The 188,112-nt window shown below is 64.9% G+C and carries 191 protein-coding genes, 2 tRNA genes, 3 pseudogenes and 1 riboswitch; of the genes and pseudogenes, 98 read left to right on the top strand and 98 right to left on the bottom strand.

Features of this window, described 5'->3' with window-relative positions:
• Positions 1-87: 87 nt before the first annotated feature.
• Positions 88-843, bottom strand: a complete 756-nt coding sequence (locus tag UNPF46_RS12270; RefSeq protein WP_142250186.1) for a 16S rRNA (uracil(1498)-N(3))-methyltransferase — start codon at positions 841-843, stop codon at positions 88-90.
• Positions 844-1,054: 211 nt separating this feature from the next.
• Between UNPF46_RS12270 and UNPF46_RS12275 the strand changes: the two genes are divergently transcribed.
• Together UNPF46_RS12275 and ubiA are read left to right on the top strand one after the other, a co-directional pair.
• A complete protein-coding gene (locus UNPF46_RS12275) occupies positions 1,055-1,717 on the top strand; it encodes a hypothetical protein (RefSeq protein WP_142250187.1) in 663 nt (220 codons plus the stop codon).
• Positions 1,714-2,646, top strand: coding sequence for a 4-hydroxybenzoate octaprenyltransferase (ubiA, locus tag UNPF46_RS12280; RefSeq protein WP_142250188.1), 933 nt, complete (start codon positions 1,714-1,716; stop codon positions 2,644-2,646). Before UNPF46_RS12275 ends, ubiA begins: the two co-directional genes overlap by 4 nt.
• A gap of 36 nt (positions 2,647-2,682) precedes the next feature.
• On the opposite strand, the gene UNPF46_RS12285 is transcribed toward ubiA, so the two are convergent.
• A complete protein-coding gene (locus UNPF46_RS12285) occupies positions 2,683-3,648 on the bottom strand; it encodes a helix-turn-helix transcriptional regulator (RefSeq protein ID WP_142250189.1) in 966 nt (321 codons plus the stop codon).
• 365 nt (positions 3,649-4,013) lie between these two features.
• Here UNPF46_RS12285 and UNPF46_RS12290 point away from each other — a divergent pair, with 365 nt between their 5' ends.
• A complete protein-coding gene (locus UNPF46_RS12290) occupies positions 4,014-6,536 on the top strand; it encodes an autotransporter outer membrane beta-barrel domain-containing protein (RefSeq protein WP_142250190.1) in 2,523 nt (840 codons plus the stop codon).
• A gap of 51 nt (positions 6,537-6,587) precedes the next feature.
• Here the strand turns inward: UNPF46_RS12290 and UNPF46_RS12295 are convergent, their stop codons facing one another.
• On the bottom strand, positions 6,588-7,106 hold the full coding sequence (locus tag UNPF46_RS12295; RefSeq protein WP_142250191.1) for a DUF6101 family protein: 519 nt from the start codon (positions 7,104-7,106) through the stop codon (positions 6,588-6,590).
• A gap of 263 nt (positions 7,107-7,369) precedes the next feature.
• Here UNPF46_RS12295 and UNPF46_RS12300 point away from each other — a divergent pair, with 263 nt between their 5' ends.
• The 7 genes from UNPF46_RS12300 (at position 7,370) to UNPF46_RS12330 (ending at position 13,383) form a co-directional block, all read left to right on the top strand.
• The gene (locus UNPF46_RS12300; protein WP_174718861.1) at positions 7,370-8,758 is read left to right on the top strand and encodes a TldD/PmbA family protein; all 1,389 of its coding nucleotides are present in this window, start codon (positions 7,370-7,372) and stop codon (positions 8,756-8,758) included.
• Positions 8,745-9,563 (top strand): 3'(2'),5'-bisphosphate nucleotidase CysQ, encoded by an 819-nt coding sequence (locus UNPF46_RS12305; protein ID WP_142250192.1) that lies wholly within the window; start codon positions 8,745-8,747, stop codon positions 9,561-9,563. The genes UNPF46_RS12300 and UNPF46_RS12305 overlap by 14 nt, the downstream gene beginning before the upstream one ends.
• 62 nt (positions 9,564-9,625) lie before the next feature.
• Complete coding sequence (locus tag UNPF46_RS12310; RefSeq protein ID WP_025033794.1) at positions 9,626-9,868, top strand: DUF4170 domain-containing protein; 243 nt, start codon at positions 9,626-9,628, stop codon at positions 9,866-9,868.
• Positions 9,865-10,578 carry a lysophospholipid acyltransferase family protein gene (locus UNPF46_RS12315; protein WP_142250193.1) on the top strand — a complete coding sequence of 238 codons (714 nt, stop codon included), beginning with the start codon at positions 9,865-9,867 and terminating at the stop codon, positions 10,576-10,578. Before UNPF46_RS12310 ends, UNPF46_RS12315 begins: the two co-directional genes overlap by 4 nt.
• The gene (locus tag UNPF46_RS12320; protein WP_100176486.1) at positions 10,571-11,887 is read left to right on the top strand and encodes a 3-deoxy-D-manno-octulosonic acid transferase; all 1,317 of its coding nucleotides are present in this window, start codon (positions 10,571-10,573) and stop codon (positions 11,885-11,887) included. The genes UNPF46_RS12315 and UNPF46_RS12320 overlap by 8 nt, the downstream gene beginning before the upstream one ends.
• Positions 11,880-12,896: a tetraacyldisaccharide 4'-kinase gene (gene lpxK / locus UNPF46_RS12325; RefSeq protein WP_142250194.1), complete on the top strand. Its 1,017-nt coding sequence runs from the start codon at positions 11,880-11,882 to the stop codon at positions 12,894-12,896. Before UNPF46_RS12320 ends, lpxK begins: the two co-directional genes overlap by 8 nt.
• Before the next feature lie 181 nt (positions 12,897-13,077).
• The gene (locus UNPF46_RS12330; protein ID WP_142250195.1) at positions 13,078-13,383 is read left to right on the top strand and encodes a hypothetical protein; all 306 of its coding nucleotides are present in this window, start codon (positions 13,078-13,080) and stop codon (positions 13,381-13,383) included.
• Between the two features lie 139 nt (positions 13,384-13,522).
• Here UNPF46_RS12330 and UNPF46_RS12335 read toward each other — a convergent pair whose 3' ends face one another.
• Positions 13,523-13,750: a DUF2093 domain-containing protein gene (locus UNPF46_RS12335; RefSeq protein ID WP_100176489.1), complete on the bottom strand. Its 228-nt coding sequence runs from the start codon at positions 13,748-13,750 to the stop codon at positions 13,523-13,525.
• A 176-nt stretch (positions 13,751-13,926) separates the two neighbouring features.
• On the opposite strand from UNPF46_RS12335, the gene UNPF46_RS12340 reads away from it, so the two are divergent.
• The gene (locus UNPF46_RS12340) at positions 13,927-14,754 is read left to right on the top strand and encodes a dienelactone hydrolase family protein (RefSeq protein WP_142250196.1); all 828 of its coding nucleotides are present in this window, start codon (positions 13,927-13,929) and stop codon (positions 14,752-14,754) included.
• Between the two features lie 209 nt (positions 14,755-14,963).
• Positions 14,964-15,116, top strand: coding sequence for a hypothetical protein (locus UNPF46_RS12345; protein ID WP_142250197.1), 153 nt, complete (start codon positions 14,964-14,966; stop codon positions 15,114-15,116).
• A gap of 174 nt (positions 15,117-15,290) precedes the next feature.
• On the opposite strand, the gene xseA is transcribed toward UNPF46_RS12345, so the two are convergent.
• Entirely contained in the window at positions 15,291-16,913 is a 1,623-nt protein-coding gene (gene xseA, locus UNPF46_RS12355; protein ID WP_142250198.1) for an exodeoxyribonuclease VII large subunit, read from the bottom strand.
• A 136-nt stretch (positions 16,914-17,049) separates the two neighbouring features.
• Between xseA and UNPF46_RS12360 the strand changes: the two genes are divergently transcribed.
• From UNPF46_RS12360 to UNPF46_RS12370, 3 genes are all read left to right on the top strand, one after another.
• Positions 17,050-18,060 (top strand): alpha/beta hydrolase, encoded by a 1,011-nt coding sequence (locus UNPF46_RS12360; protein WP_142250199.1) that lies wholly within the window; start codon positions 17,050-17,052, stop codon positions 18,058-18,060.
• 594 nt (positions 18,061-18,654) lie between these two features.
• Positions 18,655-19,209 (top strand): hypothetical protein, encoded by a 555-nt coding sequence (locus tag UNPF46_RS12365; protein WP_142250200.1) that lies wholly within the window; start codon positions 18,655-18,657, stop codon positions 19,207-19,209.
• A 3-nt stretch (positions 19,210-19,212) separates the two neighbouring features.
• Positions 19,213-19,512: a winged helix-turn-helix domain-containing protein gene (locus UNPF46_RS12370; protein WP_142250201.1), complete on the top strand. Its 300-nt coding sequence runs from the start codon at positions 19,213-19,215 to the stop codon at positions 19,510-19,512.
• 37 nt (positions 19,513-19,549) lie between these two features.
• Here the strand turns inward: UNPF46_RS12370 and UNPF46_RS12375 are convergent, their stop codons facing one another.
• Positions 19,550-19,798, bottom strand: coding sequence for a hypothetical protein (locus UNPF46_RS12375; protein WP_142250202.1), 249 nt, complete (start codon positions 19,796-19,798; stop codon positions 19,550-19,552).
• Between the two features lie 143 nt (positions 19,799-19,941).
• Positions 19,942-20,304, bottom strand: coding sequence for a hypothetical protein (locus tag UNPF46_RS12380; RefSeq protein WP_142250203.1), 363 nt, complete (start codon positions 20,302-20,304; stop codon positions 19,942-19,944).
• A 212-nt stretch (positions 20,305-20,516) separates the two neighbouring features.
• Between UNPF46_RS12380 and UNPF46_RS12385 the strand changes: the two are divergent.
• Both UNPF46_RS12385 and UNPF46_RS12390 read left to right on the top strand, forming a co-directional pair.
• A pseudogene (locus UNPF46_RS12385) lies at positions 20,517-20,698 on the top strand (hypothetical protein); the annotation flags it as partial.
• Complete coding sequence (locus tag UNPF46_RS12390) at positions 20,698-20,997, top strand: transcriptional regulator (protein ID WP_142250204.1); 300 nt, start codon at positions 20,698-20,700, stop codon at positions 20,995-20,997. The pseudogene UNPF46_RS12385 and the gene UNPF46_RS12390, both read left to right, overlap by 1 nt.
• Positions 20,998-21,360: 363 nt before the next feature.
• On the opposite strand, the gene UNPF46_RS12395 is transcribed toward UNPF46_RS12390, so the two are convergent.
• Positions 21,361-22,380, bottom strand: coding sequence for a hypothetical protein (locus UNPF46_RS12395; RefSeq protein ID WP_142250205.1), 1,020 nt, complete (start codon positions 22,378-22,380; stop codon positions 21,361-21,363).
• A 280-nt stretch (positions 22,381-22,660) separates the two neighbouring features.
• On the opposite strand from UNPF46_RS12395, the gene purD reads away from it, so the two are divergent.
• Positions 22,661-23,944, top strand: coding sequence for a phosphoribosylamine--glycine ligase (gene purD / locus UNPF46_RS12400; RefSeq protein ID WP_142250206.1), 1,284 nt, complete (start codon positions 22,661-22,663; stop codon positions 23,942-23,944).
• A 187-nt stretch (positions 23,945-24,131) separates the two neighbouring features.
• The gene (locus UNPF46_RS12405; RefSeq protein ID WP_142250207.1) at positions 24,132-25,034 is read left to right on the top strand and encodes an alpha/beta fold hydrolase; all 903 of its coding nucleotides are present in this window, start codon (positions 24,132-24,134) and stop codon (positions 25,032-25,034) included.
• Positions 25,035-25,129: 95 nt separating this feature from the next.
• Here UNPF46_RS12405 and UNPF46_RS12410 read toward each other — a convergent pair whose 3' ends face one another.
• Positions 25,130-25,588 (bottom strand): nucleoside deaminase, encoded by a 459-nt coding sequence (locus UNPF46_RS12410; RefSeq protein WP_100176502.1) that lies wholly within the window; start codon positions 25,586-25,588, stop codon positions 25,130-25,132.
• A 119-nt stretch (positions 25,589-25,707) separates the two neighbouring features.
• On the opposite strand from UNPF46_RS12410, the gene UNPF46_RS12415 reads away from it, so the two are divergent.
• Both UNPF46_RS12415 and rsmD read left to right on the top strand, forming a co-directional pair.
• Positions 25,708-27,768: a pseudouridine synthase gene (locus UNPF46_RS12415; protein WP_181769904.1), complete on the top strand. Its 2,061-nt coding sequence runs from the start codon at positions 25,708-25,710 to the stop codon at positions 27,766-27,768.
• Position 27,769: 1 nt separating this feature from the next.
• Positions 27,770-28,324, top strand: a complete 555-nt coding sequence (rsmD, locus tag UNPF46_RS12420) for a 16S rRNA (guanine(966)-N(2))-methyltransferase RsmD (RefSeq protein WP_142250209.1) — start codon at positions 27,770-27,772, stop codon at positions 28,322-28,324.
• Between the two features lie 110 nt (positions 28,325-28,434).
• Here the strand turns inward: rsmD and mutL are convergent, their stop codons facing one another.
• On the bottom strand, positions 28,435-30,249 hold the full coding sequence (gene mutL, locus UNPF46_RS12425; RefSeq protein WP_142250210.1) for a DNA mismatch repair endonuclease MutL: 1,815 nt from the start codon (positions 30,247-30,249) through the stop codon (positions 28,435-28,437).
• Between the two features lie 240 nt (positions 30,250-30,489).
• Here mutL and UNPF46_RS12430 point away from each other — a divergent pair, with 240 nt between their 5' ends.
• Complete coding sequence (locus tag UNPF46_RS12430) at positions 30,490-30,798, top strand: ribbon-helix-helix domain-containing protein (protein ID WP_100176506.1); 309 nt, start codon at positions 30,490-30,492, stop codon at positions 30,796-30,798.
• Between the two features lie 224 nt (positions 30,799-31,022).
• Here UNPF46_RS12430 and UNPF46_RS12440 read toward each other — a convergent pair whose 3' ends face one another.
• Genes UNPF46_RS12440 through UNPF46_RS12455 form a run of 4 tightly spaced genes read right to left on the bottom strand, consistent with a single transcriptional unit; the run spans position 31,023 to position 33,983 of the window.
• Positions 31,023-32,591, bottom strand: a complete 1,569-nt coding sequence (locus tag UNPF46_RS12440) for a GMC family oxidoreductase (RefSeq protein WP_142250212.1) — start codon at positions 32,589-32,591, stop codon at positions 31,023-31,025.
• 30 nt (positions 32,592-32,621) lie between these two features.
• A complete protein-coding gene (locus UNPF46_RS12445; RefSeq protein ID WP_100176509.1) occupies positions 32,622-33,170 on the bottom strand; it encodes a Twin-arginine translocation pathway signal in 549 nt (182 codons plus the stop codon).
• Positions 33,171-33,200: 30 nt separating this feature from the next.
• The gene (locus UNPF46_RS12450) at positions 33,201-33,596 is read right to left on the bottom strand and encodes a VOC family protein (RefSeq protein ID WP_100176510.1); all 396 of its coding nucleotides are present in this window, start codon (positions 33,594-33,596) and stop codon (positions 33,201-33,203) included.
• Positions 33,597-33,983, bottom strand: a complete 387-nt coding sequence (locus UNPF46_RS12455) for a c-type cytochrome (protein WP_142250213.1) — start codon at positions 33,981-33,983, stop codon at positions 33,597-33,599.
• Between the two features lie 303 nt (positions 33,984-34,286).
• Between UNPF46_RS12455 and UNPF46_RS12460 the strand changes: the two genes are divergently transcribed.
• Entirely contained in the window at positions 34,287-34,592 is a 306-nt protein-coding gene (locus UNPF46_RS12460) for a hypothetical protein (protein WP_142250214.1), read from the top strand.
• 59 nt (positions 34,593-34,651) lie between these two features.
• Here the strand turns inward: UNPF46_RS12460 and arfB are convergent, their stop codons facing one another.
• The 7 genes from arfB to UNPF46_RS12495 all read right to left on the bottom strand — a co-directional run bounded on the left by arfB (position 34,652) and on the right by UNPF46_RS12495 (position 43,659).
• Positions 34,652-35,068, bottom strand: a complete 417-nt coding sequence (gene arfB / locus UNPF46_RS12465) for an alternative ribosome rescue aminoacyl-tRNA hydrolase ArfB (RefSeq protein ID WP_142250215.1) — start codon at positions 35,066-35,068, stop codon at positions 34,652-34,654.
• Between the two features lie 116 nt (positions 35,069-35,184).
• Complete coding sequence (locus UNPF46_RS12470) at positions 35,185-36,549, bottom strand: M16 family metallopeptidase (protein WP_181769905.1); 1,365 nt, start codon at positions 36,547-36,549, stop codon at positions 35,185-35,187.
• Positions 36,546-37,943 carry a M16 family metallopeptidase gene (locus UNPF46_RS12475; RefSeq protein WP_430649770.1) on the bottom strand — a complete coding sequence of 466 codons (1,398 nt, stop codon included), beginning with the start codon at positions 37,941-37,943 and terminating at the stop codon, positions 36,546-36,548. The genes UNPF46_RS12470 and UNPF46_RS12475 overlap by 4 nt, the downstream gene beginning before the upstream one ends.
• A gap of 190 nt (positions 37,944-38,133) precedes the next feature.
• The gene (locus tag UNPF46_RS12480) at positions 38,134-38,859 is read right to left on the bottom strand and encodes a hypothetical protein (RefSeq protein ID WP_142250217.1); all 726 of its coding nucleotides are present in this window, start codon (positions 38,857-38,859) and stop codon (positions 38,134-38,136) included.
• A gap of 96 nt (positions 38,860-38,955) precedes the next feature.
• The gene (gene lspA, locus UNPF46_RS12485) at positions 38,956-39,450 is read right to left on the bottom strand and encodes a signal peptidase II (RefSeq protein ID WP_100178122.1); all 495 of its coding nucleotides are present in this window, start codon (positions 39,448-39,450) and stop codon (positions 38,956-38,958) included.
• Between the two features lie 8 nt (positions 39,451-39,458).
• Positions 39,459-42,458 (bottom strand): isoleucine--tRNA ligase, encoded by a 3,000-nt coding sequence (gene ileS / locus UNPF46_RS12490; RefSeq protein ID WP_142250218.1) that lies wholly within the window; start codon positions 42,456-42,458, stop codon positions 39,459-39,461.
• 229 nt (positions 42,459-42,687) lie between these two features.
• Positions 42,688-43,659, bottom strand: a complete 972-nt coding sequence (locus UNPF46_RS12495) for a bifunctional riboflavin kinase/FAD synthetase (RefSeq protein ID WP_100178124.1) — start codon at positions 43,657-43,659, stop codon at positions 42,688-42,690.
• Between the two features lie 228 nt (positions 43,660-43,887).
• On the opposite strand from UNPF46_RS12495, the gene UNPF46_RS12500 reads away from it, so the two are divergent.
• Positions 43,888-44,283, top strand: coding sequence for a response regulator (locus UNPF46_RS12500; protein WP_008567674.1), 396 nt, complete (start codon positions 43,888-43,890; stop codon positions 44,281-44,283).
• A gap of 172 nt (positions 44,284-44,455) precedes the next feature.
• Here UNPF46_RS12500 and UNPF46_RS12505 read toward each other — a convergent pair whose 3' ends face one another.
• From UNPF46_RS12505 to UNPF46_RS12515, 3 genes are all read right to left on the bottom strand, one after another.
• Complete coding sequence (locus tag UNPF46_RS12505) at positions 44,456-45,310, bottom strand: TIGR01459 family HAD-type hydrolase (protein ID WP_100178125.1); 855 nt, start codon at positions 45,308-45,310, stop codon at positions 44,456-44,458.
• Between the two features lie 15 nt (positions 45,311-45,325).
• On the bottom strand, positions 45,326-46,846 hold the full coding sequence (locus UNPF46_RS12510) for an EAL domain-containing protein (protein WP_142250219.1): 1,521 nt from the start codon (positions 46,844-46,846) through the stop codon (positions 45,326-45,328).
• 142 nt (positions 46,847-46,988) lie between these two features.
• Positions 46,989-48,527 (bottom strand): winged helix-turn-helix domain-containing tetratricopeptide repeat protein, encoded by a 1,539-nt coding sequence (locus UNPF46_RS12515; protein ID WP_181769906.1) that lies wholly within the window; start codon positions 48,525-48,527, stop codon positions 46,989-46,991.
• A gap of 118 nt (positions 48,528-48,645) precedes the next feature.
• Between UNPF46_RS12515 and UNPF46_RS12520 the strand changes: the two genes are divergently transcribed.
• Positions 48,646-49,485, top strand: a complete 840-nt coding sequence (locus UNPF46_RS12520; RefSeq protein ID WP_142250220.1) for a class I SAM-dependent methyltransferase — start codon at positions 48,646-48,648, stop codon at positions 49,483-49,485.
• A 50-nt stretch (positions 49,486-49,535) separates the two neighbouring features.
• On the opposite strand, the gene UNPF46_RS12525 is transcribed toward UNPF46_RS12520, so the two are convergent.
• The 7 genes from UNPF46_RS12525 to uvrC form a co-directional block, all read right to left on the bottom strand.
• Positions 49,536-50,666 (bottom strand): YihY/virulence factor BrkB family protein, encoded by a 1,131-nt coding sequence (locus UNPF46_RS12525; protein WP_142250221.1) that lies wholly within the window; start codon positions 50,664-50,666, stop codon positions 49,536-49,538.
• Entirely contained in the window at positions 50,667-51,248 is a 582-nt protein-coding gene (locus tag UNPF46_RS12530) for a phage holin family protein (RefSeq protein ID WP_100178129.1), read from the bottom strand.
• A 90-nt stretch (positions 51,249-51,338) separates the two neighbouring features.
• Positions 51,339-52,298, bottom strand: a complete 960-nt coding sequence (gene prmB / locus UNPF46_RS12535; RefSeq protein WP_142250222.1) for a 50S ribosomal protein L3 N(5)-glutamine methyltransferase — start codon at positions 52,296-52,298, stop codon at positions 51,339-51,341.
• Positions 52,298-52,780, bottom strand: a complete 483-nt coding sequence (locus UNPF46_RS12540; protein ID WP_142250223.1) for a molybdenum cofactor biosynthesis protein MoaE — start codon at positions 52,778-52,780, stop codon at positions 52,298-52,300. Before UNPF46_RS12540 ends, prmB begins: the two co-directional genes overlap by 1 nt.
• Positions 52,781-52,783: 3 nt before the next feature.
• The gene (gene moaD / locus UNPF46_RS12545) at positions 52,784-53,035 is read right to left on the bottom strand and encodes a molybdopterin converting factor subunit 1 (RefSeq protein ID WP_100178132.1); all 252 of its coding nucleotides are present in this window, start codon (positions 53,033-53,035) and stop codon (positions 52,784-52,786) included.
• On the bottom strand, positions 53,032-53,649 hold the full coding sequence (gene pgsA / locus UNPF46_RS12550) for a CDP-diacylglycerol--glycerol-3-phosphate 3-phosphatidyltransferase (RefSeq protein ID WP_097657541.1): 618 nt from the start codon (positions 53,647-53,649) through the stop codon (positions 53,032-53,034). Before pgsA ends, moaD begins: the two co-directional genes overlap by 4 nt.
• A gap of 107 nt (positions 53,650-53,756) precedes the next feature.
• Positions 53,757-55,817 carry an excinuclease ABC subunit UvrC gene (gene uvrC, locus UNPF46_RS12555; protein ID WP_142250224.1) on the bottom strand — a complete coding sequence of 687 codons (2,061 nt, stop codon included), beginning with the start codon at positions 55,815-55,817 and terminating at the stop codon, positions 53,757-53,759.
• A gap of 248 nt (positions 55,818-56,065) precedes the next feature.
• On the opposite strand from uvrC, the gene UNPF46_RS12560 reads away from it, so the two are divergent.
• Positions 56,066-56,689, top strand: coding sequence for an outer membrane protein (locus UNPF46_RS12560; RefSeq protein WP_174719011.1), 624 nt, complete (start codon positions 56,066-56,068; stop codon positions 56,687-56,689).
• 99 nt (positions 56,690-56,788) lie between these two features.
• Here UNPF46_RS12560 and UNPF46_RS12565 read toward each other — a convergent pair whose 3' ends face one another.
• From UNPF46_RS12565 to UNPF46_RS12580, 4 genes are all read right to left on the bottom strand, one after another.
• A complete protein-coding gene (locus tag UNPF46_RS12565; protein ID WP_008544396.1) occupies positions 56,789-57,004 on the bottom strand; it encodes a cold-shock protein in 216 nt (71 codons plus the stop codon).
• A 270-nt stretch (positions 57,005-57,274) separates the two neighbouring features.
• Positions 57,275-58,135, bottom strand: a complete 861-nt coding sequence (locus UNPF46_RS12570; protein WP_142250225.1) for a 23S rRNA (adenine(2030)-N(6))-methyltransferase RlmJ — start codon at positions 58,133-58,135, stop codon at positions 57,275-57,277.
• A gap of 146 nt (positions 58,136-58,281) precedes the next feature.
• A complete protein-coding gene (locus UNPF46_RS12575) occupies positions 58,282-58,986 on the bottom strand; it encodes a ribonuclease T2 family protein (protein WP_100178136.1) in 705 nt (234 codons plus the stop codon).
• 119 nt (positions 58,987-59,105) lie between these two features.
• On the bottom strand, positions 59,106-59,567 hold the full coding sequence (locus UNPF46_RS12580) for a hypothetical protein (protein ID WP_100178137.1): 462 nt from the start codon (positions 59,565-59,567) through the stop codon (positions 59,106-59,108).
• A gap of 185 nt (positions 59,568-59,752) precedes the next feature.
• On the opposite strand from UNPF46_RS12580, the gene UNPF46_RS12585 reads away from it, so the two are divergent.
• Together UNPF46_RS12585 and UNPF46_RS12590 are read left to right on the top strand one after the other, a co-directional pair.
• The gene (locus tag UNPF46_RS12585) at positions 59,753-60,040 is read left to right on the top strand and encodes a hypothetical protein (protein ID WP_100178138.1); all 288 of its coding nucleotides are present in this window, start codon (positions 59,753-59,755) and stop codon (positions 60,038-60,040) included.
• A 41-nt stretch (positions 60,041-60,081) separates the two neighbouring features.
• On the top strand, positions 60,082-60,612 hold the full coding sequence (locus UNPF46_RS12590) for a DUF3617 domain-containing protein (protein ID WP_100178139.1): 531 nt from the start codon (positions 60,082-60,084) through the stop codon (positions 60,610-60,612).
• A 173-nt stretch (positions 60,613-60,785) separates the two neighbouring features.
• Here the strand turns inward: UNPF46_RS12590 and UNPF46_RS12595 are convergent, their stop codons facing one another.
• The 3 genes from UNPF46_RS12595 to UNPF46_RS12605 are packed head-to-tail and all read right to left on the bottom strand — an operon-like array spanning position 60,786 to position 63,464.
• A complete protein-coding gene (locus UNPF46_RS12595) occupies positions 60,786-62,174 on the bottom strand; it encodes an ATP-binding protein (RefSeq protein ID WP_100178140.1) in 1,389 nt (462 codons plus the stop codon).
• 19 nt (positions 62,175-62,193) lie between these two features.
• Positions 62,194-62,925, bottom strand: a complete 732-nt coding sequence (locus UNPF46_RS12600; RefSeq protein WP_100178141.1) for a response regulator — start codon at positions 62,923-62,925, stop codon at positions 62,194-62,196.
• On the bottom strand, positions 62,922-63,464 hold the full coding sequence (locus UNPF46_RS12605; protein ID WP_246668643.1) for a MarR family winged helix-turn-helix transcriptional regulator: 543 nt from the start codon (positions 63,462-63,464) through the stop codon (positions 62,922-62,924). Before UNPF46_RS12605 ends, UNPF46_RS12600 begins: the two co-directional genes overlap by 4 nt.
• Positions 63,465-63,802: 338 nt before the next feature.
• Between UNPF46_RS12605 and UNPF46_RS12610 the strand changes: the two genes are divergently transcribed.
• The 5 genes from UNPF46_RS12610 to UNPF46_RS12630 all read left to right on the top strand — a co-directional run bounded on the left by UNPF46_RS12610 (position 63,803) and on the right by UNPF46_RS12630 (position 68,096).
• Positions 63,803-64,885 (top strand): branched-chain amino acid aminotransferase, encoded by a 1,083-nt coding sequence (locus UNPF46_RS12610; protein ID WP_142250227.1) that lies wholly within the window; start codon positions 63,803-63,805, stop codon positions 64,883-64,885.
• A gap of 128 nt (positions 64,886-65,013) precedes the next feature.
• Positions 65,014-65,538, top strand: a complete 525-nt coding sequence (locus UNPF46_RS12615) for a YegJ family protein (RefSeq protein WP_142250228.1) — start codon at positions 65,014-65,016, stop codon at positions 65,536-65,538.
• A gap of 204 nt (positions 65,539-65,742) precedes the next feature.
• The gene (gene hisS, locus UNPF46_RS12620; protein WP_142250229.1) at positions 65,743-67,263 is read left to right on the top strand and encodes a histidine--tRNA ligase; all 1,521 of its coding nucleotides are present in this window, start codon (positions 65,743-65,745) and stop codon (positions 67,261-67,263) included.
• A 120-nt stretch (positions 67,264-67,383) separates the two neighbouring features.
• Positions 67,384-67,587 carry a tautomerase family protein gene (locus UNPF46_RS12625; protein WP_008144861.1) on the top strand — a complete coding sequence of 68 codons (204 nt, stop codon included), beginning with the start codon at positions 67,384-67,386 and terminating at the stop codon, positions 67,585-67,587.
• A gap of 113 nt (positions 67,588-67,700) precedes the next feature.
• On the top strand, positions 67,701-68,096 hold the full coding sequence (locus UNPF46_RS12630; RefSeq protein WP_100178146.1) for a thioesterase family protein: 396 nt from the start codon (positions 67,701-67,703) through the stop codon (positions 68,094-68,096).
• 127 nt (positions 68,097-68,223) lie between these two features.
• On the opposite strand, the gene proC is transcribed toward UNPF46_RS12630, so the two are convergent.
• Together proC and UNPF46_RS12640 are read right to left on the bottom strand one after the other, a co-directional pair.
• A complete protein-coding gene (gene proC / locus UNPF46_RS12635; protein ID WP_142250230.1) occupies positions 68,224-69,048 on the bottom strand; it encodes a pyrroline-5-carboxylate reductase in 825 nt (274 codons plus the stop codon).
• Positions 69,049-69,255: 207 nt separating this feature from the next.
• Positions 69,256-69,756, bottom strand: coding sequence for a type III secretion system chaperone family protein (locus UNPF46_RS12640; RefSeq protein WP_100178147.1), 501 nt, complete (start codon positions 69,754-69,756; stop codon positions 69,256-69,258).
• A 429-nt stretch (positions 69,757-70,185) separates the two neighbouring features.
• Positions 70,186-70,344, top strand: a riboswitch (FMN riboswitch).
• Positions 70,345-70,422: 78 nt separating this feature from the next.
• Here UNPF46_RS12640 and UNPF46_RS12645 point away from each other — a divergent pair.
• Positions 70,423-70,980, top strand: a complete 558-nt coding sequence (locus UNPF46_RS12645; protein WP_100178148.1) for a 6,7-dimethyl-8-ribityllumazine synthase — start codon at positions 70,423-70,425, stop codon at positions 70,978-70,980.
• A gap of 162 nt (positions 70,981-71,142) precedes the next feature.
• Here UNPF46_RS12645 and UNPF46_RS12650 read toward each other — a convergent pair whose 3' ends face one another.
• From UNPF46_RS12650 to lgt, 5 genes are all read right to left on the bottom strand, one after another.
• Positions 71,143-72,096 (bottom strand): ribose-phosphate pyrophosphokinase, encoded by a 954-nt coding sequence (locus UNPF46_RS12650; protein WP_174719012.1) that lies wholly within the window; start codon positions 72,094-72,096, stop codon positions 71,143-71,145.
• Positions 72,097-72,288: 192 nt separating this feature from the next.
• On the bottom strand, positions 72,289-72,903 hold the full coding sequence (locus UNPF46_RS12655; RefSeq protein WP_142250231.1) for a hypothetical protein: 615 nt from the start codon (positions 72,901-72,903) through the stop codon (positions 72,289-72,291).
• A 184-nt stretch (positions 72,904-73,087) separates the two neighbouring features.
• Positions 73,088-73,855 (bottom strand): peptidoglycan editing factor PgeF, encoded by a 768-nt coding sequence (gene pgeF, locus UNPF46_RS12660; RefSeq protein ID WP_142250232.1) that lies wholly within the window; start codon positions 73,853-73,855, stop codon positions 73,088-73,090.
• Positions 73,855-74,970, bottom strand: coding sequence for a class I SAM-dependent methyltransferase (locus UNPF46_RS12665; protein WP_100178152.1), 1,116 nt, complete (start codon positions 74,968-74,970; stop codon positions 73,855-73,857). Before UNPF46_RS12665 ends, pgeF begins: the two co-directional genes overlap by 1 nt.
• Positions 74,971-74,992: 22 nt before the next feature.
• Complete coding sequence (lgt, locus tag UNPF46_RS12670) at positions 74,993-75,838, bottom strand: prolipoprotein diacylglyceryl transferase (protein WP_100178153.1); 846 nt, start codon at positions 75,836-75,838, stop codon at positions 74,993-74,995.
• A 198-nt stretch (positions 75,839-76,036) separates the two neighbouring features.
• Here lgt and UNPF46_RS12675 point away from each other — a divergent pair, with 198 nt between their 5' ends.
• The 4 genes from UNPF46_RS12675 to ychF all read left to right on the top strand — a co-directional run bounded on the left by UNPF46_RS12675 (position 76,037) and on the right by ychF (position 79,228).
• Entirely contained in the window at positions 76,037-76,288 is a 252-nt protein-coding gene (locus tag UNPF46_RS12675; protein ID WP_142250233.1) for an accessory factor UbiK family protein, read from the top strand.
• Between the two features lie 335 nt (positions 76,289-76,623).
• The gene (locus UNPF46_RS12680; protein WP_097657564.1) at positions 76,624-77,340 is read left to right on the top strand and encodes a 50S ribosomal protein L25/general stress protein Ctc; all 717 of its coding nucleotides are present in this window, start codon (positions 76,624-76,626) and stop codon (positions 77,338-77,340) included.
• A gap of 61 nt (positions 77,341-77,401) precedes the next feature.
• Positions 77,402-78,007, top strand: coding sequence for an aminoacyl-tRNA hydrolase (gene pth / locus UNPF46_RS12685; RefSeq protein WP_100178154.1), 606 nt, complete (start codon positions 77,402-77,404; stop codon positions 78,005-78,007).
• Positions 78,008-78,130: 123 nt separating this feature from the next.
• Positions 78,131-79,228, top strand: a complete 1,098-nt coding sequence (gene ychF, locus UNPF46_RS12690) for a redox-regulated ATPase YchF (protein ID WP_100178155.1) — start codon at positions 78,131-78,133, stop codon at positions 79,226-79,228.
• A gap of 144 nt (positions 79,229-79,372) precedes the next feature.
• Here ychF and UNPF46_RS12695 read toward each other — a convergent pair whose 3' ends face one another.
• Positions 79,373-79,669: a DUF4282 domain-containing protein gene (locus UNPF46_RS12695; RefSeq protein WP_142250234.1), complete on the bottom strand. Its 297-nt coding sequence runs from the start codon at positions 79,667-79,669 to the stop codon at positions 79,373-79,375.
• A gap of 169 nt (positions 79,670-79,838) precedes the next feature.
• On the opposite strand from UNPF46_RS12695, the gene UNPF46_RS12700 reads away from it, so the two are divergent.
• The 3 genes from UNPF46_RS12700 (at position 79,839) to UNPF46_RS37440 (ending at position 81,118) form a co-directional block, all read left to right on the top strand.
• Positions 79,839-80,291, top strand: a complete 453-nt coding sequence (locus UNPF46_RS12700; protein ID WP_142250235.1) for a MaoC family dehydratase — start codon at positions 79,839-79,841, stop codon at positions 80,289-80,291.
• Complete coding sequence (locus UNPF46_RS12705) at positions 80,291-80,773, top strand: MaoC family dehydratase (RefSeq protein ID WP_142250236.1); 483 nt, start codon at positions 80,291-80,293, stop codon at positions 80,771-80,773. The genes UNPF46_RS12700 and UNPF46_RS12705 overlap by 1 nt, the downstream gene beginning before the upstream one ends.
• A gap of 198 nt (positions 80,774-80,971) precedes the next feature.
• Positions 80,972-81,118: a hypothetical protein gene (locus UNPF46_RS37440; protein WP_174719013.1), complete on the top strand. Its 147-nt coding sequence runs from the start codon at positions 80,972-80,974 to the stop codon at positions 81,116-81,118.
• Positions 81,119-81,160: 42 nt separating this feature from the next.
• Here UNPF46_RS37440 and UNPF46_RS37445 read toward each other — a convergent pair whose 3' ends face one another.
• The 5 genes from UNPF46_RS37445 to UNPF46_RS12725 form a co-directional block, all read right to left on the bottom strand.
• Entirely contained in the window at positions 81,161-81,298 is a 138-nt protein-coding gene (locus tag UNPF46_RS37445; RefSeq protein WP_007614812.1) for a hypothetical protein, read from the bottom strand.
• 285 nt (positions 81,299-81,583) lie between these two features.
• A complete protein-coding gene (locus UNPF46_RS12710) occupies positions 81,584-82,006 on the bottom strand; it encodes a hypothetical protein (protein ID WP_097657569.1) in 423 nt (140 codons plus the stop codon).
• Positions 82,007-82,252: 246 nt separating this feature from the next.
• The gene (locus tag UNPF46_RS12715) at positions 82,253-83,173 is read right to left on the bottom strand and encodes a hypothetical protein (protein WP_181769910.1); all 921 of its coding nucleotides are present in this window, start codon (positions 83,171-83,173) and stop codon (positions 82,253-82,255) included.
• A gap of 383 nt (positions 83,174-83,556) precedes the next feature.
• Positions 83,557-83,997, bottom strand: a complete 441-nt coding sequence (locus UNPF46_RS12720; RefSeq protein WP_142250238.1) for a nuclear transport factor 2 family protein — start codon at positions 83,995-83,997, stop codon at positions 83,557-83,559.
• 231 nt (positions 83,998-84,228) lie between these two features.
• Positions 84,229-84,675 carry a nuclear transport factor 2 family protein gene (locus UNPF46_RS12725; RefSeq protein ID WP_142250239.1) on the bottom strand — a complete coding sequence of 149 codons (447 nt, stop codon included), beginning with the start codon at positions 84,673-84,675 and terminating at the stop codon, positions 84,229-84,231.
• A 279-nt stretch (positions 84,676-84,954) separates the two neighbouring features.
• Between UNPF46_RS12725 and UNPF46_RS12730 the strand changes: the two genes are divergently transcribed.
• The 3 genes from UNPF46_RS12730 to UNPF46_RS12740 all read left to right on the top strand — a co-directional run bounded on the left by UNPF46_RS12730 (position 84,955) and on the right by UNPF46_RS12740 (position 86,172).
• Positions 84,955-85,188: a hypothetical protein gene (locus UNPF46_RS12730; protein WP_142250240.1), complete on the top strand. Its 234-nt coding sequence runs from the start codon at positions 84,955-84,957 to the stop codon at positions 85,186-85,188.
• Between the two features lie 96 nt (positions 85,189-85,284).
• Positions 85,285-85,464 carry a hypothetical protein gene (locus UNPF46_RS12735; protein ID WP_142250241.1) on the top strand — a complete coding sequence of 60 codons (180 nt, stop codon included), beginning with the start codon at positions 85,285-85,287 and terminating at the stop codon, positions 85,462-85,464.
• 321 nt (positions 85,465-85,785) lie between these two features.
• Complete coding sequence (locus UNPF46_RS12740) at positions 85,786-86,172, top strand: hypothetical protein (RefSeq protein WP_142250242.1); 387 nt, start codon at positions 85,786-85,788, stop codon at positions 86,170-86,172.
• A 902-nt stretch (positions 86,173-87,074) separates the two neighbouring features.
• Here the strand turns inward: UNPF46_RS12740 and UNPF46_RS12755 are convergent.
• The 5 genes from UNPF46_RS12755 to UNPF46_RS12775 form a co-directional block, all read right to left on the bottom strand.
• Positions 87,075-88,001, bottom strand: coding sequence for an HNH endonuclease (locus UNPF46_RS12755; RefSeq protein WP_142250243.1), 927 nt, complete (start codon positions 87,999-88,001; stop codon positions 87,075-87,077).
• A 53-nt stretch (positions 88,002-88,054) separates the two neighbouring features.
• Positions 88,055-90,955 (bottom strand): excinuclease ABC subunit UvrB, encoded by a 2,901-nt coding sequence (uvrB, locus tag UNPF46_RS12760; RefSeq protein ID WP_142250244.1) that lies wholly within the window; start codon positions 90,953-90,955, stop codon positions 88,055-88,057.
• A gap of 93 nt (positions 90,956-91,048) precedes the next feature.
• Positions 91,049-91,279, bottom strand: a complete 231-nt coding sequence (locus UNPF46_RS12765; protein ID WP_100178168.1) for a hypothetical protein — start codon at positions 91,277-91,279, stop codon at positions 91,049-91,051.
• 59 nt (positions 91,280-91,338) lie between these two features.
• Complete coding sequence (locus UNPF46_RS12770; protein WP_100178169.1) at positions 91,339-91,563, bottom strand: hypothetical protein; 225 nt, start codon at positions 91,561-91,563, stop codon at positions 91,339-91,341.
• A gap of 142 nt (positions 91,564-91,705) precedes the next feature.
• Positions 91,706-92,620 carry a LysR substrate-binding domain-containing protein gene (locus tag UNPF46_RS12775; RefSeq protein ID WP_142250245.1) on the bottom strand — a complete coding sequence of 305 codons (915 nt, stop codon included), beginning with the start codon at positions 92,618-92,620 and terminating at the stop codon, positions 91,706-91,708.
• 169 nt (positions 92,621-92,789) lie between these two features.
• Here UNPF46_RS12775 and UNPF46_RS12780 point away from each other — a divergent pair, with 169 nt between their 5' ends.
• The 3 genes from UNPF46_RS12780 to UNPF46_RS12790 all read left to right on the top strand — a co-directional run bounded on the left by UNPF46_RS12780 (position 92,790) and on the right by UNPF46_RS12790 (position 94,600).
• On the top strand, positions 92,790-93,569 hold the full coding sequence (locus UNPF46_RS12780; RefSeq protein ID WP_142250246.1) for a sulfite exporter TauE/SafE family protein: 780 nt from the start codon (positions 92,790-92,792) through the stop codon (positions 93,567-93,569).
• On the top strand, positions 93,566-93,796 hold the full coding sequence (locus UNPF46_RS12785; RefSeq protein WP_142250247.1) for a hypothetical protein: 231 nt from the start codon (positions 93,566-93,568) through the stop codon (positions 93,794-93,796). The genes UNPF46_RS12780 and UNPF46_RS12785 overlap by 4 nt, the downstream gene beginning before the upstream one ends.
• A 105-nt stretch (positions 93,797-93,901) precedes the next feature.
• Positions 93,902-94,600 carry a glutathione S-transferase family protein gene (locus UNPF46_RS12790; protein ID WP_142250248.1) on the top strand — a complete coding sequence of 233 codons (699 nt, stop codon included), beginning with the start codon at positions 93,902-93,904 and terminating at the stop codon, positions 94,598-94,600.
• A 64-nt stretch (positions 94,601-94,664) separates the two neighbouring features.
• On the opposite strand, the gene UNPF46_RS38245 is transcribed toward UNPF46_RS12790, so the two are convergent.
• The gene (locus UNPF46_RS38245) at positions 94,665-94,883 is read right to left on the bottom strand and encodes a cysteine-rich CWC family protein (protein ID WP_142250249.1); all 219 of its coding nucleotides are present in this window, start codon (positions 94,881-94,883) and stop codon (positions 94,665-94,667) included.
• A gap of 115 nt (positions 94,884-94,998) precedes the next feature.
• Between UNPF46_RS38245 and UNPF46_RS12800 the strand changes: the two genes are divergently transcribed.
• From UNPF46_RS12800 to hmuQ, 3 genes are all read left to right on the top strand, one after another.
• Positions 94,999-96,555, top strand: coding sequence for a DUF1800 domain-containing protein (locus UNPF46_RS12800; RefSeq protein ID WP_142250250.1), 1,557 nt, complete (start codon positions 94,999-95,001; stop codon positions 96,553-96,555).
• A gap of 2 nt (positions 96,556-96,557) precedes the next feature.
• The gene (locus tag UNPF46_RS12805) at positions 96,558-97,775 is read left to right on the top strand and encodes a DUF1501 domain-containing protein (RefSeq protein ID WP_181769907.1); all 1,218 of its coding nucleotides are present in this window, start codon (positions 96,558-96,560) and stop codon (positions 97,773-97,775) included.
• A 245-nt stretch (positions 97,776-98,020) separates the two neighbouring features.
• On the top strand, positions 98,021-98,335 hold the full coding sequence (gene hmuQ / locus UNPF46_RS12810) for a heme-degrading protein HmuQ (protein ID WP_142250252.1): 315 nt from the start codon (positions 98,021-98,023) through the stop codon (positions 98,333-98,335).
• 16 nt (positions 98,336-98,351) lie between these two features.
• Here the strand turns inward: hmuQ and UNPF46_RS12815 are convergent, their stop codons facing one another.
• The 6 genes from UNPF46_RS12815 to UNPF46_RS12835 all read right to left on the bottom strand — a co-directional run bounded on the left by UNPF46_RS12815 (position 98,352) and on the right by UNPF46_RS12835 (position 102,236).
• A complete protein-coding gene (locus UNPF46_RS12815) occupies positions 98,352-99,293 on the bottom strand; it encodes an aldo/keto reductase (protein ID WP_100178176.1) in 942 nt (313 codons plus the stop codon).
• 246 nt (positions 99,294-99,539) lie between these two features.
• Positions 99,540-99,995, bottom strand: coding sequence for a GNAT family N-acetyltransferase (locus UNPF46_RS12820; protein WP_097657589.1), 456 nt, complete (start codon positions 99,993-99,995; stop codon positions 99,540-99,542).
• 72 nt (positions 99,996-100,067) lie between these two features.
• Positions 100,068-100,892: a PAS-domain containing protein gene (locus tag UNPF46_RS12825; RefSeq protein ID WP_142250253.1), complete on the bottom strand. Its 825-nt coding sequence runs from the start codon at positions 100,890-100,892 to the stop codon at positions 100,068-100,070.
• A gap of 128 nt (positions 100,893-101,020) precedes the next feature.
• Positions 101,021-101,179, bottom strand: coding sequence for a hypothetical protein (locus UNPF46_RS12830; RefSeq protein WP_100181276.1), 159 nt, complete (start codon positions 101,177-101,179; stop codon positions 101,021-101,023).
• 72 nt (positions 101,180-101,251) lie between these two features.
• Positions 101,252-101,428: a hypothetical protein gene (locus UNPF46_RS37450; RefSeq protein ID WP_174719015.1), complete on the bottom strand. Its 177-nt coding sequence runs from the start codon at positions 101,426-101,428 to the stop codon at positions 101,252-101,254.
• A gap of 157 nt (positions 101,429-101,585) precedes the next feature.
• On the bottom strand, positions 101,586-102,236 hold the full coding sequence (locus UNPF46_RS12835) for a glutathione S-transferase family protein (protein ID WP_100178178.1): 651 nt from the start codon (positions 102,234-102,236) through the stop codon (positions 101,586-101,588).
• Positions 102,237-102,815: 579 nt separating this feature from the next.
• Here UNPF46_RS12835 and UNPF46_RS12845 point away from each other — a divergent pair.
• The 7 genes from UNPF46_RS12845 (at position 102,816) to UNPF46_RS12875 (ending at position 111,092) form a co-directional block, all read left to right on the top strand.
• Positions 102,816-104,018 carry a pyridoxal phosphate-dependent aminotransferase gene (locus UNPF46_RS12845; RefSeq protein ID WP_100181277.1) on the top strand — a complete coding sequence of 401 codons (1,203 nt, stop codon included), beginning with the start codon at positions 102,816-102,818 and terminating at the stop codon, positions 104,016-104,018.
• Positions 104,019-104,322: 304 nt separating this feature from the next.
• A complete protein-coding gene (locus UNPF46_RS12850; protein ID WP_063197192.1) occupies positions 104,323-104,802 on the top strand; it encodes a DUF992 domain-containing protein in 480 nt (159 codons plus the stop codon).
• 212 nt (positions 104,803-105,014) lie between these two features.
• Positions 105,015-107,063 (top strand): elongation factor G, encoded by a 2,049-nt coding sequence (locus UNPF46_RS12855; protein ID WP_142250254.1) that lies wholly within the window; start codon positions 105,015-105,017, stop codon positions 107,061-107,063.
• Positions 107,064-107,377: 314 nt separating this feature from the next.
• Positions 107,378-107,650: a helix-turn-helix domain-containing protein gene (locus UNPF46_RS12860; RefSeq protein WP_100181278.1), complete on the top strand. Its 273-nt coding sequence runs from the start codon at positions 107,378-107,380 to the stop codon at positions 107,648-107,650.
• A gap of 89 nt (positions 107,651-107,739) precedes the next feature.
• Positions 107,740-109,482 (top strand): SulP family inorganic anion transporter, encoded by a 1,743-nt coding sequence (locus UNPF46_RS12865; protein ID WP_142250255.1) that lies wholly within the window; start codon positions 107,740-107,742, stop codon positions 109,480-109,482.
• A gap of 78 nt (positions 109,483-109,560) precedes the next feature.
• Entirely contained in the window at positions 109,561-110,400 is an 840-nt protein-coding gene (locus UNPF46_RS12870) for a shikimate dehydrogenase (RefSeq protein ID WP_142250256.1), read from the top strand.
• 65 nt (positions 110,401-110,465) lie between these two features.
• Entirely contained in the window at positions 110,466-111,092 is a 627-nt protein-coding gene (locus UNPF46_RS12875; RefSeq protein ID WP_174719016.1) for a hypothetical protein, read from the top strand.
• Between the two features lie 214 nt (positions 111,093-111,306).
• On the opposite strand, the gene UNPF46_RS12880 is transcribed toward UNPF46_RS12875, so the two are convergent.
• Positions 111,307-112,443 (bottom strand): alpha-hydroxy acid oxidase, encoded by a 1,137-nt coding sequence (locus UNPF46_RS12880; RefSeq protein ID WP_100178183.1) that lies wholly within the window; start codon positions 112,441-112,443, stop codon positions 111,307-111,309.
• Between the two features lie 116 nt (positions 112,444-112,559).
• Between UNPF46_RS12880 and UNPF46_RS37455 the strand changes: the two genes are divergently transcribed.
• The 10 genes from UNPF46_RS37455 to serA all read left to right on the top strand — a co-directional run bounded on the left by UNPF46_RS37455 (position 112,560) and on the right by serA (position 122,406).
• Complete coding sequence (locus UNPF46_RS37455; protein WP_174719017.1) at positions 112,560-112,727, top strand: hypothetical protein; 168 nt, start codon at positions 112,560-112,562, stop codon at positions 112,725-112,727.
• 221 nt (positions 112,728-112,948) lie between these two features.
• Positions 112,949-114,292: a phosphoglucosamine mutase gene (gene glmM, locus UNPF46_RS12885; RefSeq protein ID WP_100178185.1), complete on the top strand. Its 1,344-nt coding sequence runs from the start codon at positions 112,949-112,951 to the stop codon at positions 114,290-114,292.
• A gap of 255 nt (positions 114,293-114,547) precedes the next feature.
• Positions 114,548-115,798 (top strand): MFS transporter, encoded by a 1,251-nt coding sequence (locus UNPF46_RS12890; protein WP_142250257.1) that lies wholly within the window; start codon positions 114,548-114,550, stop codon positions 115,796-115,798.
• Between the two features lie 228 nt (positions 115,799-116,026).
• A complete protein-coding gene (locus UNPF46_RS12895) occupies positions 116,027-116,857 on the top strand; it encodes an outer membrane protein (RefSeq protein ID WP_142250258.1) in 831 nt (276 codons plus the stop codon).
• A gap of 168 nt (positions 116,858-117,025) precedes the next feature.
• Positions 117,026-117,886 (top strand): outer membrane protein, encoded by an 861-nt coding sequence (locus UNPF46_RS12900; protein ID WP_142250259.1) that lies wholly within the window; start codon positions 117,026-117,028, stop codon positions 117,884-117,886.
• 71 nt (positions 117,887-117,957) lie between these two features.
• On the top strand, positions 117,958-118,548 hold the full coding sequence (locus UNPF46_RS12905) for a glutathione S-transferase family protein (RefSeq protein WP_142250260.1): 591 nt from the start codon (positions 117,958-117,960) through the stop codon (positions 118,546-118,548).
• A 16-nt stretch (positions 118,549-118,564) separates the two neighbouring features.
• Positions 118,565-119,029, top strand: coding sequence for a GNAT family N-acetyltransferase (locus tag UNPF46_RS12910; protein WP_100178190.1), 465 nt, complete (start codon positions 118,565-118,567; stop codon positions 119,027-119,029).
• Between the two features lie 158 nt (positions 119,030-119,187).
• Positions 119,188-119,394 carry a hypothetical protein gene (locus UNPF46_RS12915; protein ID WP_100178191.1) on the top strand — a complete coding sequence of 69 codons (207 nt, stop codon included), beginning with the start codon at positions 119,188-119,190 and terminating at the stop codon, positions 119,392-119,394.
• A 79-nt stretch (positions 119,395-119,473) separates the two neighbouring features.
• Entirely contained in the window at positions 119,474-120,646 is a 1,173-nt protein-coding gene (locus UNPF46_RS12920; protein ID WP_142250261.1) for a phosphoserine transaminase, read from the top strand.
• Positions 120,647-120,816: 170 nt separating this feature from the next.
• A complete protein-coding gene (serA, locus tag UNPF46_RS12925) occupies positions 120,817-122,406 on the top strand; it encodes a phosphoglycerate dehydrogenase (protein ID WP_100178193.1) in 1,590 nt (529 codons plus the stop codon).
• Positions 122,407-122,594: 188 nt separating this feature from the next.
• On the opposite strand, the gene UNPF46_RS12930 is transcribed toward serA, so the two are convergent.
• Positions 122,595-124,166: a porin gene (locus UNPF46_RS12930; protein WP_142250262.1), complete on the bottom strand. Its 1,572-nt coding sequence runs from the start codon at positions 124,164-124,166 to the stop codon at positions 122,595-122,597.
• 509 nt (positions 124,167-124,675) lie between these two features.
• Between UNPF46_RS12930 and UNPF46_RS12935 the strand changes: the two genes are divergently transcribed.
• Positions 124,676-125,155, top strand: a complete 480-nt coding sequence (locus tag UNPF46_RS12935) for a MarR family winged helix-turn-helix transcriptional regulator (protein ID WP_100178195.1) — start codon at positions 124,676-124,678, stop codon at positions 125,153-125,155.
• Positions 125,156-125,237: 82 nt separating this feature from the next.
• Here the strand turns inward: UNPF46_RS12935 and UNPF46_RS12940 are convergent, their stop codons facing one another.
• Positions 125,238-126,239 carry an alpha/beta hydrolase family protein gene (locus UNPF46_RS12940; RefSeq protein ID WP_142250263.1) on the bottom strand — a complete coding sequence of 334 codons (1,002 nt, stop codon included), beginning with the start codon at positions 126,237-126,239 and terminating at the stop codon, positions 125,238-125,240.
• A gap of 241 nt (positions 126,240-126,480) precedes the next feature.
• Here UNPF46_RS12940 and UNPF46_RS38535 point away from each other — a divergent pair, with 241 nt between their 5' ends.
• The 4 genes from UNPF46_RS38535 to UNPF46_RS12965 all read left to right on the top strand — a co-directional run bounded on the left by UNPF46_RS38535 (position 126,481) and on the right by UNPF46_RS12965 (position 132,220).
• Positions 126,481-126,954 carry a GntR family transcriptional regulator gene (locus UNPF46_RS38535; protein WP_283811664.1) on the top strand — a complete coding sequence of 158 codons (474 nt, stop codon included), beginning with the start codon at positions 126,481-126,483 and terminating at the stop codon, positions 126,952-126,954.
• A 119-nt stretch (positions 126,955-127,073) separates the two neighbouring features.
• Entirely contained in the window at positions 127,074-128,246 is a 1,173-nt protein-coding gene (locus UNPF46_RS12955; protein WP_142250265.1) for a thiolase family protein, read from the top strand.
• Between the two features lie 289 nt (positions 128,247-128,535).
• Positions 128,536-130,092, top strand: coding sequence for an FAD-dependent oxidoreductase (locus tag UNPF46_RS12960; RefSeq protein WP_142250266.1), 1,557 nt, complete (start codon positions 128,536-128,538; stop codon positions 130,090-130,092).
• Between the two features lie 154 nt (positions 130,093-130,246).
• Positions 130,247-132,220 (top strand): methyl-accepting chemotaxis protein, encoded by a 1,974-nt coding sequence (locus tag UNPF46_RS12965; protein WP_142250267.1) that lies wholly within the window; start codon positions 130,247-130,249, stop codon positions 132,218-132,220.
• Positions 132,221-132,353: 133 nt separating this feature from the next.
• On the opposite strand, the gene UNPF46_RS12970 is transcribed toward UNPF46_RS12965, so the two are convergent.
• Positions 132,354-135,788 (bottom strand): PAS domain-containing sensor histidine kinase, encoded by a 3,435-nt coding sequence (locus UNPF46_RS12970; RefSeq protein ID WP_181769908.1) that lies wholly within the window; start codon positions 135,786-135,788, stop codon positions 132,354-132,356.
• Between the two features lie 676 nt (positions 135,789-136,464).
• Between UNPF46_RS12970 and UNPF46_RS12975 the strand changes: the two genes are divergently transcribed.
• Positions 136,465-136,899 (top strand): phasin, encoded by a 435-nt coding sequence (locus UNPF46_RS12975; protein ID WP_100178200.1) that lies wholly within the window; start codon positions 136,465-136,467, stop codon positions 136,897-136,899.
• Between the two features lie 424 nt (positions 136,900-137,323).
• Positions 137,324-137,400 (top strand) — tRNA-His (locus UNPF46_RS12980).
• Positions 137,401-137,430: 30 nt separating this feature from the next.
• Here the strand turns inward: UNPF46_RS12980 and UNPF46_RS12985 are convergent.
• The 3 genes and pseudogenes from UNPF46_RS12985 to UNPF46_RS12995 all read right to left on the bottom strand — a co-directional run bounded on the left by UNPF46_RS12985 (position 137,431) and on the right by UNPF46_RS12995 (position 139,301).
• Complete coding sequence (locus tag UNPF46_RS12985) at positions 137,431-138,033, bottom strand: hypothetical protein (protein WP_142250269.1); 603 nt, start codon at positions 138,031-138,033, stop codon at positions 137,431-137,433.
• A gap of 201 nt (positions 138,034-138,234) precedes the next feature.
• Positions 138,235-138,837, bottom strand: a pseudogene (locus UNPF46_RS12990) (mobile mystery protein B).
• A complete protein-coding gene (locus UNPF46_RS12995; protein ID WP_142250270.1) occupies positions 138,834-139,301 on the bottom strand; it encodes a mobile mystery protein A in 468 nt (155 codons plus the stop codon). Before UNPF46_RS12995 ends, UNPF46_RS12990 begins: the two are co-directional and overlap by 4 nt.
• Positions 139,302-139,648: 347 nt before the next feature.
• On the opposite strand from UNPF46_RS12995, the gene tenA reads away from it, so the two are divergent.
• Positions 139,649-140,317 (top strand): thiaminase II, encoded by a 669-nt coding sequence (gene tenA / locus UNPF46_RS13000; RefSeq protein ID WP_142250271.1) that lies wholly within the window; start codon positions 139,649-139,651, stop codon positions 140,315-140,317.
• Positions 140,318-140,631: 314 nt separating this feature from the next.
• Here the strand turns inward: tenA and UNPF46_RS13005 are convergent, their stop codons facing one another.
• The 4 genes from UNPF46_RS13005 to UNPF46_RS13020 all read right to left on the bottom strand — a co-directional run bounded on the left by UNPF46_RS13005 (position 140,632) and on the right by UNPF46_RS13020 (position 144,659).
• Positions 140,632-141,360 (bottom strand): class I SAM-dependent methyltransferase, encoded by a 729-nt coding sequence (locus tag UNPF46_RS13005; protein WP_142250272.1) that lies wholly within the window; start codon positions 141,358-141,360, stop codon positions 140,632-140,634.
• A 44-nt stretch (positions 141,361-141,404) separates the two neighbouring features.
• Positions 141,405-142,352 carry an AEC family transporter gene (locus UNPF46_RS13010; RefSeq protein WP_142250273.1) on the bottom strand — a complete coding sequence of 316 codons (948 nt, stop codon included), beginning with the start codon at positions 142,350-142,352 and terminating at the stop codon, positions 141,405-141,407.
• Positions 142,353-142,566: 214 nt separating this feature from the next.
• The gene (locus UNPF46_RS13015) at positions 142,567-143,490 is read right to left on the bottom strand and encodes an HpcH/HpaI aldolase/citrate lyase family protein (RefSeq protein WP_142250274.1); all 924 of its coding nucleotides are present in this window, start codon (positions 143,488-143,490) and stop codon (positions 142,567-142,569) included.
• A gap of 2 nt (positions 143,491-143,492) precedes the next feature.
• Positions 143,493-144,659, bottom strand: a complete 1,167-nt coding sequence (locus UNPF46_RS13020) for a CaiB/BaiF CoA transferase family protein (protein WP_142250275.1) — start codon at positions 144,657-144,659, stop codon at positions 143,493-143,495.
• A gap of 322 nt (positions 144,660-144,981) precedes the next feature.
• Between UNPF46_RS13020 and UNPF46_RS13025 the strand changes: the two genes are divergently transcribed.
• Positions 144,982-145,332, top strand: coding sequence for a hypothetical protein (locus tag UNPF46_RS13025; protein WP_100178212.1), 351 nt, complete (start codon positions 144,982-144,984; stop codon positions 145,330-145,332).
• 361 nt (positions 145,333-145,693) lie between these two features.
• Positions 145,694-146,371: an AAA family ATPase gene (locus UNPF46_RS13030; RefSeq protein WP_100178213.1), complete on the top strand. Its 678-nt coding sequence runs from the start codon at positions 145,694-145,696 to the stop codon at positions 146,369-146,371.
• Between the two features lie 76 nt (positions 146,372-146,447).
• Here UNPF46_RS13030 and UNPF46_RS13035 read toward each other — a convergent pair whose 3' ends face one another.
• The 5 genes from UNPF46_RS13035 to trxB all read right to left on the bottom strand — a co-directional run bounded on the left by UNPF46_RS13035 (position 146,448) and on the right by trxB (position 150,423).
• Positions 146,448-146,594 carry a hypothetical protein gene (locus UNPF46_RS13035; RefSeq protein WP_142250276.1) on the bottom strand — a complete coding sequence of 49 codons (147 nt, stop codon included), beginning with the start codon at positions 146,592-146,594 and terminating at the stop codon, positions 146,448-146,450.
• A 151-nt stretch (positions 146,595-146,745) separates the two neighbouring features.
• Positions 146,746-146,892 (bottom strand): hypothetical protein, encoded by a 147-nt coding sequence (locus UNPF46_RS37460; protein WP_174719019.1) that lies wholly within the window; start codon positions 146,890-146,892, stop codon positions 146,746-146,748.
• A gap of 268 nt (positions 146,893-147,160) precedes the next feature.
• A complete protein-coding gene (locus UNPF46_RS13040) occupies positions 147,161-148,069 on the bottom strand; it encodes a 4-hydroxy-tetrahydrodipicolinate synthase family protein (protein WP_100178214.1) in 909 nt (302 codons plus the stop codon).
• A 459-nt stretch (positions 148,070-148,528) separates the two neighbouring features.
• On the bottom strand, positions 148,529-149,452 hold the full coding sequence (locus UNPF46_RS13045; RefSeq protein ID WP_026201990.1) for a LysR family transcriptional regulator: 924 nt from the start codon (positions 149,450-149,452) through the stop codon (positions 148,529-148,531).
• A gap of 5 nt (positions 149,453-149,457) precedes the next feature.
• The gene (trxB, locus tag UNPF46_RS13050; RefSeq protein WP_142250277.1) at positions 149,458-150,423 is read right to left on the bottom strand and encodes a thioredoxin-disulfide reductase; all 966 of its coding nucleotides are present in this window, start codon (positions 150,421-150,423) and stop codon (positions 149,458-149,460) included.
• Between the two features lie 266 nt (positions 150,424-150,689).
• On the opposite strand from trxB, the gene UNPF46_RS13055 reads away from it, so the two are divergent.
• The gene (locus tag UNPF46_RS13055; protein WP_027547667.1) at positions 150,690-151,169 is read left to right on the top strand and encodes an Lrp/AsnC family transcriptional regulator; all 480 of its coding nucleotides are present in this window, start codon (positions 150,690-150,692) and stop codon (positions 151,167-151,169) included.
• A 277-nt stretch (positions 151,170-151,446) separates the two neighbouring features.
• Here the strand turns inward: UNPF46_RS13055 and greA are convergent, their stop codons facing one another.
• The 3 genes from greA to UNPF46_RS13070 all read right to left on the bottom strand — a co-directional run bounded on the left by greA (position 151,447) and on the right by UNPF46_RS13070 (position 156,903).
• Positions 151,447-151,920 (bottom strand): transcription elongation factor GreA, encoded by a 474-nt coding sequence (greA, locus tag UNPF46_RS13060; RefSeq protein WP_097657627.1) that lies wholly within the window; start codon positions 151,918-151,920, stop codon positions 151,447-151,449.
• Positions 151,921-152,126: 206 nt separating this feature from the next.
• Positions 152,127-155,591: a carbamoyl-phosphate synthase large subunit gene (gene carB, locus UNPF46_RS13065; protein WP_142250278.1), complete on the bottom strand. Its 3,465-nt coding sequence runs from the start codon at positions 155,589-155,591 to the stop codon at positions 152,127-152,129.
• A gap of 142 nt (positions 155,592-155,733) precedes the next feature.
• Positions 155,734-156,903, bottom strand: a complete 1,170-nt coding sequence (locus tag UNPF46_RS13070) for an MFS transporter (protein WP_100178217.1) — start codon at positions 156,901-156,903, stop codon at positions 155,734-155,736.
• Between the two features lie 112 nt (positions 156,904-157,015).
• Here UNPF46_RS13070 and UNPF46_RS13075 point away from each other — a divergent pair, with 112 nt between their 5' ends.
• On the top strand, positions 157,016-157,387 hold the full coding sequence (locus tag UNPF46_RS13075) for an ArsR/SmtB family transcription factor (RefSeq protein ID WP_174719328.1): 372 nt from the start codon (positions 157,016-157,018) through the stop codon (positions 157,385-157,387).
• A 114-nt stretch (positions 157,388-157,501) separates the two neighbouring features.
• Here UNPF46_RS13075 and UNPF46_RS37465 read toward each other — a convergent pair.
• Positions 157,502-157,577, bottom strand: a tRNA-OTHER gene (locus tag UNPF46_RS37465).
• A 54-nt stretch (positions 157,578-157,631) separates the two neighbouring features.
• The gene (locus tag UNPF46_RS13080) at positions 157,632-158,333 is read right to left on the bottom strand and encodes a class I SAM-dependent methyltransferase (RefSeq protein ID WP_142250280.1); all 702 of its coding nucleotides are present in this window, start codon (positions 158,331-158,333) and stop codon (positions 157,632-157,634) included.
• 105 nt (positions 158,334-158,438) lie between these two features.
• Between UNPF46_RS13080 and UNPF46_RS13085 the strand changes: the two genes are divergently transcribed.
• Positions 158,439-158,963 carry a Dps family protein gene (locus UNPF46_RS13085; protein WP_100178220.1) on the top strand — a complete coding sequence of 175 codons (525 nt, stop codon included), beginning with the start codon at positions 158,439-158,441 and terminating at the stop codon, positions 158,961-158,963.
• Positions 158,964-159,076: 113 nt separating this feature from the next.
• On the opposite strand, the gene UNPF46_RS13090 is transcribed toward UNPF46_RS13085, so the two are convergent.
• Entirely contained in the window at positions 159,077-159,598 is a 522-nt protein-coding gene (locus UNPF46_RS13090) for a hypothetical protein (protein WP_142250281.1), read from the bottom strand.
• Positions 159,599-159,745: 147 nt separating this feature from the next.
• Here UNPF46_RS13090 and UNPF46_RS13095 point away from each other — a divergent pair, with 147 nt between their 5' ends.
• On the top strand, positions 159,746-159,961 hold the full coding sequence (locus UNPF46_RS13095; protein ID WP_100181279.1) for a hypothetical protein: 216 nt from the start codon (positions 159,746-159,748) through the stop codon (positions 159,959-159,961).
• A gap of 42 nt (positions 159,962-160,003) precedes the next feature.
• Here UNPF46_RS13095 and carA read toward each other — a convergent pair whose 3' ends face one another.
• Positions 160,004-161,194 (bottom strand): glutamine-hydrolyzing carbamoyl-phosphate synthase small subunit, encoded by a 1,191-nt coding sequence (gene carA / locus UNPF46_RS13100; RefSeq protein WP_100178222.1) that lies wholly within the window; start codon positions 161,192-161,194, stop codon positions 160,004-160,006.
• A gap of 146 nt (positions 161,195-161,340) precedes the next feature.
• On the opposite strand from carA, the gene UNPF46_RS13105 reads away from it, so the two are divergent.
• From UNPF46_RS13105 to UNPF46_RS13140, 8 genes are all read left to right on the top strand, one after another.
• The gene (locus tag UNPF46_RS13105) at positions 161,341-162,042 is read left to right on the top strand and encodes an alpha/beta fold hydrolase (RefSeq protein ID WP_142250282.1); all 702 of its coding nucleotides are present in this window, start codon (positions 161,341-161,343) and stop codon (positions 162,040-162,042) included.
• Positions 162,043-162,150: 108 nt separating this feature from the next.
• Positions 162,151-162,705 (top strand): hypothetical protein, encoded by a 555-nt coding sequence (locus UNPF46_RS13110; RefSeq protein ID WP_142250283.1) that lies wholly within the window; start codon positions 162,151-162,153, stop codon positions 162,703-162,705.
• A gap of 12 nt (positions 162,706-162,717) precedes the next feature.
• Entirely contained in the window at positions 162,718-163,173 is a 456-nt protein-coding gene (locus tag UNPF46_RS13115) for a GatB/YqeY domain-containing protein (RefSeq protein WP_142250284.1), read from the top strand.
• A gap of 148 nt (positions 163,174-163,321) precedes the next feature.
• On the top strand, positions 163,322-164,461 hold the full coding sequence (locus UNPF46_RS13120) for an epoxide hydrolase family protein (protein WP_142250285.1): 1,140 nt from the start codon (positions 163,322-163,324) through the stop codon (positions 164,459-164,461).
• Positions 164,462-164,654: 193 nt separating this feature from the next.
• Complete coding sequence (locus UNPF46_RS13125) at positions 164,655-166,265, top strand: acyl-CoA synthetase (RefSeq protein WP_142250286.1); 1,611 nt, start codon at positions 164,655-164,657, stop codon at positions 166,263-166,265.
• Between the two features lie 9 nt (positions 166,266-166,274).
• Positions 166,275-166,742, top strand: a complete 468-nt coding sequence (locus tag UNPF46_RS13130; RefSeq protein WP_142250287.1) for a MarR family transcriptional regulator — start codon at positions 166,275-166,277, stop codon at positions 166,740-166,742.
• Positions 166,743-166,823: 81 nt separating this feature from the next.
• Positions 166,824-167,192 carry a nuclear transport factor 2 family protein gene (locus UNPF46_RS13135; protein ID WP_100178227.1) on the top strand — a complete coding sequence of 123 codons (369 nt, stop codon included), beginning with the start codon at positions 166,824-166,826 and terminating at the stop codon, positions 167,190-167,192.
• Positions 167,193-167,194: 2 nt separating this feature from the next.
• Positions 167,195-167,638, top strand: coding sequence for a hypothetical protein (locus UNPF46_RS13140; protein ID WP_142250288.1), 444 nt, complete (start codon positions 167,195-167,197; stop codon positions 167,636-167,638).
• 1 nt (position 167,639) lies between these two features.
• On the opposite strand, the gene UNPF46_RS13145 is transcribed toward UNPF46_RS13140, so the two are convergent.
• The gene (locus tag UNPF46_RS13145) at positions 167,640-169,868 is read right to left on the bottom strand and encodes an ATP-binding protein (RefSeq protein ID WP_142250289.1); all 2,229 of its coding nucleotides are present in this window, start codon (positions 169,866-169,868) and stop codon (positions 167,640-167,642) included.
• 241 nt (positions 169,869-170,109) lie between these two features.
• Between UNPF46_RS13145 and UNPF46_RS13150 the strand changes: the two genes are divergently transcribed.
• Positions 170,110-170,880 (top strand): DUF2189 domain-containing protein, encoded by a 771-nt coding sequence (locus UNPF46_RS13150; RefSeq protein WP_100181281.1) that lies wholly within the window; start codon positions 170,110-170,112, stop codon positions 170,878-170,880.
• Positions 170,881-171,075: 195 nt separating this feature from the next.
• On the opposite strand, the gene UNPF46_RS13155 is transcribed toward UNPF46_RS13150, so the two are convergent.
• Genes UNPF46_RS13155 through UNPF46_RS13165 form a run of 3 tightly spaced genes read right to left on the bottom strand, consistent with a single transcriptional unit; the run spans position 171,076 to position 172,362 of the window.
• The gene (locus UNPF46_RS13155) at positions 171,076-171,588 is read right to left on the bottom strand and encodes an SRPBCC family protein (protein ID WP_100178230.1); all 513 of its coding nucleotides are present in this window, start codon (positions 171,586-171,588) and stop codon (positions 171,076-171,078) included.
• Entirely contained in the window at positions 171,585-172,055 is a 471-nt protein-coding gene (locus UNPF46_RS13160; RefSeq protein WP_100178231.1) for an SRPBCC family protein, read from the bottom strand. Before UNPF46_RS13160 ends, UNPF46_RS13155 begins: the two co-directional genes overlap by 4 nt.
• Entirely contained in the window at positions 172,048-172,362 is a 315-nt protein-coding gene (locus tag UNPF46_RS13165; protein WP_063687468.1) for an ArsR/SmtB family transcription factor, read from the bottom strand. The genes UNPF46_RS13160 and UNPF46_RS13165 overlap by 8 nt, the downstream gene beginning before the upstream one ends.
• A 116-nt stretch (positions 172,363-172,478) precedes the next feature.
• On the opposite strand from UNPF46_RS13165, the gene UNPF46_RS13170 reads away from it, so the two are divergent.
• The 3 genes from UNPF46_RS13170 to UNPF46_RS13180 all read left to right on the top strand — a co-directional run bounded on the left by UNPF46_RS13170 (position 172,479) and on the right by UNPF46_RS13180 (position 175,722).
• Entirely contained in the window at positions 172,479-173,924 is a 1,446-nt protein-coding gene (locus UNPF46_RS13170; RefSeq protein WP_142250290.1) for an LVIVD repeat-containing protein, read from the top strand.
• 108 nt (positions 173,925-174,032) lie between these two features.
• Positions 174,033-174,653, top strand: a complete 621-nt coding sequence (locus UNPF46_RS13175) for a LysE family translocator (RefSeq protein WP_174719020.1) — start codon at positions 174,033-174,035, stop codon at positions 174,651-174,653.
• Positions 174,654-174,738: 85 nt separating this feature from the next.
• The gene (locus UNPF46_RS13180) at positions 174,739-175,722 is read left to right on the top strand and encodes a DUF3592 domain-containing protein (protein ID WP_142250291.1); all 984 of its coding nucleotides are present in this window, start codon (positions 174,739-174,741) and stop codon (positions 175,720-175,722) included.
• Here UNPF46_RS13180 and UNPF46_RS13185 read toward each other — a convergent pair.
• Positions 175,719-176,525, bottom strand: coding sequence for an N-formylglutamate amidohydrolase (locus UNPF46_RS13185; protein WP_142250292.1), 807 nt, complete (start codon positions 176,523-176,525; stop codon positions 175,719-175,721). The genes UNPF46_RS13180 and UNPF46_RS13185 overlap by 4 nt on opposite strands.
• Positions 176,526-176,600: 75 nt before the next feature.
• On the opposite strand from UNPF46_RS13185, the gene UNPF46_RS13190 reads away from it, so the two are divergent.
• Positions 176,601-176,999 (top strand): gamma-glutamylcyclotransferase family protein, encoded by a 399-nt coding sequence (locus UNPF46_RS13190; RefSeq protein ID WP_100178235.1) that lies wholly within the window; start codon positions 176,601-176,603, stop codon positions 176,997-176,999.
• Here UNPF46_RS13190 and UNPF46_RS13195 read toward each other — a convergent pair.
• From UNPF46_RS13195 to UNPF46_RS13205, 3 genes are all read right to left on the bottom strand, one after another.
• Positions 176,996-177,559: a chlorite dismutase family protein gene (locus UNPF46_RS13195; RefSeq protein WP_142250293.1), complete on the bottom strand. Its 564-nt coding sequence runs from the start codon at positions 177,557-177,559 to the stop codon at positions 176,996-176,998. The two genes, UNPF46_RS13190 and UNPF46_RS13195, sit on opposite strands and share 4 nt — an antisense overlap.
• 70 nt (positions 177,560-177,629) lie before the next feature.
• The gene (locus UNPF46_RS13200; RefSeq protein ID WP_142250294.1) at positions 177,630-177,944 is read right to left on the bottom strand and encodes a BrnA antitoxin family protein; all 315 of its coding nucleotides are present in this window, start codon (positions 177,942-177,944) and stop codon (positions 177,630-177,632) included.
• Positions 177,892-178,269 (bottom strand): BrnT family toxin, encoded by a 378-nt coding sequence (locus tag UNPF46_RS13205; protein ID WP_349628169.1) that lies wholly within the window; start codon positions 178,267-178,269, stop codon positions 177,892-177,894. Before UNPF46_RS13205 ends, UNPF46_RS13200 begins: the two co-directional genes overlap by 53 nt.
• A gap of 179 nt (positions 178,270-178,448) precedes the next feature.
• Here UNPF46_RS13205 and dnaG point away from each other — a divergent pair, with 179 nt between their 5' ends.
• The 3 genes and pseudogenes from dnaG to UNPF46_RS13220 all read left to right on the top strand — a co-directional run.
• On the top strand, positions 178,449-180,473 hold the full coding sequence (gene dnaG, locus UNPF46_RS13210; protein ID WP_142250296.1) for a DNA primase: 2,025 nt from the start codon (positions 178,449-178,451) through the stop codon (positions 180,471-180,473).
• A 374-nt stretch (positions 180,474-180,847) separates the two neighbouring features.
• Positions 180,848-182,989, top strand: coding sequence for an RNA polymerase sigma factor RpoD (rpoD, locus tag UNPF46_RS13215; protein ID WP_142250297.1), 2,142 nt, complete (start codon positions 180,848-180,850; stop codon positions 182,987-182,989).
• Between the two features lie 408 nt (positions 182,990-183,397).
• A pseudogene (locus UNPF46_RS13220) lies at positions 183,398-184,174 on the top strand (DUF817 domain-containing protein); the annotation flags it as partial.
• Between the two features lie 57 nt (positions 184,175-184,231).
• Here UNPF46_RS13220 and UNPF46_RS13225 read toward each other — a convergent pair.
• From UNPF46_RS13225 to UNPF46_RS13240, 4 genes are all read right to left on the bottom strand, one after another.
• Positions 184,232-184,468: a hypothetical protein gene (locus UNPF46_RS13225; RefSeq protein ID WP_100178238.1), complete on the bottom strand. Its 237-nt coding sequence runs from the start codon at positions 184,466-184,468 to the stop codon at positions 184,232-184,234.
• Between the two features lie 526 nt (positions 184,469-184,994).
• Complete coding sequence (locus UNPF46_RS13230) at positions 184,995-185,333, bottom strand: hypothetical protein (RefSeq protein ID WP_142250298.1); 339 nt, start codon at positions 185,331-185,333, stop codon at positions 184,995-184,997.
• Between the two features lie 115 nt (positions 185,334-185,448).
• Positions 185,449-186,390, bottom strand: a complete 942-nt coding sequence (locus tag UNPF46_RS13235; protein ID WP_181769909.1) for an OmpA family protein — start codon at positions 186,388-186,390, stop codon at positions 185,449-185,451.
• 122 nt (positions 186,391-186,512) lie between these two features.
• Positions 186,513-187,040, bottom strand: coding sequence for a hypothetical protein (locus UNPF46_RS13240; protein ID WP_142250300.1), 528 nt, complete (start codon positions 187,038-187,040; stop codon positions 186,513-186,515).
• 175 nt (positions 187,041-187,215) lie between these two features.
• Here UNPF46_RS13240 and UNPF46_RS13245 point away from each other — a divergent pair, with 175 nt between their 5' ends.
• Positions 187,216-188,022, top strand: a complete 807-nt coding sequence (locus UNPF46_RS13245; RefSeq protein ID WP_100178242.1) for a lytic murein transglycosylase — start codon at positions 187,216-187,218, stop codon at positions 188,020-188,022.
• Positions 188,023-188,112 lie beyond the last annotated feature (90 nt).

Consider the following 188,112-nt stretch of genomic DNA (forward strand, 5'->3'; position numbering starts at 1 on the left):
CGAAGTGGACACCGGTTCGCGTGAAGAAAACGCGTCAAAACAAGAATCTAGAGCTTCGGTTCTGATTCAATCAGAACCGAAAATGCCCTAGCGCTTTCCGCCGTCCCAATCGCCCAGCACGGCCTGGACCAGCGCCAGCGCCGCCACGGCGGCCGTGTCGGCCCGCATGATGCGGGGACCGAGGGCCAGCCGAAGAATTTTGGGCTGGCGCAGCAGCAGGGCCCGCTCTTCCTCGGCGAAACCGCCTTCGGGGCCGATCAGGACGTCGATACCTTGTCTGGCCGCGCGCGCGGCCTGCAGGCTCTGAACCGGGTTTTCGAGCTCCGCCGCCTCATCGCAGAAGATCAGCAGCCGGTCGGCCGGGCGCTGGCTGAGGAAGCGCTCCAAGGCGACCGGTTCGGTCACGGTCGCGATGCTGAGGATGCCGCATTGCTCGGCGGCCTCCACCACATTGGCCCGCATCCGCTCGGTGTTGACCCGGGAGGCCTGGGTAAAGCGGGTCAGGACCGGATGCAGCGCGGCGGCGCCCATTTCGATCGCCTTCTGGACCATATAGTCCAGCCGGGCATGCTTGAGCGGGGCAAAGACGTAAGCCAGGTCCGCGAGCCGGTCCTGCGGCCGGGTCTGCTGCAGGACGACGAGGCCGTCCGGCCGCTTGCGGCCTTCAATGGCGGCCTGCCACTCGCCGTCACGGCCGTTGAACGCCAAAACCTCGGCCCCGGCGGCCAGCCGCAGCACATTGCCGAGATAATTGCTCTGATCACGGTCGAGCGCGACCCTGGCGTCCTGGGCCAAGGGAGCATCGACGAACAGGCGGGGCGCGCGAAAATCGTGGGAGGGCATCGTTCAAAAGTCCAATTTCGCGCCGTTATTAACCGAAAGCAGCCGTTTCGGGGGTAAATATTGCCCTACCGCTGCGTCGGCGCGCCGCGCTCTTGCCCTATTCGGTGGGTTGTTAAGGGCCGGCGGGAATCGTAAAATTGCGAGCACGCTGGTTGCGCTTCAATTGGGAAGGCGCTGGACCCCGTCAGCTCCTGCCGGAGAGATTTTCTTGATGATCCGTCATTTGATGGTTCCGATCACTGCCGCCATGGTCACCATGGGTACCGCGGGTGCTTATGCGCAAAGCGCGTTTCCGGCACCGCTGCCCAATCAGGCTGCAACCAGTTCGGCGTTTCCGCCGGTGAACGGTTCGGCGCCGGTCGCGTCCGTCGGTGCGGCCCCGCAATCGTCCTTCCCCGTGAACGGCGCCGCGCCTGTTGGTGGCGCCGGCGCTTTCAGCGCGGCCCCGCCGACGCAAGGCGGTCCCGGCGAGGACTGCATGAAGTCGTTCATGCCCCTGCGCGAGGAAGCCGAGAAGCGCGGCAAGCTGATCAAGGCCGCGAGCGACCGTCACGCGCCGCCCGACGAGGCTTGCAAGCTGATCCGCAATTTCAGCCAGGCCGAGTCGAAGATGATCAAGTATATCGAGGCCAATGCCTCGAAGTGCGGGATTCCGGCACAGGTCGGCGCGCAGATGAAGGACGGCCACAAGAACACCGAGGCCATGCAGGCGAAGGTCTGCAATGTTGCGCAGCAGATGCAGCAGCAGCAGGCACGTCCCGCCGGCCCGTCGCTGAGCGAGGTGCTGGGTTCGGGCTCGGCGCCTGAGGCCAATGCCGGCAAGAAGGGCGGCAGCACCTTCGACACGCTCAACGGCAACGTCCTGACCCGATGAGCGACACATCCGCCCGCGTTGCCGATTCCACCGGCAACTGGGTCGATACGCTCGCGCCGCAATGGGCGCGGCCTTATCTGCGCCTGTCCCGTTTCGATCGTCCGATCGGCTCCTGGCTGCTGTTGATGCCGTGCTGGTGGTCGGCGGCGCTCGCGAGCGGCATGGCGCACGACATCCGCGGACTGCCGCTCACCATCGTGCTGTTCTTCGTCGGTGCCTTCGTGATGCGCGGGGCGGGCTGCACCTGGAACGACATCACCGACCGCGACCTCGACGACAAGGTCGAGCGCACGCGCTCGCGGCCGCTGCCGTCAGGGCAGGTCAGCACGAAGGAGGCGTTGGCCTGGATGGCCGTGCAGGCGCTGATCGGCCTCGTCGTGCTGCTGCAGTTCAACCGCTTCGCGATTGCGACCGGCATCGCCTCGCTCCTGATCGTCGCGATCTATCCCTTCATGAAGCGGATCACCTGGTGGCCGCAGACCGTGCTCGGGCTTGCCTTCTCCTGGGGCGCCCTGATGGGATTTGCCGTCACCTTCGGCCGCATCGACCTCACCGCGCTGGTGCTCTATGCCGGCGCGATCTCCTGGGTGATCGGCTATGACACGATCTACGCGCATCAGGACTCCGAGGACGACGCGCTGATCGGCATCAAGTCGACCGCGCGCCTGTTCGGCGCGCATACGCAGCAGGCGCTGATCCTGTTCTATGGTGTCGCGGTGATGCTGATCGGCGTCGCGCTGGCCTCAGGCGATGCGCGCTGGCCGGCCTGGCTCGGGCTAGCAGCCTTCGCCGCGCATCTGGCGTGGCAGATCGTGCGGCTGAACATCGCCGACGGCGCGCTGTGCCTGCGCCTGTTCAAGTCGAACCGCGATGCGGGGCTGTTGCTGTTCGCGGGCCTGCTGGTCGATGCGGTGATGCGGTCGGGCTGACTTGCCGTCGGCCTCTCCGGGCGAGTGGCCCTCTTTTCAATCCTCACCTTTCACCTGATCCCGGGCTTCGCTCGGGGACATGTCGAACATGCGACGGAAGGCGCGATTGAAGGTCGATACGTCGTCAAAGCCGTGCATGCTCGCAATGTCGAGTATCTTGATACGCATGGCTGCGGGGGCTGAGAGGAAGCGGCGGGCTTTGAACAGCCTTTCCCGGCGGATATAGGCCGCGACTGCATGGCCGTCATTGGCAAATAGCTTGCGGATATAGCTGCGCGACAGGCCCATGTGCCTGGATAGGAAATCGTCGTTGAGCCTGGGGTTGTCGAGGTGGCGCGCGACGAGCTCCTTCGCAAGCGCCAGACGCACGGCGGGAAGTCCCGATGTCGCCGCGTTGTGTGCCCCGTCGCGGTTGGCCCCGAGGGCAAGCCCGGCCAGGTCGTGCAGATGGCTGCTGGTGGTTTCAGCAAACGTCGGAGTGACGTGGCTCAGATCGGCCGCTTGCAGAGTAGCGACATAGGTGCGCAACAGCGCCATGGCCGGATGTCCGGCGGTGACACGGCGCATTGGAGGACCGTTCCCTAAATCCACGCGACGCCGGATGGCGTCGATCGATAGTCGCATGTTTATGACGCGCGAGCGTTGCGGCTGATGCACGTGGAAGCCCTCATCGCTCCAGTGAAACAGTCCGTCTCCCGGCTTGTTCTCGTACTCCCAATTGCGGCCGCTGACCTCTCCTCCGCCCGTCAGCACGCAGCTCAAATAGACGTCATCCTCGTGGCCGATCTCCGGGCTGACCCTGGCCGCGATCGGAGAATTGTCTCCGAGAGCACACGTAAAGTCGGGGAAGACCATGAGATCGCTCGTCAGTTCGAGCGGCACGTTCTCAACGGGCCGGATGGCGAGGCGATAGAGATGACGGCTGGACCAAAGCGCGACCATGTCTTCGGCGGTGGCTTCTGGAATGTCGGAAGTCGTCAGCCTGGCGCGGGAAACAATCATCAGGGCTCGTGCAAGAAGGGATTGGACACGTCGATGGGCGTAAAAGCTTGCAGCTTCGTGCCCTCTGAGCTCCGGCAATTGCTCGATCTTGCGGTTGCCGTACTTTGCGAGGGCGCGCCGATGCACGCCTGAACGGTCTGTCGCCGCCTGACCCCATCACGTTCATAGATCTCGCACCCACTGGCGTGCTGTCTACGCATATTCGACAATCGCGACAGGCAGATTTGACAGTCGCCGCGCCATGGGCGTTCGCCGAAATGCGACACCGTCATTTTTTCACATAATCCAGTGTTAGCGCTGCCGAGAAGTTCGCGGCGTCACCCGACATAGTTCCCGCCAGATTCTGCAAGTGCGGGGAATGGTCGATGACGTCTCGTTTGATGGGCAAGGCTTTTCGTATGGGCGTGAGCGCCTTTGCCTTTGTCGTGGGGTCTGGAAAGCTTGCTCCCGCCATTGCTGCCTGCACGGTCACCGGCACCAATCAGACCTGTTCGAATTCTGCGATGATTTCCGGCGCGTTCTACGGCATCCAGGACTTCGGATCTCTTCATCTTACGCTCAACGATGGAGTGATCACCGGGCAAGCCAGCGCGGGTATTGTGGCCGCCAACGATATCATCATCACGTCTAACGTCGGCACGATCGCCAGTAACAACGGGGTGGGCGTGCTCGCTGGTGGCGGTTCGATCATAAACAATTCCGCGGGGGTGATTTCGGGCAACATCGGCATGTCGCTCGGTAGCTCCAATGTGCATAATTTCGGGCAGATCACTGGCACTGGCGGCGACGCCATCCAGCTGAACGATGGGAATCTGACCAACTATGGTGGAGCGACCATCAGCGGTGCCGCCAACGGCCTCGCCGTCGCGCATGACCTGGACCTCACGAATTCCGGAACGATCAGCGGTACGGCACTCTCTGGCGTCATGTTCGGGCCGACGGCAGGTAGTGGGAGCTCAACCATCCACAACAATGCGGGCGGCACGATCGCCGGCTTTCAGAGCGGTATTGGCGGCAGCGGCGACAATGCATTGGTCGACAACAAAGGGACCATCTCAGCCAGCAACGGCACCGGCGTTGCGGTCGACGGTTTGAATTTTCAGATAAACAACGATGTCGGCGCCAGCATCTCCGGCCAGAATGGCATCGCCAACGCCGTCGGGTCGGTGACCCTGAACAACAAGGGAATCATCACCGCGAGCGGCTTCAACAATGGTTGGGCGGTGTATGCCGCAGGCGGGGGTACGGTGACCAATTCGGGCACGATCACGTCCGATGGCGGCGGCATCTTCAGTCCTGCAGGTGGTTCGGCGCTGACCGTGATCAATACCGGTACCATTTCAGGCGGCGGAACCAATCTCACGGGCGTCGGAATCCATGCTGTAGGGGCACTGACGCTCACCAACAGCGGGAGCATCACCGGCGGGGCGGTCGGCACCGCCGTGTTTGCGGGCGCAGGATCCAAGATCGCCAACGACGCCTCAGGCACGATCGCGGGCGTCTCCGGCATAAGCATCACCGGCAACAACAGCACCATCACCAATGCCGGCACGATCTCCGGCGCAGCAAGTTCAATTACTTACCTCGGGGGAACGACCGGTCATGTCCTGAACGTGCTTCCAGGCGCGGTCTTCAATGGGGCAATCCAGTACTTCAACAACGTCGGTAACACGATCAACTTCGGTACCGGCAGCTACACCCTGCCGGTCAGCCAGTACCTGGTGGCATCCAACACGATCAATCTCTCCAGCAGCGCGCAGACGCTGATCACGTCGGGCCTCGACGGCGCCGGCACCGGCAATATCGTCGTCGCCAACGCTTCGAACGTGGCGAGCACGCCGACCATGGTGCCGGATTTCACCCGCTCGTTGTTCAACATCATCTCCGGCATCCTCGACAACAATATCGACTATCCGCAAACCGTGGCCTCCAGCCCCGCCATTGGTTACGCGGATGGTGCTTCCGGCAGCCTGGAGTCGCAGCTGCCCGACCAGCTTCGCGGCTCCGGCAACAGGCTTGCCCTGGCCTCCATGCCGCAAGGCACCAGCATGGACGCCTATGGCAATCTGTTCTGGGCGCGCAGCTTCGCCGGGCTCCGTCACCAGCTATCGACGCCATCGGCTGCCGGATCCACCACGAACCAATATGGCGGCCTGATCGGTTTTGATCGGCGGCTCGATAGCTGGCGGGTCGGCGGCTTTGCCGGTGCGGGCAGCCTGTCGGGCTGGATGGCGGACAACTCCGGCACGTTGAAATCGGACGTCTATTTCGGCGGCCTCTACGGACGCCGGGAATGGGGGCCCCTGGTGTTGGACGTCGCCTTTGCAATGGGAGGGCTCGATGCCAGGAGCACGCGCACGGTCTATGCCACCACTGCGGAACGAGCGGTAGGAAGCTTCGGCGGCTACTTCATCGCGCCGCAGGCGGCTTTCGGCTACCGCTATGCACTCAGCCCTGCCGTCACCGTCACGCCCTTTGTCCGGGCGGGCTACAGCGGCACCTTCAGCGATAGCTATTCGGAGACCGGTTCCTCGCAGAACCTCGCCTACCAGGCGCGCCAGGTTCATCTCTTCGAGGAGCGTGCCGGTGCGGCATTCTCGCGTGATTTCTTCACTGGCAGCTTTGCCCCACTGACCAAACTTTCCCTTACCGCCTCGATCTTCGGCCAGCAGCGCGTCGGCCCGCAGGGATTTGGCGCCAGTTTTTCCGGCACCGACTTTACCGTGAACTATACGAGCGCCGCCCGGGTGTTTGGCGGCACCGTTGGTCTCGGCTTCGACACGATCGTGGCTCGTGGCACCGCTCTGTTTGGCTCCATCGATGCTCAGTATGCCAATGACGCAACCGCCTCCTACAATGGGCGGCTTGGTCTGAAGGTGGCGTTTTGACGATCGTTCGACAAGCCCGGGGTTCGGCGCGCAGCCGAGGGCCTGATACGCCTAATTTCTTGCGATGATCTCGCGCTCGGCGCGATGCACCGGCAGCTCGCGCGCCATGGCGACACGGCGGCGCATCAGGAATTTCGGACGGCGGGCGCGGATCGCGTTGGCGCGGCGGCGGCGGGCTGCCGGCCGGCGGGCGCCTTCGTCGAGCTGGGGCAAGGCGAACAGCTCGCTCCAGATCGCCCAGGCCTCAGCCAGTTCCCCGGCATCGGCGCTGACCAGCAGCGGGACGGAGAGCGAGGGGTCGCGATGGACCAGAACGAGGGTCTGTGCCTCGTCATTGCCGCGCAGCGCGACACCGGTGAAGTCGCTGACGCGGACGTTGATCGCCATCTGCATGCCGCGGACGGCACGGCGCAGCACGACGCGTTCGCGGTGAAGCTCGATCTGCCTGGTATATCCGTCGGCGCGCGGGTCATGCGCATCGAAGCGGACCGGAAGGGAAAGAGGGTCGAGCCGCAGAGAGCGGCTCGACCCGGCGGGAGCGACCCCGCATGTTGCTGTTTGACGCCTCACGGCTTAGTTCTCCCCGCCGGGATTATGTTCCCGGTCGATGCGAGGACCTTAGCGCGGCCCTTTCCGAAACCGCTTAAAAAGGCTGGTTAACCCACCGTCATTGCGGCTCATGATTGACAAGACCTTGGCACGCATGATTGACGAGACGTTGCGCCGATGGTGCGAATCTGAGCTTTTGGCGGGCTGAAAATGCTTGAAGTCCGCGCAATCAGGGCACATCTGTGGGTTCCGGTCCCGAACCCCCGCCCCAACAGGATTTCTTCGTGAACTCTTCACCAAGCTCGATGCTTTCGACCACAGAAAATCGCCTGTTCGACCAGTCCGCGCTCTCCGATCTCGCGCAGCGGCTGGTGGAGGCGGCGCGGCGCGCCGGCGCGGACGCGGCCGATGCGGTCGCGGTGCGCGGCGTCTCGCAAGGTGTCGAGGTACGCGACGGACGCGTCGAGGAATCCGAGCGGTCCGAAGGCGACGATGTCGGCCTGCGCGTGCTGGTCGGCCAGCGCCAGGCGGTGGTCTCCACCAACGACGTCAGCGGCGACGCCGTCACCAAGCTCGCCGAACGCGCGGTCGCGATGGCACGCGTCGCGCCCGACGACAAATATGTCGGCCTCGCCGATCCCGCGCTGCTCGCGCGCGACTTTCCCGATCTCGATCTGCTCGATCCGAACGTGCCCGCCACCAGCGAACTCGAGCGCCGCGCGCTCGCGGCCGAAGCCGCCGCGCTCGCCGTGAAGGGCGTGACCAAGTCCGGCGGCGCCTCGGCCTCCGCGGGCATGGGCGGCATGGTGCTCGTCACCTCGACCGGCTTCCATGGCTCCTATCTGCGCTCCAGCCAGGGCATCTCGGCCACCGCGATCGCGGGCGAGGGCACCGGCATGGAACGCGACTACGATTTCACCTCGGCGCCGCACGGCGGCGATTTGCTGTCGCCCGAGGTCGTCGGCCGTTCTGCCGGCGAGCGCACCGTGGCGCGCTACAATCCGCGCAAGGTCGAAACCTGCAAGGTGCCCGTCGTGTTCGATCCGCGCGTCGCGGGCTCCCTGGTCGGCCACCTCGTCGGCGCCATCAACGGCGCCTCGATCGCGCGCAAGACCAGCTTCCTGAAGGACAAGCTTGGCCAGCAGCTGTTCGCCAGGAACATTCGCATCATCGACGATCCCCTGCGCAAGCGCGGCCTGCGCTCGCAGACCTTCGACGCCGAGGGCGTCGCGGTGAAGAAGACCGCGCTGGTCGACGAAGGCGTGCTGACGACCTGGCTGCTCGACTGCGCCACGGCGCGCGAGCTCGGCCTCACCACCACCGGCCACGCCCATCGCGGCGTCTCGTCGTCGCCCTCGCCCGGGCCGTACAATCTGCATCTCGAAGCCGGCACGCCGACGCCCGCCGAGCTGATCTCCGACATCAAGCAGGGATTCTACGTCACCGACCTGATCGGCTCGGGGGTGAACGGCGTCACCGGCGATTACAGCCGCGGCGCCTCCGGCTTCTGGATCGAGAATGGCGAGATCACCTATCCCGTCAGCGAGGTGACGATCGCCGGCCATCTGTTCGAGATCTTCAAGTCGATGCAGCCGGCGAACAATCTCGAATTCCGCTACGGCATCAATGCGCCGACGGTGCGCATCGAGGGTTTGACGCTTGGCGGACGCTGACGCGAACTCCCCGGACGAAGCCATCCTGACGCGCGGCGCGGCGCTGCTGCAAGACACGGTGCGGGAAGCGGGCGCGCTGGCGCAGTCGATGTTCCGCACCGAGCTGAAGAAGTGGACCAAGGGCGCCTCCTCGCCGGTGTCGGAAGCCGACATCGCCGTCAACGACCTGCTCGAAACGCGCCTGCGCAGTGCGACGCCGGATTACGGCTGGCTATCGGAGGAGAGCGCCGACGACGTCGCCCGGTTGTCGCGGCGGCTGACCTGGATCGTCGATCCCATCGACGGTACGCGCAACTACCTCAACGGCCATGAGGATTGGTGCGTCAGCGTCGCGCTGGTCGAGGACGCCGCGCCGGTGCTGGCCGCGGTGTTCGCACCTGTCAGCGGCGAGTTCTTCTTCGCCGCACGCGGCCAGGGCACGACGCTGAACGGCAGGGCCGTGCAGGCGTCGCCCGGATCGGCGCTCGACTTTGCCCGCGTCGCCGGCCCGAAGCCGATGGTGGAGCGGCTCAATACCGCCGGCGGCGACATCAAGCTGCATCCGCGAATCGGCTCGCTCGCGCTACGCCTGTGCCGGGTCGCCCATGGTGCGCTGGATGCGGCTTTTGCGGGGGGCAACAGCCATGATTGGGACCTTGCGGCGGCCGATTTGATCGTGCAGGAAGCCGATGGTAGGATGAGCGACCTCTCCGGAGAACCCATCCTCTATAACCGCCGGGAAGTGGCGCACGGGGTGCTGGTGGCAGCGGGACGCGATCGTCATGCGGGCATAGTCGCGCATTTTCGAAACCGTCCCTTGGCCTAAGGCGCTTTTCGTCGTGCTTCTCGAACACTGCTTTGCCGGGCAGACCGTTAGGAACAGAACTCATGCCAGATAGTGCCCCGCAACAACTGCTTCACCTCGTCATCGGCGGCGAGCTCGTCGATCTCAAGGGCAACACCTTCAAGAATCTCGACGACGTCGAAATCGTCGGCCTCTATCCGAACTATGCGGCCGCCCATGCCGCCTGGCGGGCCAAGGCGCAGTCGACGGTCGACAACGCGCAGATGCGCTATTTCATCGTCCATCTCCACCGGCTGCTCGACCCCAATCAAGAACCGGCGCGTTGAAAAAACTGCTTCGCAATACGCTGCGAAGCAGCTGGTTTCAGCGTGCCGTCGGGGTTCTGGCGGCCGAATATCTGCGTCTGGTCTGGCGGACCAACAAATTCACGTTCGATCCGCCCGACGTCTACGACATCGTCGAGCCGCAGATCCCCGCGATCTTCGCCTTCTGGCACGGCCAGCATTTCCTCACCCCCTTCATCAAGAACAAGGCCTCCTACCGGGCCAAGGTCCTGATCTCCCGTCACCGCGACGGCGAGTTCAACGCCATCGCGGTGGAGCGGCTCGGCATCGGCCTGATCCGTGGTTCCGGCGATCACGGCAGCGCCTTCCACCGCAAGGGTGGCGTCGGCGCCTTCAAGGAAATGGTGCGGACGCTCCAGGACGGCTGTAATGTCGCGCTGACCGCCGATGTCCCCAAGCGCGCACGCGTGGCTGGGCTCGGCATCATCATGCTGGCACGGGAATCGGGGCGGCCGATCATGCCTTTTGCGATGGCGACCAGCCGCTTCATCCGGCTGAAGAACTGGGACCGCACCACCATCAACCTGCCGTTCGGCCGGGGCGCGTTGGTCGGCATCAAGGAAATCCACGTTCCCGCGGATGCCGACGCCGCCATGATGGAGGCGCTGCGGCTGGAGCTGGAAGAGACGTTGAACGAGGCGACCCGCCGCGCCTACGCGCAGCTCGGCCGCCCGGGTCCGCAAGATGCCTAAATCACTGCCCATCGCGCTGCCGATCACGCTGCGGATGTACCGGCGTCTGGCCTCGGGTCTGGTGCCGCTCGCACCTGCGCTGATCAAGCGCCGGCTGAGGCAGGGCAAGGAAGATCCCGCGCGCGTCGGCGAGCGGCGGGGGCTGTCCCGCGACGTGCGGCCGCACGGCCCGCTGGTCTGGATCCACGGCGCCAGCGTCGGCGAGGTGCTGGCCGCGGCGGCGCTGATCGAGCGTCTGCGCGATCTCAATCTGCGTATCCTGCTCACCTCGGGCACCGTCACCTCGGCCGCGGTGGTGGCGAAGCGCTTTCCGCCCGACGTCATCCATCAATACGTGCCGTATGATTCGCCGCGCTATGTCGCGCGCTTCCTCGACCATTGGAAGCCGTCGCTGGCGCTGTTCATCGAATCCGATCTGTGGCCGAACCTGATCCTCGCCGGTGCAGCGCGCCGCGTGCCCATGGTGCTGATCAACGGGCGGATGTCGCCGCGGTCGTTCCCGCGCTGGCGGCGCATGCACGGCACCATCTCGGCGCTGCTGTCGCGGTTCGACATCTGCCTGGCGCAGTCGAAGACCGATGCGGAGCGTTTCGCCACGCTCGGCGGCCGCGACGTCGTCACCACGGGCAATCTCAAGCTCGACGTGGCGGCGCCGCCGGCCGATCCCGCCAAGCTCGAACGGCTGATGGCGATGACGCGCGGGCGACCGATCATCGTCGCGGCCTCGACCCATCCGGGCGAGGACGAGATGCTGGTCGCGGCGCATCGCAGCCTCGTCGGTTTCTTCCCGCAGCTCCTCACCGTGATCGTGCCGCGGCATCCCGATCGCGGCTCCTCGATCGCCGGTCTGATCACGGCCTCCGGCCTCACGCCGGCGTTGCGCTCGCGCGAGGAGCTGCCGACCGCGACCACCGATGTCTATGTCGCCGACACCATGGGCGAGCTCGGCCTGTTCTACCGCCTCTCGCCGATCGTGTTCATGGGCGGATCGCTGATCCGTCACGGCGGCCAGAATCCGATCGAGGCGATCAAGCTCGGGGCTGCGATCGTGCATGGTCCGCACGTCTTCAACTTCGCCGACGTCTATGAGGCGCTCGATGCGAGCGGCGGTGCGAGGCAGGCCGACACGCAGGAGGCGCTGGTCAAGCAGCTCGGCCAGTTGCTGGCCGACCCTGTCATGCGCGAGAAGATGCAGCGCGCAGGCCTGGGCGTGGTCGACCAGCTCGGCGGCGCGCTGGAGCGCACCATGACGGCGCTCGAGCCCTATCTGCTGCAATTGCGAATCGAGATGGGGGCCGCCAATGCGTGAGCCGGCCTTCTGGTACCGGCCACGTTCGCTTCCATCTTATGCGTTATGGCCGCTCGGAGCCCTCTACGGCGCCATCGCGGAGCGGCGCATGCTGCGCAAGGGCACGGATGCCGGCATTCCCGTGATCTGCGTCGGCAATTACCACGTCGGCGGCGCCGGCAAGACCCCGACCGTATTGGCGCTGACGAAATTGCTGCGCGAGCTCGGCGAGACGCCGGTGGTGCTCAGCCGCGGCTATGGCGGTCGCCTCAAGGGCCCCGTCATGGTCGACCGCGAACGGCACAAGGCCGCCGATGTCGGCGACGAGCCCTTGATGATGGCGCGCGACGTCCCGGTTGCGGTGGCGCGCGACCGCCTCGACGGCGTCGCGCTGGCGAAGTCGCGAGGCGCCACCGTGATCCTGATGGACGACGGTTTCCAGAACCCGCGCCTTTTGAAGGATGCCTCGTTGATCGTGATCGACAGCGAGCGCGGCCTCGGCAACGGCGCGGTGTTTCCCGCCGGCCCCCTGCGCGCGCCGTTGAGCGCCCAGCTCTCGCGCACCGACGCGCTGGTGCTGATCGGCGACGGCCGCGCCGCCAACGAGGTCGCGGCGGAGCTTGCCAAGCGCGACAAGCCGGAGCTGCGCGCGCGCCTGAAACCGGACGCGGCCTCGCTCGCGCAGTTGTTCGGCAAGCGCGTTCTCGCCTTTGCCGGCATCGGCGATCCCGAACGGTTCTTCCGCACGCTTCGCGCTGGCGGTATCGACGTCGCGCATACGCGCCCCTTTGCCGACCACCACATGTTCTCGCGCGAGGAGATCGCCGCCCTCGCGGCCGACGCCGCGCGCGAGCAGCTCACGCTGGTGACGACGGAGAAGGACCTCGCGCGCCTGCGCGGCAACGAGGGCGTGCCAGACGGCATCGTGCCGTTCGCCGTCCAGCTCGAATTCGACGATCCCGCCAAGCTGCGGCAGCTGATCAGCGATCATCTCTACAAGGCGCGCGAGCGGCGGTTTTCCAGGCGCTGATCTCACCGCCGGCCCCGGATCTCGTAGGGTGGTCAAAGGCGCCCTTGCGCCGTGCCCACGATCTGTTGCGTTCGGAGACGGATGGTGGGCACGCTCCGCTTTGCCCACTCTACAACACCTCGCATTCAGGCGGCATTCATCGCAAGACCCCTATCCATCTCGAACGATCCTGGAGACTACGATGAAATCGACGTCCGCCGCCGTCGCCGCCAGCCTTGTGTGTCTGATTGTTGCGCCGGTGTTGGCGCAAACGACGCCATCCGCAAGTCCGACCGCCACGGTGCCGGTTCCCGCGACCAAGCGCGTGACGTGCCTTGCCACGACGGCGAGCCTGAAGGGGCAGGACAAGCGCGACCAGCTGCAGCTCTGCCTGGCGCAGGCGCGGCTCGACTGCCTGAAGCAGGCGATCGATCAGAAGATCGTCGGCGAGAGCAGGAAGAGCTTTATCAAGACCTGCGTGGGCGGCGATGCGACCGAGCCGCAATAGCACAACGGCGCCACGAGCTCGGTCTCGTAGCGTGGGCAAAGGCGCAAAGCGCCGTGCCCACGGTCTCTTCGCGATCGAGACGATCAACGTGGGCATGCTTCGCTTTGCCCGCCCTACGAGAGTTACGGGAGCGGAAAGCTCAGGCTTGCGGTTTCGGCGCGTTCGGGAAATGTCGCTGCAGGACGGCAGCGGGCGTGGCGTAGGCTTCCTGCAGATCCACGCTCCAGTACTTCAGCTCGTCGAGCGGGATCCGCACGTCGGTGATCGCGCAGCGCACGAACGTTCCCGGCGAGATCACGCGGAAATCGCCGTCGAGATATTGCACCTGCGCTTCGCCATGGCCCGAGGGGCCGAACTTGTTCAGCACGGTCGAAAGTCTCCGTGGAAGGCCGCTTCAGGCAAACGCCGGGAGGGCACGATGTGTTGGACGGGATCTAGCATAGATAGGCAGGCTTGTCCGCCCGTTAAACCCACCGGTTTGTGATGTTTTGCCTCCGTTCCCGCGTGATAAGCCTCGGCCGAAGGATCTTGCGGCAGAGTCCGATGCGCCTTCCGTTAACCACCGCCCTGTTCCTGACGCTGTTGATGTCGGCGGCGCCCGCCGCGCCGGCGCCGCAAGCAGTCGAGATTCCGCTGGCGTCGGGCGTCCTCCATGCGCAGCTCTACAAGCCCGAGGGCGCAGGCCCGTTTCCGACCGTGATCGCGCTGCATGGCTGCGGCGGGCTCAGCGGCCATTCCGACGCCGTGCTGCCGCGTTATCGCGACTGGGCCGAGCGCCTGCTCAAGGACGGCAACGCCGTGCTGTGGCCCGACAGCTACGGCTCGCGCGAGCTGGGGCCGCAATGCCGCGTCAAGGAGATGCACGTCAAGGCACGGCGCGAGCGCGTCGCCGACATCGCGGCGACGCGGGCCTGGCTGATGAAGCAGAACTGGGTGGCGCGCGACCGCGTCAGCCTGATGGGCTGGGCCAACGGCGCCAGCGCGCTGCTCTGGGCGGTGCGTCCGCAAAGCGTGGCGCGCGATCTCGGGCCCGATTTCCGCGCCGCGATCGCGTTCTATCCGGATTGCCGGATTTCCGCCGGTCTCGGCTGGAGCACGCGGGTGCCGACGCTGGTGCTGATCGGCGCCGATGACGACGTCTCGTCGCCGCCGGCCTGCCGCCAGATGGTCGAGGGCGCGCATGGCCGCAGCGCCCTCGCGCGCATCGTGGTCTATCCCGGCGCCTATCACGATTTCGACCGCGCCAACACGCCGCTGCACGCAGCGGCCGGCACTGGCGATGCCGCCGCGCCCGAGCGCGGCCATCTCGGCACGGATGCGCAGGCCCGCGCGGAGTCGCAGAAAGAGGTGGTGCAGTGGCTGGCGCGCTAATGGAAGTGCCGTAGCCCGGATTACGCTGCGCTCGATCCGGGCTACGGATTCTCGAGCGGGGCCGCCAGGGGAACAACGTGAGGCGAGCAGCCCCGCATCGACCACCGCCCTGCACGGAGTGCGGCCGACCGTGAATTGACGGATCGCGCGCGCCGCCGGTTTCAGCGCGCGACGGCGCCTTAGTTCGACCATGATGTCGATTAAACGCAATGCTCATGCGCAACCGCATCACCCTGTTCTCCGCAATCGCCGTCTTCACCGTCGCGATCTTCCTGTACGAGGCCCACGCCGGCGCTCCACAGCGCGCGCCGGAGCATTGCGGCTTCTGGACCACGATCGACGCGGGATTGTCCTGCCGGTAGGGGCTCCCTTTGCCAATCCCGTCACCCTGAGGTGCTCGCCTCTTCGGCGAGCCTCGAAGGGCGACGGCCCGGCTGCATCTCGGCCGTGCATCCTTCGAGGCTCACCACGCGATGCGTTCGCATTGCATGGTTCGCACCTCAGGATGACGGGTCTGATAGTGCCGCCCTCGCGCCTCAGAACAGGCTGCCCTGATCCACCGGCTTGGCCACGCGCTTCGGCGCGGGCTTGGTGTCCGCCGCCGCTGGCTTGGCTTGCACCGGCGCGCGCTTGGCGGTCGGCGCGGGCCGGTCCGCATCCGCGGTCGCCGCAACACGTCCATCCGCGAACTCGATCTCGAGCCGCGCGCCCGGACCGACGCTGTCGGCCGCATGCACGGGATGCCCCGCCTCGTCCCGCACCAGCGCAAAGCCGCGCGCGAGCACGCCGCGATAGGACAGTGCCGAGAGCAGCTTGCCGCTGGCTTCGACGCGCGCGTCCAGCCGCTGCAGCAGCGTCGCCAGCGCGCGGCCGGCGCGCTCGGCGAGCCGATGCGTGCGCTCGCGCTGGCGGGCAATGGCGTTGCGCTGCGCCTGCGCGTTGGAGAGTTTTGAGGCGCGCAGGCGAACTTCCAGCCCGGCAAAGCGGTCGCGCCGCTGCCGCAGCAGCGAGCGCGCGGACAGCCCGAGCCGCTCGCCGCACACGGTGAGGCGGTGGTCGGCCTGCGAGATCTGCCCGTGCAGCACCCGCAGCGTCAGCTTCGAGCTCGCCGCGGTAAACCGGCGGAAATGCGCGTGCGTGTTGGCCTTGAGACAGCGGGGCAGGGCGCTTCCTGCCGAATCCAGCCGTTGCCGGGGAATGGCGAGCAGATCGCCGGCCGCCGGCAGTGCGCGCGCGGCGGCGCGCAGCTCGCTACGGCGGCTTTCCTGGCTGCGTTGCCAATAGGCGCGGGTGCGCCGGCCGAGATCGGCGACCTCGACGAACAATTCGCTGCGCACCGGCACGGCCATCTCCGCCGCCGCCGTCGGCGTCGGCGCGCGCTTGTCGGCGACGAAGTCGATCAGCGTGATGTCGGTCTCGTGGCCCACCGCCGAGATCAGCGGGATCATGCTCTCGCTTGCGGCCCGCACCACGATCTCCTCGTTGAACGACCAGAGATCCTCCAGCGAGCCGCCGCCGCGCGCGACGATCAGAACGTCGGGCCGCGGAATCTTGCCGCCTTCAGGTAGCGCGTTGAAGCCGCGGATCGCAGCCGCCACCTGCTCGGCCGAACCTTCGCCCTGCACCTTCACCGGCCACACCAGCACGTGGCGGGGAAAGCGGTCCTCCAGCCGATGCAGGATGTCGCGGATCACGGCGCCGGTCGGCGAGGTCACGACGCCGATCACCTCGGGCAGCCAGGGCAGCAGCTGCTTGCGCGCCTCGTCGAACAGGCCTTCCGCGGCGAGCTTCTTCTTGCGCTCCTCCATCAGCGCCATCAGCGCGCCGATGCCGGCCGGCTCCAGCGCCTCGATCACGATCTGGTATTTCGAGGAGCCCGGATAGGTCGTGAGCTTGCCGGTGGCGATCACCTCCAGCCCCTCCTGGGGCTTGAAGCGCATGCGGCCGTGCACGCCCTTCCAGATCACCGCCTCGATCTTGGCGCTCTCGTCCTTCAGCGCGAAATAGCAATGGCCGGAGGAGTGGGCGCCGCGGAAGCCGGAGATCTCACCGCGGACCCGGACGTGGCCAAAGGTGTCCTCCACCGTCCGCTTCAGGGACTGCGAGAGCTCGGAGACGGTGAATTCGTACGCGTTGTTCAGTTGTTCCGCAGGCGGCATCAGCAAACGATTCGGGGTTTCGGGGTCAGACCCGACGTTAAGGATTTTCGCCGCGCGGCGCCAATCCGGGGATTGATCTCAAGAGTACTCTGTATTATAGAGTTCTCTATTGATTGATGCGTTGAGGAGGCGAGCCATGGCGATCCGGTTGCTGCGAGGCGCTTTGAACGGCGTGAAATGGGCCCTGTGTGCGGTCGGCGCCGCGGCGCTGATCCTGACCGCGATGATCGCAACCCCGCTGCAGCGGCCGCCCGAGATGCGCTCGGTGTCGGATTCCACCAAGGGGATCGACTGGTCGACGCTGCCGCCGCTCGAGCGCTTCCAGGCGCGCGACGGCACCTGGATCGGCTATCGCCATTACGCACCGATCGGCCCGGCGACGGGTGGCGGGGCGGTCTTCATCCACGGCTCCTCCGGCTCCAGCGGCACCGTCAACCATGCGCTGACCCATGCCATCGCCGCACGCGGGGTGGAGACCTGGGCGCTCGACATCCGCGGCCATGGCGGCTCCGGAACGCGCGGCGATATCTTCTATGTCGGCCAGCTCGAGGACGATTTGATCGATTTCGTCGCCCATCTGCGTCAGACCGCGCCCGACCTGCCGCTCACCCTGATCGGCCATTCCGCCGGCGCCGGCTTCTCGCTGCGCGTCGCCGCGACGGCGATCATGCAGGACATGTTCGTGCGCACCGTGCTGCTCGCGCCCTATCTCGGCTGGGATGCACCGACCAACCGGCCGGGCAACGGCGGCTGGGTCAGTGTCGACCTCCCGCGCTTCTTCGGCCTCACGGCGCTGCGTAGGCTCGGCATCGACTGCTGCTCGCAGCTTCCGGTGCTCGCCTTCGCGGTGCCGGCGACCTCGGCGAAGTACCTCACCTCGACCTATTCCGATCGCCTGATGCGCAACTTTACCACGCGCGGCTATCGGGTCGATCTGCCGGCGACGACGCGTCCGATCACGATCTTTGGCGGCGCCGAGGACGAGATGATGATCTCGGACAAATATGCGGAAGCCGTGCAGGCGGTGAAGCCGTCGGTCGACGTCAAGATCATCGACGGCATCAACCACATGGGCATCGTCACCAATCCGAAGGCGATCTCCGTGATCGCCGAGGACGTCGCAACGCGCGGGGGCGGGCAGTCATGATGCGCCCCATTGACGGCAAGGCCATCGGAGATGAGCGCGGCTTCCCCACGGCCATCCTTCGAGACGCCCGCCTGTGGCAGGCCCTCAGGATGAGGGCGGAGTTTGCGGCGCTCGCTTCAACGGGTTTTGATGCAGCAGAGATTCATCTAGAAGCAAAGCTGCCTCTGAGCCTCATCCTGAGGAGACCGCGAAGCGGTCGTCTCGAAGGACGAGGCGCTTGCTCAGGCGTCACCGCGCTCGCGGCCATCCTTCGAGACGCCTGCCTGCGGCAGGCCCTCAGGATGAGGACTGAATGCGTGGCAGCTGCTTCAAAAGCAAAGCTGCCTCTGAGCCTCATCCTGAGGAGACCGCGAAGCGGTCGTCTCGAAGGACGAGGCGCTTGCCCAGGCGTCACCGCGCTCGCGGCCATCCTTCGAGACGTCTGCCTTCGGCAGGCCCTCAGGATGAGGATCGACTGCGTGGCGGCTGGTTCAAAAGCAAAGCTGCCTCTGAGCCTCATCCTGAGGAGACCGCGAAGCGGTCGTCTCGAAGGACGAGGCGTGCGCTCGGGTATCGCCGCGAGTCCGCGATGGCTCCGAGACAGAAAGGGATGACATGATCGACAGCAAGGAGGCCTCCGCGGCGCTGGCCGATATCGACGACATCGTCCAGCGCCTGAAGCAATCGCAGCTCTACGAGCTGGCGAGCCTGGCTGCGGTGTGGTGGGGCGTGATCGTGTTCGCAGCCAATCTCGTGACCTGGCTCTGGCCGATCTACGCGGGCTACGCCTGGGTTGCCGCGGATGTCTTGGGCGTCGGCGGTCTGGTCGCGCTCCGCCTGCTGAATCCGCCGCAACACGCCAACGGTTCCGCGGCCAGCATCAGGATGCTGCTGGTGCTCGCGCTGTTCTTCGCCTTCGGTTATCTCTGCACTGACGTGATCGGCCATTTCGGCCCGCGCCAGCTGGGCACGTTCTGGCCGCTCTATTTCATGCTGTTCTACACGATGGCCGGCCTCTGGTTCGGTCATGCCTTCCTGGCGATCGGCCTCGGCATCGCCGCGCTGACGTTGTTCGGCTTCTTCTACATCGGCGAGGCGTTCCCGCTCTGGATGGCCTTCGTCAACGGCGGCGGCCTGATCCTCGGCGGCCTCTGGATGCGGCGGATCTAGCGCATGGCCGAGCTCGACGACATCATCCACCAGCCGCTGCGGCTCAAGATCATGGCCGCCTTGAACGCGCTGCCGGTGTCAGCCGGCCTGGAATTCGCACGCCTGAAGAAGCTCACCGGTGCCACCGACGGCAATCTCGGCGCGCACATCGAGACGCTGGCGAAGGCGGGCTACGTCTCGGTGGACAAGGCGTTCGTGGGGAAGAAGCCGCAGACGACGGTGACGGCGACCGCAGCGGGCCGCGGCGCGTTCGCGCGGCATGTCGCGACGCTGCAGGAGATCATTGCGGGGAAGCAGGTGTAGCGTTGCGTCATCATGCCAACGCGCCTCTGCCGACGAATTACCCCCCGATGAGATCGTATTCTCGTTGCATGCGCGGAATTATTTCACGCAGTGCTGCATCACACACCACGCTGCCGGCTTTGCCGTAGTTCACGCTGGCGGGGACCCAATTGGTGCCAGGTATTTCAGCAGTTCGATAGAACGATATCGCCTTGAACCCGTCGCAGTGAGCGCGGCGGCGTACATCGTTAACGATCAGGCTCTCAAGTTGGTCGTGGGTGACGCCAATCTTCATATTAATCTGCATTGCGATTCTCATTGTCGTGGAGGGACAAAGTTTCGGTAAGCCGTGTGGCGGAATCGCGCCAACAATACGGCCGAGTTTGCGTGAACCCGGCGCGGGCAAACAGTTAACTGCATATCCCCAACCAGGGATTCATGATTATCTGCCTATTCAATCTGAGAGGGCAAACCGGAGGGATGATTACGAAGCAGATCTTCGATCTCGTCGAGCCACACTTTCAGTTGGCCGCGCCATGCAGGTGTCTCGTCGCGATTGTTGGTGCCGACCCGAAGGCCGCGTTGATCAATAGCGTCGATCATTCCGATCAGTTCGTGGCGCCTCTTCTTCAGATCGAAGACCTGCCTCTGCAAAAGGATGAGAAGGTTCGCTACCGGCCCGGAAATTTCCTGCGGATCATCGCCGCTAGAGTATCGTTGTGCTTGACGAAGGCTGATGCCAAGAATTGGCGCGGCCGCATAGACAGACAAGTTTAGATACTTAAGCGATCTGTTGAAATGAGTTGCATTCATTCAATTTGCCTCCGAGCGTCAATATATGACATTATGGCGTATACGTCAAGGTGACGTGATTTAGCGCCACGGCGCAATCAAGGGACGAGCAGCTTCGTCGCGTTCGCGCGGCGCGACTCTCTCGACCATCATTCGGTTTCGGTGACAGTGCACTGAACCATGTCGATTGATGTTTGGCTTTAGTTTTAGAATTTCATGCACTGTCACTGTAATTCATTTTGTTTTACACCCTTGCGGGCCTCTGGTTCGGCAAGGCCTTCATCGCATCGGTCTTGGCGTCACGGCCCTGACGCTGATCGGCTATGTCTATATCGGCGAGGCGTTCCCGCTCTGGATGGCCTTCGTCAACGGCGGCGGCCTGATCCTCGGCGGCCTCTGGATGCGGCGGATCTGATGGCCGAGCTCGACGACATCATCCACCAGCCGCTGCGGCTGAAGATCATGGCGGCGCCGAATGCGCTGCCTGCGACGGCGGGCCTGGAGTTCGCACGGCTGGAGAAACTCACCGGAGCCACCGACGGCAATCTCGGGGCTCATATCGAGACGTTGGCGAAGGCGGGTTACGTCTCGGTGGAGAAGGCGTTCGTGGGGAAGAAGCCGCAGACGACGGTGACGGCAGCGGCGGCGGGCCGCGGGGCGTTCGCGCGGCATGTGGCTACGTTGCAGGAGATCATTGCGGGGAAGCGGGGGTAGCTCGCTCCGAAGCATCACCGGTCATCCCGTCATCCTGAGGTGCTCAAGCAGCGGCGCGCCTGCGCCGGTGCTTGAGCCTCGAAGGATGAACGGCCCCGTTGCAGCAGCCGGGCCGTCGCCCTTCGAGGGCCGCTGAAGGAGCGGCCGCCTCAGGGTGACGGTCTTAGGTGTCACGATCGATGAAAGGGCCGTGAAGGGAAGTCTGGTTTCACGAGTTCTGTGACAGTGCACTAAACATGTCGACTGATGCTTTGGCCTCAGCTTTAGGAATTTTATGCACTGTCACCGTAATTCCTAGGTCTACGGACGCGTAGAAAGGCACGCGTGATGGGTTTCGCAAGGGCTCAACCCCTCCTACGGGCATCAGCGGCGCGTGGCCTCAATCAGACTTTGCACAGCGAATCCTGCGGATGCAATCTTGTTATTCTCGCGGATCGCGTCGAGGATGAACGCCTGAGCAAATCTTTCGAGTTCGGACGAGAGGACGATCCGCTGTCCTTTGTGTACAAGGTCGCCGCGGAGGTTCAGCAAGGCGAGCACCTTCTCGATTGCGGTTCTATGTAGTTCTGAATCCTTCCGGTAAAGGTGGCTAAGATAGTTCTTGATATTCTTTCTCGTTAGAATCTCGAGCGCCGTGACATAAGAAACTACTTTGGAGGCATTGTCGTTCGCCGAGAAAGCTAGTCCAGCGAACCATAGCGCGGCATGGGTCCGATCACCCCGCGCATCAAGTCTACTATCTGGATTTTCATCAGCGAACTTTATTGGTGTCCAATCGACAGGTGACGGACCAACGACGCCGAGTGTTCCACTGAGGAATTTTTTGCGAGTAGTGCAGAAGTATGAGGAGAACAGGCAACGGCCGAGCAAGACGTTCCCTGATAGTAATGAGATTAGGCCAAGCGCATCAAGCGATCCTGAGAGAGCCGGCGCCTCCCGATCATGATCAGATTGACGGGATGCCAATATCATCAAAGTCTGATCGTTTAGCGTCAATTTGCGTGCAGTGACATGGATCGAACCAGCTTCCGCACTGTGCGAAAATGAAAGTGTCTCCACTGGAATTGAGAACTCTAACTTGTCATCAATCGTTACGAACTTGATCATGCCATCGGCGGGTAGTTCGATGGAGCGGGGGAGATGCGCTTTCAGAAACTCCTGCGTAAATTCTGGACGACCACGCCACGAGTAAGCCCTTACGTGAAATACTCCGTTATTATCCTGACCAAGTTCTGGTTTTGGAAAGGCAGTTAGGGTCTCAGCTAAATGAACTTCAAACGCTGAAGGCTCGTCCGCGAACCATACCCAAAATCGATCTCCAACCGCTGCCTGCCTCGTCGGCTCATCTTGATCTCTCTGGCCAATTGATCCGGTTGCGTCCATTATTCCGCCGTTACTATTTTTCCATAGTCTCGTTGCGTGCCAACGCCTTTGGTACGGCCATTCGCACCGGACTGGGGGCGGGCCTCGCCAGCTTGTGTGTTCGCTCGTTCTTTAGCGCGCTTTGCCCAGCTCAATGGTCCTATGGCTGCCTCTGGTGGAGCTGGCCAATTTAGCTGATTCTGCCCCGGAATGACGGGGAGTTTGCCGCCAGCCCCCCTTGAGCCCCACCCCGATTCGTGCGACCTCCGCCCCAGTAAAACCCCTCATTTCCGAGCCCTCGATGCACATTCTCCTCCTCGGTTCCGGCGGCCGCGAACATGCTCTGGCTTGGAAGATCGCGGCCTCTCCCCTGGTGACCAAATTCTGGTGCGCGCCCGGCAATGCCGGCATCGCGAAGGAGGCCGAATGCGTGGCGCTCGATGTCGCCGACCACGCCGCGGTGATCGCCTTCTGCAAGCAGAACAAGGTCGAGCTGGTGGTGGTCGGGCCGGAGACGCCGCTGGCGGCCGGCATCGTCGATGATCTCACCGCCGCCGGCATCAAGGCGTTCGGGCCGAACAAGATCCCCGCCCAGCTCGAAAGCTCCAAGGGGTTCACCAAGGCGCTGTGCACCGAGTTCGGCATTCCGACCGGGGCCTATAAGCGTTTCACCAATGCCAATGACGCGCGCGCCTATGTGCAGAGCCAGGGCGCGCCGATCGTGGTGAAGGCCGACGGGCTCGCCGCCGGCAAGGGCGTCGTCGTGGCCAAGACCGTGCGCGAGGCGGAGGACGCCATCGCCATGATGTTCGAGGGCGCCTTCGGCGAGGCCGGCGCTGAGGTCGTGATCGAGGAATTCTTGCCCGGCCGCGAGATCAGCTTCTTCGCGCTGTGCGACGGCGAGACCGCCATTCCGCTGGCCTCCGCGCAGGACCACAAGCGCGTGTTCGACCACGATGTCGGGCCGAACACCGGCGGCATGGGCGCCTATTCGCCGACGCCGCTGGTGACGCCTGCCGTCCACGACGCGATCATGGCCAAGATCATCCTGCCGACGGTCGCGGGCATGAAGCAGCGCGGCACGCCGTTCCGCGGCATTCTCTATGCCGGCATCATGCTGACGACGCAGGGCCCAAAGCTGTTCGAGTTCAACGTCCGCTTCGGCGACCCCGAATGCCAGGTGCTGATGCTGCGCATGATGAGCGACATCGTGCCGGCGCTGCTCGCCGCCTGCGACGGGCAGCTGAAGAATTTCGACCTGCGCTGGCACAAGGAAGCCGCGATCACCGTGGTGATGGCGGCCAAGGGCTATCCCGGCGACTACCAGAAAGGGACGCGCATCGAGGGGCTCGATGAGGCCGCCAAGGTGGACAATGTCGAGATCTTCCACGCCGGCACGGTTGCGAAGGACGGCGCGATCCTCGCCAATGGCGGCCGCGTGCTCAATGTCTGCGCGCTCGGGGCGACCGTGACGGAAGCGCAGGCCCGCGCCTACCAGGCCGTCGACCGCATCAAATGGCCGGAAGGTTTCTGCCGCCGCGACATCGGCTGGCAGGCGGTCGAGGCCGAGAAGGCCAGGGGCTGACGGGGGCTCGTCCGGAGCCGGCTCGGGCGCGGTCATCGTCACCGGTTCGCCACATGTGCTCGCCAGAATGTGGTGTAAGTCGTTGGGCTTAGTGACCCCGATGATGATACCGGTACTGTGCATGGGGTTGTTTTCGCAAAATTAGATGTCGGGGACCGGCCCGACTGCCCTTCAAGGATGCAACAAGATGTCCGATCTCGCCGACCTCTATCCGGGCTTTCGCTCCGAATGGATCGATACCTCGTTCGGCCGCGTCTTCGCCCGCGTCGGCGGCAGCGGACCGCCGCTGCTGCTCCTGCACGGCTTCTCCGAGACCCACGTGATGTGGCACCGCGTGGCGCCGCAACTGGCCGACAAGTTCACGCTGATCATCGCCGACCTGCCGGGCTATGGCTGGTCCGACATGCCCGAGAGCGATGCGTTGCACATCCCCTACAGCAAGCGCGCGATGGCGAAAGCCATGGTCGAAATGATGGAGCGGCTCGGCCACGTGCACTTCGCGCTAGCCGGCCACGACCGCGGCGGCCGCGTATCGTATCGGCTGGCGCTCGACCATCCCGGCCGGCTCTCCAAGCTCGCGGTGCTCGATATCCTGCCGACCTATAATTACTGGGAGCGGATGAACCGCGCCTACAGCTTGAAGATCTGGCACTGGACCTTCCTGGCCCAGCCCGCGCCGCTGCCGGAGACGCTGATCGCAGGGCAGGGCGAGTTCTTCCTGCGCTTCAAGATGGCGAGCCAGACCAAATCGAAGACGCTGGACGCCATCGACAAGCGCGCGCTCGAGCACTACCTCGCCCCGTTCCGCGATCCCGCCCGCATCCATGCGATGTGCGAGGATTACCGCGCCGGCGCCACTTTCGACTACGACGTCGACAAGGCCGATTTCGAGGCCGGCAAGAAGATCACCGTGCCGATGCTGGCGCTGTGGGGCAATGCCGGCATCGCCCAGGCCGCCGCAACGCCGCTCGACACCTGGAAGCAATGGGCGACCAACGTGGAGGGCATGCCGGTGGAGTCCGGCCACTTCCTCACCGAGGAGAATCCGGAGGTCACCGCGAAGGCGTTGCGCGAGTTCTTCGCAGGGTGAGACTCTTGTAGCCCGGATGAAGCGAAGCGTAATCCGGGTTTTGCCAACGCCGCGACACCGCCCCGGATTGCGCTTCGCTCCATCCGGGCTACGAGCTACCGCCGCTCCCGAAAGAACTCCTTCAGCAGCCGCGCCGCCTCGCTCTCGCCGACGCCGGAATAGACGTCCGGGGCGTGGTGGCAGGTCGGCGAGGCAAAGAAGCGCACGCCTGATTCCACCGCGCCGCCCTTGGGGTCGGCGGCGCCGTAATAGAGCCGCCTCACCCTTGCAAAGGAGATCGCGCCCGCACACATGGTGCAGGGCTCGAGCGTCACGTAGAGGTCGCAGTCGATCAGGCGCTCGCTGCCGATCTTGCTGGCCGCCTCGCGCAGCGCCACGATTTCGGCATGGCCGGTGGGGTCGTGGTCGGTCAGCGTCCGGTTGGCGGCGGTGGCGATGACCTCGTAGTTGCGGACGATGACGCATCCGATCGGCACTTCGCCCGATTTTCCGGCGTTTTCGGCCGTTTTGAGCGCCAAATCCATGAAAGAGGGGGCTTTCAAGCCTCGTATCATCCGAAGAAACCTGCTAGTAGCTGCGCCTTCAGCAGAAGTGCTTACCGATCTTGCCTGAGCATGCGGCTCCGAATGAGCGCGCACAATGCTTTTTGGCCATCCCCTGAGTGAGATTACCCATGCCTCGCGACAGCGACAAAGACAACGATTCCCGCGGCCGGCGAGGCCCGGCCCGAGGACCGTCAAAAGGCGGCCGCAGCGGCAAGGCGCGCGGCCCCGAGAAGAAATTCGCCAAGCGCGGCTTCGAGGGCAAGAGTGAGGCGAGAGGCGATCGCAATAGCCGCCCGCCTCGCGCCGACCGCGGTGATCGTCCGTTCCGCCGCCGCGAAGAGGGCGATGCCCCGCGGCGCGATTTCAGTGATCGTCCGCGCTTCAAGCGCGACGAGCGTGGTGGCGAAGGCCGCGGCGAGCGCAGCTTCAAGCCGCGTGGCGACCGTCCGTTCTCCGATCGCTCCTCGCGCGACGGCGAGAAGCGGCCGTTCAAGCCGCGTGGCGATCGCCCGTCCTTCAGCCGTGACGACCGTCCGCCGCGTAGGGATCGCGATGACTCGCGGCCGGCCAGCCGGTCCGGCGGTGAGAGGAAGTTCGGCGAGAAGCGGCCCTATGCGCCGCGCGGCGACCGTCCGGAGCGCAAGTTCGACGGCGAGCGCAAGTTTTCGCGTGGCGGACCGGATCGGGATCGCGGCCCGCGCGAGGATCGCGGCGAGCGCAGCTTCAAGCCGCGTGGCGACCGCCCGAATTTCGATCGCGGCGATCGTGCGCCGCGCGGCGAGCGCCCGGAGCGCAAGTTCGACGGTGAGCGGAAATTTTCGCGTGGTGCACCGGATCGCGACCGTGGGGATCGCGGCCCGCGCAAGGATTTTGGCGGCCGCGACCGCGGCGCAGACAAGCCGTGGCAGAAGCGCGAAGGCGGCGGCGAGGATCGTCCGCGCTTCTCGCGCGCGCGCGATGATCGGCCGTCGGGTGATCGTCCGTTCCGTGACCGCCCGAAATTCGAACGCCCGCGCGAGCGCTCCGAGGGGCGTTCCGACTGGCACGAGCATCCGCGCAGCGAGGGCCGTAGCGGCGATCGTCCGCGCCGCGACAACGAGGATGAGAGCAGGATTTTCGAGAAGCGCCCGGCCTTCGGCGGCCGCGGCGCCTATCGCGAACGCGAGCGTGATTTCGACCGCCGTCCGCGCCGGGAGGAAGAGCCGCCGAAGCCGAAGAAGGCCGGCGAGCGTATCGCCAAGGTGCTGGCGCGGGCGGGCCTTGCCTCGCGCCGCGACGCCGAGGAGATGGTCACGCAGGGCCGCGTCACCGTCAACGGCCGTGTCATCAATTCGCCGGCGCTCGACATCACCAAGAACGACGTCGTCCTGGTCGACGGCAAGCCGTTGCCCGAGCGCGAGCGCACGCGGCTGTTCCTCTATCACAAGCCGCGCGGGCTGATGACGACGCATGACGACCCCGAGGGTCGTCCGACCGTGTTCGACAATCTGCCCGAAGGGCTGCCGCGCCTGATCAGCGTCGGCCGGCTCGACTTCAACACCGAGGGCCTGTTGCTGCTCACCAATGATGGCGGGCTGGCGCGCACGCTCGAGCTGCCCGACACGGGCTGGCTGCGCCGCTACCGCGTCCGCGCCCATGGCGACGTCACGCAGGCGCAGCTCGACGAGCTCAAGGGTGGCATCGAGATCGAGGGCGTCAAATACGGTCCGATCGACGCGACGCTGGAGCGCGATCAGGGTGCCAATGTCTGGCTGGTGTTCGCGATCCGCGAAGGCAAGAACCGCGAGGTGCGCAACGTCTGCGCCCATCTCGGCCTCGAGGTGAACCGGCTGATCCGCGTCTCCTACGGCCCGTTCCAGCTCGGTGAGGTCCCCGAAGGCCAGGTCGAGGAGATCCGTTCGCGCGTGCTGCGCGATCAGCTCGGCGAGAAGATCATCGAGAAGTCGGGGGCGCAGTTCGACGTGCCCGCGAAGTCGGGCGCGCGCGTCGACGACGCGCCGAGCGAGAAAAAGCCTGTCAGCAAGCGCGCCGTGATCAACGACCGCAAGGGCCGCCGCGTGCTGGTGCAGCGCACCGGCAGCGAGGAGGCGCGCGAACGCAACGAGGAAGAGGCGAGCGGCTACGGCCCGCCGCGCCGTCCCAAGCGCGGCTATCACGGCAAGCGCGACCTGACGCCGAAGGAGGACTAGGTTGCGCGTCGTCGGCGGTCGCTTGAAGGGGCGTAATCTCGCCTCACCGTCCTCGCGTGACATCCGCCCTACGGCGGACCGCTTGCGCGAATCCGTGTTCAACATCCTCGTGCACGCCTATGGCGATCCGATTCTGGACGCGCGCGTGCTCGATCTCTTCGCCGGCACCGGCGCGCTCGGCATCGAGGCATCCTCCCGCGGCGCGAAGTTCGTGCTGTTCGTGGACAATGGCGCGGAAGCGCGCGCGCTGCTGCGCAACAACGTCGAGTCGCTCGGCCTCGGCGGCGTCACGAAAGTCTATCGCCGCGATGCGACCGATCTCGGGCCCGCGCATCCCGTCGAGCCGTTCTCGCTCGTGTTCCTCGATCCGCCCTACGGCAAGGGCTTTGCGGAGAAGGCGCTGGCGTCCTTGCGCGATGGCGGCTGGCTGACACCAGGCGCGTTGCTGGTGGTGGAAGAGGCGAAGGCCGCGCAGTTCGTGACGCCGGATGGCTTCGAGGAATTGGAGCGGCGGGCGTATGACGACACGGAGTTCGTGTTTCTGAGGAAGCCGTAGCTTCGTATCGGTGCGTAGGGTGGGTTAGCCGAAGGCGTAACCCACCGCTGTCTTTTTCCGCGGAAACAAAAGAGGTGGGTTACGCTTCGCTAACCCACCCTACGAATTCGCTACCGCCGCCCGAACAGCTTCTCCACATCCGACAGCTTCAGCTCGACATAGGTCGGCCGGCCGTGATTGCACTGGCCGGAATTCGGCGTCTCCTCCATCTCGCGGAGCAGGGCGTTCATCTCTTCAGGGCGCAGCCTGCGGCCGGCGCGCACCGAGCCGTGGCAGGCCATGGTCGCGGCGACGTGCATCAGGCGGCGCTCCAGCGGCAGCGCCTCGTCCCACTCGGCCATGTGCTCGGAGAGATCGCGCAAGAGGCCGCCGGCATTGGTCTTGCCGAGCAGCGACGGCGTCTCGCGCACCGCGACCGCGCCGGGGCCGAAGGATTCGATGACGAGGCCGAACGAAGCCAGCTCCTCGCTGCGCTCCAGCAGGCGTTCCACCGTCGCCTCGTCCATCTCGACGATTTCGGGGATCAACAGGATCTGCCGCTGCACGCCGTTTTCGGCCAGCGAGGCCTTCAGCCGCTCGTAGACGATGCGCTCATGCGCGGCGTGCTGATCGACGATGATGAGGCCGTCGCGGGTCTGCGAGACGATATAGGTCTCGTGGATCTGCGTGCGCGCCGCGCCGAGCGGGCGATCGACGAGATCACTCGCGGGCTGCGTCTCGATCCGCACGTCCGCGCTGGGGGCACCGACATCGAACGCGGCTTGCGCGCGCTCGGCGAATACAGGTGCGGCCGCGCCGTCGAATGACGGCATCGGCGCAGCGGGGGCGGCTGGCGAGGCGCGCCAGTCCCAGCTCGCCGGGCGTTGCGGCGTGAACGCGGGCCGGAACGCGGACAATGCGCTCTCGCCGCTGTTGGCGGCGGTGCGGCGGCCCTCGCGTGCGAGGGCTTCCTTCAATCCGTGCACGATCAACGCGCGGACGAGACCGGCATTGCGGAAGCGCACCTCGGTCTTGGCCGGGTGCACGTTGGCGTCGACCTCGCGCGGATCAAGCGCGACGAACAGCGCCAGCACCGGATGGCGGTCGCGCGGCAGATAGTCGGAATAGGCCGCGCGCACCGCGCCAAGGATCAGCTTGTCGCGCACCGGGCGGCCGTTGACGAAGAGATATTGCCCGAGCGCGTTGGCCTTGGTCAGCGCGGGCGCGGCAGCGTAGCCGGCGACGACGACGCCCTCGCGCTCGGCATGGACCTCGATGGCGTGGCTGCGGAATTCCGCGCCGAGGATGTCGCCGAGCCGGGTCAGCCGTCCGGCGGCGCCGGGCAGCGCCGCGGCCCAGGTCACCGGCGCGCGCTCCTCGCCGGCCAGTGTGAAGGCGATGTCGGGCCGCGCCATGGCGAGACGCCGGACCACCTCGCGGATGGCTTCCGCCTCGGTGCGGTCGGTCTTGAGGAACTTCAGCCGCGCCGGCGTTGCGTAGAAGAGGTCGTTGACCTCGACGCGGGTGCCATGCGCCAGCGCCGCCGGCATGATCTCGGATTTCTCGCCGCCCTCGACGCTGAGCGCCCAGGCGTGCGGCTCGCCGGCATGGCGGGTGGTGATGGAGAGGCGTGCCACCGAGCCGATCGAGGGCAGCGCCTCGCCGCGGAACCCGAGGGTGCGGATCTGGAGCAGATCCTCGTCGTCGAGCTTGGAGGTGGCATGGCGCTCCACCGCGAGCGCGAGGTCCTTCGCGGTCATGCCGCTGCCGTCGTCGGTGATGCCGATGCGCCGCCGCCCGCCGCCATCGGTGAAGACGTCGATTCGGCTCGCGCCGGCATCGATGGCGTTCTCGACCAGCTCCTTCACCACGCTCGCCGGGCGTTCGACCACCTCGCCGGCGGCGATGCGGTTGACGACCTGTTCTGGGAGCTGGCGGACGGGCATGAGGCGTTCGATCTGGATTCGCGGACAGCGCTATTCTAGGCCGTGTTGCGTCAAAAGCATGTGTTGGGCAACAGCCGTCTGGCCGCCTGGGGAAGAGGGCTACCTATCACATTGAAGACATTGGGCGTTCGAGAAAATCGCGCAGCCGGGATGGAGCGAGGTTCGGATACCGTCCTGATTGTGAGGTGCCTGGCCGCGGTGTAGCATCGTGAAAAAACGGCAACAGGACGGGAGGACGCCATGTGCCATCTCTTCGCGCACCAGCCCCAACGCGACTACGAATCCCAGACCCGCTCCTTGCGGATCGACGGTCATTGCACCTCGATCCGGCTCGAAATGGCGTTCTGGGACACGCTGGAGGAAATTGCCGCCAAGGAGAGCATGAGCCTCGGCAAGTTCCTGACCACGCTCTACAACGAGGTGCTCGACCACCACGGCGAGGTCAACAATTTCGCTTCGCTGCTGCGATGCTCGTGCCTGATCTATCGCTCGAAGACGATGGCGTCGGTGCAGGAGTTCAAGGCGCCCATCCTCGATGCGGCTGAGTAGTCGTCCCGACAAAGTTGCGTAGCCCGGATGGAGCGCAGCGAAATCCGGGATTCGTGCCGCAAGCAACAGCGGCCCCGGATTGCGCTGCGCTCCACCCGGGCTACGAGACTCCCTCCGCCGTCATTGCGAGGAGCTCTTGCGACGAAGCAATCCAGAGTCTTTCCGAGTCGGCAGTCTGGATTGCTTCGCTTCGCTCGCAATGACGGGGAGAGAACGGCGCGCAGTCAAATCTCCCTCTTCTGCATCGCCCCGGCAATGTAGTCCGCCTGCCGGATCGCCAGCGCGACGATGGTCAGGGTCGGGTTGCAGGCAGCGCCGCTGGTGAACTGGCTGCCGTCGGAGACGAACAGGTTCTTGACGTCGTGGCTCTGCCCGAACTTGTTGACGACGCCATCCCGCGGCTTCTCGCTCATCCTGTTGGTGCCGAGATTGTGCGTGCTCGGATAGGGCGGGGTCGGATAGGTCACGGTGGCGCCGACGGCGTCGTAGACCGCCGCGCCCTGCTTGTAGGCGTGGGCGCGCATCGCAAGGTCGTTGGGATGATCGTCGAAATGCACGCTCGCGACCGGCTGACCGTGCTTGTCCTTCACGACGGGATCCAGCGTGATGCGGTTGGTCTCCTGCGGCATGTCCTCGCCGACCAGCCACATGCCGGCCATCCGGGGATAGCCGTCGAGCGCTGACGTGAACGAGCGGCCCCAGGCGCCGGGATTGAGGAATGCCGCCATGAAGGGCAGGCCGATCGACAGCGTCTCCATCTCGTAGCCGCCGACGAAGCCGCGCTTCGGATTGTTGGCGGCCTCGTCACGGATGATGCCGGCCATGGTGGTGCCGCGATACATGTGCACCGATTTCTCGAACACCGCGTAGACGCTGCCGGTCATGTGCCGCATGTAGTTGCGGCCGACCTGTCCCGATGAATTGCCGAGGCCGTCGGGGAACATGGTCGAGGCGCTGTTGAGCAGCAGCCGCGGGCTCTCGATCGAGTTGCCGGCGACCGCGACGATGCGCGCCTTCTGGCGCTGCATGGCGCCGGTCCCGTCGGCATAGACGACGCCGGTGACCTTGCCGCCGGCATCATGCTCGATCTTGACCGCCATGCTGTCCGGCCGCACTTCGAGATTGCCGGTCGCCTCGCCTTTGGGGATCTCGGTGTAGAGCGTCGACCATTTCGCGCCGGATTTGCAGCCCTGGAAGCAGAATCCGATCTGCTGGCAGGAGCCGCGCCCGTCGCGCGGCTGGCTGTTGATTGCCATGTTGCCGGTGTGCACCGTCTTGTAGCCGAGCTTCTTTGCGCCGGCCTCCAGCACCTTGAAATTGTTGTTGCCGGGAAGTCCGGGAATGCCGTTGGTGCGGGTCACGCCCATCTTGTCCTCGGCCTTGGCGTACCACGGCTCCATCTCGGCAAGCGTCACCGGCCAGTCCAGGAGGTTGGCGCCGGGAATGTTGCCGTAGGTGCTCTTGACCTTGAACTCGTGCTCGTCGAAGCGCAGCGAGGCGCCGGCCCAATGCGTTGTCGAGCCGCCGACCGCCTTGACGATCCAGGCAGGCAGTCCCGAGAAATCCTTGGCGACGCGCCAAGTCCCCGATGTGGTGCGGGCATCGGTCCAGGCGAGCTGCGAAAAGCTCTCCCACTCGTCGTTGACGAAGTCGTGGTTCTCGATGCGGGGACCTGCTTCGAGGATGACCACCTTGACGCCCTTCTGCGCGAGCTCGTTGCCCAGCGTGCCGCCGCCGGCACCGGAGCCGACGATCACCACAACGCTGGAATCGTTCAGATCGAATTTTGCCATATGCGTTCTCCTGAACCGTTGGGGTGAATCTCAAGCCTTCGGCAGCCAGTCGATATCGGCGAAGCCGCGGTTGATGTAGCCGCCGTGCTCGGCCGAGGAGCCCTCGTAGCCGAACCGCGGCCAGACCTCTTTCTGGTTGTAGAGCGAGACGATGAGGTCGCCGCGCACCTTCTGGAAGAAGTCGTTTTGCTCGATCTCCTTCAGCAGCACGACGCGGTCGGCTTCCCAGGGCACTTCGGCGTATGCCACCTTGTGGCGGTCCCGCGCGTTCTGATCGAGCCGCGTGATGCCGTCGCTGATCAGCGATTTGACCGCGGGGTCTTTGGCCGCCTTGCCGTCCCACGGCTTGATCGCGGTGATGTAATAGCTGTCGCCGAGCACGTCGTGCGGATAGATGTCGCGCGCGACCTTCAGCAGCGTCTTCATCGTTGCGGGCGAGAGCGCGGTGGCGTCATCGGCCCAGGCATCCTCGATGCTCACAGTGACGCTGGTCGCGACAGCCACAACCGGCACGGCGGTGGCCGCGCCCTTGAGAAAGACGCGGCGGCTGTGCTTGCTTCGACGATCGACTTCTCTCATGGCATTCCTCCGTGGATTTCTTGATTTGGTCTAGTTGAAACGTCCGCCCCGCTGGATCACCTCGATCTTGTAGCCGTCGGGATCGCTGACGAAGAAGAAGCGCGCCAGCGTTCGGCCCTCGTGCTTGAAGTCGCGCAAGGGCCCCGGTGCGAGCTTCTCGCGCTCGAAGCGGCCGTGCTCGGCATCGAGATCCTCGACCACCACGGCGAGATGGCCATAGCCGTCGCCGAGCGCATACGGCTCCTTGCGGTCGAAATTCACGGTGAGCTCGACCTCGAAAGGTGAGGAGGGGTGACGCAGATAGATCAGGGCGAAGTCCGCGAATTTCAGATGGTCGGCGACTTCGAGGCCGAAGGCACGCTTGTAGAAATCGAGCGAGCGTGCCTCGTCGAGCACGCGGATCATGGAATGAACGGGCTTTGCCATTCAATTCAGCTCCTTGAGGTAGGTGATGATGGCGGCGCGCGTCTCGGGCTTGGCCTGCCGGTAGGCCATGACCACGCCGGGAATGACGGCTTGCGGATTGGTCAGCCAGGCGTCGAGCCGAGCTTCGTCCCAGGCGAACTCGGCCCTCGCCAAGCTGTCCGAGTAACGAAAGCCGTCTATCTTGCCGGCGGGCCGGCCCACGACCTCGACCAGCGGCGGCCCCTGCCGCATCGGCTCCGACAGGCTTGTGGTGTGGCAAACCGCGCATTGCTGCTTGAAGAGTGTCGCACCATCCGGCGGCCTTGCTGCCGGCAAAGGCATTTGCGCGTCGGCAACCCGCGCCATCAGCACCGTCGCGGTGCACAATCCCAGCACGATCACCCGCATCGTTAACAGCCGCCCATCCACATCAACGCGCGCAAACTCTAGGCGGCGTCAGATGGGCGGTGGTAGTAGCGGGCTGTTTCGCTGCGTGCAGAGATGTTCACGGCGCGTGTTGTTCCGCACCGCCTTATATGCGGAGCACAATTCCGCGAAACCGCCGTCAAATCCCTAAACGATCACCACACGATGCGCATTGCATGGCGTTCGCGCCGCTCGAATTTTCGACGTGATGCAAATGGTCCGGTGCAGACGAGCGGCGTAGCGTGCCGCCGAGCCATTCGTCGCGAAACAATCCAGGAGAAATGGATGAAGTTGGTGAAGACCTCGATGATCGCATGCGCCGTGTCGGCTCTCATCGCGACACCCGTCCTCGCACAAAGCGCGCCTCCCACCGCGAAATCAGGCGGCACCGTGCAGAGCAAACCCATGCAAGGCAGCACGATGGGCAGCGGCGATGAGGAGATGAATGCTCAGTCGGGCGCAGCAGGCGATAAGACGGGCATGAAGCCGACCAAAGGCACCAAGGGCACGGTCGTCACCACGGGCAGCGCTGCGCACAAGGGAACGGCCGACGACGCTGCGACGGGCGGCGCTACGGGCAAACGTTACTAGCTGCCTGATGGCATTGCAGAACTCCGGTCGCCCCCGCGGCCGGAGTTTTTGCTGAGCTGCTAATCGTCGAAGCTCCGGCCGCGTCCGGCCTTGACGTCGCTGCGGCGCTTCTTGCCCTCAAGCCGGCGCTGCTTGGAGCCAAAGGTCGGCCGTGTCGCGCGCCGTGGCTTCGGCCGTATCATCGCCTCGCTCAGGATCTCGACAAGCCGGTCGATGGCGTCCTGGCGGTTGCGCTCCTGGGTGCGGAAGCGCTGGGCGTGGATCACGATCACGCCATCCTTGGTCATGCGCTGGCCGGCGATGCGGGCGAGCCGGATCGCGGCATCCTCCGGCAGGGTCAGCTTGCGCGTGTCGAATCGCAGCTGCGCCGAGGTCGAGACCTTGTTGACGTTCTGCCCGCCCGGCCCGGAGGCGCGGACAAAGCCGATCTCGATGTCGTCCTCGTCGATGACGAGATCGCGGGATATCCGCAGCATGATGGCACCATATGTGATGTCCGGACATATCGCGGACGTCCGATTTCGGCAATGGTGCAGGGTGGAAACGCAAATGGCCGGGCTGAGCCCGGCCATCGCGGTAGGCGTTGGGGATGTCAGTTCGACTTCGTCGCCGGTGGCGCGGGCTGCGCCGCCGCTTGCGGGGCGCGGCCGACCACGACCGTCAGCAGGCCCTGGCCCCAGAGCCGCTTGGCGGCGGCCTTGGCGTCGTCCAGCGTCACGGCATCGACGATGGCATTGCGCCTCTCGATATAGTCGATCGGCAGCTTGTCCTGCTGGTACTGCAGCAGCGCCTGCGCCAGCTTCGAGGAGGTGTCGAGCGCCAGCATCTGCGAACCCTTGAGGTAGGACTTGGCCTCGTCGAGCTCCTTCTGCGTCGGGCCCTCCTCGGCGATGCGGCGCACTTCCTTGTCGATGGCGTCGATGGTGTCGCCGGCGCGGTCGGCGCGGGTGCCGGTATTGCCGATGAAGATCGCCGAATGCTCCATCCAGAGCAGCGCTTCATAGACCGAATAGGCAAGGCCGCGCTTCTCGCGGACCTCGCGATAGAGCCGCGAGGACAATCCGCCGCCGCCGAGAATGTGGTTGACGACATAGGCCGCCATGAAATTCGGGTCGCTGCGCTTCACGCCGGGGCCGCCGAAAGTGATCACGGTCTGCGGCACGTCGAGCGTCACGAAGACACGCTGCGGCGGCTTTGCAGCGTCGACGTCGGGGACCGGCGTCAGATTGGCCTTGGCGGGCAGGCTGCCGAAGGTGTGGTCGAGCAGCTTGCCGAGGGTCGCCGGATCGACGTCGCCGACAACGGCGATCTTCAGCCCGTCCTTGGCGATCACCCGGCCAACATAGTCCTTCAGGTCGGCGATCGTGATGCTCGGCACGCTGTCGAGGTTGCCGTTGGTCTGCCGGCCGTAAGGATGATCGCCGAAGGCGACCTCCAGGAATTTGCGGCTCGCCAGCGAGGTCGGATTGGTGGTCTCGCGGCGCAGGCCCGAGATCACCTGCGAACGGATGCGCTCGACATCGGCGGGGTCGAAATGCGGCGAGGTCAGTGCGCTTCTGAGCAAGTCGAAGGCCTCGTCCTTGTTGTCGCGCAGCATGCGCAGGCTGCCGCGGAAGGTGTCGCGGGAAGCGCTGAAGGAGAGCTCGATGGCGCGGCGGTCGAGCCGCTCGTGGAAGGTCTTGGAATCGAGATCGCCGGAGCCTTCGTCGAGAAGGTCACCGACCAGATTGGCGACGCCCGACTTGTCCTTGGGATCCTGGCCCGAGCCGCCGGCAAAGGAATATTCCATGGCGATCAGCGGAACGGTCGCGTCCTGCACGAACCAGGCCTCGATGCCGCCGGGCGAGACCAGGCGCTGGATCTTTGCGGCGGCGAGCGAGGGCGAGATGGCGGCGAGGGAAAGCGCAGCGCCGGCGGCAAGCGAGAATGCAACGCGTCGAAGGAAGGGATAGGTCACGAACGCTTCTCCTCGCGCTTGGCGGCACTGGTGTCCTTGATCAGATAGCCCGTCACCGAGCGTTTCTTCTCGAGCCATTTTTGAGCTGCAGCGCGGACCTGCTCGGCGGTGACCGCGCGGATGCGGTCGGGCCAGCTCCTGATGTCCTCGATCGACAGGCCCGTGGTCAGTGCGCCGCCATACCAGCGCGCCAGCACAGTCTGGTTGTCCTGGGCGTAGATCGCTTCTGCGATGAGCTGGGTCTTCACGCGCTCCAGATCCTCGGCGCGGATCGGGTTCTGCGCGACATTGGCGATGACGCCGTCGACCGCCTGCTCGACCTCTGCGAAGCTCACGCCGGGCTTCGGCGAGGCCGAGATCGCGAACTGGGTCGGATCGAGCGAGATGCTGGAATAGCTGGCGTTGGCGGAAACCGCGAGCGGCTTGTCGACGACGAGGGCGCGGTAGAGATAGGAATTGCTGCCGCTGCCCATCAGCTGCGCCAGCACGTCGAGGGCGGCGCTCTCACCGGCCGCAGCCGTGGTCGCCGAAGGCACGAGATAATAGCGCCGCATGCTCGGCTGCTCGACGCGCGGATCTGCCAGGGTGACGGTGCGGGGGGCGGCGGGCTCCGGCTCCTGCGGGCGGACACGCCGGGCGGGAATCGCGGGCTGGGCCGGGATCGCGCCGAAATTGCGCTCGACCAGCGGGCGGATGTCGGCGGCCTCGACATCGCCGGCGATCACCAGGATCGCGTTGTTCGGCGCATAGAAGCGGCGGTAGAAGGCGAGCGCGTCCTCGCGATCGAGCTTCTCGATCTCCTGATGCCAGCCGATCACCGGCCGGCCGTAGGGATGATTGAGATAGAGCGCGGCCATGATCTGCTCGTTCAGCCGCGCGTCCGGATTGTTGGCGACGCGCATGTTGTACTCTTCGAGCACGACGTCGCGCTCGGGCAGCACGTTCTCGTCCTTGAGAATGAGGCCGGTCATGCGGTCGGCCTCGAACTCCATCATGGTCGGCAGCTGCTCTTTCGGCACGCGCTGGTAGTAGTTGGTGTAGTCGACCGAGGTCGAGGCATTCTCGTTGCCGCCGACGCGGAGCACGGTCTGGGAGAATTCGCCGGCCGGGTGCTTCGAGGTGCCCTTGAACATCAGGTGTTCGAGGAAGTGGGCGAGGCCGGACTTGCCCGGCGTCTCGTCGGCCGAGCCGACCTTGTACCAGATCATCTCGGTGACCACGGGGGTGCGGTGGTCCGGGATCACCACGACCTGCATGCCGTTGCTGAGCGTGAAGCTGGCGGGCGGCGCCGATGTGACCGTGGTCTGGGCAAGGGCCGCGCCGGCCGAGAAGAGGATGCTGGTCGAAAGCAGCGCGGCAAAGAGGCAGGCAGCCGATCGGTAAGAGGACATCATGATCCTTTTAAAAAGGGCCGAGGTCCGGATGTCCGGCTCGGAAGGCACGGCATGCTACACCGTGCGGCTGAGGCTTCGCGTCACGAAGCAGAGAACTCAACGCGGTGGCAAGTTACTGATATGCAATTTATCGAACGCGGCCGGCGTGCATGACACGCCGGCGCGGGTTCGCTTCCGAGGGACAGGAACGCTATTGTTCCTTGTCCTTGCCCGACATGATGTCGAAATAGGTCCGGCGAGTCTTGTCCGGGCCGGCGCCATAGGCGTAGTTCGGCGAGGGCGTCTGGTAGCCCGGGGGCGGCTCGACCAGCGACTGGCGCGGCGGCTCGCTGGTGAATTTCTTCTCTTCGGTGGCGTTGCCACCCTTCATCATGTTCCACAGACCGCCGGAGAAGCCGAGCTCGGCGGGGCTGAGCGACGGATTGCCGTTGGTGCCCGGCTGGATCGGGTCGTTGCTGGTCCGGGGTGCTGCGGCGACCTGGCCGGCCTTCATTTCGGCGGGAGTCAAAGGACGGGCGACCTGCCAGTTTTCGGTTTCCTTGGTCGCCTTCTTGCGCGCGGCGATGGCTTCCTTGCGGCGCTTTTCCTCGGGGTCCTTGGGCCAGTTGGGCACAGCCTTGGCTTCGGTCGCAGGCGGCGGCAGGTCGAGCTTGGGCGGCACGACCAGCGGCGAGCGCTCCCGGTATTCGATGCCTTTCTTCTCCATGCTCTTGGCGCCGATGCCGGACATCAGATTGTCGATGATCTTCTCTTCGAAGGTCATGCCATCATCTTCATCGTCGTCGTCACCGGCGCGGGCCGCGCCGGCCGACATGACGAGACCGATGCCGAGCGCGACAGCAGACAATTTCAACGCCCGCCAGAACCCCGATTGGGGGTCTCGAACCATCGAACCGCTGGTCTTCGAGCTGCGCATTACCGTACCTGTTCCATATTGTGGCAGATTGCCGCTCAAACGCGGCCAATCCCTCGCAAAAAATGGGTTCCACCTGCCGGTCCGTATCGGCCGGGATCAGGGCGCTTTTGCGGCGGGTACCCCCAGGAAGGAATCATACAACAGCCCCGCCACCCCAGCAACGATGGCCACGTCCGCGAGGTTAAACACATACCAATTATAGGTATTTCCACCGATCTCGATGTGGAACAGGGCGAAATCGACCACTGCGCCATAGGCCAGGCGGTCGATGCCGTTGCCGATGGCGCCGCCGATGATCAGGCCCAGCGCGACCGTAGCCAGCCGCGTGTGCGAGCGGGCCATCCAGATCGCCAGGGCGATCACGGCAACGGCCTTCACCGCCATCAGCGCGAGCTGCGCCGCCTGGCTGTCGTTCTGCAGCCAGCCGAAGCTGATGCCGATATTCCAGGCCAGCACCAGGTCGAAGAACGGCGTCACCTTCACCGCGCCGCGCCGGGCAAGGTCGAACCCGTTCAGCAGCCACAGCTTCGAGGCCTGGTCGGCCAGGACGGTGACCAATGCTGCGAGGATGCCGGCGCGGAGAGGGGGCATGCCGGGGATCAGACGCTCACGCCCAACGCCTTCCACTCACGCAGCGCCTGTGCGTCGCGCGGGGTGACGTCGGGGTACTCAGGATCATCGCCGACAAACTGCGAGATCTTCCAGGAGCGGGCGCATTTGGTGCCGACTGCCTTCTCGACGATCACCGCGACGCCGGGCACGGCATCGAGACGGAACGCCGACGCGGGCGCCTCACCCTCACGCACCTCGTAGTTCGAGGTGATGCAGATCTCGGCGAGGTCGGTGTCGAACAGCGTCATCAGCACATTCCGGTCGGCGACATAGATCACCGGCGATGCCTCAAGCGAAGAGCCGATGTTCTTGGCGGCGCGTTCGAGCTCGAGCGCGCCGGTGACGACGCGGCGGACGTTGCGGATCGTTTCCCATTTCGCGGCAAGCTTGTCGTCGCGGAATCTTTCGAGATCGGTCGGGAACAGCGTCAGATGCACCGACGGTTCTGCGTCGGGGCGATACATGCGCCAGGCCTCCTCAGCGGTGAAGCTGAGGATCGGCGCCAGCCATTTCAGGACCGAGGTGCACAACAGGTCGATCGTCGTCAGCGCCGCCTTGCGCGTCAGCGACGACGGCGGATCGCAGTACAGCGTGTCCTTGCGGATGTCGAAGTAGAACGCCGAAAGCTCGCTGTTGAGGAAGGCGGAGAGGGTCGCGACCACGGTCTTGTAGTCGAACTCCCGATAGGCCTTGTCGACGGCGGCGGCGCGTACGGCGAGCTCATGCAGCATCAGCCGCTCGAGCTCGGGCATCTCGGCCGGCGCGACCGCGTCGGCCGGCTTGTAATGATGCAGCGTGCCGAGCATCCAGCGCACGGTGTTGCGCAGCTTGCGGTAGGTCTCGACCGTGTTCTTCAGGATCTCGGGGCCGATGCGCTGGTCGTCGGTGTAGTCGCAGGACGCGACCCAGAGCCGGAGGATGTCGGCGCCGGATTCCTTGATGACGGACTGCGGCTCGATGGTGTTGCCGAGCGACTTCGACATCTTGCGGCCGTCCTCGGCCTGGGTGAAGCCGTGGGTCAGCACGATGTCGTAGGGCGCGCGGCCGCGCGTGCCGCAGCTTTCCAGCAGCGAGGAGTGGAACCAGCCGCGATGCTGGTCCGAACCTTCCAGATACATCACGGTGTCGGTGCCGCCGTCGACCTTGCGCTTGATGCCCGACAGCCCCGGGAAATGCGCGGGGTCTTCGAGCACGAATGCGTGCGTCGAGCCGGAATCGAACCAGACGTCGAGAATGTCGTCGACCTTCTGCCAATCCTCGCTCGCGCGGGCGCCGAGGAAGCGCTCGCGGGCGCCCGTCGCGTACCAGGCATCCGCGCCTTCCTGCTCGAAGGCTTCGCCGATGCGAGCGTTCACCGCCTCGTCCTGCAGGATCTCGGCGGAGCCGTCGCCCTTCTCGCGCACGAACACGGCGATCGGCACGCCCCAGGCGCGCTGGCGCGAGATCACCCAGTCGGGGCGCGCCTCGATCATGCCATTGATGCGGTTCTCGCCCGACGGCGGCACCCATTGCGTCACCGAGATCGCGTGCAGCGCGCGGGCGCGCAGCGTGTCGCCGCTCTTCGCCTTGCCGCTCACCGCAACATCCTTGTCCATCGCGATGAACCATTGTGGCGTGTTGCGGAAGATCACCGGCTTCTTGGAGCGCCAGGAATGCGGATATTGATGCTTGAGCCGGCCGCGCGCGAGCAGCATGCCTCTTTCGACGAGCGCCTTGATCACGGCCTCGTTGGCATCGCCCTTCTCGCCCTTGTCGTTGATGACGCGCTTGCCGGGAAAGCCGGGCGCATGATCGGTATAGGCGCCATTCTCGTCGACGGTATAGGGGATCGCCGTGCTGATGCCGCGCGCATCGAGGTCGCGCGCCTGCGCCATCCAGGCATCGAAGTCCTCGCGGCCATGGCCGGGGGCGGTGTGCACGAAGCCGGTGCCGGTGTCGTCGGTGACGTGGTCGCCGGGCAAGAGCGGCACGATGAAGTCGTAGCCGCCGGCAAGCCCCTTGAGCGGATGGGCGCATTCGATCGCGTCCATGGTGTCGCCCGGGATGTCGCGCACTTTCTCATAGGCCGTCACGCGCGCCTGCTTGAAGACCTCTTCGGCCAGCGCGTCGGCAAGGATCAGCAGATCGCCGGTCTTGGTCCAATTGTCGGCGGGCGCGTCCGTCACCTTGTACAGGCCATAGCCGATCTTCGGCGAGAACGAGATGGCGCGGTTGCCGGGCAGGGTCCAGGGCGTGGTGGTCCAGATCACGACGCTTGCGGCGGCGAGCGCGCCGTGCGCGGGCGAGGTGACCGGGAATTTCACCCACACCGTATCGGAGGTGTAGTCCTCGTACTCGACCTCGGCTTCGGCCAGCGCGGTCTTCTCGACCACGCTCCACATCACCGGCTTGGAGCCGCGGTAGAGCGTGCCGTTGGCGGCGAACTTCATCAGCTCGCGCGCGATCTGGGCTTCGGCCGGATAGCTCATGGTGGCGTAGGGATGATCCCAGTCGCCGATGACGCCGAGCCGCTTGAACTCCTCGCGTTGCACGCCAAGCCAATGCGTGGCGTAGGCGCGGCATTCCTTCCGGAAATCGATCATCGCGGTCGAGTCGCGGAAATCGGGCTTCTGCTTGCCCTTCTTGCGATAGTGCTCCTCCTCGACCTTCCACTCGATCGGCAGGCCGTGACAGTCCCAGCCGGGCACGTAGTTGGAATCGAAGCCGAGCATCTGCTGGCTCTTGGTGACGAGGTCCTTCAGGATCTTGTTCAGCGCCGTGCCGATATGGATGTTGCCGTTGGCGTAGGGCGGGCCGTCATGCAGTACGAATTTGGCCCGGCCCTTCGCAGCTTGGCGGAGCTTCTCGTAGAGGCCGATCTCGTACCAGCGCTTGAGGATTTCCGGCTCGCGCTGCGGCAGGCCGGCGCGCATCGGGAATTCGGTCTGCGGCAGGAACAGGGTTTTCGAATAGTCTTTGGTGTCGGACTTTTGCGGCTTTTCGGACATGGGGCTGACTGGCTCGGAATGGCGCGGGAACGGATGGCGATGCGGAATCGCGGGGTGAAACGACAAAATCCCGGTCTTGCGCCGAGCCGTAAGCTCAGGCGGAAGCCGGGCCGCTAATCCCTATGATGCGCCGCGCAAACATGGGCTCTCCATAGCAGGGGGCCAGGGGAAGCGCAAAAGAGAAGCGCAAAAGGGAAGCGCAAAGGTTCGGGGAGGCCGGGTTCGGCCCTCAATCGACGATGCCGAGCCTCGGAAACGCGTCCGGGGCCGCGGCCAGGATGGCGCGGGCACGGGCGGAATCGTCGTCCATCTGCCGGATCAGGGCCTCTAGACCATCGAATTTCAGCTCCTCGCGGATGAAGCCGACGAAGGCGCAGTCCAGCTCCTGCCCGTAGAGGTCGCCCTTGAAGTCGAACAGGAAGATTTCCAGGAGGGGTGCGCCATTATCAAAAGTCGGGCGGCGACCGAAGCTGGCTACCCCGTCGAGCCGCTCCGAGCCTCGGCCGACGCGTACCGCATAGATGCCGTGCTTCAGGCCGCAATTGGCGTCCAGGCGGATATTGGCGGTGGGATAGCCGAGGTCGCGGCCGCGCTTCTCGCCGTGGATCACCTCGCCGGTGACGAACCAGGGCGCGCCCAGCATGGTGGTGGCCTCGTCCAGCTGGCCTTCGGCGAGGGCGACGCGGATGGCGCTGGAGGACACCGGCCGCTCGTCGATGTCGACATGCGGCTGCACGTCGACCTCGATGCCGAGCCGGGGCGCTTCATTGACCAGAAGACTGGGCGAGCCGACCCGCCCCTTGCCGAAATGGAAGTCGTAGCCGACCGCGATCCCGCTGACGCCGAGCCGTCCGATCAGCTCATGGTGAATGAAATCTTGCGCGCTGGTTCCGGCCCGGGCCTTGTCGAAGGTCATGACCACGGCGCCGGCAAGCCCGGTGCCGGCCAGAAGCCGCAATTTGGCCCGTTCGTCCGTCAGGCGGAATTGCGGGGTGTTGGGGCTGAAAAATCGCCGTGGATGGGGCTCGAAAGTCAGCGCCAGCGCAGGGCGGCCATGCGCCCGGCCCATTTCCAGGGCCGCGGCGATCACGGCGCGGTGGCCGAGATGAACCCCGTCGAAATTGCCCATGGCCACCACGGCGCCCCTTGGAATGGCGGAGGCCGGCGTGGTGTCGCGAATAACGTTAAAATGCGGGGCCATCAGGGGAATTCTCGAACCGGCGGGACCGGCCGGGACCGTGGCGCGACCCGCCCGATGAAGTCAAGCGGGAGGGGCAACCCGCATCGAACGCAATTTCAGTTCTTTCGGGGCGCCCCCAATTAACGCGCTGTTTAACGCCTTGGTGCTAGTCCTTGCATCTGGAACAGGCGGGCTCCGGCCCGGCGGGTCCGATCGTAATATTCCTGGGTATGCGTTGGGGGAGTCGAGATGGCGGTTGATTTGTCGATGCCGGTTCTGGTGGTGGATGACTACAGCACCATGATCCGTATCATCCGGAATCTGCTGAAGCAGCTTGGCTTCGAGAATATCGATGATGCCAGCGACGGTTCGGCAGCGCTGAACAAGATGCGCGGCAAGAAGTACGGACTCGTGATCTCCGACTGGAACATGGAGCCGATGACGGGGTACGACCTGCTGCGCGAAGTGCGCGCGGATCCGAACCTCGCCACCACGCCCTTCATCATGATCACGGCGGAATCCAAGACCGAGAACGTGATCGCGGCCAAGAAGGCCGGCGTGAACAACTACATCGTCAAGCCGTTCAATGCGGCGACGCTGAAGACCAAGATCGAGGCGGTCTTCCCGGACATGGCGAGCGCGTAAAGGGCCGCTCTTCGCCGGACAACAATTTTCCGTTTGGAACGTCATGCCCGGGCTTGTCCCGGGCATTCGCGTTAGCCCCCGTCATTCCGGGGCGGTGCGTCAGCACCGAACCCGGAATCTCGAGATTCCGGGTTCGCGCTTCGCGCGCCCCGGAATGACAGAGGTTAAGCCCTCACCACTTCAATTCGCGCATCAGCGCCTTCGGCGGATGGCCGAACAATTCCATCACGGAAGCCGGATCAAGCTGGTCGAGGCCCTCGAACTCCTCGGCATGGATGCCGCGGGTCACGAACAGGCAGTCGATGCCGAATTCGCGCGCGCCGGTCAGGTCGGTGCGGACGGAATCGCCGATCGCCAGAACCTTTTTCCGGTCGATCTGGTGGCCCTGGCGCTCACCGGCGAGCGCCATGGCGCGCTCGTAGATCGGCCGGTGCGGCTTGCCGTAGAAGATCACCTCGCCGCCGAGCTCGCGATAGAGCTCCGCGATGGCGCCGGCGCAGTAGATCAGCCGGTCGCCGCGCTCCACCACGATGTCGGGGTTGGCGCAGACCAGCGTCAGCTTGCGCTCGCGTGCCTTCAGCATCATGCCGCGATAGTCTTCCGCCGTCTCGGTCTCGTCGTCGTAGAGGCCGGTGCAGACGATATAGTCGGCTTCCTCAAGCGGGGCGGTCTTCGCATCGAGGCCGCGATAGATCGAATTGTCGCGCTCGGGTCCGAGCCAGAACATCTTGCGGCCGGGATGCTCGGCGACATAGAGCCGCGTCAGATCGCCCGAAGACACGATGGCGTCATAGGTCTCGTCGGCGACGCCGAGCTTGCGCAATTGCCGCTGCACGCTGTCAGCCGGCCGCGGTGCGTTGGTGATCAGGATCACCGTACCGCCACGGCTGCGATAGGTGTGCAGCGCCTCGCAGGCCTCGGGGAAGGATTCGAGGCCGTTGTGAACGACGCCCCAGATGTCGCTGAGCACGACATCCACACCGCCCACGAGCTCGCGCAGGCTTTCGGCGAAATGCAGCGTTGTCATGATGGGCGGCGCCGATCAGATGCGGCGCGCGAGCGCCGCGTTGCCGGTGATGCGTTGTGCCGGAGGAGCGGCTGATGTCGCGCCAGATGTCGTACCTTGGCTGGGGGAAGCGGAGCCATTGGATCCCTGAATGTCCTGCGCCTGGTTCGGCGAGGCCCCGCCGGTAGCAGATGCCCCCTCCGGCCGCAATGGCCGGGGCGGTGCGAACAGGAACCCCTGGCCGAACCGCACGTCATAGTCGAGCAGGTCCACGACCGCGCGCTCGCCTTCGATCCGTTCGGCGATCAGGTCGATGCCGAAGCGGCCGAGCAGGTCGGAAAGGTCGGAGGGATGAATGTCCGACGCCGAGGCCTGCCTGGGGTCGAGCAGCAGCGCGGCCGGCACCTTGATGAAGCGCACGCCGCGGTCGGCCAGCTCGCGCGGCTCGATCCTGAGATCGGTGACATGGTCGATCGAGAAGCGGAAACCGCGCTGGGCGAGCGCGGCAAGATTCTCGGTCTCGGCCGGGCCGAGATTGCGGAACGTCGCCTGCTTGAACTCCAGCACCAGCGAGGGCGCCAGCGCGCGGTTGGCTTCGAGGAAGTCGAGGCATTGTGCGAAGGTGGTCGAATTGCCGAGCGTGGACGCCGCGACGTTGCAGAACACGCCGACGTCCTTGTTGCGCACCATCAGGCGTCGCAGCACCTGCACACAGCGCAGCATCACCATGTTGTCGATGCGTCCGATCAGGCCGGAAGCTTCCGCGATGCTGATGAACTCCTCGGCGGCGATCAGCTGGTCGCGCTCGTCGCGCAGGCGCGTCACCGCCTCGTAGAACCGCACCTTGCGCTGCGGCAGCGTCACCATCGGCTGCAGGAAGATGTCGATGCGGTTCTCGTCGATGGCGTTGCGCAGCGTCGCCAGCAATTGTGTCTGGTTGCGTCCGGCGGCGGTCTGAACCGGGGCGGTCTGGGCCTGGACCGACGGCATGGGCCGCGGCTGCGCCACCGGCGGCGGGGGGGCGGCGGGAAGCGGGGGAGGGGCGACCGACTGTTCCTCGAACGGCGCAGCCAGGTCGATTGGCGCTTCCGGCTCGGACCTGAGCTCCGGTCTGGGTTCGGATCTGGCGACCGGGGCGAGAGCCGGCGCGGCGCCGGCCAGCAGATCCTCGTGGGTCGACACGGTGGTCGCGAGCTGCCTGACCAATCCGCCGAGTTCGTTGATCTCGCCGACCACGGACTGGATGCGGTCGGAGTTGGTCGAATTGGACGAGGCGATACGTCCCTCGATCGCAGCCAGGCGGCGGCCGAACTCGGCCACCTGGCGGGCGAGGTCGGCGGTGCCGCGCGACAGATCGGCAATCTGGCCGCCGACGTCGCTGCGGTCGCGCAGCCGCATCGACACGGCGTTGTAAAGGATCAGGAAGGTCAGCACGGTCAGCGCCACGATCGCGGATTCGGTCCCGCTGATGCCGGCGACGGCGTAGAGGACAAGCCCGAGCGAGGCCGCGACCAGAACCATGCAGATGGCGATGAAGATCGTCGAAATGCGAATCATGCCGCGCGTTACGCCTCAAGAGCTGACTGTCTTGCCCGGGAAAACACGGGTCGCCGTGCGATCCCGTCACGCCTCGTGCTCCCCCAAGCCGCATGACCTTAACATCATTGTTGATTCGAGGGGATAGCAGCCTCGTTGCGGCTCAAGTCAATCCAGCCCGGCGAAAGCCTTCGAGGTAGCGTTCGCGGTCGCGGGCAAGCTTGACCGGCATGAATTCGGCGAGCCAGGCGAGCGAGACGTTCGGCTGGGCACGGCGGAGCTCCTTCAGCGCCGCGTGGGCGAGATCAGCCTGTCCGGCCATGCCGGCAGCCGCAGTCAGTACCCGATGCGCGCCGACGAAATCGCTCCGCTGGCGCAGGGCCTCCTGGGCGAGCCGGATCGCCTCCGCGTCATCGCCGCCGAGGAAGCGGGCATAAGCGGCGATACCGTAATAGACGGGGGCATAGGGATCGCGCGGGCTGAGGCGGATCGCCCGCCGCGCGGCCTCGTCGGCGTCCCGCCAGCGGCCGCAATAGCCGAGTGCCAATCCGTAATAGCCCTGTGCCAGGGCGAAATTCGGATTGAGCCGCAACGCGGTCTCGAATGCGGCCAGCGAATCCTCGAACCGGCGCGCAAACAGATTGACGTGGCCGAGCGCGTTGTGAGCCCAGGCATCCTCGTTGTCGGCGCGGATGGCAGCCCGCGCGGCACGTTCGGCGCTGGTGATCGCACGGTCCATCTCCATCCAGCCCATATGCGCCGTGAACATGTAGCTGGTGCCGAGCAACCCGAGCGCCTTGCCGTAGTTGGGGTCGAGTGCGATGGCTTTCTCGAGCAGCGCCTGCGCCACCACATGATCCTGCCGTGTCACGCGCCAGTAATGCGACAGCGCGCGCATCACGAGATCCCAGGCATCCATGCTGTCCGGCGGCTTGCGCTGGGCGCGAAAGCTCTCCGCGGCATAGAGCTGCGGCTCGATCGCCGCGACGATCGCTTCGGTGATCTCGTCCTGCACGGCAAAGACATCGGCAAGCTCGCGATCGTAGCGTTCGGCCCAGAGATGACTGCCGGTGGCGACATCGTTGAGCTGTGCGGTGATGCGGACGCGGTCACCGTCCTTGCGGACGCTGCCCTCGACGACATAGCGAACGCCGAGCTCTTCGGCGACCTGACGCAGATGAACCGTGCGCCCCTTGTAGATGAACGAGGAGTTGCGCGCGATGACGAAGAACCAGCGCAGCTTCGACAGCGCGGTGATGATGTCCTCGCTGATGCCGTCGGAGAAATAATCCTGCTCCGCTTCGCCGCTCATATTGATGAATGGCAGGACCGCGATGGCAGGCCGGTCAGGCAGCGGCAAGCCCGCCGGTGGCCGGCTTGTCGCCGCCTCGGAAAGCTCGGTGACCTCGCCAACAAACCGGACGCCCTTGCGCGCGATGGTCCGGATCAGCCGCTGCTCCCCGCCATTGTCGTCGACCGCGCGCCGCGCGGCGTTGATCCGGCTGGTGAGCGTCGATTCCGAGACGACGCGGCCGTTCCAGACTGCGTCGAGCAGATTGTCCCGCGTCACCACGCGTTCGCGGTTGCGAACGAGATGGAGCAGAAGATCGAACACCTGGGGCTCGAGCGCGATCAGCGTCCTCGCGCGCCGCAATTCGCGCCGCTCGGCATCGAGCACGAAATCCTCAAAATGAAACGCCACGCCAGCCTCGGTTCCGCTGGGAAATCAAGGTGCTCTCAGCGTAAAATAATGCCGCTCTCAAGGCCAGCGGACCGCATGCGCCCTATCGTCCCGGCGTTTTCACCTCCGGAGAATTGCCATGTCGACATCCGCCGCGCTCAAACAGGCTCCCGCCCAGCCCGATCTCGCCGCCGTCAAGCAGCGCCAGCATGGCGCCTGGTCCTCGGGCGACTATGCCGTCGTCGGCACCACCCTGCAGATCGTCGGCGAGCAACTCTGTGAGGCCCTGGACCTGCGCGCCGGCAGCAAGGTGCTGGACGTCGCCGCCGGCAACGGCAACGCGACGCTGGCCGCGGCGCGGCGCTGGTGTGACGTCACATCCACCGACTATGTGCCGGCGCTGCTCAAGCGCGGGCAGGAGCGTGCGGCGGCGGACCATCTGACGGTCGAATTTCGCGAGGCTGACGCCGAAGCGCTGCCGTTTGCGGACGCCAGTTACGACGTCGTGCTCTCGACCTTCGGCGTGATGTTCACACCGGACCAGGACAAGGCGGCCTCGGAGCTTGCGCGCGTCTGCAAATCCGGCGGCAAGATCGGCCTCGCCAACTGGACCCCGCAGGGCTTCATCGGCCAGCTGTTCAAGACCATCGGCAAGCATCTGCCGCCGCCGGCCGGCGTGAAGTCCCCGGCGCTGTGGGGCACCCCGGCGCGGCTCGAGGAGATGTTCGCAAGCCAGGCCTCGGACATATCGGCCGAGCCGCGCATGTTCGTGTTCCGCTATCGCTCGCCCGAGCACTGGCTCGATGTCTTCAAGACCTTCTACGGGCCGACGCTGAAGGCGTTTGCCGCGCTCGACGAGAGCGGCCAGGCCGCGCTGAGGCGCGATCTCCTGGCGTTGCTCGGCGAGTTCAACCATGCCGATGACGGCACCATTGTCGTGCACAGCGAATATCTGGAAGCCGTCATCACCAAGCGCTGAGACGCCGCTCGATCGGGCCGGATCAGCTCCGGCCCGATCGTCGTCATTGGTTAGAACGGCGCGGTCGCGCCGACGGTGTCGGCCGAGACCGCCTCGCGGCTGCCGCGTGGCTTGGGCCGTCCGGTGGTCGTATCCTTCAGCGTCTGCCGCTCGATCTCCGAATTCAGCTCGGCGCCGAACATGACGACGATCGCCGACATCCACATCCACGTCATCAGGCCGATGGCTGCGCCGAGCGAGCCGTAGGTCGCATTGTAGTTGGTGAATTCCGACAGATACCAGGACAGCAGCGCCGAGCCGGCGATCCAGAGGATGGCGGCGATGACTGCGCCGAGGCTGAGCCATTGCCAGCGCGGCGCATCGCGACTGGGGGCGAAGCGGTAGAGCACGGCGAGCGCCATGAGCAGGATGAAGAACAGCAGCGGCCATCGCGCCAGCGCCGCGATCAGCTTGCTCTTGGGCGCCATGCCGAGATGATCGAGTGCGAGCGGAAAGGCGACGACGGCCGCCACCATCAGCAGCAGCGCCACGATGCCGCCGACCGTGAAGGTCAGCGACACCATGTTGAGCTTGATGAAGCTGCGCTTCTCGCGCTCCTCATAGGCGACGTTGAGGGCGTCGAAGATCGCCTTGACGCCGGCATTGGCGCTCCAGACCGCGAGCAGAAGGCCGAGCAGGAAGGTGGCACCGAGCGTGGTGTTGCCATGCGACACCACGCGCGCCACCTGGTCCTCGACGATCTGGAACGAGCCCTGCGGCAGCATGGTCGCCAGCGTCTGCAGGTTGGCGCTGATCGTCGCGGGATCGGCGAACAGGCCATAGGACGAAACCAGCGCCGTGACCGCCGGAAAGATCGCGAGCAGCCCGAAGAACACGACACCGCCCGCTGTCGCGAGCAGGCGATCGTCATCGATGCGCTGATAGGTGCGCCAGAAGATATCCTTCCAGCCCGCCCAGGGAATCGCGAACGGACTCTTGGCGCGGCGGCCGTGGCCGGGCTGTACTGCCGCACGCGTCGGGCTCGTTTCCGGTGAGTTCGCCTCGGCGTTGCGATGGTCTGGTGGAGGTCCCGGACGGATCAGGCCGGAGTTCTGGAAATAGCGCTCCGCGGTGAGCACGAAGACGGCTGTGGCTGCGATCAGGAGCCACGAGTCGAACTGCTCGGGACGCCGCGCCGGCATTCAAGCGTCCGATCTTTGGCCGTACCGCCTGCGGCGCGCCGCCGTGAAGCCCGCCAGTCCGATCGCCGCGAGCATCAAGCCAAGCTGCACGGGCCGGTTGGTGGACCAAGCGGGTCGGCCATTGCGGCGTTCGCCCGGCGCGAGCGGCGCGAGGGGAATCGCGGTTGCGACCTCCTTTACGGCCTCCCCGACCGTTCCACGCGGAATCCGCGGCGTCGCGATGGCAACGCGCATCCGGCTCGCAAGCGGCACGATCGGCCTGGCTTTGCGGTTCATCTGCGCCGTGGCCACGCCGGCGCAGACCGCCGCCAGCACCAGCAGCACGGCTCCGACGGCACCGAAACCCCAGAACTGCCCGTAGGTGATGGCGACCCAGCGATACAGGGCGATCAGCCCGACGAAGAAGGCCGCCATCGCGAACAGGCCCGCGACCGCGAACAGCCCGCCCGCCACCGCGTAAGACGTCACCTTGCCCGATGCCTGGCCGGCCCGGTCACGCAGATAGGACTGAGCGGCGCGTTTGACGTGGTTGAGCTTCAGCGCCATGCCGGCGCGCAGCAATTCGCCCGATGGCGCGAGCATCTGGACATCCTCCGAGAGCGAGAAAATTCGTCGGGGGATGAACGTGGCCGAATTTGACTTGTTCCGTCCGCGCGCGGCGGTCGTGAGCGCTCAGCCGAGATCGGCGGCCGAAATCCAGAACACCTCGCCTTCGAAATCCTCGGTGTCGAGCCAGAGCAGCGGCAGCTCCGGGAAGGCCTCGTCGACCAGGTGCCGGCCGCGGCCGATCTCGCAGATCAGCCCGCCGTCCGGCGTCAGGTGATCGGGCGCCTCCGCCAGGATGCGGCGGACCACGTCGAGGCCGTCGGCGCCGCCGTCGAAGGCGAGTTTCGGCTCGGCCCGGCATTCAGGTGGCAACGCGGCCATGCCTTCCGCATCGACATAGGGCGGGTTGGTGACGATCAGGTCGTAACGCGCATCGCCGAGCGGGGCGAACAAATCGCCGCGATGCAGCGTGATCTGCTCACCGAGCCCGTATTCGTCGACATTGCGCCTGGCAACCTCGATCGCGCCCTTGGAGATGTCGACGGCATCGATCGCCGCATTCGGGAAATGATGGGCCGCGAGAATCGCGAGACATCCCGATCCCGTGCAGAGATCGAGCACGCGCTCGACCGCATTGGGGTCGTTGATCAGCGATCCGACCTCGCCGTCGCCGCCGAAATGCGAATCCAGGAGCTCGCCGATGAAGGAGCGCGGAACGATGACGCGCTCGTCGACGTAGAAGGGCAGGCCGCGCATGTAGACCTTGTTGACGAGGTAGGCGGCCGGCTTGCGCGTGGTGATGCGTCGATGGACGAGATCGAGGATGGTCTTGCCTTCCGCAATCGTGACGCGCGCGTGGGCAAAGCCCTCGAACTGGTCGGGATTGAGGTGCAGGGCCTCGCAGACCAGAAACGCGGCTTCCGCGACCGGGTCGGTCGTGCCATGGGCGAAGGCGAGCTTGGCTTCAACGAAGCGGCTCACGGCATAACGGACGAAATCGAGCAGCGTGAGAAGCTCGCCGGGACCCACTTTCGCAGGCTTCGGCGCGGCGCGGCCACGCGCGGTCTTTTTGGATGCTCTTGCCATCAGGATTTGGTCCAGCGTGCGGCGGCCTCGTCGTCACGGGCCTGGGCCTCGACCCAGCCGGTGCCGGTGGCGCTCTCTTCCTTCTTCCAGAACGGCGCGTTGGTCTTGAGGTAGTCCATCAGGAACTCGGCCGCCTGGAATGCGGCCTGGCGGTGCTGCGAGGCGGTCAGCACCAGCACGATGTTATCACCCGGCATGAAGCGGCCGACGCGGTGGATCACCGTGACGCCGTTCAATGGCCAGCGTGAAATGGCCTCGTCGGCATGACGCCTGATCTCTTCCTCGGCCATCCCTGGATAATGCTCGAGCGTGAGCGCGGCGACCTTGGCGCTGTCGTCGTCCGCACGGCAGATGCCGGAAAAGCTGACGACGGCACCGATGTCGGTGCGGCTCCTGGTGAGGACCGCGATCTCTCGGGCGATATCGAAATCGTCTTCCTGGATGCGGATCGCGACGGGGCAGCTGGCGACAGGGGAGGTCATGGCCTAGCCGCCGGTCATCGGCGGGAAGAACGCGATCTCGCGGGCGCCGGCGATCGCGGCATCCGATTTGACATGGGCGTGGTCGATCGCGGCGCGGATCACCTTCGGCTTCTCGAACGCGTAGGCATAGGCCTCGCTCTGGCTGGACAGCCAGGCGATCAGCTCCTCGACGGTGCGCACGGTCGAAGGCGGCTCGATGGTCTCCTCCGCCTTGCCGACGCGCTCGCGCACCCAGGCAAAATATTTCACCTTCATCCCTCGTCCTCCTTGATGAGGTGATGGATGCCGGCACGGAAATAATCATAGCCGGTGTAGATGGTCACGATCGCCGATGCCCAGAGCAGCGCGAGGCCGATCATCGAGACAACGGGCACCACCTCGTCGCCGGCAGGTCCCGCGAGCAGAAACCCGATCGCAACGAGCTGGACGGTGGTCTTCCACTTCGCAAGCTTGGTCACGGGCACGCTGACGCGGAGCGCGGCGAGGTATTCGCGCAGGCCCGAGACCAGGATCTCGCGGCACAGGATCACGATGGCGGCCCACAGCGACCAGCCGTGGATGATGCCGTCGGCGGCCAGCATCAAAAGGCAGGATGCGACCAGCAGCTTGTCGGCGATCGGATCGAGCATCCGGCCGAAGGCCGATTGCTGATTCCAGATTCGCGCGTAATAGCCGTCGAGGTAATCGGTGACCGCGGCGGCGATGAAGATGGCGACCGCGACCCAGCGAAGCCAGAGCGGCTGATCCAAAATCGACTGCGCATAGATGCACCCGACCACGACCGGGATCGCGGCGATCCGGCCATAGGTCAGGATGTTCGGGAGGGACATCGCGCGGCTGGTCGTCCCTCGTGTCGTGGCGATGTTCATTCGTCCTACCAATACCGCTCAAGCCCGCAGGTCAACCGTTCCGCTCCCAGATGGGGCACGGCATGCGACGACCATATGACCCGAGCTCCCTTTTGGGCCCCTTTAGTTCATCCCGGCTGGGGATGGAAATAATCGAAAATCCTGCGGGCGCTCTCGGCGCTGACCCCCGGAACCTTGCCGAGATCGGCGATCGAGGCGCGTTCGATCTCCTTCAGGGTCCCGAAATGATGCAGCAAGGCACGTTTGCGTGACGGGCCGATGCCCGGAATCTCCTGCAAACCGGCCTCGCGGATGTCCTTCTTGCGCAGCTTACGGTGCGAGCCGATGACGAAACGGTGGGCCTCGTCGCGCAGGCGCTGGATGAAATAGAGCACGGGGTCGCGCGGCTCCAGCTTGATGGCCTCGCGCTCCGGCATGAACAGGGTCTCGCGGCCGGCATCCCGGTCCGGCCCCTTGGCGACCGACATCAGCGACACCTGGGTCAGGCCGAGGCTGGCGAAGATCTCGCGGACCGCGTTGAGCTGGCCGCGACCGCCGTCGATGATGACGAGATCGGGCCATTGCGGGAAATCATCGTCCTTGGTCTTGGTGCCGGCGTCCTCGGGCGGATTGATCAGGCGCTTGAAGCGGCGCTCCAGCACCTCGCGCATCATGGCGAAGTCGTCGCCCGGCGTGATCCCTTCCGACTTGATGTTGAACTTGCGGTACTGGTTCTTCACGAAACCATCCGGGCCGGCCACGATCATGGCGCCGACTGCATTGGTGCCCTGGATGTGGCTGTTGTCGTAGACTTCGATGCGCTTGGGCGCATGCGGCAGGCTCAGCGTCGTGGCCATGGCGTCGAGCAGGCGGCTTTGCGTGGCGGTATCGGCGAGCTTGCGGCCGAGCGCCTCGCGCGCATTGGTCAAGGCGTGGGCGACCAGCTCCTTCTTCTCGCCGCGCTTGGGCGTGGTGACCTCGACCTTGTGGCCGGCCTTGATCGCCAGGGCATTGGCGAGCAGCTCGCTCTCCTCGATCTCGTGCGAGAGCAGGATGACCTTCGGGGGCGGCTTGTCGTCGTAGAACTGCGCGAGGAAGGAGCCGAGCACCTCTTCCGGAGTGAATGACTTCTCCGCGCGCGGAAAATAGGCGCGGTTGCCCCAGTTCTGGCCGGTGCGGAAGAAGAACACTTCGACGCAGGAGAAGCCGCCCTCCTGGTGGATGGCGAACACGTCGGCTTCCTCCACCGTGCGCGGATTGATGCCCTGCTGGGACTGGATCGCCGAGAGCGCAGCGAGGCGGTCGCGGTAGAGCGCGGCGCGCTCGAACTCGAGCTCACCCGCCGCCTTCTCCATCTCGCCGGCAAGCTCCTGCTTCACCGCGTGGCTCTTTCCGGACAGGAAGTCGCTGGCCTCGCGCACCAGCGTCGTATAGCCGCCGAAGTCGATCTCGCGCGTGCAGGGGCCGGCGCAGCGGCGGATCTGGTAGAGCAGGCAGGGCCGGGTGCGGCTCTCGAAGAAGGAATCGGTGCAGGAGCGGATCAGGAAGGCGCGCTGCAACGCCGTGATGGTGCGGTTGACCGCGCCGGCGGAGGCGAACGGGCCGAAATAGCGCCCGGGCCGGCTCTGCGCGCCGCGATGCTTGAGGATCTGCGGCGCCCAATGGTCGCCGGTGATCAGGATGTAGGGAAACGATTTGTCGTCGCGCAGCTGCACGTTGAAGCGCGGCCGCAGCTGCTTGATGAGGTTGGCTTCCAGCAGCAGCGCCTCGGTCTCGGTGTTGGTCGAGACGATCTCCACCGTGACGGTGGCGGCGATCATGCGCAGGATGCGGGCGGGCAGCGGCGCGCTTTGCCGGGCGTAGCTGGACAGGCGCTTTTTGACGTTCTTGGCCTTGCCGACATAGAGCACGTCGGCATTCGCGCTGAGCATGCGATAGACGCCGGGCGAAGTCGGGGCGAGCCGGACCGCGCGCTCGATCGCCTCATGGCCGGTCGCCAGCGGCTCCTCGCCGACCGCGCCGCTCTCCTCCAGGATGTCTGGCAGCCGCGCATCGTCATCGTCCTCCCCGGCGGGGGCGGCGGGATCGATATCCGGCGCTGCCAACGCCTCGGGCGGCACGTCGCTCGCAGTCGTCCGCGGCGATTTCCGCGCGCGGTCGTCCGGGTCGTCGGTGGAATCGTGAACCATGGGGCGAATTTAGGCGCTGGGGGTGCCGATTTGAAGTTCCGGCGATGCGGCGCACACAGGATGGCGGCGCAGTTCCCGGTAACGCTTGCTTAAGCCTGTTAACAGCGCGGTAACCCCGCTTAACAGCCCTTTAACTTAAAACTCTCGATAAATCTTACGCGAAAAAGTGGTGGTTCCGTAACCATGCGGTTTTGCCTCGCGCGGCGGCGCAGGCATCGCGGGGACGGCAGTTGCGTTGGAGTTAAGTGATGAAGAGGCTCGTTGTGGGCGCGGCCGCGTTGGTTGCAGCCGGCTGGACAGCTTCGGCAGAGGCCGCCGATCTCAATTACGGGCAGCGTGCCCCCTACACCGTCAATCAGCCGCTCAATGCGTATAGCTGGGCCGGTCCTTATCTCGGCGGCAACATCGGCTACGAATGGGGCTCGGTCGACAACAATCCCTCCAAGCCCTCGGGCTTCGTCGGCGGCGTGCAGGCCGGCTACAATTTCCAGAACGGCCCGTTCGTGTTCGGCGTCGAAGGCGACATCCAGGCCGCCGGGGCCGACGATACCTTCGCGCCGTGGAAATTCTCCAATCCGTGGTTCGGCACCCTGCGCGGCCGCGCCGGCTATGCCTTCAGCAATGTGCTGTTCTACGGCACCGCGGGCCTCGCCTTCGGCGAGCTGCGCGCGCAGACCTTCGGCTGGTCGGAATCGCATACGACCGCGGGCTGGACCATCGGCGCGGGCGCGGAAGTGGGCCTCACTCCGAACTGGAGCGCCAAGCTGGAATATCTCTACATCGATCTGTCGACCAGTCAGTTCGCAATTACGGGCGTGTCAAACGGCTATAGCGCCAGCGTCGTGCGCGCAGGCGTGAACTATCGCTTCTGATAGCTGAAGAAGAAACTACCGGACAACAACCTCCCGGCCGCTCGCGGCCGGGATTTTTTTGCGCGAAATATTGCGCCGAAGTGTCGTGCGTCAGGCCCGCTAGGAGAGGATGACGAGATTGACCGCCTTCGGTCCCTTCCCCTTCTTGTCGGGTTCGACTTCGAAAGTAATGCGCTGTCCTTCGGCAAGGTCCTTCAGTCCCGCCCGCTCCACAGCTGTAATATGCACGAAGACGTCGCGACCACCGTCGTCAGGCTTGATGAAACCGTAGCCGCGTTCGCCGTTGAAAAACTTGACCGTTCCCGTCATGGCCATCGGGAAACTCCCCCTCATTGCTCCTCCGTCGCGACGCAGACGCACGTCGCGACGTGACCGGGCTTCACGGAGCCCGGGAGAGCTGGCCATCCTTGGGCGGACCGCTGGCGGTCCGGCCGGATCTTTCTTAGGCCTTCACTCCGCCGCAACCATTCGCGGAAGCGGAACGTAAAGCCAGTCACGGAAACAGCATAATACGGTTCTCTGCAGATTGACTACCGCTCCTGCATATTTTTCCCAAGAATGCCGGAGTGTTACGGCTTCTTGGCTCTAAGGCTTGGGCACTTCCAATCGGAATCTGGCAGCACCGCCCTGGCCGAGCGGCATTTCCAGCTCGGGCAGGATCGTCTTGAGTTCGCCCTGCAACGTGTAGGGCGGATTGACGATCAGCAGCCCGGTGGAGGCCAGCGCCCCGCCTTCGAGCTGGGGGGCGACGCTGAACTCGAGGCGCAGACATTTTCCCGGTGGTTTTGCTGCAGCTGCGAGCCGCGCCACGGTCTGGGCCAGCATGTCGGTGGCGCGCCGGCTCTTGGCCGGATACCAGATGAGATAGATGCCGGTCGGCCATTTCGCGAAGACCGCCGAGAAGGCTTCGCCCAGCCGCTCGAACTCGTCCTTGGCCTCGAACGGCGGATCGATCAGCACGAGGCCGCGCCGCTCCTTCGGTGGCACGAAGGCGGGCAGCGCCACCCAGCCGTCGAGATCGACCACGCGGGCCTGTTCGTCGTGGCGCAGAACGCCGATCAGCGTTTTCCGCGCCTTCGGCTCGAGCTCGCAGGCGACGAGCCGGTCCTGCGGCCTGAGCAGGCCGCGCGCGATCAGCGGCGAGCCGGGATAGGCCTTGAGCTCTCCCTTCGGATTGAAGGCGCGGACGATGTCGAGATAGGGCTTGGCCAGCGCCGCGCTCTCGTTCGACAGGCGGGCCTGCATCAGCCGCGCGATGCCGGTCAGCCATTCGCCGCTGCGGCGCGCCTCGTCGCTGTCGAGATCGTAGAGGCCGGCCCCGGCATGGGTGTCGATGACGCGGAACGCCCCCGGCTTGTCCTGCAGATAGGTGATGATGCGCGCCAGCACGATGTGCTTGATGACATCGGCGAAGTTGCCGGCGTGGAAGGCGTGGCGGTAGTTCATAAGAAGATCTGCGGCTCGTATGAGAATGCGCAGCTCTTTCTACTCGTCATGGCCGGGCTTGTCCCGGCCATCCACGTCTAGATGCACGGCGCCATGTACGTGGATGCCCGGGACAAGCCCGGGCATGACGACGGATAGGCTGGGTTCTAACCGCCCCTGATCGGCGGCATCGTTACCTGCTCGCGGCGACAGGCGCGGCGGTCGGTCTCCTCGCAGGCGCGGAATTGCAGGTCCTTGCTGAGGCAGATGCGGACCTCGGAGAGCCTGGTCCGGTTGCAGGTGACCGAGACGGCGGCATTGCTCAGCCCCGGATTGGCCTTGATGAAGGCTTCCTCCACCTCCGCCGGCGCCACGGTCTTGGCCTGCGACAGATCGAGATATTCGGCCGGAATCTTGATTGCAGCGCGTGCTTTGCGGATCGTCTCGAAATAGCCGCGGCCTTCGAGGCCTGAGCACGTGCCGTGCTTGTCCCATTCGTTGAAGATCAGGCCCGGCGCCGGCATCAAATCGAGCATCGAGGAGACGATATTGCGGTTCAGCCGCGGCGCGGGCCGCTGGCAATATTCCGGGAAGCCGTTCTCATATTGCGGCCACAGCCCGTGCACCACGAAGGCATAGGGCCGTCCGCCGCACTGGATCTGGGAGCGGCCGCCGCGCTCGGCTGCCTCCTCGCAGAACGAGGGCGACCACGACAGCGACAGCACATAGAAGTCGAATTCGCCCGGCGCGTTCTGCCGCTTGTCCTGGGCCTTTGCATCCCCGGCGAACGCGGCGAGGCCCGCGGCAAGGAGCAGGGAAAGGGCCAGCGAGATCACGAGGCGGGAGAACGAATGCAATCTGGAATGAAACATGACGACGCCCCTCAACTAGACTGTGCAGGAAAGCCTAGCAGGCGACAAGAACATTTCAAGAACAAAATTCGGGCGGCAGTCGCCGGGCGTCTGATAAACCCGAATCAGGGCTGTTCGAATTAGGGCTTGGCGGCGCGGCAGGCCGGATTATAGGCCCAGTTGCGGTCGAGCCCGACGACGCACCACTCGACGCCGTTGCCGTAGCCGGCGAATCCACCATCCTCGATGAGCGAGAAGTGCACCTTGCGCACCTTGCCGTCATTGAGCATGGCGTCAGCGGTGCAATAGCGGCGCGGAATGTTGTCGGATTGCCAGGGCCGGAATGCGGTCTCGCGCACGGCGGAGAAGCCGGTGATCTTCAACGAGGAATTCCAGAACGTGCTTTCCTTTTCCCAGAACTGGGTGGCGATCGTCGGCAGCGCCCTGTCACAATCGGCGACGGCCCCGTCGTAGCGCGGCCCGCTCAGCCAGAAGTTCATTTCCAGCGGGTTGGCGGCCCTGGCCTCACTGAGCGACATCGCTCCGAACAACAGGCCGAGCACGGCGGCATAGCGGAGCGATTTCGGGGAGGGGGCGCGCATGTTCAATCCGGACGGCTAAAGTCTTGCAAGGGCTGGACGGTGCCGCGAAGGTCGGGGGAGGTCAAGTGCAGCGCGGCAACACTTCGCCAGGAGTTGACCACAACGTCGCGGTCGGCAGGGCTTCGGTTCTTTCCACTTCGAGTCTGGCACCGTAAACTGGCGGTCAGCCAATTGGAGTGACGGGAATGCGAATCATTGCGGCCGCGGGCTTTCTCGCCCTGGGTATGGTGGCGAGCCAGTCGGCGCGCGCCGACTACGTCCCGCCGTTCAAGGGCAACGACACCGGCGGCATCATCGCCTATTCGATGGCCACCCAGGTCGATGCCCGGCAGGTCGCGGTCGATCATTGCGCGCGCTACGGCAAGGTGGTCAAGTTCCTGGCCGTGCAGGCTTATGAGGGCGGCTACATCTCGTTCTCCTGCCGCTGGGTGCCCTATGGCGCCGCCGAGCAGCCGATCCGCACGCTCTACTGAGGCCTTTTCGTAACGCCGCATCTCAGCCGGGAGCTTCTCGCATGACGCGCAAACTCGCTTTGCTCGGCTCGACGCTTTGCCTCGTGGTGTCGGCTGGCGTGGCCAGTGCCGACGACCTGCCGGTGCGCAAGGCCGGCCTTTGGGAATTGAAGATGGTCAGGACCGGCACGCCGATGCCCGAGATGACCATGCAGCATTGCACCGACGAGACCGTCGACAAGGAGATGAGCAACAACGTCTCGCCGATGGCCAAGCAGATCTGCGCCAAGCAGGACGTCAAGAAGACCGCGACCGGCTATGTCAGCGATTCCGAGTGCAGCGTCGCCGGCATCAGCACGACCTCGCACGCCGAGATCACCGGCGATTTCAACTCGGCCTATACGGTGAAGACCACCTCGCACGCGCAGGGCGGCGCGGCCGGTGCGGCGGGCCGGGACACGACGATGCAGCTCGAAGCGAAGTGGCTCGGGGCCTGCAAGCCCGATCAGAAGCCCGGCGATATCGTGATGCCCGGCGGCTTCAAGATGAACGTGCGCGACATGGACAAGCTTAAGGCGCTGCTGCCGAAGTAGGTTTGTCGTTGCCGCGAAACCGGTGCGCTCCCTCGCCCCGTTCTTACGGGGAGAGGGTTGGGGTGAGGGGCATCTCTCCGCACGTGCGATCGTCGTGAGACCTGTACCCCCTCACCCGGATCGCAAGAGCGATCCGACCTCTCCCCGCAAGCGGGGCGAGGGAAAGAGAGCATCTACACCGGTATCCTCACGCTCGCCCGCAATCCCCCCATCGGGCTGTCGCCGAGCGTGATGTCGCCGCCATGCGAGCGGGCAATGTCGCGGGCGATGGCAAGGCCAAGGCCCGTGCCGCCTTCGTCCTGGTTGCGGGCGTTGTCCAGCCGCAGGAACGGCTTGAACACTTCTTCGCGCAAATGCATGGGAATGCCGGGTCCGTCGTCGTCGACCGTGACGGTCAAATAACGGTGATCGCGCTGGCCGGTGATGGCGATGCTCTTGCCGTAGCGTGCCGCGTTGGTGACGAGGTTGGCGAGGCAGCGCTTGAACGAGGCCGGCTTCACCGTCACCACGGGCAGGCCGTGGAAGGCGACGGTCGCGGCATGGCCGTGGCGCTCGGCATCGCCGCGCAGCTCCTCGAGCGCCTGCGCCATGTCGGTCGGCTGCGACTGTTCGCCGGAATCGCCGCGCGCAAAGGCGAGGTAATCCTCCAGCATCATCGACATCTCGTCGACGTCCTTGCGCATGCCGTCGAGTTCCGGGCTGTCGCCGATCAGCGCCAGCTCGAGCTTGAAGCGGGTCAGGATGGTGCGCAAATCGTGACTGACGCCGGCGAGCATCGCGGTGCGCTGCTCCATGGTGCGCTCGATGCGCGATTTCATCTCGAGGAAGGCGACCGACGCCCGCCGCACCTCGCGCGCGCCGCGCGGTCTGAAGTTCGGCGCCTCGCGGCCCTTGCCGAAGCTCTCGGCGGCGTCGGCGAGGCGCAGGATCGGCTTGATCTGGTTGCGCAGGAACAGCACCGCGACGATGAGGAGGATCGACGACGTGCCGACCATCCAGAACAGGAAGATCTCGGAATTCGAGGCATAAGCGGCGCTGCGCTGCGCGAACACGCGCATCACGGCATCGTCGAGCTGGATCCGGATCTCGACGAGATTGGAGCGCCCGACCGTGTCGATCCAGAACGAGCGCCCGATCTGGCGGCCGAGCTGCACCGACAGCGTCTGGTCGAGCAGTGAGAAGAACGGCTTCGGTCCCGGCGGCGGCATGTCGCCCGCCGGCAGGAAGTCGACCACGAGGCCGAGGCGCTGCTGCGCGATGCGGCGGATCTGGTCGCGATCCTTGTCTTGTGGATAGCCCTTGTAGACGTCGATCAGCGCGGCGATGTCCTGCACCACCGCGGCCGAGAGGCGGCGTGTCACCGTGTTCCAGTGCCGCTCCATGAACACGAAGGCGACGACCGATTGCAGGATCACCATCGGCACGATCATGATGAGGAGCGCGCGGGCGTAGAGGCCGGTCGGCATCCAGCCCTTGAACGCGTTGCCCATCCAGCCATTGGCGGCGGAGACGCGGCCGGCGGCGCTCTTCAGAAGCGTCAGGCCGGTATCGATCGTGCTCATCTGGCGCGCTTCACTTGCGTTATGGCGAGGCCACCAGCCGGTAGCCGATGCCGCGCACCGCCTGGAGGAACAGCGGATTGGCGGGGTCGGTCTCGATCTTGCGCCGGAGGCGATTGATCTGCACGTCCACGGCGCGCTCGTTGACGCTGCCATTGCCGGTCAGCGCGCTGCGCGGCACGGTCTCGCCCGGCGTCTCCGAGAGAATGCGCAGCATCTCGCGCTCGCGGTCGGTGAGGTGGATGACCTCCTCGCCCTGGCGCAGCTCGCCGCGATCGAGATGGTAGATGTAGGGACCGAAGACGATCTTCTCGACCGCCGCGGCTTGCGGCGGCGGGGCGGCGCGCTTGAGGATGTTGTTGATGCGCAGCGCCAGCTCGCGCGGCTCGAACGGCTTTGCGACGTAGTCGTCGGCGCCGATCTGCAGGCCCTCGATGCGGGCCTCCGCCTCGTGCCGCGCCGTCAGCATCACGATCGGCACCGAGGAGGATGTCCGGATGAAGCGGGCGAGATCGAAGCCGGTCTCGCCCGGCATCATCACGTCGAGGATCAACAGGTCGAAATGCAGACCCAGCAATTTTGAGCGTGCATCGCCGGCGCTCGCGGCGGTGGTGACGCGGTAGCCTTCGGCCGCGAGGAAGCGCGAGAGCAGATCGCGGATGCGGCGGTCGTCGTCGACCAGCAGCAGATGCGGCGCGTCATCGGCGGGGCGCGCCGGGGGGCGGGCGAGAGTGGCAGCGAGTGGCACGGTCACTCCTTGGTGTCGTGGTTGACGTTGGCGAAGATCGTCGCGAGCACCTTGTCCGGATCGTCGCGGTCGATCATCGCGCGCAGGAAGCGCTTGACGGTCTCGGCATCCTGCGGGCTCATCTCGGCGAGCGCCTTGGTGATGCGCGTGGTCTGCAGACCGGCGAGCTTCTGCACCAGCTCCTCACCCTTCGGCGTTGCGTAGAGCAGGCGCTGGCGGCGGTCGTTGTCGCCGGTCTTCTGCACGATGTAGCCCTCGTCCAGGAGCTGCTTGAGCACGCGGCCGAGCGACTGCTTGGTGATGCGCAGGACGTCGAGCAGGTCGGCGACCTTGAGACCAGGATAGCGGTAGACGAAGTGCATGACCCGGTGATGAGCCCGGCCGAAGCCGAAGGCTTCCAGCTCCTGGTCGGGATCACCGACGAAATCGCGGTAGGCGAAGAACAGCAGCTCGATGATATCCCAGCGCAAATTGCCTCCATCGCCTGCGGCCGAACCGGGCCCGGTGGCGTCGTGAGAGGACGTTGCGAAATTTATGTCAGGCATATTGACGTATCTTGGGTTCAATGTTACAAAACGATCGACCCGCACGAAATTTTAGATCGTATCGTGTGGGGTGGCATCGAAGCAGGGCGGCCGGAGAAAGCCGGACAGGCGACGACGGCCGGATCAGAACTACCGTGCGATTGTCGAGCGGCATTTCGGCAAAACATACTGGACTTCCGCCTTCCGCAAAAGCATGTCCTGCCCGACATGCTGGTCACGGAAACCGGCCGTAACAAGGCTGGCGGTGGTTCGGCCAGCAATCTAATCAAGCCAGCCGGGCCCAATCGGGGCAGGCGGGCGCCAGAACAGCGCCGCCATCGGCAGCGGGAGGCAAGGACATGAGCATGAAATTCGACATCCAGCCCGCATCTAACCCGACCCCCGAGAAGGACCGCGTGGCCAAGCTGGTGGACCCCGGCTTCGGGCGGGTCTTCACCGATCACATGGCGATCGTCCGCTACAACCAGGCCAAGGGCGGCTGGTACGAGGCGAAGATCGAGGCACGCGCCAATTTCCCGATGGATCCGGCCGGCGCGGTCCTGCACTACGCCCAGGAGATTTTCGAGGGCCTCAAGGCCTACAAGCGCGACGACGGCGGCGTGAACCTGTTCCGCCCCGACGCCAATGCGCGGCGCTTCAGGGACTCCGCGGACCGCATGGCGATGGCGCAGCTGCCCGAGGACGTCTTCATCGAGGCGGTCGAGCAGGTCGTGAAGATCGACCGCGCCTGGATGCCCGGCGGCGAGGGCAGCCTTTACCTGCGGCCTTTCATGATCGCGAGCGAGACCTTCCTCGGCGTCAAACCGTCGTCCGAATACATTTTTGCAGTCATCGCTTCGCCTGTCGGATCCTACTTCAAGGGCGGGCCTGCGCCGGTGTCGATCTGGGTGTCCGAGAATTACACGCGCGCGGCGGTCGGCGGCACCGGTGCGGTCAAGTGCGGCGGCAATTATGCGGCGAGCCTGCGCGCTCAGGCCGAAGCGATCCAGCATGGCTGCGATCAGGTCGTCTTCCTCGACGCGATCGAGCGCCGCTATATCGAGGAGCTCGGCGGCATGAACGTGTTCTTCGTGTTCGACGACGGCTCGCTCTCGACGCCGCCGCTCGGCACGATCCTGCCCGGCATCACGCGCGACTCCATCATCACGCTCGCCAGGGATGCCGGCAAGACCGTGCGCGAGGAGCCGTACTCGCTCGACCAGTGGCGCAAGGATGCGGCCTCGGGCCGGCTGAAGGAAGCCTTCGCCTGCGGCACCGCCGCCGTGATCTCGCCGATCGGCAAGGTGCGTTCGGTGAGCGGCGATTTCGAGATCTCGGGCGGCGCCGCCGGTCCCGTCGCCATGGGCCTGCGCAAGCAGCTCGTCGACATCCAGTACGGCCGCACCAACGATCCGCACAACTGGGTCCGCAAGGTGTTTTGAGATTTCCCCTCTCCCCGCACCCGGGGAGAGGGGAAAAGCGCAATGTTTGTGGACTTTTGCGCTGTGAACTCCTCGCCACAACTACGCGACAAAGCCAGGACGCAACAAGCATCCTGGACATCGCGCTCATGGCAACAAAGCTCTCCCAACCCATGAAATGGGTGGTTCTCGCCGCCATCACCGGCGTTTCCGTTTTCGGCATCCTGACCATCGGCCCCACGCATGAGGTGGCCGCACAAGACCGCTCGCCGATCGTGGATGTGCGCACCACCGATCCCGAAATGAATGCCGCGATCGCGCGCGCCCGCGGCACGCTGCCGACCTTCTGGGCTTCCTATGAAGCGCCAAAGCCGTCGGAGGAAGGCCATTCCCTGAAGGTGCGCTTTCATACCCGCAAAGGGGGCGAGCACATCTGGATCGCCGAGGTGAAGAAGCTGCCGAACGGAGGCTATTCGGGCTTCTTCGCCAACCAGCCGCGGGACCTGCCGGGCAAGCGGGCAGGCGACAAGGTCGAGTTCGCTGAAGCCGACATCTCGGACTGGATGTTCATGCGCAACGGCAAGATCGTCGGCGGCGAGACCATCAAGCCGACGCTGAAATCGCTGCCCAAGGCGGATGCCGATGCGCTCCGGGCGCGGATGGAGCAGCCGTAGGGCGCTTTCTTCCCTTCTCCCCTTGTGGGAGAAGGTGGCGCGAAGCGCCGGATGAGGGGTTGGCTCCACGAGTTCAAATGTGAGTTGAATTCGTGGAGAGAACCCCTCACCCGGCTCGCCGCTACGCGGCGAGCCACCCTCTCCCACAAGGGGAGAGGGGCAAGAACGGTTGCCGCCTCGCGCCCCGGCTGGTAAACGCCGCGCATGGCCGAGAAACCCAAAAAACCGCAGAAACTGAAGGCGCGCCTGCCGCGCGGGCTCGAGGATCGCGATCCCGCCGCGATCCGGGCGACGCGCGAGATGGTCGAGAAGATCCGCGCCGTCTACGAGCTCTACGGTTTCGAGCCCGTCGAGACGCCGGCGATGGAATACACGGACGCGCTCGGAAAATTCCTGCCCGACCAGGATCGTCCGAACGAAGGCGTATTCTCGTTCCAGGACGACGACGAGCAGTGGATCAGCCTGCGCTATGATCTCACCGCGCCGCTCGCCCGCTATGTCGGCGAGCGCTACGGCACCGACGCGCTGGTCCTGCCCTATCGCAGCTACCGCGTCGGCTACGTCTTCCGCAACGAGAAGCCCGGCCCCGGGCGCTTCCGCCAGTTCATGCAGTTCGACGCCGACACGGTCGGCTCGGCAACGCCCGCGGCGGATGCCGAGATCTGCATGATGGCGGCCGACACGATGGAGGCGCTCGGCATCGCGCGCGGCTCCTACGTCGTGAAGGTGAACAACCGCAAGGTGCTCGACGGCGTGCTGGAAGCCATCGGACTCGGCGGCGAGGAGAATGCAGGCCGCAGGCTGATCGTGCTGCGCGCGATCGACAAGCTCGACAAATTTTCCGCCGACGAGGTGCGCAAGCTGCTCGGCCCCGGACGATGGGACGGTGGCGAGGAAGGCAAGGGCGACTTCACCAAGGGGGCCAATCTGAGTGCCGCTGAAGCTGATGTCGTTCTCGCCATCACCAAGCCACGGGACGATTGGAAAGACGCAATTGCTGCCGCTGAAACGTACCTCGCCAAGAGCGAAGTCGGTCAGGCCGGCGTAAGTGAACTGGAAGAAATCGCAAAGCTGGTCACGGCGTCGGGCTACGGTGCCGATCGTATCAAGATCGATCCCTCCGTCGTGCGCGGCCTCGAATATTACACCGGCCCCGTCTACGAGGTCGAACTCCTGCTCGAGACCAAGGACGAAAAGGGCCGGCCGGTGCGCTTCGGCTCTGTCGGTGGTGGCGGACGTTATGACGGTCTCGTCTCGCGCTTCCGCGGCGAGCTGGTGCCGGCGACCGGTTTTTCGATCGGGGTTTCTCGCTTGCAGGCCGCGCTGACGCTGCTCGGCAAGCTCGACACGCGGCCCGAATTCGGCCCCGTCGTCGTCACCGTGTTCGACCGCGACCGCGTCGCCGACTACCAGAAGATGGTGGCATCCTTGCGCGCCGCCGGCATCCGCGCCGAGCTCTATCTGGGCAATCCCAAGAACATGGGCAACCAGCTCAAATATGCCGACCGCCGCAACTCGCCTTGCGTGATCATCCAGGGCTCGGACGAAAAGGCGCGCGGGGAGGTGCAGGTCAAGGATCTGATCGAGGGCGCGAAGGCAGCGGCCGCAATCGCCTCCAACCAGGAATGGCGCGAGAGCCGGCCGGCACAGTTCTCGTGCAGCGAAGCCGATCTCGTCGCGAAGGTGCGCGAGGTCCTGGCCCGCCATGACGTAAGGTGGGGATAGCCATTCGCCCCGCTTGTCATGCGCGGGCTTGACCCGCGCATCCATCTTCAAAATGATGGATTGGCGGGGCAAGCCCGGCAATGACGAAGCAGGAAACATTGAAGCAGCAGGGAGACAACGATGCCTGAGATCACCGTCAGCATGGCCGAGGGCCGCACCGACGAGCAGAAGGCCGGCATGATGCGCGACATCACCCAGGCGCTGGTGAAGAATCTCGGCGTCGACGCCGATGCCGTCGTCATCCAGATCAACGAAGCCCCGCTCCGCCACAAGATGAAGGGCGGCAAGACGTTTGTGGAGCGCGCGGCCGCGGCGAAGAAGTGACGCGTAAGCGTCATTCCGGGGCAGCCCGTTCAGGGCTGAACCCGGAATCTCGATCGACAATCTCCGGATTCCGGGTTCGCGCTTCGCGCGCCCCGGAATGACGAGCAGGCACCATGGACGCACGCGACTTCATCGAGATCGGCATGAGCGCCGAGCGCACGCTGGTGGTGCCGGCTGAGCGCACGGTCGGGCATTTCGTGCCCGGCATGCCTTTTGTGTACGCGACGCCGATGATGATCCTGGAGATGGAGATGACGTCGGGCGATGCGATCCGCTCGGCGCTTCAGCCGGGCTGGGTCACCGTCGGGACCGAGGTCGATATCCGCCATCTCGCAGCCGCCCTTGTCGGCGCGACGGTGCGGACCACCGCGACGGTGGTCGCGGTGGAGCGCCGCGTCATCCGCTTCGAGGTCGAGGCGTTCGAGGGCGCGCGCAAACTCGGCGAGGGCCGCCACGCGCGCGGGCTCGTCAATGTCGAGATGTTCAACAAGCGGCTGGGCGCGACGTAGCTTCTGCTTGCTCTGCCCCGATCCTGAGGAGACCGCGCAGCGGTCGTCTCGAAGGATGGCCGCGGGCGAGAGCCGGGCCTTTCATGGTTAGAGACGGCGCTTCGCGCCTCTTCACCATGAGGATCAACTACTTCGCCAATTCCTTCGAGCGCTTGGTCGCCGCTGCGACCGCGCGGATCATCAACTCGCGCAGGCCCGGCTCGCCCATTAGCACGCCGAGCGCTGCGGCGGTGGTGCCGCCGGGCGAGGTGACGTTCTGGCGCAGCGTGGCGGAGGGAAGCTCCGACTGGTGCAGCAGCTCGCCGGAGCCCGCAACGGTTTCGCGCGCAAGCTTGGTCGCCAGCGCCTCGGGCAAGCCTGCCTCGACGCCGGCGCGGGCGAGTTCCTCGGCGAGCAGGAACACATAGGCTGGCCCCGAGCCGGACACGGCGGTGACCGCGTCCATCAGGCTTTCATCCTCGACCCATTCGACCGAGCCGGTCGCGCGCAGCAGCGCATCGGCCACCGCGCGCTGCACCGCGCTGACGTTGTTCGCTGCGACGGCGACGGTGATGCCGCGGCCGATCGCGGCCGGCGTGTTCGGCATCGCGCGTACCACGGCGCCGCCGCAGACCTCCTCAAGCGATGCGATCGTGGTTCCAGCCATGATCGACACCACCGACGTCCTGTCCGAGACGAGCGATTTCAGCTTGGCGCCGGCCTCGCGGAACATCTGAGGCTTTACCGCGACGACCAGCGTCTCGACCGTGCCGACCGTGGCTGCATCGGGATTGAGCGCGACACCCTTGGCGGCGAGCGCGGTGATCTCGGGCGAAATGTGCGGATCGATCACGGCAACGCGGCGCGGATCGAGCCCGCCTGCCAGCCATCCCGTCAGCATCGCGCCGCCCATCTTGCCGGCGCCGGCGAGCAGGATGGTGCCCGTGATGTCTTGGAGGGGATTGTTTGCCATCGCCGTTGCCACACACTCAGGCGTCATCCCCGCGAAGGCGGGGATCCATAACCACGAGTGGTTCTAGTGGATGGAGGTGTTGGCAACAAGTCGCGTGCCACAAGCGAAATCACGCGGTATGGATCCCGGATCTGCGCGCGCTTTGAGCGCGCTTGTCCGGGATGACGTGGGGAGGGGAGCGTCGGCTCTATTGCGGGGCGAGGATCCTTACGCCTCTCCGACCGTATCGAACATCGCCGCGTCCATGGCTTGCGCGGTGGTCTTGCCGGCCCAGACCACGAACTGGAACGCCGGGAAATAGCGCTCGCAGGCGTGGATGGCGCCGGCCAGCATGGCTTCGCATTGCGCGGTCGAGGCGGTCAGCCCGCCCGGCAGCACCAGGGCCTGGCGATGCATGACCATTCCGCTGTTGGTCCACAGATCGAAATGGCCGACCCATAGCTGCTCGTTGACCGCGGCGACGAGCCGCTGCACCTCGCCGCGGCGCGCGAGCGGAATCTTCATGTCGAAGGCGCAGGCCAGATGCAGCGCCTCGATCTCGCCCATCCAGGTGAAGGAGAGCTGGTAGTCGGTCCATTGTCCCTTCGAGACAATCGTGAGTTCGTCTTCGCCGGAGCGTTCGAACGGCCAGTTGTTGCTGGCAGCGATATCCTCGACCACCGCGAGCGGATGGCTTCTGGAATCGATAGTGCCTTCGAGCAGGGACATGCCGTCTCGACCTCTTGCCTTCTTGTTGTCTTTGATACGCACACGGTTGGGCCCGGCGCACGCTCCCTAAACGTCGCTACGGCGTCCCCTCGGAGTCGCCTTTGCGATCTCCTCGGGGTCTTGCGATCCCTCGGATCAGCGCGGGCCTGTCGCGGATCAAGTGATGTGATTTGCGGAATCTGCGCAACGGGGTCCCGAGTCCGTCCACAAGCCAGGACTCGTTCGTCCACAGCTCATCTCCGCCACAATTCTTAACAGGAAGAACAAATCAGAATCGAAAACGCCAGCCGGCGCCAACCGTTAATTCCGCCGTGCGAGGGCCGAACCGCCGCCCGGGCATGGGACCATGCGATTTGCCCATGCGGAACGCGCTTGCCGCGCCGGTCCGCCGGCTGCATATTTCCTGTCAGGCCGTTCATTCCGGACGGCCGATGTTCTCAGGGCGGGGTGAAAGTCCCCACCGGCGGTAAGGGCCGAAAGGCCCAAGCCCGCGAGCGCCTTCCCCGAGGTCTTTGCCGAAGGGAAGGGTCAGCAGATTCGGTGCAACTCCGAAGCCGACGGTTAAAGTCCGGATGAAAGAGAACGGTCGGTGGCGGACGCATCGTGAGGATGCGGCTGTTTGTCGTTCCGTGTGCCCTGATTCTGGTCCTTAAACCGAGGAAAGCCATGAATCAGATGTTGCAAGATACCCAAGCCGAAACTGAATTCCCCCAACCGCCGGTTCCCAAAGGACCCGCGAGCGAGCACCCGCGCTTCGCAAAGCCGCAGCGGGTGGCTTTCGTGCAGGCCTGCTGGCACCGCGACGTGGTCGAGGAAGCCCGTATCGCCTTCATCAAGGAAGCCGAGGCGCGGCATCTCACCCATGTCGACGTGTTCGAGGTGCCGGGCTCGTTCGAGATCCCGCTGCATGCGCAGGTCCTCGCCAAGACGCGGCGCTACACCGCGATCGTCGCGGCCGGCCTCGTCGTCGACGGCGGCATCTACCGCCACGAGTTCGTCGCCGACACCGTGATCAAGGCGCTGATGGACGTGCAGCTGCGCACCGAGGTGCCGGTGTTCTCGGCCGTGCTGACGCCGCAGCAATTCCACGAGACCGAGGTGCATTACGACTTCTTCCGCAAGCATTTTGCGATCAAGGGCGTCGAGGTCGCCGCTGCCTGTGCCGAGACGCTGCTCGGCCTGGAGCGCCTGCGCGGCCAGGTCGCCGCGGGGATCGTAGGGTAGTAAGGGGCGGAAGGACCGCGCACTCCCTCGCCCCGCTTGCGGGGAGAGGGGGAGCTTCCACGGCGGCGGTGAGCGTTTGACTCGCGGAGAGTCCCCCTCACCCGGATTGCATCTGCGATGCAATCCGGCCTCTCCCCGCAAGCGGGGAGAGGCGAAGAAGCGTCAGTCGAACAGGCTCGACACCGATTCTTCGGCCGCCGTGCGCGCGATCGCATCCGAGATCAGGCTGGCGATCGGCAGGGTGCGGATGTTCGGCGCCTTGGTCACCGCTTCCGTCGGCAGGATCGAATCGGTGATCACGAGCTCCTTCAGCCGGGAGTTCGTGATGCGGGCGGCCGCGCCGCCGGAGAGCACGCCGTGGGTGATGTAGGCGTAGACGTCCTTGGCGCCCTTGGCGATCAGCGCGTCGGCCGCGTTCACCAGCGTGCCGCCGGAGTCCACGATGTCGTCGATCAGGATGCAGGTGTAGCCGGCGACGTCGCCGATCACGTTCATGACCTCGGATTCGCCCGCGCGCTCGCGGCGCTTGTCGACGATGGCGAGCGGGGTGTTGATGCGCTTGGCGAGGCCGCGCGCGCGCGCCACGCCGCCGACGTCGGGCGAGATCACCATCGTCTTGGAGAGGTCGAACTTGTCCTTGATGTCGCGCACCATCAGCGGCGCCGCGTAGAGATTGTCGGTCGGGATGTCGAAGAAGCCCTGGATCTGGCCGGCGTGCAGGTCGAGCGTCATGACGCGGTCGACGCCGGCCTGCGTGATCAGATTGGCGACCAGCTTGGCCGAGATCGGCGTGCGCGAGCCCGATTTGCGGTCCTGCCGGGCGTAGCCGAAATAGGGCAGCACCGCGGTGATGCGGCGCGCCGAGGAGCGGCGCAGCGCGTCGGTGATGATCAGCAATTCCATCAGATGGTCGTTCGCCGGGAACGAGGTCGACTGGATAATGAAGGCATCCGAGCCGCGGACGTTCTCCTGGATCTCGACGAAGATCTCCATGTCGGCGAAGCGCCGGACCACCGCCTTGGTCAGCGGCAGGTCTAGCCCTTGCGCGATGGCCTGGGCGAGAGCCGGATTGGAGTTGCCGGCGACGAGCTTGATGGAGCCGTTCTTGCCCGACATGGATGCTTCCTCCCGCGCTTTGCTGGATACGACGTTCAACATCTCAGATCCCACTGGAAGCACGGTTACGACGGGCGAGGAAATATCAGGCCGAGGGCTGCGATGGCAACCCGGGAGGCTACGTTTTCCCTTCGAAAATCCTGAGTCGGGCCAACGGCTTGGCCGCAACTTGAGGCCGTGGTTTAGCGGGGGTTATCGCTCGGCATAGCCGAGTGCCGTGGCCGGCATCTCGGGTGCGGGTGCGATCGGAGCGACGCTCGCCACCGCCGGTCCCCGCAGGCCAGGCGCAGTGCCCGGTGCATCCGGCGTTCCGTTGATCATGTTGGAAAGTCCGCTGAATCCGGCCTGGGCGATCTTGCGCAGCACGAGGTCGTCGGCGGCGTTCCAGGGATCGCGGCCGCCCTTGGCCGAGGTCGGTTCCTCCCCGGACAGGCGCAGCGCCCGCTGCTGGTTGGCGTCGTAGACGTCCCAGACCCAGGCGATCACGGTCTTGCCGCGTACGACCTGAGCCGAGAGATAGCTGCGCACGCGATAGGCAGCCGTCCCCTCGCGGGAGACCACGGACAGGCTGCGCAGCTTGGATTCGCTGTCGAGCACGCCGACCATGCGGTCGAACACCTGCGGCGGCGGCCCGTCGATCGATTCGAAGGCGACCGTCGCTCCCGAGCCGGTGCTCGGCGCCATCGCGTAGGAATTGGCAGCGCCGCCACCGCCGGCGCAGCCGCCAAGCGCGGCCGATGCCGCCAGCAGCATGGCCGCCAGCACGCGCGAACCCGCACGGCCGAGGATGAATGACGCGTCCCTCATTATGGAGGGCAGCGATATCGTTAAAATCGATTAAGGTCTAGGGCAGGGGCGACACAGCACACGTCATTCCGGGGCGCGCCACTTGGCGCGAGCCCGGAATCCATTTCGCTGCCTGAATTGCTGCACGATGGATTCCGGGTTCTCGCTTCGCGAGCCCCGGAATGACAGCGTGTTGCCTGTGTGTTCACCCCTCGAGCGCGATGGCGTGGACGTGGCGGCCGTAGTCCGGCTCCTTGCGATGCACGGAGCGGCGGTAGCTGAAGAAGCGCTCGTCGGCGTAGGTGTCGAGACCGAGGTCGTCGATCATCAGGATGCCGGCAGCTTCCAGCCGCCTGCGAATGAAGCCGGCGAGATCGAACATCGCGTGTCCCTCGCGCCGCGAGGGGATGAAGAACATCGCATTGTCCGCGTCCGCCTCGATGAAGCGTGCGACGAACTCGTTGCCGACCTCGTAGCTGTCCTGACGGATCAGCGGCCCGATCGCGGCGATGATGCCGCCGCGCGTGGCGCCGAGCGTCTCCATCGCGGCAATCGTTGCCTCCAGCACGCCTGATAGCGCGCCCTTCCACCCCGCATGCGCGCCGCCGATGACGCGCGCGCTGGGATCGACGAACAGCACCGGTCCGCAATCGGCGGTGGAGACGCCAAGCGCAATGCCGGGCGATTTCGTGACCAGCGCATCGCCCTTCGGTCGCGGCCCGCTCGGCCATGGTGTTTCGGCGATGAGCACGTCGGGCGAGTGGATCTGGTGCAGGCTGAGGAAGCGATCCGCCGCGACGCCGACATGTTCGGCCATGCGGCGGCGGTTCTCCGCGACAAGGGTCTGATCGTCGCTGGAGCCGAGGCCGCCGTTCAGCGCGGAATAGATGCCGCCGGAGACGCCGCCTTCGCGGGTGAAGAACGCGTGGCGAAGTCCGGGTACGGCCGACAGCAGCGACGAGGTGAGGGTCATCAATCGTCTCCGGCCGGTTCGAGATCGCTGAGGCCGGCTAGGCCCGTCAGCCGCGGCTCGGAGATGCCGAGCACTTTGAACATCGAGCCCATGCCGCTGCGCCCGGTTTCCGTCAGGCGCTTGAGGGCGATCGAAATGTCGGTGGCCACTTCCGGTGTCGCCTTCTGCATCAGGGCGGCGGCCCTGGTGTCGATGCCGATCCGCCTGAGGAAGTCGCCTTGCGTCACCGGCCCGTGCACGCGCGCGCCGACAGCCTCGGCCGCACCCGCCAGCGCCTGGAAGTCGACATGGGCGGTGACGTCGGCCTGCCCGGGCGCCTTCAGGGGATCGGCGAAGGTGTGGCGCGCAATCGCCTGGAAGGTGTCCCCGGCATCGCTGCGCAAATGGCCGTAGTCGATGATCAGCGCCGCGCCGTCCTGGTCGCGCACGCGCGTGGCCAGCTTCATGATCTCCCCGTCGGGCCGCCATTCGAACACGGCGCCGATTGGCGCGGCGCGGACCAACGGCGGCAGCAGCACGTCGAAGCGCGGCGTCGGCTCCGGCGCCACGCCGAATTGAAGCTTTCCGTTGCCGTCGATCTCGATCACGCGCTCGTGCCAGCCGTTCTCGTGGCGGACCATCTGGTGGATCGGCAGCACGTCGAAATATTCGTTGGCGAGGATGATGCTCGGCCCTTCCGGCACGTCATCGATGCTGTCGTGCCAGGAGATGTTGCGCACGGCCGACAGTGTCGCACCCTGCCGCTCGCGCAGGACGGGATTGACCTCGACCATGTGGATGTGGAGCGCCTGGTAGAGCGGCGGCAGCACGCGGAGCGCGCGCAGCGCGTCCGCCATCATGGTGCCGCGGCCGGGCCCGAGCTCGATCAGCCGCAGGAATTGCGGCGAGCCCATCTGCTTCCACACCGAGGCGGTCCACAGGCCCAGGAGCTCGCCGAACATCTGGCTGACTTCGGGCGCGGTGGTGAAGTCGCCCTCACGCCCGAGCGGATCGCGCGAGACGTAATAGCCGTGGCGCGGATGCATCAGGCACAGCTCCATGTAGCGCCAGACCGGCATGGGGCCCGAGGCTTTGATCAGCGCCTTGATCTCGTCGAGTAGCGGCTGGTCGGTCACGGTCTGTCTTCTCGAAAAGGAATTAACGAATGGCCCCTGCGGGCTTCGGCGTATCGCGCCTCGCAGCCAATACAATAAGTATGAGGCCTGCAATAAGCATCGGGATCGACAACAGCATGCCCATGGTTAATCCGCCCCAGAGGAAGCCGAGCTGGGCGTCCGGTTCGCGGAAATGCTCGCCGGCGATCCGGGACAGGCCATAGATCAGGATGAAGGCGCCGAGGATCATGCCGGGGCGCTTCAAGGCGCCGAAACGGATCATGATCGCGAGCACCGTGAACAACAGGATGCCTTCCATGCCGGCCTCATAGAGCTGGCTCGGATGGCGCGGCAGCTGGGTGGGATCGTCAGGGAAGATCATCGCCCAGGGCAGGCTCGGATCGGTGGCGCGGCCCCACAATTCGCCTTTGATGAAATTGGCGATCCGCCCGAGCAGCAGCCCGACCGGCGCGACTGCGGTGGTGATGTCGCCGAGCGACAGGATCGAGATGCCGTTCCGATAGGCGAACCACATCACCGCGACGACGCAGCCGAGGAAGCCGCCATGGAAGGACATGCCGCCCTCCCACAATTTGAAGATCGCGACAGGATGCTGAATGAAGAACGGCAGATTGTAGAACAGCACGTAGCCGGTGCGGCCGCCGAGGATGATGCCCAGTGTGACCCACAGGATGAAGTCGTCGATCTGGACCAGCGACATCGGCGCGGGCCCGCCCCACAGGCGCTCCTTCTTCAGCAGCGAGCGCGCATAGAGCCAGCCGAATACGATGCCGCTGATATAGGCGAGGGCGTACCAGCGGATGGCGAACGGTCCGAGCGCGATGGCGACCGGATTGATGGCGGGAAAGTCGATGAGCAGGAAGGGCATCGCGCCTTCTATATCCAAGCGGGATTGCGGCGATCGAGCGCCAGCAGACGCCGTCTGATTCCCGTTATGCAGGGATGTTGAATACGATTGCAAGGAAACCGGTTGATGACAAGGATACCGGCGATCGGCTCTTGAACCGTGCGATCCGGATTGCCATTGTCTTTTCGAGAGTTCGCGCAAAGTTTATCGGAGGCCGAGATGACCCAGACCAACAACCGGTTTTTCGACGAGATCGGCCGCCTGATGAACGATGCCGCCGGCGCCGCCCAGGGCGTCAAGCGCGAGTTCGACACCGTGATGCGGACCCAGGCGGAAAAATTCCTGCGCGACATGGATCTGGTCAAGCGCGAGGAGTTCGAGGCGGTCAAGGACATGGCCCGCCTGGCGCGCGAGGAGAACGAGGCCCTGAAGGCACGCATCGCGGCGCTGGAGGCCAAGCTCAGCGGATAGGACGGCCGGACGATTCTTAAACCCTCCCCTGGAGGGGGAGGGTCGGCGCGTAGCGCCGGGGTGGGGTGATCTCTCCACTCGGGCACCGCCAGATTTGAGAGACTGTCACCCCACCCCGCTGCGCATTTCGCTTCGCTGCATGCGCATCGACCCTCCCCCTCCAGGGGAGGAGGGTAAGAACCCGGGCTGGCAGCCCATTCTCCTTGTCATTTCCGCATCTTCCGGCTAAAAGCCCGCCAAGTTCGTGGCCCCCGCACCCCTGGAGGCTTGCTGCGAGCTATGCCATGGGCCGCGCTGCGGCCCATTAACTTTTGCAAAAACAAGGACTTAACGACATGGCGACGACCGTCAAGGAATTGAAGGCGACCGCACGTCCGAAGAGCGGCAAGGGGGCCGCCCGGGCTGAGCGTCGCGCCGGGCGAGTGCCCGGAGTGATCTATGGCAACAACCAGCCCCCCGTCACGATCTCGATCGAAGATCGCGAACTGCGCCAGCGCATCCTCGCCGGCCGGTTCCTGACCACGCTGGTGGACATCGATCTCGAGGGCAAGAAGCACCGCGTGATTCCGCGCGACTATCACCTCGATCCGGTCAAGGACTTCCCGATCCATGTCGACTTCATGCGGCTCGGCGAAGGCGCCACCATCCGCATCAGCGTGCCCCTGCACGTCGTGAAGGCGGAAACCTCTCCGGGCGTGAAGCGCGGCGGCACGGTCAACATCGTCGCCCACGCGATCGAGCTCGAATGCGGTGTCGAGAGCATTCCGCAGTACATCGAGGCCGACGTCGGCTCGCTGGAAATCGGTCACTCCTTGCATCTGTCGGACGTCAAGCTGCCGAACGGCGTGAAGGCACTGACCCGCGAGGACGCGACCCTCGTCACCATCGTGCCGCCGTCCGGCTACGCCGAAGAGCAGAAGGCCGCCGCTGCGGCTGCAGCTCCGGGCGCTGCTGCGGCAGCTCCAGCGGCTGGCGCTGCGGCTCCGGCTGCGGGCGCTGCTGCACCTGCCGCCGCTGCCAAGGCTCCCGCCGGCGGCGACAAGAAGAAGTAATCTCTCGAAAGAGCTGGCGCGTGGTCCCTGACCGCGCGCTGGCTGAGGGGCGCGCCGCGTCATGCGACTCTTTGTTGGGCTCGGCAATCCCGGCGCGAAATACGCACGTAACCGGCACAATATCGGCTTCATGGCCGTCGACGAGATCGCGCGGCGTCATGGTTTCGCACCATGGCGCCGCAGGTTTCAGGGCGAGACCTCGGAAGGCACGCTCGGCACTGAGCGCGTGATCCTGCTCAAGCCGACGACCTACATGAACGATTCCGGCCGCGCGGTGCAGGAAGCGGCGGGGTTCTTCAAGATCGCTCCCGGCGACGTCACTGTGTTCCACGACGAGCTCGAGCTGCCGCCGGGCAAGGTGCGTGTGAAGATCGGCGGCGGCATCGCCGGCCACAACGGCCTGCGCTCGATCTCGGCGCATATCGGCAACGACTACCGCCGCGTGCGCCTCGGCATCGGTCATCCCGGCGTCAAGGAGCTGGTGCATGGCCACGTGCTGTCGGACTTCGCCAAGGCGGACAACGACTGGGTGGCGACGCTGTGCGAGGCGGTGGCCGAGCATGCAGGCCTGGTCGCCAAGGGCACGGACGCGACCTTCGCCAACAGGGTGCACCTCGCCATGCAGGCCAAGGGATTTTTGACCAAGGACGAGAACGGCAAGGAATAACACCTGTCATCGCCGGACTTGATCCGGCGATCCATCCTTCGAAGACGATGGATGCGCGGGTCAAGCCCGCGCATGACGAGTTCGGAAGACATTGACGCGCGGAGCGCGGAGGCCAGGAACATCATGGGATTCAAATGCGGGATCGTCGGGTTGCCCAATGTCGGCAAGTCGACCTTGTTCAATGCGCTGACCGAGACGGCCGCGGCGCAGGCCGCGAACTATCCGTTCTGCACCATCGAGCCGAATGTCGGCGAGGTCGCCGTGCCCGATCCGCGGCTCGACAAGCTCGCGGCGATCGCCAAGTCCGGCCAGATCATCCCGACCCGGCTGACCTTCGTCGACATTGCCGGCCTCGTCCGCGGCGCGTCCAAGGGGGAAGGCCTCGGCAACCAGTTCCTCGCCAACATCCGGGAGGTCGATGCCATCGCGCATGTGGTGCGCTGCTTCGAGGATTCCGACATCACCCATGTCGAGGGCAAGATCGCCCCGCTCGCCGACATCGAGACCATCGAGACCGAGCTGATGCTCGCCGACCTCGACAGCCTCGAGAAGCGCGTCGACAACCTCACCAAGAAGGCCAAGGGCAACGACAAGGACGCTAAGGAGCAGCTCGACCTCGTCAACCGCACCCTGGTGCTGCTGCGCGAGGGCAAGCCCGCGCGCCTCGTCGAGCGCAAGGCGGAAGAAGAACGCGCCTTCGGCATGCTCGGCTTGTTGTCGTCCAAGCCCGTGCTCTATGTCTGCAACGTCGAGGAGGGCTCGGCCGCAACCGGCAATGCCTTCTCCAAGGCGGTGCAGGACCAGGCCGCCAAGGAAGGCGCGGTCGCCGTCGTCATCTCCGCCAAGATCGAATCCGAGATCGCGACCATTTCGCGCGAGGAGCGCGCCGACTTCCTGGAGACGCTGGGTCTGGAGGAAGCCGGCCTCGATCGCCTGATCCGCGCCGGCTACCAGCTTCTCGACCTCATCACCTATTTCACCGTCGGCCCGAAGGAAGCGCGCGCCTGGACCATCCATCGCGGCACCAAGGCTCCCGCCGCGGCCGGCGTGATCCACACCGATTTCGAGAAGGGCTTCATCCGCGCCGAGACGATTGCGTTCGAGGATTACGTCGCGCTGGGCGGCGAAGCCGGCGCCCGCGATGCCGGCAAGCTCCGCCTCGAAGGCAAGGAATACGTCGTCGCCGACGGCGACGTGATGCATTTCCGGTTCAATACGTAACGTTGGTTTCGTGCCCCGGACGCAGCGCAGCGCTCTTGCGGTGCGCTGCAGAGCCGGGGCCCAGAAGTCTTGATTGCTGATGCATGGGTCCCGGCTCTGCGTCGCGTCATTTCATGCCGCGCCGCGTCCGGGACACGAGGGCCGCTACCGCATCCCGCTGCCCTGGTCCCGGATCGCGCCGAGATGCTCGTTGATGCGGAACACGATCAGGATCAGCTCCGCGACGATGCGCGAGAACACGATTCCGACGACGACGCTGGTGATCGACGACAGCAGCACCAGGAAGCCGCCGAACGGGCTGATCGCCATCGCAGCGAGCCCTGAAAAGATGCCGGAGAGGCCGAACAGGCAGATCAGCGCGATCACCAGCCAGTAGAAGGTCTTGATGATCGTCGGCGTGATGAAGCGGTCCCACTGAAACAGGTCGCTGAATGAAAACATTGCTCTCCCCAGGGCAAATCGGGCCTCGGTACGTGGATCTCGGCCCCCGGCTGATCCGACTCAAGACCAAAGCCGCCGCGTGATATGTAGCACGAGCCATGCGGGCCGGCGGGTTGAGATTGCCGCAAAGTGCGGCCACAATCTGTCATTCCCGCAAAGCTTTCCCAAGATGACCCTGACCTTCGAAGATTTCCCGCCCGGCCGGTTCGGAACGTTCGGCCCGCGTCATGTCACCCGCGACGAGATTTTGGCCTTTGCCGCCGAGTTCGATCCGCAGCCCATGCATCTGGACGAGGAGGCCGCGGCCAAGAGCATGCTGCGCGGCCTGTCCGGCTCGGGCTGGCATCTCTGCTCGCTGATGATGCGGATGATGGCCGACGGTTTCATTACCCGTGCGGCTTCACTGGGATCTCCCGGCGTCGACGAGGTGCGTTGGCTGTCGCCGCTGCGGCCCGGCGACGAACTCACGCTCGAGGTCGATGTGCTGGAGGCGCGCACCTCGAAGAGCCGGCCCGAGCTCGGCATCGTCAAGTTCAAATGCACCGTGCGTAACGCCAAGGGTGAGGCGCTTGGCGAGATGACCTCGCCGATCCTGATCAAGCGGCGCGAGGGAGCGGTCTGATGCGCTTCTTCGACGACATCGAGATCGGCCAGCGCCGCGAGATCGGCAGCTACAATTTCACGGCCGAGGCCATCAAGACTTTCGCCGCCAAGTTCGATCCGCAGCGTTTTCATCTCGACGAGGAGGAGGGCAAGAACTCGCTGTTCGGCGGGCTCGCCGCGTCGGGCTGGCATGTCGGTTCGGCCTGCATGAGCCTGCTTGTCGCCGACGGCCAGCGTCTGGCGCGCGAGGCCGCGTCGCGCGGCGAGGAGGTTGCGGTGTGGGGCCCGTCGCCGGGCTTTCGCGATCTGCGCTGGATCCGGCCGGTGCTTGCCGGCGACACCGTCGCTTACGTCAACGTCGTCATCGACAAGCGCGTCTCGGCCTCGCGCCCCGGCTGGGGCATTTTGACGGCCCGCACCACCGGCACGAACCAGCGCGGCGAGGAGGTCTATTCCATCACGGCCAGCGCTTTCGTGCCGATGCGCGCGATGCCCAGCTAGATCTGTTCCAAAATGAACGGTCCAAATGAGTGCGCGAGTGTTGCCCGCGCGCTATGGACGCGATTCAGGCCTGCTGGCATAAGCCCGCGCAACATGGTTACCGCAAAGCAGTTTTGCGGAACCAGTGAGGTGCTAACTAATTATGAACCTGTCGCTGTCTATTTGAAACGAATTGGCAGACGACAGGGGACGAGGACCATGGCTGATCGCGGCGCACTGAAATTTGTTGGATTCATCTTCGCGACCGCGACGCTGGCCGTGATGCTGGTCGCCGGCATGGTGGTGAAGGGCTATGCCGATGGCGCCTACACCCTGGAAGCCTCGGCCGCCGACGCGAGCCGGTAACAGTTCGTTAATGCTTCGCGGCCGGTATCCGGCCGCCGCACCTCAGCGGCTATAGACGAACGCCAGAATGGCGATCGCGACCGCCAGCAGCCCGACAAAGCGCAGCATGATCGTGCCGAACTGGTTCGGCGCGGGCCGCAACGGTATCGGGTCCGTGGTGTCGGGCCGAATGCTTTCCATCTGAAATGTCCCCAAGCCCGGCCGTAGCGGCACGGGCGCCTGGCATTGGTCGCTGGGGAGCGGCGAAGGGTTCAAGCCATGCTCTCGTGTCCCGGACGCGCTGCAGCGCTCTTGCGCTGCTGCGCAGAGCCGGGACCCATCTTGAAGCCATGTCGCCAGAGGCATGGGCCCCGGCTCTGCGGCGCGTCACTGCGTGCCGCACCGCGTCCGGGGCACGAGACCTCCAGAATCAAAACCGCCGCGCCCCTTTCGGAACGCGGCGGCTGGTGATGCGGTGCTTTGCGATCAGCTGTTGCGCAGGCCGTCGGCGGCGCGCTTCCACTGCGCGACGTTGTCCGCGATCATGCGGGTCGACTTCATCGCGGCCTGGCTGAGCTGGGCGTAGCCGGAGATCTCGCGCTGGACGCGCTGGCCTTCGGCGTGCAGCAAATCGCGCAGGCTCTCGAGCTCGGAGATCAGGTTCTCGATCTCGGCGAGCGAGGTGCCGGCGACGCGCTGGATCAGCGAGTTGACGTTGTTGACGGTGGCCTCCGCGCTCGGGTCGAGCGGCGGCGCGTCGGTGGTGGTCGACGCCGGACGGCGCAGATAGGCGATATCGTTGCGCACGAAGTCACGGATGCCGGCCTCGACCTCCGTCACGGCGGCGAGGTTGGTGTCGACCGTCTCGGTCTCGGTGGCTTCGATCTTTTCCGGACGCATGGCGTTCATCGTTGTTCCCCTGTTCGCGTTGAGCGCAGCGCGAGTGTCCCCCGCACGACGACGTCTGTGAGGCTTCCCTATCAGGGCGTCCGATTTTGACCGCAAATGGGCCGAGATGCGGCAAGTGCGGACCATTCGGGGGTTTTGCCGTGGCGTATGGTTACGAGAGTCTGAACGGCGTCGATATATAAGGCGAATGCGCGGCTCGGTCGGTGTGCGACTCCCTCTCCCCGCAGGCGGGGAGAGGCGAAGCAGTCACCAGCTCTTCTTGAAGCCGGCAGTGACGCTCTTGTTGATCGCACCTTGCGAGGTCTCGCCGACCGAGCCGGAGACGGTGACGTTGTCGAACAGCTTCTGCTCGGCGCCGACCTTGCGCAGCCATTTGTCGTCGGTGGTCGACAGCGTCTGGCCGGCGGTGATGCTGGTGCCGGTGTCGGTGAGGGTGACCTTGGCGGATTGGTCGGTTTCGTAATTGCGCGTGACGTGGCCGCCGATGCCGGGCACCGCAGTGGTGCCCTGCTGGTTGACGCTGTAGCCGTTCTGCAGCGTCAGCTGCGTGTCGGTCGACAGCGGCACCGATTTGATCAGCGATGCCCCGAGCTTGCTCTGCTCCGAACCGGGATCGACGCGGGCTTCCACCGCGGTCTTGTCCCAGATCACGCCCGCGCCGGGCGCGGTTGCCGTCGCCCAGGCGCTGCCGGAGGATTGCGGCAGGTTGCCGCCATTGGTGGCCTTCTGCGCCAGGAGCTCGGACATCGTCCTGGGCTCGCTCGCCACCGTCATGTCGGCGCCGACCTTGGTATCCCAGAACGAGAGCACCGACTGCTTCACGGTCACCGCCGAGGAGCCGTTGGCATTGGCGTTCGACGACCAGTCCAGCCCGTCCTTGGCGGCGGCCTGGGCGCGCTTCTTGGCGGCCATGGGGTCAATGCCGGTGCCGGCATCGACCGCGAGCTGACTCCAGTCGAGCTTGTCGACGTCGATACCCTTCATCACGTCGGGGTCGTTGACGTCAGGGGCCTCCGCGGCTTCCGTCTCGGCCTCGTCGGCGGCCGCGGCGGCGGGCGGGGAGAAGGGCGGAATGATCTGCGCCTGTAACGTCAGCACCGAGCCCAGAATGAATGCGGCCGCCAGCACCGGCAGCCTGGCCCAGCCAAAACCTGTCGAGAATTCCATCGTCCTGCCCGCCAACCCCAGCGCATGTTGCCCGCCAATATAGGACGAGCCCTGGTGATGACCATGCGCCATTCGGTCGGCCTGCATCAATGCTGATCTATCGTTGCGAAATTGTGGCAATTCGCGTGGGCGAGACGCGAACCAACGGGCCGCGCGAAAGGCGCGCGCCCGACGACGAGCTTGTGGCGCGACGGCATCCGGCGGGGCTGGAGGCCAGGACGTCGCAGCCGGCATCGTCATCGGTCCCGAACAGCGGGGCCCGTTGGTGTCCCCCTAAAGCGCGATGATTTTCATCGCGCTTTAGGTTGATGTTTGCGCATGATCTTTTCGGAAAACCGCTTCGCACTTTGCGCTAACGCGGCCCTTCGGGTCCGGATCAGGCGTTAGCCGACGCTGGTCATCTTCGGCAGATGAATGGCGCGGCCGAGTGCCTGCTCGACGAGGTCGAACGTGTCGATCAGGACGCGCATGCTGACGAGCTTGTCCGCCCTGAACTGGGCGAACTGCGCGACCCGCAAGCTGATCGGCTTGTTGGAATCCAGGGCCGTCAGCGAATAGCGCACCATCGAGGCGGCGGAATCGACGCCAAGCATGATGCTCTCGCGGTCGAAGCGGCGGACCCTGAAATTGTCGGCGAGCTGGCGGATGACGTCGAGCACGGCGTCCTTGCCCTGGCGCGCGCCGAGGAACGGAAACATGTCGATTGGGCCGTACAGCGCCCACTCGACGTCCTCGTCGATCAGGGCCTCGATATCCGCGAAATGCCGGTCGTTGATCGCACGGTGCAACGCGCGCGAGAAACGCCAGAGGCTGTGCTCTGTCATTTTGGGCAGTCCTGAAGCTGGCTTTACGGAAAACGGAAAACAACCCCACGCGCACTCGGGCGCCGGGGCTCAACTCATTTGTATACGAACAAAATACCCGATTTCGGCCAAAACGCAATTCACGTTTTCGCAATGCACAATTGATGGCGATATGTGAGATTTGCAATAGAACCCCGTAGTCTCCCGGGTTCCGGCCGCTCGCGCGCGAGGGTTCCAGCGAAGGGACCTGACTCAGTCCACGCGCGCCCCCGTGATCAGCGGCCCGATCTCGCGCTCCAGCACCTGCTGCACCAGATCGTAGGAATCGATGATCTCGCGGATCTCCGCCACCAGGCCGCCGCGGAAGGTGTAGAACACGGCCATGTCGAACTGCACGATGCGGTCGTTGCGGCGCTTCCTGAAATAGGCCTGCATGTAGGTCGCCACCGCCTCGCCCTCGGCGACGATGTGCGGCGCCTTGTAGCGGATCTCCGAATAGCGCGACCAGATCGTCTGCCAGAGCGCGCGCAATTCGGCCTTGCCGTGGCGCGGCACCATGTGCGGCAGCACGTCGATCGGCGCATGGGTGAGGAAGTCGACGTCGTCGGTGCAGCACGCCAGCGCGGCCTCGAGATCGCCGCGCGCGAAGGCGTCGAGCAGATGCAGCACGCGTTGCCTGTTCAGCTTTTCAACCGTCATGCTGCTCCCGCCCTCGTCGGCCGTGGATTGCAAACGCTACCGCGGGCCTCGCGGGTCCATCAATCCGCAAAAACACAGAGTGCTTGCCAACTATGACGCGCCGGCGCCATGCCGCGTTCATGGGGTGCAATTGCGGGTTGCGCACGCGGTCGCGCGCAGGCTTTTGCACCTGGCGATGACGCAGCGCGCCTATCGGCGGGCGCGCCTGGCCGGGGTGCTGGAACCCGGACCCATCCGCGTTCGTTGAAGGTCCAGCGTCGCATCCGGAGACATCGATCCATGAAATCGACCCTTCTCACCGTGGCCACCGCGGTTCTCATGCTCGGCGCGACCTCCGCCGCCGACGCCAAGGGCTGCATCAAGGGCGCCATCGTCGGCGGTGTCGCCGGCCACTATGCCGGCCATCACGGCATGCTCGGCGCCGCCGCCGGCTGCCTCTACGGCCGTCACCACGCCAAGGAGCAGGAAAAACAGCGGCAGCAGAGCCAGATGAACGGGCAGGGGAAGCTGTAAGCCCGCGGAAAACCTCGCCCGGTCTCTCTTTGATGCGGCATGCTCCGATGGTAAATTCCGGTCGCTAGCGCTGGAGTTGAGCCAGGCGAGGGGACAATGGACGTCGGGAAGCTCTCGTGGGGTGTCGTCCTCGCAATCCTGTTCCTGTGCTTCTTCAGCGCTTTCATCAGAAATGCGTCCCACGCGCAGGGCGTCAAATACAATCGGCTCGGCGTGCTGCTGTCGTTCTCGACCATCGGCCTCGCCATCTATCTCGTCTTCTTCCGCCAGCTTTGACGCAGCCCCCCGCTGGGGGCGGGGCTATCGCATTTGTCGCTTTGCGCGAGCTGAGCGCGCGCCTCGTCCTTCGAGACGACCGCTTCGCGGTCCCTCAGGATGAGGCCAAGCGGCATTACCGCCCGTTGAACTCGCGCAACGCACTCGGTCCTCATCCTGAGGGCCCGCCAAAGGCGGGCGTCTCGAAGGATGGACACAGGCGGTATCATTTCTATGCGATTGCCTGCCCCCGGCTGGGAGGGGGCCAATGCGTGAGCCAACTCACATCCCAGGCCTGACGCTGCGGCTAACGTCATCCCCATGTCATCAGGGAGACGTGCCATGGCTGCCATCGCCACCGCCAGAAAGTCCCGCCTGCACAACGCGATCGAAGGTCTCGCGCTGACCGCGATCCTGCAGAGTTTCCCGACCTTCGCCGCCGCCGCCTTCCTGCTCAAGCTCTGCGGCAACCACGACCTCTCCGGCGACCCCGGCGTTGCCATCTTCGTCGCCATCGCTTCGCTCGCCCACGCCATGCTCGCGGTCACGTTCGGGCCGAGCTTCCCGCATTTGTTCAAGACCGTCTACGAGCCGAAATTCTTCGAGGCCCATCTGCCGCTCGCCGACAAGATCACGGCCTGGCGCACCCAGCCGGTCGCCTCGCTGCAGCTCGTGACCATCGTGCTGCTGCTGTCGGTGATGGCGGTGGTGACGGCGAGCGTGGGGTGAGGGGTGATTTTGCTGCCTCGATCTCGTCATTGCGAGCGCAGCGAAACAATCCTGAATCCCGCCGCGGAGACATTCCTGGATCGCTTTGCTGCGCCCGCAACAACGAATGTGTCGTGAAGACATCGCTCGATCCTTGCCTCTTTCATGACAGGCACACCTCCGCGATCCCGCGGCGCGTTTCGCCCGGGCTTTGCCTGGTCGCGCGCCCCGATTGGAAGAGAGGGCGCAGGGAAGGCCGGGAGCCGATTGGCTCCCGTGGCCGCCTGTGCAAAAGGTAGTCTGCGTGTGCAGGCACAGGCGGAAGACCACAGGGCAACCGGGACATCCCGGCCTTCCCTGCGCGATGGTTGGAACGGCTTATGTCGCGCTCTCCCCGGGGAGCGTTGCACTATTGCCCCCGTCACCTCGCGGATCACCGACACGCCGGCCCGGTTGGGCCGCTCATGTCACCGCAAGACTTGGCGCCAGAGCCCCGGGCGCCAGGACCACACGATTTTGCCGTACACGCATCCCACCTGTCGAAAGCGCGCCGTCCTGCTCACGGTTGCCCGCCCTGCAAAACCTCTCGCGCCAATGGGACCCGTGTCCACCGCCGCCCGGCCCCATGTCGTGACGATCGCGATACGCCCTCTCCGTCGGGCCGGAGTGAGCGAGACATACGACAATTCCGAATTTCGGTAAAGTGGAATATTTTCGCGTGGAGGTGTTGACGCGTCGGGCAAAACAGTGCGTGGGGCGGGCCCGGATCACGCCGCGCCGTCATTGCGAGGAGCAGCTGGTGACCATCGTGCTGCTGCTGTCGGTGATGGCGGTGGTGACGGCGAGCGTGGGGTGAGGGAAGCCTGCAGCGGTAATAACAGACGATGGCGCTCGAGGCGAAAACCATCCATTCAATAGCTAGACTAGCCTAGATAGCGCTCCCTATTGTGCCATCTGAGCAGCTCCAAGTCGGGACGGTCGGCGATATTGACCGGCAGTCTCATCGAACGCCCGTGCAATCGAAGATACTCTTCGCCGTTGTTGAAGACCTCCTTCACTTTGCTGCTAACGGCAAAGGTGAGGTCCTCCCTGATCGTCACATAGCCGGCGTCGAACACCGAATGGATATCCTTCCGCAATAAGATGCCGTTCGATTTCGCGTGGTGCCCACCCTCCGAATACGGCCTTATGTGCGCAGCGTCTAAGGCAGGGAGTACCTTCCCATTCGTTATTGCGCATTGTCTGCCGTAGGCTTCCGTAACCGCTACTCTAAAAGCGCCCTGTCCAAGTCGTGGCGTAATCAACGTAGGAGCGCCGAAGCGTGCTTGTTCATGAGATGGGAAGCCCGCGACGTTAGTTGTTAAGGTCAGCTTCGCTGAATCCAACAGACGATCCCAAAGGTGCAGACCCTCGGCATCCTCTGTTGAGTAGCGTTTTCCACGCTGGATACTTGAGGACCACGATTCTGGAAGATCAAACCAAAGATGCTCAGGTAGGAATACGGGCTCAACTAATACGGTCGCACCGATATTGGTCGAAGGCACAATGCTTGCGTTGGGCCGTAGCCTAGCAATGGTGTCGCGCAATGCTTCCAAGGAAGGGACACCGTTTGCCCTCCCAAACGTTTCCCAAGCCATCTGAATTGGCAGCGAGGAGTGACTGCTAAAGACGCCAAAGCCACCGATCTTGTTACGCGGACTCTTCAAACGAAAAACAAGAAGCTCTCCAGGCAGGAGTGCCTTGAAGCCTTGCTCGCCCGGTGACCAGAAGTTGACCTCCTGCAAACTTCCCTCCGCGGAGAGAAAATCAAACCATGAATTGTCGGTATTGGCGATGAATAGGTTGATCATGGCATGGACCCCGAGCCAGCATAATCACAAGGGGTTGCTATCTGCCAGTGCCTCTACCTCTTCTTCCACCCGCCCCGCCGCCCCGGCATCCCGCCCGTCGACTTCGGCGCCGGCCCGAACTCCGGACCCGACTGCCGCGAATCCGTCGGCTGGATGATGCGGCTGGTGCTGCCGAACGGCTTTGCCGGCAGCGTCGGCTTCTCGCGATAGGGCAGCGACTCCGGCCCGTGCATCTCGTCGAGATGCGGCTTGTGCACCTTCGAGCCGCTGCCGCCGCCGCTGGCCTTCAGCGCGGAGCTCACGGTTTTCTTCTTCATGGCGCTGACCGGCAAATTCGCGGCGTCGCCGTATTTCTTTGCGCCGGCATAGGCACCGGCCTTACCCGCCACCGCGCGCTGCTTGGCGGTGGGATCGTCGACGACCGCGAGCTCCGTCGCGCGCAGGCGCTTGACCTCGTCGCGCAGGCGGGCGGCTTCCTCGAAGTTCAGATCGGCGGCGGCCTCGCGCATGCGCGTTTCCAGATCGGCGAGCACGGCTTCGAAATTGTGGCCGATCGAGATAACGTCGTCGGTCATGTCGTGGCCGCCGACCTCGACCAGCACGTGGTCGCGCTCGTAGACGGAGTTGAGGATGTCGCCGATCTGCTTCTTCACGCTCTCCGGCGTGATGCCGTTGGCGGTGTTGTACTCGACCTGCTTTTCGCGGCGGCGGTTGGTTTCGGCGATGGCGCGCTCCATCGAGCCCGTCATCTGGTCGGCATAGAGGATCACCTTGCCGTCGACGTTGCGCGCGGCGCGGCCGATGGTCTGGATCAGCGAAGTCTCGCTGCGCAGAAAACCTTCCTTGTCTGCGTCGAGAATGGCGACCAGCGCGCATTCGGGAATGTCGAGGCCTTCGCGCAAGAGGTTGATGCCGACCAGCGCGTCGAACGCGCCGAGGCGGAGATCCCGGATGATCTCGATGCGCTCGATGGTGTCGATGTCGGAGTGCATGTAGCGGACGCGGATACCCTGCTCGTGCAGATATTCGGTGAGGTCCTCCGCCATGCGTTTGGTCAGCACGGTGATCAGCGAGCGATAGCCGGCCTGCGCGGTGGCGCGGACCTCGCCGACGAGGTCGTCGACCTGGGTGCGGGCGGGCCGGATATCGACGGGCGGATCGATCAAGCCGGTAGGGCGAATGACCTGCTCGACGAACACGCCGCCGCTCTCGTTCAGCTCCCAGCCGCTCGGCGTCGCCGACACCGCGATGGTCTGCGGCCGCATCATGTCCCATTCCTCGAAGCGGAGCGGGCGGTTGTCCATGCAGGAGGGCAGGCGGAAGCCGTACTCGGCCAGCGTCGCCTTGCGGCGGAAGTCGCCGCGGAACATGGCGCCGATCTGCGGGATGGTGACGTGGCTTTCGTCGGCGAAGATCAGCGCGTTGTCGGGGACGTATTCGAACAGCGTCGGCGGCGGCTCGCCGGGCCGGCGGCCGGTGAGGTAGCGCGAATAGTTCTCGATGCCGGCGCAGCTGCCCGTCGCCTCCATCATCTCGAGGTCGAAGGTGGTGCGCTGCTCCAGCCGCTGCGCTTCCAGGAGGCGCCCCTGGTTGTTGAGCTGATCGAGCCGCTGCTTCAACTCTGACTTGATCGACTTGATCGCCTGCACCAGCGTCGGGCGCGGCGTCACATAGTGCGAGTTGGCGTACATCTTGATGAATTCGAGCTCGTCCTGCTTGTGGCCGGTGAGCGGATCGAACTCCTCGATGGTCTCGATGGTGTCGCCGAACAGGTTCACGCGCCAGGCGCGGTCCTCATAGTGAGCCGGGAAAATATCGATCACATCGCCGCGCACGCGAAAAGTGCCGCGGGTAAAGTCGGCCTGGGTGCGCTTGTACTGGAGCGCGACCAGGTCGGCGATCAGCTGGCGCTGGTCGATGCGCTCGCCCTTCTTCAGCGCGAAGGTCATCGCGGTGTAGGTCTCGACCGAGCCGATACCGTAGATGCAGGACACCGAGGCGACGATGATGACGTCGTCGCGTTCGAGCAGCGCGCGCGTCGCGGAGTGGCGCATGCGGTCGATCTGCTCGTTGATGGAAGAGTCCTTCTCGATATAGGTGTCGGTGCGCGGGACGTAGGCTTCCGGCTGGTAATAATCGTAATAGGAGACGAAATATTCGACCGCGTTGTCGGGGAAGAAGTTCTTGAACTCGCCGTAGAGCTGGGCGGCGAGCGTCTTGTTCGGCGCCAGGATCAGGGCCGGGCGCTGCGTCTTCTCGATCACCTGCGCCATGGTGTAGGTCTTGCCCGATCCGGTGACGCCGAGCAGCACCTGGGTGCGGTCGTTGCGCTGGATGCCTTCAACCAGCTCGGCGATCGCGGTCGGCTGGTCGCCCTTCGGCTCATAGGACGATTTGATCTCGAAGCGCACGCCGCCTTCGGACTTTTCCGGGCGCGGCGGACGGTGCGGCGTCCAAACCTTTGTGGAGCCGTCGTCCTTGCGGAACTCCGGCCGGCCCTCGCGGATCAGCGACTCCAGCGCCTCCGCGGTCGCCTTGACGCCGAGCGCCTCCATCTTGTTGCGCGGCGGACGCGCCAACGCTTCGGCATCGTCCTCCTCGGTGGGCAGGCCGAGCTGCCGCGCCAGTTCCGGATCGAGCGTCGGGATGGTGGCCGCGGTTCCGTAATTCGCCTGGGGTGCCTCCTCCAGTCCCGCCGGGCGGTCGCTGGGGAAGTCCTTCGGCGTCGAGGCCCGCGCGCGATGTGCGGCGGCCTCGCCCCCGGCGCGGCGATCGCGCGAATTATCCGGCGGCGGCTGCAGCCCGGTCCCCGATCCCAGCCCGGCATCGCCGCGATTGATCGCGGGATTGAGCAGCTCGGCCAGCGCCGGCCCGATCGGCTGCACGTCAGGCCGATGAGCTTTGGATTTGGGGGATTTGCCGGATTTTTCGGGGGATGCAGGTTTCTTCGCCATGAGGCGAATATGGGACGAGTCCGCCCCGCAATAAAGGGCGAATGGTCCTCGCCATGCAGGCTGCTGACAGCAGGTTGGCAGCAGCCTTTGGCCTCACGCCGCCGGCAGCGGTCCCTCGCCGTCTTCGCTTGCCTGATAGGGCTTGAGGATGTCGAGATGGATGCCACCGCAATCGGTGCAACGCATGGTCCAGTACTCGCAGCCGGCGCGGCCGCCGATCACGCGGAGCACCGTCAGATCGCCGTCGCATTCCGGGCAGTTCGACAGCACCGTGCGGGTGTAGATCCTCGGCCGTGACGTGTCTTCGAAGTCGATGACTGACATGACCGGTTTATCCCCTTTGAGCGCTGCGCTGTCCCTGGTTCGCTGGCCGTCCCGCCCGCTTATTCGTCGTCGCTGTCGGTCCGGCGGCGGAAGCGGTCGATGTGATGCTTGGCGTCGGCGATCGCCGCGTTCTGATCGGGCCAGGCGAAACCGACCTCCATGGCCGGAAACAGCACGCCGTCGATCGCGACCGGGCTGAGATCGGCGCGGCGGATGCGGGCGTGCCAGAGGCCTTTGCCGGCCTCAAAAGATTCGATGTCAAAGCCGTCGTAGAGGGTCGTCATTGCAGTCCCCGAAAGTGTCCTGGTTCGCGTGTCTTGCTCGAGCGCCTTGTTGGAGGGTCAGGGGACCACGTTTGCGGATTTGCGTGTGTGAAGCCGTTCACAAGCGGCCAGCTTTTTTGCCTGGAGGCTTGCCGATGGGGTGTCAGTTCCGGGCGGTGGCGCGGCCCATCCGCCGCGGGCGTGCGGCGGGTTCCGCCGCGGCGCGCATGATCCAGCGGCGGAACGCGGCAAAGTCGCGCTGCTCGGTCTGGAAGCTGCGATAGAGCAGGTACCAGCGCATGCCCTTGGGCACGGAGAGGTCGAACGGGGCGACCAGCCGCCCGGCGGCGAGGTCGTCGTCAATATAGGGGCGGATGCCCATGGCGATGCCGAGCCCGTCGGCGGCGGCCTGCAGCGCCTGACCGTAGAACTGGAACTCCGGCCCGCGCGGATTGATGCGGGGGAGGTTCGCGGCCTTCAGCCAGATCGGCCAGTCCTCCGGCGAATGTTCGACGCGGATCAGGCTGGGGCCCTTGAGGTCCGCCGGGCGCTTCAGGCCGCTGGCGAGGCGGGGCACGCAGACCGGCGTGAGGTCGCCGGCGAACAGCGGCTCGGCGACGAGGCCGGGCCAGTCGCCGGTGCCGAGCTTGATGCCGCAGCTCCAGTCCTCGCCGAACGGCACCGACGCGCCGCCGGTGGTGAAGCGCACCTCGATGTCGGGCTCCTCGCTGCGAAACTCCGACAGGCGCGGGATCAGCCAGCGCATCGCAAAGGTATGGCCGACGCCGATGGTGAGCACGCGGACGCTCGTCGGAGCCGTCACCTGCGCGGTGAGGCTGGCCAGCGCGTCGAAGATCGGGGTCAGCCCGCTCTGATAGGCGCGGCCGGCCTGCGTCAGCACCAGGCGGTTGGCCTTACGCTCGAACAGCGCGACGCCGAGCCGCTCTTCCAGCAGATGCACCATGCGGCTGACCGCGGCCGCCGACACGCTCAGCTCCAGCCCGGCCGCGGCAAAGCTGCCGGTCCGCGCCGCCGCCTCGAATGCCTTGATGCCGTTGAGAAACAGCAGACGTCGCAAATGCAGGGCCCCTTGGACGATACCCTCAGGAAAGCTGAGGCCAGGCCAAGATAACTCAGTTTGCGAAGGGCGGGCAAGCGAGGCACGTTCCCCTTCGCCTCTCCCCGCAAGCGGGGCGAGGGGGAATGAGCAGTCTTCGTCCCTCACGCGCTTTCAGGAGATTCAATCCGTGACGCCCATCATGATCGCTGCCCTCGGATTGCTGATGGTCGCCACCGCGTTCCTGTCGGGGCTGTTCGGCATGGCGGGCGGGCTGATCCTGATCGGCGTGCTGCTCGCCCTGATGCCGCTGCCGACGGCGATGGTGCTGCACGCGATCACGCAGATGGCCTCGAACGGCTGGCGCGCGTTTCTGTGGCGGGCGCATATCCGCTGGCGGCCGGTGGCGAACTACATGGTCGGCGCTGCCGTCGCGCTCACGGCGTGGTCGCTCACCCGTTACGTGCCGGACAAGCCGACGGCGCTGCTCTTGCTCGGCATCACCCCGTTCATGGCGCGGCTGCTGCCGTCAAACATCAAGCCGGATCCCGATCGTCTCTGGCAAGGCACGGTCTACGGCACGATTTGCATGGGCCTGATGCTGATGACCGGCGTCTCCGGTCCGCTGCTCGACACCTTTTTCCTCGGCGGCGATTTCGGCCGGCGCGAAAAGGTGGCGACGAAAGCGATGTGCCAGCTCGTCAGCCATTTCACCAAGCTGATCTATTTCGGCGGCATCATCGACCAGGCGGCGAGCCTCGATCCCGTGCTCGCCGGCGTCGCGATTGCAGCCTCGATGCTCGGCACCACGCTGGCGCGGCGCATCCTGGAAGCGATGACAGACCAGCAATTCATCGCCTGGTCCAACAAGCTGATCACCACCATTGCCTGCTATTACATCGCCTATGGCGGCTGGCTGCTGCTTCGTGCGCCGGTGCTGGCCGCCTTCGACAAGGGAGGTTTGCAATGAGCGAGACTGCCGATCCGCTGGTGCTGGACTTCGTCGAATGGGTGGCGCGCGAGCCGCGCGCCTATGCCGAGGTGATCGCGACCTGGAAGACCTCGTGCCCGCGCCTCACCATCTGGGAGGACGCCGCCGACCGCGGCTACGTCGCACGCGAGACCATCGCAGGCCTCGGGCTGGTCATCGCGGTGACGGAAGGCGGCGAGAGGCTGCTGCGCGCGAACGGGCGGTAACGCCCCGCGACATCGCCATTGCGAGCGCCAGCGAAGCAATCCAGAATGTCTTTCGCGGCGGCAGTCCGGACAGCCTCGCTATGCTCGCAATGACGGAACACCGCCATGTCACTCAAGCTCTACGAACTCGTCGGCACCGATCCCTCGCGCCCGTTCAGCCCGTATTGCTGGCGCACGCGGATGGCGCTGGCGCATAAGGGATTGTCGGCGGAATCGCTGCCCTGGCGCTTCACGGAGAAGAGCGCGCTTGCGCCGCACGGCTCGGAAAAGGTCCCGGTGCTGCTGCATGACGACAAGCCGGTGGTCGATTCCTGGACGATCGCGAATTATCTGGAGGACAATTTCCCGGAGGGGCCGTCGCTGTTCGGCGGTGAGGGCGGCCGGGCCATGGCGCGCATGATCAACGCCTTCGGCGACATCGCCATCGTCGGCGGCATCTTTCCGCTCATCGTTGCCGACATCCCGAACAATCTTGCCGAGATCGACGCGGCCTATTTCCGCAAGTCGCGCGAGGCGCGCTTCGGCGGCAAGAGCCTCGAAGAGGTCATGGCGAGCCGCGACACCGGCGTGGTCGCCTTCCGCAAGTCGCTCGAGATCATGCGCCAGACCTTGAAGAAGCAGCCCTATCTCGGTGGCGCTGCGCCGAACTACGCCGACTACGTCGTGTTCGGCGGTTTCCAATGGGCGCGCGTGGTGAGCCCGTTCAAGCTGCTGGAAGCCGATGATCCGGTCTATGCCTGGCGCGAAAAACTGCTCGACGCGTTCGACGGCATGGCGCGGACATCGCCGGGGTTTGAGGTCTAAACTTCGTAGCCCGGATGGAGCGCAGCGAAATCCGGGGGCCGGTGCCTGTGGAGGGATTCCCGGATTACGCTTGCGCGCCATCCGGGCTACGGACGGCCTCCGCCGCTGCCTTGCGCAAGCATTCCCGGCACAGGCAGTCCTCACCCTCAATCGGCATCGGCAGCTTTGCTGTTTCTTCCGCGCACCAGCAATTGCCCGAGAGGTCGCAAGCAAACTCGGCGCCGCAGCGGGAGCAGGCCAGGCGACGCGGTTCCTGCAACGGAAATTCTTTCGAAATTGTCATGGTCTGCGCCGAAGCTTCGCCGTCATTTTAATGTCGGGTTCATCTCCCGACACCGTATATTATGCGACCTGCGTGATATCGGAAAGCGCGTCACGACGGCGCGAAGGACAATTTGATGGCCCGCGATTCGCAAGCCGCGCTCGTTGCGCTCAACCGTTTTGGCTTCGGTGCCCGCGGCGGCGCGTCCGGCGATCTCATCAACGCAGCCTCCGATCCGCGCGGTTTCGTGAAGGCGGAGCTTGCGCGTCCCAGCGGTGTGCTGCTGGAGGCGCCCGGCCTGCAATCGACGCAGCAACTCGGGCAGGCCGTGTTCGCCTATCAGGATCAGGTCAAGCAGGCGCGCGAAGCGGCGAAGGCGGCCGCGTCCACTGAAGCGCCGGCACAAGCGCCTGCCGATCAGAAGCCTGCTCTGCGCCGTAATCTGTCGCTGAACGCAGCGGCGACCGAAGTTGCGGGCCAGATGGCCGATGCAAGGCCCGCCGACAACGCGGCGAAGCCGGAGACCATGCAGCCCAACATGGCTGCGCCGCAGCCCGCAAAGCCTGCATCGCAGCCGCTCAACGTGATCCAGAAAACCTTCCGCGCCGAGGCGCTGGCGCGTCTGCAGCGCGCGACGCTGGCCACCTGCGGCTTCACCGAGCGTCTCGTCGTGTTCTGGTCCAATCATTTCTGCATCTCCGCGGGCAAGGGCGAGCTGGCGCGGATCTGGGCCGGCGCGTTCGAACGCGAGGCGATCAGGCCGCACGTGCTCGGACGCTTCGCCGACATGCTGAAAGCGGTGGAGCAGCATCCCGCGATGCTGTTCTTCCTCGACAACCAGCAATCGCTCGGTCCGGATTCGCGCGCTGGCCAGAACCGCAAGCGCGGGCTGAACGAAAATCTCGCACGCGAGATCATGGAGCTGCATACGCTCGGGGTCGGGGGCGGCTATACGCAGGCCGACGTCACCTCGCTCGCCCGCATCATCACCGGCTGGACCTTCGCCGGACGGCAGGGGCAGCTCGGGGCGCCCGGCTCCTTCGTGTTCAACACCAATGCGCACCAGCCGGGCCCGCAGATGCTGCTCGGCAGGACCTACGAGCCGACGGGGCTGGCGCAGGGCGAAGCCGCGCTCGCCGACATCGCCCGGCATCCGTCGACCGCGAATTTCATCGCCACCAAATTCGTCCGCCACTTCGTCGCCGACGATCCCCCGCCGGCGCTGGTCGCGCGCCTGCGCGAGGTCTTCGTCAAGAGCGACGGCGATCTCAAGGCGCTTGCGACCGCGCTGGTCGATTCCGACGAGGCCTGGAAAGCGCCGCTGACCAAGATGCGCAGCCCGTACGATTTCCTCGTCGCGAGCGGCAGGCTGCTCGCGCGCGTGCCGGAGGATCCCGGCGCCTATCTGAACAATCTGAACCTGCTGGGACAGCCGCTGTGGTCGCCGGCGGGGCCGAACGGTTTCCCGGATACCAGCGCGGCCTGGGCTGCGCCCGAGGGGATGAAGCTCAGGCTCGATATCGCGGCGCAGATGGGTGCGCGGCTCGGCAACAACATCGATCCGCTGGACCTGCTGGAATTTGCGGCGGCCGATGCGGCCTCCATCGAAACGCGCCGAACCGTCGAACGCGCGGAGTCGCGGCAGCAGGCGCTCGCGCTGCTCCTGATGTCGCCGGAAATGCAGAGGAGATGATCATGATCGACTGCGTCGAGAACCGGCTCCTCACCTCGCGCCGCGGCCTTCTGCTCGGCGGCGCCTCCTTCGCGGCCTGGGCTTACCTGCCGAAATTCGCACGCGCCGCCGATGGGCGCGATCCCCGATTGGTCGTGGTGATCCTGCGCGGCGCGCTCGACGGGCTCGCGACCGTCGCCCCGATCGGCGATCCCGATTATGCCGGCCTGCACGGCTCGATCGCGCTCGCCGCGGATGGCGCCCATCCCGCGATCATGCTCGATTCCTTTTTCGCGCTGCATCCCGCCATGCCCGAGTTTTCGCGCATGTATCGCGACAAGCACGCCGCGGTGATCCACGCGGTGGCGACCCCCTATCGCGACCGCTCGCATTTCGACGGCCAGGACGTGCTCGAAAGCGGCTATGCCGGCCCTGGTCGCGTGCAGTCCGGCTGGCTCAACCGCGCGCTGGAAGTGCTTCCGCGCGGCGAGCGCGTCTCGAGCGGTCTTGCGGTCGGGCCCACCACGCCGCTGGTGCTGCGCGGCAACGCGCCGACCGTCGGCTGGGCGCCGGTGGCGCTGCCGCAGGCGGATGACGACACCGCGATGCGGCTCGTCGATCTCTATCGTCATCGCGATCCCGCGCTGGCCTCGGCGTTGTCGCAAGGCCTTCAGCTCGAGAAGGCCGCCAGCGGCGACGACATGAAGCCGAAGCCCGGCAATCAGGCCGCGCAGATGCGCCAGGTCGCGCGTGGCGCGGCCAAGCTGATGGCGGCCGATGACGGCCCACGCATCGCTGCGCTCGCTTTCGACGGCTGGGACACGCATGCCAATGAAGGCGGCCCGGTCGGGCGTCTCGCCTTCCTGCTCGGCGGGCTCGATGGCGCCCTCGCCGAATTCGAAAGCGGCCTGGGCGATCGCTGGCGCGACACCGTCGTCGTCGTCGCCACCGAATTCGGCCGTACCGCGCGCATCAACGGCACCGACGGTACCGATCATGGCACTGGTACCATCGCGCTGCTCGCCGGCGGCGCGGTGAAAGGCAGTCGCGTCATCGCCGACTGGCCGGGCCTGAAACTCGCGAACCTCCATGAGGCCCGCGACCTCAAGCCGACGACAGACCTGCGCGCGGTGATCAAGGGCGTGCTGCAGGGCCAGTTCGGCCTGTCCGATCGCGTGCTGGCCGAGACGGTGTTCCCGGACAGTGCAGCGGCACGGCCGATGAAGGGGCTGGTGGCTTAACCTCTCCCCGCTCTTTGCGGGGAGAGGTCGGATGGCGAAGCCATCCGGGTGAGGGGCAAGGCACACAGTTGCCAAAGTGACAGCCTATCCGACTCGTACAACGTCAGTGCATGCGTCACGCACTTCGCCTACAATCGAGACCGAACTCGCGGAGGCCCCCCTCATCCCACCCTCTCCCCGTAAGAACGGGGCGAGGGAGCGAGAGGGCGGTGCGTCCCTTACAGTTCCGGATCAGGAGACCTCCCATGTACATCGCCATGAACCGCTTCCGTGTCGTCAAGGGCTCCGAGGCCGCCTTCGAGCAGGTTTGGCTCGGCCGCGACACCCATCTGGACAAGGTGCCGGGCTTCGTCGAATTCCATCTGCTGCGCGGACCCGAAGCCGAGGATCACACGCTCTATGCCTCGCACACGGTGTGGGCGAACCACGGCGCGTTCGAGGCCTGGACCAAGTCGGAGGCGTTTCGGGCGGCGCATGCGCGGGCCGGTGACACCAAGCCGGCCTATCTCGGCCATCCCCAGTTCGAAGGCTTCGAGGTGATCCAGACCGTGGCGAAGTAGCGCCGCACCGCGAGCGTCAGCCCAGCGTGATCTTGTCGATCTCCGCCATCTCCTCGGCACTGAGCTTCCAGGCGATCGCCTTCACGTTCTGCTCGATCTGCTCGACGCGGGTCGCGCCCGCGATCACGCTCGACACTTGCGGGCGGGCGGCGAGCCAGGAGAAGGCGAGCTCGAGCATGCTGTGGCCGCGCGCCTTTGCAAAGGCCTGGAGCTTCTCGACGATGTCCTCGTTGCGCGGCGTGACGTAGCGGTCGCGCAGCCGCTCCACCTTTCCGAAGCGGGTGTCGCCGGGCGCGGCCTCGCCCTTCCGGTACTTGCCGGTCAGAAGTCCGCTCGCGAGCGGGAAGAACGGCAACAGGCCGAGCTTGTATTCCTGCGCCGCCGGCAGCAGGTCCTTTTCGATGTCGCGCACGACGAGCGAGTATTCGTCCTGGCACGACACGAAGCGGCTGACGTTCATGGCGCGCGCGACGTACTCGGCTTCGGCGACGCGCCAGGCCGGAAAGTTCGAATTGCCGATGTAGCGGACCTTGCCCTGCCGGACGAGATCGTCGAGCGCGCGCAGGCTCTCCTCGATCGGCGTCAGCGGGTCGTAATCGTGCTGCTGGTAGAGATCGATATAGTCGGTCTTGAGCCGCTTCAGGCTCGCTTCCACGGCCGCCATGATGTAGCGGCGCGAGGCGCCCTGCTTGGTGCCGTCCTCGGCCATGGGCTTGGAATATTTCGTCGCCAGCACGATGTCCTTGCGGCGATCGCCGAGGACTGCGCCGAGCACGTTCTCCGAGCCGCCCATGTCGGCATAGATGTCGGCGGTGTCGAACAGCGTGATGCCGAGGTCCAGCGCGCGATGGATCACCTTGCGCGAGGTCTCCAGATCCGTGCGCTGGCCGAAATTGTTGCAGCCGAGCCCGACCGCAGACACGCGAAGGCCGGAGGCGCCGAGATTGCGAATTTCCATGGACGGATCCTGTCAGATGAGCGGCGGGCATTGTGACCACCGCGCTCGCGAGCTGCAAGCTGCCCGCCGCGCTGCTGCCATGCCGGCAGCGCGGACAAAAAAATGCGGCCCCTGTCAGACGCGGCGACTGACGGGGACCGCTTGGGGCGCTTGATCGGTGACGGGGGGCCAGATCAGACGCAGGCGGGAGCGTAGCCCCGCTATGTTACGCGCGGGTGACAGGCTGACTTATCCACAGGCGCCGGTTCAGAAGATCTTGCGATAGACGATGAAGCCGGAACGCTCCGCGACCTTGTCGTACAGGCGCTGCGCCGTGAGGTTGGTCTCGTGCGTCTGCCAATAGACTCGCGGCGATCCCGCCAGCTTCGCCCGCTCATACACGCCATGGATCAGTGCCGAGCCGACGCCCTTGCCGCGCGCGCTCTCGGACGTGAACAGGTCCTGCAGATAGCAGGACGGCTCGATCGCGGTGGTGCTGCGATGAAACAGATAGTTCGTCATGCCGAGCAGCTTGCCGTCGCTCTCGGCGACCAGCCCATGCACCGGCTCGTAGCCGTCGAAGAAGCGCTGCCACGTCACCTTCGTGATCTCGGGCGCAAGCGCGGTCGGGCCGGAGCGGCCGTAGAAGGCGTTGTAGCCGTCCCACAGCGGCAGCCATTGATCGTAGTCCTGCCTGGTGACGGAGCGAATGGTGAGCGACATCTGGAATTCCCACGATCGATGAAGCGTCCTTCATACGTGATGATGGCCGCGCCGATCAATCGCGCCGTCGCATCACTCCGCGACGCGAAGATACCGGATCAGCCTGCGGCCTGTGGGATCGCGCAGCGAGCGGTAGTAGTCGGCGCGGGCCGGCGCGTCGGTGTGACGCACGAGGTCGGTCACCGGGGTGTAGCTGAGCATGCGCCCGCCGTCGGGCAGTGCAGTGCAGACGAAACGCAGCACCTCGCCGGTCCGCAAGGCGATGTTGATCGGCGTGGCATCGCCGGTCCGCACCATCTCCATGCGCTGGGCGATGAAGGTGCCGAGCTCCTCCTCGGGCAGCTCGAACGCGCCGGTGTCGCGGCCGTGATACATCAGCGCGATGAAGGGCGGCTTGCTGTCGGCGATCTCGTCCGGCACAGCGAAGTAATCGCGGAACGCGCGGTTGATGAATTCGGCGCGGGTCTCGGCGTCGAGCAGCACGATGCCGATGTCGACCTGGTCGAGCGCGGCCGAGAGCCGCGCGGCGGAGGCGTGGCTGCGGCGCTCGGCCGCGAACGTGCCGAGCAACCGTTCGCGCATCAGGCCTGTGACTGCTGCGGTGAGCGCCGCGGTCACGGCCAGGAGGCCGAGCCGGATCAGATCCGCGGCGGCATAGGAGAAGCCGTGCTGGTCGACGCCATGCCGGTCAAGGAACAGCAGCGCAGCGCCGATCACCGCGGCAGCCGCGGTGACCATGGCCGAGGCGACACCCGACAGCGCGCCGGCGAGCGCCACGATGCAGATGAACAGCGGGGCAGGTGAGGGAAGGGTGATCGCGCGTTCGAGCAGCATCGCCAGCAGCAGGGTCGCTGCCGTCGCCGCCGGACCGGAGATCGCACGCCATCCGAACCGCATGGGCCAGTCTCGCTCCTCCCGAACGAGGTAAGGCCGCAACATTGGCCGATCGTTGCACTCATCCAACGCGTTTTCGCGCGGCGTGCTTAAGATGCGCTTGCCCGCAAGCGTAAGGCTTTCAGATGATTTTAGACCAGGTGCGCGTGCTTGAAGGACTGTTGCAGCGCAGGCGCATTGAGCGTCGACGTTCCCGGGCTCTTGCGGGTGCCGACGACGATCAACAGTGACGCCGCGACCAGGATGGCCGCAGTCAGTGTGATTGCAACGACTACCACAGGTGATTTCATCGACATCCTGTCGCGATCCGGCCGGCGCGGGTCATGCGGCGCCTTGAAGGCCGGACCAGGATGAAACGGGAATCAGGCCGGCAGGCCCATCGCCATGGTCGCCTTGGTCGACAACACCGTCAGGGTGACGATCAGGCAGAGCGAGAGCGCAGCGATCGCCAGTGAGGCCGCGACTGCATTGGTGAGCCGGGAAGACGCGACGGTCGCGGGATGGCCCTGAAAGCCTGCCGTGCCGGACGCCCGTATCATGGTCTAAATCCTTCAACGCGCGAGCGAATCACCCGCAACTTTCCGCAATTTCCCAGTTTCAACCGGCAACATTGCGGCGGCTATCGCGCTGAAAATGGCCGGATTGCGGCAAATATTACCTTTATGCCCGCTATTCGGCCCAGCGGCGGCTATGCCGTCAGGCGCCCGCGGCAATGCTGGCGGGGTCGTCGATGTCGGCCGGCCGCCAATCCATCGGCACGAAACCGGGCGCGGCTTCGACCCGCTTCAGCCAGTCGCGGATCGCAGGGAAGGCCTGGAGGTCGAAGTCGCAGCGGTCGGCCAGATGGGTGTAGCCGTAGAGCGCGATGTCGGCGACCGTGAGCTGGCGCGCGGCGAAATAGGAATTGGTCTTGAGGTGGTTTTCCATCACCTGCAAGGCGCCATAGCCGCGCTCCATCCAATCCTCCAGCGAATGGGTCTGCAGGTCGCGGCCGCCCTTGACCAGCGAGAGCCAGAAATAGGCGGCGCCGATATTCGGCTCGAGCGCGTGCTGCTCGAAGAACATCCATTGCAGAGCTTCGGCGCGGTCGATGCGATTCTCCGGCGCAAGCGGCGTGCCGACGGCGACGTACCAGAGGATGGCGTTGGACTCGGCGAGATAGCGGTCCTCGCCGACCTCGAGCAGCGGCACCTGTCCCGAAGGGTTCTTGGTCAGAAAGTCCGGCGTGCGGCTCTCGCCGCGCAGAATGTCCACCTCCACGGCTTCGTAGGGCACGTTGAGCAGCGCCAGCGCAAGGCGAACCTTGTAGCTGTTGCCCGAGCGTTGCATCGAATAGAGCTTGTACATTCTGAGAGTTCGAATCCGAGGACGGGAAGATGCGACGCCCGGTTGCCCCGCGACGCCGCTCAAGAATGATGCCGATGCGAATCCGCCGCAAGGGCCGGCCAATAGAAAAACTCGAAAACCCTACCGCACTGCAACGCTGCGGAAGATCATTTCCGCGCGATGATGCAAATCAGTTCACGCTTGCGTCAACGCGTGGAGGCGGTGCGCCGCGCGTGATGAAGCGCAAACGTCTCCGCCATCGTCCTGGCCGGGCATCCACGTCCTGGCCATGCGGCGCGAAGAACATCGATGCCCGGGACGAGCCCGGGCATGACCACCCTCTGCTCGATCGCGAACGTCGCAAAATTGCTCCGAGGGCACGCCTTGTCGGATATGAGCAATTCCGGAGGCAAAGTTGCGGAAAATTGCTGGAAATCGCGGCTCGAACCGCTCCCGATCCGTAAACTTTTGCGAGATCGGACCGAAGTTTCTTGCGGCGCAGCGGCACACGTTTTAGGGTGGCTCCATTCCCACAATCAGAGTCGTGACGACCCATGGGTTCACGATGCCTGGGTTCACGACACTTGTCAGGAGATGACGATGCCCTTCCTTGCCGCTGCGCTCGACCGTGTGAAGCCGTCCGCGACCATCGCGGTCACGGATAAAGCACGCGCGCTGAAAGCGGCGGGCCGCAACGTCATCGGCCTCGGCGCCGGCGAGCCCGACTTCGACACGCCCGCCAACATCAAGCTGGCGGCGATCCACGCCATCGAAGCCGGCAAGACCAAGTACACCGCCGTCGACGGCATTCCCGAGCTGAAGGACGCGATCATCGCCAAGTTTCAGCGCGAGAACGGCGTCACCTACAAGCCGAACCAGATCATCGTCGGCACCGGCGGCAAGCAGGTGCTCTACAACGCGCTGATGGCGACCATCAATCCGGGCGACGAGGTGATCATTCCCGCGCCGTACTGGGTCAGCTATCCTGAAATGGTCGCGCTCGCCGGCGGCGAGCCGGTGCCGGTGGTCTGCACCGCCGCGACCGGCTTCAAGCTCCAGGCCGAGGCGCTCGAGCGCGCCATCACGCCGAAGACCAAATGGGTGATCCTGTGCTCGCCGTCGAACCCGACCGGCGCTGCCTACACCCGTTCGGAATTGAAGGCGCTCACCGATGTGCTGGTGAAGCATCCCCATGTCTGGGTGATGACGGACGACATGTACGAGCACCTCGTCTATGACGACTTCCAGTTCACCACGGTCGCGCAGGTCGAGCCGAAACTCTACGATCGCACGCTCACCGTGAACGGCGTGTCGAAGGCCTATTGCATGACCGGCTGGCGCATCGGTTATGCCGGCGGCCCCGCGCAGCTGATCAAGGCGATGGCGACGATCCAGTCGCAGTCGACCTCGAACCCCTGCTCGATCGCGCAGTGGGCTTCGGTCGAGGCGCTGAACGGTCCGCAGGACTTCATCCCCGCCAACAACAAGGTGTTCAAGGAACGGCGCGACCTCGTCGTCTCCATGCTCAACCAGGCCAAGGGGATCGAATGCCCGCGTCCCGAGGGCGCGTTCTACGTCTATCCGTCCTGCGCCGGAACGATCGGCAAGACCGCGCCGTCGGGCAAGGTGATCGCCAATGACGAGGACTTCGTCACCGAGCTGCTGGAGACCGAAGGCGTCGCCGTGGTGCAGGGTTCGGCTTTCGGCCTCGGACCTGCGTTCCGCATCTCCTACGCGACCAAGACTTCCGATCTCGAAGACGCCTGCAAGCGCATCCAGCGCTTCTGCGGCAATCTGCGGTAAGCTTGGCGCGACAGGCGCAAACTGGAAAGGCCCGCTTCGGCGGGTCTTTTTTGTGTGCCGTGCGCAATCTCCCCCGAAGCGGCGAGACGGGTGAGGGGTCCTCTCCGCGAGTCCTTCTGCCAATTGCAGTCGCGGAGAGATACCCCTCATCCGGCGCTTCGCGCCACCTTCTCCCACAAGGGGAGAAGGGAAGACGGCACCAATTCGCCTCGTTCAATCTGGCACCCCCAAGACTCTTGTGGCATAGACGCGCAATGCGGGTGGGCGCTCTCTGCTCGCATCACATCATTGCCGGAGATATTTCATGCGCCGTTCGTTCATCTTCGCCGGGCTCGCCGTCGCCAGCCTCGTTGCCTCCAGCGTCAGCGGCAGTGCGCAGCAGCGGATGGCGCGGGTCGGCGTGCTCGAATGCCGTGGCGGCGCCAGCGTCGGCTTCATCGTGGGATCGGTGACCCATCTCGGCTGCGTGCTGCGCGCCGACGGTCTGCCCGACGATCGCTACGTGGCGACGATCCGCAAAGTGGGTCTCGACATCGGCATTACCCAGGAGACGGCTTTGGCGTGGGGCGTGTTCGCGCCGGTCGACCGGCTCGGCCCCGGCGATCTCTCCGGCAATTATGCCGGTGCGCAGGGCAGTGCCTCGGTCGGTGTCGGCTTGGGCGGCAACGTGCTGGTCGGCGGCTCCAACAATTCGATCGCGCTCCAGCCGCTCAGCGTGCAGGGGCAGGTCGGCCTCAACGTCGCCGCCGGCCTCGAAAGCCTGGAACTCCGTCCGGGCCGCTGAGCGCCAAGGGCGGAGCTGCTTTCACCTCTCCCGCTGGGGAGAGGTGGAACATGGCCGACGGGCCGACCTGATCTCATCAGGCACTATAAAACTTGATCGAACTGACGACGCACCGCAGCGACGTTTGACGCTTGCCAAATCTCGGGGACGGGCAGAGCATCTGCGCTTGCCGACCCAATCATGGGCCGAGCTCCACACCAAGGAGGCGGCGAATGGGACATGACGTCAGAAGTCCCCGAGGTCCACGGTGCATCGCGCTGGTGGGCCCTTTCCAAAGCGGTAAAACCACACTTCTCGAAGCAATATTGGCGCGAACGGGCGCGATCCCGCGCGCCGGCAGCGTCGATGCCGGAACTTCCGTCGGCGACGCCACGCCCGAGGCCCGTCATCACAAGATGACCGTCGGGCTGACTGCCGCCACCACGAGTTTCATGGGCGACAGCTACACCTTCCTCGACTGTCCCGGTTCCGTCGAATTCGCCCACGACATGCGCGCCGCGCTGCCCGCGGTCGATGCCGCGGTCGTGGTCTGCGAAGCCGACGAGAAGAAGCTGCCGCAGCTTCAGATCATCCTGCGCGAGTTGGAGGAGCTGAAGATCCCGCGTTTCCTGTTCCTCAACAAGATCGACCGCGCGAGCCAGCGTATCCGCGAGACGCTCGCAATGCTACAGCCCGCCTCCCGCGTGCCGCTGGTACTGCGCCAGATCCCGATCTGGAAGGGTGAGCTGATCGAGGGCTTCGTCGATCTCGCGCTGGAGCGCGCCTTCATCTATCGCGAGCACAAGGCCTCCGAGGTGGTCGCGCTCGAAGGCGGCAATCTCGATCGCGAGAAGGAAGCCCGTTTCTCGATGCTGGAGAAGCTCGCCGATCACGACGATGCGCTGATGGAGCAATTGCTCGAGGACATTCAGCCGCCGCGCGATGCCGTGTTCGACGACCTCGCCCGCGAATTGCGCGAGGGGCTGATCTGCCCCGTTCTTCTCGGGGCGGCCGCGCGCGAAAACGGCGTGCTGCGCCTGATGAAGGCGCTGCGCCATGAGGCGCCCGGCATTGCCGAGACCGCAAAACGACTCGGCGTAACCGAGAGCAAGGACGCGCTCGGCTTCGTGTTCAAGACGCTGCATTCGCAGCATGGTGGAAAGCTGTCGCTGACGCGGTTGCTCGCCGGCCATCTCGATGACGGTGCGACGTTGCAATCCGCCTCCGGCGGGGCAGGGCGCATCTCCGGCATCCTCGCCGTCAACGGCGCGTACGACACCAAGCGTGCCTCGGCCGAAGCCGGTGACACGGTGGCGCTCGCCAAGCTCGACCCCATCAAGACCGGCGACACGGTCTCGAGCGGCAAGACCCCGCCGGCCGCGCTCGCCGCGGCAGAACCCATGCCCCCGGTGCTCGCGATTTCCGTTGCGGCGACCGATCGCAAGGATGACGTGAAGCTCGGCCAGGCACTGACGCGGCTGCACGAAGAGGATCCCTCGCTCGTCATCGTGATGAACGCCCAGACCCACGACACCGTGCTGTGGGGACAGGGCGAGATGCATTTGCGCGTCGCAAGCGAGCGGCTCCGCGACCGCTTCGGCGTCAAGATCAACTCCCATCCTCCTGCGATCGGCTACCAGGAGACCATCCGCAAGCCGATCGTCCAGCGTGGCCGCCACAAGAAGCAGTCCGGTGGCCACGGCCAGTTCGGCGACGTCGTGCTCGACATCAAGCCGCTGCCGCGTGGTGAGGGATTCAAGTTCGCGGAGAAAGTCGTCGGCGGCGCTGTGCCGCGCAACTACATCGGAGCGGTGGAAGAAGGCGTCGTCGACGGGCTGGCGCGCGGTCCGCTCGGCTTCCCCGTCACCGATGTGCAGGTGACGCTGACCGACGGCTCCTATCACAGCGTCGATAGCTCCGATCTCGCCTTCCGTACCGCGGCGCGGATCGGGCTCAACGAAGGCCTGCCGCAATGCCAGCCGGTGCTGCTGGAGCCGATCCACGTGGTCGAGATCGTCTGCCCGACCGACGCGACCGCCAAGATCAACGCGATCCTGTCGGCGCGGCGCGGCCAGATCCTCGGCTTCGACACCCGCGAGGGCTGGAGCGGCTGGGATTGCGTCCGCGCCATGATGCCGGAGGCCGAAATCGGCGAATTGATCGTGGAGCTCCGCTCGGCCACCGCCGGCGCCGGCAGCTTCATCCGAACGTTCGACCACATGGCCGAAGTCACGGGACGTGCCGCCGACCAGATCATCGCCGCGCATCAGCACGCGGCGTGATCTGACGAGACGCAACTCTCTCCGCGCTCGCGGGGGGAGGGTGCGCTGATCCCTGCAGCGTGTCCCGGACGCGCTGCTCTGCGCAGCATTGCTGCGCAGAGCCGGGACCCAGAAAGCCACGGAGTTCGCCGCTGCTTGGGTCCCGGCTCTGCAGCTCATCATTTCGTGCTGCGCTGCGTTCGGGACACGAGAGCGGGGTCTCCGTGCACGGCTGCATCACGCAGGCGGCCCTTGCGTTTATCGCGAGATGATGTATTTTACATCATTGTGCACGTTCTAGATATCATTTATAAACGTTGATACGTGAGGCTAAGGTGATCACGTCATTCCAGATGCGGGCAGCCCGCGCGCTGCTCGGCATTGACCAGAGAGCCTTGGCGGAACTCGCAGGCGTGTCGTTGCCGACCATCCAGCGGATGGAGGCGAGCACTGGCAACGTTCGCGGCGTGGTCGAGACCCTGATGAGGGTGGTCGAGGCGTTCGAGCGGGCCGGCGTCGAGCTGATCGGCGAACAGGCGCGCAGCGAAGGCGGCGGACGTGGTGTTCGGCTGAAAGAGCCGGGGCCTCCACGCCGGGTGGGAGCGTGATCCCGCGATGATCATGCTCGGAGCAGGTTGAACCAACGCACCGTCGCGCCCCGATACGCGGCCGCACGATGCATCGGAGCATTGTGGGCATGAGCATCACGGGCGAACACGCAGGCAAGCTGCACGGGCATCGGCAGCCGACCTTTACCGAACTCTATCTGCCAAAGCTCGTGACCGTATGGCGCGAGGGCTATGGGCTTGCGGATGTCCGCGCCGACGTCTTCGCAGGTCTGACGGTTGCGATCGTGGCGCTGCCGCTCTCGATGGCGATCGCGATCGCCTCGGGTGTCACGCCGGACCGCGGCCTCTACACCGCCGTTGCCGGCGGCTTCATCGCCTCCCTGCTCGGCGGCAGCCGCTTCCAGATCGGGGGACCTGCGGGCGCGTTCATCGTCCTCGTCGCCGCGACCGCGGAGCGCCACGGCGTCGACGGGGTCATCCTCGCCACTCTGATGGCGGGCCTGTTCCTGATCGCCGCGGGCCTGCTGCGGGTCGGCACCTACATCAAGTTCATTCCCTATCCGGTGACGGTCGGCTTCACTGCCGGCATCGCCGTGATCATCTTCGCCAGCCAGCTTCGCGATCTCGGCGGAATCACTCTCGCGGGGAAAGAACCCAGTGAGTTCGTGCCGAAACTCGTCGCGCTGGCGGCTGGCCTTCCCACCATCAATCCGTTCGCCGTCGCGGTCGCCGTCGTCAGTATTGCCATCATCGCGGCCTTGCGGATCTGGCGGCCCTCCTGGCCCGGGATCCTGATCGCGGTCGTGTTCGCGGCCGTCGTGTGTGCGGCGTTCTCGCTGCCGGTCGAGACCATCGGCTCGCGCTTCGGCGGCATTCCGCGCGAATTGCCGTCACCTGCGCTGCCGGCGTTCTCGATCGCGAAGGTGACCGCAGTGCTGCCGGATGCGATCGCGTTCGCGCTGCTCGCCGCCATCGAATCGCTGCTATCCGCGGTGGTCGCCGACGGCATGACCGGGCGTCGTCACCGCTCCAATTGCGAGCTGGTGGCGCAAGGCGCGGCCAATATCGGCTCGGCGCTGTTCGGCGGCATCTGCGTCACCGGCCTGATCGCGCGCACCGCGACCAACATTCGCGCCGGCGCCCGAGGGCCGCTCGCCGGCATGCTGCATTCGGTCTTCCTGCTGCTGTTCATGCTGATCGCGGCGCCGCTTGCGAGCTACATTCCGCTCGCCGCGCTCGCCTCGGTGCTGGTCGTGGTGGCCTGGACCATGGCGGAGAAGCATGAGTTCGCCACGCTGCTGCGTTCGTCATGGGCTGATGCCGTCGTCCTGCTCGCGACCTTCCTGCTGACGATCTTCCGCGATCTCACCGAAGGCATCCTGGTCGGCTTCGCGCTCGGCGCGGTGCTGTTCATCCATCGCATGGCCGAGATGACCGGCATCGAGGAACGCTCGCCCCTGGTCGAGACCGACCGTCCCGACGACGGCAATGGCGATCGCGTTCCCTACGATTCCGCCCTCGCGGTCGATCGTGACGTGCTGGTCTATCGCATCACCGGTGCGTTCTTCTTCGGCGCCGCCTCCGCCATCGGCAGCGTGCTCGACGAGGTCGCCGACAGGCGCAAGGCCTTCGTGATCGATTTCGCCGCGGTGCCGTTCCTGGATTCGACGGCGGCCAACGTGCTCGGCCGCGTCGCCGCCAAGGCGCACCGCCAGGGCATCAGGCTGTTCATCACGGGGGCCTCGCCCGCGGTCCGCCGCGCGCTGCTCACCCACGGCGTAACGCCGCCGCGCGCGCGCTATCGCCAGAGCCTCGAGCGTGCCATTGCCGACATCAAGGGCGGGGTGGCCGAGGAGGCAGCCCCGACCTGACGCTGCGGCGCCCGCGCGCTTGACAGAGCGGGCGCGACGCGAAATGGATCGCCTCGGGAATACGACCCCGAGGACAAGATGACCGCGCCCAAAGCTCCTGCAGCCTGTCTGATCGGATGGCCGGCCGCGCATTCGCGCTCGCCGCTGATCCATCATTACTGGTTGCGTACGCTCGGCATTGAAGGCGGCTATCTGATCGAGGCGGTGCCGCCCGAGGACCTCAGGGATTTCGTGCTGCGGCTGTCCTTGCGCGGCTTCGTCGGCGCCAACGTCACCATCCCGCACAAGGAAGGCGTGCTGGCGCTGTCGACGCCCGATGCCCGCGCCAGGGCCGTGGGCGCGGCCAATACGCTTTGGTTTGCCGACGGCGAGCTGCGCTCGACCAACACCGACGTCGAAGGCTTCATCAATAATCTCGATGCCAGCGCGCCTGGCTGGGACGCAGCCGACGAGGCGCTGGTGCTGGGCGCCGGCGGCTCCTCGCGTGCGGTCGTGTTCGGGTTGCTCGAGCGCGGCATCAAGCGCGTGCATCTCGCCAACCGCACCATCGCGCGAGCCGAGACGCTGGCGCAGCAGTTCGGGCCGAACGTGCATCCCGTGACATGGAACGCGATCGACGACGTGCTGCCGCGCGCCAAACTTCTCGTGAACACGACCTCGCTCGGCATGCACGGCCAGCCGTCACTGGATATCGACGTCGCGCGCCTGCCGCAGGCTGCGGTCGTCGCCGATCTCGTCTATGTGCCGTTGGTGACGCCGCTGCTCGCCGCCGCAACTGCGCGTGGCCTGAAGACCGCCGACGGGCTCGGCATGCTGCTGCATCAGGCGGTGCGCGGCTTCGAGCTGTGGTTCGGCCGGCGGCCGGAGGTCACCGCCGAGTTGCGGGCGCTGGTCGAGGCCGATCTCACAAAGACTTGAGAGGGGCGCGGCGAATAGCACCCTATCTCCGGAGTTCTACCGTCGTGGGACAATCGGAGACCGTTATGGCCATTCAACGTGCAACTTTCACACGTCCACTGATCGCCGTCGCGATGGTGGCCGTCTCGACTTACTGCGCCTTCGCCCAAAGGGCGCCGGTGCCGACGCGGGTGCGCGGCACCATTGAAGCCGTCAACGGCGACACGATGCAGGTCAAGTCGCGCAGTGGCGAGGACGTCAAGCTTCACATCGCTGCGGACGTGAACGTATCTGGCATTACCAAGATTTCACTCGCCGACATCAAGCCGGGCTCGTTCATCGGTGCCACCACGGTGCCGGGACCGGACGGCGGCCAGAACGCCGTCGAGGTGCACGTCTTTCCGGAGAGCATGCGCGGCACCGGCGAGGGCTCGCGGCCCTGGGACCTCAAGCCGAATTCGAGCATGACCAATGCGACGGTGGCGGAAAGCGTCGTCGGCAATGACGGTCATACGCTGCTCGTCAAGTACAAGGACGGTGAGAAGAAAGTCTTCGTCGCCGACAACACGCCGGTGGTGACCTTCGTGCCGAGCGACAAATCCGAGTTGAAGCCGGGCGCCAAGGTCATCGCCTTCATGAAGCAATTGCCGGACGGCTCGTTCGAGACCAACCGCGTCAGCGTCGGCCGCGACGGCCTGACGCCGCCGATGTGAGCGGAGCTACAGCCACACCTTCGCCGTCGTCCCGGACAAGCGTCAGCGCAGATCCGGGACCCATAACCACAGGAAAAAGTTGTTACGCGAAGCAGGTCACTCCGAGTCCTCGTAGCCACACCCGCCTGTGGCTATGGTTCCCGGATCTTCGCGCGCTTCGGGCGCGCTTGTCCGGGACGACAGTGATTACTGCTGCTGCATCCCGGCAGACGCCTCACACCGCAATGATCTGATCGTCGATCTCGTCGATCTTGTTGACGCCGCACAGGCCCATGGTGGTGAGCAATTCCTTCTGGATGATGTCGATCGCCTTGGCGACGCCGGCCTGGCCGCCGGCGCCGAGGCCATAGGCATAGGCGCGGCCGATCATGCAGGACTTGGCACCGAGCGCGAGCGCGCGCATCACGTCCTGGCCGGAGCGGATGCCGCCGTCGAACATGATCTCCATCTTGTCACCGACGGCATCGGCGATCTCCGGCAGCACCTCGATCGAGGACGGCGCGCCGTCGAGCTGACGGCCGCCATGGTTGGAGACCACCAGCGCCTGCGCGCCGGTCTTTGCGGCGAGCTCGGCGTCCTCGACGTCGAGGATGCCCTTCAGGATCAGCTTGCCGGGCCAGATCGAGCGGATCCACTCGATGTCGTTCCAGTTCAGCGAGGTGTCGAACTGCGAGTTGATCCAGGTCGACAGCGAGGTGATGTCGTCGCTGACCTTCAGGTGACCTGCGAGATTGCCGAAGGTGCGGCGCTTGCCCTGGAGCACGCCCGACACCCAGGCCGGCTTGCTGGCGAAATCCAGCAGCTTCGACAGCGACCATTCCGGCGGCACCGTCATGCCGTTCTTGATGTCCTGGTGGCGCTGGCCGATCACCTGCAGGTCCACGGTGAGCACCAGCGCGCTGCACTTGGCCGCCATCGCGCGCTGGATCAGTTCCTTGATGAAGCCGCGGTCCTTCATCACGTAGAGCTGGAACCAGAACGGCTTCTCGACATTGGCGGCGATGTCCTCGATCGAGCAGATCGACATGGTCGATTGCGTGAACGGGATGCCGGCGGCCTGCGCGGCGCGGCAGGCGTGGATCTCGCCGTCGCCATGCTGCATGCCGAGCAGGCCGACGGGCGCCAGCATCAGCGGCATGGTCGAGGGCTCGCCGAGAATCGTGGTCGAGGTGTCGCGCTTGGAGACGTCGACCAGGATGCGCTGGCGGAACTTGATTGCCTGCATGTCCTCGCGATTGGCGCGCAGCGTCTCCTCGGCATAGGAGCCGCGGTCGCAATAGTCGAAGAAGGCCTTCGGCACGCGGCGTTTATGCAGCGCGCGAAGATCGTCGATACAGGTGATATGTTTCATGATCGTTCCCCGGCCCGTCCTTGACCCAACAGTCTTGCATCGGAAGATTTCGGGGTCATCTAGCATGGTTGGATGCGCAGCCAAATCGTTTGCAGAAGGTTTTGCAGGAGAGCGCCATGACCAAGCCGCACGCCGGACCTTCGCCGGAAGAGATCAAGGAAAAGCATGATCTCGAGGAAGCCCTGGAAGAGGGGCTGGAGGAGACCTTTCCGGGGTCCGATCCCGTCAACGTCACCCAGCCGGCGCCGAGCCGCCAGGACGGCCATGTGAAGCGCAGCGGCTAGGGCCGGTTCCGCCTCATTCCGACGTTATCGCAGGAAATACAGTGTTAACAATGCGTTACCGGGACGGTCGCGTACCCGGTTCCGTAATGATTCATCATATTTTTTGAAGCCAAGTTAGCCGCGCAAGGCTTATAAGACGCCAGCAAATCAGGGATGCGGGGTCCGTTCGGGCATCCCGTGGTTGTCGAGGGGATCCCCTGGTTGTTGCGTTGGGGGACGATATGAGTCGCAAATATTTCGGGACGGACGGGATTCGGGGCCGCGCCAACGGACTGATCACGCCGGAGCTCGCGCTCAAGGTCGGCCAGGCCGCGGGCCTTGCGTTTCAACGCGGCGACCATCGCCACCGGGTCGTGATCGGCAAGGACACCCGTCTGTCAGGCTACATGATCGAATACGCCATGGTGGCGGGCTTCACCTCGGTCGGCATGGACGTGCTGCTGGTCGGCCCGATGCCGACGCCGGCGGTCGCGATGCTGACCAAGTCGATGCGCGCCGACCTCGGCGTCATGATCTCGGCCTCGCACAATCTGTTCGAGGACAACGGCATCAAGCTGTTCGGGCCGCAAGGCTTCAAGCTTTCCGACGACGTCGAGCGGCAGATCGAGCAACTGCTCGACGAGCCCATCGACAAGCGTCTCGCACAAAGCGCGAGCCTCGGCCGGGCCCGCCGTATCGACGGCGTGCATGACCGCTACATCGAATTCGCCAAGCGCACGCTGCCGCGCGATCTGTCGCTGGACGGCCTGCGCGTCGTGATCGATTGCGCCAACGGCGCGGCCTACAAGGTGGTGCCGGAAGCGCTGTGGGAATTGGGTGCCGACGTCGTGCCGATCGGGGTCGAACCCGACGGCTTCAACATCAACAAGGAATGCGGCTCGACTTCGCCGGAGGCGCTGTCGAAGAAGGTGCGCGAGATGCGCGCCGACATCGGCATTGCGCTCGACGGTGATGCCGATCGCGTCATCCTGGTCGACGAGCGCGGCCACATCGTCGACGGCGACCAGCTGCTCGCGGTGATCGCGCAGAGCTGGAAGGAAGACGGCCGGCTGTCGCGTCCCGGCATCGTCGCCACCGTGATGTCCAATCTCGGGCTGGAGCGCTTCCTGAAAGGGCAGGGGCTCGATCTCGTGCGCACGCCGGTCGGTGATCGCTACGTGCTCGAGCAGATGCTGAGCGGCGGCTACAATCTCGGCGGCGAGCAGTCGGGCCACATCATCCTGTCCGACTACGCCACCACCGGCGACGGCTTCGTCGCGGCGCTGCAGGTGCTCGCGGTGGTGCAGAAGCTGCGCCGGCCGGTTTCGGAAGTCTGCCACCGCTTCGATCCGCTGCCGCAGATCCTCAAGAACGTCCGCCACAAGGGCGGCAAGCCGCTCGACGATTCCGACGTCAAATCGGCAATCTCCGACGGCGAGAAGCGCCTCAACGGCCACGGCCGCCTCCTGATCCGCTCCTCCGGCACCGAGCCGGTGATCCGCGTCATGGGCGAGGGCGAGGACCGCATCCTGGTCGAGGACGTCGTCGACACCATCGTCTCCGCGCTGGGCCAGGCCGCGGCCTGAGTTCTTCCTTCTCCCCTTGTGGGAGAAGGTGGCGCGAAGCGCCGGATGAGGGGTTGTCTCCTCGAACTCAACTGCGAGAGATGTGCTCGCGGAGGCAGACCCCTCACCCGTCTCGCCGCTGCGCGGCGAGCCACCCTCTCCCACAAGGGGAGAGGGTAAGAGACGCATCCCAGCCATTTGCGATTGGCGCTGGTTCCTCCGCCGCCTGCATCGTACCTACGAGGTCGCGGCAATCGGCCGCGCCGGGATGCTGCGTTGAACAAGCCTGTCGTCGTCTCAGAGGAAACGCTGACCGAGCCCGTCGTCGTCGCCGACGTCGCGCCCGCCGCTGCCAAGGCAGCGGGGCCGGCCTATGTCGTGCTCGCCGGCATCAGCGTCTCGCACTTCCTCAACGACACCATGCAGTCGCTGATCGCCTCGGTGTATCCGATCCTGAAGGACACCTACGCGCTCGACTTCGCGCAGATCGGCATGATCACGCTGGCCTTCCAGTTCACGGCCTCGCTGCTGCAGCCGGTGGTCGGGCACTACACCGACAAGAAGGCGCAGCCTTATTCGCTGGCGATCGGCATGGCCTCGACCTTCTTCGGCCTGCTGCTGCTCAGCGTCGCGCAGCAATACCTCGTCATCCTCGTTGCGGCGGCCTTCGTCGGCCTCGGCTCGGCGGTGTTTCACCCGGAATCGGCGCGCATCGCGCGGCTCGCTTCCGGCGGCCGCTACGGCTTTGCGCAATCGGTGTTTCAGCTCGGCGGCAGTTTCGGCACCTCGATGGGGCCGGTGCTGGCGGCGCTGATCGTGGTGCCGTTCGGGCAGGGCAGCATCGCCTGGTTCTCCTCGATCGCGTTCCTGGCGATCCTCATCCTCTGGCGCATCGGCCGCTGGTATGCGCCGCAGATCAAGGCCAAGAAGACGGCGGCGGTTCAGGCCCATCCCGACGCGCCGAGCTCGCGCCGCGTCGTGCTCGCGCTGCTCGTGCTGGTGGCGCTGCTGTTCTCCAAGCAGCTCTACGTCTCGAGCCTGTCGAGCTACTACATCTTCTATCTGATCGACCGTTTCGGCGTGTCGACCCAGGCCGCCCAGATCTATCTCTTCATCTTCCTTGCGGCGAATGCGGTCGGTGCGTTCTTCGGCGGTCCTCTTGGCGATCGCTTCGGCCGCAAGATCGTGATCTGGATCTCGATCCTGGGCGCGCTGCCGTTCACGCTGGCGCTGCCCTATGCCGGCCTCCATGCGAGCGCCGTGCTCAGCGTCGTCATCGGCCTCATCATCTCCTCCACGACGTCGTCGATCATCGTGTTCGCGCAGGAACTGGTGCCGCATCGCTTCGGCATGATCTCGGGCGTGTTCTTCGGCGTCGCCTTCGGCATCGGAGGGCTGGGGGCCGCCGTGCTCGGCAAGCTCGCCGACCACACCTCGATCGAGTTCGTCTACCAGGTCTGTGCCTATCTGCCGGCGATCGGCCTGCTTGCGGTGTTCCTGCCCAAGCTGCCGCGGCACGTGCGTTAATTTTTCCTCTCTCGTTGCAGCGCAGCTTCACACATCGTTAGCAATTGCTGGCGCGAGGCGATGCGTTTTTGCAACGCTTTCCATCCGTCCGCGCGAGCAGTCAGAAAAAATCAACCTTAAAAATTAGGGTTAAGTGGCGCTTAAACATTTGATGGCATCGTCCCGTCCGTGAGTTTCCAGAACGTGAGGCGATCGTATTGAGCCTCACCGGCCATAAGGACGAAGCCAATGCGTAGCGTTAAGTCTCTCCTTGCCGCGGGTGCGGCAACCCTGATCTCGTCGATGGCGTTCGCCGCCGACATGCCGATCGCCCCGCCCCCTCCGATGTACGCGCCGCCCGCTCCGCCCGCCGATTTCGGCGGCTGGTATCTGCGCGGTGACGTCGGCATGACCAATCAGAGCGCCAAGCGCATCGATAGCGCCCTGCCGGCCGGATATTCGAAGTCGACGGAAGGCCTCGGCTTCGACTCGGCTGGGCTGTTCGATCTCGGCGTCGGCTATCGCTTCAACAACTGGTTCCGCGCCGACGTGATCGGCCAGTACCGTGGCAAATCCAACCTGCACGGCAGCGACAACGTCGTCGGCCCCGGCTTCGTCGGCGTCAACAATTACAGCGGCAGCAAGTCCGAGTGGGTCGTGATGGCCAACGCCTATGTCGACCTCGGCACCTGGTGGTGCATCACCCCGTTCATCGGTGCCGGTGTCGGCGGCTCGTACAACAAGATCAGCGGCTTCCGTGACGACGGCGTGTCCTACAACCCGCTGCTCAACAACAGCGTCGCCTACTTCGCCGACAACGGTAAGTGGAATTTCGCCTGGGCCGCTCACGCCGGTCTTGCCTACAAGGTCAATCCCGGGTTCACCGTCGAACTGGCCTACAGCTACATGAACCTCGGCGACGCCGCGCCCGGTAACTACCGCCTGTTCGACAACAGCGCTTCCGGCCCGACCTCGATCAAGATCAAGGAGCTCACCTCGCACGACATCAAGCTCGGCGTGCGCTGGGACCTCAACAGCCCGCCGGCCTACATGCCGCCGCCGCTGGTCACCAAGGGCTGATCGTCAGCCTCATCGGTTAGGACTTCTTAACGGCGCGGGATCATCCCGCGCCGTTTTGCTTTGCGTATTTTTCATGGCGAGTAGCGACGAAGGCGCCCGACGCAACCATTGGTTAAGGTTAACGAGCCATGATCACGAGCGAAAGTTCGAGTTCGATGGAGCGTTGCGATGCGTGGGCTTTTGTTGGCGGCGGTGATGTTGGGGACGGTGTCTGCCGCGCACGCGGCTGACATGCCGGATCTGCCGATCCTGCGCGGCGGCTTTACCGACGGTCTGTCGAAGTCCTCCGTCAATTGGGATGGCTTCTACGTCGGCGGTCAGTTTGGATATGCCACGGCCGAGATGGACTTCAGTCGCGCGCCGAAATCGATGACGGATTTCATGCTGCGCGACAGCATCCTGCAGGCTCCGGTTGGAGGGTGGTCGTTGTTGCCGAAGAACCACGTCCAGGCCACGGGGTTCGGTGCCTATGTCGGCCGCAACTGGCAATTCTACGACGCCGTGATGGGCGTCGAAGCCAATTACAGCTACATGAACAATCTCGGCAGCACCGCAAGCGATTCCATGACGCGGTTGATCGCCGGTGAAACCGCGCCGACCAATCACCTCTACACCTACAACACGACTCTCGGCGGCGGCGCTGCGTTGCAGCTCAAGGACTATGCGACCTTCCGAGGTCGGATTGGTTGGTCCGGCGGAGACTTCATGCCTTATGCGTTCGGCGGCCTTGCGATCGGACGCGCCGACGTGTCGAGGTTCGCGACGGTGTCGTATCTGAAGTACGACGACTTCACCGATCCCAACACCGGCGTCACGACGCGTACGACCATCGGCTCCGGCACGATGACGCAGACCGAGCAGCGCGTGAACAGCTTCATCTATGGATGGACGGGCGGCATCGGTATCGAATACGCGCTGCTCGACTGCGTGATCCTGCGCGGCGAGTGGGAGCATGTCGGCTTCTCGAACGCCAAGAACATCTCCGTCAACCTGAACAATTTCCGCGTCGGCGCCGGTTACAAATTCTAGGCCCGCGTTTGCAGCCGGTTGACACGGCTGCGTCGTCCTGATGCTCTGTCGCTCCAAAGCGGGGCGGAGCGATGAAGATCTACGGCGACAGCAATTCCGGAAATTGCCTGAAGGTGAAGTGGGTGTGCGACAAGCTCGCATTGCCCTATCAGTGGATCGAGGTCGACACCCGCAAGGGCGAGACCCGCACGCCGCAATTCCTCGCGATGAACGGTGCCGGCCAGGTGCCCACCGTCGCCTTCGACGACGGCCGCACGCTGGCGCAGTCCAATGCCATCATCCGCTATCTCGCCCGCGACAGCGCACTCGTCCCGCGCGACGCCTTCACGGCCGCCAAGATGGACGAATGGCTGTTCTGGGAGCAATACAGCCACGAGCCCTATATCGCAGTGTGCCGCTTCCTTCTCGTCTATCTCGGCAAGGACGCCTCCGAGCTCGATCCGGAAAAGGTCAAGCGCGGCTATGCGGCACTGGACCGCATGGAGCAGCATCTTTCAGGCAGCCGCTTCTTTGCCGGCGAGGCGGTATCGCTCGCCGACATCTCGCTGCTCGCCTATACCCGCGTGGCGCATGAGGGCGGCTTCGATCTCGGCCGGTACGCTTCGCTTCGCCGTTGGATTGACGAAGTCGAGGCCATTCTCGGTCTGCCGCCGGCACGCTGACTCCGGAGTTTCCCGTATGAACGACAAGTCCGTCTCGATCCGTCCCGCGCGCCGCGAGGACGTTCCGGCGATCGTGGCGATGCTCGCCGACGACCATCTCGGGCGCGCCCGCGAGCGCGTCGAGGATCCGCTGCCCGCGCCTTATTACGCGGCATTCGAGCGCGTCGAGCGCGATCCGAACCTGACGCTCGTCGTCGCCGAGAGCGAGGGCAGGGTGGTCGGCTGCCTGCAACTCGCCGTCCTTGCTGGCATCAGCTCGCAAGGCGGCGTGCGCGGTCTGCTCGAGGACGTGCGTGTCGCCACCGATTGCCGCAGCCGCGGCATCGGCGAGCAGTTGGTGCAATGGGCGGTGACGGAAGCGAAGGCGCGTGGCTGCAATCTCGTGGAGCTGCTGACGCATGCGAGCCGCGTCGACGCGCAACGCTTCTACAAGCGGCTCGGATTCACAGGCAGCCACGTCGGTATGACTGTCCGCTTTTGAGCCAGCATCCCGCGCCCGTTGCTCGAACAGCGAAATCGGATCGCGCGTTCGTTCATGTTAAGAGCCGGTAAACTACCCAGCTGTCGTTCATGTTGAACGGGGAACGAACGGTGCTAGGGCAGCGTCGGGCACCGAGCTCGGTCGGTTCGGGGATTTCGATGACAAGCTATTCCATCATCAAGGTCGGCAACGACTACGTCGTGCTGGCCAATGACAAACGCATTTTGAAAGTCGGCAGCCGTCGGCGGGCCGCGCAATTGATCAGCGATGCCACGGACTTGCTGAATGCGCTTGCCGTGGTGGAATCACCGGATATTGCCCCCGAGGCGCCATCACTCGCGCGTGAAGCCCCGGAACTTCCTTGACTGAACTACCCGTTTCCCGTATCAGCCGCGGCGGGACACCTCCCCCCAACGGGAGGCTTACTATCTGGAAGGGTAGACTATGACTGTAGCGAAGCCCGCTTCGCGGCCGAACGTGCCGCATTTCTCCTCCGGCCCCTGCGCCAAGCGCCCCGGCTGGAACGCCCAAAATCTCAAGGACGCAGCGCTCGGCCGCTCGCATCGCGCGAAGGTCGGCAAGACCAAGCTCAAGCTCGCGATCGATCTAACTCGCGAAGTGCTTGAAGTGCCCGCCGATTACCGCATCGGCATCGTGCCGGCCTCCGATACCGGGGCGGTCGAGATGGCGCTGTGGTCGCTGCTCGGTGCGCGGCCCGTCACCACACTCGCCTGGGAATCCTTCGGCGAAGGCTGGGTCAGCGACATCGTCAAGGAATTGAAGCTCAAGGACGTCACCAAGCTCAACGCAGCCTATGGTGAAATCCCCGACCTCTCCAAGGTCGATCCCAAGAGCGACGTCGTCTTCACCTGGAACGGCACCACCTCCGGCGTGCGCGTGCCGAATGCCGACTGGATCAGTGCGACCCGCGAAGGCCTGACCATCTGCGACGCCACCTCGGCCGCATTCGCGCAGCCGCTCGACTGGGCCAAGCTCGACGTCGTCACCTTCTCCTGGCAGAAGGCGCTCGGCGGCGAAGCCGCGCACGGCATGCTGATCCTCTCGCCCCGCGCCGTCGAGCGCCTCGAGACCTACAAGCCGGCCTGGCCGCTGCCGAAGATCTTCCGCATGACCAAGGGCGGCAAGATCAACGAAGGCATCTTTGTCGGCGAGACCATCAACACGCCGTCGATGCTCTGCGTCGAGGACTATCTCGACGCGCTGAACTGGGCCAAGTCGATCGGCGGCCTCAAGGCGCTGATCGCGCGTGCCGACGCCAACACCAAGGTGCTCGCCGACTGGAAGGCGAAGACGCCGTGGATCGACTTCCTGGCCAAGGACGCTTCGATCCGCTCCAACACCTCGGTGTGCCTGAAGTTCACCGATCCCGCGATCACCTCGCTCTCGGACGACGCCCAGGCGGAGTTCTCGAAGAAGCTGGTCGCGCTGATCGAAAAGGAAGGCGCCGGTTACGACTTCGCCTACTACCGCGATGCGCCGGCCGGCCTGCGCATCTGGTGCGGCGCCACCGTCGAGGCCAAGGACGTCGAGATCCTGACGCAGTGGATCGACTGGGCCTTCGCCGAGACCAAGGCGCAGCTCGCCAAGGCAGCCTGATGTTCTGACCCTCCCCTGGAGGGGGAGGGTCGACGCACCGTCAGGTGCGGCGGGGTGGGGTGATCTCTCCACACGGCGCACCGGCGATTCTCTCTGTTGCAGCTTCACCCCACCCCGGCGCTTCGCGCCGACCCTCCCCCTCCAGGGGAGGGTGTGAAGGAAGACATCCCATGACCAAGCCCAAAGTTCTCATCTCCGACGCCCTCTCGCCCGCTGCCGTGCAGATCTTCAAGGATCGCGGCGTCGAGGTCGACTTCCAGCCCAATCTCGGCAAGGACAAGGACAAGCTTGCCGAGATCATCGGCAATTACGACGGCCTCGCGATCCGCTCCGCGACCAAGGCGACCGCCAAGATCCTCGAGAAGGCGGCGAAGCTGAAGGTGATCGGCCGCGCCGGCATCGGCGTCGACAATGTCGAGATCCCCGCCGCGACGGCCAAGGGCATCATCGTGATGAACACGCCGTTCGGCAATTCGATCACGACTGCCGAGCACGCGATTACTCTCATGCTGGCGCTGGCCCGCGAGATCCCGCAGGCCGACGCCTCGACCCAGGCCGGCAAGTGGGAGAAGAACCGCTTCATGGGCGTCGAGATCACCGGCAAGGTGCTGGGCGTCGTCGGCTGCGGCAACATCGGCTCGATCGTCGCCGACCGCGCACTCGGCCTGCGCATGAAGGTGGTCGCGTTCGACCCGTTCCTGTCGCCGGAGCGCGCCAAGGACATTGGCGTCGAGAAGGTCGAGCTCGACGATCTGCTCAAGCGCGCCGACTTCATCACGCTGCACACGCCGCTCACCGAGAAGACCAAGAACATCATCGACGCGGCCGCGATCGCCAAGATGAAGAAGGGCGTGCGCCTGATCAACTGCGCCCGCGGCGGTCTGGTCGACGAGCAGGCGGTGGTCGATGCGCTCAACTCCAAGCACATCGCCGGCGCCGCCTTCGACGTCTTCGTCGAGGAGCCCGCGACCAAGAACGTCCTGTTCGGCCATCCCAACGTGATCTGCACGCCGCATCTCGGCGCCTCCACCACCGAGGCGCAGGAGAACGTCGCGCTTCAGGTCGCCGAGCAGATGTCGGACTACCTGCTCACGGGCGCGATCTCGAACGCGGTCAACTTCCCCTCGATCACGGCGGAAGAAGCGCCGAAGCTGAAGCCGTTCATCTCGCTCGCCGAGAAGCTCGGCTCGTTCGCCGGCCAGCTCACCGAGAGCGGCATCCTCAAGGTCGAGATCACCTATGAGGGCCACGTCGCCGAGATGAAGATCAAGGCGATCACCTCGGCCGTGCTGTCGGGCCTGCTGCGGCCGATGCTGGGCGAGATCAACGTGGTGTCCGCGCCCGTCATCGCCAAGGAGCGCGGCATGGTGGTGGACGAGATCGTCCGCGCCGCCCAGAGCGACTATGAGAGCCTGATCACCGTCACCGTTACCACCGAGCGGCAGGAGCGGTCGGTCTCGGGCACCGTCTATGCCGACGGCAAGCCGCGTCTCGTCGACATCAAGGGCATCCGGGTCGACGCCGAGTTCGGCAAGTCGATGATCTACGTGACCAACGAGGACAAGCCGGGCTTCATCGGCAGGTTCGCAAGCCTGCTCGGCGACGCCAAGCTCAACATCGCCACCTTCCATCTCGGCCGCGTCGCGCCCGGCAGCGATGCCATCGCCCTCGTCGAGGTCGACGGCGCGGTGCCGGCCGACCTGCTCGCCAAGGTGCAGGCCCTGCCGCAGGTCAAGCAGGCCAAGGCGCTGACGTTCTGAGGCCTATTGGCGGAACGCGCTGGCGCTACTGCGGTAGCGTCAGCGGTCGAACCCATAAAGCCGCGCCGGATTGTCGACAGGATTGCGTCGCGAGTGGGTTCTTGAGACGAAATTCAAATGGTATCCGCAGAAGAAGAGCCCAGGAGGTTTCCCGCCGGGGCTCTTCCGTCTGGTCCGCTAGACCGAACTTACCAGTTGCGCTGAGCGCGCAGGAGCAGAGTCAAGGTGTCCTGGTCCTTCAATTCATAGGTCGCCGCAGGTTTGCCCTGCACGCCGAAGGCGGAGGCGTTTACTGTGCCGGAGTACTTCTGGTCGAGATGGGTCCAGGCGAGGTCCGCCGAGAACGTCAGGTTCTTGACGGGAGTCCAGCGGGTGATGATACCCAGCTGGCCAATCGCAAAGTCCGGGTTACATCCGGTAACGCCGGCGAGCGAACCGAACACGCCACCGTTGCCATTCGCGCCGCAGATCGTGGTCTTGGCGAGCGTGCCGTACTGGGCTTGAGCGTAAGCGCCGTAGAGCGCGGTGTTCCAGGAGGGATTCCAGTTGTGTGTGTAGGCACCACGGAAGCCCCAGGTCTTGACGGTTTCCTGCTGGCTCCCAGTGACGAACACGGTGTCCGGGGCAGAAGCAAAGCCGATGCTGCCGTAGGCGCTGCTTGAACTACCGAACATCGAGTAGCTGCTACCCGCCAGATTCTGGAAGTTGTAACGGGTTGCACCGTCGGTGTAGACGCCCGAGATGTTGATCACGTCACCCGGACCGGTCGGGATATTCTTGATCGACAGAGCGAGCTGAATCGCCCAACCCCACTTGTCGTCGGGATGCCCGGTCGTCTCAGTCGCGCCGTAATAGGCGACGTGGTTGTCATGCGCAGCCACCGACGCCTGGAACAGACCCCAGGCCTGATCGACGCGGACCATAGCTGTCAGGTTCGGCGAACGGCTACCGCCGGTGTCGTTGGAGCCGTATGAACCGCCAAGAATCCCAGCCGAAGAGGCGCCGGACATATTGATATTTCCCGCTTGATAATAGGCGGTCGCATCTTCAACCGAGAGCGCGGCCGTCACGCCCTGTCCGAAGTCGGCCGTGTAGGCCAACTGCGTCACACCAGTGACCGTGCCGCTACCGCCGACAAGACCGTCATAGTTGTTGCCGGGATAATTGGTCCAGGGTGCATCGAACTGCGACACGGCCTTGCCCATCGTGAAGCCGGCGAACTGGATGAAGGCATAGTACACGCCGAGCGAGCCGGCCGAGGTGTTGCCATCGGTTCCGTTCACCGAGGAACCGACGAGCGAAGCCGTCGTACCTGAGGTGTTGAGGCCCAGGTTACCGCTATAGACGGTGGAGCCGGTGCTGCTGCCGCTGCCGGAATAGTTGCCGGTCGTCCAGGAGAACACGCCGTCGAAGAAGGTACGGATGACGCCGTATTCGCTCGCGGTACGCGTGTCGATGTTGAGATCTTCACGAGCGCGCATCGTGTAGTAGTTCGTCAGGCGGTTGCGCGCACCGTTGGCCGAGGTGAACTGACCATTGTAGTCCGAGTTCGTGTTCAGCGCGAGATCAACGCGCAGGTAACCGCCCAGCTTGATGCAGGTATCGGTGCCCGGGATGTAAAAGAAACCCGCACCGTACAGGGAGCAGATCTTCACGTATTCGACCGGCTTGGCCTTCACAGGGAGATCGGCCGCCCGCGCTCCGCCAACCGCGACCAGCCCCACCACCGAACCGAGCAAAAGGCTCTTCGTCAACTTCATTTGCTTTACCCTCCAGGTTTGTATTGGCGGAGCCCTTACGCTTTGGAAGCGCGCCCCTCCTCAATTGGCAGTCCGCTCGAATCCGATCTCCGGATGCGGAACGGAAACGACTTCGAGGTGTCCCCCTCCATCGCACCCACTCTACGTAATCCCGAAAATTAATTACCGCAATTAATTATCTTCCATAAGCACATATCCCTGCCGGCCTGTTGCCGATGGGCCACGCGGCGACTTTTGCTGAAATATCCGGAAATTATAGGCATTTGAACGCGAGAAACCCCCGGTGGGCACCCCGGGGGTTTCTTTGGAGGTTTAGTGGCGTGGTATTTAAGAAGCGCTCCTAAACACCAATGTGATTATGATAATTAAGTACTTTTGTCAACAATAGAGCCGGCAGGTGCTTAAGGACAGCATGGGCCATCTCGATGAACTCTGGAAACATTGGAGACGGGCCGGAAGAATCTAGCTAGAACACCTCGCGGCCGCCCTCCCTACACGTCGGAATTGACATGACCGAAAAGAAGCCTGACCGAGCAATCAAGGACTTCATTTGGAACATAAGAGAGATTTACTCGCACCTAGAGGAGATCCACAAAAGCTGGGCCGAGCTCCTCCAAATAACCGAGCCGCAATGGTTGATCTTGATGGCGGTCGAAGAGTTGGATGATGGACGCGGTGTCGCAGGTGTGGACATCGCGCAGAAATTGCAATTCTATCAGCCATTCGTCACCAACCAAACGAAGAGCCTCGAGAAGCGCGGACTGCTTTCACGACAGCCCCGTGCAGACGACGGGCGTTACGTTTTGATGTCACTTACGGCTAAAGCAAAGACGGAGCTTGCTAAACTCGCAAAGAGAAAGCTCGCTCTCAATTCGACGATGTTCAACGAATTCGACGAGAAATCCCTGGCGGAGCTAAATGTGTCCTTAGCGGCTATTGCGAAAAATGGCAGGTTGGCATCCCGGCTACTAGCCATAGATATTGCTTGAGCAAGAAACCGTCACCTCTCAGACTTAGGGGAGAACTACAGCTTTTCAATCCAGCTGCTCTTCTACAAGTCCAAGGACGGACTTACCGACGTAATTGTAGCTTCTGTTCGAGCCAGTCGAGGGTAAGGTCGTCGTTTATAACGAAGTTTTCAACTTCGCCTGCGACTTGAGATACCACGACAGAGCAGTCCCATCCAGCAAGCTTGCAGCCTGCTTTAAATTCAAGCGCATTTTGCTCGTCGAGCGGCGCTCGGCCACCCACAACAATGAAAATTGGGCACGGAATTCGGTGCACCAACGGCAGAAGGGACGTTCGCGCGCTCTCGCTGACCAAATCCCAAACTCCGGTCATCCAGGCCACGTTGGCTCGATGACGGAGCGAAGCCCAGAGGCCGCCATCGCATACTGCTGCCGCTACCCTGCGATCGGATGCGGCTATGCACGTCGCATAACTTGCGGCCATTCCCTCGCCGTCGACAGCCATTCGGTCGGCGTCAACGTCCGGTCGACATTGCAAATAGTCTAGCCAAATCGCCAAGAAGGCCTCGGGTTTGAGCATACGATGCTTCGATACATCTTCACCGCTGACAACCATAAGCGACAAGATACGATTATTTACGGCAGGTAATAGGCGAGCTACCACTGCCTCGGGAGAGGACTCCTCATCGCTAATAACAATTGCCACAGGTCCCGGTCGTTCGTGGTGTGCCGTCGGGCAAAAATAGCCGACGGAATACACGCGATCGAAAAGCTCGATCTCGACCCGTTCGACTCGTTGAGGTGCACAAGACCTTAGGGCAGTAAAACTTCTCTCGATCGCGTTGGAAACATTTACGCCGGCTGGGTTCTCCGAACAGGCGAGCTGCCTCGCCACCTCGAATGCAGTGAGTGCGGAAAGCCATAATTCAATGGCTAAATCTCGCAGGTTGTTCTCGAAGGCGGCTTCGGCAGATGCATGGTATCGATCACCGACAGTTATCCACTCGAGAGTCCAACGCTCTCGCCTATCGGAAGTGCAAGCCGACAGCCCCTCAAGAAACACAGCAGCGCTGTTTCGCACGGCAGCCAGGTTGGCGTTCGCCATGCTCAACGATCCCTGTAGCCACCAATCGTCGTCCATAGCCGACCCACCTTCTCTATTCGATTTGAAACCTCGGTCGAACGCGCTCTAGAGCTCAGCGATAGTCCGAAATGAGGAGCGAAGATGTTCGGTCCTTTTCCAATTTTAGCGAGCTATTTCCTATTTATGCTCTGCGAGCCGTAGGCTGTACGGAGATGATCGTCGACGCTCATCGAGACGCGATCTGCAGCGGAGAGAGGACGAGATCGCGGCCGAGTTCGGCGTTAGCCATACCCCGGTGCGCGAGGCGCTCAAGGTTCTGGTTTCGCAAGGGCTCGCCGTCCTCCATCACAACCGCGGTTGTTTCGTCTCGGATCTATCGAGCGATCGCACCAGAGCTGATGGAATTTCGTCCTCTTCTCGAACCTCGGCGCCAGCGGCAACCGCCGCATCGTCGAAGCGCAGCTCGTCAAGGCCGCGGCTGGAGACGCGAGGCCGTTTCGTGGTCGAGAGCACGCCGAGCGCGATCGCGCTGGCGAGCGACAATGTCGGCGCGGCAATCCTGCTCGCGGCGATGAACGCGACCTCAGTCGCGACCGGCCTGGTCGAGGTGCCGCTGGTCGATCGGGTCCTGTACCGCACGATCGCCCTGGTGCGGCGGCGCAACGACACGCTGTCGCCTGCCGCCAGCGCACTCTACGGAGCTATCAAGATACGGCTGTCGAGCGGCAGGCGATGATATCGGGTCGTTCCGCAGCGCGGTATTTGTTGCTGCCTATTTCTGTTGCCTTGCGTCCCCATGTGTACGAAGACTGCTTCCGAGCTGTCATCAACGTAACCTTCAAGGGAGGCAAGAAAATGCGTGAAGCCGTCATCGTTTCCTATGCGCGCACCGGCCTGGCGAAATCCGGCCGCGGCGGATTCAACATCACGCCGCCGATGTCGCTCGCGGCGCACGCCATCAAGCATGCCGTGGATCGCGCCGGCGTCGAGAAGGACTATGTCGAGGACTGCTATCTCGGCAATTGCGCCCATGGCGCGCCGAACATCGGCCGCCAGGCCGCGCTGCTCGCCGGCCTGCCGAAGACCACCGCCGGCGTTTCGGTGAACCGCTTCTGCTCCTCGGGCCTGCAGACCATCGCGATGGCCGCCAACTCGATCCGCTCCGACGGCGCCGACTGCATCGTCGCCGGCGGCGTCGAGAGCATCTCGATGCCGGGCGGCGGCATGCCGAAGGAATCGATCGATCCTGAACTGCTCAAGGTCGCACCCGACATCTTCATGGCGATGATCGACACCGCCGACATCGTCGCCGAGCGCTACAAGCTCAGCCGCGAATACCAGGACGAGTTCTCGCTGGAATCGCAGCGCCGCATGGCGGCGTCGCAGCAGGCCGGCAAGTACAAGGACGAGATCGTCCCGATGAAGACCAAGATGAAGGTCGTCGACAAGCAGACCAAGGCGGAGAGCATCGTCGACTATGTCGTCGACCGCGACGAATGCAATCGCCCCGAGACCACGCTGGAGGGCCTTGCCAAGCTCGAGCCGGTCAAGGGCCCGGGCAAGTTCGTCACCGCCGGCAATGCCAGCCAGCTCTCGGACGGCGCCGCCGCGGTGGTGCTGATGGAAGCCAAGGACGCCGAGAAGCGCGGTCTCAAGCCGCTCGGCCGCTTCGTGGCCTGGGCCACCGCCGGCTGCGAGCCCGACGAGATGGGTATCGGCCCGGTGTTCGCGATTCCGAAGCTCTTGAAGCGCACCGGCCTCAAGATCGACGACATCGATCTGTGGGAGCTCAACGAGGCCTTCGCCAGCCAGTGCCTGTATTGCCGCGACCAGCTCGGCATCGATCCCGCCAAGTACAACGTCAATGGCGGCTCGATCGCGATCGGCCATCCCTTCGGCATGACCGGCGCCCGTCTCACCGGCCATCTGCTGCAGGAGGGCGCTCGCCGCAAGGCCAAGTGGGGCGTGGTGACCATGTGCATCGGCGGCGGCCAGGGCGGCGCCGGCCTGTTCGAGATCTACAGCTGAGCAAGATCAGGCCGATCAAGGCCACGTGAATGGGAAAGGCACGGCGTCGCGGGCGCCGTGCCTTTTTCATTGCGCATCCCTCGCTGGGAAATTATACAGCCCCCGTCGGAAAAGGCAGATTTGGTCTGGTAAGCCCAAATCCTTTCGGTCACGAAAGCTCTGGTCTTTGGCCTCGTGCACGAGATCCCCACGACGAACAGCGGACGCCATGCGGGCGTTCAATTGTTCGTCCGTGTGATTCTCAAGCGCTGGGAACGCTCCGGTCGAACATCGACCACAGGAGCGTCTCATGCGCGATCACTTCTCGATTTCTCAACCCTCGCATTTCCACGACGTCATTATTGCCGGCGCGGGCCCTGTCGGCCTGTTTCTCGCGTGCGAGCTGCGGCTCGCCGGTGTCTCGGTCCTCGTGCTGGAGCAGGCGCAGGATCCGCATTCGGCGCTGAAGCAACTCCCGTTCGGCCTGCGTGGCCTGTCGATCCCGACATGCGAAGCCTTTCACCGGCGCGGCTTGCTGGACGAGATCGTGGCAGCGCAACGCGCGAGCTCCGGCGCGATCAGGAGTGCGGCGCACTGGATGCAGCAGGCGCGACGGCCCGCCGGTCATTTCGCCGGCCTCCAGTTCTTTCAGGATGACATCGATGCCGCGAAATGGCCCTGGCGCTTGCCGACGCCGGCCGATGCCGCGGTCGCCGTCGACATGCAAACGCTGGAAACCGTTCTGGCCGCGCGTGCATGCAGTCTGGGCGCCGAGATCCGGCGCGGCTTTGGCGTCACTGCCTTTGCCGCTTCGGACGAGGACGTGACGGTGCATGCGGCGGGGGAGACTTTCCGCGGCCGCTGGCTCGTCGGTTGCGACGGCGGCCGCAGCACGGTGCGCAAGATGGGCGGATTCGACTTCGTCGGCACCGATCCCGAATTCACCGGCTATTCCATCGAGGTCGAGCTCGCCGACCCCGCGAAGCTCCATGCGGGCCGCAACGACACGCCGGCGGGCATGTACACTTATGCCCGGCCGGGAACGATCGCGATGGTGGACTTCGACGGCGGTGCCTTTCACCGGACCGCGCCGCTCACGCGCGAACATGTGCAGAGCGTCCTGCGCCGCGTCTCCTGCACCGATGTCACCGTCAGGGTGCTTCGGCGGGCCGCGACCTGGACCGACCGGGCGCATCAGGCCTCCAGCTATCGCCGGGGGCGCGTGCTTCTCGCGGGCGATGCAGCCCACATCCATTCGCCGCTGGGCGGGCAAGGCCTCAATCTCGGTCTCGGCGATGCGATGAATCTCGGCTGGAAGCTGGCGGCGACCATCCGCGGATCGGCACCGGCCGGCCTGCTGGATAGCTATTCGCACGAGCGGCATCCCGTCGGCGCTGAGATCCTCGACTGGTCGCGGGCGCAGGTCGCGATCATGCAGCCGGCGCCGGGCCCGCGCGCACTCAGGGGCATCATCGCCGATCTCGTCGCGACCCGCGACGGCGCGACCTATTTCGCCGAACGCGTCCGTGGCCTGTCGCTCCGCTACGATCTTGGCGGCAGCCACCCGCTGGTCGGCCGCAGTGCTCCCGATTTCGAGCTGCGTGACGGGACGACGGTCGGAGAGCGCCTCAGACGTGCGAAGGGGATCTTGCTGGACCTCGATGTGCGTGCGTCGCTGGCCGCGCTTGCCGGCCGCTGGAACGAGCACATCGTCTACGTGGCCGGTGACGCAAGGAACCGATTGGGTCTTAGTGCCGCGCTGCTGCGCCCCGATGGCTTTGTCGCATGGGCCAGTGACGACGCCTCCGGTGAAAAGGAGGCCGCTGAGGCCGCCTCGCGATGGTTCGGCCCGCCTTGCACCGGCTGAGCGTTGCGGTGCAACTGCCGTTGTGCACTCCATCGTGCACAAAGGCGAGTATTGTGACAAATGCACGTATTCATACGTGCCCGCAAATTAACGGAAGGTTTTACGCATTCGCGCTTCATTAACCGCATCGGCCACCACCAGCTCTGGCAACTCGATGCGGCTCTTCTCGCTCAGGCTCACTCACAAGATCACTGCAATCGGCGTCATTGGCGTCGTCGGCGTCGTCCTGATCGGCGGCATCCACCTTTATGGCGAACGCGCGATGAGCGTCTATCGCGACGCCGCCGAGAACGCGCGCACGGTGTTCGAGCTGAACAGCCGCATCGCCGTCGAGCTGCTCGAGGGACGCCGCGCCGAGAAGGACTTCCTGCTGCGCAGCGATGCCGCCAAGGCGCAGCGCCAGATCGAGATCGGGAAGGAGGTTGCCGCCGACATCGAGACGTTGCGCGGGAAAATCGCGGCGCTCGGCAAGCCCGAGCTGGCCGCGCGGATAGATGCAATGAACGCCTCGCTGAAGACCTATCAGGCGCGCTTCGTCGGGGTTGTCGAGGAACGGCAGAAGCTTGGCCTCGACGAGAAGTCCGGGCTCGAAGGCCGCTTGCGCGGCTCCGTCCACGGCATCGAGAGCCAGGTCGACGAGCTGCAGAATTCGCAGCTCAAGGTGATCATGCTGATGATGCGCCGGCATGAGAAGGATTTCATGTTGCGCCGCGACGCCAAGTATCGCGACGACATGAGGAAGCGCGCGGCGGAATTCGTGGCCGCCCTCGACATCGCGACCATTCCTGACAGCACCAAGGTCGAGCTGAAGCAGAAGCTCTCCGATTACCAGCGCGACGTCTCGGCGTGGATGGAGACGGCGCTCAAGCTCGCGGTCGAACTCAAGGAGATGTCGGAAGCGTTCTCGGCGGTAGAGCCCGTCATCGAGCAGGTTTCGAAATCGGTTGAGGCGATCCGCGTCGAGGCCGATCGTCTCAATGACGCCGAGCGCGATTCCATTCAATGGTGGATCACGGTCGCGATCGCGCTGATCGCATCCACCGTGCTTGGCCTCGGCATTTTCATCGGCCGCTCGGTGTCGAAGCCGCTGACCGCGATGCGGGCGGCGATGATCGAGCTCGCCAACGGCAATTTCGCCATCGTGCTGCCGGGGCTCGGCCGTGCCGACGAGATCGGCGAGATCGCACAAGCCGTCGAGACCTTCAAGATCAATGCCGAGCGGAAGGCGCGCGAGGAAGCCGAGGAGAAGATCAGGCAGGACAAGCTCGCCGCCGAGCGCCGCCGCGCCGACATGATCCGGATGGCGGACGATTTCGAAGGCGCGATCGGCGAGATCGTCGAGACCGTGTCCTCGGCCGCCAACGAGCTCGAGGCGTCGGCGACGTCGCTGACCACGACCGCCGGCCGGTCGACCGAGCTTGCCACGCTGGTCGAGGCCGCGTCCGAAGAGGCGGCGACCAATGTCCAGTCGGTGGCCTCCGCCGCCGAGGAGCTGACGGCATCCGTCAACGAGATCAGCCGCCAGGTGCAGGCGTCCGCGCGTATCGCCGACGAGGCCGTCACCCAGGCCGGGCAGACCAACGATCGCGTCGGCGAATTGTCGAAGGCGGCCGCGCGCATCGGCGACGTCGTCGAGCTCATCAATGCGATCGCGGGCCAGACCAACCTGCTGGCGCTGAACGCCACCATCGAGGCCGCGCGCGCCGGCGAGGCCGGGCGCGGCTTTGCCGTGGTGGCCTCGGAGGTGAAGGCCCTGGCCGAGCAGACCGCGAAGGCGACCGGCGACATCGGCCAGCAGATCTCGAGCATCCAGGTCGCCACGCAGGACTCCGTCGGCGCCATCAAGACCATCGGCGGCACCATCGAGCGGCTGTCCGAGATCTCCTCCACCATCGCGGCCGCGGTGGAAGAGCAGGGCGCCGCGACCAGCGAGATCTCGCGCAACGTGCAGAATGCCGCGGCCGGCACCACGCAGGTCAGCGCCAACATCTCCAGCGTGCGCCAGGGCGCGACCGAGACGGGATCGGCCTCCTCGCAGGTGCTGTCCGCGGCGCAGTCCTTGTCGAACGACAGCAACCGGCTGAAGATCGAGGTCAGCAGGTTCCTGGAGACCGTGCGGGCGGCATAATCACTCGGCCGTCATTCCGGGGCGTCGCGAAGCGACGAGCCCGGAATCCATTGCACCACCATTGCTGCGGGCCGATGGATTCCGGGCTCGCGCCAAGAGGCGCGCCCCGGAATGACGGCTTGAGCGACTTCCCCTACGCCCCCGCCACGACAGGCGAAAACACCACTTCGATCAGCGTGCCGTGGGCCGCGCTCTTGATGTTGAAGCGGGCGCGGTTGGCTTCGACCAGCGCCTTCGTCAGCGACAGGCTGAGCGCCGCATTGTCTTCGGCATCGCCGGGCGGCGGCGTGCGGAACGGCTCCATCGCGGCGGCAACCTCGCGCTCGGAAAGGCCATGGCCGGTGTCGCGGATGCGAAGCGCGATCTCGCCGCGGTCGGTCATCGCGGTCGAGACGATCACCTGGCCGCCGGCGCTGGCGAGCCTGATCGAGTTCGAGATCAGGTTCATGGTGATCTGCCGCATCGCGCGCGCGTCCACCGTCACCTGCGGCAGCGCATGCGCGAGCGAGGTACGGATGATGATGCGCTCGCGATTGGCCTGCGGCTGCATCACCGTCACGCAGGCTTCGACGAGGTCGTTGAGGTTCAAATTCGCGAAATTCAGGTCGAGCTTGCCGGTCTCGATCCGCGACAGCTCCAGCAAATCGTCGATGATCGCGATGACGCGTTCGCCGGAGGCGCGGATGTCCTTCATGTATTCGCCGTAACGCTCGTTGCCGAGCGTGCCGAAGCGTTCGGAGATCATCACCTCGGCAAAGCCGATGATGGCGTTGAGCGGCGTGCGGATCTCGTGGCTGATCCGCGCCAGCATGTCGGCCTTGGCGTTGGCCGCGCTGTCGACGAGGCGGCGGGCCTGCGTCAGCTCGCTCTCGCCCTTCTTGGACTGCGAGAGGTCGCGGAACACGGCGAAGAAGTTCGGGCCGTCGGGCCGGGTGCGGCCCATGATCATCGCGAGCGGAATGACGCCGCCCTTCTTCTCGCGCCCCAGCACCTCGCGGCCGTGGTCGAGCAGGCTGGCAATGTCCTGGCTCTTCAGGCTTTCGAGATAGTCGAGGACGATCTGCTGGCTCTCGGGCGCGAACAGCGTCACCAGGTTCTGCTCGAGCAGCGCCTCTCCGTCATAGCCGAACAGCGCCTCGGCGCTGCGGTTGCAGGCGTGGATGTTGCCTTCGGCATCGAACATGACGATGCCCTCGGCGGTGGTGTCGAGGATCGCGGCGAGATCTTCCGCCTCCGCTTCGCCGGCCGCGGTCTCGAGCTCGGGCGCGTAGGGAAGGGACTCGGCAACGACGGTCTCGGTGACGAGGGTCTGTGCGATCGCAGGAGCCGCAACGACAGGGGCTGCCTGCGGCAGCGCGCAGATCAGCGCATGCGCGCTCTCGCCGTCCCAGTCGATCGTGTGCAGATGCGCGTCCGTGGTCGCAAGCGGCGCCTCGCCGTTCGCAACCGTCGCGCTGATCGTGACGGGCGTGCCGCCTTGCGAGGTGCTGCTCGCCGCGGACACGCCCGGTTCGACATAGAGCGCATCCAGCCCGCCGGCATCCTCCAGCGCGTTGATGCTGGCATGGCCCATGCGGGCGAGGAAGGCGGGGTTGGCGTAGAGCAGGCGGTCGAGCCGATAGATCAGGATGCCGGTCGGCAACAGATCGAGCAGCGTGCGGTCGCGCGCGCTCATCCCGCGTGGCGGCGGGGCGGGCTCGGCCAGCCATTCGGCCGCGGCCTGCGGCGGCGCGGGCTCGGGCGCCGGGGGCTCGATCTCCGCCGCGGGCTCGGCGCCATCGGCCGCGATCGTCTCGCGCTCGCGCTCCAGCCGTTCGGACAATTGCCGGGCGAGCTCGTTGAACGCGCTGTTCTCGACCGGCGTCAGCGTCGGCGATCTCTGATCACTGAGTGACCTGGCATCGCCGTGCGGGCGGAACGGCACGACATTGAGAGGGGTTTCGACGGGCGTTTCCACTGGTGTGTCCGGCTCGGTTGGGTGTGAATTCGCGTCGCTGGTGGGTTCGGATGTTTCGGCTGTGGGCTCGGGCGAAGGTTCGGCTTCAGGCGGCTCGATCGGCGGAGGCAGCGCCTCCACCACCGGCTCGGGCTCAGCCTCGACCACATCGGCGGACGGATCGTGCTGCGCCGGCGGCTCCGCGGACAGCGCGAAGCGCCTGAGCGCATCGAGCCGGTTGAGCGCGTCGAGATCGCGACAGACGCCAAAGCCCTTGAAGCCGGCGAAATTGCGCGACTGGTCGTAGACCGGCAGACCCGCAAGCTCGACCGGCAGATGCTCGCCGCCGTCGGCCGGCCAGTTCACGGTGATGCCGGCCCAGGTGTCGTGGCTGGCCAGCGCCTGCGCCACGCGGCCATCGGGATCGAGCGAGAAGCTTGCAGCGATCTCGTGCCAGGGGCGGCCGAAGCCGGCCGCGGTGTGTGCGCCGATCAGGTGGATGAACTCGTCGGAGAGCAGCACAAAGCGGCCCTCTTCATCCACCTGCCAGAGGAAACGCAGCGGATGCTGACGCGGTGCGGGCGGTTCTGCGGGACCCGACGGCGGCTCGACCATGGGGGGCGTGATCGGCGCCGCCTGCGGCGACACGATGGCTGGATGCGGGTTTTCAACCGGAGTCTTTGCCGCGCTGGCGGTGCTCTCGCCGGGCGGCTCGTGAGCGGTTTCGCGAACGGGCTCTTCCACAGGCTCCCCGGTCGCGCGCTCGACCGTCGCACTGTCCTGCGCTTCGGGCGCGAGCGTCCCGGTTGCTTCAGCCGGCTCGGCGAACGCATCGAACATTGCGATTCCGGCCGATCCGTCCTGCGGTGGTGGCGGCTCGCTCGGCACGATCACGGCTTGCTGTGCGGGCTCGGCCGGCGCCTCGCGCACATCATCCGCGGTGCTCTCGGGCACGGCGTCGGCGGGCTTTGCCTGGGCGGCGGCGGCCGGCTCGATCAGCGCGATCAGGCCGATATCGGCGCCCCGGCCGACCCGTTGCAGCACCATCTGGCCGATCCCGATTCCCATCTCGGCACGGCCCTCGCGCAGCGCATCGTTGCGCGCCTGTTCGAGCCCGGCCTCGCCGAGATCGCGAAAGCCGAGCAGGGTGCGGGCGGCTTCGCTGGCGCCGACGAACAGGCCATCGGGCGCGAACGCCGCCATCGGCATGTCGGCGCCTTCCACCAGGCGATGCAGCCGCTCGATCAGCGGCATGGCGCGCAAGCCCGGGTCCATCGCGGTAACGAGCACCGCGTGCCCGCCGTCGGCAAAATCGAGCCGGCTGCAGGCGCAGGTCATCAGCGTGCCGAACCGGGCGCCGAAGCCGCGCAGACGTTCGAGCCGCACGGCGCCATCAGCGGGCAGCTGGCGCGCGAGCCGGGCGACCTGGCGGCGATGGGGGTCGGCGGGGCCGAAAATCCTGGCCGCGAGCGCTGCGCCATGCGCGGCGCCGAACAGTCTCGCGCCGACCGGATTGGCCCACAGCACGCGGGCGCCGTCGATCGACCACAGCCAGGTGGCGAGCTGCGAGGTCGCATGCACGGCCAGCCGGGGATCGCCCACACCTCGCAACTGGAAATCCGAACTCTTCATCCGACCGGCTTGTGTCTCACGCATGAAGCTGGCGGCTGCCGGAATGGCAGCCTTAAGAAAGGGTTAGTATCGCCCGCGTCCGCCCGCAGGTCCACGGGTCCCCCTCCGCGAGGGTCCCCAAAGCCGCGATAACCTTAACCCGCCACCCCCGCAAGCCGCCGCCCGGCTGCATCCAAGGGATTCGGAGTCTATCCGCGGCGGCTTCTTACCCTCCCCTGGAGGGGGAGGGTCGGCTCGCAGCGCGTCAGCGATGTGAGCCGGGGTGGGGTGATCTTTCCATTCGCACAGTGTGCGCCATGGAGGGACCGTCACCCCACCTCGGTTCGCATTGCGCTTTGCTTCATGCGAACCGATCCTCCCCCTCCAGGGGAGGATGGCCACCACTTACGTCGCACGACTTCGGCCGCCAGCCCCCCCCCTCAACCCCCGGTTCCCCCGCCGGGGAACCTCACCCTTACCGAGATTAAATTTCGCAATGCACGCCCCTGACGCGTTGCGCTGCACAATCTTGACATGATAGGCAGCAATAATACTGGGCGCTGGGCGAGCCATCTCGTTTGTTTCGCGTTTCCAGTCTCCGTTCCCGCCAGTCTTGAAAGCGAAGACAAGGCCCCGGTTGGCCGGCGGGCGCGCCAGAAGGCTCACTCCATTTTTTTCATTATCGTGAGGGACGACCATGACAGGTGCGACTGATCCGTTTTCTGCCTCGATCATTCCGTTCGAGGTCCCCGAGCAGATGCGTGCGTTCGCCGAAAAGGGCGCCGCGCAGGCCCGCGAGAACTACGCCAAGTTCAAGGACGCGGCCGAGAGCCACAACGGCACGGTCGAGGCCGTGTTCACCTCCGCCAGCAAGGGCGCGAGCGAGTACACTGCCAAGCTGGTGGAATTCATGAAGGCCAACACCAGCGCCCAGCTGGACTTCGCCCAGCAGCTGTTCGGCCTGAAGTCGCCGGCGGAAGCGCTGGAGCTGTGGACCGGCCACACCCGCAAGCAGTTCGAGACTCTGCAGTCCCAGGCCAAGGAGCTGGTCGAGCTCACCCAGCGCGTCGCCGCCGAGACCGCCGAGCCGATCAAGGCCAGCGCCTCCAAGTACATGCCGCCCGCCGCCTGAGCGCCGAGGCAGGTTTGAATGCGCGAAACCCGGGCCCAGTGCCCGGGTTTTTTGTCGCCTCCAGCGCTTGGGTATGCTGGTAGCCACGAGGGTCGTCATGCCCGGGCTTGTCCCGGGCATCCACGTTCTCAGCTGCGGCACGAAGGCGTGGATGGCCGGGACAAGCCCGGCCATGACGATGTGGAAGCTTGAGCGGCCTAAGCGTCAGAGGCATACGCGGGTAAGCTCCTCCGCGAGCGGAGGAGGGGGAGCGCAACCGGTGATGCCCGCCATCAAGCGCGATTTCTCCGCACCACCGGTGATTTCACCCGTTTTTTCACCGCATTGCGGCCTTGCCAAACCGGGCCGTTGCACCTAGTTTCCGCCCCGTCCAGCCCCCCTCGGCAATGCCTTTTCAGGCCCCCAAGGCGCGGCTCGCAAGGATGCAGTTGTAGCTCAGTTGGTTAGAGCGCCTGTCTGTGGAACAGGAGGTCGGTGGTTCGAGCCCACCCAACTGTACCAGCGGGGGCAATGATTTTGCCAAGTCTCCATCTATCTCTTCTCTCGCCAAAATAGCTTCTTGAGATCGATGTTCATTCCGAACATGCCCGGCTTAATATTCAAGGCCTCAATTATCCTGCTGCGAAAATTCGTTCCGCTAGGAGACTCGCTGACAGTCGGTAATAGAGCCTCGTGAGCTTGCTTCAATCGAAGGATTTCGACGTTGGCGTGACTGTGCGCGGCGCTGCCTTCTAGTGCCTTGTCAGTCCTTGAGGTACCTTCTCCACGGAGGGCTTGATCTGTCGAGTGCGCGCGCTCCATCAACGCCGCTACGAACTGCCGCAGCAGCTTCTCCGTTCCTTCTAGCGACGATCGCCTCAGCACCGGAGGGTAGGTGCCGGTGTCCCGATCCCATCTTTGGAATACCTCGTGGACCTTGCCGCTCATGTATCGCCCCAGCGCCTGCCAATAGATCGACTGGGGCTGGCCCTCAAACCTGAGGCCGCCTAATGCTATTCGACCGCCCCGATAATCAGGAACGTCTACAATCCGCTTTTCGGAGCGAATGTTATGCCATTGGAATAACCATTCACTATCGAAGCGCTGCCGCTCGACTTCCAGCTCGTGTCCGAGGGTCAATTCAAACGGGGGCATCCCCTTTTTCTACCCGATTCGATGGTTCCCGGGCTTTTCTAACCTGTAGTTGCGCGCATCCCATCAGGGGCGCGTCCAGCACTCCGCGCCGATCCCTTCTAGTCCCGGCACTGCGGAATTACCTAAGATCACCGAAATCAATCAGCTATAATAAACTCGTAGTTGCGGTGACAGTGCACTAATCTCAACCCGTCCTGTGCGCTAGAGATCATCTCTCCGGCCCACAAACTCTATCAACGGCCCAATGTCATCCCGGTCCGCAGCCCTGAGCGCCGCGATATACGCAGCACGCCGCTCGTTCATCCTCTAAAGATCATGCCCGCCGGCCCAGTCAATCGGCTTCGCATGATAGACGCGGACCAGCACTGCATCCGCCATGATACGGGCGTGCCTGCCGTTGCCGTTGGGAAACGGGTGAATCTTGACGAGGCGATGGTGCAGCCGGATAGCGGCTTCGGAAGGCGGATAGGTCTTGTTGTTGGCCCAATACTGGGCGTCGTCCATGAGGGTTCGAAGCTCGACCGGAATGTGGACGGGATCGACGCCGATGTTCTTTCCGGTCGTTCGGAACGTTCCCGCCCAGTCCCAGACCTCGCCGAACAGGCGCTTGTGCAGGGTGACGGCAAAGCGGTCGGTCAGAACGTGTGCCCTCTGTCGACCGAGCCAGAGCAGGCCGGACACGATGTTGGCCTGCTCCAGCTGATCGAGTTCGCCTTGCGTCGTGATGTGCCTATACTTCAGCCCGTCAAGCTCGTTGGGATCGAGCGGCGTCGCGCCCTCGGGGTACTGGAGATTTCCGATCATGGATCGCGCCAGAAATTCGGCGGCATTTCCAGCGCGAGCTCACGGGCGAGACGTTCGACCTGCTGGGCGATCTTGTCGTCCGGCAGTTGCTGGTCTTCGAGGGCCATGTGCTTGCTGGCCGTGTCGACGATGGCCGCGGCCTTTTTTCGAGCCTGGGCAGCAATGAGATCCTCGACATCTCCTGATGCCGGAATGATCGCATAGACGAAGCGGCATCCCATCGCCTCCGCTGTCGCCTGCATCGATTTCAGGGTGATGCCGCCCGTGAGTTCGGCGCGTTCGGCGGTGGTCACGCGCGCGCGCGTCACGCCCATCGCCTTCGCGACGTCGGCACCGGACATGCCGAGCGCGGTGCGGACCGTGCGCAGCCAGCCTTCAGGCGGCGCTTTCACGCCGGCAAGGCTTGCGGCAGCGGCGTCGACGATGTTGCGATACTGCTGTTGGACGATCCCTTTGACGCTCATTGGTCGACTCGGCTGGCCGGAAAGATACATATTTATATCCCAATAGCCAAATAATGTATACCAATATATATCCAAAATTTTGTAAATGTGATATATTTAAGTATCCGGTTCCGGACCGCAAAATCTCTGGCTTTACATTCAGGTTGTCCCGGCCTGTCGGGCCCGCGGGATCACAAGCGTCACCCCGCGATCCGGTGATAGTTCAAAAACTCTCGCCGCGGAGTGCCCCATCGGCAGGTCGCTCGGATCCCGCGATGTTCGCGGTCGCCGTAGCTCCCTGGTTCGCAATGCTCTATCGCTAGCAAGCCAGGGACGTTCACGGACAAGCAAGCCAGGCGGAAAACATCGTGAGTTTCTTCGAGCGTCTCAAGACAGCAGCATCCGTCGAGTGGCGGGCCTACACCGAGCATCCCTTCACGAACGGTCTTGCAGACGGCTCGCTCCCTGAAGCGGCGTTTCGTCACTACCTCGTTCAGGACTATTTGTTCCTCATCGAATTTGCGCGCGCCTATGCGCTTGCGGTCTACAAGTCGCCCACACTCGCCGACATGCGTGATGCGGCGGCTGGCCTCTCGGCCATCCTCGATGTCGAGATGAACCTGCATGTCAAACTCTGTGCCGAATGGGGCCTGTCCCCGAGCGACCTCGAACAAGCTCCTCCGGCGGCCGAGATGCTGGCCTATACGCGCTACGTGCTCGATGCGGGCATGCGCGGCGATCTGCTGGCGCTCAAGGTGGCGCTTGCGCCTTGCGTGATCGGGTACGCGGAGATCGCAACGCGGCTCGCCACGCTGCCCGGTGCGGACGCTGCGACGAACGCCTATCGCGTCTGGATCGCCGAATACGCCGGCGCGCCGTACCAGGAGGTCGCGGCCAAAGCGCAGGCGCATATGGAGCATCTCGCCGATCGCTACGCCACGCCGGCCCGCGAGGCCGAGCTGATCGCGATCTTCAAGGAAGCCACCCGGCTCGAGGCGGATTTCTGGGAGATGGGCTGGCGCATGGGACAGCGCTAGGCTCCGCGAACGTCCGATCCCGAAATCTGAACAGGTCCAAAATTTCGGCATCGCCGGATGATCGCGTAAGGCGCGGCGCGCCGGCGCGATCGTTCGTTTTCGTTCCGCGCCTTCGGCTGAAAACAGCCGCGAATGGCGGCGAACCTTTTCGTGCCCTTGCGTGTTTGCAACTGCGGCAGGATGAAGCAAGGGAGCTGAGACATGAACGGGATTATCTATCTGGTCGGACTCGTCGTGGTGGTCGGTGCGGTGCTGTCGTTCCTGGGCCTACGTTGACCGTGGACTGAACTCTGCGGTGCTGGCGCCTGCGGCCTCTAACGCCGCGCCGCCACCAGCAGCATCATTGGCCGTTCCAGCTCTTGCTCGAGCGTCGGGTTGTCCCTGATTTGTTGCGCTGAGGGGGCGAATTCGTCGACGGCTTCGATAGTGAATCCGGCGCGCATCAGCGCGCCGAGCGTCGTGCCGATCTTGCGGTGATACTTCACCACGTCTTTCGCGAACCAATCGGTGCGCCGCTCGCCTTCGATCGCATAGCGATTGACGGGCCAGGTCTTGCGTCCGTCCTCATCCTCGATCCAGTGGGGATGCTCGGCGGCCATGAAAATCGGATGCTCGATCGAGAAGACCAAATGGCTGCCCGGCGTGAGGGCGCGATGGATCATGCGCGTGAGCCGGTCGAAGTCGCGGATATAGTGGAAGGTCAGCGAGCTGAAGGCAAAATCGAAGGACGCTTCGGGAAGCTCGATCGTCTCGATGTCCGCGATCCGATACGTGATCGCGGCATCCGCGGTGGTCTGCCGCGCCCGGGCGATCATGCTCTCGGAGAGGTCGATGCCGAGAACGTCCCTGGCGCCATGCTCACGCAGCCAGCGTGAAACCCAGCCGAACCCGCAGCCGAGGTCGATCGCGCGCAGGCCGGCCACGTCGGGAAACATGGCGCGCAGCGCCGGCCATTCCGGTGCGCCGGCAAGGCCATGCACCTGGCGTGGAAGCTGGCTGTAGCCTGAGAAGAAATCGGGATTGTCGTAGATGTTCTGTGCCATGACACGCTCCGTCCATGGTGGTCTGCCACACGCATGCGGCCGAATTATCTCACGCCACCGGTCACCACCCACACCACCACCGGCAACGTCACCGCCGCCAGCAGTGTCCCCAGCGCCACCGCGCCCGAGACCGGGTTCACCAGCCGCTGATACTGCACAGCAAAAATGTAGGCGTTCGCGCCGGTCGGCATGGCCGCGAACAGCACGACGACACCCGCCGCGACCGGCGGCAGGCCCAGCAGCTTCGCCAGTACGAACGCGGCGGCCGGCATCGCCGCCAGCTTCAGCGCGCACATCACAAAAATGCTCAGCTTCTCGCCCTTCACCTCGAAGCGGAACAAATTGATGCCGAGTGCGATCAGCGCCGCCGGCGAGCCTGCCTGCGCGAGCAGCTCGATGGTGCGGTCGACGACGGGGGTGAGGCCGAGGCCGGTGAAGCGCCAGATCACGCCAAAACCGATCGCGAGCATCAGGGGGTTGCGGGCGAGGTCGGCAATCACGGGGCGGATCACCGAGAGCGGCGAGCCGGTGTGCTTGCTGCTGACCAGCTCCATCTGGAGGATGCCGCAGAGCCAGAGCAGCGGCGTGTTCACCGACAGGATCAGCGCCATCGGGCCCGCGGCCTCATTGCCGAGCGCGGAGAGCACGAGGGGAATGCCGAGCATCACGATGTTGCCGTAGACCGAGCCGATCGCGAACACGACGCCGTCCTCGCGCTCTTCGCGTCGCGCGCGGAGCAGCGCGGAGATCGCGAGCGCCGCGATCCAGGTCAGCGCCAGCGCGCCGTAATAGGCGCCCCACATCCTGTAGGGGCTGACGTCGGGGAATTCCGAGACGACGATGGTGCGGAACAGCAGGGCGGGGATCGCGATGCTGAAGGCGAATTCTGAGATACCCTTGTGCGCGCCCTCCGAGACGAAGCGAAACAGCACCGCGGCATAGCCGGCCGCGATCAGCGCGAACACCGGTGCGACGATCAGCAAGGTGGCCATGCGCGCTTAAGACCTCAGGGTTATCGCAGAACTTTTCCTGCGGCCATCCTTCGAGACGCCCGCTTTAAGCGGGCTCCTCAGGATGAGGACGGAGTGTGTGGTTGCAATTTAACCGACGCTGATGAGCCTCATCCTGAGGAGGCGCTTCAGCGCCGTCTCGAAGGACGAGGCGTGCGCACCGGCCGCCGCTACAAGTCATGTACGATGGCCCCGGTTACGACCCCAGGGAGATGATCCGGCGCGCCATGCGCAGATTGGCGTAGTCGATCATCTTGCCGTCCAGCGTCACCGCGCCCTGGCCTTGCGCCTCCGCCTGCTCCATGGCCTCGACGATCCGCCGCGCCTCGTCCAGCTCCCGTTCCGACGGCATGAAGGCGCGCAGCGTCGGCGCGATCTGGTCGGGGTGGATGACCTGCTTGCCGTCAAAGCCCATCGCGGCGGCCTTCTGCGCGCTGCTCTCGGTGAGCCTCTCGTCGCGGAACGCGCCGCAGGGGCCGTCGATGGCGATCAGGCGATGCGCGCGGGCCGCCACCAGGACGCGCATCATGGGATAGGCGAACAGGTCGAGCGGGGCGGCGGCGTAGCCGCTCTGCGCCGATCCGACATGGCGGTAGCCATCCGGCGACACGCCGATGTCGGAGGAGCGGGCGCCGATCGACGCCGCGAAATCGCCGACGCCGAGATGCAGCGCGGCTACGCTGTCGTGGCAGGCGGCGAGCGCATCGACATTGACGAGGCCGAGCGCGGTCTCGATCAGCAAGTCCAGCGCCACCGGCGCGGCGCGATCCGGCGCGGCGGCGCGCAAGCGATCGGCAATCGCGACGATGTCACTGGGGCGCTCCGCCTTCGGCACGATCAAAGCATCCAGCCGCGGCAGCGCCGCGAGCGCGCGGATCTCTTCCGCGATGAACGGGCTATCGACGGCGTTGATCCGCACCGTGACGCGCTTGTTGCCCCAGTCGAGCGCGGCGAGGGAGCGCACGGCTTCCTCCAGCGCAAGACCCTTCTCGGACGGGGGCACCGCGTCCTCGAGATCCATGAATACCGCATCGGCGCTTGAAGCCGCCGCCTTGGCGACGAGACGGGCGCGATGCGCGGGGACGGCGAGAGTGGCCCGCGTGGGCCGCAGCGAAACCATCGTCACATGTCCTTGGAAAGGCCGAGCTCGCCGAGAATGGCTTGATTGTGCTGGCCGACATCCGGCACCGGATCCATCCGCGGCCTCAGGCCCGGAATGGTCAGCGCGGGCAGGAAGCTCATCACCGGCCCACACGGCGAGCCCACGCTTTGCACCCGCGAGCGCGTGTGCAACTGCTCATGCGCCAGAAAGGCCTCGACCGAATTCAGATGCGCGTTGGCGACCCCGGCCTCATCCAGCAGCCGCAGCACCTCCTCGCTGGTCATCGCGGCAAAGCGCTGCTCGATATGCGCCTGCAGCTCGTCGCGGTTCTGCATGCGCAGCGGATTGGTGCGGAACTTCGGATGGTCTGCGAAGCCGGCATCGCCGAGCACGATGCGGCACAGCGAGCGCCATTCCCGGTCGTTCTGGATGCCGAAGAAGACGGTCGTTCCGTCGCCGACCCGGAACGGGCCATAGGGCGCGATGGTCGCGTGCTTGGCGCCGGTGCGCGGCAGCGGCCGGCCGGTGCTGTGCGTGTAGAAGGCGGGGTAGCTCATCCAGTCCGTGATGGAGTCGAACAGCGAGGCCTGGAACGCCGTGCCCTTGCCGGTCCGCTCGCGGCGGTACAGCGCCATCAGCACGCCGTTGAGGATGTACATGCCGGTGGCGATGTCGACCACGGAGAGACCGACCTTGGCCGGCTCCGCCTCGGTGCCGTTGATGGCGAGCACGCCGGCCTCGCACTGCACCAGGAGATCATAGGCCTTCTTGTCGCTGTAGGGGCCCCCTGGGCCATAGCCCGAGACGTCGCAGGCGATGATGCGCGGATGCTTTGTGAGGAGCGATGCCGCATCGAGGCCGAGCCGCTCGGCGGCGCCGGGCGCGAGGTTCTGGATGAACACGTCGGCCTGCGGCAGCAGCGCGTCGAGCACCCTGCGGCTGTCCTCGCTCTTGATGTCGATGGCAAGGCTTTCCTTGGAGCGGTTGGTCCAGACGAACTGGCTCGATAGGCCGTTCATGACGTGGTCGTAGTCCCGGCAGAAATCCCCGCTGCCCGGCCGCTCGATCTTGATCACCCGCGCGCCCCAATCCGCCAGGTGCCGGCTCGCCAGCGGCGCTGCGATCGCCTGCTCCAGCGAGACGACCGTGACGCCCGAAAGCGGCAGCTCCGCCTCATTCCCTGTCATGAGATCGCTTCCCCTCGTGCGCTTTTCGGCCAGCGCAGGAGACCAGTCGAACCACCCCACGCGCATCTTCTTGATGTTGGCATCATGCCCCTGTTTTGCCCGACGAGTCAAACTTGGCTTCGCCAAATCCTAAGAAAAGCCGTGGAATGACCGGGACTTGGCTACTGTGCATGGGGTTGTTTTCGCGTTTTTGTTGGTGGGGCGGCCGAGCCGCCCGCCCTGTTGCCGAGACCGCACAGGTCCGACCTTTCGCATCTGCCCTCGTTGCCAACGAACCGCCGTTCACCCACTATTCCCTCCGACTCGACATGTGGGGGACGAGATGCCGGCGCTTCATTTCAAGACATCCTTGGTTGCTGCGACCCTCGGGATGGCTCTTTCCGTGCTGGTGCAGCCCGGTGCCGGCTTCGCCTACACCCCGGAGGAGCAGCAGGCCTGCACGCCGGATGCGATGCGGCTGTGCAGCGAGTTCGTTCCGAACGTCGATGCCATCACCGCCTGCATGATCAAGAAGAAGGCGCAGCTCTCGCCGCAATGCGCGGTGTTCTTCCGCCGCGGACCGGAGCCGGGCGAGCAGCGCGCCGGCAAGCCGACCAACATCGCGCCCAAGACCGCGAAGAAGAGCACCAAGCCGGCCACGGCAACCAGGAAGAAAAAGACCAGCGACGGCTGAGCGCGGGGCACGGCCGCGTTCCCATCTCGAAACCCCCTCGACGTGACGGACTCCTTTTGTTCGCGAGCTGGCGCGAGGCTTGCGGGCGACGGGCAGGCGCGACGAAAAAGAGTCGGATGTCGTTTTGCGCGGCGAGGTTGCATTCCGTCTTCTCCCGAACGACTGCTCAAAAAACGCACAGAAGTGACGCGCGTAGCGCTTCATTGCGGTTCGTGTCGCGCCTCGCACATCGCAGTGTGACTCAAAAGCCAACACGCCGTGTTATTTCGTGGCCGTAACGCAACTCTCGATAAATTTTTCTTTCGCGAATCAGCGTGGTGATTCATTTTCGCGGCCTGGGGTCAATCTGGAGGCCGAAGGTATGAACGTTATTGTTTTCGCTTCGCGTAAAGGCGGCTCGGGCAAGAGTACGCTCGCCGCACATCTTGCCGCACAGATCAAGGCGAGCAAGCAGGTCATGCTCGTGGACGCGGACCCGCAGGGCTCGTTGACGCTTTGGCACAAGCTGCGCGGCACCAACGAACCGCCGATCAAGACGGCCGTGAACTCCGTCAGCGGCATCGTCTCCGCCGCCAAGCGCGACGGTTATGAATGGGTGTTGATCGACACGCCGCCGAACCTGTCGGCCGTGGTCGACGACGCGATCAAGAACGCCACCATGGTGGTGATTCCCGCCCGTCCCGGCGTGTTCGACGTCAACGCGGTGCAGGAAACCATCCAGATGTGCCGCGCCGCGCGCAAGCCCTATGCGGTCGTGCTCAACGGTGCGCCGGCCAAGCGCGACGAAGCCGAAAGCCCGATCGTCACCATCGCCCGCGAAGCGCTGGCGAAATTCCGTGCGCCGGTGTGGGGCGGCCAGATCACCAACCGTTCGGATTTGCTGATGGCGCTGAGCCATGGCGAAGGCGCGCGGGAGTACCAGGCCGAGAGCCGTGCGGCCCAGGAAATCGCAAGGCTGTGGGCGGCGATCGAGCGTTCAGTGAAGGCCATTCGCGGCACGGCGTCGGCATCCGGCGCAATGCACAAGCAGGCGGCATAATTCTTTAAATCATTCCCCGGACGAAAAAACGCGCGGTGTCCGCGCGTTTTGCGTTTTCGGGATCTGCTGAAGGAGGTTACGCCACCATCAGCATGTAGAACACGATGACCGGCGACAGCGTGAGGATCACCGACCAGATGCCGACGGCCCAGAGGATGTCTTCGGTGGTAAAGCGCTGCTCGTTGGACAGCTGCTCCTGTCCGGCGCCGAAATACGACGCCATTTCATTCTGACTATTCACAAATGCCCCCGCGATTTCTTCGCTTATGGGCGTGAACCATACCTGGGATGTTTTAAGATTCCGGCTTGCGACGCCGCTCGCATTTTGAACGCATTTGTGACGGCGGTTTAACCATCCGCGCTGGGCCGCCGGCTCAGGCGAGCCAGACCCGATACAGCAGCACCGGCATCAGGCCGAGCATCACGGCCCAGAACCCGAACGACGAAACGACGAGAATTCCCTGCAAAAGATCGGCGGGCGCGAATTGCTGCGCGGCCGTAGGCCGGGTGCGATGCCCCATGGTCATTCCCCCTATGAGAAGCCCTTAGAGGACAACGATAGGCCTTGAAGCGTAAACGAGGCGTGGACGCGCCATGCGGCGTGCGCGAAGGGCGTTGGGGCGCGGTTAACCAAGGCGCGCTCCGTCGCCCCCCACGGACGTCATTCCGGGGCGCGACGAAGTCGCGAACCCGGAATCCATTCATCCGCCAACTCCGCTGTCCGATGGAGTCCGGGTTCGCGCTGCGCGCGCCCCGGAATGACACGGAGGTGGCGCGGAGAGAACCCCGCTACGCTGCGACCTTCACCCGTCGCTCGATCTCGCGATCGATCGTCGCGGCGAGCTCGCTGCTCACTTCCACCATCGGCAGGCGCACTTCGGGGCTGTCGATCAGGCCGCTGCGCCACAGCCAGTACTTTGCCGGCGCGGGGCTCGGCTCGGTGAACAACAGGCGCGTGAGCTCGGCGACCTCGTGCCAGCGCGCCTGCGCTGCATCATGATTGCCGCGCTTCATCTCGGCATACACCGCCGCAAACGTCGCGGTCTCGACATGGGCCGACAGCACGATGCCGCCGTCGGCGCCGTCGCCGAGCGCCTCGAAAAAGCTCGCGTCCTCGCCGGTGAGCACGCGAAAATCCTTCGGCCTGTCGCGCAGCAGCGCGATCGACTGCTCGCGGCTCGCGCCGCAATCCTTCAGGCCGACGATGTTCCTGTGCTCGGCCAGCCGAAGCATCGTCTGGTTGGTGATGTTGACCGAGGTGCGATAGGGGATGTTGTAGAGCGCGAGCGGCCAGGCGGCGTGATCGGCGAGCGTCTCGAAATGCGCCAGCAATCCGCGCTGCGAGGGCCGCACATAATAGGGGCTCGCGATCAGGTAACCGTCGATCGGCCAGTCCGCAGTCTCGTCGAGGCGTTCCTGCAGCCGCGCGGTGTCGGCGCCCGACAGCCCGAGGCAGATCGGCTGGTTGTGGCGGCCTGCCGCCATCTCGTCGCGCACGATGGCGACGAGGCGTTCGAGCTCGGCCTCGCGCAGCGTCATGCCTTCGCCGGAAGTCGCCCCCAGGATGAAGCCGTCGATCCCCTGTGCGCTGTAGTGCCGCGTCAGCCGCCGCAACGACCGCTCGTCGAGCGCGCCATCGCGAAACGGCGTCACCAGCGGCAGCCACAGCCCGTGCAATTGATCTTCAAGTCCGGTCATATTTCCATCTCCTTCTCGGGAAACCTGAGACGGAGGGCACATGAAAAAACCCCGTCCAGGCGGCGGGGTTTCGGGATTTGCTTGCGATGACGAAGCGTAGCTAGCGCGCGCAAAAATCCGAGGCCCCGGGATGGGGGCCTTTTTTCGAGGCGATGGCCTTGAAAGAGATTGCGCACGACTTCGTGATCATCAGCAAATGATGCGAGGTATGCGCGGAACTGTCAATACACGCGGAGGGCGAAGGTCGATTAGACAGAAAAAAAGCCGGGCCCAAAGAGCCCGGCTTAAGGTATTGGCCACGTGAGGCCGACACAATCACCTTCCAAGAGGGATTACTGAACTCCCGCGCCACTGGAGGAGGGGGACAAATGCGCAACGCGAAGGCTCAGCGTGCAAACAGTATGGGCTTGACGAGCGGCCTGCAGCAACAGCCGAGGCCGCATGTCAGTCATGCGGAAATCAGGACGGCCAGCGCTGCGCCTTGCTGACGACGAAGTCGCGGAACACCTGCACGCGCGCGACCGTCTTCAACTCCTCGGGATAGACGAAGTACGTATCGAGCTGGATCGAATCCGACTCGCCGAACAGCTGCACCAGCTTGCTCTGCTCCTCGACGAGATAGTCGGGCAGGGCGGCGATGCCGAGACCCTGCTGACAGGCGCGCACGAGACCGAGAATGTTGTTGACCCTGAAATAAGCTTCGCGCGGACCGGAGCCGTTGCGACCGGCTTCGACCAGCCAGTTGCGGTTCTGCAGATGCGGCGCGAAGTTGCCGTCGGAGAGCGTGATGATGCGGTGGGAGTCCAGCTCCTCCAGCGTGCGCGGCGTGCCGAAGCGCTTGATGTATTCCGGCGAGCAATAGGCGTGGAAGCCCATCGCGAACAGCTTGCGCTGGATGAGATCCGGCTGCGTCGGCTTGCGGGTGCGGATCGCAACGTCGGCCTCGCGCATGGAGAGGTCGAGCTCCTCGTCGGTGACGATCAGCGAGATGCGGATCTCGGGATAGAGCGCGGTGAATTCGCCGAGGCGGGGGATCAGCCAGTTGATGCCGACGCCGGGCGTGGTGGTGATCTTGAGGTCGCCGCTCGGCCGCTCGCGGCTGTCGGTGAGCTTGGCGCGCGCCGCCTGGAGCTGCATGAACACGTCATGCGCGGTGCGGAACAAGAGGTCGCCCTGTTCGGTGAGGATCAGGCCGCGGGCATGGCGGTGGAACAGGGAGACCGAGAGCTCCTGCTCCAGCGCCGAGACCTGGCGTGAGACCGCCGATTGCGACAGGCCGAGCTGCTCGCCCGCATGCGTGAAGCTGCCCGCTTCCGCCGCTGCGTGAAACACCTTCAGCTTGTCCCAGTCCATATCCGTAAATCCGTCGCGTGTTCGAGGCATGATCGTTATTCCGCTGCCGCGCGCTCGCTGGCGCGCAGGGCCAAGAAACGTTCGGCCTCGAGCGCTGCCATGCAGCCCAGGCCTGCGGCCGTCACGGCCTGGCGATAGGTCTCGTCGGCGACGTCGCCGGCGGCGAACAGGCCGGGCACCGAGGTGGCGGTCGAGTTCGGGGCGACCTCGACATAGCCCGACGGCTTCAGCTTGATCTGGTCTTTCACGAGCTCGGTCGCCGGCGCGTGGCCGATGGCGATGAAGACGCCGTCGGTCTTCACGTCCGTCAGCGCGCCGGTCTTGACGTTTTTCAGGCGCACATGGGTGACCTTGTTCGGGTTCTCGGTGCCGCAGATCTCGTCGACGGCGGAGTCCCAGATCACCTTGATCTTCGGGTGCTTGAACAGGCGCTCCTGCAGGATGCGCTCGGCGCGGAAGTGGTCGCGACGGTGCACGATGGTGACCTGAGAGGCATGGTTGGTGAGGTACAGCGCTTCCTCGACCGCGGTATTGCCGCCGCCGACCACCACGACCTCCTTGTTGCGGTAGAAGAAGCCGTCGCAGGTGGCGCAGGCCGACACGCCGCCGCCCTGGAACTTGGCTTCGGACGGCAGTCCGAGCCAGCGCGCCTGCGCGCCTGTGGCGAGGATCACGGCGTCGGCGAGATAGACGTCGCCGCTGTCACAGGTGAGGCGGAACGGCCGCTGCGAGGTGTCGAGCTTGATGACGAGGTCGGAGACGATCCTGGTGCCGACATGGACCGCCTGCTTCTCCATCTGCTCCATCAGCCAGGGGCCCTGGATCACGTCGGCGAAGCCCGGATAGTTCTCGACGTCGGTGGTGATGGTGAGCTGGCCGCCAGGCTGGATGCCCTGGATCAGGATCGGCTCCAGCATCGCCCGCGCGGCGTAGATCGCCGCCGTGTAACCGGCGGGGCCGGAGCCGATAATGACGACCTTTGCATGAACAGGACCGGACATTTCGATGGACGCCTTTCACGGGGGATCTGCAGCGCGGGCGCGGAACATGCCGGGAGGCGTGGCGGAGGCGCTGAAATATCAGAGCTAATCTAAGCCTTCTGGTGAGCTATGCAAGAATTGCATTCCCTCTCGGCGGATTTTTCCAACAAGGAACAAAAGTCGATTGCGGTGCACGCGCAATAAAATTGCGCTGGCGGTGCGGACTAGGCTATGAGGATTGCGACAAGCCCACCAATGCGGCCTCAAAGGCCAGGAGTTCCAATCACGTGTCGCGGAACCTAGACGAGATCGACCTGAAAATTCTCACCGAGATTCAGGCCGACGGTCGAATCACGAATGTCGAGCTGGCCAAGCGTGTCGGCATCTCGCCGCCGCCCTGCCTGCGCCGTGTCCGGGCGCTCGAGGAGGAGGGCTACATCCACGGCTATCGCGGCCTGCTCGATGCCCGCAAGCTCGGCTTCGACGTGACCGTGTTCGCCGCCGTGCACCTGTCCAGCCAGGCCGAGGCGGATTTGCGCGCCTTCGAGGAGTTCGTCCGCGCCGAACCCCTGGTGCGCGAATGCTGGATGCTGTCGGGCGAGGTCGATTTCATCCTCAAATGCGTCGCGCCCGACATGGCGACCTTCCAGGATTTCGTCACGCATCTGACGGCGGCACCCCATGTGCGCAACGTGCGGACCTCGCTGGTGCTGCACAATTCCAAATACGAGGCGGCGGTGCCGCTGGACGTGAAGGGAAGAAGGTAGGGCGCCGACGCGGTCTATCAATTCCGTCATCCTGAGGCGCGAGTGATGGGGCGCGGAGCGCCCCGTCGGGAGCCTCGAAGGATGCACGGCCCGCGTACATCTGCGTGCGGCAACAGCGGGGCCGTCGCCCTTCGAGGCTCGCCGAAGAGGCGAGCACCTCAGGGTGACGGTGAAAGAGTTGCGCTCGCAATGCCGCGGATCGACAGCAACACGCCGAAACGAAAAGGCCGCGCATCGCGCGGCCTTTTCAAAACATCATCACCCGCAACGGCAAATCCTACCGCCACTCCACCTTGGTGATCTCGTACGCCTTGGCCCCGCCGGGTGCATTGACCTCGACGGTCGAGCCCTTTTTCTTGCCGATCAGCGCGCGCGCGAGCGGCGAGGTGATGGAGATGCGGCCCTTCTTGGCGTCGGCCTCGACCTCGCCGACGATCTGCCACACCGCCTTTTTCTCGGTGTCTTCGTCGACCAGCGTCACGGTGGCGCCGAACTTGATGGTGTCGCCGGAGAGTTTGGAAATGTCGATGATGTCGGCGCGCGCGAGCTTGTCCTCGAGTTCGGCGATGCGGCCCTCATTGTGGGACTGCTCTTCCTTCGCGGCATGATATTCCGCGTTCTCCGACAGGTCGCCGTGCGAGCGCGCTTCCGCGATATGCTCGATGATGCGCGGACGATCTTCCGACTGGCGCTTCTTCAATTCTTCCCCGAGCGCGACAAAGCCGGCCTGGGTCATCGGAACCTTTTCCATCTCTTCTCTCGTCCTTCAGCTGCGCGCCCCACACAGACCGGGCGCGGCAACCTTGATTCGTCGGTACTCCCGGGGCTGAACACGCGCCCACCGGGGTGTTATGTGGGTCTGGCGCCGGAACAGAACAACCACATGGCCGGACAGTTCCTCCGGCCATTGTGGCTTCATTGCCAATTACTTAGCGGCGGGTTTACCGCCGCTAGCAATCAGGTTTCCGAAAAGTAGCTCTGCAGGGTACGAACCTCAAGGTCCCCACCCAGATAGGCGCGGATGCCCTGCGCGGCCGCCACGGCCCCGGAAAGAGTGGTGTAATACGGCACTTTATGCAAGAGGGCCGCGCGCCGCAGCGAACGGCTGTCGGCCAGCGCCTGCGGACCTTCGGTGGTGTTGAAGACGAGCTGGACGTCGCCATTGGTGATGGCATCGACGATGTGCGGCCGGCCCTCCAGCACCTTGTTCACCTTCTCGGTCGGGATGCCCTGATCAGCCAGGAAGCGCTGGGTGCCCGAGGTCGCCAGCACCTTGAAGCCGAGCGAATGCAATTCGCGAACCGCCTCGGCGATACGCGTCTTGTCGCTCTCTCGCACCGAGACGAACACCGTGCCCTTGCGCGGTACTCGCGTGCCGCCGCCGAGCTGGCTCTTGGCGAAGGCGACCTCGAAGTTGCGGTCGATACCCATGACCTCGCCGGTCGAGCGCATCTCGGGGCCGAGCACGGTGTCGACGCCGGGGAAGCGCGCGAACGGGAAGACCGATTCCTTGACGCCGACGTGCTTGAGCTTGGCCTTCTTCAGCTTGAAATCGGCGAGCTTCTCGCCGGCCATGATGCGCGCGGCGATCTTGGCGACCGGCGTGCCGACCACCTTGGCGACGAAAGGCACGGTGCGCGAGGCGCGCGGGTTGACCTCGAGCACGTAGATCTCGCCGTCCTTGATCGCGTATTGCACGTTCATCAGGCCGACGACGTCGAGGCCGAGCGCAAGTTCGCGGGTCTGCCGCTCCAATTCCTCGATCATCTTCGCGTCGAGCGAGTGCGGCGGCAGCGAGCAGGCGCTGTCGCCGGAATGGATGCCGGCTTCCTCGATGTGCTCCATGATGCCGACGATGAAGGTGTCCTTGCCGTCGCAGAGGCAATCGACGTCGATCTCGGTGGCATCCGACAGATAGCGGTCGAACAGCAGCGGGTTCTTGCCGAGCACGGTGTTGATCTGCCCGGTCTTGTCGTTGGGATAGCGCGCCTTGACGTCGGCCGGTACCAGCTCCGGCAGCGTGCCAAGCAGGTAGTCGTTGAGCTGGTTCTCCTCGCGGATGATCTGCATCGCGCGGCCGCCGAGCACGTAGGACGGACGCACCACCAGCGGCAGGCCGAGATCGGCGGAGACGAGCCTTGCCTGCTCGACCGAATAGGCGATGCCGTTCTTCGGTTGCTTGAGACGCAGCTTGTCGAGCACGCGCTTGAAGCGGTCGCGGTCCTCGGCAAGGTCGATGGCATCGGGCGAGGTGCCGAGGATCGGCACCTCGGCAGCTTCCAGCGCGCGGGCGAGCTTCAGCGGCGTCTGGCCGCCGAACTGCACGATCACGCCGTGCAGCGTGCCGTTGCTGCGCTCCTTGGCGATGATCTCCAGCACGTCCTCGGCGGTGAGCGGCTCGAAATAGAGCCGGTCGGCGGTGTCGTAGTCGGTCGACACCGTCTCCGGATTGCAGTTGACCATGATGGATTCGTAGCCGGCGTCATGCAGCGCGAAGCAGGCGTGACAGCAGCAATAGTCGAACTCGATGCCCTGGCCGATGCGGTTCGGCCCGCCGCCGAGAATGATGACCTTCTTCTTGTCGGACGGGGCGCTCTCGTCCGCGGGCGCGCCCGCGAACAGCGGCTCGTAGGTCGAGTACATGTAGGCGGTGGGCGAGGCGAATTCCGCCGCGCAGGTGTCGATGCGCTTGTAGACGGGACGAACGCCGAGCGCGTGGCGCTTCGCCGTCACCTCGGCTTCCGTCGTCTCGGCCAGCACCGCAAGGCGCGCGTCGGAGAAGCCCATGGACTTGAGCGTGCGCATGCCGAAGGCGTTGCCGGGCAGGCCGTTCTTCCGGACCTTCTCCTCCATGTCGACGATGCCGCGCATCTCACCGAGGAACCACGGATCGATCTTGCAGGAGTTGAAGATCTCCTCGTTCGACCAGCCGAGCCGCATGGCCTGGGCGACCTGAAGAATGCGGTTCGGCGTCGGCGTGCCGAGCGCCGCGCGGATCGCGTTCTTGTCGTCGTCGCGGCCGAGGCCCTCGATCTCGATCTCGTCGAGGCCGGTCAGGCCGGTCTCGAGCCCGCGCAGCGCCTTCTGCAGGCTCTCCTGGAAGGTGCGGCCGATGGCCATGACCTCGCCGACCGATTTCATCGACGTGGTCAGCGTGGTCGAGGCGCCCGGGAATTTCTCGAAGGCGAAGCGCGGCACCTTGGTAACGACGTAGTCGATGGTCGGCTCGAACGAGGCCGGCGTCGCGCCGCCGGTGATGTCGTTGGCGATCTCGTCGAGCGTGTAGCCGACCGCCAGCTTGGCGGCGACCTTGGCGATCGGGAAACCCGTGGCCTTGGAGGCCAGCGCGGAGGAGCGCGACACGCGCGGATTCATCTCGATGACGACCATGCGGCCGTCCTCGGGATTGACGCCGAACTGCACGTTGGAGCCGCCGGTCTCGACGCCGATCTCGCGCAGCACCGCCAGCGAGGCGTCGCGCATGATCTGGTATTCCTTGTCGGTCAGCGTCAGCGCCGGCGCCACCGTGATGGAATCGCCGGTGTGCACGCCCATCGGGTCGAGGTTTTCGATCGAGCAGACGATGATGCAATTGTCCTTCTTGTCGCGCACCACCTCCATCTCGTACTCCTTCCAGCCGAGCACGGATTCTTCGATCAGCACTTCGTTGGTGGGAGACGCGTCGAGCCCGCGCTCGATGATGTCGAGGAACTCTTCCTTGTTGTAGGCGATGCCGCCGCCGGTGCCGCCCATGGTGAAGGAGGGGCGGATGATCGCGGGCAGGCCGATCTCGGACAGCGCCATCATGGCCTGGCCGAAGGCGTATTCCTGATAGCGCTTGCGGCGCTCGCTCTCGCCCAGCGTCCACTGCCGCTCGCATTCTTCGAGAGCTGCGCCGGAGAGCTTCTCGCGCTCGGCGAGGTATTTGTCGCGGAACGACTTCTTCAGCGCGGAGGCGTTGGCGAGCCGCGACTTCGGCGTCTCGAGCCCGATCTTGGTCATGGCCTCGCGGAACAGCTGGCGGTCCTCCGCCTTGTCGATCGCGTCGGCGGTGGCGCCGATCATCTCGACGTCGAATTTCTCCAGCGTGCCCTGCCGGCGCAGCGAGAGTGCGCAGTTCAGCGCGGTCTGCCCGCCCATGGTCGGCAGCAGCGCGAAGCCGCCGGGAATGACGTGACGTTCCTTTTCGATGATCTTCGCAACAATTTCGGGCGTGATCGGCTCGATATAGGTCGCATCCGCCAATTCCGGATCGGTCATGATGGTGGCCGGATTGGAATTGACGAGGACGATGCGATAGCCCTCTTCCTTCAGCGTCTTCACCGCCTGTGTGCCCGAATAGTCGAACTCGCAGGCCTGGCCGATCACGATGGGACCGGCGCCGATGATCAGGATGGTGGTGATGTCTGTACGTTTGGGCATCAACTCTCGCCGAAGTCGGATTTGGGCACAAAAAAAGGGCGCGCTGCTGCGCGTCCCTGTGGCCGAGAGCGCGGTGGTCTCCCTCGCGCGCGGGTGGGTCTTAGACCAGTTTTCGGGGCGGCGAAACCCCGAAAAATGCCCATCAACCGGCAATTTTGACCGGTTTTGGCCGGGCCTGCCAGCCACGGGCGAAGTGGACCAGAAGCGAGGCTGCAACGCTCGTTCCGCCGATCCAGCCGAGGTCGTTCGGGGAGAGGGTGGCCAGCACCGCGCCACCCAGTGCTCCGCCGATGGCGAAGCCGAGATACATGGCGGAGGCGTTGAGCGAGAGCGCGATCATCGAGGCCTGCGGCTCGATCCGGATGATGCTGGCGATCTGGGCCGGATAGAACGCCCAGCCCGAGATGCCCCAGAGGAAGATCGCGCCCAGCACGGCGTAATGGGCCTGGCCAGGCATCAGCTTCAGGACCAGCGAATGCAGGATCAGCGCCGCCGCCATGCCGGCAAGCCCGAGGCCGGCGGTGGCGAGCGTGCCGAGCCGGTCGGCCAGCACGCCGCCGAGCATGTTGCCGATCGCCGCCGCGCCGCCAAACACCAGGAGCGCCAGGCTGATCTGCGAGGCGTCGAAGCCGAGGCTGCGCAGTGGAACCGCGAAATAGGTGAACACGGTGAAGCCGCCGAGCGCCCATAAGATCGTGATCAGAAGTGCGACCACGACATGCCCATGGCGCGCCACCGCCAACCGCTCGCCGAGCGAAGCCGTGTTGCGCGGCAGGCCGCGGGGCAGGCCGAGCAGGAGGCCCGCGAGCGCGACAGTGCCGATCAGGGCGACCATGGCAAAGGTCGCGCGCCAGCCGAGCCAGCTGCCGACGAGATTGCCGAGGGGGACGCCGATGACAGTGGCAATCGTCAGGCCCGAGGTGACCAGTGCCACGGCGCGGCCGCGCCTTTCAGGGGAGGCGACGGCCACCGATACGGCCAGCGCCGTCGGCATGCACAGGCCTGAGCCGAGCGCCATCAGCATCCGCGAGGCCAGCAACAGGGCGTAATTTGACGCCACCATCGCCGCGAGGTTTCCGGCAACGAAGGTCGTCAGCGCCAGGGCCAGCACGGTGCGGCGGTCGATATTGTTCAGCGCCACCGCCAGGATCGGGGATCCCACGGCATAGGTGAGGGCGTAGGCGGTCACGAGCTGGCCGGCAGCCGAGACCGAAATCGAAAGATCGGCAGCGATCGACGGCAAAAGACCAGCAATCACAAAGCCTTCAGTGCCGATCGCAAAGGCCCCCAGGGCCAGCCAGAACACGCTCATTGGAAACAATCCCTATGTTCAATGTTTATTGAACAATTGAATGCACAGATGGACGATGTCAATCAGTTCAAGAACTATTGAACATTGCCGCCGTCTCACTATGATTCCCGTCATGAGCCGCACCCCGCTTCATCCCACCCGCGAGCAGATCGAGCTGCCGATGGTTCTGGATTGCCTGAGCGATCCGATCCGGCTCGCGATCGTCTACCAGCTCGCCCAGCAGGAACGTGTCAGCAGCGAGCTGCGGTGTGGCGACTTCAATGGCCTCAGCGGCAAGTCGAATCTCGCCTACCACTTCGCCAAGCTGCGCGAATGCGGCCTGATGCAGACGCGCGTCGCCGGCACCAACCGCTTCATGCGGCTGCGCCGTGAGGATATGGACGCGCGCTTTCCCGGCCTGCTGGATGCCGTGATCAAATCAGCGGCGAAGGATGCGGACAGGTTGCAGCTGATGGCTGGGTGTGAGGTGGTTGAGGCGGATTGAGGTCGCGGCGGTCAGTCCGTCTTCGCTTCCGCTTCGCTCCAGCTACGCCGGACACGCTTCGTCCATTCGGGCCTTGCGTGGCTGCGCCACGCGTAGCCCCGAAGGGGCGAAGCGTGGAGACCCGGCCTGGATTTGAACCAGGATGAAGAGCGTTGCACCGCCCTCGCGTAGACGCTTCCGCCACCGGGCCGTCGCCATCATGTCCGATTGCAGTGCGGCAAGCTACAACGGTGAATTGTTATGCTTAACGAACCAGCGGCGGCCGGGCGACGAAGGTCATTCGCCAGCGATTATGGCCGATATTGGTGTGGGCGCGCTGAACCGCGAAGCCCGCGGCCCTCAGCTTGGCGGTGATTTCGTCCTCGCTGTAGCGCTGCAGCCCGATGCGCGTGCGCAAATGGCGGTAATCCGACAGCGCGGTGCTGATCAGCCCGATCAGCGCGTCCTTCAGGAAGCCGTGCCGCAGGCCGAAGCCGAGCAGCGCCACGACGTCCCTGAACATGCCGACATTGGGCTGCAGGATGTCCCCCAGCACCAGCTTGCCTGATGGCGTCAGGATCCGGCGGATGTTGAGAAGCGCGGCATCGAGCTCGTCCGGCGTCATGTACTGCGCGACCGAGTTCATCACCACGAGGTCGATCGACTGGTCCTGCATCTTGCGGACGTCGTCGAGCGAGCGGACGCGGATCTTGGTGTTCGGCGCAAACCGCGCGATCAACCGGCCGCGTACGCCCGGCGCGGGCTCGGCGAGGATCAGCTTGCCGCAGGCGGCTGCCACCTGGCTCGCCGACAGCGCCTCGCCGCAGGCATAGTCCAGCACGACCGCGTCGGGCGAAGTGATGTAGCCGATGATGTCCCGCGCGATGATCTGGAAGTGCAAGTCGCGATGCAGCTTGCTGACATAGATCGTGTGCGTGGAGTCGTAATAATCGATCCAATCGTCCATGGTATCCCGCCCAGCGGTTCCCCAGCTTGGAACCGCGCTGCCCGCCTTGCGTTAGGGGTGCGACGGCGCGCCGTCAATGTCCGCGTCCTAACAGGAAGGTTTCCCGTGAGCAAAACCAACAACAAGGTCTCGCCCGATCTCGATACCCCCACCGATCTGTCGCCCGACGGGGTCAAGAAGGTCTCTGAGGCGCTCAACGTGCTTCTGGCCGACGCCTTCGCGCTGTATCTGAAGACCAAGAACTTCCACTGGCACATCAGTGGGCGGCACTTCCGGGACTACCATTTGCTGCTCGACGAGCAGTCCGACCAGATCTTCGCCACCACCGACCAGCTCGCCGAGCGCGTCCGCAAGATCGGCGGCACCACGCTGAAGTCGATCGGCCAGATCGCCAAGCTCCAGACCATCAAGGACAACAACGAAGATTACGTCCCACCGCGCGAGATGCTGCGCGAGCTGATGCAGGACAACAAGCACGTCGCGGCCGCGATGCGCAAAGCGCACGACGTCTGCGACAAGGCCGAAGACGTGGCGAGCGCCAGCCTGCTCGAGAATTTCATCGACGAGACCGAGCGCCGGACCTGGTTCCTGTTCGAGGCGACGCGTCAGGAAGGCGGCAACGAGGCGTAACCGGGATACCGTAGACTGGGCAAAGGCGCGCTTCTTTGCGCGCCGTGCCCACCATCCCTCTCGATCGCGAGAAATGCGTGGGCACGCTCCGCTTTGCCCACACGCGCGCCTGGCTACCGCCACAGCCGCATCAATGCCCCGTCCTTCCCCGTCACGGGATCAGCCGGCGGCATTGCGACTTGCGGAATCATCTTCAGCGCCTTCGCGTGGTTCTCTGCCGTTGCGCGCGTGATCTCCATCTTCGCCCCGGGCGGATAGGCGCCGATCACGCAGAAATCACGGCTCGCCTTGATGCATTGATGACCGGTGCCCGCCGGCAGGATCGCGACGTCGCCGGCCTTGATGTCCAGCTCCTGGCCGTGGTCGCCGCCGAAGCGGACGCGCGCGCTGCCGCGGGCGACGCCGAGCACCTCATGCACCGTCGCGTGGTAGTGCAGATAGTCGTAGACGCCGTTGCGCCACGTGCCGCCCCAGCCGTTCGCTTCGAACAGATCTTCGATGGTCTCCTCAGGTCGCTCGGGATCGAGCTTCACCGCGCCCTGGTAGACCAGGAAGGGACGGATGTTGTTCGGCACGAGCCCGTCATCCTCGAATATGATGGAGAGCGGCTCGGCATTGTCGCGGACGGCGGACATGGCGGGGCTCCGGGTAACAAGCGTTTGGGGATCAAGACGATGCACGTCCCCTTGTTCCTGCGCCGCTCCGCGCCGGCTTGACGGAGATCAAGGCACGGGCAGCCAATGGCGGGCACGCAAATCGAACCGAAAGAAAAAGGGAACGCCATGTACGCATCCGACGTTGCGCAGCGGCATTTTTCGGCGGCCGTCGACGAGGCGGAGACGTCCGGCCTTGGGCACGAAGCCGTCTGCCGCGCCTTGCTGGGTCTCGTGATCTCGAAATATCTGGAAACGAGGTCCGTCGCCGACATCCAGGCGGAGCTGCGCTTCATCGCCGAGAATTGCGACCCCGACACGGACTTCATGTTCATGCGCCCGTGACGGGCCCCGTAGCCGGCGGCATCGTCCGCCGGCGTTCTCGTCCTATGCGCGCTTCTTCTGCCGCATCAGATCCGCGAAGCGCTGGAACAGATAGTGCGAGTCGCGCGGCCCCGGTGAGGCCTCGGGGTGGTACTGCACCGAGAACACCGGCTTGCCGTCGAGCTGGATGCCGCAATTGGAGCCATCGAACAGCGAGATGTGGGTCTGCGTTGCGCCCTTCGGCAGCGTCGCCTCGTCCACGGCAAAGCCGTGGTTCATCGAGGTGATCTCGACCTTGCCGGTGGTCTCGTCCTTGACGGGATGATTGGCGCCGTGATGGCCCTGATGCATCTTCTTGGTCTTGGCGCCGACGGCGAGGCCGAGCATCTGGTGTCCCAGGCAGATGCCGAAGGTCGGCGTGCCTGACTTGATGACGTCCTGGATCACGGGCACGGCATATTTGCCCGTTGCGGCCGGATCGCCCGGACCGTTGGACAGGAACACGCCGTCCGGATTCATCGCCAGGATGTCTGCGGACGAGGTCGTCGCCGGTACCACCGTCACCTTGCAGCCGACGCCGGCGAGCAGGCGCAGGATGTTGCGCTTGATGCCGTAGTCGATGGCGACGACGTTGAACTCAGCCTTGTCCTGGCGGCCAAAGCCCTTGTCCCAGATCCAGGGCGTCTCGTCCCAGGTGAAGCGCTGGCCGCTCGTCACCATCGGCACGAGGTCCATGCCCTCGAGGCCGGGCCATTCGCGGGCTTCTTCCTTCAGGCCGTGCAGGTCGAACTCGCCGTTCTTGGCGTGCGCGATCACGGCATTGGGCATGCCCTTGCTGCGGATCAGCGCGGTCAGGGCGCGGGTGTCGATGCCGGAGAGGCCGATGATGCCGCGCGCCTTGAGCCAGGCGTCGAGATGCTTGGTGGCGCGGTAGTTCGAGGGATCGGTGATCGCGGTGCGCAGGATCACGCCCCGCGCGCCCGGCGTCGCCGCCATGTTCACCGTCTCGATATCCTCGTCGTTGGTGCCGACGTTGCCGATATGCGGGAAGGTGAAGGTGATGAGCTGGCCGGCATAGGAGGGATCGGTGAGGATCTCCTCATAGCCGGTCATCGCGGTGTTGAAGCAGACCTCGCCGACGGCGTGGCCTTCGGCGCCGAGACCAAAGCCTTCGAGCACCGTGCCATCGGCAAGCACGAGGAGCGCGGTCGGTTTGTGGTCCGGCCAGGCGGGATCGTTGTCATGTTGTGTCATGAGCGCGTTTCATAGTCCCCGCGAGCGCCGCCGTCAAAGCGCAGATGCGCCGATTCACATGCGTTTTTGCATATTTGACAGGCCTCCTCCCGCCCTTAAGCTCGGCCGCACAATTTCCGGCAATTTCCTGGGCTTGCGAGGCAATAATGGACCAGACCATCCCGATTCTGCTGGTTCCGGGGCTGGCCTCGTCAGCCCGGATCTATGCCCCTGTGGTGCCCGCTCTATGGCGGTTTGGTCCCGTGATGATCGCCAATCATATTCGCGACGACAGCATGGCTGATATCGCCGCCCGGGTGCTGAGCGAGGCGCCGCCGCGCTTCGCGCTCGCCGGCCATTCCATGGGCGGCTACATCGCGCTCGAGATCATGCGCCAGGCGCCCGAGCGGGTGGCCAAGCTCGCGCTGATCAACACCCAGGCCCGGCCCGATACGCCGGAGGCGACCACGCGCCGCCGCGGCCTGATGGAGCGCGCCAGGCGCGGCGAGCTCCGAGCCATTCGCGAGGAGAGCTTTCCGGAGCTCGTGCATCCGTCGCGGCGCGACGATGCCGAAATTCTCAAGCTCGTGCACGCGCAGGACGAGGACGTCGGCGTCGAGGGTTATCTGCGGCAGCAGACCGCCATCATCGCGCGGGTGGATTCCCGGCCGACGCTGGCGACGATCACCTGCCCGACATTGGTGCTGACGGGCGATGCCGACAACACCATTCCCAACGCGTTCTCGAAGGAGATGGCCGAGGGCATCGCCGGCGCAAGGCTCGCGATCCTCGAGCGCTGCGGGCACCTGCCGCAAGCCGAACAGCCGGAAGCGACCGCACGGGCGCTGACCGAATGGCTAAGGCACTAGCTTAGCTCCCTGCCCAGACGAACACACCTATTTGCCGCCTTAACCTAAGTAGATGAGCAGACTAAAATGTTCTATTTTAGATGGATGGTTCATACATTGGAGGATGTAATGTTTTTGTTGCACCCAATCTCTTGGATAGACCAGCAGTTATCCAATCGAGGAGTAAAGCTAGAGCGTTGGGCAATTTGGGCCTTATGGGTTGCGGCCCTGTTGGTTGCTTTATGGGCCTTGAATTACGCCCCCATATTTAACGCGCTGGGTCAAATATTACCCGCTGTGTTCACTACTGCAGGAGCAATCGCCATTGCGATCTTGACCCATTTATTTGCGCAATTGCGTGAACAAGAGAACCAACAGCGTCGCGCCTTGCAAGACAACTACATGGAGGTTTTGGGTGATATCGGGGGCTTGATACGCGAAAGAGCTCCCAACGATAGATTCTCTGGGATTCATCTCAAGACGCGAGTAGTCGGCTCGAACGCCGTCATTGAGGCATCGAAGCGGCTCATGGAGGTTGAGACGGACAGAGACAGGTGCAAAGCGCTAGACGATCTAATTGCGGCAATGCGGGCCGATGTCGGCATGGGCAAAATCGAGGTTGCTCTGCCGACGACCATCTTTATGGTACCTAAAGCACCGGGTGGGTTGAACCCAGAGAAATGAAGGCTGTTGATCATGCTGCGCGACGACATCAACAATGCGGTCAAGGAGGCCATGAAGGCCAAGGACGAGCGCAAGCTGTCCACGCTGCGCATGGTCAACTCCACCATCAAGAACGCCGACATCGACGCCCGCGGCCAGGGCAAGCCGCCGCTCTCGGATGCCGACCTGCTCGGCGTGTTTCAGAAGATGATCAAGCAGCGCCAGGAATCGGTCGAGCTCTACGAAAAAGGTGGCCGCGCCGAGCTCGCCGCCCAGGAGCGCGAGGAGATCGCGGTGATCTCGGCCTACCTGCCGAAGCAGATGGCCGATGACGAGGTGAAGAAGGCGATCGCGGACGCGATCGGCGAGACCGGCGCCAGCGGCATGAAGGACATGGGCAAGGTGATCGCCGTGCTGCGCGCGAAGTACGCAGGGCAGATGGATTTCGGCAAGGCCAGCGGCTTGGTGAAGGCGGCGCTGTCGGGCTAAGTCGTCATTCCGGGGCACGCGTCGCGTGAACTGGGATGCGCAATTGCGCATCAGAGAATCCATCGCGCTGCTGAGTCCGTTGCTTAATGGATTCCGGGCTCGCGCTACGCGCGCCCCGGAATGACAAGAAGAACAAGGGAGGCAACCGATGACCGGCGCCGTCAAACCGTTCCGCATCGCGATCAGCGACGACATCCTCGCCGACCTCAAGTCGCGCCTGGCGCGCACGCGCTGGCCTGACGCTGAGCTCGTCGACGACTGGAGCCAGGGCGCGCCGCTGAAATGGGTCCGGGAGGTCTGTAACCACTGGGCGAATGGCTATGACTGGCGCGCTCGCGAGGCGAAGCTGAACCGCTTCGCGCAGTTCACCACCGAGATCGACGGGCTCGACATCCACTTCATCCACGTGCGCGCGAAGCAGCCGAACGCGCTGCCGCTGATCATCACCCATGGCTGGCCAGGCTCGATCGTCGAATTTCAGAAGGTGATCGCGCCGCTCACCGATCCGGCCGCGCATGGCGGCAATCCCGCCGATGCCTTTCACGTCGTCTGTCCCTCGCTGCCGGGCTTCGGCTTCTCGGCCAAGCCCAAGACAACCGGCTGGGGTGTCGACCGCATCGCTGCGACCTGGGCGAAGCTGATGGAGCGGCTGGGCTATACGCGTTACGGCGCGCAAGGCGGCGACTGGGGCTCGGCGGTGACGACCTCGCTCGGCGCGCAGGACCCCACGCATTGCGCCGGCATTCACATCACGCTCGCCTTCAACGCGGCACCGAAAGTCGAGGGCGAGCCGACGGCGGAGGAGAAGCGCGCACTCGCCGGCCTCAAGCACTATGTCGATCTCGATTCCGGCTATTCCAAGCAGCAGTCGACGCGCCCGCAGACGCTCGGCTATGGCCTGACGGATTCGCCGAGCGGGCAGGCGGCCTGGATCCTGGAAAAATTCTGGGCCTGGACCGATTGCAATGGCCACCCCGAGAACATCTTCACCAAGGATGAGCTGCTCGACAACGTCATGCTCTATTGGGCGACGGAGACGGCGACCTCCTCGGCGCGGCTCTACTGGGAGAGCTTTGGCAAGCGCCGTACGACGCCTGTGGTCAAGGTGCCGACCGGCGTCGCCGTGTTTCCCAAGGAGATCATCACGCCGGTGCGGCGCTGGATGGAGCCGAATTTTTCGAGCATCACCCATTGGAGCGAGATGGAGAAGGGCGGCCATTTCGCCGCGTTCGAGCAGCCGGAACTGTTCGTGCGCGATGTTAGGAAGTTCTTTGCGACGGTGCGGTAACGCCCCTCTCTCCGTCATTCCGGGCGACGCGTCAGCGTCGAGCCCGGAATCCATCACGCGGCGTTTTCTGTGGCCCGATGGATTCCGGGCTCGCCCTTCGGGCGCCCCGGAATGACGGCGCGGGACTTGTCCCACGCGTTCGCGGCCCTAGACTGCACGATAACAACGAGACACCGGGAAACGATCCAAGCCCATGCTCACCGAAGCCAACACCTACGACGAGCTCGTCCGCAATTTCCGCTGGGACATCCCTGATCGCTTCAACATGGCGGAAGCCTGCTGCGACCGGCATGCCGACGGCACCGGCCGCCTGGCGCTGATCTATGTCGACGAGAACGGCGCGACCAGCCGCACCTCCTTCGACGAGGTCGCCGAGATGTCGCGCCGCTTCGCCAATGTGCTGAAGGCGGACGGGCTTGTCCGCGGCGACCGCGTCGCGGTGTTCCTGTCGCAGTCGCTGGAATTGCCGATTGCGCATATGGCGGCGTTCCGCTCCGGCATGATCTCGATCCCGCTGTTCGCGCTGTTCGGCGAGGACGCGCTGGAATTCCGCCTGTCGAACTCCGAAGCCAAGGCCATCGTGACCGACGAGGGCGGCTGGGAGAAGCTCGCGAAGATCCGCGACCGCCTGCCGGATCTGAAGAATGTCTATGTCGTCGGCGCACGCGCGCCTTCGGGCACGACCTCGTTCTGGGACGCGGTGAAGGCCGCATCGCCGGACTTCACGCGGGTCGATACGTCGTGCGACGATCCGGCGCTGATCATCTACACCTCGGGCACCACGGGCAATCCGAAGGGCGCGCTGCATGCGCACCGTGTCGTGCTCGGTCATCTGCCGAACGTGGAGATGTGCCACAACTTCTTGCCCAGGCCCGGCGATCTCATGTGGACGCCGGCGGACTGGGCCTGGATCGGCGGCCTCGTCAATGGCCTGCTCGCATTCTGGTATCACGGCATTCCCCTGGTCGGCCATCGTGCGCGAAAGTTCGAGCCGCAGGCGGCGATGCAGATGATGGCCGATCTTGGCGTGCGCAACGTCTTCCTGCCGCCGACCGCGTTGAAGCTGATGCGGCAGGCCGGCGTGAAGCATCCGGGCGTCAAGCTGCGCAGCATCTTCACGGGCGGGGAATCGCTCGGCGGCGAGCTGCTCGGCTGGGTGCGCGAGACGTTCGGCATCGACGCACATGAAGTGTTCGGCCAGACCGAGTGCAATCTCGTGATCGGCAGCAACTCCAACCTGTTTCCGATCCGCCCGGGATCGATGGGCAAGGCGACGCCGGGCTTCGACGTCCGCATCGTCAACGACAAGGGCGAAGAGCAGCCGCGCGGCCAGCGCGGAATCATCGGCGTGCGCCAGCCGTGCCCCGTCACCATGCTCGAATACTGGCGCAATCCCGAGGCGACGGCGAAGAAATATGCCGGCGAATTCCTGCTCACCGGCGATCTCGGCGTGCAGGACGAGGACGGCTATTTCTGGTACGTCAGCCGCGAGGACGACGTCATCACCACCGCAGGCTATCGCGTCGGCCCGTCCGAGATCGAGCACACGCTGATGAAGCATCCCTCGGTGGCCATGGCCGCGGTCGTCGGCATTCCCGATCCGATCCGCACCGAATCGATCAAGGCCTGGATCGTGCTGCGTCCGGGCTTTACCGGCAACGATGCGCTCGCGCGAGAAATCCAGGAGTTCGTCAAGGTGCAGCTCGCCGCGCACGAATATCCGCGCTTCGTCGAATTCGCCGAGACGCTGCCGATGACGGCGACGGGCAAGGTGCTGCGGCGCGAGCTGCGGGCGAGAGGTTAACTTCCCGACATGGCCAAGACGTCTCAAGCCGCGGGACTTCACCGCGCCTCGCTCGACAAGCTGCACGATCTCGATGCGGCGCTGGAGCTCATGTACTACGGCTGGCGCGGCATGACGCTGGAGGCCGACGCATACCTTGGGAAGCAGGGCCTGTCGCGTCCGCACCATCGCATCCTCTACGTGGTGGCGCGCCGTCCGGATATCGCGATCGGCTCGCTGCTCGAGGTCCTCGGCATTTCCAAGCAGGCGCTCAACCGGCCGCTCAATCTGCTGCTGGAGCGCAAGTTCGTGACGTCCAGGCGCTCGCCCGAGCAGCACCGCTCGAAATTGCTGCGCCTGACGGCTGCCGGGCAGCGTATCGAGCAGCGCGCATCCGACCACGAACGCAACGTCATGCGACAGGCGTTCGATCGGGCCGGGGCATCCAGCGCAGCGGCCTGGATGGCCGTCATGGAGGCGATCGCCGACCACAATTGACGAATCTCAAGTCAATATAGTTGACATGAGGAGCCGGCTTTGCCACCTTCCTCGCCGACGAGCGAGGGGGAGGGCCGCGTCATGAGCGGACAGACGATGAATCGCGCGGCGGCCGGACCCTTTGTCGCGGCATGGTGCGCCAGCTGGTGCAAGGTCGATATCGACGCCGTCGTCGCGCATTTTGCCGATGACGCGCAGATGCGCAGCCCGCTGGCGTTGACGCTGACCGGCTCGCCGGTCGTGAGCGGCGCCGACAACATCCGCGCCTATTGGCGGAAGGCCTATGGTCACGTCGAAAGCGCGGACCTCAAGATATTGAGCTGGAGCTGGGACGAGACGATCGCGCGGCTGACCGTGTGGTGGCAGCTCGGCGACACGCGCGCCAGCGAGTTCATGGATTTCGACGAAACGGGGCGCGTCGTCCGCAGCGAAGCCTTCTACGGAAAATAACCATGCGTCTTTCAGATATCGTCCTGCTGCTCAACACGCTCTGGTTCGTCGGCGCCTTCATCCAGTTCAGCATCGCGCAGCGCAACACGCTGAAGATCCTGTTGCCGCGGGAAGAGCGCAGCAATCCGATTGCGCCGACCCTGGCGGCCAGCGTTGCGTTCCTGGGCGGAATGAACCTGCCGATCGGGCTGTTGTCACTCTATCTTCTCGCAGCGCGTCCGGCTTTCTTCCAGCCGGTCGAGGCGCAGCTTGCGCTGTTCCTGTTCTTTTCGGCCTGCCATTTCAGCCAGTTCGCCTACAACCTCCCGGTCCTGATGCGCGGCGGCCGGGTCGGGGTGGCCTACTGGCCGGTGTTGAAGGGGCCGATGCTGCGAATCTTCGTCATCGACGCGGGCCTGTTCGCGGCCAATCTCGCCGTGGCGCTTCGGCTCGCGATCGCGCCCTGATCTACCGCGGCGGCTCCGAAAGCGCGGCCCGCAGCATCGCGGCGAGATCCTTGCGCCGGAACGGTTTGGTCAGAATGCGCGCGTCGATCCCGTCGGGCGTCTTGACCGGATTTTGGCTGTAGCCGGAGGTGAAGAGCACCTTGAGACCAGGCCGCAACTGAATCGCCTGCCGCGCCAGCTCCGGCCCGAACAGGCCGCCGGGCATCACGACGTCGGTGAACAGCAGCTGGATGTCCCCCGCTTGGCGCAGCACGTCCAGCGCCGCAGGCCCGTTCGACGCCACGATGACGCGGTAGCCGAGCGCCTTCAGCTCGTTCTCGACATAGGCTCGCACCATGTCGTCGTCCTCGACGACGAGGACAGTCTCGTGCCCGTCGGGTGCGGTGACGCGCTCTGCCGGCCGCGGCTCCTCGTTCGGCGGCGTCGAAAGGCGGGGAAAGAACAGCCTGACGACGCTGCCTTGACCCGGTTCGGACTGCATCTGAACGAGGCCGCCGGATTGTTGCGCGAAGCCATAGACCATGCTGAGGCCAAGGCCCGTTCCCTTGCCGACTTCCTTGGTGGTGAAGAACGGCTCGAACGCGCGCCCCAACACCTCGTTGCTCATGCCGGTTCCGGTATCCTTCACAGCCAGCATGACGTAGTCGCCCGGATGCGGCTCGCCGTTGACGTCGAGATCGGAGTCACCAAGCGAGGCGTTGCACACCTCGACCATCAGCTTGCCGCCGTCAGGCATCGCATCGCGCGCGTTGAGCACGAGGTTGAGCACGGCCGTCGCCAACTGGCCGGGATCGACGCTGGCAATCCATAGATCCGGCGCGAAAGTGAAGCTCGACTCGATGTGCTCGCCCAGGGTTCGCCGCAGCAGCTGCTTCATGCCGGTCACCTGCTCGGCAATGTCGATCTCGCGCGGCCGCAGCGGCTGCTTGCGCGCGAAGGCGAGCAGGCTCCGTGTCAGGTCGGAACCGCGCTCGGCGGCGGTGGCGATGTCGTTGGCGATCCGGTGCAGCTCCTTGTTGCCCGCAAGCCGGTCGGCGAGGTGCTCCGAGTTGCCGAGAATGACGGTCAGCAGATTGTTGAAATCGTGCGCCACGCCGCCGGTGAGCTGGCCCATGGCTTCCATCTTCTGGGACTGGCTGAGCTTGTGGCTGAGATCCGCGATGGCGGCGCGCTGCTGCTCGAGCGACTCGGCCGTGCTGTTGAGCAAACTCATCAAGCCGCCGAGCTCGCCGCCCGGATGGGGCTCCGGAATACGCGCGCTGAGATCGCCGCGCCCAAGGCTCTTTGCCATCGCCGCGAGCCGCCCGACCTGTCGTCCGATGCTCACGGTCGTGAGGATCCATAGTCCGGCGAGCAGCAGCAGCGAGGCCACCGCGAGAATCGCCATGTCCTCGTAGAGCCGGCGGTTGGCCGCCGCGACCAGTTCGTCCTTGGATCGTCCGACCAGGATGTAGAGGCCGGCCTTGCGGATCGAGGGCGAGCGGGCAACGCCCCAGATCTGCGTGCGGCCGCCGCCGTCGGTGATCTCCCGGAACGGCTCGCCATCGGGCGCTGCGGCAAAGCGGAACAGGTCGGAGCCCGCAATGGATCCGCCGACGGGCACGCTCGAGCCGCCACCCTTGGGTGCAGCCAGGACCGTACCCTTGGCATCGACGAAGAGGATGTCCTTCTTGCCGAGCAGCCGCTTGTCGTGAAACTCCGCGAATTTGTTCAGGTTGAACGATGCGAGCAGCACGAACTTCAGCGCGCCCGCATCCGATCGCACGGGGTAGGCGATCTGGAGCACCGACAGTCCGGTGAGACGGCCGAACACCGGCTCCACCGCGACGACGCCCTCAAGCCCTTTGACCTGTTTGAAATAGCCGCGGTCGTTCAGGTCGAGCGTGCGGTTGGTCCGCAGCGAGTCACAGAACAAGCTGCCATCGGGATCAATCGTCAGGATACCAGTGAACTGCGGATATTCCTCGCGGACATCCGACAGAAACGCCGAGCACGCCGCCTTGTCGCGGGTGTCGAGGTCGCGGGCCCGGGCTAAACCGTAGTGGAGCTGGGCGGTACCCTGAATCTTCTCGTCCAGATCGCTGGCGATGTCGTCGGAGGATGCTGCCAGATTGGCCAGGGCGGCGTTGATCTCGCTGGACCTGTTCTGGACGAAACGCAGCCCGACGAGGCTCGCCGGCACCAGCATGGCCGCGATGACGAGGATCAGTAACCGGGTACGCAGGCTCATCGATAGGCGATCCGCTCTCAGGCGAGGGTGCTCGGAGGTACAATTTGAGGCACGATCATCTGCCCCGTCCATAGCCGTCGGCCCGAAAATCGCACCAAAGGCTAAAGATTTCGCATCGCAAGCATGGTTGCTTCGCCGCCACTTTTCGCGCCGGCCGGCATCAAGTTGCGCCTCCGCGCGGCCGCGCTAATATCGCGGCATGCGCGCGACGAAAGATCGCGCCGATGTGCGGAGGAAGCTGATGTCCATCTCGGGCAAGGTCGATCCGGTGGTGCGTCCAGTCGCGACGACTGACATCGCCGAGGCACTGGTCGAAGGCTTGCGCGATTTCCAGGCGGTGCCGCTTTACGGGCTCTGCTTCGGCGCGCTCTACACGGCCGGCGGCATCGCGATCATGCTGTGCCTGACCGCCTTCGGCATGGTCTATCTCGTCTATCCCCTGGCGGCAGGCTTTGCGCTGATCGGACCGTTCGTGGCGATCGGCCTCTACGAGGTCAGCCGCCGCCGCGAGCGCGGCGAGCCGGTTTCCTTCGGTGCGATCTGGTCGGCCGTGCGCTCGCGCAGCGAGATCGGATGGATGGCATTCGTCACGCTGTTCGTGTTCGTGGTCTGGATGTACCAGGTGCGGCTCCTGATCGCGCTGCTGCTCGGCCTGCACGCCTCGTTCTCGAGCTTGCAGGAATTCATGACGGTGGTGCTGACGACCAATGAGGGCCTGCTGTTCCTCGCCATCGGCAATGCGGTCGGTGCCGTGCTGTCGCTGATCCTGTTCTCGCTGACCGTGGTGTCGTTTCCGCTGCTGCTCGACCGCGAGGTCGATTTCGTCACGGCGATGGTGACGAGCGTGCGCGCGGTCGTCACCAGTCCGTTGCCGATGATCGGCTGGGCCGCCGTCATCGTGATGCTGCTCATCGTCTCGGCACTGCCTTACTTTCTCGGCCTGATCGTGACGCTGCCCGTGCTGGGCCACGCGACCTGGCATCTGTACCGGCGGCTGGTGGCGCCGGTGTAAAGTCGTCGCCTCGGAATAGGTCGTCGCCCCGGCGAAGGCGGGGGCTTCGCGCGTCCCGGGACGACAGTGCCGTAGGATGGGCAAAGCGAAGCGTGCCCACGCGTCTGTTGCGATATCGGCTCGATCGTGGGCACGGCGCAAGTGCGCCTTTGCCTACCTACGATTCCGAGTTCGCGGATGCAGACCCGGTCTCGCCTACGGCGTCTTGATCCCCATCGCCTTCAACGCATCGAGCATGCGCTGGGGCGGGCCCATCTTCACCGCCAGCGGCTTGCCGGTTTCCAGCAGGCTCTTGAGGCTGGACAGGATCGCGGGCCAGCCGGACCGGCCCCCGGCGAGGATATCGTCGCTGAGCGGCCGGTCGTGGCCTTCGCTCATGGTGAGCCGGACCGCATCGCCGGCCTGTTCGATCTCGTAGGTCACGAGGGTCGGCCCCAGCTTCTCGATCAGCTCAGGCCAGTTCACGTTGAACGTGACCGAGAGCTTCCGCGGTGGATCGTAGGCGAGGACCTCGCCGCTGATGTGCAACGCGCCGTCAGGCGTGCGCACGATGAACGCACCGCCAAGGCGAGGCTCGACCTCCACGGTGTTGCCGAAGAAATACTGCCTGCTGAACTCGGCCGAGGTCAGGGCGTCCCACACTTTCTCCGGCGTCGAGGCGATGTAGATGGTGTAGACTGTCAGCGGTTTGAACTGATCGAGCTTCATTTCGCGTCGAATCCCTTGTTGAGAGCTGCGCGCGGGATGGCGAGCACCTGGCCCCTCTCCAGCAGGCTCTTCAGCCCGGACAGGATCGCCGGCCAGCCATTGGAGACGGCGCCGAGATACTTTCCGCCCTCGACGAAGCCGTCATGCAGCACGGTCAAACGCACCAGCGAACCGAACGGTTCGATGGTGAAGACGACGCGCGAGATCGGCTCGCGGCGGAGCTCCTCGAACTTGTGGTGCTTGAAGCTGTAGGACAGTCGTCGCGGTGGATCGGATTCCAGGATCTCGCCGGAATCGGTGATCTCGCCGTCGAGCAGCAGCGCAAACGGCGAGCCGAGCTTCCAGTCCGAGCGGACCTCGGCGCCAAACCAGTACTGCCTCGTGAACTCGCTCGACGTCAGCGCCTCCCACAGCTTCTCCGCCGTGGTCTCAATATAGGTCACGTAGACGAACTCGGGCTTACTCATCGCGCTTCTCCAACTGACGTTTCAACTCGCCGAGCGCGGCGAGCTTGCCGCGCTCGAATTTCCTGATCCAGCGCTCGCCGATCTGATGGATCGGCACCGGATTGAGATAGTGCAGCTTCTCGCGGCCATGCCTGATGGTCGTGACGAGGTTGGCCTCTTCGAGAATGACAAGGTGCTTGGTGACGGCCTGCCGCGTCATGGCGAGGCCCTCGCAGAGTTCGTTCAGCGTCTGGCCGTTCCTGGCGTGAAGCCTGTCCAAGAGCGAGCGTCGTGATGCATCGGCGAGCGCTTTGAAGACCTCATCCATGGCAGCGATAATAGGCAACCAAATGGTTGCATGTCAAGATGGTGTGTTGGGCACGCATATTCGGCTGTGTTAGCGTCGAAGCTCCGCCAGCACAGATTGGTTCCGGGAGGACATTGATGTTCCGCTGCATCTTGCCTGCTGCCGCCCTTGTCCTTTTCGCGTGCAGCTCTGCGACCTACGCGCAGCAGCAAACGATCGGCGCGCCGCCTGAAGCCTCCAACATGAAGCTCGTCGGCAGCAATGATCTGCAGGCCCGCAGCGCCTATCAGCCGACCATCCATCACCAGGGCGATCGCTGGATCGCCTATATCGGTCATCACGGCGGCACCGACGACGTTCCCGCACCCGTCAATCCGATGACAGGCAAGGCCGAGCCGAACGGAACCTCGATCGTCGACGTCACCGATCCCGCCCGTCCGAAATATCTGCGGCATCTGCCGGGACAGGAGGGCAAGTACGAATCCGGCGGCGCGCAGATGGTGCGGGTCTGCGACGGCAAGTCGTTGCCGAAGGGCGATCCCACCGCGGTCTACATGCTCAGGACCTTCGGCGGCGAGGCGCATGAGATCTGGAACGTCACCGATCCCGCCAGTCCCGTGCTGATCACGCGCATCGGCGGTCTAAAGGACACGCACAAGAGCTGGTGGGAATGCGACACCGGCATTGCCTATCTCGTCTCGGGCGCGCCGGACTGGCGCACGCGGCGCATGACGCAAGTGTATGATCTCTCCGATCCCGCGCGCCCGCACAAGATCCGCGACTTCGGCCTGCCGGGTCAGGAGCCCGGCTCGACCGGCGCGGTGCCGACCGAGTTGCACGGGCCGATCTCGACCGGGCCCAACGGCAACCGCGTCTATTTCGGCTACGGCACCGACAAGGACGGCATTCTGCAGATCGTCGATCGCGACAAGCTGCTGAACGGGGCAAAGGAGCCGACGCCGGACAATCTGCGCTATCCCGAGATTGCGCGCATGCCGATGTCCGCCTTCAACGGCGCGCACACGACGTTTCCGATGCTCGACATGCCCATCGCCGAATTCTCCGAGGACAAGGACGGCAAGACCCGCGACATCGTGATGATCGTGAATGAAGCGATCCTCAACGAATGCGGTGAGGCCAGGCAGATGGTGTGGTTCGCCGACGTGACCACCGAGACGCGGCCGATGATGATCTCGAGCTACACCGTGCCGGAGGCCAGCGGGCGGTTCTGCCAGCGCGGCGGCCGCTTCGGCGCGCATTCCTCGAACGAGAGCATGGCGCCGGTCTATTACAAGAAGATGGCCTTCATCGCCTTCTTCAATGCCGGCGTGCGCGCGCTCGACATCCGCGATCCCTATCACCCGAAGGAGGTCGGCCATTTCATCCCGGCGATCACGGCTGCGACCGACAAGCGCTGCATCCCGATCGAGGGCGGCGAGCGCTGCAAGGTCGCGATCCAGACCAACAACGTCGAGACCGATGACCGCGGCTACATCTACATCGTCGACCGCGCCAATACCGGTTTGCACATCCTCGAATTGACGGGGGCAGCGCGCGCGGCCGCCGGCCTGCCGAGGAATTGACGATGCGGCGCGGGGCGCTAGCGTGCGCGGAGACGATGAGCGCGCTTCCGTTCCCGCCCGTCCCATGCATTAATACCTCCAAACCGCTCCCGAGCCCGAGTCCCTCCCATGATGTCCATGCAAGCCTATTTCGCCTTCCTCGCCGCCTGCATCGCGCTGGCGCTGCTGCCGGGGCCGATCGTCACGCTCGTCATCGCCAATGGCCTGCGCCATGGCACCCGCGCCGCGCTCACCAACGTGGCCGGCGCGCAGGCGGGTCTCGCCATCGTGATCGGCATCGTCGCAATCGGCCTGACCTCGCTGATGGCGACCATGGGCTACTGGTTCGACTGGGTGCGTTTTGCCGGCGCCGCTTATCTGGTCTGGCTCGGCATCAAGCTGATCTGGGCGCCGGTCGAGGGCGTCGAGCTCGACACGCCGCCTCCGCCGCCGCGCGGCGGCTTCTTCCTGCAAGGGTTCCTGGTGCTGCTGTCGAACCCGAAGGTGCTGGTGTTCTTCGGCGCGTTCATCCCGCAATTCATGGACATGAGCCAGCCGCACTTTCCGCAGGTCGCGCTTCTCGGCGCGACCTTCATGGTCACCGCCGTGATGACGGACGCGCTCTATGCCATCGCCGCCGGGCGGGCGCGAAAGTTCTTCTCGGCCCGCCGTACCCGGATGATGTCGCGCATCTCCGGCGGCTTCATGATCGGCGGCGGCATCTGGCTGGCGCTGACCCGGGCAAAATAACCTCCAGGCCGGGCCGGACCGGCTTGAACCCTTCGCGGCGGCACAGCGTCCAATCGGGCATTGCCGCCGACGAAGGATTTTTGCCGTGCCGAATTTGCCCCCGCTGGTTTACGCGATGCTGCTCGCGCCGCTCGCGCTCGTCCTGATTGCCGCGATCGTCAAGACCTGGCAGGTGCGCGAGGCGCGAGGCTGGCCGCAGGCGGCAGGCAAGGTCGTCACCTCGGTGGCCGAGGTGCGCGAGGTCAGGGTGTCCGATGACGAGCGCGAGGACGGCTATCGCACCGAGAGCCGCAATTTCGCGAACGTCACCTACGAATATTCCGTCGGTGGCCGCAAGCTGCGCTGCAACCGCATCTCGATCGGCGAGGACCTCGGCAATTTCCAGGTCGCCGAGAAGCTGGCGAAATATCCCGCCGGCAGCATCGTCACCGTCTATTACAATCCGCGCCACCCCGATCAGGCCGTGCTGGAGCGCGACCTGCCCAAGGGCCTGTGGGGCTGCCTCGGCATCGGCACGGCGATCGTGCTCGCCATCATCTTCGGCTCGGTCTTCGGCCTCAACCAGGGCTACCAATATCTCGCCCATCACATCGGCCGGCCGGATCTTGCCGGCCTCGTCGTCGCCTTCGGCGCGTTCGGCCTCGTCATCGCGCTGATGGCGTGGGTGGTGCGGCGGCAGGCCTCGATGGCGACGCGCTGGCCGGTCGTGCCGGGCACGATCAAGCTGTCGGGCGTCGAGGAGTATCACGAGGCCAGCGAGGCGGGCGAGGCGCGCGGCCTCGAGATGTTCGGCAAGCGCGTGACCTACACCTATCGCTATCAGAACATCAGCTACACCAATGAATGCGCGCGCGTCGCGGCGGAAACGCCTGACGCCTCCGACGAGATGCTGAAGAAGCTGATGTCGCGCTACCAGGACGGCGCTACCGTCGAGGTGCGCGTCAATCCCGACAATCCGGCGGAGGCGACGCTCGACGTTCGCGCCGACGGCCGCATGGCTTATGTGTTGTGGGGCATCGCCGCGATCTTCGCCGCGCTTGCACTGTTCGTCGCAACGCGCGGCGGCTAATCGACCGGCAGCTCGGTCCGCAACTCCACCTCGATCTCGCCAAGGATCCTTGCCAGCCGTTCGGCCCATTGCTGCTGGCCGGCGTGGTCCGCGATCAGATCCTGCCGGACCTCGATGCCGGTGTTGACGAGGCCGCGCCCTTCGCCGTGGACGGGGATGGTGTAGTCGGTGAGATCGCTGACGGCGTAGGGCTCGTTGTCACCGACGACGAGGTCGCCTTGCCCGCGCAGATGCTTCAGCAGCAGATGCGGCAGCACGGTGTCGCGGTTGTACAGCGCGCCGATGTGCCAGGGCCGCGCGACGCCGGCATAGACGGGCGTGAAGCTGTGCAGCGACACCAGCACCGTCGGCCGCTTGTCGTGCAGGCGGGTGTCGATCGTGGCACCGATGCGATCATGATAGGGCTTGAAGATCTCGCGGCGCCGCGCCGCGCGCTCCCTGTCCGAAATCCCTTCGTTGCGCGGGATCGCGGTGGCTTCGGAGATGACGGGGATCGAGCTTGCCGCCGCGGGCGGGCGGTTGCAGTCGATCACCAGCCGCGAATAGCGCTGCGCGATCAGATGCGCATCGAGCATCTCGGCCAGCCGGTCGGCGACGCCGGCAATCCCGATGTCCCAGCCGATGTGCCTGACGAGCTCGCTTTCCGCGATGCCGAGATCGCCGAGCGCGCGTGGCAGCGCCCGTCCGTAGTGATCCGAGGTGAGCAGGAAAGGCGATGTCCCTGCCGCATTCACCTCATGCACGGGAGAAATATCGCCCTCGCCGAGCAGTTGATCGGCCGTCTCGGCCGTCTGCAAATCCATCCTGGTTGCCTATGAAACGATAATTTGTCTAAACGGAGTAACCTGATTGCACCGACCTCGCAACGTTAGACCAGCATGACCTCCGATCGCCTCTTCGTCTACGGCACCCTGATGCGCGGCTTCGACCATCCGATGGCGCGGCTGCTGGCGGGCCACGCGGATTTCCTGGGTGAAGCGACCTGCCGCGGCCGGCTCGTCCTGGTGAAGCATTATCCGGGACTGCTGCTGTCGGACGCGGCCTCCGACATCGTCCATGGCGAGCTCTTTCAGATGCGCGTGCCTGACGAGCTGCTGGGCGAGCTTGACATGTACGAAGCCTGCGGCGAGGGCTTTCCGGAGCCGACCGAATATCTGCGCCAGCTGGTCGATGTGACGCGCACCGATGGCAGCGTCGGGAAGGCCTGGACCTATGTCTACAACTGGCCGGTCACCGATCTGCCCCGCATCGAGTCCGGGCGCTTTCTGAATCACTAGGCCGACAGCACTTCCTTCACCACGCGCACGTCGACTTCGCGCTCGACGTAGCTCCACTCCTCGGTCCGCCTCAGCATGCCCACCAGCTCCTCGAACAGCGAGGCGTGCGCGGGCGCGAATTCGAACCAGGTCAGGAAATCGAAGGGCTCGCCGAGGTCGCGGCAGTGATAGAGCTGGCGCGCGATCGCGGGCAGGAAGCGAAGACTGCTCGCGATGTGGTGCGACTTCTCCTCGAAGATCCTGCGGCGCTCCTCCTGCGTCAAATCCCACCAGGCCTGCGACTTGCGGATCGGGATCAGCGCCGCGCTGGTTGCCTCCACCCGGCCGAGCCCGGCCTGCACCGCCACCAGCTGCTCCTTCTCGGCCCGTTCGGTGTAGCGCAGGCTGCTGGCCACGCCGACCAGCCGCCAGGCATTGCGCGAGGGCACCAGCGGCAGAGAGACGGCCTCGCTGTCGGTCACCGACAGCGCAGGGACGAAGGGCAGGGGCTCGCCCGTCACAGGCGAAATCGAGGTCACCCGCCAGCCCCCGCTCTGGCCGCCTCGAAAGGTCCTGAACATGGCGCTATGGAAGCGTGGAACCGGGCGCGGTTCAAGGCCCGTCTGTCCGGCACCCAGACGATTTGCTGGGTCAGGCCCGTTTTTTTGGCTTGGACTTCTGTTGCATGTAGGAACGCAGCACCGCATTCATGCGCCGCTGATAGCCCTCACCCTCGCGCTTGAAGAAGTCGAGCACGTCCTCGTCGACGCGGATCGAAATGGCCTTCTTCTTGGGCGGCACGACCAGAACAGCATCCGACCAATCGATGTCGATCGGCACTGCATCGGGATCGTTTGCGACGGCCTCAGCGATCTCTTCGTCAGTCAGTGCATCGACGCGCGCCCAGTCGGTCTTACCCTTGCGGCGCTCGCCCCATGCTCTTGTTACGATACGCTCTTTCTTCATTCTTCCGTGCGCGGCGTGCCGAGATTATTCGGAGGGTGTTTGCTCGTCGCGTAAAAGCAACGGCGATCAGCCTTTCCCCTAATAAACCTATCGCGAGCCAGCGCTCCTCGTTGTGACGATCAGATCGACGAAGAAGAAGCGGTCCCTCAAAGACCTCAATTGCATCTTCGAAGTCGATTCCATGTTTGACGAGGTTTGAGTTGTTTTTGCCCTCGTCCCATTCAAATCCTTCGAACGATTCACGATCGAGACTGTCTGTCATCCCTGGAATCCGTGTAGTAGTCGGTTTGGGTCCGCTACCCTCAGGGGTTCCACTCCATCGCATTTTCTTCTGATTGCCGCTACGTATATACAGAAGTATATACGTAGTCAACGTATTGATTGCAGCTGGAGGCTTGACTGTGAACAGCGCGGATAACCCGCCTAAACCTGACTTCTGGCCGGGCCGCACCTATATCCCTGATCCTTCGCCCGACTCACTTTGGATTGCGCTAGACACAGCCCATGCGCTTCACACCCCAGTTCCTCGACGAGCTTCGTGCCCGGCTTTCGGTCTCCGAAGTCGTGGGCAAGCGCGTCAAGCTGAAGAAGGCGGGGCGGGAGTGGAAGGGGCTGTCGCCGTTTCAGCAGGAAAAGACGCCGTCCTTCTACGTCAACGACCAGAAGGGCTTTTACCACGACTTCTCCTCCGGCAAGCACGGCGACATCATCTCCTTCGTGATGGAGACCGATGGCCTGCCGTTCGCGGAAGCCGTGGAGCGGCTCGCCAGCATGGCGGGGCTGGCGCTGCCGGCGGTGACGCCCGATGCGGCGCGGCAGGAGCAGCGGCGCCGCACGCTGCATGACGTCATGGATCTCGCCGCGACCTATTTCGCGGAGACGCTGGCCTCGCGCTTGGGCGCGAAAGCGCGCGGCTATCTCGCCGACCGGGCGATCTCGCCGGCGACGCAGTTGCAGTTCCGCCTCGGCTACGCCTCGCCCGATCGCTTCGCGCTGAAGGAGCATCTCGGCAAGCTCGGCGTCTCCGTCGAGGACATGGTCGAGACCGGCCTGTTGATCGGCGGCGACGACATCCCCGTTCCGTACGATCGCTTCCGCGACCGCGTGATGTTTCCGATCACGGATCTGCGCGGCCGTGTCATCGCCTTCGGCGGGCGTGCGCTGGAGAAGGACGTTCCGGCAAAATACCTGAACTCGCCGGAAACGCCGCTCTTCCACAAGGGCGACAATCTCTACAACCACCAGACCGCGCGCAAAGCCACTCATGACGGCGCATCGCTGATCGTGGTCGAGGGCTATGTCGACGTCATCGCGATGGTCACCGCGGGCTTTTCCGGCACTGTCGCGCCGCTCGGCACCGCGCTCACCGAAAGCCAGCTCGCACTGCTCTGGAAGATGGCGGACGAGCCGATCCTCTGCTTCGACGGCGACCGCGCCGGGCAGAAGGCGGCTTATCGTGCCGCGGATCTTGCCCTGCCCTACCTCGCGCCCGGAAAGAGTCTTCGTATCGCGCTGCTGCCGGAAGGGCAGGACCCCGACGATCTCGCCCGCTCCGGCGGCCGGGGCGCGATCGAGGAGGTGATCGGAGCTGCCCGTCCGCTCGCCGACATGATCTGGTCGCGCGAGCTCGAAGGCGGCAATTTTGCCACGCCCGAGCGGCGTGCCGCGCTGGAAGCGCGCATCAAGGAGCTGACCAACGGCATCCGCGACGAGGTGGTGCGGCGCTATTATCGCGACGAATTCGTCGAGCGGCTGCAGCGTACCTTCGCCCCCGAAGGCGGGCGCGGCGGCTTCGGCGGCCGCGGCAATTTCCGCCAGGGCCAGGGCGGCCGCCCATTCCAGTCCGGGGGTGGGGGAGGCGCGAATCGATTCGGCGGCCAGAGATTTGGCGGAGGATTTGGCGGCGGGCGCCGCGGGCCGTCTGGCCCCACCCCGCTACCGTCGGGCCCCTACCAGGCGGCCAGCCCCCAGCTGGCGGCCAGCCCGATCATGAAGGGCCAGCGCAGCGCCATCTCCCGCCGGGAGGCCCTGATCCTGCAATGCCTGATCAACCACCCCTGGCTGCTGCACGACCACCTCGAGGAGGTCGCGGCGCTGGAGCTTGCCCACCCCGAGGCCCACAAGCTCAGGGCCGGCATCATCGCCGCCTTCGCCAACGACCATCATCATTCGCCTGACCCCGAGGAGCAGGCCGAGAAGATGCGCGGCGATCTCGTGAAGGGAGGGTTTTCGCAGGTTCTTCAAAGGGTTGAGAACGGTATCACGACCGCGGCAGTGTTTGGCGCCCGTGAGGGCGCGGCGCGGGACGACGTTCTTGCCACCTGGCATCAGCTGGTTGCCTTGCATCGCCAATACCATTCACTACTTAGAGAGCTGAAGGATGCCGAGCTGGCCTTGGGGGACGACCCAAGCGAGGCTGACTGGACGTGGCTGCGTGATATCAAGGCTCGGCTGGCCGAGGTCGATGGCACCGAGGCCCTGATCGAGGGTTTTGGCGAGCTGTCGGGCCGGTTCCAGAAGAGCGTGTGATGAAAGAATCATGCGGACGGCCGAAGCCGGAACCGCTAAAAGACTCGCCAAATCCAAGGTTTGGCGACAAAACAGGGTTAATCGAGGCTTAACGGTCTTGTAGCACTTTGGCCCAGAGGCGGCCGCAGGCAGAACAGACGCGTCAGGAATGAATCCGCGCAATCGCTGTTGGCACTACACCTGCATCCGCTGCGACAAAGAGGCTGACGAAGCGTTAGGCAATTCCGGCGAGAGAGAGTTGGGGGTGGCGAGAGACATGTGCGCCGCCCTTTCCGTGTCGAGAGCTGCCGAAGCGAGAGCGTCGGGCAACAGGTTCATGTGAATTCACGCAAGGCGCGGCGACGCCTCGCATGAAGCGCGTTTAGGAGCAATGGATGGCCACCAAGGCAAAGACGCTGCAGGCGAAGGACAAGGAAAAAGACGACAAGGCAGCGGATGCTCCGGAGAAGGATTCCCAGGACGCGCCCTCGCCCTTGCTCGATCTGTCCGACGCGGCCGTGAAGAAGATGATCAAGCAGGCCAAGAAGCGCGGCTTCGTGACCTTCGATCAGCTCAACGAAGTCTTGCCGTCCGACCAGACCTCGCCCGAACAGATCGAGGACATCATGTCGATGCTCTCGGACATGGGCATCAACGTCACCGAAGCCGACGACTCCGAAGGCGAGGAGGAGAAGGACGAGGGCGAGGACGAGACCGACAACGAGCTCGTCGAGGTCACCCAGAAGGCCGTCACCGAGGTCAAGAAGAGCGAGCCGGGCGAGCGCACCGACGATCCCGTGCGCATGTATCTGCGCGAGATGGGCACGGTCGAGCTCTTGTCCCGCGAGGGCGAAATCGCGATCGCCAAGCGCATCGAGGCCGGCCGCGAGGCGATGATCGCGGGCCTCTGCGAAAGCCCGCTGACCTTCCAGGCCATCATCATCTGGCGCGACGAGCTGAACGAAGGCAAGATCTTCCTCCGCGACATCATCGATCTCGAAGCCACCTATGCCGGCCCCGACGCCAAGGCCGGCATGAACACTGCGATGATCGCAGGTCCCGCCGGCGAGAACGGCGAAGCCTCCGCCGAGGGCGGCCAGCCTGCCGCCGCCGGCGCGCCCGCGCATGTCGCCCCGCCCGCAGCGCCTCCGGCGCCGACCCCGTTCCGGGCGGCACCTGCCGGTGGCGAAGCCGAGAAGGATCCCGCCGAGTCCGCGGCCGAAGCCGACATGGACGAGGACGACGAGTTCGAGAACCAGATGTCGCTTGCGGCCATCGAGGCCGAGCTCAAGCCGAAGGTCGTCGAGATCTTCGACAAGATCGCCGAGAGCTACAAGAAGCTGCGCAAGCTGCAAGAGCAGGACATCCAGAACCAGCTCGAGAGCACCTCGCACGGTCCCTCGCTGTCGCCGCACCAGGAGCGCAAGTACCGCAAGCTCAAGGACGAGATCATCGTCGAGGTGAAGTCGCTGCGCCTCAACCAGGCGCGTATCGACTCACTGGTCGAGCAGCTCTACGACATCAACAAGCGCCTCGTCTCGCATGAGGGCCGCCTGATGCGCCTCGCCGACAGCCACGGCGTCGCGCGCGAGGATTTCCTGCGCAACTACACCGGCTCGGAGCTCGATCCGCGCTGGCTCAACCGTGTCTCGAAGCTGTCCGCCAAGGGCTGGAAGAACTTCGTCCACCACGAGAAGGACCGCATCAAGGACCTCCGTCACGAGGTGCATCAGCTCGCGGCGTTGACGGGCCTCGAGATCATCGAGTTCCGCAAGATCGTGCACTCCGTGCAGAAGGGCGAGCGCGAAGCCCGCCAGGCCAAGAAGGAGATGGTGGAAGCCAACCTCCGTCTCGTGATCTCGATCGCGAAGAAGTACACCAACCGCGGCCTGCAGTTCCTCGACCTGATCCAGGAAGGCAACATCGGCCTGATGAAGGCGGTCGACAAGTTCGAGTATCGCCGCGGCTACAAGTTCTCGACCTACGCCACGTGGTGGATCCGGCAGGCGATCACGCGCAGCATTGCCGACCAGGCCCGCACCATCCGCATCCCCGTGCACATGATCGAGACGATCAACAAGATTGTGCGCACGAGCCGGCAGATGCTCAACGAGATCGGCCGCGAGCCGACCCCGGAAGAGCTCGCCGAAAAGCTCGGCATGCCGCTCGAGAAGGTCCGCAAGGTCCTCAAGATCGCCAAGGAGCCGCTGTCGCTGGAAACGCCGGTCGGTGACGAAGAGGATTCACATCTCGGCGATTTCATCGAGGACAAGAACGCGATCCTGCCCATCGACGCCGCGATCCAGTCGAACCTGCGCGAGACCACCACGCGCGTCCTCGCCTCGCTCACCCCGCGCGAAGAACGCGTGCTGCGCATGCGCTTCGGCATCGGCATGAACACCGACCACACGCTGGAAGAAGTGGGGCAGCAGTTCTCGGTGACGCGCGAGCGTATCAGGCAGATCGAGGCTAAGGCGCTGCGGAAGCTGAAGCATCCGTCGCGGAGCCGGAAGCTGCGGTCGTTCCTCGACAACTGAGCGCAAACACCAATCCAGAGCAAAACGGCGGGCCGAAAGCCCGCCGTTTTTGTTTCGATCCCTTTCTCTCCGTCATTGCGAGCGCAGCGAAGTAATCCAGTCCGTCTCAGCGGAGGGATTCTGGGATTGCTTAGCTGCGCTCGCAATGACGGGCTGAGAGGCCTGCGTCCCCACGCAAGCAGCCGTTGCTTCATAGGCTGATCCCGCCACATTTTGGTCTGCTCAAACCTTGCATGGAAACGTCATGCTTTGACCGCGGTCCACCGCCACACCTCGACCGTGTTTCATGCCTCCGATCAATCACCTCTGCCCGAAGCGTCTGCACCCGGCGTCACGCCGCCGAGCGCCGCCGCGATCTGGCCGCCCCTGCGTCGCTTCATCGTCGGCGAACGGCGGCTCGGTCGCTTCATGGCCCGCCGCCGAGCGACGGCATTTGCCTATGAATTCCTTCGCTTCGGTATCAAGCAGGGCTGGGCCTGTCTGTTCGGCGGCATCGCGGTTGCGCTGATGATCGCGACCTGGCGCTACTATCCGGCAGCAGCGCCACTGGCCCGATACGACTTCCTGTTTCTCTGCATGATCGTGGTCCAGATCATGCTGCTCGCGACGCGGCTGGAGACGCTGGACGAGGCGAAAATCATCCTGATCTATCACGTCGTCGGCACGGTGATGGAGATCTTCAAAACGTCGGTCGGCTCCTGGATCTACCCCGACCCGAGCTTCTTCAGGATCGCCGGCGTGCCGCTGTTCACCGGCTTCATGTATTCATGCATCGGCAGCTACCTCTGCCGCGTGTGGCGCCTATTCGATTTCCGTTTCGAGCGGCATCCGCCGCGCTGGAAGCTGGTGGCGCTGAGCGTGGCAATCTACGTCAACTTCTTCAGCCATCACTATGTGCCGGACCTGCGCCTCGTTCTGTTCGGCGCAGCCGCGCTGCTGTTCGCGCGCACGACGGTCTATTTCAGGGTCTGGAACGATGACCGTTCGATGCCGCTGCTGCTCGGACTTATCCTGGTGACGGCGTTCATCTGGTTCGCCGAGAATATCGGCACCTTCACGCGGACATGGCTCTATCCGTCCCAGCAGCACGGTTGGGCGATGGTCTCGCCCGCCAAGTTCGGTTCGTGGTTCCTGCTGCTGATCATCAGCTACACGCTGGTGAGCCTGATCAACAAACCGCGGGTTCGGCGCGGGCCGAGCAAGACGGCTCCGGCCATGCCCGCGTTGGCGGCGGTGGCCGCGCTACTTCTTCTTCGCTCCGACCCGCTCGAGCCGCTTGATCTCCAGCGCCGGGCGGCCGCCCTTTTCGGCGATCTCGCGGTCCTGCTCCATGATGAAGTTGCGCGCGGGTTCGTCGCCGTCGAGGCCGCCGAGCAGCTCGGAGGGGACGCGGCGGTTGGAGCGTTGGGAATCGTCCTCATAGACGACGTTGAAGAAGGCAAATTCGCCTTTGGGATTGGTTCCGGGTTTCTTGGCCATGGCCGGCTTTTCGTCGATTGGAGCGCCGCAGTCAAATGACTTTGGCAGCGATCGACCTTGGCTGCGGCCCCCGACGGGGCATGGTGCGGCTGGTTGAACGGGCTGCGGGGCGGCTGCCAGGCGTTGATGCCGTCTGCTGGGTTCCTTCGCTGAAGACCCTGCCTCAATAAACGGCGGGCTCGGAGCCCGCCGTTTATTTTGGTCTTCAGTGTCGCCCGGGGCTGGCGGGGCGACAACCTAAAATAGAAGGTTATAGAAAGCGCCCTGCGATGGCAAGGCAAATCGAGGCGTGCTGGTGTCGCAGCGAGCGCAGCAGATATGCGCTGGTTGCGATATCCGGTGCTCGCGCATGTCGAAGCAATTGTTTGGATTATCGAACCACTTTGTTCATCTTCGCGAGGCCCGCGCAACGCAGTGCGTGACGTGCGTTGCGTCGGAGGGCGCACCAGCCTGCATATCTTCCCGCCTGCGTGCAGATACTGTGATCCCCTGGGCGCGAGGCGGCTCCACCGTCGCCGCGCATGTCTCAATGCGTGCGCGTGCGCTGCGCCACTTCCTGCATGGCGAGTCGCGATCCGTGTCCGCCGCCTTTGCCGTCGTCCTCCTTGCGCCCCTGCGCCATGATCGCGCTGCCCATCGCGGCCGAGCCGAAGGTGATGAGAAAGGACGCCAGCAGCAGTGCGAGCGCGATGCCGGGCGACGAGTCGGCGAAGATCAATTCGCGCAGATGTCCGGGATTGAGCCAGAGCAGGCCGCCGACGAGAATTGCCGCCGCGCAGGCGCCGATCGCAAGGTTGATGGCGAGCAGGCGAAACAGGGGAATGCGGAGCAGGGCGCTAGTTGGCCTGTTCTGATGGTCGGGCATGGCCGGTTGCCTCGGACTTTGTCGAGCCCGGATGACGGAGTGAATGGATGTCTGCCATCCATCTCATGTCATCCGTGCCGCGATATTGACCCGCATCAAACCCGGACGCAATGTTTCATGGCGCGACCAGCTCCACCCGCCGGTTGAGTGCGCGCCCCGCATCCGTCGCGTTGGACCCGACCGGCGCCAGCAATCCGACGCCGGCGGTGCGCAGGCGTGTCGGCACGATCCGAAAACTCTTCACCAGCTCGGCTGCGACCGCTTCCGCGCGGCGCTTCGACAGATCGAGATTGTATTCATAGGCGCCCTGGCTGTCGGTGTGGCCGACGATGAAGACGCTCAGCTGCGGCTGGCTCGCGAGCAGTTTTGCGATCTGCTCCAGTGTCGGGCGGCTTTCCGGTTTCAGCACCGCCTTGTCGGTGTCGAAATAGATGCCGTAGAGTGCGATGTGGCCGGTCTCCCCGAGGCCCTTCGCCATCGCGGCGGCGTCGACCATCTTGTTCGCGATGGCCCCGACCTCGGCGACGGTGACCTGCGCGGTGACGTCCTGGTTGTTCTGGCTGACGATGACGCTGGCATAGGTCTCGCGTCCGCCCTCGACCTTGCGGCCGGCAACATAGCGGTAGTTGAAACCATCGACCCACATCTGCGGCATTGGCAGCGCGTCGATGCTCTCGGTGAAGGGAATACCGCCGCAGGCGTCGGTGTCGCAGGCCAGCAAGGTCTCGAAGCCGGCCTTGGCAAGCTGCGTCTCGAAATTGCGCGACACCTCCAGGATCGAGGGCCCGGGATTGGTGCGATAGGCGATGCGGATGATGCGGCCTTCGAGCCGCCGCGCATCGGTCGGCTGGCCATCCCTGAAGCTCGCCGCCTGCATCCGCGCCGCATCGAAATCCTTCACGACATAGCCGGTGACGACGCTGCCGGCGAACCGGCCGATGCCGGGATAGTCGCGCGCGCCCGCCACGTCGCGCGTCTGCGCGGAGGCGGGAACTGCGTGCAGGGAGAGCAGGACGGCAAGGACGAGCATTCCCGGGATGTTTTGCGGCGCGGACATCGGCACTCTCTGTCGGTTGCGGGAGGGATGGGACGCAAGACATTAGTCTCGCGCGCCGCCCCGCCGGTTCTAACCGGCGCATCCTTCTCGAGCCGATCGTTCCGAAATTCGCTGCTGCCGACTTACGCCGCCGGAGCGGCGCGCCCGGCCGCCTCGCGCTGCCGCGCCGCCTGCTGGCGTTCCATCATGGTCTGCCACAGTGTTGCGATGCTGGCTTGCGTCTGCGGCGCGATCAGGCAGTGGCCTTCATTGTCGAAGCCGCAGAACCGAACGGAGGGGTCCTTCTTCACCTCCGTCAGCGCCTGGTTGATCATCTCCAGGCACGTGATGACCCCGCCGATGTCGGGCAGGCGGGTGTGATGCAGGATATCCATCAGGCGGAACGTCATCACCGCGGGCTGGCCGAAATTGATGCCGGGGCGGCCGAGCTCGAGCAGCACGTTCACGGCCGGAAGCACGCCCCTGATGTGCTCCAGCACGCCGGCGACGTCCTCCACGCTGCAGGCGACGAGGTGGGAGGCCTGGGGCGGGATCGTCACGGGCGCGCGCGGGCTGAGGCCGAGCGAACCGATCACCTCCTGCTCGATCCATTGCCGCACCGCTGCGGGGGCATTGCGGATCTGCTCGGCGGTCAAGGTAATTCCGGTCATGGGTGCCTCTCCTGGGTGGCTCTCTTCGCTTCCAATCTAGAAAGCAGGGCGTGAGACAGTTTGATGCGGATCAAGCCGTGTGCCTTGAAACCTCGTGCTTTGACGCTCGCTGCTTTCCCGGGCATGATCCGCGCGCTGCTTCGCGCCACGATTTTCCTTCAAGGGATTGCTCCACATGCTGAGACTGCTTCTCGCCGCCGCGTCCATCCTGTGTCTGGCCGGCGGGGCGGCGCAGGCCGCGCGCTGCGGCGGCGACTTCAACGCGTTCGTCGCCACCATGGCGCAGGAGGCCCAGGCGGCCGGCGTCTCGGCGAGTGTGACCAATGCGGCGCTCAGCGGCGTGACCCCTGATGGCGCGGTGCTCGCCTTCGACCGGCGCCAGCGCCACACCTTCAACAAGAGCTTCGAGCAGTATGTCTCGACCCGCGTCGGTCCCGGCCGCATCAATGGCGGCCGCGCGCTGCTGCAGCGCCACGCCGCGCTGCTCTCGCGCATCGAGCAGCAATTCGGCGTGCCGCGCTACATCCTGGTCGCGATCTGGGGCCTGGAGAGCGATTTCGGCAAGGGCGACATCGGCAAGATGCCGGTGGTCCGCACGCTGGCGACGCTGGCGCATGATTGCCGCCGCACCGATCTGTTCCAGGGCGAGCTGCTCGCCGCGCTCAAGATCGTGCAGCGCGGCGACCTGCCGCTGCGCGACCTCATCGGCGCCTTCGCCGGCGAGATCGGCCAGACCCAGTTCCTGCCGTCGTCCTACATCAAATACGGCGTCGATTTCGATGGCGACGGCCACGTCGATCTCCGCCACAGCGTCCCCGACGTGCTCGCCTCGACCGCGAACCTGCTCCACACCAATGGCTTCAAGATGGGCCAGCCCTACGGCGAAGGCACCGCCAATTTCGAGGCGATGCGCGAGTGGAACAGGGCGGTGATCTACCGGAAGACGATCGGCTATTTTGCCGACCGGCTGGCGGGGCAGTGAGGACACCCTCCCCTGGAGGGGCAGGGGAATCGCATGTGGTTTTGAGGGTGGTATTGCGCGGTCCAGCGATATGGATTCTGAAGAGGACTC

Origin of the sequence: Bradyrhizobium sp. UNPF46, assembly GCF_006658625.1 — a bacterium.
Taxonomy (GTDB): Bacteria; Pseudomonadota; Alphaproteobacteria; order Rhizobiales; family Xanthobacteraceae; genus Bradyrhizobium; species Bradyrhizobium nitroreducens.

Excerpts from the sequence above, each read along its gene's own strand:
- UNPF46_RS12895 (WP_142250258.1), top strand. The coding sequence starts at position 116,027 with ATGCGTAGCGTTAAGTCTCTCCTTGCCGCGGGTGCGGCAACCCTGATC.
- UNPF46_RS12830 (WP_100181276.1), bottom strand. The coding sequence starts at position 101,179 with ATGAAATCACCTGTGGTAGTCGTTGCAATCACACTGACTGCGGCCATC.
- UNPF46_RS12630 (WP_100178146.1), top strand. The coding sequence starts at position 67,701 with ATGGACGCACGCGACTTCATCGAGATCGGCATGAGCGCCGAGCGCACG.
- trxB (WP_142250277.1), bottom strand. The coding sequence starts at position 150,423 with ATGTCCGGTCCTGTTCATGCAAAGGTCGTCATTATCGGCTCCGGCCCC.
- UNPF46_RS12715 (WP_181769910.1), bottom strand. The coding sequence starts at position 83,173 with ATGGAATTCTCGACAGGTTTTGGCTGGGCCAGGCTGCCGGTGCTGGCG.
- UNPF46_RS12430 (WP_100176506.1), top strand. The coding sequence starts at position 30,490 with ATGTGCCATCTCTTCGCGCACCAGCCCCAACGCGACTACGAATCCCAG.
- UNPF46_RS12370 (WP_142250201.1), top strand. The coding sequence starts at position 19,213 with ATGGCCGAGCTCGACGACATCATCCACCAGCCGCTGCGGCTCAAGATC.
- UNPF46_RS12975 (WP_100178200.1), top strand. The coding sequence starts at position 136,465 with ATGACAGGTGCGACTGATCCGTTTTCTGCCTCGATCATTCCGTTCGAG.
- UNPF46_RS37460 (WP_174719019.1), bottom strand. The coding sequence starts at position 146,892 with ATGGGGCATCGCACCCGGCCTACGGCCGCGCAGCAATTCGCGCCCGCC.
- UNPF46_RS12655 (WP_142250231.1), bottom strand. The coding sequence starts at position 72,903 with ATGAGGGACGCGTCATTCATCCTCGGCCGTGCGGGTTCGCGCGTGCTG.
- UNPF46_RS13075 (WP_174719328.1), top strand. The coding sequence starts at position 157,016 with ATGAGCCGCACCCCGCTTCATCCCACCCGCGAGCAGATCGAGCTGCCG.
- UNPF46_RS12815 (WP_100178176.1), bottom strand. The coding sequence starts at position 99,293 with ATGGAAATTCGCAATCTCGGCGCCTCCGGCCTTCGCGTGTCTGCGGTC.
- UNPF46_RS12870 (WP_142250256.1), top strand. The coding sequence starts at position 109,561 with ATGACCGCGCCCAAAGCTCCTGCAGCCTGTCTGATCGGATGGCCGGCC.
- UNPF46_RS12560 (WP_174719011.1), top strand. The coding sequence starts at position 56,066 with ATGAAGAGGCTCGTTGTGGGCGCGGCCGCGTTGGTTGCAGCCGGCTGG.
- UNPF46_RS38245 (WP_142250249.1), bottom strand. The coding sequence starts at position 94,883 with ATGACAATTTCGAAAGAATTTCCGTTGCAGGAACCGCGTCGCCTGGCC.
- UNPF46_RS12405 (WP_142250207.1), top strand. The coding sequence starts at position 24,132 with ATGTCCGATCTCGCCGACCTCTATCCGGGCTTTCGCTCCGAATGGATC.
- UNPF46_RS12540 (WP_142250223.1), bottom strand. The coding sequence starts at position 52,780 with ATGACCTCCCCTGTCGCCAGCTGCCCCGTCGCGATCCGCATCCAGGAA.
- hisS (WP_142250229.1), top strand. The coding sequence starts at position 65,743 with ATGGCCGAGAAACCCAAAAAACCGCAGAAACTGAAGGCGCGCCTGCCG.
- UNPF46_RS12705 (WP_142250236.1), top strand. The coding sequence starts at position 80,291 with ATGCGCTTCTTCGACGACATCGAGATCGGCCAGCGCCGCGAGATCGGC.
- greA (WP_097657627.1), bottom strand. The coding sequence starts at position 151,920 with ATGGAAAAGGTTCCGATGACCCAGGCCGGCTTTGTCGCGCTCGGGGAA.
- UNPF46_RS12720 (WP_142250238.1), bottom strand. The coding sequence starts at position 83,997 with ATGACAGAGCACAGCCTCTGGCGTTTCTCGCGCGCGTTGCACCGTGCG.
- UNPF46_RS12475 (WP_430649770.1), bottom strand. The coding sequence starts at position 37,943 with ATGATGTCCTCTTACCGATCGGCTGCCTGCCTCTTTGCCGCGCTGCTT.
- UNPF46_RS12740 (WP_142250242.1), top strand. The coding sequence starts at position 85,786 with ATGGCTGCCATCGCCACCGCCAGAAAGTCCCGCCTGCACAACGCGATC.
- UNPF46_RS12915 (WP_100178191.1), top strand. The coding sequence starts at position 119,188 with ATGACAAGCTATTCCATCATCAAGGTCGGCAACGACTACGTCGTGCTG.
- lgt (WP_100178153.1), bottom strand. The coding sequence starts at position 75,838 with ATGCCCTTCCTGCTCATCGACTTTCCCGCCATCAATCCGGTCGCCATC.
- UNPF46_RS12460 (WP_142250214.1), top strand. The coding sequence starts at position 34,287 with ATGAAGTTGGTGAAGACCTCGATGATCGCATGCGCCGTGTCGGCTCTC.
- UNPF46_RS12725 (WP_142250239.1), bottom strand. The coding sequence starts at position 84,675 with ATGACGGTTGAAAAGCTGAACAGGCAACGCGTGCTGCATCTGCTCGAC.
- UNPF46_RS12340 (WP_142250196.1), top strand. The coding sequence starts at position 13,927 with ATGCGCCTTCCGTTAACCACCGCCCTGTTCCTGACGCTGTTGATGTCG.
- ileS (WP_142250218.1), bottom strand. The coding sequence starts at position 42,458 with ATGTCCGAAAAGCCGCAAAAGTCCGACACCAAAGACTATTCGAAAACC.
- UNPF46_RS13150 (WP_100181281.1), top strand. The coding sequence starts at position 170,110 with ATGTCCATCTCGGGCAAGGTCGATCCGGTGGTGCGTCCAGTCGCGACG.
- UNPF46_RS12855 (WP_142250254.1), top strand. The coding sequence starts at position 105,015 with ATGGGACATGACGTCAGAAGTCCCCGAGGTCCACGGTGCATCGCGCTG.
- UNPF46_RS12510 (WP_142250219.1), bottom strand. The coding sequence starts at position 46,846 with ATGATTCGCATTTCGACGATCTTCATCGCCATCTGCATGGTTCTGGTC.
- carA (WP_100178222.1), bottom strand. The coding sequence starts at position 161,194 with ATGACACAACATGACAACGATCCCGCCTGGCCGGACCACAAACCGACC.
- UNPF46_RS12680 (WP_097657564.1), top strand. The coding sequence starts at position 76,624 with ATGGCGACGACCGTCAAGGAATTGAAGGCGACCGCACGTCCGAAGAGC.
- UNPF46_RS12875 (WP_174719016.1), top strand. The coding sequence starts at position 110,466 with ATGGCCATTCAACGTGCAACTTTCACACGTCCACTGATCGCCGTCGCG.
- UNPF46_RS12505 (WP_100178125.1), bottom strand. The coding sequence starts at position 45,310 with ATGACAACGCTGCATTTCGCCGAAAGCCTGCGCGAGCTCGTGGGCGGT.
- UNPF46_RS13230 (WP_142250298.1), bottom strand. The coding sequence starts at position 185,333 with ATGCCCGACCATCAGAACAGGCCAACTAGCGCCCTGCTCCGCATTCCC.
- UNPF46_RS12580 (WP_100178137.1), bottom strand. The coding sequence starts at position 59,567 with ATGCGCGCCCCCTCCCCGAAATCGCTCCGCTATGCCGCCGTGCTCGGC.
- UNPF46_RS12645 (WP_100178148.1), top strand. The coding sequence starts at position 70,423 with ATGAATCAGATGTTGCAAGATACCCAAGCCGAAACTGAATTCCCCCAA.
- UNPF46_RS13165 (WP_063687468.1), bottom strand. The coding sequence starts at position 172,362 with ATGGATGAGGTCTTCAAAGCGCTCGCCGATGCATCACGACGCTCGCTC.
- UNPF46_RS12380 (WP_142250203.1), bottom strand. The coding sequence starts at position 20,304 with ATGAATGCAACTCATTTCAACAGATCGCTTAAGTATCTAAACTTGTCT.
- UNPF46_RS12905 (WP_142250260.1), top strand. The coding sequence starts at position 117,958 with ATGAAGATCTACGGCGACAGCAATTCCGGAAATTGCCTGAAGGTGAAG.
- UNPF46_RS12900 (WP_142250259.1), top strand. The coding sequence starts at position 117,026 with ATGCGTGGGCTTTTGTTGGCGGCGGTGATGTTGGGGACGGTGTCTGCC.
- UNPF46_RS12935 (WP_100178195.1), top strand. The coding sequence starts at position 124,676 with ATGACCGAAAAGAAGCCTGACCGAGCAATCAAGGACTTCATTTGGAAC.
- UNPF46_RS12565 (WP_008544396.1), bottom strand. The coding sequence starts at position 57,004 with ATGGCCATGACGGGAACGGTCAAGTTTTTCAACGGCGAACGCGGCTAC.
- UNPF46_RS12920 (WP_142250261.1), top strand. The coding sequence starts at position 119,474 with ATGACTGTAGCGAAGCCCGCTTCGCGGCCGAACGTGCCGCATTTCTCC.
- pth (WP_100178154.1), top strand. The coding sequence starts at position 77,402 with ATGCGACTCTTTGTTGGGCTCGGCAATCCCGGCGCGAAATACGCACGT.
- UNPF46_RS13240 (WP_142250300.1), bottom strand. The coding sequence starts at position 187,040 with ATGACCGGAATTACCTTGACCGCCGAGCAGATCCGCAATGCCCCCGCA.
- UNPF46_RS12570 (WP_142250225.1), bottom strand. The coding sequence starts at position 58,135 with ATGAACTACCGCCACGCCTTCCACGCCGGCAACTTCGCCGATGTCATC.
- UNPF46_RS12695 (WP_142250234.1), bottom strand. The coding sequence starts at position 79,669 with ATGTTTTCATTCAGCGACCTGTTTCAGTGGGACCGCTTCATCACGCCG.
- serA (WP_100178193.1), top strand. The coding sequence starts at position 120,817 with ATGACCAAGCCCAAAGTTCTCATCTCCGACGCCCTCTCGCCCGCTGCC.
- UNPF46_RS37440 (WP_174719013.1), top strand. The coding sequence starts at position 80,972 with ATGGCTGATCGCGGCGCACTGAAATTTGTTGGATTCATCTTCGCGACC.
- glmM (WP_100178185.1), top strand. The coding sequence starts at position 112,949 with ATGAGTCGCAAATATTTCGGGACGGACGGGATTCGGGGCCGCGCCAAC.
- UNPF46_RS12880 (WP_100178183.1), bottom strand. The coding sequence starts at position 112,443 with ATGAAACATATCACCTGTATCGACGATCTTCGCGCGCTGCATAAACGC.
- UNPF46_RS13130 (WP_142250287.1), top strand. The coding sequence starts at position 166,275 with ATGGCCAAGACGTCTCAAGCCGCGGGACTTCACCGCGCCTCGCTCGAC.
- mutL (WP_142250210.1), bottom strand. The coding sequence starts at position 30,249 with ATGCCCGTCCGCCAGCTCCCAGAACAGGTCGTCAACCGCATCGCCGCC.
- UNPF46_RS13245 (WP_100178242.1), top strand. The coding sequence starts at position 187,216 with ATGCTGAGACTGCTTCTCGCCGCCGCGTCCATCCTGTGTCTGGCCGGC.
- UNPF46_RS12805 (WP_181769907.1), top strand. The coding sequence starts at position 96,558 with ATGATCGACTGCGTCGAGAACCGGCTCCTCACCTCGCGCCGCGGCCTT.
- UNPF46_RS12960 (WP_142250266.1), top strand. The coding sequence starts at position 128,536 with ATGCGCGATCACTTCTCGATTTCTCAACCCTCGCATTTCCACGACGTC.
- UNPF46_RS12770 (WP_100178169.1), bottom strand. The coding sequence starts at position 91,563 with ATGACGACCCTCTACGACGGCTTTGACATCGAATCTTTTGAGGCCGGC.
- UNPF46_RS12530 (WP_100178129.1), bottom strand. The coding sequence starts at position 51,248 with ATGCTCGCGCCATCGGGCGAATTGCTGCGCGCCGGCATGGCGCTGAAG.
- hmuQ (WP_142250252.1), top strand. The coding sequence starts at position 98,021 with ATGTACATCGCCATGAACCGCTTCCGTGTCGTCAAGGGCTCCGAGGCC.
- UNPF46_RS12605 (WP_246668643.1), bottom strand. The coding sequence starts at position 63,464 with ATGCCTGACATAAATTTCGCAACGTCCTCTCACGACGCCACCGGGCCC.
- UNPF46_RS12850 (WP_063197192.1), top strand. The coding sequence starts at position 104,323 with ATGCGCCGTTCGTTCATCTTCGCCGGGCTCGCCGTCGCCAGCCTCGTT.
- UNPF46_RS13235 (WP_181769909.1), bottom strand. The coding sequence starts at position 186,390 with ATGTCCGCGCCGCAAAACATCCCGGGAATGCTCGTCCTTGCCGTCCTG.
- UNPF46_RS12395 (WP_142250205.1), bottom strand. The coding sequence starts at position 22,380 with ATGGACGCAACCGGATCAATTGGCCAGAGAGATCAAGATGAGCCGACG.
- UNPF46_RS13025 (WP_100178212.1), top strand. The coding sequence starts at position 144,982 with ATGCCGGCGCTTCATTTCAAGACATCCTTGGTTGCTGCGACCCTCGGG.
- UNPF46_RS13145 (WP_142250289.1), bottom strand. The coding sequence starts at position 169,868 with ATGAGCCTGCGTACCCGGTTACTGATCCTCGTCATCGCGGCCATGCTG.
- UNPF46_RS13125 (WP_142250286.1), top strand. The coding sequence starts at position 164,655 with ATGCTCACCGAAGCCAACACCTACGACGAGCTCGTCCGCAATTTCCGC.
- UNPF46_RS12820 (WP_097657589.1), bottom strand. The coding sequence starts at position 99,995 with ATGTCGCTCACCATTCGCTCCGTCACCAGGCAGGACTACGATCAATGG.
- UNPF46_RS13205 (WP_349628169.1), bottom strand. The coding sequence starts at position 178,269 with ATGCGATGGAGTGGAACCCCTGAGGGTAGCGGACCCAAACCGACTACT.
- UNPF46_RS12410 (WP_100176502.1), bottom strand. The coding sequence starts at position 25,588 with ATGATACGAGGCTTGAAAGCCCCCTCTTTCATGGATTTGGCGCTCAAA.
- pgsA (WP_097657541.1), bottom strand. The coding sequence starts at position 53,649 with ATGAACATCGCCACGACACGAGGGACGACCAGCCGCGCGATGTCCCTC.
- UNPF46_RS12865 (WP_142250255.1), top strand. The coding sequence starts at position 107,740 with ATGAGCATCACGGGCGAACACGCAGGCAAGCTGCACGGGCATCGGCAG.
- UNPF46_RS13195 (WP_142250293.1), bottom strand. The coding sequence starts at position 177,559 with ATGTTCAGGACCTTTCGAGGCGGCCAGAGCGGGGGCTGGCGGGTGACC.
- UNPF46_RS12575 (WP_100178136.1), bottom strand. The coding sequence starts at position 58,986 with ATGTTTCATTCCAGATTGCATTCGTTCTCCCGCCTCGTGATCTCGCTG.
- UNPF46_RS12765 (WP_100178168.1), bottom strand. The coding sequence starts at position 91,279 with ATGTCAGTCATCGACTTCGAAGACACGTCACGGCCGAGGATCTACACC.
- UNPF46_RS37450 (WP_174719015.1), bottom strand. The coding sequence starts at position 101,428 with ATGATACGGGCGTCCGGCACGGCAGGCTTTCAGGGCCATCCCGCGACC.
- xseA (WP_142250198.1), bottom strand. The coding sequence starts at position 16,913 with ATGCCGCCTGCGGAACAACTGAACAACGCGTACGAATTCACCGTCTCC.
- UNPF46_RS12365 (WP_142250200.1), top strand. The coding sequence starts at position 18,655 with ATGATCGACAGCAAGGAGGCCTCCGCGGCGCTGGCCGATATCGACGAC.
- ychF (WP_100178155.1), top strand. The coding sequence starts at position 78,131 with ATGGGATTCAAATGCGGGATCGTCGGGTTGCCCAATGTCGGCAAGTCG.
- UNPF46_RS13200 (WP_142250294.1), bottom strand. The coding sequence starts at position 177,944 with ATGAAGAAAGAGCGTATCGTAACAAGAGCATGGGGCGAGCGCCGCAAG.
- UNPF46_RS12910 (WP_100178190.1), top strand. The coding sequence starts at position 118,565 with ATGAACGACAAGTCCGTCTCGATCCGTCCCGCGCGCCGCGAGGACGTT.
- UNPF46_RS13105 (WP_142250282.1), top strand. The coding sequence starts at position 161,341 with ATGGACCAGACCATCCCGATTCTGCTGGTTCCGGGGCTGGCCTCGTCA.
- UNPF46_RS13045 (WP_026201990.1), bottom strand. The coding sequence starts at position 149,452 with ATGCCTCGAACACGCGACGGATTTACGGATATGGACTGGGACAAGCTG.
- UNPF46_RS12625 (WP_008144861.1), top strand. The coding sequence starts at position 67,384 with ATGCCTGAGATCACCGTCAGCATGGCCGAGGGCCGCACCGACGAGCAG.
- UNPF46_RS12445 (WP_100176509.1), bottom strand. The coding sequence starts at position 33,170 with ATGAGAGAAGTCGATCGTCGAAGCAAGCACAGCCGCCGCGTCTTTCTC.
- UNPF46_RS13175 (WP_174719020.1), top strand. The coding sequence starts at position 174,033 with ATGATGTCCATGCAAGCCTATTTCGCCTTCCTCGCCGCCTGCATCGCG.
- UNPF46_RS12450 (WP_100176510.1), bottom strand. The coding sequence starts at position 33,596 with ATGGCAAAGCCCGTTCATTCCATGATCCGCGTGCTCGACGAGGCACGC.
- UNPF46_RS12270 (WP_142250186.1), bottom strand. The coding sequence starts at position 843 with ATGCCCTCCCACGATTTTCGCGCGCCCCGCCTGTTCGTCGATGCTCCC.
- rpoD (WP_142250297.1), top strand. The coding sequence starts at position 180,848 with ATGGCCACCAAGGCAAAGACGCTGCAGGCGAAGGACAAGGAAAAAGAC.
- UNPF46_RS37455 (WP_174719017.1), top strand. The coding sequence starts at position 112,560 with ATGACCAAGCCGCACGCCGGACCTTCGCCGGAAGAGATCAAGGAAAAG.
- UNPF46_RS12735 (WP_142250241.1), top strand. The coding sequence starts at position 85,285 with ATGGACGTCGGGAAGCTCTCGTGGGGTGTCGTCCTCGCAATCCTGTTC.
- UNPF46_RS12360 (WP_142250199.1), top strand. The coding sequence starts at position 17,050 with ATGGCGATCCGGTTGCTGCGAGGCGCTTTGAACGGCGTGAAATGGGCC.
- dnaG (WP_142250296.1), top strand. The coding sequence starts at position 178,449 with ATGCGCTTCACACCCCAGTTCCTCGACGAGCTTCGTGCCCGGCTTTCG.
- UNPF46_RS12955 (WP_142250265.1), top strand. The coding sequence starts at position 127,074 with ATGCGTGAAGCCGTCATCGTTTCCTATGCGCGCACCGGCCTGGCGAAA.
- uvrB (WP_142250244.1), bottom strand. The coding sequence starts at position 90,955 with ATGGCGAAGAAACCTGCATCCCCCGAAAAATCCGGCAAATCCCCCAAA.
- UNPF46_RS13190 (WP_100178235.1), top strand. The coding sequence starts at position 176,601 with ATGACCTCCGATCGCCTCTTCGTCTACGGCACCCTGATGCGCGGCTTC.
- UNPF46_RS12590 (WP_100178139.1), top strand. The coding sequence starts at position 60,082 with ATGACGCGCAAACTCGCTTTGCTCGGCTCGACGCTTTGCCTCGTGGTG.
- UNPF46_RS13115 (WP_142250284.1), top strand. The coding sequence starts at position 162,718 with ATGCTGCGCGACGACATCAACAATGCGGTCAAGGAGGCCATGAAGGCC.
- lspA (WP_100178122.1), bottom strand. The coding sequence starts at position 39,450 with ATGCCCCCTCTCCGCGCCGGCATCCTCGCAGCATTGGTCACCGTCCTG.
- UNPF46_RS12610 (WP_142250227.1), top strand. The coding sequence starts at position 63,803 with ATGAGCATGAAATTCGACATCCAGCCCGCATCTAACCCGACCCCCGAG.
- UNPF46_RS12940 (WP_142250263.1), bottom strand. The coding sequence starts at position 126,239 with ATGGCGAACGCCAACCTGGCTGCCGTGCGAAACAGCGCTGCTGTGTTT.
- UNPF46_RS13120 (WP_142250285.1), top strand. The coding sequence starts at position 163,322 with ATGACCGGCGCCGTCAAACCGTTCCGCATCGCGATCAGCGACGACATC.
- UNPF46_RS12390 (WP_142250204.1), top strand. The coding sequence starts at position 20,698 with ATGGCCGAGCTCGACGACATCATCCACCAGCCGCTGCGGCTGAAGATC.
- UNPF46_RS12320 (WP_100176486.1), top strand. The coding sequence starts at position 10,571 with ATGCCTAAATCACTGCCCATCGCGCTGCCGATCACGCTGCGGATGTAC.
- UNPF46_RS12415 (WP_181769904.1), top strand. The coding sequence starts at position 25,708 with ATGCCTCGCGACAGCGACAAAGACAACGATTCCCGCGGCCGGCGAGGC.
- UNPF46_RS12825 (WP_142250253.1), bottom strand. The coding sequence starts at position 100,892 with ATGCGGTTCGGATGGCGTGCGATCTCCGGTCCGGCGGCGACGGCAGCG.
- carB (WP_142250278.1), bottom strand. The coding sequence starts at position 155,591 with ATGCCCAAACGTACAGACATCACCACCATCCTGATCATCGGCGCCGGT.
- UNPF46_RS13080 (WP_142250280.1), bottom strand. The coding sequence starts at position 158,333 with ATGGACGATTGGATCGATTATTACGACTCCACGCACACGATCTATGTC.
- UNPF46_RS12500 (WP_008567674.1), top strand. The coding sequence starts at position 43,888 with ATGGCGGTTGATTTGTCGATGCCGGTTCTGGTGGTGGATGACTACAGC.
- UNPF46_RS12675 (WP_142250233.1), top strand. The coding sequence starts at position 76,037 with ATGACCCAGACCAACAACCGGTTTTTCGACGAGATCGGCCGCCTGATG.
- UNPF46_RS12985 (WP_142250269.1), bottom strand. The coding sequence starts at position 138,033 with ATGCCCCCGTTTGAATTGACCCTCGGACACGAGCTGGAAGTCGAGCGG.
- UNPF46_RS12700 (WP_142250235.1), top strand. The coding sequence starts at position 79,839 with ATGACCCTGACCTTCGAAGATTTCCCGCCCGGCCGGTTCGGAACGTTC.
- UNPF46_RS12930 (WP_142250262.1), bottom strand. The coding sequence starts at position 124,166 with ATGAAGTTGACGAAGAGCCTTTTGCTCGGTTCGGTGGTGGGGCTGGTC.
- UNPF46_RS12845 (WP_100181277.1), top strand. The coding sequence starts at position 102,816 with ATGCCCTTCCTTGCCGCTGCGCTCGACCGTGTGAAGCCGTCCGCGACC.
- UNPF46_RS12290 (WP_142250190.1), top strand. The coding sequence starts at position 4,014 with ATGACGTCTCGTTTGATGGGCAAGGCTTTTCGTATGGGCGTGAGCGCC.
- UNPF46_RS12440 (WP_142250212.1), bottom strand. The coding sequence starts at position 32,591 with ATGGCAAAATTCGATCTGAACGATTCCAGCGTTGTGGTGATCGTCGGC.
- UNPF46_RS12650 (WP_174719012.1), bottom strand. The coding sequence starts at position 72,096 with ATGTCGGGCAAGAACGGCTCCATCAAGCTCGTCGCCGGCAACTCCAAT.
- UNPF46_RS13225 (WP_100178238.1), bottom strand. The coding sequence starts at position 184,468 with ATGGCCAAGAAACCCGGAACCAATCCCAAAGGCGAATTTGCCTTCTTC.
- UNPF46_RS13010 (WP_142250273.1), bottom strand. The coding sequence starts at position 142,352 with ATGGCCACCTTGCTGATCGTCGCACCGGTGTTCGCGCTGATCGCGGCC.
- UNPF46_RS12785 (WP_142250247.1), top strand. The coding sequence starts at position 93,566 with ATGAGCGAGACTGCCGATCCGCTGGTGCTGGACTTCGTCGAATGGGTG.
- UNPF46_RS12730 (WP_142250240.1), top strand. The coding sequence starts at position 84,955 with ATGAAATCGACCCTTCTCACCGTGGCCACCGCGGTTCTCATGCTCGGC.
- pgeF (WP_142250232.1), bottom strand. The coding sequence starts at position 73,855 with ATGACCCTCACCTCGTCGCTGCTGTCGGCCGTACCCGGACTTCGCCAC.
- UNPF46_RS12640 (WP_100178147.1), bottom strand. The coding sequence starts at position 69,756 with ATGTCCCTGCTCGAAGGCACTATCGATTCCAGAAGCCATCCGCTCGCG.
- UNPF46_RS12455 (WP_142250213.1), bottom strand. The coding sequence starts at position 33,983 with ATGCGGGTGATCGTGCTGGGATTGTGCACCGCGACGGTGCTGATGGCG.
- UNPF46_RS13185 (WP_142250292.1), bottom strand. The coding sequence starts at position 176,525 with ATGGATTTGCAGACGGCCGAGACGGCCGATCAACTGCTCGGCGAGGGC.
- ubiA (WP_142250188.1), top strand. The coding sequence starts at position 1,714 with ATGAGCGACACATCCGCCCGCGTTGCCGATTCCACCGGCAACTGGGTC.
- UNPF46_RS12615 (WP_142250228.1), top strand. The coding sequence starts at position 65,014 with ATGGCAACAAAGCTCTCCCAACCCATGAAATGGGTGGTTCTCGCCGCC.
- UNPF46_RS13170 (WP_142250290.1), top strand. The coding sequence starts at position 172,479 with ATGTTCCGCTGCATCTTGCCTGCTGCCGCCCTTGTCCTTTTCGCGTGC.
- UNPF46_RS12310 (WP_025033794.1), top strand. The coding sequence starts at position 9,626 with ATGCCAGATAGTGCCCCGCAACAACTGCTTCACCTCGTCATCGGCGGC.
- UNPF46_RS12585 (WP_100178138.1), top strand. The coding sequence starts at position 59,753 with ATGCGAATCATTGCGGCCGCGGGCTTTCTCGCCCTGGGTATGGTGGCG.
- UNPF46_RS12495 (WP_100178124.1), bottom strand. The coding sequence starts at position 43,659 with ATGGCCCCGCATTTTAACGTTATTCGCGACACCACGCCGGCCTCCGCC.
- uvrC (WP_142250224.1), bottom strand. The coding sequence starts at position 55,817 with ATGGTTCACGATTCCACCGACGACCCGGACGACCGCGCGCGGAAATCG.
- arfB (WP_142250215.1), bottom strand. The coding sequence starts at position 35,068 with ATGCTGCGGATATCCCGCGATCTCGTCATCGACGAGGACGACATCGAG.
- UNPF46_RS12375 (WP_142250202.1), bottom strand. The coding sequence starts at position 19,798 with ATGCAGATTAATATGAAGATTGGCGTCACCCACGACCAACTTGAGAGC.
- UNPF46_RS12970 (WP_181769908.1), bottom strand. The coding sequence starts at position 135,788 with ATGAAGAGTTCGGATTTCCAGTTGCGAGGTGTGGGCGATCCCCGGCTG.
- UNPF46_RS12790 (WP_142250248.1), top strand. The coding sequence starts at position 93,902 with ATGTCACTCAAGCTCTACGAACTCGTCGGCACCGATCCCTCGCGCCCG.
- UNPF46_RS13015 (WP_142250274.1), bottom strand. The coding sequence starts at position 143,490 with ATGGTTTCGCTGCGGCCCACGCGGGCCACTCTCGCCGTCCCCGCGCAT.
- UNPF46_RS12965 (WP_142250267.1), top strand. The coding sequence starts at position 130,247 with ATGCGGCTCTTCTCGCTCAGGCTCACTCACAAGATCACTGCAATCGGC.
- purD (WP_142250206.1), top strand. The coding sequence starts at position 22,661 with ATGCACATTCTCCTCCTCGGTTCCGGCGGCCGCGAACATGCTCTGGCT.
- UNPF46_RS13030 (WP_100178213.1), top strand. The coding sequence starts at position 145,694 with ATGAACGTTATTGTTTTCGCTTCGCGTAAAGGCGGCTCGGGCAAGAGT.
- UNPF46_RS13040 (WP_100178214.1), bottom strand. The coding sequence starts at position 148,069 with ATGACCGGACTTGAAGATCAATTGCACGGGCTGTGGCTGCCGCTGGTG.
- UNPF46_RS13005 (WP_142250272.1), bottom strand. The coding sequence starts at position 141,360 with ATGGCACAGAACATCTACGACAATCCCGATTTCTTCTCAGGCTACAGC.
- UNPF46_RS13135 (WP_100178227.1), top strand. The coding sequence starts at position 166,824 with ATGAGCGGACAGACGATGAATCGCGCGGCGGCCGGACCCTTTGTCGCG.
- prmB (WP_142250222.1), bottom strand. The coding sequence starts at position 52,298 with ATGGCAAGAGCATCCAAAAAGACCGCGCGTGGCCGCGCCGCGCCGAAG.
- proC (WP_142250230.1), bottom strand. The coding sequence starts at position 69,048 with ATGGCAAACAATCCCCTCCAAGACATCACGGGCACCATCCTGCTCGCC.
- UNPF46_RS12275 (WP_142250187.1), top strand. The coding sequence starts at position 1,055 with ATGATCCGTCATTTGATGGTTCCGATCACTGCCGCCATGGTCACCATG.
- UNPF46_RS12835 (WP_100178178.1), bottom strand. The coding sequence starts at position 102,236 with ATGTACAAGCTCTATTCGATGCAACGCTCGGGCAACAGCTACAAGGTT.
- UNPF46_RS13110 (WP_142250283.1), top strand. The coding sequence starts at position 162,151 with ATGTTTTTGTTGCACCCAATCTCTTGGATAGACCAGCAGTTATCCAAT.
- UNPF46_RS12480 (WP_142250217.1), bottom strand. The coding sequence starts at position 38,859 with ATGCGCAGCTCGAAGACCAGCGGTTCGATGGTTCGAGACCCCCAATCG.
- UNPF46_RS12595 (WP_100178140.1), bottom strand. The coding sequence starts at position 62,174 with ATGAGCACGATCGATACCGGCCTGACGCTTCTGAAGAGCGCCGCCGGC.
- UNPF46_RS12345 (WP_142250197.1), top strand. The coding sequence starts at position 14,964 with ATGCTCATGCGCAACCGCATCACCCTGTTCTCCGCAATCGCCGTCTTC.
- UNPF46_RS12285 (WP_142250189.1), bottom strand. The coding sequence starts at position 3,648 with ATGATTGTTTCCCGCGCCAGGCTGACGACTTCCGACATTCCAGAAGCC.
- UNPF46_RS12800 (WP_142250250.1), top strand. The coding sequence starts at position 94,999 with ATGGCCCGCGATTCGCAAGCCGCGCTCGTTGCGCTCAACCGTTTTGGC.
- UNPF46_RS12710 (WP_097657569.1), bottom strand. The coding sequence starts at position 82,006 with ATGAACGCCATGCGTCCGGAAAAGATCGAAGCCACCGAGACCGAGACG.
- UNPF46_RS13070 (WP_100178217.1), bottom strand. The coding sequence starts at position 156,903 with ATGAGCGTGTTCTGGCTGGCCCTGGGGGCCTTTGCGATCGGCACTGAA.
- UNPF46_RS13035 (WP_142250276.1), bottom strand. The coding sequence starts at position 146,594 with ATGGCGTCGTATTTCGGCGCCGGACAGGAGCAGCTGTCCAACGAGCAG.
- UNPF46_RS13155 (WP_100178230.1), bottom strand. The coding sequence starts at position 171,588 with ATGAAGCTCGATCAGTTCAAACCGCTGACAGTCTACACCATCTACATC.
- UNPF46_RS13140 (WP_142250288.1), top strand. The coding sequence starts at position 167,195 with ATGCGTCTTTCAGATATCGTCCTGCTGCTCAACACGCTCTGGTTCGTC.
- UNPF46_RS12520 (WP_142250220.1), top strand. The coding sequence starts at position 48,646 with ATGTCGACATCCGCCGCGCTCAAACAGGCTCCCGCCCAGCCCGATCTC.
- moaD (WP_100178132.1), bottom strand. The coding sequence starts at position 53,035 with ATGAAGGTGAAATATTTTGCCTGGGTGCGCGAGCGCGTCGGCAAGGCG.
- UNPF46_RS12330 (WP_142250195.1), top strand. The coding sequence starts at position 13,078 with ATGAAATCGACGTCCGCCGCCGTCGCCGCCAGCCTTGTGTGTCTGATT.
- UNPF46_RS13090 (WP_142250281.1), bottom strand. The coding sequence starts at position 159,598 with ATGTCCGCCGTCCGCGACAATGCCGAGCCGCTCTCCATCATATTCGAG.
- lpxK (WP_142250194.1), top strand. The coding sequence starts at position 11,880 with ATGCGTGAGCCGGCCTTCTGGTACCGGCCACGTTCGCTTCCATCTTAT.
- UNPF46_RS12525 (WP_142250221.1), bottom strand. The coding sequence starts at position 50,666 with ATGCCGGCGCGGCGTCCCGAGCAGTTCGACTCGTGGCTCCTGATCGCA.
- UNPF46_RS13095 (WP_100181279.1), top strand. The coding sequence starts at position 159,746 with ATGTACGCATCCGACGTTGCGCAGCGGCATTTTTCGGCGGCCGTCGAC.
- UNPF46_RS13160 (WP_100178231.1), bottom strand. The coding sequence starts at position 172,055 with ATGAGTAAGCCCGAGTTCGTCTACGTGACCTATATTGAGACCACGGCG.
- UNPF46_RS12995 (WP_142250270.1), bottom strand. The coding sequence starts at position 139,301 with ATGAGCGTCAAAGGGATCGTCCAACAGCAGTATCGCAACATCGTCGAC.
- UNPF46_RS37445 (WP_007614812.1), bottom strand. The coding sequence starts at position 81,298 with ATGGAAAGCATTCGGCCCGACACCACGGACCCGATACCGTTGCGGCCC.
- UNPF46_RS13020 (WP_142250275.1), bottom strand. The coding sequence starts at position 144,659 with ATGACAGGGAATGAGGCGGAGCTGCCGCTTTCGGGCGTCACGGTCGTC.
- UNPF46_RS12755 (WP_142250243.1), bottom strand. The coding sequence starts at position 88,001 with ATGATCAACCTATTCATCGCCAATACCGACAATTCATGGTTTGATTTT.